227 protein-coding genes and 4 pseudogenes (1 of these 231 cut by a window edge) are annotated in these 230,686 nt (G+C 41.5%); 98 read left to right on the top strand and 133 right to left on the bottom strand.

The annotated features are described in order from the left end of the window. The 13 genes from accC to ABJV04_RS12670 all read left to right on the top strand — a co-directional run. Positions 1-1,245, top strand: the 3' portion of a protein-coding gene (accC, locus tag ABJV04_RS12730) for an acetyl-CoA carboxylase biotin carboxylase subunit (RefSeq protein WP_348491898.1). It extends 96 nt beyond the left edge of the window; the window shows 1,245 of its 1,341 coding nt (coding positions 97-1,341); its start codon lies beyond the left edge, outside the window; it ends in the stop codon at positions 1,243-1,245. 208 nt (positions 1,246-1,453) lie between these two features. Next, positions 1,454-2,320: a MipA/OmpV family protein gene (locus ABJV04_RS12725; RefSeq protein ID WP_348491897.1), complete on the top strand. Its 867-nt coding sequence runs from the start codon at positions 1,454-1,456 to the stop codon at positions 2,318-2,320. Between the two features lie 166 nt (positions 2,321-2,486). Then, complete coding sequence (locus ABJV04_RS12720; RefSeq protein ID WP_348491896.1) at positions 2,487-3,137, top strand: OmpW family outer membrane protein; 651 nt, start codon at positions 2,487-2,489, stop codon at positions 3,135-3,137. 204 nt (positions 3,138-3,341) lie between these two features. Continuing rightward, positions 3,342-4,013 (top strand): response regulator, encoded by a 672-nt coding sequence (locus ABJV04_RS12715; protein ID WP_348491895.1) that lies wholly within the window; start codon positions 3,342-3,344, stop codon positions 4,011-4,013. After that, entirely contained in the window at positions 4,014-5,312 is a 1,299-nt protein-coding gene (locus ABJV04_RS12710; protein ID WP_348491894.1) for an ATP-binding protein, read from the top strand. It abuts the gene before it with no gap. A gap of 32 nt (positions 5,313-5,344) precedes the next feature. Further along, positions 5,345-5,689, top strand: coding sequence for a cupredoxin domain-containing protein (locus ABJV04_RS12705; RefSeq protein WP_348491995.1), 345 nt, complete (start codon positions 5,345-5,347; stop codon positions 5,687-5,689). Then, positions 5,679-6,437: a hypothetical protein gene (locus tag ABJV04_RS12700; protein WP_348491893.1), complete on the top strand. Its 759-nt coding sequence runs from the start codon at positions 5,679-5,681 to the stop codon at positions 6,435-6,437. Before ABJV04_RS12705 ends, ABJV04_RS12700 begins: the two co-directional genes overlap by 11 nt. Next, positions 6,434-7,147 (top strand): hypothetical protein, encoded by a 714-nt coding sequence (locus ABJV04_RS12695; protein ID WP_348491892.1) that lies wholly within the window; start codon positions 6,434-6,436, stop codon positions 7,145-7,147. Before ABJV04_RS12700 ends, ABJV04_RS12695 begins: the two co-directional genes overlap by 4 nt. A gap of 118 nt (positions 7,148-7,265) precedes the next feature. Continuing rightward, entirely contained in the window at positions 7,266-7,721 is a 456-nt protein-coding gene (locus tag ABJV04_RS12690) for a TlpA disulfide reductase family protein (RefSeq protein ID WP_348491891.1), read from the top strand. A 13-nt stretch (positions 7,722-7,734) separates the two neighbouring features. Beyond that, entirely contained in the window at positions 7,735-7,959 is a 225-nt protein-coding gene (locus ABJV04_RS12685; protein WP_348491890.1) for a DUF4266 domain-containing protein, read from the top strand. After that, positions 7,950-9,242 (top strand): DUF3570 domain-containing protein, encoded by a 1,293-nt coding sequence (locus ABJV04_RS12680; protein ID WP_348491889.1) that lies wholly within the window; start codon positions 7,950-7,952, stop codon positions 9,240-9,242. The genes ABJV04_RS12685 and ABJV04_RS12680 overlap by 10 nt, the downstream gene beginning before the upstream one ends. 93 nt (positions 9,243-9,335) lie before the next feature. Then, positions 9,336-10,169 carry an FAD:protein FMN transferase gene (locus ABJV04_RS12675; protein ID WP_348491994.1) on the top strand — a complete coding sequence of 278 codons (834 nt, stop codon included), beginning with the start codon at positions 9,336-9,338 and terminating at the stop codon, positions 10,167-10,169. Between the two features lie 185 nt (positions 10,170-10,354). Further along, positions 10,355-11,263: a DUF6492 family protein gene (locus ABJV04_RS12670; RefSeq protein WP_348491888.1), complete on the top strand. Its 909-nt coding sequence runs from the start codon at positions 10,355-10,357 to the stop codon at positions 11,261-11,263. A 103-nt stretch (positions 11,264-11,366) separates the two neighbouring features. Here the strand turns inward: ABJV04_RS12670 and ABJV04_RS12665 are convergent, their stop codons facing one another. After that, entirely contained in the window at positions 11,367-11,576 is a 210-nt protein-coding gene (locus ABJV04_RS12665; protein WP_008846166.1) for a cold-shock protein, read from the bottom strand. A 450-nt stretch (positions 11,577-12,026) separates the two neighbouring features. On the opposite strand from ABJV04_RS12665, the gene ABJV04_RS12660 reads away from it, so the two are divergent. Beyond that, positions 12,027-13,532: a peptidase S10 gene (locus tag ABJV04_RS12660; RefSeq protein WP_348491887.1), complete on the top strand. Its 1,506-nt coding sequence runs from the start codon at positions 12,027-12,029 to the stop codon at positions 13,530-13,532. Here ABJV04_RS12660 and ABJV04_RS12655 read toward each other — a convergent pair. Further along, positions 13,522-14,313 carry a transporter substrate-binding domain-containing protein gene (locus ABJV04_RS12655; RefSeq protein ID WP_348491886.1) on the bottom strand — a complete coding sequence of 264 codons (792 nt, stop codon included), beginning with the start codon at positions 14,311-14,313 and terminating at the stop codon, positions 13,522-13,524. The two genes, ABJV04_RS12660 and ABJV04_RS12655, sit on opposite strands and share 11 nt — an antisense overlap. 92 nt (positions 14,314-14,405) lie before the next feature. Between ABJV04_RS12655 and prmA the strand changes: the two genes are divergently transcribed. The 7 genes from prmA (at position 14,406) to ABJV04_RS12620 (ending at position 21,400) form a co-directional block, all read left to right on the top strand. Beyond that, positions 14,406-15,290 carry a 50S ribosomal protein L11 methyltransferase gene (gene prmA / locus ABJV04_RS12650; RefSeq protein WP_348491885.1) on the top strand — a complete coding sequence of 295 codons (885 nt, stop codon included), beginning with the start codon at positions 14,406-14,408 and terminating at the stop codon, positions 15,288-15,290. Between the two features lie 414 nt (positions 15,291-15,704). Then, complete coding sequence (gene dusB / locus ABJV04_RS12645) at positions 15,705-16,697, top strand: tRNA dihydrouridine synthase DusB (protein WP_348491884.1); 993 nt, start codon at positions 15,705-15,707, stop codon at positions 16,695-16,697. 31 nt (positions 16,698-16,728) lie between these two features. After that, positions 16,729-17,022, top strand: a complete 294-nt coding sequence (gene fis, locus ABJV04_RS12640; protein ID WP_040523552.1) for a DNA-binding transcriptional regulator Fis — start codon at positions 16,729-16,731, stop codon at positions 17,020-17,022. A 129-nt stretch (positions 17,023-17,151) separates the two neighbouring features. Further along, positions 17,152-18,735 carry a bifunctional phosphoribosylaminoimidazolecarboxamide formyltransferase/IMP cyclohydrolase gene (gene purH, locus ABJV04_RS12635; protein WP_348491883.1) on the top strand — a complete coding sequence of 528 codons (1,584 nt, stop codon included), beginning with the start codon at positions 17,152-17,154 and terminating at the stop codon, positions 18,733-18,735. A 776-nt stretch (positions 18,736-19,511) separates the two neighbouring features. Next, positions 19,512-19,733 carry a hypothetical protein gene (locus ABJV04_RS12630; protein WP_348491882.1) on the top strand — a complete coding sequence of 74 codons (222 nt, stop codon included), beginning with the start codon at positions 19,512-19,514 and terminating at the stop codon, positions 19,731-19,733. Between the two features lie 139 nt (positions 19,734-19,872). Next, a complete protein-coding gene (gene purD, locus ABJV04_RS12625; protein ID WP_348491881.1) occupies positions 19,873-21,159 on the top strand; it encodes a phosphoribosylamine--glycine ligase in 1,287 nt (428 codons plus the stop codon). A 1-nt stretch (position 21,160) separates the two neighbouring features. After that, a complete protein-coding gene (locus tag ABJV04_RS12620; RefSeq protein WP_348491880.1) occupies positions 21,161-21,400 on the top strand; it encodes a VF530 family protein in 240 nt (79 codons plus the stop codon). On the opposite strand, the gene ABJV04_RS12615 is transcribed toward ABJV04_RS12620, so the two are convergent. After that, a complete protein-coding gene (locus tag ABJV04_RS12615) occupies positions 21,377-21,985 on the bottom strand; it encodes a 3'-5' exonuclease (protein ID WP_348491879.1) in 609 nt (202 codons plus the stop codon). The genes ABJV04_RS12620 and ABJV04_RS12615 overlap by 24 nt on opposite strands. A 74-nt stretch (positions 21,986-22,059) precedes the next feature. Here ABJV04_RS12615 and ABJV04_RS12610 point away from each other — a divergent pair, with 74 nt between their 5' ends. The 6 genes from ABJV04_RS12610 (at position 22,060) to envZ (ending at position 27,099) form a co-directional block, all read left to right on the top strand. Next, positions 22,060-22,494 carry an ion channel gene (locus tag ABJV04_RS12610; protein WP_348491878.1) on the top strand — a complete coding sequence of 145 codons (435 nt, stop codon included), beginning with the start codon at positions 22,060-22,062 and terminating at the stop codon, positions 22,492-22,494. A 23-nt stretch (positions 22,495-22,517) separates the two neighbouring features. After that, positions 22,518-22,910, top strand: a complete 393-nt coding sequence (locus ABJV04_RS12605) for a hypothetical protein (RefSeq protein ID WP_348491877.1) — start codon at positions 22,518-22,520, stop codon at positions 22,908-22,910. 101 nt (positions 22,911-23,011) lie between these two features. Next, positions 23,012-23,914 carry a phosphoribulokinase gene (locus ABJV04_RS12600; protein WP_348491876.1) on the top strand — a complete coding sequence of 301 codons (903 nt, stop codon included), beginning with the start codon at positions 23,012-23,014 and terminating at the stop codon, positions 23,912-23,914. Further along, positions 23,914-24,897, top strand: a complete 984-nt coding sequence (locus ABJV04_RS12595) for a Gfo/Idh/MocA family oxidoreductase (protein ID WP_348491875.1) — start codon at positions 23,914-23,916, stop codon at positions 24,895-24,897. Before ABJV04_RS12600 ends, ABJV04_RS12595 begins: the two co-directional genes overlap by 1 nt. A gap of 147 nt (positions 24,898-25,044) precedes the next feature. Beyond that, positions 25,045-25,767 carry a two-component system response regulator OmpR gene (gene ompR / locus ABJV04_RS12590; RefSeq protein ID WP_348491874.1) on the top strand — a complete coding sequence of 241 codons (723 nt, stop codon included), beginning with the start codon at positions 25,045-25,047 and terminating at the stop codon, positions 25,765-25,767. A gap of 39 nt (positions 25,768-25,806) precedes the next feature. Then, positions 25,807-27,099 (top strand): two-component system sensor histidine kinase EnvZ, encoded by a 1,293-nt coding sequence (gene envZ, locus ABJV04_RS12585; RefSeq protein ID WP_348491873.1) that lies wholly within the window; start codon positions 25,807-25,809, stop codon positions 27,097-27,099. Between the two features lie 40 nt (positions 27,100-27,139). On the opposite strand, the gene dgcA is transcribed toward envZ, so the two are convergent. The 3 genes from dgcA to ABJV04_RS12570 form a co-directional block, all read right to left on the bottom strand. Then, the gene (dgcA, locus tag ABJV04_RS12580; RefSeq protein WP_348491871.1) at positions 27,140-28,123 is read right to left on the bottom strand and encodes an N-acetyl-D-Glu racemase DgcA; all 984 of its coding nucleotides are present in this window, start codon (positions 28,121-28,123) and stop codon (positions 27,140-27,142) included. After that, entirely contained in the window at positions 28,120-29,118 is a 999-nt protein-coding gene (gene dgcN / locus ABJV04_RS12575; RefSeq protein ID WP_348491870.1) for an N-acetyltransferase DgcN, read from the bottom strand. The genes dgcA and dgcN overlap by 4 nt, the downstream gene beginning before the upstream one ends. Positions 29,119-29,207: 89 nt before the next feature. Beyond that, a complete protein-coding gene (locus tag ABJV04_RS12570; RefSeq protein WP_348491869.1) occupies positions 29,208-30,104 on the bottom strand; it encodes a LysR family transcriptional regulator in 897 nt (298 codons plus the stop codon). 318 nt (positions 30,105-30,422) lie between these two features. On the opposite strand from ABJV04_RS12570, the gene ABJV04_RS12565 reads away from it, so the two are divergent. From ABJV04_RS12565 to ABJV04_RS12555, 3 genes are all read left to right on the top strand, one after another. Further along, on the top strand, positions 30,423-33,467 hold the full coding sequence (locus ABJV04_RS12565; protein ID WP_348491868.1) for a TonB-dependent receptor: 3,045 nt from the start codon (positions 30,423-30,425) through the stop codon (positions 33,465-33,467). A gap of 65 nt (positions 33,468-33,532) precedes the next feature. Continuing rightward, complete coding sequence (locus tag ABJV04_RS12560) at positions 33,533-35,113, top strand: amidohydrolase family protein (RefSeq protein WP_348491867.1); 1,581 nt, start codon at positions 33,533-33,535, stop codon at positions 35,111-35,113. Between the two features lie 7 nt (positions 35,114-35,120). Continuing rightward, a complete protein-coding gene (locus tag ABJV04_RS12555; protein ID WP_348491866.1) occupies positions 35,121-37,706 on the top strand; it encodes a M14 family zinc carboxypeptidase in 2,586 nt (861 codons plus the stop codon). A gap of 146 nt (positions 37,707-37,852) precedes the next feature. Here the strand turns inward: ABJV04_RS12555 and hslO are convergent, their stop codons facing one another. Together hslO and hslR are read right to left on the bottom strand one after the other, a co-directional pair. Next, the gene (gene hslO / locus ABJV04_RS12550) at positions 37,853-38,749 is read right to left on the bottom strand and encodes an Hsp33 family molecular chaperone HslO (RefSeq protein ID WP_348491865.1); all 897 of its coding nucleotides are present in this window, start codon (positions 38,747-38,749) and stop codon (positions 37,853-37,855) included. 9 nt (positions 38,750-38,758) lie between these two features. Further along, positions 38,759-39,163, bottom strand: coding sequence for a ribosome-associated heat shock protein Hsp15 (gene hslR, locus ABJV04_RS12545; RefSeq protein WP_348491864.1), 405 nt, complete (start codon positions 39,161-39,163; stop codon positions 38,759-38,761). A 144-nt stretch (positions 39,164-39,307) separates the two neighbouring features. On the opposite strand from hslR, the gene gspC reads away from it, so the two are divergent. Genes gspC through ABJV04_RS12485 form a run of 12 tightly spaced genes read left to right on the top strand, consistent with a single transcriptional unit; the run spans position 39,308 to position 50,722 of the window. Beyond that, entirely contained in the window at positions 39,308-40,255 is a 948-nt protein-coding gene (gene gspC / locus ABJV04_RS12540; protein ID WP_348491862.1) for a type II secretion system protein GspC, read from the top strand. 11 nt (positions 40,256-40,266) lie between these two features. Further along, a complete protein-coding gene (gspD, locus tag ABJV04_RS12535) occupies positions 40,267-42,318 on the top strand; it encodes a type II secretion system secretin GspD (protein ID WP_348491860.1) in 2,052 nt (683 codons plus the stop codon). Beyond that, positions 42,318-43,892, top strand: coding sequence for a type II secretion system ATPase GspE (gspE, locus tag ABJV04_RS12530; protein WP_348491859.1), 1,575 nt, complete (start codon positions 42,318-42,320; stop codon positions 43,890-43,892). Before gspD ends, gspE begins: the two co-directional genes overlap by 1 nt. Positions 43,893-43,894: 2 nt before the next feature. Continuing rightward, positions 43,895-45,118 (top strand): type II secretion system inner membrane protein GspF, encoded by a 1,224-nt coding sequence (gspF, locus tag ABJV04_RS12525; RefSeq protein ID WP_348491858.1) that lies wholly within the window; start codon positions 43,895-43,897, stop codon positions 45,116-45,118. Next, entirely contained in the window at positions 45,118-45,558 is a 441-nt protein-coding gene (gene gspG / locus ABJV04_RS12520) for a type II secretion system major pseudopilin GspG (protein ID WP_348491857.1), read from the top strand. Before gspF ends, gspG begins: the two co-directional genes overlap by 1 nt. Before the next feature lie 17 nt (positions 45,559-45,575). After that, positions 45,576-46,202 (top strand): type II secretion system minor pseudopilin GspH, encoded by a 627-nt coding sequence (gene gspH, locus ABJV04_RS12515; protein WP_348491856.1) that lies wholly within the window; start codon positions 45,576-45,578, stop codon positions 46,200-46,202. Then, complete coding sequence (gspI, locus tag ABJV04_RS12510; RefSeq protein ID WP_348491855.1) at positions 46,199-46,588, top strand: type II secretion system minor pseudopilin GspI; 390 nt, start codon at positions 46,199-46,201, stop codon at positions 46,586-46,588. Before gspH ends, gspI begins: the two co-directional genes overlap by 4 nt. Continuing rightward, positions 46,585-47,214, top strand: coding sequence for a type II secretion system minor pseudopilin GspJ (gene gspJ / locus ABJV04_RS12505; RefSeq protein WP_348491854.1), 630 nt, complete (start codon positions 46,585-46,587; stop codon positions 47,212-47,214). Before gspI ends, gspJ begins: the two co-directional genes overlap by 4 nt. Beyond that, entirely contained in the window at positions 47,211-48,290 is a 1,080-nt protein-coding gene (gspK, locus tag ABJV04_RS12500; RefSeq protein WP_348491853.1) for a type II secretion system minor pseudopilin GspK, read from the top strand. The genes gspJ and gspK overlap by 4 nt, the downstream gene beginning before the upstream one ends. Next, the gene (gspL, locus tag ABJV04_RS12495; protein ID WP_348491852.1) at positions 48,290-49,483 is read left to right on the top strand and encodes a type II secretion system protein GspL; all 1,194 of its coding nucleotides are present in this window, start codon (positions 48,290-48,292) and stop codon (positions 49,481-49,483) included. The genes gspK and gspL overlap by 1 nt, the downstream gene beginning before the upstream one ends. Position 49,484: 1 nt before the next feature. Beyond that, positions 49,485-49,964: a type II secretion system protein M gene (locus ABJV04_RS12490; protein WP_348491851.1), complete on the top strand. Its 480-nt coding sequence runs from the start codon at positions 49,485-49,487 to the stop codon at positions 49,962-49,964. Continuing rightward, positions 49,961-50,722 (top strand): type II secretion system protein N, encoded by a 762-nt coding sequence (locus ABJV04_RS12485; RefSeq protein WP_348491850.1) that lies wholly within the window; start codon positions 49,961-49,963, stop codon positions 50,720-50,722. Before ABJV04_RS12490 ends, ABJV04_RS12485 begins: the two co-directional genes overlap by 4 nt. 52 nt (positions 50,723-50,774) lie before the next feature. Here the strand turns inward: ABJV04_RS12485 and yrfG are convergent, their stop codons facing one another. Further along, positions 50,775-51,455, bottom strand: coding sequence for a GMP/IMP nucleotidase (yrfG, locus tag ABJV04_RS12480; protein WP_348491849.1), 681 nt, complete (start codon positions 51,453-51,455; stop codon positions 50,775-50,777). 94 nt (positions 51,456-51,549) lie between these two features. Here yrfG and nudE point away from each other — a divergent pair, with 94 nt between their 5' ends. Genes nudE through ABJV04_RS12465 form a run of 3 tightly spaced genes read left to right on the top strand, consistent with a single transcriptional unit; the run spans position 51,550 to position 53,541 of the window. Next, entirely contained in the window at positions 51,550-52,128 is a 579-nt protein-coding gene (gene nudE, locus ABJV04_RS12475) for an ADP compounds hydrolase NudE (protein WP_348491848.1), read from the top strand. Then, the gene (gene cysQ / locus ABJV04_RS12470) at positions 52,128-52,952 is read left to right on the top strand and encodes a 3'(2'),5'-bisphosphate nucleotidase CysQ (protein WP_348491847.1); all 825 of its coding nucleotides are present in this window, start codon (positions 52,128-52,130) and stop codon (positions 52,950-52,952) included. Before nudE ends, cysQ begins: the two co-directional genes overlap by 1 nt. Positions 52,953-52,962: 10 nt before the next feature. Next, a complete protein-coding gene (locus tag ABJV04_RS12465; RefSeq protein WP_348491846.1) occupies positions 52,963-53,541 on the top strand; it encodes a YceI family protein in 579 nt (192 codons plus the stop codon). A gap of 589 nt (positions 53,542-54,130) precedes the next feature. On the opposite strand, the gene ABJV04_RS12460 is transcribed toward ABJV04_RS12465, so the two are convergent. Genes ABJV04_RS12460 through ABJV04_RS12445 form a run of 4 tightly spaced genes read right to left on the bottom strand, consistent with a single transcriptional unit; the run spans position 54,131 to position 57,783 of the window. After that, positions 54,131-54,349: a YheU family protein gene (locus tag ABJV04_RS12460; protein WP_348491845.1), complete on the bottom strand. Its 219-nt coding sequence runs from the start codon at positions 54,347-54,349 to the stop codon at positions 54,131-54,133. 2 nt (positions 54,350-54,351) lie between these two features. Then, a complete protein-coding gene (locus ABJV04_RS12455) occupies positions 54,352-55,389 on the bottom strand; it encodes a hydrolase (RefSeq protein WP_348491844.1) in 1,038 nt (345 codons plus the stop codon). Further along, positions 55,386-55,871, bottom strand: a complete 486-nt coding sequence (locus tag ABJV04_RS12450; RefSeq protein ID WP_348491843.1) for a TIGR02444 family protein — start codon at positions 55,869-55,871, stop codon at positions 55,386-55,388. Before ABJV04_RS12450 ends, ABJV04_RS12455 begins: the two co-directional genes overlap by 4 nt. Further along, positions 55,849-57,783, bottom strand: a complete 1,935-nt coding sequence (locus ABJV04_RS12445; RefSeq protein WP_348491842.1) for an ATP-binding cassette domain-containing protein — start codon at positions 57,781-57,783, stop codon at positions 55,849-55,851. Before ABJV04_RS12445 ends, ABJV04_RS12450 begins: the two co-directional genes overlap by 23 nt. A 117-nt stretch (positions 57,784-57,900) precedes the next feature. Here ABJV04_RS12445 and ABJV04_RS12440 point away from each other — a divergent pair, with 117 nt between their 5' ends. Beyond that, the gene (locus ABJV04_RS12440) at positions 57,901-58,104 is read left to right on the top strand and encodes a YheV family putative zinc ribbon protein (RefSeq protein ID WP_348491841.1); all 204 of its coding nucleotides are present in this window, start codon (positions 57,901-57,903) and stop codon (positions 58,102-58,104) included. A gap of 103 nt (positions 58,105-58,207) precedes the next feature. On the opposite strand, the gene ABJV04_RS12435 is transcribed toward ABJV04_RS12440, so the two are convergent. Both ABJV04_RS12435 and ABJV04_RS12430 read right to left on the bottom strand, forming a co-directional pair. Further along, complete coding sequence (locus tag ABJV04_RS12435; protein ID WP_348491840.1) at positions 58,208-58,423, bottom strand: SlyX family protein; 216 nt, start codon at positions 58,421-58,423, stop codon at positions 58,208-58,210. Positions 58,424-58,429: 6 nt separating this feature from the next. Beyond that, positions 58,430-59,380 carry a hypothetical protein gene (locus tag ABJV04_RS12430; RefSeq protein ID WP_348491993.1) on the bottom strand — a complete coding sequence of 317 codons (951 nt, stop codon included), beginning with the start codon at positions 59,378-59,380 and terminating at the stop codon, positions 58,430-58,432. Between the two features lie 356 nt (positions 59,381-59,736). Here ABJV04_RS12430 and ABJV04_RS12425 point away from each other — a divergent pair, with 356 nt between their 5' ends. The 3 genes from ABJV04_RS12425 to ABJV04_RS12415 all read left to right on the top strand — a co-directional run bounded on the left by ABJV04_RS12425 (position 59,737) and on the right by ABJV04_RS12415 (position 63,953). Beyond that, positions 59,737-60,468 (top strand): FKBP-type peptidyl-prolyl cis-trans isomerase, encoded by a 732-nt coding sequence (locus ABJV04_RS12425; protein ID WP_348491839.1) that lies wholly within the window; start codon positions 59,737-59,739, stop codon positions 60,466-60,468. A 544-nt stretch (positions 60,469-61,012) separates the two neighbouring features. Further along, complete coding sequence (gene greB / locus ABJV04_RS12420) at positions 61,013-61,486, top strand: transcription elongation factor GreB (RefSeq protein WP_348491838.1); 474 nt, start codon at positions 61,013-61,015, stop codon at positions 61,484-61,486. Between the two features lie 118 nt (positions 61,487-61,604). Next, positions 61,605-63,953 carry a Tex family protein gene (locus ABJV04_RS12415; protein ID WP_348491837.1) on the top strand — a complete coding sequence of 783 codons (2,349 nt, stop codon included), beginning with the start codon at positions 61,605-61,607 and terminating at the stop codon, positions 63,951-63,953. A gap of 142 nt (positions 63,954-64,095) precedes the next feature. Here ABJV04_RS12415 and ABJV04_RS12410 read toward each other — a convergent pair whose 3' ends face one another. From ABJV04_RS12410 to bioH, 3 genes are read right to left on the bottom strand one after another with little or no spacing between them, the layout of a single operon-like run. Further along, a complete protein-coding gene (locus tag ABJV04_RS12410) occupies positions 64,096-65,070 on the bottom strand; it encodes a putative metalloprotease CJM1_0395 family protein (RefSeq protein ID WP_348491836.1) in 975 nt (324 codons plus the stop codon). A gap of 17 nt (positions 65,071-65,087) precedes the next feature. Then, positions 65,088-65,408: a hypothetical protein gene (locus ABJV04_RS12405; protein WP_348491835.1), complete on the bottom strand. Its 321-nt coding sequence runs from the start codon at positions 65,406-65,408 to the stop codon at positions 65,088-65,090. Between the two features lie 54 nt (positions 65,409-65,462). Next, positions 65,463-66,242 carry a pimeloyl-ACP methyl ester esterase BioH gene (gene bioH, locus ABJV04_RS12400; protein WP_348491834.1) on the bottom strand — a complete coding sequence of 260 codons (780 nt, stop codon included), beginning with the start codon at positions 66,240-66,242 and terminating at the stop codon, positions 65,463-65,465. A 25-nt stretch (positions 66,243-66,267) separates the two neighbouring features. On the opposite strand from bioH, the gene ABJV04_RS12395 reads away from it, so the two are divergent. Further along, on the top strand, positions 66,268-67,020 hold the full coding sequence (locus ABJV04_RS12395; RefSeq protein WP_348491833.1) for a ComF family protein: 753 nt from the start codon (positions 66,268-66,270) through the stop codon (positions 67,018-67,020). 7 nt (positions 67,021-67,027) lie between these two features. Here the strand turns inward: ABJV04_RS12395 and ABJV04_RS12390 are convergent, their stop codons facing one another. After that, positions 67,028-69,583, bottom strand: a complete 2,556-nt coding sequence (locus tag ABJV04_RS12390; protein WP_348491832.1) for a M14 family metallopeptidase — start codon at positions 69,581-69,583, stop codon at positions 67,028-67,030. A gap of 222 nt (positions 69,584-69,805) precedes the next feature. On the opposite strand from ABJV04_RS12390, the gene nfuA reads away from it, so the two are divergent. After that, complete coding sequence (gene nfuA, locus ABJV04_RS12385; protein ID WP_348491831.1) at positions 69,806-70,384, top strand: Fe-S biogenesis protein NfuA; 579 nt, start codon at positions 69,806-69,808, stop codon at positions 70,382-70,384. A 31-nt stretch (positions 70,385-70,415) separates the two neighbouring features. Further along, a complete protein-coding gene (locus ABJV04_RS12380; protein WP_348491830.1) occupies positions 70,416-70,694 on the top strand; it encodes a hypothetical protein in 279 nt (92 codons plus the stop codon). Here ABJV04_RS12380 and ABJV04_RS12375 read toward each other — a convergent pair. Continuing rightward, positions 70,639-71,985, bottom strand: coding sequence for an MATE family efflux transporter (locus ABJV04_RS12375; RefSeq protein ID WP_348491829.1), 1,347 nt, complete (start codon positions 71,983-71,985; stop codon positions 70,639-70,641). The genes ABJV04_RS12380 and ABJV04_RS12375 overlap by 56 nt on opposite strands. On the opposite strand from ABJV04_RS12375, the gene ABJV04_RS12370 reads away from it, so the two are divergent. Further along, entirely contained in the window at positions 71,985-73,070 is a 1,086-nt protein-coding gene (locus tag ABJV04_RS12370; RefSeq protein WP_348491828.1) for a polysaccharide deacetylase family protein, read from the top strand. The genes ABJV04_RS12375 and ABJV04_RS12370 overlap by 1 nt on opposite strands. A 40-nt stretch (positions 73,071-73,110) precedes the next feature. After that, positions 73,111-73,578 carry a GNAT family N-acetyltransferase gene (locus tag ABJV04_RS12365; protein WP_348491827.1) on the top strand — a complete coding sequence of 156 codons (468 nt, stop codon included), beginning with the start codon at positions 73,111-73,113 and terminating at the stop codon, positions 73,576-73,578. Here the strand turns inward: ABJV04_RS12365 and ABJV04_RS12360 are convergent. Genes ABJV04_RS12360 through ABJV04_RS12330 form a run of 7 tightly spaced genes read right to left on the bottom strand, consistent with a single transcriptional unit; the run spans position 73,575 to position 78,964 of the window. After that, positions 73,575-74,492, bottom strand: coding sequence for a dienelactone hydrolase family protein (locus ABJV04_RS12360; protein WP_348491826.1), 918 nt, complete (start codon positions 74,490-74,492; stop codon positions 73,575-73,577). The genes ABJV04_RS12365 and ABJV04_RS12360 overlap by 4 nt on opposite strands. Before the next feature lie 52 nt (positions 74,493-74,544). Beyond that, the gene (locus tag ABJV04_RS12355) at positions 74,545-75,186 is read right to left on the bottom strand and encodes a GNAT family N-acetyltransferase (RefSeq protein ID WP_348491825.1); all 642 of its coding nucleotides are present in this window, start codon (positions 75,184-75,186) and stop codon (positions 74,545-74,547) included. A 10-nt stretch (positions 75,187-75,196) separates the two neighbouring features. Beyond that, positions 75,197-75,835, bottom strand: coding sequence for an SCO family protein (locus tag ABJV04_RS12350; protein WP_348491824.1), 639 nt, complete (start codon positions 75,833-75,835; stop codon positions 75,197-75,199). Then, positions 75,832-76,746, bottom strand: a complete 915-nt coding sequence (cyoE, locus tag ABJV04_RS12345; RefSeq protein ID WP_348491823.1) for a heme o synthase — start codon at positions 76,744-76,746, stop codon at positions 75,832-75,834. Before cyoE ends, ABJV04_RS12350 begins: the two co-directional genes overlap by 4 nt. 9 nt (positions 76,747-76,755) lie before the next feature. Then, positions 76,756-77,733, bottom strand: a complete 978-nt coding sequence (locus ABJV04_RS12340) for a COX15/CtaA family protein (RefSeq protein WP_348491822.1) — start codon at positions 77,731-77,733, stop codon at positions 76,756-76,758. 12 nt (positions 77,734-77,745) lie between these two features. After that, positions 77,746-78,312 (bottom strand): hypothetical protein, encoded by a 567-nt coding sequence (locus ABJV04_RS12335; protein WP_348491821.1) that lies wholly within the window; start codon positions 78,310-78,312, stop codon positions 77,746-77,748. Then, positions 78,305-78,964 carry an SURF1 family protein gene (locus ABJV04_RS12330; protein ID WP_348491820.1) on the bottom strand — a complete coding sequence of 220 codons (660 nt, stop codon included), beginning with the start codon at positions 78,962-78,964 and terminating at the stop codon, positions 78,305-78,307. The genes ABJV04_RS12335 and ABJV04_RS12330 overlap by 8 nt, the downstream gene beginning before the upstream one ends. A gap of 82 nt (positions 78,965-79,046) precedes the next feature. Between ABJV04_RS12330 and ABJV04_RS12325 the strand changes: the two genes are divergently transcribed. Further along, complete coding sequence (locus ABJV04_RS12325; RefSeq protein ID WP_303474714.1) at positions 79,047-79,256, top strand: DUF2909 domain-containing protein; 210 nt, start codon at positions 79,047-79,049, stop codon at positions 79,254-79,256. A gap of 25 nt (positions 79,257-79,281) precedes the next feature. Here ABJV04_RS12325 and ABJV04_RS12320 read toward each other — a convergent pair whose 3' ends face one another. The 5 genes from ABJV04_RS12320 to lexA form a co-directional block, all read right to left on the bottom strand. Then, the gene (locus ABJV04_RS12320) at positions 79,282-80,166 is read right to left on the bottom strand and encodes a cytochrome c oxidase subunit 3 (protein WP_348491819.1); all 885 of its coding nucleotides are present in this window, start codon (positions 80,164-80,166) and stop codon (positions 79,282-79,284) included. 11 nt (positions 80,167-80,177) lie between these two features. Next, positions 80,178-80,747 carry a cytochrome c oxidase assembly protein gene (locus ABJV04_RS12315; protein ID WP_348491818.1) on the bottom strand — a complete coding sequence of 190 codons (570 nt, stop codon included), beginning with the start codon at positions 80,745-80,747 and terminating at the stop codon, positions 80,178-80,180. Positions 80,748-80,759: 12 nt separating this feature from the next. Continuing rightward, positions 80,760-82,349: a cytochrome c oxidase subunit I gene (ctaD, locus tag ABJV04_RS12310; RefSeq protein ID WP_348491817.1), complete on the bottom strand. Its 1,590-nt coding sequence runs from the start codon at positions 82,347-82,349 to the stop codon at positions 80,760-80,762. An 11-nt stretch (positions 82,350-82,360) separates the two neighbouring features. Beyond that, positions 82,361-83,506: a cytochrome c oxidase subunit II gene (gene coxB / locus ABJV04_RS12305; RefSeq protein WP_348491992.1), complete on the bottom strand. Its 1,146-nt coding sequence runs from the start codon at positions 83,504-83,506 to the stop codon at positions 82,361-82,363. 491 nt (positions 83,507-83,997) lie between these two features. Then, positions 83,998-84,621: a transcriptional repressor LexA gene (lexA, locus tag ABJV04_RS12300; RefSeq protein WP_348491816.1), complete on the bottom strand. Its 624-nt coding sequence runs from the start codon at positions 84,619-84,621 to the stop codon at positions 83,998-84,000. A 255-nt stretch (positions 84,622-84,876) separates the two neighbouring features. On the opposite strand from lexA, the gene plsB reads away from it, so the two are divergent. Further along, entirely contained in the window at positions 84,877-87,327 is a 2,451-nt protein-coding gene (plsB, locus tag ABJV04_RS12295) for a glycerol-3-phosphate 1-O-acyltransferase PlsB (protein WP_348491815.1), read from the top strand. A gap of 53 nt (positions 87,328-87,380) precedes the next feature. On the opposite strand, the gene ilvA is transcribed toward plsB, so the two are convergent. Both ilvA and ilvD read right to left on the bottom strand, forming a co-directional pair. Next, on the bottom strand, positions 87,381-88,922 hold the full coding sequence (ilvA, locus tag ABJV04_RS12290; RefSeq protein ID WP_348491814.1) for a threonine ammonia-lyase, biosynthetic: 1,542 nt from the start codon (positions 88,920-88,922) through the stop codon (positions 87,381-87,383). Next, the gene (ilvD, locus tag ABJV04_RS12285; RefSeq protein ID WP_348491813.1) at positions 88,923-90,770 is read right to left on the bottom strand and encodes a dihydroxy-acid dehydratase; all 1,848 of its coding nucleotides are present in this window, start codon (positions 90,768-90,770) and stop codon (positions 88,923-88,925) included. A 436-nt stretch (positions 90,771-91,206) separates the two neighbouring features. Here ilvD and ABJV04_RS12280 point away from each other — a divergent pair, with 436 nt between their 5' ends. Beyond that, positions 91,207-92,718, top strand: a complete 1,512-nt coding sequence (locus tag ABJV04_RS12280; RefSeq protein ID WP_348491812.1) for a YifB family Mg chelatase-like AAA ATPase — start codon at positions 91,207-91,209, stop codon at positions 92,716-92,718. On the opposite strand, the gene ilvY is transcribed toward ABJV04_RS12280, so the two are convergent. Continuing rightward, on the bottom strand, positions 92,712-93,578 hold the full coding sequence (ilvY, locus tag ABJV04_RS12275) for an HTH-type transcriptional activator IlvY (protein ID WP_348491811.1): 867 nt from the start codon (positions 93,576-93,578) through the stop codon (positions 92,712-92,714). The two genes, ABJV04_RS12280 and ilvY, sit on opposite strands and share 7 nt — an antisense overlap. A gap of 183 nt (positions 93,579-93,761) precedes the next feature. On the opposite strand from ilvY, the gene ilvC reads away from it, so the two are divergent. Further along, positions 93,762-95,246 carry a ketol-acid reductoisomerase gene (ilvC, locus tag ABJV04_RS12270; protein WP_348491810.1) on the top strand — a complete coding sequence of 495 codons (1,485 nt, stop codon included), beginning with the start codon at positions 93,762-93,764 and terminating at the stop codon, positions 95,244-95,246. Between the two features lie 662 nt (positions 95,247-95,908). After that, on the top strand, positions 95,909-96,241 hold the full coding sequence (locus ABJV04_RS12265) for a hypothetical protein (RefSeq protein ID WP_303474703.1): 333 nt from the start codon (positions 95,909-95,911) through the stop codon (positions 96,239-96,241). A 58-nt stretch (positions 96,242-96,299) separates the two neighbouring features. Here ABJV04_RS12265 and ABJV04_RS12260 read toward each other — a convergent pair whose 3' ends face one another. The 4 genes from ABJV04_RS12260 to ABJV04_RS12245 all read right to left on the bottom strand — a co-directional run bounded on the left by ABJV04_RS12260 (position 96,300) and on the right by ABJV04_RS12245 (position 99,680). Beyond that, entirely contained in the window at positions 96,300-97,559 is a 1,260-nt protein-coding gene (locus ABJV04_RS12260) for a multidrug effflux MFS transporter (protein WP_348491808.1), read from the bottom strand. A 210-nt stretch (positions 97,560-97,769) separates the two neighbouring features. Beyond that, positions 97,770-98,363, bottom strand: coding sequence for a carbonate dehydratase (gene can / locus ABJV04_RS12255; RefSeq protein ID WP_348491806.1), 594 nt, complete (start codon positions 98,361-98,363; stop codon positions 97,770-97,772). Between the two features lie 209 nt (positions 98,364-98,572). Next, entirely contained in the window at positions 98,573-99,154 is a 582-nt protein-coding gene (locus ABJV04_RS12250) for a hypothetical protein (RefSeq protein WP_348491805.1), read from the bottom strand. Beyond that, entirely contained in the window at positions 99,147-99,680 is a 534-nt protein-coding gene (locus ABJV04_RS12245) for a sigma-70 family RNA polymerase sigma factor (RefSeq protein ID WP_348491804.1), read from the bottom strand. The genes ABJV04_RS12250 and ABJV04_RS12245 overlap by 8 nt, the downstream gene beginning before the upstream one ends. A gap of 207 nt (positions 99,681-99,887) precedes the next feature. On the opposite strand from ABJV04_RS12245, the gene ABJV04_RS12240 reads away from it, so the two are divergent. Continuing rightward, the gene (locus ABJV04_RS12240) at positions 99,888-100,160 is read left to right on the top strand and encodes a hypothetical protein (protein ID WP_348491803.1); all 273 of its coding nucleotides are present in this window, start codon (positions 99,888-99,890) and stop codon (positions 100,158-100,160) included. Positions 100,161-100,228: 68 nt separating this feature from the next. Here the strand turns inward: ABJV04_RS12240 and ABJV04_RS12235 are convergent, their stop codons facing one another. Further along, the gene (locus ABJV04_RS12235) at positions 100,229-101,140 is read right to left on the bottom strand and encodes an EamA family transporter (RefSeq protein WP_348491802.1); all 912 of its coding nucleotides are present in this window, start codon (positions 101,138-101,140) and stop codon (positions 100,229-100,231) included. Positions 101,141-101,264: 124 nt separating this feature from the next. On the opposite strand from ABJV04_RS12235, the gene ABJV04_RS12230 reads away from it, so the two are divergent. Continuing rightward, on the top strand, positions 101,265-102,752 hold the full coding sequence (locus ABJV04_RS12230; RefSeq protein ID WP_348491801.1) for a M20 family peptidase: 1,488 nt from the start codon (positions 101,265-101,267) through the stop codon (positions 102,750-102,752). 275 nt (positions 102,753-103,027) lie between these two features. On the opposite strand, the gene ABJV04_RS12225 is transcribed toward ABJV04_RS12230, so the two are convergent. From ABJV04_RS12225 to ABJV04_RS12180, 10 genes are all read right to left on the bottom strand, one after another. Beyond that, positions 103,028-104,278: a glutamate-5-semialdehyde dehydrogenase gene (locus ABJV04_RS12225; RefSeq protein ID WP_348491800.1), complete on the bottom strand. Its 1,251-nt coding sequence runs from the start codon at positions 104,276-104,278 to the stop codon at positions 103,028-103,030. 41 nt (positions 104,279-104,319) lie between these two features. After that, positions 104,320-105,417, bottom strand: coding sequence for a glutamate 5-kinase (proB, locus tag ABJV04_RS12220; protein WP_348491799.1), 1,098 nt, complete (start codon positions 105,415-105,417; stop codon positions 104,320-104,322). Positions 105,418-105,510: 93 nt separating this feature from the next. Further along, positions 105,511-105,927 carry a hypothetical protein gene (locus tag ABJV04_RS12215; protein ID WP_348491798.1) on the bottom strand — a complete coding sequence of 139 codons (417 nt, stop codon included), beginning with the start codon at positions 105,925-105,927 and terminating at the stop codon, positions 105,511-105,513. A gap of 118 nt (positions 105,928-106,045) precedes the next feature. Continuing rightward, positions 106,046-106,420, bottom strand: coding sequence for a TerB family tellurite resistance protein (locus ABJV04_RS12210; RefSeq protein WP_348491797.1), 375 nt, complete (start codon positions 106,418-106,420; stop codon positions 106,046-106,048). Between the two features lie 158 nt (positions 106,421-106,578). Beyond that, on the bottom strand, positions 106,579-108,258 hold the full coding sequence (locus tag ABJV04_RS12205; RefSeq protein ID WP_348491796.1) for a Mur ligase family protein: 1,680 nt from the start codon (positions 108,256-108,258) through the stop codon (positions 106,579-106,581). Next, complete coding sequence (cphA, locus tag ABJV04_RS12200) at positions 108,258-111,074, bottom strand: cyanophycin synthetase (protein WP_348491795.1); 2,817 nt, start codon at positions 111,072-111,074, stop codon at positions 108,258-108,260. The genes ABJV04_RS12205 and cphA overlap by 1 nt, the downstream gene beginning before the upstream one ends. Positions 111,075-111,268: 194 nt before the next feature. After that, positions 111,269-112,084 carry a cyanophycinase gene (locus ABJV04_RS12195; protein WP_348491794.1) on the bottom strand — a complete coding sequence of 272 codons (816 nt, stop codon included), beginning with the start codon at positions 112,082-112,084 and terminating at the stop codon, positions 111,269-111,271. 2 nt (positions 112,085-112,086) lie between these two features. Further along, complete coding sequence (gene iadA / locus ABJV04_RS12190) at positions 112,087-113,256, bottom strand: beta-aspartyl-peptidase (RefSeq protein ID WP_348491793.1); 1,170 nt, start codon at positions 113,254-113,256, stop codon at positions 112,087-112,089. Between the two features lie 604 nt (positions 113,257-113,860). Then, positions 113,861-114,301, bottom strand: a complete 441-nt coding sequence (locus ABJV04_RS12185) for a VOC family protein (RefSeq protein ID WP_348491792.1) — start codon at positions 114,299-114,301, stop codon at positions 113,861-113,863. A 118-nt stretch (positions 114,302-114,419) separates the two neighbouring features. Next, complete coding sequence (locus ABJV04_RS12180) at positions 114,420-114,722, bottom strand: DUF6482 family protein (protein WP_348491791.1); 303 nt, start codon at positions 114,720-114,722, stop codon at positions 114,420-114,422. 399 nt (positions 114,723-115,121) lie between these two features. Between ABJV04_RS12180 and ABJV04_RS12175 the strand changes: the two genes are divergently transcribed. The 4 genes from ABJV04_RS12175 to ABJV04_RS12160 all read left to right on the top strand — a co-directional run bounded on the left by ABJV04_RS12175 (position 115,122) and on the right by ABJV04_RS12160 (position 118,835). Continuing rightward, positions 115,122-115,967, top strand: a complete 846-nt coding sequence (locus ABJV04_RS12175; RefSeq protein WP_348491790.1) for a DUF3014 domain-containing protein — start codon at positions 115,122-115,124, stop codon at positions 115,965-115,967. 36 nt (positions 115,968-116,003) lie between these two features. Further along, a complete protein-coding gene (locus ABJV04_RS12170; RefSeq protein WP_348491788.1) occupies positions 116,004-116,540 on the top strand; it encodes a DUF1285 domain-containing protein in 537 nt (178 codons plus the stop codon). Positions 116,541-116,686: 146 nt separating this feature from the next. Beyond that, on the top strand, positions 116,687-117,943 hold the full coding sequence (locus ABJV04_RS12165; RefSeq protein WP_348491991.1) for an amidohydrolase family protein: 1,257 nt from the start codon (positions 116,687-116,689) through the stop codon (positions 117,941-117,943). A 124-nt stretch (positions 117,944-118,067) separates the two neighbouring features. Further along, positions 118,068-118,835: a methyltransferase gene (locus ABJV04_RS12160; RefSeq protein ID WP_348491787.1), complete on the top strand. Its 768-nt coding sequence runs from the start codon at positions 118,068-118,070 to the stop codon at positions 118,833-118,835. A gap of 625 nt (positions 118,836-119,460) precedes the next feature. Here the strand turns inward: ABJV04_RS12160 and tusA are convergent. The 3 genes from tusA to rph are packed head-to-tail and all read right to left on the bottom strand — an operon-like array spanning position 119,461 to position 121,083. Then, positions 119,461-119,721, bottom strand: a complete 261-nt coding sequence (gene tusA, locus ABJV04_RS12155; protein WP_348491786.1) for a sulfurtransferase TusA — start codon at positions 119,719-119,721, stop codon at positions 119,461-119,463. Beyond that, a complete protein-coding gene (gene pyrE / locus ABJV04_RS12150; RefSeq protein WP_348491784.1) occupies positions 119,711-120,352 on the bottom strand; it encodes an orotate phosphoribosyltransferase in 642 nt (213 codons plus the stop codon). Before pyrE ends, tusA begins: the two co-directional genes overlap by 11 nt. A 17-nt stretch (positions 120,353-120,369) precedes the next feature. Next, positions 120,370-121,083 carry a ribonuclease PH gene (gene rph, locus ABJV04_RS12145; RefSeq protein WP_348491782.1) on the bottom strand — a complete coding sequence of 238 codons (714 nt, stop codon included), beginning with the start codon at positions 121,081-121,083 and terminating at the stop codon, positions 120,370-120,372. Positions 121,084-121,424: 341 nt separating this feature from the next. Between rph and ABJV04_RS12140 the strand changes: the two genes are divergently transcribed. Beyond that, the gene (locus ABJV04_RS12140) at positions 121,425-122,288 is read left to right on the top strand and encodes a YicC/YloC family endoribonuclease (RefSeq protein ID WP_348491780.1); all 864 of its coding nucleotides are present in this window, start codon (positions 121,425-121,427) and stop codon (positions 122,286-122,288) included. Positions 122,289-122,515: 227 nt separating this feature from the next. Further along, positions 122,516-124,372, top strand: a complete 1,857-nt coding sequence (locus ABJV04_RS12135) for an ADP-ribosylglycohydrolase family protein (protein ID WP_348491778.1) — start codon at positions 122,516-122,518, stop codon at positions 124,370-124,372. Between the two features lie 313 nt (positions 124,373-124,685). Here the strand turns inward: ABJV04_RS12135 and ABJV04_RS12130 are convergent, their stop codons facing one another. Beyond that, a complete protein-coding gene (locus ABJV04_RS12130) occupies positions 124,686-127,601 on the bottom strand; it encodes a metallophosphoesterase (RefSeq protein WP_348491776.1) in 2,916 nt (971 codons plus the stop codon). 349 nt (positions 127,602-127,950) lie between these two features. Here ABJV04_RS12130 and ABJV04_RS12125 point away from each other — a divergent pair, with 349 nt between their 5' ends. The 3 genes from ABJV04_RS12125 to ABJV04_RS12115 all read left to right on the top strand — a co-directional run bounded on the left by ABJV04_RS12125 (position 127,951) and on the right by ABJV04_RS12115 (position 132,547). Further along, a complete protein-coding gene (locus ABJV04_RS12125) occupies positions 127,951-128,451 on the top strand; it encodes an RNA polymerase sigma factor (RefSeq protein WP_348491774.1) in 501 nt (166 codons plus the stop codon). A gap of 84 nt (positions 128,452-128,535) precedes the next feature. Next, the gene (locus ABJV04_RS12120; RefSeq protein WP_348491772.1) at positions 128,536-129,528 is read left to right on the top strand and encodes a FecR domain-containing protein; all 993 of its coding nucleotides are present in this window, start codon (positions 128,536-128,538) and stop codon (positions 129,526-129,528) included. A gap of 166 nt (positions 129,529-129,694) precedes the next feature. Continuing rightward, a complete protein-coding gene (locus ABJV04_RS12115; protein ID WP_348491770.1) occupies positions 129,695-132,547 on the top strand; it encodes a TonB-dependent receptor in 2,853 nt (950 codons plus the stop codon). 27 nt (positions 132,548-132,574) lie between these two features. Here the strand turns inward: ABJV04_RS12115 and ABJV04_RS12110 are convergent, their stop codons facing one another. Together ABJV04_RS12110 and ABJV04_RS12105 are read right to left on the bottom strand one after the other, a co-directional pair. Then, positions 132,575-133,042, bottom strand: a complete 468-nt coding sequence (locus ABJV04_RS12110; protein ID WP_348491769.1) for a hypothetical protein — start codon at positions 133,040-133,042, stop codon at positions 132,575-132,577. Positions 133,043-133,159: 117 nt separating this feature from the next. Beyond that, positions 133,160-135,772 (bottom strand): ATP-binding protein, encoded by a 2,613-nt coding sequence (locus tag ABJV04_RS12105; RefSeq protein ID WP_348491768.1) that lies wholly within the window; start codon positions 135,770-135,772, stop codon positions 133,160-133,162. A gap of 301 nt (positions 135,773-136,073) precedes the next feature. Here ABJV04_RS12105 and ABJV04_RS12100 point away from each other — a divergent pair, with 301 nt between their 5' ends. Beyond that, positions 136,074-136,262 carry a hypothetical protein gene (locus tag ABJV04_RS12100; protein WP_348491767.1) on the top strand — a complete coding sequence of 63 codons (189 nt, stop codon included), beginning with the start codon at positions 136,074-136,076 and terminating at the stop codon, positions 136,260-136,262. Positions 136,263-136,386: 124 nt separating this feature from the next. Here the strand turns inward: ABJV04_RS12100 and ABJV04_RS12095 are convergent, their stop codons facing one another. The 3 genes from ABJV04_RS12095 to ABJV04_RS12085 form a co-directional block, all read right to left on the bottom strand. Next, positions 136,387-137,577, bottom strand: coding sequence for an HD-GYP domain-containing protein (locus ABJV04_RS12095; protein ID WP_348491766.1), 1,191 nt, complete (start codon positions 137,575-137,577; stop codon positions 136,387-136,389). 178 nt (positions 137,578-137,755) lie between these two features. Continuing rightward, positions 137,756-138,097, bottom strand: a complete 342-nt coding sequence (locus tag ABJV04_RS12090; RefSeq protein WP_348491765.1) for a methylated-DNA--[protein]-cysteine S-methyltransferase — start codon at positions 138,095-138,097, stop codon at positions 137,756-137,758. A 20-nt stretch (positions 138,098-138,117) separates the two neighbouring features. Continuing rightward, positions 138,118-140,112, bottom strand: coding sequence for a tyrosine-type recombinase/integrase (locus ABJV04_RS12085; protein WP_348491764.1), 1,995 nt, complete (start codon positions 140,110-140,112; stop codon positions 138,118-138,120). A 195-nt stretch (positions 140,113-140,307) separates the two neighbouring features. Here ABJV04_RS12085 and ABJV04_RS12080 point away from each other — a divergent pair, with 195 nt between their 5' ends. After that, positions 140,308-140,919 (top strand): tRNA-uridine aminocarboxypropyltransferase, encoded by a 612-nt coding sequence (locus ABJV04_RS12080; RefSeq protein ID WP_348491763.1) that lies wholly within the window; start codon positions 140,308-140,310, stop codon positions 140,917-140,919. Between the two features lie 14 nt (positions 140,920-140,933). Here the strand turns inward: ABJV04_RS12080 and ABJV04_RS12075 are convergent, their stop codons facing one another. The 12 genes from ABJV04_RS12075 to ABJV04_RS12020 all read right to left on the bottom strand — a co-directional run bounded on the left by ABJV04_RS12075 (position 140,934) and on the right by ABJV04_RS12020 (position 147,895). Beyond that, the gene (locus ABJV04_RS12075; RefSeq protein WP_348491762.1) at positions 140,934-141,191 is read right to left on the bottom strand and encodes a hypothetical protein; all 258 of its coding nucleotides are present in this window, start codon (positions 141,189-141,191) and stop codon (positions 140,934-140,936) included. Between the two features lie 21 nt (positions 141,192-141,212). Further along, positions 141,213-142,163, bottom strand: coding sequence for an alpha/beta hydrolase (locus tag ABJV04_RS12070; RefSeq protein ID WP_348491761.1), 951 nt, complete (start codon positions 142,161-142,163; stop codon positions 141,213-141,215). A gap of 43 nt (positions 142,164-142,206) precedes the next feature. After that, positions 142,207-142,602, bottom strand: coding sequence for a DoxX-like family protein (locus ABJV04_RS12065; protein ID WP_348491760.1), 396 nt, complete (start codon positions 142,600-142,602; stop codon positions 142,207-142,209). Further along, a complete protein-coding gene (locus ABJV04_RS12060) occupies positions 142,593-143,000 on the bottom strand; it encodes a hypothetical protein (protein WP_348491759.1) in 408 nt (135 codons plus the stop codon). Before ABJV04_RS12060 ends, ABJV04_RS12065 begins: the two co-directional genes overlap by 10 nt. 63 nt (positions 143,001-143,063) lie before the next feature. After that, positions 143,064-143,483, bottom strand: coding sequence for a DUF1801 domain-containing protein (locus ABJV04_RS12055; RefSeq protein WP_348491758.1), 420 nt, complete (start codon positions 143,481-143,483; stop codon positions 143,064-143,066). 66 nt (positions 143,484-143,549) lie between these two features. Further along, positions 143,550-143,930 carry an STAS/SEC14 domain-containing protein gene (locus ABJV04_RS12050; RefSeq protein ID WP_348491757.1) on the bottom strand — a complete coding sequence of 127 codons (381 nt, stop codon included), beginning with the start codon at positions 143,928-143,930 and terminating at the stop codon, positions 143,550-143,552. Between the two features lie 156 nt (positions 143,931-144,086). Beyond that, a complete protein-coding gene (locus ABJV04_RS12045) occupies positions 144,087-144,656 on the bottom strand; it encodes a hypothetical protein (RefSeq protein ID WP_348491756.1) in 570 nt (189 codons plus the stop codon). 51 nt (positions 144,657-144,707) lie between these two features. Next, positions 144,708-145,430 (bottom strand): divalent cation transporter, encoded by a 723-nt coding sequence (locus ABJV04_RS12040; protein WP_348491755.1) that lies wholly within the window; start codon positions 145,428-145,430, stop codon positions 144,708-144,710. Between the two features lie 47 nt (positions 145,431-145,477). After that, positions 145,478-145,681 carry a DUF3565 domain-containing protein gene (locus tag ABJV04_RS12035; protein WP_348491754.1) on the bottom strand — a complete coding sequence of 68 codons (204 nt, stop codon included), beginning with the start codon at positions 145,679-145,681 and terminating at the stop codon, positions 145,478-145,480. 360 nt (positions 145,682-146,041) lie between these two features. After that, on the bottom strand, positions 146,042-146,443 hold the full coding sequence (locus ABJV04_RS12030) for a VOC family protein (protein WP_348491753.1): 402 nt from the start codon (positions 146,441-146,443) through the stop codon (positions 146,042-146,044). Between the two features lie 64 nt (positions 146,444-146,507). Beyond that, positions 146,508-146,771, bottom strand: a complete 264-nt coding sequence (locus ABJV04_RS12025; protein WP_348491752.1) for an RNA-binding protein — start codon at positions 146,769-146,771, stop codon at positions 146,508-146,510. A gap of 212 nt (positions 146,772-146,983) precedes the next feature. Beyond that, positions 146,984-147,895 carry a sensor domain-containing diguanylate cyclase gene (locus tag ABJV04_RS12020; protein ID WP_348491751.1) on the bottom strand — a complete coding sequence of 304 codons (912 nt, stop codon included), beginning with the start codon at positions 147,893-147,895 and terminating at the stop codon, positions 146,984-146,986. Positions 147,896-148,279: 384 nt separating this feature from the next. Between ABJV04_RS12020 and ABJV04_RS12015 the strand changes: the two genes are divergently transcribed. After that, a complete protein-coding gene (locus ABJV04_RS12015) occupies positions 148,280-150,634 on the top strand; it encodes a TonB-dependent receptor (RefSeq protein ID WP_348491750.1) in 2,355 nt (784 codons plus the stop codon). Positions 150,635-150,724: 90 nt separating this feature from the next. On the opposite strand, the gene ABJV04_RS12010 is transcribed toward ABJV04_RS12015, so the two are convergent. From ABJV04_RS12010 to dauA, 5 genes are all read right to left on the bottom strand, one after another. Continuing rightward, positions 150,725-151,207 carry a DUF2165 family protein gene (locus tag ABJV04_RS12010; protein ID WP_348491749.1) on the bottom strand — a complete coding sequence of 161 codons (483 nt, stop codon included), beginning with the start codon at positions 151,205-151,207 and terminating at the stop codon, positions 150,725-150,727. Positions 151,208-151,413: 206 nt separating this feature from the next. After that, positions 151,414-153,066 (bottom strand): diguanylate cyclase, encoded by a 1,653-nt coding sequence (locus ABJV04_RS12005; protein ID WP_348491748.1) that lies wholly within the window; start codon positions 153,064-153,066, stop codon positions 151,414-151,416. A gap of 9 nt (positions 153,067-153,075) precedes the next feature. Next, positions 153,076-153,471 carry a hypothetical protein gene (locus ABJV04_RS12000; RefSeq protein WP_348491747.1) on the bottom strand — a complete coding sequence of 132 codons (396 nt, stop codon included), beginning with the start codon at positions 153,469-153,471 and terminating at the stop codon, positions 153,076-153,078. A gap of 41 nt (positions 153,472-153,512) precedes the next feature. Beyond that, positions 153,513-154,805, bottom strand: coding sequence for a hypothetical protein (locus ABJV04_RS11995; RefSeq protein ID WP_348491746.1), 1,293 nt, complete (start codon positions 154,803-154,805; stop codon positions 153,513-153,515). Between the two features lie 350 nt (positions 154,806-155,155). Continuing rightward, positions 155,156-156,847 (bottom strand): C4-dicarboxylic acid transporter DauA, encoded by a 1,692-nt coding sequence (gene dauA / locus ABJV04_RS11990; protein ID WP_348491745.1) that lies wholly within the window; start codon positions 156,845-156,847, stop codon positions 155,156-155,158. A gap of 1,039 nt (positions 156,848-157,886) precedes the next feature. Here dauA and ABJV04_RS11985 point away from each other — a divergent pair. Continuing rightward, positions 157,887-159,404, top strand: a complete 1,518-nt coding sequence (locus ABJV04_RS11985; protein WP_348491744.1) for a DUF3360 family protein — start codon at positions 157,887-157,889, stop codon at positions 159,402-159,404. Between the two features lie 89 nt (positions 159,405-159,493). Here ABJV04_RS11985 and ABJV04_RS11980 read toward each other — a convergent pair whose 3' ends face one another. Next, entirely contained in the window at positions 159,494-161,809 is a 2,316-nt protein-coding gene (locus tag ABJV04_RS11980; RefSeq protein WP_348491743.1) for an FdhF/YdeP family oxidoreductase, read from the bottom strand. An 82-nt stretch (positions 161,810-161,891) separates the two neighbouring features. On the opposite strand from ABJV04_RS11980, the gene ABJV04_RS11975 reads away from it, so the two are divergent. Next, positions 161,892-162,818 (top strand): bestrophin family ion channel, encoded by a 927-nt coding sequence (locus ABJV04_RS11975; RefSeq protein ID WP_348491742.1) that lies wholly within the window; start codon positions 161,892-161,894, stop codon positions 162,816-162,818. Positions 162,819-162,821: 3 nt separating this feature from the next. On the opposite strand, the gene trxC is transcribed toward ABJV04_RS11975, so the two are convergent. The 4 genes from trxC to ABJV04_RS11955 form a co-directional block, all read right to left on the bottom strand. Then, complete coding sequence (gene trxC / locus ABJV04_RS11970; RefSeq protein ID WP_348491741.1) at positions 162,822-163,268, bottom strand: thioredoxin TrxC; 447 nt, start codon at positions 163,266-163,268, stop codon at positions 162,822-162,824. A gap of 91 nt (positions 163,269-163,359) precedes the next feature. After that, a complete protein-coding gene (locus ABJV04_RS11965) occupies positions 163,360-163,740 on the bottom strand; it encodes an MliC family protein (protein WP_348491740.1) in 381 nt (126 codons plus the stop codon). Between the two features lie 133 nt (positions 163,741-163,873). Continuing rightward, complete coding sequence (locus tag ABJV04_RS11960; protein WP_348491739.1) at positions 163,874-164,236, bottom strand: DUF4870 domain-containing protein; 363 nt, start codon at positions 164,234-164,236, stop codon at positions 163,874-163,876. A 179-nt stretch (positions 164,237-164,415) separates the two neighbouring features. Further along, positions 164,416-164,799, bottom strand: a complete 384-nt coding sequence (locus ABJV04_RS11955) for a hypothetical protein (protein WP_348491738.1) — start codon at positions 164,797-164,799, stop codon at positions 164,416-164,418. Between the two features lie 187 nt (positions 164,800-164,986). On the opposite strand from ABJV04_RS11955, the gene ABJV04_RS11950 reads away from it, so the two are divergent. After that, on the top strand, positions 164,987-165,166 hold the full coding sequence (locus ABJV04_RS11950) for a DUF6435 family protein (protein WP_348491737.1): 180 nt from the start codon (positions 164,987-164,989) through the stop codon (positions 165,164-165,166). Between the two features lie 7 nt (positions 165,167-165,173). Here the strand turns inward: ABJV04_RS11950 and ABJV04_RS11945 are convergent, their stop codons facing one another. The 14 genes and pseudogenes from ABJV04_RS11945 to ABJV04_RS11880 form a co-directional block, all read right to left on the bottom strand. After that, complete coding sequence (locus tag ABJV04_RS11945) at positions 165,174-165,464, bottom strand: hypothetical protein (protein ID WP_348491736.1); 291 nt, start codon at positions 165,462-165,464, stop codon at positions 165,174-165,176. Between the two features lie 18 nt (positions 165,465-165,482). Continuing rightward, positions 165,483-166,664 carry an aminotransferase class I/II-fold pyridoxal phosphate-dependent enzyme gene (locus tag ABJV04_RS11940; protein WP_348491735.1) on the bottom strand — a complete coding sequence of 394 codons (1,182 nt, stop codon included), beginning with the start codon at positions 166,662-166,664 and terminating at the stop codon, positions 165,483-165,485. 120 nt (positions 166,665-166,784) lie between these two features. Next, on the bottom strand, positions 166,785-167,726 hold the full coding sequence (locus tag ABJV04_RS11935) for a carbon-nitrogen hydrolase family protein (protein WP_348491734.1): 942 nt from the start codon (positions 167,724-167,726) through the stop codon (positions 166,785-166,787). A gap of 245 nt (positions 167,727-167,971) precedes the next feature. After that, on the bottom strand, positions 167,972-168,811 hold the full coding sequence (locus ABJV04_RS11930) for an alpha/beta hydrolase-fold protein (RefSeq protein WP_348491733.1): 840 nt from the start codon (positions 168,809-168,811) through the stop codon (positions 167,972-167,974). A 72-nt stretch (positions 168,812-168,883) separates the two neighbouring features. Beyond that, on the bottom strand, positions 168,884-169,483 hold the full coding sequence (locus ABJV04_RS11925) for a pentapeptide repeat-containing protein (protein ID WP_348491732.1): 600 nt from the start codon (positions 169,481-169,483) through the stop codon (positions 168,884-168,886). A 107-nt stretch (positions 169,484-169,590) separates the two neighbouring features. Then, on the bottom strand, positions 169,591-170,061 hold the full coding sequence (locus tag ABJV04_RS11920; RefSeq protein ID WP_348491731.1) for a VOC family protein: 471 nt from the start codon (positions 170,059-170,061) through the stop codon (positions 169,591-169,593). Positions 170,062-170,145: 84 nt separating this feature from the next. Next, on the bottom strand, positions 170,146-170,787 hold the full coding sequence (locus ABJV04_RS11915) for an NAD(P)H-binding protein (RefSeq protein ID WP_348491730.1): 642 nt from the start codon (positions 170,785-170,787) through the stop codon (positions 170,146-170,148). A 195-nt stretch (positions 170,788-170,982) separates the two neighbouring features. Further along, positions 170,983-171,255, bottom strand: coding sequence for a hypothetical protein (locus ABJV04_RS11910; RefSeq protein WP_348491729.1), 273 nt, complete (start codon positions 171,253-171,255; stop codon positions 170,983-170,985). 347 nt (positions 171,256-171,602) lie between these two features. Next, positions 171,603-171,983, bottom strand: a complete 381-nt coding sequence (locus tag ABJV04_RS11905) for a VOC family protein (RefSeq protein WP_348491728.1) — start codon at positions 171,981-171,983, stop codon at positions 171,603-171,605. Between the two features lie 310 nt (positions 171,984-172,293). Beyond that, positions 172,294-172,581 carry a hypothetical protein gene (locus ABJV04_RS11900; protein WP_348491727.1) on the bottom strand — a complete coding sequence of 96 codons (288 nt, stop codon included), beginning with the start codon at positions 172,579-172,581 and terminating at the stop codon, positions 172,294-172,296. Between the two features lie 410 nt (positions 172,582-172,991). After that, a pseudogene (locus tag ABJV04_RS11895) lies at positions 172,992-173,970 on the bottom strand (transposase). Between the two features lie 125 nt (positions 173,971-174,095). Continuing rightward, complete coding sequence (locus tag ABJV04_RS11890; RefSeq protein WP_348491990.1) at positions 174,096-174,821, bottom strand: ZIP family metal transporter; 726 nt, start codon at positions 174,819-174,821, stop codon at positions 174,096-174,098. A gap of 116 nt (positions 174,822-174,937) precedes the next feature. After that, a complete protein-coding gene (locus tag ABJV04_RS11885) occupies positions 174,938-175,816 on the bottom strand; it encodes an alpha/beta hydrolase (protein WP_348491726.1) in 879 nt (292 codons plus the stop codon). Between the two features lie 481 nt (positions 175,817-176,297). Continuing rightward, entirely contained in the window at positions 176,298-176,762 is a 465-nt protein-coding gene (locus ABJV04_RS11880; RefSeq protein ID WP_348491725.1) for a hypothetical protein, read from the bottom strand. Between the two features lie 802 nt (positions 176,763-177,564). Between ABJV04_RS11880 and ABJV04_RS11875 the strand changes: the two genes are divergently transcribed. Beyond that, positions 177,565-178,209: an amidohydrolase family protein gene (locus ABJV04_RS11875; protein ID WP_348491724.1), complete on the top strand. Its 645-nt coding sequence runs from the start codon at positions 177,565-177,567 to the stop codon at positions 178,207-178,209. A gap of 101 nt (positions 178,210-178,310) precedes the next feature. Here ABJV04_RS11875 and ABJV04_RS11870 read toward each other — a convergent pair whose 3' ends face one another. The 3 genes from ABJV04_RS11870 to ABJV04_RS11860 form a co-directional block, all read right to left on the bottom strand. Then, complete coding sequence (locus tag ABJV04_RS11870) at positions 178,311-178,703, bottom strand: RidA family protein (protein ID WP_348491723.1); 393 nt, start codon at positions 178,701-178,703, stop codon at positions 178,311-178,313. 501 nt (positions 178,704-179,204) lie between these two features. Continuing rightward, a complete protein-coding gene (locus ABJV04_RS11865) occupies positions 179,205-179,525 on the bottom strand; it encodes a hypothetical protein (protein ID WP_348491722.1) in 321 nt (106 codons plus the stop codon). A gap of 248 nt (positions 179,526-179,773) precedes the next feature. Beyond that, entirely contained in the window at positions 179,774-180,214 is a 441-nt protein-coding gene (locus tag ABJV04_RS11860; RefSeq protein ID WP_348491721.1) for an FtsX-like permease family protein, read from the bottom strand. A gap of 262 nt (positions 180,215-180,476) precedes the next feature. Here ABJV04_RS11860 and folX point away from each other — a divergent pair, with 262 nt between their 5' ends. The 4 genes from folX (at position 180,477) to ABJV04_RS11840 (ending at position 183,150) form a co-directional block, all read left to right on the top strand. Further along, positions 180,477-180,848, top strand: coding sequence for a dihydroneopterin triphosphate 2'-epimerase (gene folX / locus ABJV04_RS11855; protein WP_348491989.1), 372 nt, complete (start codon positions 180,477-180,479; stop codon positions 180,846-180,848). 2 nt (positions 180,849-180,850) lie between these two features. Continuing rightward, entirely contained in the window at positions 180,851-181,543 is a 693-nt protein-coding gene (gene folE, locus ABJV04_RS11850; protein ID WP_348491720.1) for a GTP cyclohydrolase I FolE, read from the top strand. Continuing rightward, the gene (gene folM, locus ABJV04_RS11845) at positions 181,544-182,263 is read left to right on the top strand and encodes a dihydromonapterin reductase (protein ID WP_348491719.1); all 720 of its coding nucleotides are present in this window, start codon (positions 181,544-181,546) and stop codon (positions 182,261-182,263) included. Between the two features lie 371 nt (positions 182,264-182,634). Then, positions 182,635-183,150 (top strand): limonene-1,2-epoxide hydrolase family protein, encoded by a 516-nt coding sequence (locus ABJV04_RS11840; RefSeq protein ID WP_348491718.1) that lies wholly within the window; start codon positions 182,635-182,637, stop codon positions 183,148-183,150. A gap of 295 nt (positions 183,151-183,445) precedes the next feature. On the opposite strand, the gene ABJV04_RS11835 is transcribed toward ABJV04_RS11840, so the two are convergent. Beyond that, on the bottom strand, positions 183,446-183,658 hold the full coding sequence (locus ABJV04_RS11835) for a hypothetical protein (RefSeq protein WP_348491717.1): 213 nt from the start codon (positions 183,656-183,658) through the stop codon (positions 183,446-183,448). A gap of 273 nt (positions 183,659-183,931) precedes the next feature. After that, entirely contained in the window at positions 183,932-184,552 is a 621-nt protein-coding gene (locus tag ABJV04_RS11830; protein WP_348491716.1) for a PEP-CTERM sorting domain-containing protein, read from the bottom strand. 302 nt (positions 184,553-184,854) lie between these two features. On the opposite strand from ABJV04_RS11830, the pseudogene ABJV04_RS11825 reads away from it, so the two are divergent. Then, positions 184,855-185,483, top strand: a pseudogene (locus ABJV04_RS11825) (transposase); the annotation flags it as partial. Positions 185,484-185,565: 82 nt separating this feature from the next. Further along, a pseudogene (locus tag ABJV04_RS11820) lies at positions 185,566-186,442 on the top strand (transposase). A gap of 48 nt (positions 186,443-186,490) precedes the next feature. Here the strand turns inward: ABJV04_RS11820 and ABJV04_RS11815 are convergent. The 5 genes from ABJV04_RS11815 to ABJV04_RS11795 form a co-directional block, all read right to left on the bottom strand. Beyond that, positions 186,491-187,024 (bottom strand): hypothetical protein, encoded by a 534-nt coding sequence (locus ABJV04_RS11815; RefSeq protein ID WP_348491715.1) that lies wholly within the window; start codon positions 187,022-187,024, stop codon positions 186,491-186,493. A gap of 177 nt (positions 187,025-187,201) precedes the next feature. Further along, positions 187,202-187,690: a GNAT family protein gene (locus tag ABJV04_RS11810; protein ID WP_348491714.1), complete on the bottom strand. Its 489-nt coding sequence runs from the start codon at positions 187,688-187,690 to the stop codon at positions 187,202-187,204. A gap of 75 nt (positions 187,691-187,765) precedes the next feature. After that, a complete protein-coding gene (locus tag ABJV04_RS11805) occupies positions 187,766-188,215 on the bottom strand; it encodes an acyltransferase (protein WP_348491713.1) in 450 nt (149 codons plus the stop codon). Positions 188,216-188,332: 117 nt separating this feature from the next. Beyond that, complete coding sequence (locus ABJV04_RS11800) at positions 188,333-188,680, bottom strand: hypothetical protein (protein WP_348491712.1); 348 nt, start codon at positions 188,678-188,680, stop codon at positions 188,333-188,335. Positions 188,681-188,733: 53 nt separating this feature from the next. Next, complete coding sequence (locus ABJV04_RS11795; protein ID WP_348491711.1) at positions 188,734-189,006, bottom strand: GNAT family N-acetyltransferase; 273 nt, start codon at positions 189,004-189,006, stop codon at positions 188,734-188,736. 177 nt (positions 189,007-189,183) lie between these two features. Between ABJV04_RS11795 and ABJV04_RS11790 the strand changes: the two are divergent. Further along, positions 189,184-189,309 (top strand): annotated as a pseudogene (locus tag ABJV04_RS11790) (IS110 family transposase); the annotation flags it as partial. A 419-nt stretch (positions 189,310-189,728) separates the two neighbouring features. On the opposite strand, the gene ABJV04_RS11785 reads toward ABJV04_RS11790, so the two are convergent. From ABJV04_RS11785 to ABJV04_RS11765, 5 genes are all read right to left on the bottom strand, one after another. Continuing rightward, complete coding sequence (locus ABJV04_RS11785) at positions 189,729-190,166, bottom strand: GNAT family N-acetyltransferase (protein ID WP_348491710.1); 438 nt, start codon at positions 190,164-190,166, stop codon at positions 189,729-189,731. 78 nt (positions 190,167-190,244) lie between these two features. Further along, positions 190,245-190,541 (bottom strand): type II toxin-antitoxin system RelE/ParE family toxin, encoded by a 297-nt coding sequence (locus ABJV04_RS11780; protein WP_348491709.1) that lies wholly within the window; start codon positions 190,539-190,541, stop codon positions 190,245-190,247. Beyond that, positions 190,542-190,763: an addiction module protein gene (locus tag ABJV04_RS11775; protein ID WP_348491708.1), complete on the bottom strand. Its 222-nt coding sequence runs from the start codon at positions 190,761-190,763 to the stop codon at positions 190,542-190,544. Between the two features lie 467 nt (positions 190,764-191,230). Next, entirely contained in the window at positions 191,231-191,398 is a 168-nt protein-coding gene (locus ABJV04_RS11770) for a hypothetical protein (RefSeq protein ID WP_348491707.1), read from the bottom strand. 498 nt (positions 191,399-191,896) lie between these two features. Continuing rightward, a complete protein-coding gene (locus ABJV04_RS11765) occupies positions 191,897-192,316 on the bottom strand; it encodes a hypothetical protein (protein ID WP_348491706.1) in 420 nt (139 codons plus the stop codon). A 226-nt stretch (positions 192,317-192,542) separates the two neighbouring features. Between ABJV04_RS11765 and ABJV04_RS11760 the strand changes: the two genes are divergently transcribed. After that, complete coding sequence (locus ABJV04_RS11760) at positions 192,543-193,508, top strand: integron integrase (protein WP_348491705.1); 966 nt, start codon at positions 192,543-192,545, stop codon at positions 193,506-193,508. On the opposite strand, the gene ABJV04_RS11755 is transcribed toward ABJV04_RS11760, so the two are convergent. From ABJV04_RS11755 to mnmG, 14 genes are all read right to left on the bottom strand, one after another. Then, the gene (locus ABJV04_RS11755) at positions 193,500-193,928 is read right to left on the bottom strand and encodes a CBS domain-containing protein (protein ID WP_348491704.1); all 429 of its coding nucleotides are present in this window, start codon (positions 193,926-193,928) and stop codon (positions 193,500-193,502) included. The genes ABJV04_RS11760 and ABJV04_RS11755 overlap by 9 nt on opposite strands. A 169-nt stretch (positions 193,929-194,097) precedes the next feature. Further along, positions 194,098-194,511, bottom strand: a complete 414-nt coding sequence (locus tag ABJV04_RS11750; RefSeq protein ID WP_348491703.1) for a F0F1 ATP synthase subunit epsilon — start codon at positions 194,509-194,511, stop codon at positions 194,098-194,100. 58 nt (positions 194,512-194,569) lie between these two features. Continuing rightward, a complete protein-coding gene (gene atpD, locus ABJV04_RS11745) occupies positions 194,570-195,955 on the bottom strand; it encodes a F0F1 ATP synthase subunit beta (RefSeq protein WP_303477636.1) in 1,386 nt (461 codons plus the stop codon). Positions 195,956-195,986: 31 nt separating this feature from the next. Further along, a complete protein-coding gene (gene atpG, locus ABJV04_RS11740; protein WP_303477633.1) occupies positions 195,987-196,847 on the bottom strand; it encodes a F0F1 ATP synthase subunit gamma in 861 nt (286 codons plus the stop codon). A 52-nt stretch (positions 196,848-196,899) separates the two neighbouring features. Continuing rightward, positions 196,900-198,441 carry a F0F1 ATP synthase subunit alpha gene (gene atpA, locus ABJV04_RS11735; RefSeq protein WP_348491702.1) on the bottom strand — a complete coding sequence of 514 codons (1,542 nt, stop codon included), beginning with the start codon at positions 198,439-198,441 and terminating at the stop codon, positions 196,900-196,902. 14 nt (positions 198,442-198,455) lie between these two features. Beyond that, positions 198,456-198,989 (bottom strand): F0F1 ATP synthase subunit delta, encoded by a 534-nt coding sequence (gene atpH, locus ABJV04_RS11730; protein WP_348491701.1) that lies wholly within the window; start codon positions 198,987-198,989, stop codon positions 198,456-198,458. Between the two features lie 14 nt (positions 198,990-199,003). Further along, entirely contained in the window at positions 199,004-199,474 is a 471-nt protein-coding gene (atpF, locus tag ABJV04_RS11725) for a F0F1 ATP synthase subunit B (RefSeq protein WP_348491700.1), read from the bottom strand. A 39-nt stretch (positions 199,475-199,513) separates the two neighbouring features. Next, positions 199,514-199,762 (bottom strand): F0F1 ATP synthase subunit C, encoded by a 249-nt coding sequence (atpE, locus tag ABJV04_RS11720; RefSeq protein ID WP_008842484.1) that lies wholly within the window; start codon positions 199,760-199,762, stop codon positions 199,514-199,516. A 56-nt stretch (positions 199,763-199,818) separates the two neighbouring features. Beyond that, entirely contained in the window at positions 199,819-200,631 is an 813-nt protein-coding gene (gene atpB, locus ABJV04_RS11715) for a F0F1 ATP synthase subunit A (protein WP_348491699.1), read from the bottom strand. 57 nt (positions 200,632-200,688) lie between these two features. Next, positions 200,689-201,084, bottom strand: a complete 396-nt coding sequence (locus ABJV04_RS11710) for an ATP synthase subunit I (protein ID WP_348491698.1) — start codon at positions 201,082-201,084, stop codon at positions 200,689-200,691. A 661-nt stretch (positions 201,085-201,745) separates the two neighbouring features. Continuing rightward, positions 201,746-202,609, bottom strand: a complete 864-nt coding sequence (locus tag ABJV04_RS11705) for a ParB/RepB/Spo0J family partition protein (protein ID WP_348491697.1) — start codon at positions 202,607-202,609, stop codon at positions 201,746-201,748. 20 nt (positions 202,610-202,629) lie between these two features. After that, entirely contained in the window at positions 202,630-203,415 is a 786-nt protein-coding gene (locus ABJV04_RS11700; protein WP_348491696.1) for a ParA family protein, read from the bottom strand. A 51-nt stretch (positions 203,416-203,466) separates the two neighbouring features. After that, a complete protein-coding gene (rsmG, locus tag ABJV04_RS11695) occupies positions 203,467-204,108 on the bottom strand; it encodes a 16S rRNA (guanine(527)-N(7))-methyltransferase RsmG (protein WP_348491695.1) in 642 nt (213 codons plus the stop codon). Beyond that, entirely contained in the window at positions 204,108-206,018 is a 1,911-nt protein-coding gene (mnmG, locus tag ABJV04_RS11690) for a tRNA uridine-5-carboxymethylaminomethyl(34) synthesis enzyme MnmG (RefSeq protein WP_348491694.1), read from the bottom strand. The genes rsmG and mnmG overlap by 1 nt, the downstream gene beginning before the upstream one ends. An 898-nt stretch (positions 206,019-206,916) precedes the next feature. Here mnmG and ABJV04_RS11685 point away from each other — a divergent pair. From ABJV04_RS11685 to ABJV04_RS11645, 9 genes are all read left to right on the top strand, one after another. After that, a complete protein-coding gene (locus ABJV04_RS11685) occupies positions 206,917-207,702 on the top strand; it encodes a DUF4097 family beta strand repeat-containing protein (protein ID WP_348491693.1) in 786 nt (261 codons plus the stop codon). 841 nt (positions 207,703-208,543) lie between these two features. After that, entirely contained in the window at positions 208,544-209,851 is a 1,308-nt protein-coding gene (locus ABJV04_RS11680) for a hypothetical protein (protein ID WP_348491988.1), read from the top strand. Positions 209,852-209,928: 77 nt separating this feature from the next. After that, the gene (locus ABJV04_RS11675) at positions 209,929-211,236 is read left to right on the top strand and encodes a sugar ABC transporter substrate-binding protein (protein ID WP_348491692.1); all 1,308 of its coding nucleotides are present in this window, start codon (positions 209,929-209,931) and stop codon (positions 211,234-211,236) included. A 68-nt stretch (positions 211,237-211,304) separates the two neighbouring features. Beyond that, positions 211,305-212,177 (top strand): sugar ABC transporter permease, encoded by an 873-nt coding sequence (locus tag ABJV04_RS11670; RefSeq protein ID WP_348491691.1) that lies wholly within the window; start codon positions 211,305-211,307, stop codon positions 212,175-212,177. A gap of 3 nt (positions 212,178-212,180) precedes the next feature. Next, positions 212,181-213,011, top strand: a complete 831-nt coding sequence (locus ABJV04_RS11665) for a carbohydrate ABC transporter permease (protein WP_348491690.1) — start codon at positions 212,181-212,183, stop codon at positions 213,009-213,011. Between the two features lie 11 nt (positions 213,012-213,022). Then, entirely contained in the window at positions 213,023-214,060 is a 1,038-nt protein-coding gene (locus ABJV04_RS11660) for an ABC transporter ATP-binding protein (RefSeq protein WP_348491689.1), read from the top strand. 61 nt (positions 214,061-214,121) lie between these two features. Next, positions 214,122-215,588 (top strand): mannitol dehydrogenase family protein, encoded by a 1,467-nt coding sequence (locus ABJV04_RS11655; protein WP_348491688.1) that lies wholly within the window; start codon positions 214,122-214,124, stop codon positions 215,586-215,588. Positions 215,589-215,611: 23 nt separating this feature from the next. Continuing rightward, the gene (locus ABJV04_RS11650; protein WP_348491687.1) at positions 215,612-216,325 is read left to right on the top strand and encodes an HAD family hydrolase; all 714 of its coding nucleotides are present in this window, start codon (positions 215,612-215,614) and stop codon (positions 216,323-216,325) included. Positions 216,326-216,336: 11 nt separating this feature from the next. After that, complete coding sequence (locus tag ABJV04_RS11645) at positions 216,337-217,290, top strand: sugar-binding transcriptional regulator (RefSeq protein WP_348491686.1); 954 nt, start codon at positions 216,337-216,339, stop codon at positions 217,288-217,290. Between the two features lie 101 nt (positions 217,291-217,391). Here the strand turns inward: ABJV04_RS11645 and ABJV04_RS11640 are convergent, their stop codons facing one another. From ABJV04_RS11640 to rpmH, 9 genes are all read right to left on the bottom strand, one after another. Next, positions 217,392-218,210, bottom strand: coding sequence for an ATP-binding protein (locus tag ABJV04_RS11640; protein WP_348491685.1), 819 nt, complete (start codon positions 218,208-218,210; stop codon positions 217,392-217,394). A gap of 14 nt (positions 218,211-218,224) precedes the next feature. Continuing rightward, positions 218,225-218,872: a DnaT-like ssDNA-binding domain-containing protein gene (locus ABJV04_RS11635; RefSeq protein WP_348491684.1), complete on the bottom strand. Its 648-nt coding sequence runs from the start codon at positions 218,870-218,872 to the stop codon at positions 218,225-218,227. A gap of 10 nt (positions 218,873-218,882) precedes the next feature. Then, positions 218,883-219,317, bottom strand: a complete 435-nt coding sequence (gene mioC / locus ABJV04_RS11630; RefSeq protein WP_348491683.1) for an FMN-binding protein MioC — start codon at positions 219,315-219,317, stop codon at positions 218,883-218,885. Between the two features lie 11 nt (positions 219,318-219,328). Next, a complete protein-coding gene (gene mnmE, locus ABJV04_RS11625) occupies positions 219,329-220,696 on the bottom strand; it encodes a tRNA uridine-5-carboxymethylaminomethyl(34) synthesis GTPase MnmE (protein WP_348491682.1) in 1,368 nt (455 codons plus the stop codon). A 15-nt stretch (positions 220,697-220,711) separates the two neighbouring features. Further along, positions 220,712-221,194 (bottom strand): YajQ family cyclic di-GMP-binding protein, encoded by a 483-nt coding sequence (locus tag ABJV04_RS11620; RefSeq protein ID WP_348491681.1) that lies wholly within the window; start codon positions 221,192-221,194, stop codon positions 220,712-220,714. Between the two features lie 102 nt (positions 221,195-221,296). Further along, positions 221,297-222,958 (bottom strand): membrane protein insertase YidC, encoded by a 1,662-nt coding sequence (gene yidC / locus ABJV04_RS11615; RefSeq protein ID WP_348491680.1) that lies wholly within the window; start codon positions 222,956-222,958, stop codon positions 221,297-221,299. A 150-nt stretch (positions 222,959-223,108) separates the two neighbouring features. Continuing rightward, entirely contained in the window at positions 223,109-223,363 is a 255-nt protein-coding gene (gene yidD / locus ABJV04_RS11610; RefSeq protein WP_348491679.1) for a membrane protein insertion efficiency factor YidD, read from the bottom strand. Further along, on the bottom strand, positions 223,318-223,686 hold the full coding sequence (gene rnpA / locus ABJV04_RS11605) for a ribonuclease P protein component (RefSeq protein WP_348491678.1): 369 nt from the start codon (positions 223,684-223,686) through the stop codon (positions 223,318-223,320). Before rnpA ends, yidD begins: the two co-directional genes overlap by 46 nt. 9 nt (positions 223,687-223,695) lie before the next feature. Next, positions 223,696-223,830 (bottom strand): 50S ribosomal protein L34, encoded by a 135-nt coding sequence (gene rpmH, locus ABJV04_RS11600; RefSeq protein ID WP_008842504.1) that lies wholly within the window; start codon positions 223,828-223,830, stop codon positions 223,696-223,698. A gap of 546 nt (positions 223,831-224,376) precedes the next feature. Here rpmH and dnaA point away from each other — a divergent pair. From dnaA to gyrB, 4 genes are read left to right on the top strand one after another with little or no spacing between them, the layout of a single operon-like run. Continuing rightward, the gene (dnaA, locus tag ABJV04_RS11595; RefSeq protein WP_348491677.1) at positions 224,377-225,819 is read left to right on the top strand and encodes a chromosomal replication initiator protein DnaA; all 1,443 of its coding nucleotides are present in this window, start codon (positions 224,377-224,379) and stop codon (positions 225,817-225,819) included. A 20-nt stretch (positions 225,820-225,839) separates the two neighbouring features. Next, positions 225,840-226,946, top strand: a complete 1,107-nt coding sequence (gene dnaN / locus ABJV04_RS11590; RefSeq protein WP_348491676.1) for a DNA polymerase III subunit beta — start codon at positions 225,840-225,842, stop codon at positions 226,944-226,946. A 24-nt stretch (positions 226,947-226,970) separates the two neighbouring features. Beyond that, on the top strand, positions 226,971-228,071 hold the full coding sequence (recF, locus tag ABJV04_RS11585; protein ID WP_348491675.1) for a DNA replication/repair protein RecF: 1,101 nt from the start codon (positions 226,971-226,973) through the stop codon (positions 228,069-228,071). A gap of 4 nt (positions 228,072-228,075) precedes the next feature. Further along, positions 228,076-230,496 (top strand): DNA topoisomerase (ATP-hydrolyzing) subunit B, encoded by a 2,421-nt coding sequence (gene gyrB, locus ABJV04_RS11580; protein WP_348491674.1) that lies wholly within the window; start codon positions 228,076-228,078, stop codon positions 230,494-230,496. Positions 230,497-230,686 lie beyond the last annotated feature (190 nt).

The raw sequence follows: 230,686 nt of genomic DNA, 5'->3' as shown, positions 1-230,686 counted from the left end.
TCCACCGCAGATAAGGATCTGAAACACGTTTTGCTTGCAGATGAATCTATCTGTATCGGTAAAGCGTCAGCCACAGAAAGCTATTTAAATATCCCCCGAATCATTGCCGCTGCTGAAGTGTCTAATTCAGTTGCTATCCACCCTGGATACGGTTTTTTAGCTGAAAATGCAGAATTTGCAGAAGCAGTTGAAAAAAGTGGTTTTATTTTCATTGGTCCAAAAGCAGAAACCATCACTTTAATGGGCGACAAAGTGTCGGCCATTAAATCTATGAAAGAAGCGGGTGTACCTTGTGTACCTGGTTCTGATGGCCCTCTGAACGACGACCCAGAACGCAACAAAAATATTGCAAAACGAATTGGTTATCCGATTATCGTTAAAGCTGCTGGCGGTGGCGGTGGTAGAGGCATGCGCGTTGTGCGTAAAGAGTCAGAGCTAATCGAAGCTATTTCTATGACTCAGGCTGAAGCTGGTGCTGCTTTTGGTAATGCGACTGTATACATGGAAAAATTCTTGGAAAATCCTCGTCACGTTGAGATTCAAGTTTTATCCGACGGTCAAGGTAATGCAGTTCATTTAGGTGAGCGCGATTGTTCTATGCAACGCCGCCACCAAAAAGTAGTTGAGGAAGCCCCTGCACCTGGCATTAATTCAGAAACTCGTGAGCGTATCGGTGAACGCTGCCGTAAAGCCTGTATTGAAATAGGCTATCGCGGTGCGGGAACCTTTGAGTTTTTGTATGAAAACGGTGACTTTTACTTCATTGAGATGAATACCCGTATTCAGGTTGAGCATCCAGTAACAGAAATGATTACCGGTGTAGACTTGATCAAAGAGCAACTTCGTATTGCCGCTGGTCAACCTCTATCAATCGAACAAAAAGATGTGCAAGTTCGTGGTCATGCCATTGAGTGTCGAATTAATGCAGAAGATCCCGCAACCTTTATGCCTAGCCCTGGAAAAATCGATATGTTCCATTCGCCAGGTGGTTTTGGTATCCGTTGGGAATCTCACATCTATGCAGGGTACAGCGTACCGCCGCACTACGACTCTATGATTGGTAAGTTAATTGCCTATGGAGAAAACCGTGATGTGGCCATAGCTAGAATGCGTCATGCGCTGGATGAACTTGTTGTAGATGGCATTAAAACCAACATATCTTTGCAACAAAGTATCATGGCTGATGAAAACTTCTTTAATGGTGGAACAAACATTCACTATCTAGAGAAAAAACTGAAGCTCTGATAGCTGTAAATACTCATCGGAGTCTACCTAATCAAAGTTAGGTAGACTCCGACTCTTTTCTCTCACCCGATTCAAGCATTTTATCCAATCCGTTTTGTCTTCTCACACCGACTTCCTTGGTGCTTTTATATATTTACGATAATAAGCTTGAGCTAGTCACATTTACTGTAGTAAATTTCCATACTATTCCTATTCAAACGGTATTTTTGTGTCCTTCAAATCGCGTTTTTTAACCTTAGCTACGCTCTTTCTTAGCCTCCCCGCTCTTGCTCAAATAGATACATCTATGGACAACGATTACATCAAAAAACCGCGTTGGGAAGCGGGAATCGTCGGCGCAGGGTTTAGCACGCCTGAATACCCAGGAGCAGCAGACAATCATAACAATGGTTTCGTGTTACCTTTTTTCATCTACCGTGGAGACGTTATTAGAGTAGGCGAAAACAGTGTGATACGAGCAGTGGCCGTAGAAAAGAGCTGGATCGAAGTAGACCTATCCCTTGATGCAGCATTTAGCGCAGACTCTAACGAAGATTCGGTACGAGCAGGCATGCCAGACCTCGATTTTGTGTTTGAGGTAGGTCCGCAGGTTCGTCTCAAATTGTTTGAAAGTGGTAACAAAGCTATAGGAATTCAACAAATACAATTTAAATTGCAAAGCCGAGGAGTATTTTCCACCGACTTTTCTTCTATTACCCATCGTGGGTATGTATTGAATCCTGAATTAACCTATCAATACGTTGGAGCGTTTCAATCTGAAGATAGGTTCCGGTTTAGCGTTTCACCTGTTTGGGCCACAGAAAAATTACATGACTATTTTTATCAAGTGGATACCCAATTCGCCACTCAGCAAAGGCCTGAATACGATGCAAAAGCGGGCTATCTAGGCCTTACCTTATCTACAGGTTACATGTTTAACGTTACTCCAACTGTACGCATGTTCATGAGCGCGTCCTATCGCTTCCAAAATAACGCGGCCAATAGCGACAGCCCCTTGTTGGTGGAAAACAACAATTATGCGGTTGGCGCAGGAATAGTTTGGCAAATTAGAAAAAGCAGCGAATACCAAAATTAAACACCGATACTAGCTTGCGCTCACTGCTTTTTAGGGGTGTATTATAAAACTTTGATTTACATCAATCTTTTGAATCTTTTTGGTTGAGCCAGATCAATATCAGAAAAATTCAATTGGGTAAGCTTTCTCCATCAAATTTAAACACATTATATCGATGGAGAAACACATGAAAAAATTAGCAGTTTACCTAGCGGTAGCAGTCGCACTTAGCGCCACTCAAGCACAAGCATATACAACTGGCGATATGATCCTACGTGCAGGTGTCACTACCGTAGCCCCAGACGAATCAAGCAGTAATGTTTTTATTGGCGGTGCAGATGTTGGTGTTGGTGTAAATGTCGATAACAACTCTCAATTGGGATTAAACTTTGCGTATTTCTTGTCACCTAATTGGGCAATTGAAGTATTGGCAGCAACCCCTTTTGAACATGATATTGGTTTAAACACCGTTGGTGCCTTAGGTTCTACAAAACATTTACCACCAACTATTTCAGCTAATTATCACTTTTTAGAAGCCGATAGTGCGTTTCAACCCTATGTTGGTTTAGGTATTAACTACACTATTTTCTTCAGTGAAGAATTCACTGCTGCCAATCAAGAAGCAGGCTTTGATGATTTGGAGTTAGATGACTCTGTTGGTTTATCTGCTCAAATTGGTTTTGATTATATGTTGGATGACAATTGGTTTGTTAATGCTTCTGCACGTTACATTGATATCAGCACTGAAGCGACATTTACTAATGGTGGTTCAGCTGGAACTGTTGATGTAGATATTGACCCATTTGTTTATTCACTCACTGTTGGTTATAAATTCTAAACGGACTAAAACGTTATAAAAATGGGCACTTCGGTGCCCATTTTTGTTGGCGCATAGAAACAACCTTGCTAAAGAAGCCGCGTTAAGATTACTTTAAGGTAAACTTCTTATAATGATAGGGACGATCACAATACAAATTGTCATTCAATTAAACTATTGCCAATATGCTACGCCATTGCTGCAAACGAAAAAGAACCCACTATTATGCGTATTTTATTAGTCGAGGACGATCTCGCTTTATCTGAAGCCTTAAGCAAATCATTGCGCAAGCAGGGTTATGCGGTTAATTGTGTTTTTAACGGCAAAGATGCCATAGCTGCACTGGCCTCAGATGACTGTAATTTAATGATCCTTGACCTTGGGTTGCCCGATATGGACGGATTAACCTTACTCGATAAAATCCGCAAGCAGAAAAACAACATACCAACATTAATATTAACCGCACGGGACTCAACCTCCGATAAAATACAAGGTTTAGATAAAGGCGCTGATGATTATTTACCTAAACCATTTGAAATGTCAGAGTTGCTAGCCCGCTTACGGGTAATGGAAAGACGCTTAGGTACTTCGCAACAATCCCTAGTATCCTGCGGTCCCGTGAGTCTCGATATTACTCATCACTTACTGATTATAAATGATCAGCCGGTAGAAACTTCTCGTCGTGAGTTCACCCTGCTGAAGTCATTAATGGAAAACCTTGGGCGCATTCAATCTAAACAACAATTGGAATCTAAGCTTTACGAATGGGGCGATGAAGTGGCAAGCAATACAATTGAAGTTCATATTCATAATTTACGTAAAAAATTACCTAACGAGTTTATTAAAACGGTTCGTGGTGTAGGCTATAGCATTAATCAGCGAGCTTACCCTGGATAAATGGATTCAATTCGTAAATACCTGACCTTACTGCTTATCAGTGCTATTGCGCTGATTAGTTTTATTGCGGCACTACAAGGGTATCGTTCAGGAATGCAGATGTCTTCGGTGTTATTCGATGCTGAATTGAAAACTCTCGCCCAAAGCATGACTAACTTACCCACGCAAATTAGCGAGACTATTGCCGCTTCAAATGAAGATTTAGCCATTCAAAGTTGGTCTGATGAAGATTTGGTTTTACGCACCAGCAATGTGCCTTTAACTGCCATCGCTCCCTTCGAAGTAGGGTATTCTGACCAGAACTTTAACGCTCAACGGTGGCGGGTTTATGCCAGCTTCAATCAACAAACCTCTGTTTGGGTTTTTGTCGCTCAACCACTAAAAACCAGATTTGAGCTAACCGAAGAAATGATGATATCGGCAATGACACCATTTTTTCTCGCCATTCCCGTTTTAGCCTTAGCCATATTCCTGCTAGTTACCTACGGTTTAGCTCCCCTTAGGGAACTCACCAGTCAATTGTCTACGCGCCGAGAAAATGATTTTTCTGCTATTGCTTTGTCACGAACCCCCGAGGAGTTGTTGCCCACGGTGAGTACTCTGAATAGCTTGTTGAACCGGTTGGATTCGGCCTTCGAGCGGGAAAAACAATTCGCCAGCCATGCCGCCCATGAACTAAGAACTCCCCTGAGTGTCCTGAAAATAAATTTGCATAATTTACAGCAGAGCCAAGGCTGCGAATACGAGGAGATTCAACAGCTACAACAAGACACAGATAGAATGATCCACGTGGTTAATCAAATTTTGCTACTCAGTCGTACTAACCCTGAAATTATCTCAGCTAACTTTGATATTTGTGACCCCTACAAAATAGCCCAAAAAGTTATTTCCGATAGCTATGTGAATATTGATAAAAAGAATCAAAACATCGAACTCAATGGTGAGTCCTGTGAATTTAAAGGCAATGAATTTGCCCTATATACCTTGCTACAAAACCTCATTAGCAATGCCAATAAATACACACCAGAGAACAGCGATATACGCATAAACTTAACCCTTGATGACGGATGTTTACGCCTTCGCGTTGATGATTCTGGCCCAGGAATTCCAGAGCACGAACAACATAAATCCACAGTGCGCTTTTATCGAGGTCAAAGTCATCAAAAGAGTAAAATTGAAGGCAGTGGATTGGGTCTATCCATAGTCGAGCAAATTGTCGCTATGCACGATGGCAAACTCACACTAGGTAAATCAGACTTAGGTGGTTTGAGTGTGCTTGTTGAGCTTAAATCGGCATGAGTAACGTGCGCAGAAAAGTACTTGAAAACATCATGCAAAAATTCATGATGCTAATGTTACTTGCCCTGTCATTTAAAGCCTGTGCTATCGACGAAATTACTATCACCATTCGGAACCATTTGTTTTACCCACCAGAAGTTGATATTCCCCAGCACAAAAAAGTAAAAATCACCTTTATCAATCTGGATGACACCCCTGAAGAAATTGATAGTTTTGACCTCAATAGAGAAAAAGTCGTATTTGCCAAAAGCCGGTCGAGTATCTATGTAGGTCCTTTAGATGCAGGAAGGTATCGTTATTTTGGCGAGTATCATCCAAATACAGCCATTGGCTTCGTTAACGTGGTACCCGTTGAGGAGCGTCAAAATGCTAAGTAGTACAGTGGTACTGTTCCTAAAAGATGCTTTGCCGATATTTTGGGCCATAGCCATTTTAATAGTGTTGATACCCAATTGGCGACACTGGTTACCGCTGGGTATTGGCTGCGGAACGATTGTTTGTTTACTGGTGTTCAATAACATCGGTTATATTTCCCAATTCGCCGATGGTTTGGGGTTTGAGTTTCTTAAAATCCTGTTGCTGATCATCGGTTACCTTATTGCCGGTGCCTTTTTCGTGAATCATCAACTCAGGTACAATTTCACAGGGCGGCTTTTAGCCACTGTGTTTGTCACTTGTATCATTATTCTTAATGCCAGTAACTTACTGCTGTTTTATGTCAGTTTCTGGCGTGTGAATGAGCAGAGTCATTCGCTATTTTTAGGGTTAATTTTAGGGGTTGGTATCTGTACCAGCATTGCAACATTGCTGGTATTGCTATTAAAACCGCTACAAAAAGTGAAGGTAGCGCGCTATCTGTTTTTAGTCTTTGTTGTGGGTCAGTTTTCCCACATTGCCTACCTGCTGCAACAAACAGATTTAGTCACTTCACAACAAATTTGGAGTAGCAAACAATTCATTTCAGATGAAAATGAAATAGGTCAGTTTCTTGCCACATTAATAGGTTATGAGTCATCTCCCACAGGATTATATATTTTGATCTACTTAGTCGCGTTAATACTGCCTGTTTTGCTAAGGCGTTTCAGCAACTCAACTAAAAAAGTAAATAAGGAGCCAAACCTATGAGGTTTTTCAGTTTCTTAAGTTTACTCGTAAACATAATGCTCTGCCCGGTAGCCTTCGCCGATGAAGGCTCAGTAGATAAAGTCTACCACCCCTATGTTTTACCCAATGAACGGGAAGTGGAATGGCGATTTGCTTCTCGCCAAAATGATGATGGTAATCTGCTGACCCAACGTTTTGCTTTTGGAAAAGCAGTTTCAGAGCATTTGATGTTAGAGTTTTATTTAGTGGGCGCCAGAGATGAAAACGATGATTTTGGTTTAGCTTCCTATGAAGTCGAGGCTCGCTGGATGCTCACAGAACAAGGGCAATATTGGGCTGATTGGGGCGCGTTGTTTGAAGTTGAAAAAGCCCATAGCAAAGATCTTTGGGAAGCCACATCTGGCATCTTGATTGAAAAAGAATTTGGGCAAACCAGTTTAACCACTAACTTTTTACTGACTTATACCTGGGGAAGCGATAGAGACATTGACACTGAAAGCGAGGTTATTCCCCAATTCAGACTCAAATACAGATATCGTTGGCACCCATGGTTACAACCTTCAGTGGAAATCTACACGGGAGAAAAGTTCGTCGGAATTGGTCCAGCATTTATGGGGATTCAACGTTACCAAGGCCAAAAACAATTAAAATGGGAATTAGGTTTTATCTCTGGCTTGAATGGCGACAATAAAGATCATACTTTGCGCTTTGTTCTTGAGTACGAATTTTAATATTCATACCGTAAAACCAGCCACTCAGTAAAAAATATAATTCTCATTCATTTAGCTTAAGATTCCCTTAAGGTTGATAACTTACTCTATAAGCATTGTTGTTTAGAGTAAGTATTTTATGCGTCTTTTACTGTTAACCCTACTGTTACTAGTGCACTTACCATCTAGTGCTTTACCTGCGCCTGACTTTCGATTGCAAGACATTCAGTTAAGTGATTACAAAGGCAAAGTAGTATATTTAGATTTCTGGGCCTCCTGGTGTAAACCCTGCCGAAAGTCCTTTCCTTGGATGAATGAAATTACCAATAAATACGCCTCTGAGGGATTGGTGGTGTTGGCTGTAAATTTGGATACCGATGCCAAATTAGCCCAAAAATTCTTACGCAAATACCCTGCGCAATTCAATATTGCCTACGATCCCCAAGGCAGTTTAGCCAGCCAATACAAAATTCCAGGTATGCCGACCAGTTACTTGATCAACAAACAAGGTGAACTTGTGGTCGCTCACAAAGGATTTCATTTAGATAAATCCGCATCTTATGAACAAGAAATCGTCGCGCTACTAAAACAATAGGAGAGCCGAGAAAATGAAACGAAAAACCATAGTTATTATTACCATTATGGCCGTGATGCAACTTGCAGGCTGTGCAAATTTAGGTGTGCAACCCTGGGAGCGTGATTTACTCGCTAAGGATGAAATGGCCCTTGATTCTGAAGGGGTAGACATTGGCTTGGATGATCACATTTATTTTAGTAAAGAAGCCACAAGTGGTGGTCGTTCATTTGCAGGCGGAGGTTGTGGATGCAACTAAAACAAACTAAAAACGTCAGTGCTACTCTTGCCGCAGCTTCATGCGCATTGTTAGGCACATCTGTCCAAGCTGAAGACAACAGCGAAGAATGGAAGTTTGATACTGCTATTTTGTATTACGGTGAAACAGATCGGGTACAACTAGTTGAAGGGGTATTTAATGCCAACAAAGACTTCGGCGATGAACATTATTTTAATGGCAAACTGGTGATCGATACACTCACCGGAGCTTCTGCCTCAGGCGCGGTTGCCCAATCTGGTGTGCAAACATTTACTCGTCCTTCAGGTAATGAAACCTATACCGTTGAAGCAGGTGAAACACCGCTAGATGACACATTTCACGATACCCGTGTACAAGCCAGTGGACAATGGACACAGCCTATCGGTGAAAATTACCGAATTAGTGGTGGTTTACAAGCTTCCAAAGAATACGACTATTTATCCATTGTGGGTAATGGCTCACTGGATATGGATCTTAATCAGAGAAATACCACCCTGTCGGCGGGCATTTCCTATGCGTTTGATAGTATAGATCCCGTGGGAGGTCGCCCCGTAGATCTTTCTAGCATGGTAGTTGATAACGGGCAGTTCGACAGTTCAGAAGCTTATCAACAAGCCTTTGATGCCACTCGTCTACAAGGCAGTGAACAAAAAGATACGGTAGATTTATTGTTGGGTGTCACCCAAGTGATTAATCGTCGCATGTTAATGCAGTTTAACTATAGTTTGTCCATGTCGGATGGTTATCACAATGACCCCTACAAAGTGCTTAGTGTTGTGGATCAGCAAGGTTTAACCCAAGATGTGGTCTATGAATCTCGCCCCACAGAACGAACCAAACACAGCATGTATTGGCAAACCAAGTATGCCCTTGATCAAGGTGTAGTAGATTTTTCCTATCGTTTTGCTACGGATGATTGGGATATAGACTCTCATACGATTGACTCTCGTTTTCGATATAACCTATCGGAAACCAGCTACATACAACCGCATATTCGTTATTACCAACAAAATGAAGCAGAGTTTTACAATCCATTTTTGTCTCAAGGAACCGCACTTCCTGAGCATGCCAGTGCTGACTACCGGTTAGGAAAAATGACAGCAATTACCCTAGGGCTAAAATACGGTATGCAATTGGAAAACGGTAACGAGTTAGCATTTCGCTTGGAATATTATCAACAAACCCCAGACAATGCCGGATTCGAACAACCAGGGACATTAGCAGACGAAGATTTATATCCTTCTTTAAAAGCGGTGATAGCACAGGTAAGCTACAGTTTTTAGCCCCTTGTTAGGGTATAACAATATATGCAAAGCTCTGAATTGCCTTTGTCCATAGAAAAGCGTAGCGACCATATTTGTGGTCGCTTTTCTGCGATGGCGAGCCCCTGTGAGATTTTAGTGGATAGTGGGGATAGCGAACTCGCAAAAGAGCTTACACAAGTCGCCTACCTAGAATGCAAACGCATCGAGAACAAATACAGCCGTTATCAGCACAACAATTTGATGTTCGAAATAAATCAGAGCAACAATCAAGCTGTCACTATTGATGCGGAAACTGCAAAACTGCTGACGTTCGCTGATACTTGTTATCAAATTAGTGATGGATTATTTGATATCACCTCTGGGGTATTAAGAAAAGTTTGGAAATTTGATGGTTCTGACAGGATCCCAACACACCCACAAATAACCGCATTGCTGCCTTTTATTGGTTGGCAACAGGTATCATTTACCGCCAACTCAATCACCTTACCCACAGGTTTTGAATTGGACTTTGGCGGTATTGGTAAGGAATATGCGGTTGATTGTGTTGCTAAAGCTTGTCAGCAATTAGCACCAAATGTATCGGTTTTAGTTAACTTCGGTGGTGATATACAAGTAACACAAGCCCGCAAAAACCATCCTTATTGGCAAGTGGGTATTGAAGACCCAAGTAATCTTTCTAAGGGCTTAGCCATGGTAAATATTGCCACCGGTGGACTTGCCACAAGCGGTGATGCAAACCGCTATCTATTAAAAGATGGCTTGCGATATGGCCATGTTTTAAACCCTAAAACTGGCTACCCCATACAACAGGCACCACGCTCGGTGACAGTGGCAGCCCCGCAATGCATTCAAAGTGGCTTGCTGGCAACCTTGGCATTATTGCAAGGTAAAGACGCCGAGTTATTCCTTCAGCAACAAGACTGTAAACACTGGTGTTTTTGGTAGCCGCCTTTATAAAATATGGACAGCCATCATGGCTATTTGATAAATCTTAGGCAAGTGAATGAATTGCCTTTTGATTTCAGCCCCTAGTAAAGTAAAGTGATGCAATATAACTACATAGCCTTTACGATTAGATTAGCCGATTGAGTTATGTCCCGAAGTACAAATGTTTTAAATAGGATTCAAGAATGACAATAGGTGCAATTTTACCTTTGAGTGTTAGGGGTAGTTATGATGTAGACGACTTAGGTAGAACTGAAATTCTATTCAAAACCTTAGATGCATTCTGTGAACCCGGTTTATTCTCAAAATTTTTGATTGTGACGCCACCAGACGAAGTACAGATAGTCACTGAAAAAGTGCAGCGCTGGTCACAGTTTAATCCAGTGGTTATGTCGGAAGAAGACTTGGTTCCAGAATTAAGCCAACATGAACACATGCGCGGCTGGCGGAAACAACAAATTGTAAAAATAGCCGCACACAGCCAATTTACAGATGAGTTTTATATTACCTTTGATGCCGATGTGATTTGTTTAAAACCCTTGTCCATAGAAAAGCTAATTGACCAAGGTAAAGCACTGTTGCAATACGAACCCCGCAGTTTTCACCCTAAATGGTGGAAGTCATCTGCTCGACTGTTAAAAATGTCGGCAAATGTGGGAGACACATCAAAAGGAATGCATGTCACTCCAGCAATATTATCCACTAAGTTGGCTAAACAGTTAACGGAGGAGTTAAGCACTCTTTGGAAAAAGGATTGGGCAAAAGCCGTCTGTTCGTTACATAACCCTAAAGATCCAAGAAATTGGCGGATTTCACGATTCTTGATGCTTAAATGGACGGAGTATTCTCTTTATTATTTATGCGCCATGAAAAAACGAAACCTCGATGACTTTCACATCACGGCAGGCACTCAAACTCACCCTCAACTATTGTTGATACACGACTCCCACCCCTATGAAACTTGGGATACGCAAAAGAGTTTTTCTAAAGACTGCCCAGGGTTATTTTGTGTCGTGGGCAGTAAGTCACGCTTAGAACCAGAGGAAGTGTGGCAGCGAATTAGCCCATTTGTACCGGTTAAAGAAAACCGTTAATAAGTGCAAATAACCTAAAAAAAGACAATAAAAAAGGCAATCATAAGATTGCCTTTTTTGAGTTTTCTATCAATTCGTCAGACAAGTCTAACGATAAATTGAATTAGATAACTTGAATGTTCTCAGCTTGAGGACCTTTTTGGCCTTGGCCGATAGTGAATTCAACTTTTTGACCTTCTTTAAGAGTCTTGAAGCCGTCACCAACGATTGAACGGAAATGAGCGAAAACATCAGGGCCGCCTTGCTGCTCGATGAAACCAAAACCTTTATCTTCGTTGAACCACTTAACAGTTCCTACTACTTTATCAGACATATTATATCTTCCTGTAAAAATTAAATTGGGTGCCAAAATTGGCGGTTTAGCATAAAAAGAGACCGAACTTAAAAACGACAGGACGAAGAACAACGATATAACAACGAACATGTAGATCTTTAACGAGGTTTTCTTAGCTGCTTGAAGCATACCTTACTTTAAGGTTGTGTCAAATTAAATCTGTAAATTAATTCAATAAAATCTGGTATTTAATTTGCTGCTGTACAGTATTAATACAGAAATTTTGGCAATATAAAATTTGCTTCCATGCATATTATTGTTGAATTTATATTCGATTTTTAATCTTATAATCAGACTGTTAACTTTACTTTACCTTTGGCTTAGGGATTTTTAAGGTAAGGGGGCATTAACCATATCCAAATTAAATTTGCTTGGGTAAAATGTTTATCAAACACTATTTTCAATTAGAACAATAACAAGTAGAACACTATGAAAAAAATTATAATGACATTAAGCACTGTTCTGTTGCTAACATTTCACGTTGAAGCAAATGAACCGAATAGCGAAAGTCCGCAATCTGTTCCCGAAGCACAAATGAGTGTTACCGAACACAAAGGAAAATTTAACGGCACCTCTATTAAGTACAAAGTCAGTGCCGGAGACAGCCACTTACTAGATGCTAAAGGCAAACCTAAAGCCAGCATATTCCATATTGCTTATACCCGAACAGATAAAAAGAATACTGAATCTAGACCCTTATTATTTGTATTCAATGGTGGCCCAGGTTCATCGTCAGTTTGGATGCACATGGGATTGTTCGGCCCTAAACGAGTGGTATTACCAAGTGATGCTGAACCTATGGGGGCTGCGCCTTTCAATCTGAAAGATAATCCGTTAAGTCTTTTGGATGTTGCAGATTTAGTCTTTATTGACCCTGTTGGTACCGGATTTTCAAAGCCCCTTGGCGAATATGAAGGCAAAGCATTTTGGGGAGTCAAAGAAGACGCGGAGATACTTGCTGAATTTGTGCGAGTGTACATCACTGAAAATAACCGCTGGAACTCTCCTAAATATTTAGCCGGTGAAAGTTATGGAACCACCCGCGCTGGTGCAATGGTCAAAGAACTGCAGGAAGGTTGGGGATCCATCGATTTAAACGGAATTTTATTGATTTCATCTATTATTGATTTTCAAACCGGAGACTTCACAGAAGGTAATGACTTACCCTATGTCACATTCTTGCCAACTTATGCCGCAACAGCTTGGTATCACAATAAAGTGCCGAATAAATCTCAGTGGAATAGCTTGCAGGACTTCATAGCTGATACGCGAGATTTTGCTCTTAATGAATATGCCACAGTATTATTAAAAGGCGCGCTCGCTACCCCTGAAGAAGTGAGCAACGTCATTAATAAATTGCATGCATATACGGGCTTAAAAAAACAATACATCGAACAATCCAAACTACGTGTTAGCGAATTCTTGTTTATGAAAGAGCTTATGCGAGACGAAGGCAAAGTGATTGGTCGCTTAGACAGCCGATACCTTGGTGAAGACGCTAACATTGTCGTAGACCACTTTGAAGCTGACCCAGCATCTTATGCAATTGATGGTGCTTATACTGCGGCAATACAACATTACTTTGCCAATGACATTAATGTGAAGCGCTCTGAGCCATATCATGTATTAAGTGGCGAAGTATTTGTGAATTGGAATTGGTTATATGGGAAATCTGCACGTAGCCAAGGATTCATGAACGTTACGCCGTTCATTTCAAAAGGCATGCGTCAAAATAAAGACTTCAGAGTATTTGTAGCAAATGGTTATTACGATTTAGCCACTCCGTTTTTTGCGACTGAACATTCCATGAATCATCATGGCATAGATCTTAACCGTGTCACGATGAAGTATTATGAGGCTGGACATATGATGTACATTCACGAACCATCCCTCAAATCACTAGTTGAAGATATTAGAGCCTTTATTATTCCGTAAAAGGTAATGTTGAGCTGTTTTCTGTAGCAATAAGGGCATTATAAAAATGGTACTTTTTGCTCAAGGTGGCGTACTTTTCAGATGTTAAGTACGCGCTTAGGGCTTGATCAAACTTAACCTGAATTTCTGGGTCACGAAACCCTACTCTATAAAGGCTAGGTGCAAAAAGCTGATGAATAATAACGGGTTGTTCATCAGCTGTATTTATTATTGTGCGACTTAAGTGATTGAAGATATTGACATCCAATACGATAGCTTGGGTCTTTTTACTAAATAGTAATTTAACTTGACGTCCTTGGTCAGGTATTTCTCTATAGGCGGCGTTGTCTGTCGCCATTTTAGTAAACTCACTCCCTAAGAGCTTAAAAGCCGACTGGAAACCAACGGTTGATACATTCGACATATCTTCAACGCTATCTAGCACTATGTTGGAAGAGGCTAAGGTTACAACTACATTTTGGTATTGAATATAAGCATCGGAAAGGTGTACCTGCTTAGCCTGACGTTTGCTACTCAAAGTGGCAACGGCATCAATATTATTCATATTAAAAATATCATACGAGCGACCATAAGGTATTTGGATAAATTGCACCTCGTAGCCGATGTTTTGCATAATGTCTCGTAACATCTCAACTTCAAAACCAGCTCGAGCGTTGCTCATCACATAAGGCGGCTTATCCCAACCTATGGCTACAAATAAGCTTTGTTGAGCCCATGCGAAGCTTGACACTATCAAATTTGTCAGACAAAACAGCGCAATAAAAAATTTATTGTTTATCATGAAAAATGTTTGATTCCGAAATAGTTAAAAATTAATAAGCCGATCTTTTGTTAACTTGATACTATTGTAAATTGACTTTATAGGAAACCCCGATGCCTTGGATTCAACTAATAATCGACACACATGCAGAAAACGCAGAACAAATAGGTGATATGTTATCGGCCAATGGCGCGCAAGCTGTAACATTCACTGATGCTAAAGATACACCCATGTATGAACCTAAGCCGGGAGAGGTCATGCTTTGGCCTGATACCCAAGTGGTTGGTTTATATGATGCCGAATTCGATATGCAGCGCGTTGTATCCAAACTTGAAAAGTCCAAAATTTTAGGCAAAGGATTTACGCACAAATTAGATCAGCTAGAAGATAAAGATTGGGAGCGGGAATGGATGGATAACTTCCACCCGATTCAATTTGGCAAGCGACTCTGGATTTGTCCAAGTTGGCGAGATATCCCAGACCCCACAGCGGTTAACGTGATGTTGGATCCTGGACTCGCCTTTGGCACTGGTACTCACCCTACTACCTCGTTATGTTTACGCTGGTTAGACGCACTGACATTAGAAAATAAAAGCGTAGTCGATTTTGGTTGTGGTTCAGGTATTTTGGGCATAGCAGCATTAAAATTAGGTGCCGAATCAGTGGTGGGAATTGATATTGACCCACAAGCCCTATTGGCCAGCATGGACAACGCTGGACGGAATGAAGTAGCAGATAAAATTAGTGTCTTTTTACCCAAAGATCAGCCAGATCTGCAGGCTGATATCGTGCTAGCCAATATTTTAGCTGGTCCATTAAGAGAGTTGCGCCAAGTTATAACCGATTATTGTAAGCCCGGAGGATTACTTGTTTTATCCGGTATATTGGCCAACCAGGCTGAAGAAATAAACCAACTTTATTCCGCAGACTTTGAAATGGAGCCGATTGCCATAGATGGCGATTGGGCGAGAGTCTCAGGTAAGAAAATAAAGGGTTAAAACGCCCAAACCAACTTTTAATTTACATAATTAGTCTTCATTTTTAGTTTAATTCGAAGCTTTATACTGGCAATTAACCAACTTGCAACGTCATAAAGCTTCAATTTTAAATTTTTTTAAAAAATAAAAACAGACCAATTAGTCCACTCTAAAAATTTGTAACAAAACATCACCAAATGCAATGAAATAACATAAGGTTTTGTTTAACAAATAATATTTTGTCAAAACAACAGATTAAAAAACAACTTAAAGGCTGGTCGGGCCATGGAAAGCCACGTCTGTCAAGATCTGGAACGCAAATAAATTACACTTTTGTTTAAAAATTAGCCTTTTCAAAACGGTCAAAAAACCGTAACATAGCGCCCGTTTTGACTAGCCGAACATTTATTGTTCAACATAAGGGCCTATTAACTCATGCAGATTGGTCAGTACGAATTAGACAATAATCTCATGTTAGCACCTATGGCAGGTGTTACAGATAGACCCTTCAGACAAATGTGTAAACGTTTGGGTGCTGGGCTTGTGGTGTCAGAAATGCTGTCTTCTAATCCGAAGGTTTGGAACACAGACAAATCAAAGCAGCGGATGGATCATACGGGTGAATCTGGTATTCGTTCCGTACAGATAGCTGGTGCAGATCCACAACTTATGGCTCAAGCAGCACAATTAAATGTTAGTAACGGTGCTCAGATTATTGATATCAATATGGGGTGCCCTGCTAAAAAAGTTAATAAAAAGATGGCTGGGTCTGCATTGTTGCAGTACCCCAAACTGGTTGAAGAAATTGTTCAATCTGTGGTGAATGCCGTCGATGTACCCGTTACATTAAAAATTAGAACGGGTTGGAACCAAGATAATCGAAACGGTGTAGAAATCGCGAAGATTGCCGAAAACAATGGTATCCAATCTCTGGCTGTGCATGGACGAACTAAAGCCTGTATGTACAAAGGCAATGCGGAATACGAAACGATTGCGAAAATAAAGCAATCTGTATCCATTCCTGTTGTTGCAAATGGTGATATCAGCAGTGCGTTGAAAGCCAAAGAAGTGCTGGAAATGACGAATGCTGATGCATTGATGATAGGTCGCGGAGCCCAAGGCAACCCTTGGATATTTCGTGAAATATTACATTACCTGAACACCGGCGCAGAGCTTCCCGCGCCAACTATTGACGAAGTTCGTAGTGTTTTGCTTGAACACGTCAGTAATGTTCACCAATTTTATGGTGATTTTATGGGAGCCAGAATAGCCCGCAAGCATGTGGGGTGGTATTTAGCAGATCACGACAAGGAACGCGTATTTCGAGCTAAATTCAATTTAATCGAAGATGCTCAAGAGCAACTCGACCAATTGAATACGTATTTTGAAAAACTGGCAGAGTGTCATTCAATGTCACCTGCTGCTTAATTTTTTTTATCAACTAAAGAGCACGATGTTTATGTTCGATCAAAATGTGACTTCACCTTTCACTACTACAGTGACAACTCCATCTCAAACTCAAGCTCAAAAGCCTTTGAGAGATTCTGTTAAACAAGCTGTTAATAAGTATTTAAGACAGTTAGATAACACTGACGTTGAAAATGTTTATGAATTAGTTTTAGCTGAGGTGGAAGCGCCTTTATTGGAAGAGATAATGACTTTCACTCGCGGTAACCAAACTCGCGCAGCTATCATGATGGGTATCAACCGTGGTACGCTTCGTAAAAAGTTAAAGCAATACGGAATGAACTAATGATCGGGTTTTCCCACATTATGTTTTTAGTAACAATTTAATTTAAAGAGCACCTCATGGTGCTCTTTTTGTTTTCGCTATACCTGACTATTTGGTCAACTTAATCTTCACATAATCAAGAGTATAAGAATGACATCTGCTAAACCCATCCGCCGCGCCCTATTAAGTGTTTCAGATAAATCTGGCATCGTTGAATTTGCCACTTCCTTAGTTGAACAAGGAGTTGAACTGCTCTCCACAGGTGGCACTGCCAAATTACTTGCTGACGCAGGCCTTAATGTAACTGAAGTATCTGATTATACGGGTCACCCCGAAATTATGGCCGGCAGAGTAAAAACATTGCATCCAAAAGTTCATGGTGGCATTTTAGCTCGCCGCGGCACCGATGAAGCAGTAATGCAAGAAAATGACATTCAAGCAATTGATTTAGTTGTGGTTAATTTATACCCCTTCGCTGCAACTGTAGCCAATGAAGATTGCTCTTTAGAAGATGCCATCGAAAACATTGATATTGGCGGTCCCACTATGGTGCGTGCTGCGGCAAAAAACCATAAAGATGTGACCATAGTTGTGAATGCCAAAGACTATCAACGTGTATTATCTGAAATGGCCGAGAACAACGGCTCATTAACTTACAAAACCCGTTTTGATTTAGCTATCGCAGCCTTCGAGCACACGGCAGAATACGACGGCATGATCGCCAACTATTTTGGTGCTCGTATTGATTCCGATTCTAGTGATGCAGATAGCGAGTACCCGCGCACGTTCAATATGCAGTTAAGCAAAAAACAAGATCTTCGCTATGGCGAAAACAGCCATCAGTCAGCTGCATTTTATGTTGAGAATCAAATTCAAGAAGCCTCAGTTGCCACCGCTAAGCAACTTCAGGGAAAAGAGTTATCATTTAATAACATCGCTGATACGGATTCCGCTTTAGAGTGTGTAAAAGAATTTGAAGAACCCGCCTGTGTTATTGTTAAACACGCAAACCCTTGTGGCGTAGCCTTAGGCGACGATATATTTACGGCATACGACCGCGCATACAAAACTGACCCTACTTCAGCATTCGGTGGCATTATTGCGTTTAACCGAGAGTTAGATGCTAAAACCGCTCAAGCGATAGTGGATCGTCAATTCGTTGAAGTTATTATTGCTCCTAAAGTGAGTCAAGAAGCCATTGAAATAGTAGCCACTAAGAAAAACGTTCGCTTATTAGAATGTGGTGACTGGTTAGGTCAACTAACTGATGGATACGACTTTAAGCGTGTCAACGGTGGTTTGTTAGTGCAAGAGCGTGATTTCGGGATGGTTGAAGAGCAAGACCTAACGGTTGTCAGCAAACGTCAACCTACAGCAGAACAGTTAAAAGACCTTATGTTCACTTGGAAAGTGGCTAAATACGTTAAATCCAACGCCATTGTGTACTGCAAAGATAGTATGACAATCGGTGTGGGCGCAGGGCAAATGAGCCGTGTCTATTCTGCCAAAATCGCAGGCATAAAAGCCGCAGATGAAAACCTTGAAGTAAAAGGTTCAGTAATGGCATCTGATGCATTCTTCCCATTCAGAGACGGTATCGATGCTGCAGCAGCAGCGGGAATAGTTGCAGTGATTCAGCCAGGTGGTTCAATGCGTGATAACGAAGTCATTGCCGCAGCGGATGAACATGACATTGCTATGGTGTTCACTGGCATGCGTCATTTCAAACACTAAGCTTCTGTAAAAACATAATCTTAAAATCCGGCTATCGCCGGATTTTTTTTGCCTCAAAAATATGTCTTTACCTTAGGCCCCCGTAGGCGGGTGCTTTAGCCCCGTGCAGGTTGGCTGTGTTTTACCCCACAGGCTGAAGCCCGTGCTACAGAGAAATAGATTAACTTGTTCATCGTCTGTAGGCGGGTGCTTTAGCCCCGTGCAGGTTGGCTGTGTTTTTTTCATGGCCTGAAGGCCATGCTACAGAAAATAGATTAACCTGTGCATTGTCTGTAGGCGGGTGCTTTAGCCCCGTGCAGGTTGGGTGTGGTTTTTCCCACGGGCTAAAGCCCGTGCTACAGAAAAAAGATTAACCTGTGCATCACCTGTAGGCGGGTGCTTTAGCCCCGTGCAGGTTAGCTGTGTTTTACCCCACAGGCTGAAGCCCGTGCTACAGAGAAATAGATTAACCTGTGCATCGCCTGTAGGCGGGTGCTTTAGCCCCGTGCAGGTTTGGTGTGGTTTTCCCCCACGGGCTGAAGCCCGCGCTACAAAGAAATAGATTGGCGGTTGAATCCCGTTTGCAGGTGTTCAACCTTCTGTAAACGGAGGACGGATCGAAGAACTTTGCAAATGACACAGCTAAGTAGTATTTTTGACTAATTAATCGTGCTAAAAACCAGAACAACAAAACGATCAATATACAAGCATTTGATTTTATTGTATTTTTCAATTGGTATTCAATTTGCTTTTATAAGTATCAAAGCACACAACGACAGTCTCAAAGAGGAAGATATATGGACATTTTACTAGTATTTGTTTTACCCATTGTTATTTTGGGGATGGTTTTTGCGCATAAACAAAAAATGATGGATGCAAAGGTAAAATTAGAAGCAGGGTCGGGCAATGTGGCGGCCTTAGAAGCTGAATTGAAAGCAATTAAAGAACGCCTTAACACCCTTGAGGCTATTGTTACCGACGACAAATATCAGCTTAAGCAGGAATTTTCCAAATTATAATCTGCTAATTAATAACCTAGAAGCAAATTCACTATAAAAAGCGTGCAGTTAAACACGCTTTTTGCGCTTTTATTCTGTACAATTCCCACCATTATGAAGCTCCATTCCTTACTCAATCAGTTAATAAGATAATCGATTCATGAAAATACTTATCATCGGCGGCGGTGGTCGCGAACACGCTCTAGCATTCAAATCAGCTCAAAATGACTATGTAGAAACCGTTTATGTAGCGCCTGGGAACGCCGGCACCGCAATAGAAGATAAATTGGTCAATGTCGATATCCAAGCAGACGACGTCGGCGGGTTACTCGAATTCGCAGAACAAAATGCCATTGATTTAACCATAGTAGGTCCAGAAGCTCCATTGGTCATAGGCGTAGTTGATGCATTTCAAGCCAAAGGCTTAACCATTTTTGGGCCGACTAAGGCTGCGGCACAGTTGGAAGGCTCAAAAGCCTTTACTAAAGATTTTCTTGCCCGTCATAAAATCCCAACAGGTGACTATGAAAACTTTACTGAAATTGAACCTGCTCTGGCATATTTAAAACAAAAAGGTGCACCAATCGTTATTAAAGCCGACGGTTTAGCCGCGGGTAAAGGCGTTATTGTTGCCATGACTGAACAAGAAGCTGAAGATGCTATTCGTGATATGTTAGCAGGAAATGCTTTCGGTGACGCCGGTAGCCGTGTGGTTATTGAAGAATTTTTAGACGGTGAGGAAGCCAGCTTCATCGTAATGGTAGATGGTAAAAACGTCCTGTCTTTTGCCACCAGCCAAGACCACAAGCGTGTAGGCAACGGTGATACCGGTCCGAACACTGGCGGCATGGGAGCGTACTCGCCGGCACCTGTGGTAACACCTGAAATCCATCAGCGAATTATGGACGAAGTGATTTATCCCACGGTGGAAGGCATGGCAAGTGAAGGCAATCCTTATTCTGGCTTTTTATATGCTGGACTGATGATTATGGCTGACGGTACCCCCAAAGTTATTGAATACAATTGTCGATTCGGTGACCCTGAAACTCAACCTATCATGTTGCGCCTACAATCAGACATTGTTGATCTTTGTTTGCAAGCCACAGCTGGCAAACTTGACGAAGCCAATATTAAATTTGATTCTAGAGCGGCTGTAGGCGTGGTGCTAGCGGCAGGTGGTTATCCTGGCAGTTATGCAAAAGGTGAAGAAATTCTAGGGCTTGATCTTGCCTCGCAAACAGAAGGCAAGGTATTCCATGCTGGTACTAAATTAGTGGACAATAAGGTCACTACTAATGGTGGACGAGTATTGTGTGCCACCGCATTAGGAAATTCAGTCACAGAAGCACAAAAAAATGCCTATAATTTAGTCAATAAAATTAATTGGGACGGTATGTTTTATCGAGATGATATTGCTTATCGCGCCATTGCTAGAGAACAAAATTAAATTGGATACTAACGATAACAAACCAGGCAAACAGGGTGATCCGTTACACGGCATCACCCTGAAAAAAATGCTTGAAGAGCTACAAAAAGAATATGGCTTTGAGGGCTTGGGTTGGAGAATTAAAGTAAAATGCTTTATTGAAAACCCGAGTATGAGCTCTAGTTTAAAGTTTCTTAGAAGAACACCTTGGGCTCGTAAAAAAGTTGAAGAGCTATATTTATCTACGTTCTGTAAGAAGTAGATCATCGATAGTAAGCGCACGCTTACGTAGCCACATATCAAGGGTCGCAGCCAAGCTTCGCACATCATAAAGCGCGTTGTGAATGTGACCCTGCAATGCTATTCCGTGGAAACTCGCCAACCCACCACTTGATTGCTCAAATCCCGGCAAACCTAAATTACGAATAATCAACTGCAAGTTGTGAAAACCACATCGAAAATCAGGAAACTCTAAAGCATATAACTCACAGTTTTGTTGCAATACAGACAAGTCATTGCCCCATGAAAATATAGGGATATCACCTTGATTACAAAATAGATGAAATTGCTTTAATGCAGAGGCAAAGTCGACACCCATTTGCTCAATCGTAGTTTGTTCAATACCCGTTAAATCGATTATGTAATCACTAAGTTGAGGATTAATGGTAGGACGTATTAATTCATTGAAGCTAGCCAGTGTTGAAGCCGAGTCACTGCTAATCCGCAATTTTACAGCAGCAATTTGAATGAGTTCCCGATGTTCCCAGCTTTCAGACCAATTACGCTGCTTAGAGCCCAACCAAGCGGTAAACTCCGTATCAAACAGCACACACTCAATAACTTGCATCAATTTTCACAAAGCATATAGTTAGTTTAGTCATAAACTAATAATGTCGCACAAATACTTAAAGTCAAACCATTATGTTAAATCAAATAGTAGTAGGTTCGGTCATCATCATTTTAACAATTATTGTTCAAGTGATATTTTTAGGTATTTTATCCTCGAAGTTTGAGCTAATACGTCAATTAGAATCGAAAGATTATAAACATATCAAAAGCCCCATTATCATTATATTGTCGGTGTTATGGTTAGTGTTGGGCATCACTATCGATATGTGGATTTGGGCGTTTGCGTTCTTGTTTGTGGGTGAATTCAACGAGCTTGAAGAAGCCCTTTATTTTGCCATCGCCTCTTTTACTACCCTTGGGTTTGGAGATGTCATTTTAAGCCATCAGTGGCGAATTATGGGCGCACTAAGTGCGGTAAATGGATTGCTGGTATTTGGCTTGAATGCCGCATTCTTAGTAGAGCTAATGGGAATTACTTGGGGTAAATCCAGACATAAAAGAAAATAGACAGACTCTAAGGTGAAATTAAGATGCTAACAAAAACACTATTTGAAACCTTTGCTGTTATAAAACCTAACCTTTCAGTGGCCACAGAAGATGTTACTGAACAGCTTTATCAACAACTAGATCAACAGTATGCGTCGTTTAAAAATCACTCCTTAGTTGCTGCCCATACTTTTACCGAAAACTGGCAGACCTGGGAAATGCACCCAACTGGCGATGAATTAGTCGTTTTAATGTCTGGGCAATGTGAATTAATTATTCGCATAGGAAACGCCGATAAACATATAGCGCTTAAACAGCAAGGTGACTTTGCCGTAATTCCCAAAGCCCATTGGCATACCGCTCATTGTGACAAGCGAACAAATTTACTATTTATAACACCCGGCGAAGGAACCCAGAATTCAAGCGCTCCAATCTAGCCTCATTTACTTGTTGAATTAGATATTGTCAGCGTAAATGACTTGACCATTGAGCTCGCCTTGCTTATAACTAATGGTCCTTATTCCTCGAAACGTTCACTATGTCTGTAAAACACCCAATTATTGCAATAACAGGTTCCTCTGGAGCAGGTACAACTACGACAACTAATGCTATCAGGCATATTTTTCGTAATTTAACTGTTAACGCGGCCTCTGTTGCGGGCGATAGTTTTCACCGCTTCACACGACCAGAAATGGAAGTTGAAATACGTAAAGCCCAAGAGCAAGGTCGACACATTAGCTATTTTGGTCCAAGAGCTAACGACTTCATCATGCTCGAAAAGCTATTTGCTCAGTATGGTGAAACAGGTACGGGTCAACACCGCCAGTATTTACATACTTTCGACGAAGCAGTTCCATTTAATCAAATGCCAGGCACCTTTACGCCGTGGCAGGACCTTCCCGAAAACACCGACTTGTTGTTTTACGAAGGGTTACATGGCGGGGTTACAACCCCAGAAGCCGATGTCGCTAAGCATGTTGATTTACTTGTGGGCATGGTACCTATTGTAAACCTTGAGTGGATTCAAAAGATTATTCGAGATACCACAGACCGCGGTCACACGCGAGAAGCAGTGATGAGTAGTATTGTGCGTAGTTTGGAAGATTATTTTCATTATATTACTCCGCAGTTTTCCAATACCCATGTGAATTTTCAGCGGGTCCCAACGGTCGATACCAGTAACCCCTTCAGCGCTCGAGAAATTCCCACGCAAGACGAGAGTTTTGTAGTAGTAAGATTTCGCCGCGAAATGAGAACCGTGGATTTTCCGTACTTATTAAAGATGATTGATGGCGCTTTTATGTCGAGAATCAACACCTTAGTGGTTCCTGGCGGTAAAATGGGATTAGCCATGGAGTTGATCTTGTCGCCATTAATTGAAGAGCTTTTAGAACGTAAACGCAAAGCTGGTTTTCAAATGGATTGGGTTAGCAAAGATTAATGGACAACCAATCTGACTCAATTCGTTGGGGAATGATTGGTTGCGGCAGTGTCTGCGAAAAGAAAAGCGGCCCTGCCTATCAGCAAACTACAGAATTCGAACTATACGGAGTATGCGCTCGCACACCAGGAAAAGCGCTAGATTTTGCCTCACGCCATAATATCCCCCATCATTATACCTGTGCTCAAGCTATGATTGATGATCCAAATATTGATGCTGTTTATATAGCGACACCACCAGATAGTCATTGTGATTTGGCATTAAAGGTCGCCAAAGCAAACAAAATTTGCTGCATTGAAAAGCCGATGGCGTTAAATTTCGCCGAAAGCAAAAAAATAGAGAATGCCTTTGAATCTCAGGCTCTACCTCTTTTTGTCGCTTATTATCGGCGCTCCTTACCAGGTTTTATAACGCTCAAAAACATCATCGAGAGAGGGTTAATTGGTGATGTTAGGCATATATCTTGGCAATACAGCCGCTTTCCATCTGCTAAAGATTTAAGTCAAACTCCTAACTGGCGTACCGACAAAAGTGTTGCCCTTGGAGGATACTTTGACGACTTGGCTAGTCACGGTTTAAATATCATGACGTTTTTGCTGGGACCAGTAAAACAAGCCCAAGGAATTTGCGGCAATCAACAGGGTTTATACACCGCCCACGACGCCATCGTTGCCAACTTATTGTTCGAATCTGGTGTAACTGGCATAGGAAGCTGGAACTTCGGCGGTCATATATATCAAGACAAAGTACAAATACTCGGTAGTAAAGGTCATCTAAAGTTTGCTATTTTTGGTGACAACCCAGCAACTATTTATACAGACAAGGGCAGCGAAACCATAGCTATGCCTACACCTGATCCAATTCAGGGCCCGTTTGTGCAAGCCATAGCTGAGCATTTAAAGGGGGGAAATAGCCATCCCAGCCAAGCTGCTATCGCCAGCCATACCAATTGGATCATGGACAAAATATTGGGTGTGTTGTAACAAGGTTTTTATTAAATGTTGTTTATACGGCTTCTCACAAACAATTTGTAACACTCCACATAACATTGTTACTTAGCTAATCTTTTGAATTCCCTAGTATTCATTTATAGTGGTGTGATTAACGGGTATTTCCTTTTGAGGGTCGACATGGGACAAGAAACACAGAAAGTATTGGTTGTTGATGATGATATGCGCCTACGTAGCTTGCTAGAACGCTACTTAGTAGAACAGGGCTATCAAGTTCGTTCAGCTGCTAACTCTGAGCAAATGGATCGTTTATTAGAACGCGAGAACTTTCATTTGTTAGTACTGGATTTAATGTTGCCAGGTGAAGATGGCCTCTCAATCTGTCGACGTCTACGCCAAAAAGAAAATGAAATTCCAATTATAATGTTGACCGCTAAAGGTGATGAAGTAGACCGCATCATTGGTTTAGAAATGGGCGCTGATGACTACCTGCCTAAACCCTTTAACCCTAGAGAACTACTGGCCCGAGCTAAAGCCGTACTACGTCGTAAAACCAACGAAGCCCCAGGTGCGCCCTCGCAAGAAATGCAGATTGTGGAATTTGGTAAGTATAAATTGAACCTTGCCACCCGCGAAATGTTTGCAGACGGGGAAGCCCTTACCTTAACCAGTGGCGAGTTTGCGGTGTTAAAATCCTTAGTAACCCACCCTAGAGAGCCGTTATCAAGAGACAAACTAATGAACTTGGCCAGAGGCCGTGATTACAGTGCATTAGAGCGTAGCATTGATGTTCAAGTATCGCGTTTACGTAGGATGCTTGAAGTCGATCCTGCCAATCCCCGTTATATTCAAACTGTTTGGGGATTAGGATATGTATTTGTACCCGATGGCGAAGCGCAATAAATGTGTTTACCCCAAGTTAGTTAGGTTGAATCAAAACTGGTGAGAATCTTTCCTAAAAGTGCATTTGGACAAACCGTCTTATTAATTGGTGTATTGCTGCTGATTAACCAAGTGGTGTCCTATCTATCAGTCACTTATTATTTTATCCGGCCTAATTATCAACAGATAAATTCATTAATCGCCAAGCAAATTAACATGGTGTTTCTGGATGAGGTCGATTACCTCAATCCGCAAACCCAAAGTCACATTTTTGATGCTACAAATATTCGCATATACAGCGAAAAACAAGCTGTGGAAAGTGGATTGCAGCAGGCTATTTATTACCAATTTTTCTCTCGTCAGATTTCCGATTTACTCGGTGGAGAAGCAGACGTTAGGATCTCAGCCTCAGAACCTTTCTTAATTTGGGTAAACCCGCCACAAGATCCAAACGTGTGGATATCCATTCCCATGGCAAGCTTTAGTGAAGGCGATATCTCTCCCCTTACCATTTATTTGATCGTCATCGGTATTTTGAGTGTCGCTGGCGGATGGATTTTTGTGCGACGCTTAAACAAACCCATTCACGCCTTACAAATGGCAGCGCTAGAAGTAGCTAAGGGAAAGGTCCCGGCACCATTAGAAGAAGAAGGGGCAAGTGAGTTAATTGCGGTCACCAGCGCGTTTAATCAAATGTCGAAGGGTATTAAGCAGTTAGAAGATGACCGCGCGCTATTAACTGCGGGCATTTCCCATGATTTGCGCACCCCTTTAACGCGCATACGATTGGCAACAGAAATGCTGCCCGACGAACAGCTATGGATAAAAGATGGAATCGTCCACGACATTGAAGACATGAACGACATTATCGATCAGTTTATTCATTATGTGCGTCAAGATACCCGAGAGCGTCGTGAGATGTTGTCTTTGAACGAGTTGATTGAAGATGTTGTGCATGCTCGTAATATTCAAGAAAATTACCACATCGATACGCAATTAACTGAACTACCTAAGGTGATGATAAGACGGATTGCAATCAAACGAGTGTTAGATAACCTCATTGAAAATGCCTTTCGTTATGGCAGTGAAAACATCCTGATTACTAGCTATCATGATAAGCGTAATAAACAGGTGTATTTTGAAGTCCGAGATTACGGCCCTGGCATCCCCACAGAAAATATTGAAGACTTGTTTCAGCCATTTACCCAAGGTGATAAAGCCAGAGGTAGTGGTGGTTCAGGACTCGGCTTAGCCATCATCAAACGAATTGTCAGCCTTCATAAAGGTAAAATCGAACTGAGTAACCATTCCCAAGGCGGCTTAGTAGCCAGAGTGTCATTACCAATTAGTTAATGCTCACCTGCTCTATTACAAGTGACTCAGCTTATGCTTCTTAACCCCATAAAGGTTGGCTATTTATCGCCATTTCGCCATCTACAAATGCAAAACCACCCGGGCGGTCGTTAGCAATTAACGCTGGCCCATCGAGGTCAATAAAGTCCGCATCGCCAGCCAATAGGTATGCTGGCGCCATAGCAAGAGATGATCCCACCATACAACCTATCATAACGTTTAGATTATGCTGTTTAGCCAACTTCATTAACTTTAAAGCTTCAGTCAATCCACCAGTTTTATCCAATTTGATGTTTACCGCTTGATATAAGGGAAGCAAACGTTCCAAGTCATCTGCAGTGTGACAGGACTCATCAGCACAAAGTGGAATACTCGATTGAAATCCAGCTAAAACCTGATCCTTACCACTAGGTAAAGGCTGTTCAATTAATGCCACGTTACAGGCGTGTAGCGGTTCCACCACCTGTGTTAGCAATTCAAGACTCCATGCTTCATTGGCATCAACAATAATCTGACTGTTAGGACAAACAGCATGAATAGCCTGAATTCGTTGCACCACATCCTGTTCATCTAACTTTACTTTTATCACTTTATTGTGTTTTAGCTGTTGCGCCGCTAACGCCATATTATCCACAGTGTCGATACTAATGGTTTGCGCACTATGACAAGACGAGCATAGTGACACCCCAACCAGCTCAGCAACGCTGCGCCCTTGTTGTTTCGCCCGCAAGTCCCAAAGGGCACAATCAAAGGCATTTCGAGCCGAACCTGGAGCTAATAACTGGCTTAGTTCACTATGCTGCTCGGTACTGACAATTTGATTTTGAACACCTTTTAGCTGTTCACAAACACTCTCAATGGTTTCGCCATAATGGGCATAAGGGACAGCTTCACCCCATCCACGATATTTACCATCAGTGATAGACACAACCACCACTTCCGCACTCGTTTTAACCCCACGGGAAATACGAAAAGCGGATTTCAGAGGAAAAGACTGAGTACTAATATTAATTGCTAAGGTCATAACAGGTTATCTACAATTGAGGTGACACCGTGGCGAATGGGATCAGAGCAGGGTAAGCCGGTTTGCTGACTAATTGATTGGCAAATTTGCAGGGCTTGCTCAGCATCCACCGAGGAAGTGTTGATGGCAATGCCCACCACTCTAGCTTGGGCGTTGGTTAACTTTGCATGGGCCAAATTGAGATTAATGGTTTGTTCAATTGTGGGTAAGGGCTGTAACGGGAGGCCGCGCATGTGCTCCCGACCTAGTGCATGACAAACCACCAGCGAGTCAGGTTGTGACCCGTGCAATAACCCTAAGCTTACGCCAGCGAACGCTGGATGTGACAAAGAACCTTGTCCTTCTATAATATCCCAATGTTCTGAGCTGTTTTCTGGACTAAGACTTTCTGCTGCGCCGGAAATGAAATCGGCAATAACACAGTCAATGGCAACTCCATCACCCGAGACCAGCACACCACTTTGGCCGGTGGCCCTAAAAGTGGCAGGCACTTGGCGGCGCTGAATTTCGTTTGTGAGGCTAAGGGTTGTATACATTTTACCCACGGAACAGTCTGTCCCCACGGTCAGCAGACGATTACCAATGCGCTTTTTACCTGTTCCGGTTTTAAACCGAGTAACCGGATGGCGAATATCAATTAACTGTAAATTAAGGGCCTTGGCTTTTTGCTGCAATTCAGGAATATCGGTGAGTTTATCGTGTAATCCACTGACAATATCCATACCGGCATCCATAGCTTCCAGTATGGTGGGAATCCATTGAGGGTCGAGGAATCCACCGCTATTGGCAAACCCTAGCACGAAACTTTTTGCGCCAGCTTGAGCCGCTTGCTGAATATTCATAGCAGGACAACCTGTAGTCACAGTGCATCCAGGTAATCGGTATTCTGCTAAGCATTTTTCTGGACTCCAATCAGCAGCACTGCGAGCCATTTTAATGCTAAGGGAATCCGTAGCGTTTCCTACAAATAGCAAATACGGATAGTTAATATTCATCAAGATTCCTTTAAAATAGATATTACTCCATGGTAAAGATATTTTGGCTTAACTAAATTAGTTTGATTTGGGTGAGTCATAACTCTAGGTTATTGTTGTGTATTGACTAGCGCCAGTTCGGCCCTCACAAAATCCAAAAAGTGCTCACAAATCCGAGATAGGGGTCTGGTTTCCAAATGTAACCCTTTAATTTTGAAATCGAGAGCCGGATTAAAAGCAGAGACACCAATATTATCGGTAATATTGCTCATGGCGGTCAGCTTATCAATGGTGCAACATCCCACCCCTTTATCCACCAAACTCGCGGCAATGAAATAGGTATCAACCTGCATATTACTGTGGGTTTCCATTCCTAACGACTCGAAGCGACCTAAAACTAAATCCCCAAGCGGTCCACTGTCCCAAATACTAATCAATTCATGCTCAGCGAGAGACTCAAGATTAACTTTTTGGCTATTCTCGGGAAATGATTTTTTAGGGTATAAAATGACAACTTCACTGGTCCCTAATTCAACTTCTTGGATCCCCGGTAGAGGAGGAGAGGAATACAGCAGCGCTAAGTCACACTTATGTTCCAATAAGGTTTGCAGGGCATCATCATTGTGCATAGTTTGTAATTTAAACTGGACATGGGGATGCACTTCTTTAAATTTAGCAATGGCGCGAGGAATAACACCAAACCCAAGTCCGGGGGTTAGCGCTATATCAATGATGCCACTATCACTTCGATGAATATTTTCAGCTAACGCATTTATCGAACGAAGCTGTTTATATAGTTTATCTATCTCCGGAAAAAGGGTTTTGGCCTCGCTTGTGGGGATCAGTTTTCCTTTATTACGTAGGAATAGATCAAACCCGAGCTGTTGTTCTGCATGAGACAACACTTTAGAAACGGAAGGCTGAGATACATAGAGTAATTTAGCCGCGTTAGTTATTGAACCTGTTGTGTAAATAGCATGAAATACTTCGATATGACGTAAACGCATTAACTTCCCCAAGTTGGAATCGTCGCAGGATAACATAAGGGTGATTTTGACAGCATTAACATTTGCAGTGTCATGGCCTCTTAATTTAAAATTAAGAAACTGCAAAAAACATTACAACTTGAAACACTAACCTAAGCTTGCTGCACACAACAATACTTGCCAAGTAGAAATACAGAGTCTTTCTACACCAACCCATAACCACAGGCTATAACTAGCAGATTATTTATCAATTGTGTTGAGAAACATAATTGTAGAGTGTAGTAGCCGCAAAAATAATAAATTTCTAAGTAAATTAGGAAGAACCTAGGAAAACACATAATGCCAAAGTCCAACACATCTCACTACCGAAGAAGTAGACTAAATATTGCGATACTCGCTGCCATCGGATCACTTTCCATTTCTGGCTTAGCCACAGCACAGCAGCAAAATGATCAAGCTAATCTATCCATTGAAAAACAAAACCAGCAAACTAGCGTAGAACAAGTTGCTCCTAAGGTTGATGGGAAGGACGAAGCTAAAGACGTAGAAAAGATTATTGTCGTAGGTTCTAGCATTAAAGGCGCAAATATAACCGGTGCGTTACCTGTTACATTAATTGACGCTGCTGATATAGAAGCGATTGGCGCAACCTCAGGAATTGAATTATTCGCGTCTATTCCGAGCAATGGTAATGTCAACTTTAATGGTAACGACGTAGTCAGCGGTGTATACCAATCCCGTGGTGATGTCGCATCAATTAACCTGCGCAGCATTGGTACAGGTAACACCTTAGTGCTGTTTAATGGCAGAAGAATGGTGCAACACCCAGGCACACAAACAGAAAACTCTGTACCAGTTACCACCGTAAATATGAACTCTATTCCTGTATTAGGAATCGACCGAGTTGAGATCCTACACGACGGTGCCGCCGCTATTTATGGCTCTGATGCCGTAGCAGGTGTAGTAAACACTGAAATGAGTAAAGATTTTGCTGGCTACAAATTCGACGTCCAGTATGGCCAAGCAGAAAATACCAGCAGAGAAAAAGTAAACTTAAATGCTTTAGCGGGCTGGGATATTAACGATGGCATGACCAATATCACCACCGCAGTAAATTACTATCATGGTTCAGAAGTCATGGCCTCTGAACTAGATTACGCCGCAGATGCGGATAGACGCAGCTATTTAGTGGGCACAGATTGGGAAGGAGACACTAACTTCCGCAATACATCTACCACAACCCCGTGGGGTCGATTTGATGCCACTCAAGCAGTGACTGGCCTTACATCTTCTGCAGGACGTTTTCACATTGAGCCCGTTGATGCTACAGACACAAATCAGCAATGTGTTCTGGACAATGGTTTATGTGTAGATAGCGGCAGTATTACCACCAATACGCAAGCCTACAATACCAATAGCGTACGTACTATGATCCCAGAAACGGAGCGATTAAATACCTTCGTTTATTTAAATCATGAACTAAACGATGAGGTTAGCCTGTACGGTGAACTTGGTTATTATTGGGCAGAGTCCAACTCTCAACGTGCTGAGACCGCCACACTAACCTCCGCTCCAGTTACCATTGCTAACACTGCTTACTGGAACCCTCTAGGTAGTGGTCCAAATAGAATACCTGGATATGATACGCCCGCTGAAGGTTTAGACATTTCAATTAATGCTTACCGCGTAGTAGATGCCGGAACCCGTAAAATCAACGTGAAAAATACCTCTTTCCGTGTTTTAGGTGGTGCTACTGGCTCATACAATGATTGGGAATGGGACTCTGCAGCCCTTTATTCTGAAGCTAAAACCGTTGATACCACCCATAACCGTATTAGTCTAAGTTTGTTCCAAGATGCAGTAAATCGTCTAGATGATACTGCTTATAACACCTTTTGCGGCGCAACTTGCAACTCCCAAGAAACAATCGATAGTTTCCTGATTGATGTAAGTCGTTCAGGGGAAACCGGCTTAGGTCTAGTGGATTTCAAATTTTCTAACGCAAACCTTTTCAGTTTGCCAGCAGGCAATGTAGGTGCAGCTTTTGGTACCGAATGGCGCTATGAAAGCTTCGAAAATATCTATGATGACAGACTAAACGGTACGACGGTTTACACTGATAGTGTCACAGGCGCAGCATACGCAACGGATGTAATGGGTTCCAGTGGACAACCAAATTCAGATGGTTCACGTAACGTGTTATCAGCCTTCGTTGAGTTTGCAGGTCCATTAGTTAATCCTGAAATGGATATTCCACTTGTACATAAATTGGACTTCCAAGTGGCTGGTCGCTATGAGCGTTATAATGACGTTGGTGATGTATTTAAACCCAAAGCAGTTTTAAGCTGGTATCCAGTTGAGTCTGTGCAAATTCGTGGCTCATACGCCGAAGGCTTCCGTGCGCCTAACCTAGAACAATTGCACACGGCTAGCACCACGCGAGTAAACTATCCAATTGATTACTATCGCTGCCAAGCACAAATTAACAAGGGTGAGTTAGACAGCATCAGCCAATGTAGCAGTGGTGATAGTGCTGAAAACATTCGTTACGGTAACACCGAACTGAAACCAGAGAAAGATTACAACTACGGTTTAGGATTGGTGTTTACTCCTGAATTTATCGATAATCTAACCTTAACTACAGATTACTGGCGTATCGAACAAGAAGACTTAATTGGTATTCGCTCTAATCAAAACATTGCTGATTTAGATTATTATCAACGTTTAAATGGTAGTTCTAATCCAAATGTTATTCGTGAAGAAGCAAATGCCGATGACATTGCGTTTTATGAAGGTTCAGGTTTAGAAGCCGTGGGCGATATGACTGAGATTATCGGTTTATTCGAAAACCTAGATTCTCGTGTCACAGAAGGTCTCGATATTGGCGCTTACTATAAGTTAAACAATACAGAAATCGGTGATTTCTCATTCAAATTTAACGCTGCTAAATTATTAAAAGCGTACCAATCAATCGATTCTGAGTCGGCAAAACTACAAGAGCTAGGTTTGACTCTAGACGACGTGGGTGACTTAATTCAGTTAGACGGACGACCTGAATGGCAAGCAAGTGGAACAATCACTTGGCGCTATAATAATTGGGGTGCAGGGGTTTATGGAAAATATGTTGGCGACTTCTACGACACCGGCGCAGTTAACGATACCTCTGGTGAATTTTGGTTAGTAGATAGCTGGACAACATTTAGTGTTTATGGTCAATACACCTTCGAACAAGGATCATTGGAAGGGACAAAAATGCGTCTAGGCGTACGTAATCTTTTCGATGAAGCACCACCTTTGGCCGATGAAACTTATGGTTACGAAGCCAGCTTACATAGCGCAGAAGGACGTTATTTCTATCTTAATGTAAGTATGAGTTTTGATTAAATAGCGTTTTTACACTTTAATCGGGCGACTTAGTCGCCCTTTTTCACAATAGAGTACCCTACAAAATGTACCAAAATTGCCAATTGCGATTCTTTTCACTGATTCTTCTCACTATCACCTTTTGTGCCGCTTGCACGCAAAAAGCTGAGCAAATTGACATCATTATCACTGGTAACAACATCTATAGTGGTAATGAACAAACTCCCTTTGCTGGTTATATTGGGATAGATCAAGGCAAGATTTCATTTGTAAGCGACTCTGTGCCTGAACATATCACAGCAATTACCAACATAGATGCTGGTGACAACATCATTGCCCCCGGCTTTATTGATACCCATACCCATGCCTGCAATGATTTTGGTAAAGGCGAACCCAATTCCAATATCAACTACACAACTCAGGGTGTGACCACTGTTTTTTGCAACGTCGATGGCGGCGGTAATGTGGATGTTGCCGGAACACTGAAACAATATGAAGAACAAGGTATTGGTACGAATGTCGCCTTATATGTTGGTCACGGTTCCATTCGTAGAGCGGTTATGGGAATTGAAGATCGCGTCCCAAGCAATGCTGAGCTTGAAGAAATGAAAAACCTAGTTGAACAAGCGATGCAAGCTGGAGCTTTGGGACTATCTACAGGTTTGTATTATGTTCCGGGGAATTACGCTATGACCAGTGAAGTCGTAGAGTTGGCAAAAGTGGCAGCCCAATATAACGGCGCATATGACAGTCATATTCGCGATGAAAGCAGCTATAGCATAGGCCTTGTGAATGCTATTAAAGAAGTGATTCAAATTGGTGAGCAAGCAGATATTCCAGTCCATGTCGCCCATATCAAATCCCTTGGTGTAGATGTGTGGGGGAAAAGCGCCGAGGTTATCCAACTTATTAACGAGGCTAGACAACAGGGAATTGATGTAACCGCAGATCAATATCCGTGGCGCGCTTCTGGCACTAGTGTGGCAGGTAGCTTAGTTCCCAGATATATCATGGCTGGCAGCAAAGAAGCTTACATGGCCAGAATGAAGGATGACTTTTTGTGGCCAGCACTACAATTAGAAATGGCAAAAAACTTGCGACGCAGAGGTGGGGCTGAATCATTATTGATTAGCGATCCTAAACGTCCTGACATACGCGGTAAAACTCTTGCCGAGGTCGCTAGTTTGTGGGAAATGGAGCCCATTGATGCGGCTCGCAAAATTATTATAGAAGGTAATGCGCGAGTAGCCAGTTTCAATATGTCAGATCAAGACATGAAAGCCTATATGACCCAGCCTTGGGTCAACACGTCTTCAGATGGAAGTACAGGTCATCCCCGCAAATATGGTACTTTCCCGAAAAAGTTTCGTGAATATGTTAAACAAAAAGGCTGGTTAAGCACCCAAGAATTTATTCAACGTAGTACTTACCTGCCAGCTCAAACCTTTGGATTAAAAGACAGGGGCGAATTGAAAGCCGGTTATATAGCCGATATTGTCATATTTAATCCCAATACCTATCAACATAAAGCTAGTTACCTGCACCCCACCGAACTGAGTGAGGGAGTAGAATGGCTTATATTGAATGGCCAAGCTGTCATTGAAAATAGCGTAGTCAATCAGACCCTTGCGGGGCAACCTATTCGTCAACCTTCAGTATCAAGGTAAAACAACCATGCAAAACATTCTTTTCACCTTCGCCACTGTAGCGCTTCTATTTTCTGTCTCAGTGCAGCATAAAGTATTCGCTGCACAGCAAACTGACAGCCTATATACGGCCAGCACTGAGTTTGATCCAAAGATCACCACTCCGAAAGATTTTTTGGGTCATGAGTTAGGCCAAAAAATGGTGCAAAATAATATGATGACAGCGTACTTTCGTCAGTTGGCAGCGCAGTCTGAGCGGGTCAATTATGAAGTGATTGGTTATAGTCATGAAAACCGACCTATTGTCACCTTAACTATCACCTCTCCTAAAAATATGGCGAACTTGCCTCAGATTCAAGCAAATCATATGGCCATGCAAACAGCCGACAAAAAAAGCACTATCAGTGCAGATATGCCGGTAATTAGTTGGATCAACTTTGGTGTTCATGGTGGTGAAGTCAGTTCAACAGACTCTGCCATGCCCGTTGCCTACCACCTTGCAGCAGCCCAAGGCCAAGAGATTGATTCGTTATTGGAAAACAGTGTCATTCTGCTCACAGCTAGCTTCAACCCAGATGGTAATACTCGTGAGTCTACTTGGAATTGGCAATATTCGTCTAATGTGGTTATTACCGATCCAAATCATGCTTTACATGGTTCCCCTTGGCCTTCAGGCAGAACCAATCATTATTGGTTTGACTTAAATCGACAGTGGATGTTGCAACAACAACCTGAACCCGTAAGTTGGGTGAAAAAATTCCATCAATGGCGGCCTAACATAGTCGCAGATTTCCATGAAATGCGTTCATATAAAACCTTCTATTTCCATCCTGGAGCGCCAGACCGTGTTCACCCACTAATTGATGATCAGGCCATGGAACTGCTCAATGAAGTAGTGCAAGGACCCCGAGACTTCATGGATAGCGAAGCTAAACTGTATTTTAACCAAGAGTCATATGATAATTTTTATTTAGGCAAAGGCGCTACATATCCCCATTTATTCGGCAGCTTAGGCATATTATTTGAGCAAGCAAGTTCAGCAGGAATTCTGGAAACCCCACGAGGTCTGCTTTCGTTTCGAGAAAATATTCGCACCTATTATCATGTCGCAATAGCACTGCTGGAAAATGCGGCAGAAAAACGTCAAGCATTGCTGTCTTTCCAACAAGATTTTGTCCGTAATTCAGAAAAAATGGCAGATCGAGACGACATCAAAGCTTATATTTACAGTGCCCCTGAAGATCCCGTCAGACTATTCCATTTCAATCAACTGTTAACCCGTAACAAAATCCAGATTAAACCACTGGCGAAAGATTTTGAGGTTAACGGAAAAACATTTCGTAAAGGTGAGGCCTTTATTGTTGAGTCTGAGCAAGAAAATTACCGGATGCTCAAAGGCGTATTTTCAAAAATTACCACCTTTGAAAATAACACCTTTTATGATGTCTCTGGCTGGACCTTACCGTTAGCCTTTGGCATAGACTTCGAACCTTTGACCCGTACAAGGTACAAAGCCGATTCAGCCATAACAGTGGAATTTCCATCCCAGCAGCCGCCGAGTAAAGCAACGGTTGCGTATGGGTTTGACTGGAGCCATTACAATGGCCCGAAAGTCTTATACGAATTACTCGAGCAAGGCTATCTACCTCGCATTGCCACTAAACCTTTTACCGCTCAAACCGACTCAGGTAGCCAATCCTTTGGCCGTGGCAGTGTAATTGTTCCGGTGAACAATAAAATTAGCGGTTACTCCAATGCGAATAGCGACAACTTGTATAAAATAATGCAACAGGCTGCCATTCAAGATGGTGTTAAAATCCATGCCCTAAACAGCTCCCATACCAGTAGCATTGGCATGGACTTAGGCAGTAATAGTTTAGATGCAGTTAGCTTACCAAAAGTCGCGTTAGTAATTGGTGCTGGTATGTCTCCCTATCAGGCTGGTGAAGTATGGCATTTACTCGACAAACGTATGCAGATACCAGTTACTTTGATTGAAAAACAGAGGCTATCCAACGTAGATTTGTCAGCTTATACCCATTTGGTTATGACCAACGGCAAATATTCAGATATCAGTGATTCATTGCAGAATAAGATCACAACATGGGTACGAAACGGCGGTGCCTTGGTGGGAATTGGCGATGGTGCGCGCTGGGCTGGATTGAATCTATTGAACCTTACTTTGGCCGATATTGGCAAAGGTAAATTGGCCTCACAACCGCGAATAGATTATGCAGATAAGTCGATGGTCAAAGCACAAGACATTATCGGTGGAGCAGTGATGGCTGGTGATTTGGATATTAGCCACCCATTAGGTTACGGATATACCCGTCGAGAAATTGCCAGTCAGCGCAGTGGATTGTTAGCCTTTGAACCGCCTCAAAACCCTTACGCCAGTGTGGTTAAGATTACTCCAGATTCCCTTTTAAGTGGTTATGCGTCGGCTGAAAATCAACAAAAGTTAGCGGGCAAAACCAGTTTAGTCGCAGAAAGAAAAGGCAAAGGTAGTGTGATTTTATTTACTGACGATCCGAACTTCCGAGGCTATTTTTACGGTACCGAAAAACTGTTTTTAAACAGCCTGTTTTTCTCAACCCTTTTTAGCGCACCTTAGCGAATCATCAAGGGCCCTAAAAAGACCATAAAATCAGACAAGACACCCATATATAGGCCGCCAAATGATACTTGTAGTTATGATTTGGCGGCCTTTTTGTTAGGTCTTTATCTCGTGCTGACGCACTAGACTTTGCAGAAGCAGCGCTACTGTGTTTGTTTTGGAGCAGCGTATGCGCCGTTATGGATAGATTCGATATCGATGGCATCAAAGCTGTATTCTCGATGGCAGTATTGACAATTTAGTCGTACCGCACCGTCTTCAGCTACAATATTTAACAACTCTTGTTTATCCACATTGGCAATTGCTGCGGCACTTCGCTCTTTACTGCAACTACAGGAAAATTTAACCTCTTGAGCAGGATATAGTTCGACTTCCTCTTGGTGATAAAGTCTGTGCAGTACTTCAGTGGCGGGCAAACCTAACAATTCCTCAGCAGTAATCGTTTGGCTAATAGTGCTTAAATGAGCAAATTCAGTATGTTCAGACTCATTGGTCATTTCGCTACTAGTTGGCAAAACTTGCAAGAACAAACCACCCGCTCTATTCACATCACCACTTAAAGAGGTTTTTAAAATAACCTTGGTTGGTAGTTGTTCAGATTGGCTAAAGTACCCTTCTAAACATTCAGATAAGGTTGGTTTATCGACAGCAACAATTCCTTGATAACGCTCGCCTTCTTCAGGGGTAATGGTAATGACCAACACACCTTTAGGTAACAGCTCGGTAAGAGATGTGGGCAATTCGGTTACATCATTATCCCACCTTGCTACACCACGCAGTTTTTGATCATGGGTGCCATTTATCACTGCATATTTAATACTGCCTTCACTTTGCAGTTGCAAAGCAATTTCTCCTTTAAACTTTAAGGTTGCAGTTAAAAGAGATGCCGCTGCCATAAGCTCACCGAGCAACTGTTGAATAACTGGAGGGTATTCCTGTGAATCGAGAATTTCTTGATAACTATTTTCGAGTTGGACAAGTTCACCGCGTACGTTGGCGTTGGTAAAAACATAACGATGTAACTGATCAAATTGGGACATAACTTTCTCTTACTGCTGTTTAAATTGAATAATTTTGCGACGCTGCTTTTTATCCGGTCGACTCTCAGGTCGTGGACTATGAAATGCGCTTAATTTTCGCGCCTCTGCATTTTTTTCACGTTGCGCGATACTTTTTTCCGTTTCCGCATAAAGTAATTGAGCTTGGGGCGCACTAACACGTTTATCACTTAACCCCTCAACAATTACTTCCTTGCTATCGAATCCGGCAGGGAGCACAATTGTCGCACCCAATTCGACACTTCGACTGGCCTTTGCTCTTTGTTCATTATATTGCACCTTGCCAGATTGCACCATGTCTCGAGCTAAAGATCGGGTTTTAAAAAACCGTGCAGCCCAAAGCCACTTGTCTAAGCGAACTATTTCAGTGTTTTTGTTGTCTGTCTTATTCTTCATATATAGAGCCTATTGCGCGTAAGCTTAAAAACCTGTGAACTGTAATTAAATGGTAATGTTAATCTTTAATAGTTGTGACCCTCTAATCTACTGGTTATCATTGTCCCCGTTTAGCGACAATAATCGACCAAGAAGTGGTAAAAGATGAGCCTTAGTAGTACAAACTTAAGTCAAATATGGCTGCAAATTAGCAAATATCAATCACAGATTAATCTGTTGGTGGTTATTTTGTTGGTTTTGTATCTATTGGCTTTTTTAGCTGAGATGACTTGGCGTCTAATTCCAGAACCAGAATCTACCGCAAAACCGAGTTTTCAAACCAATCAAACTGGCAATAATTCGAGTAATTCAAGTTCACGGGTAAGTTTGTCGCAATTAAAAAGTTTAAACTTGTTTGGCGACTTAACTGCAAAAGAAAATGCCCCGGTCAAACAGGAGATCACTGAAGCCCCTGAAACTCGTTTGAACTTAACCTTAACCGGTGTCGTCGAAACTGATGAGCCAGGCATTGGTGCAGCAATTATTGAAAACCGAGGTTCACAAAATACCTATGGCATCGATGATGAAATTGATGGTACAAACGCAAGCTTAGTTGAAGTCTTCGCAGATAGGGTAATTATTAAAAATGGTCCTAGGCGAGAAACCTTAATGTTAGACGGGTTAGAATACTCGAAAGAAAGCCAGGCTTATCAAGCACCTGTTGAACCCTTTGTGGACTACAGAGTGGCTGAAAAAGAACAACATAAAGAATTATCTGCTGATATGGTGAAAACAACCAAAGAAATACGTCGTAATCCAAGCGGCTTTACTGAATATTTTATGGTTTCACCTGTTCAAGGCCAAGATGGATTAATAGCCGGCTATAAAATTGCACCTGGTAAAAACCCAAGCTTATTTAAAGGCGCCGGATTTAAAGTAGGCGATATAATTACAGAAATAAATGGATTGGATTTGACTGACCCTGAGCAGGCTATTGAAGCCTTAGCAGCATTAAATCAAGCAGATTCGCTCCAACTATCAATTAGTCGAAGTGAGGAAGTCCTCACTTTGTATTTAAATTTCCCTGATGGGGAAGAAGAACAAGATATATGAGGATTATCCCTATGACGCAAACAAGCCGTAGTAGATTCAGAGGCTTATGTTTGGCAGTGTGTGCAGTGTTTTTAACGGTGTCAACCTTGGCATCAGCGAAAGAGTATTCACCCAATTTTAAAAATGCTGAGATCTCCGAATTTATTAATATTGTCGGTAAAAACCTGCAAAAAACCATTATTGTTAGCCCTGATGTCCGCGGCAAGATAAGCGTACGCAGCTATGATCTTTTGAATGAAGAGCAATATTACCAATTTTTCCTTAACGTTTTGCAAGTCTACGATTTTGCCGTGGTAGAAATGCCAAATGGCATACTAAAAGTAGTCAGAGCCAAAGACGCAAAAACATCTAATATCCCAGTTATTCAAGGCACACCTTTTGATGGTGACGAAATGATCACCCGTGTAGTACCTGTTTATAACGTACCTGTAAGAGAACTTGCACCTATACTTCGACAGCTTAACGACCAAGCTGGCGGTGGTAATGTCGTCAGTCATGACCCTTCCAATGTGATGATGTTGACCGGCCGAGCAGCGGTTGTGAACCGTTTGGTGGAAATCATTGAGCGAGTGGATCAGGCCGGTGATGAAGAAGTAGAAATTATTAAGCTTAAGTTCGCCTCTGCATCGGAAATGGTGAGAATTATTGAAAATATCAATAAAACATCCACCAAAGCCCAATCAACGGGTAAATCAGAACCCCGCCTTGTTGCTGATGATCGAACCAATAGTGTTATCGTATCTGGTGATAATAAAAGCCGTAAACGCCTCATTGATCTCATCACCAAAATGGACCAAGAGCTGGAAACCAGTGGTAATACCCGTGTCATTTTTGTCAATTACGCCAAAGCTGAAGATTTAGTTAAGGTGTTACAAGGTGTCAGTGCCAGCATTCAAGCAGAAGAAAAAGGCGGGCAATCTAGCGCTAACTCCAGAAGTAGCTCCTCGAGTAATAGAGAAGTGAGTATTGATGCCCATCCAGACTCAAACGCTTTAGTAATAACAGCTGAGCCTGACATGATGCGCTCATTAGAAGAAGTTATACGCCAATTAGATATTCGCCGTGCCCAAGTTACGGTTGAAGCCATCATTGTAGAAGTTTATGAAGGTGACGGAACCACTTTAGGTGTTCAATGGGCAAGTGAAGACGGTGGCGGTCAACAATTTACTAACGGTGTGGTTGGAATTGGCTCGTTAGCCGTTGCTGCTGATGAAGCTGAAGACCAAGTAACTACCACTACAGGTTTCGATGATGATGGTGACCCCTATTCCTACGACTCAGTCACCACTGGTGATTTTACCTCATTGGCGTCGTTACTTGGCGGCCTAAACGGTTTGTTGGTAGGTGTAGTGAAAGATGGTTGGGGAGCGGTATTACAAGCGGTCAGCACAGATACAAACTCTAATGTGTTGTCTACCCCACATTTAACTACCCTAGATAATGAAGAAGCTTTCTTTATTGTCGGCCAGGAAGTGCCAATTATTACAGGGTCTTCCACAGGCTCAAACAACGCAAACCCATTCCAAACTGTTGAACGTCAAGAAGTAGGTATTAAACTTAAAGTTACCCCGCAAATTAACGAAGGGGATGCGGTACAACTGTTAATTGAACAGGAAGTGTCCAGCGTCAGTGGCGCAACTTCAGTTGATATTGCGATTAACAAACGTGAAATCAAAACCACGGTAATTGTAGATGATGGTGGCACTATCGTTTTAGGCGGCTTAATTGACGATCAAGTACAAGAAAGTATCTCTAAGGTGCCTATTTTAGGAGATATTCCATTCTTAGGTAATTTGTTTAAGTCAACTACCACCAGCACAACCAAACGCAACCTAATGGTGTTTATTCGTCCGACCATCGTCCGTGATGGCGCAACTATGAATAGCATCAGCCACAAAAAGTACAACTATATTCGAGCACAACAATTAAAACGCAGTGCAGCGGGAATTCCATTAATGCCGACTCAAGAGGCCCCTGTATTACCGGAATGGGACGATGAGTTAGCCTTGCCACCCACTTTTGACGAATATTTATTAGAAAAAGAGCAGGAAAGCGAGAACTAATGAGTATTGAAACAGCTGATAATGCTGAGCTCAAGTCAGAACAGGCGCTCCTCGATGTTGACCCAGTGCAGCCAGCTGAGGCTGCGCCAGGTGAAGAAATAGAGCAGCACAAACAATTGGCGTTTAGCTTCGCTAAGCGACATAAAGTGTTGTTAGATACAGGTGAAGAGCCGGCTATTTTATATCATACGGCAATGACTGACTTTTCTATTTTTATTGAAGTTAGACGCTTCTTGCAGGCGGATTTCCAATTAAAAGAAATAGCCGACGAACAATTTGAAAATCTATTGACCAAAGCCTTTCAGCGGGACTCATCGGCTGCCAAGCAGTTAATGGAAGATATAGGTAACGAGAGCGATTTATTTGCCTTAGCAGAAGAGCTGCCCGATACCGAAGACTTATTAGAAAATGAAGATGATGCGCCTATCATCAAATTAATAAACGCCATGTTAAGTGAAGCAATCAAAGAAGGTGCTTCAGACATTCATATTGAAACCTTTGAAAACCAATTAATTGTGCGTTTTCGGGTAGATGGTGTATTACGGGAAATACTGCGACCAAACCGCAAACTTTCGTCCATGTTGGTTTCCCGTATAAAAGTCATGGCGAAGTTAGATATTGCCGAAAAGCGCGTCCCTCAAGATGGTCGAATCACCCTAAGAATCGCAGGACGTGCAGTAGATGTGCGGGTTTCGACCATGCCTTCAAGTCACGGCGAACGAGTGGTTTTACGTTTATTGGATAAAAATAATGCCCGTCTAAATCTAACGGATTTAGGCATGACATTAAAAAATCGCGAAATCTTTTCCGCTTTGATTCGTAAACCCCATGGCATTATCTTAGTAACTGGCCCTACAGGTTCAGGGAAAAGTACCACTTTGTATGCAGGGCTTAGTGAAATCAATTCTAAAGACCGTAATATCTTAACGGTAGAAGATCCCATCGAATTTGATTTACAAGGCATTGGTCAAACTCAGGTTAACCCTCGTGTAGACATGACTTTTGCTCGTGGCCTGAGGGCCATATTGCGTCAAGATCCAGATGTGGTCATGATTGGTGAGATCCGTGACCTTGAAACCGCGCAAATTGGTGTGCAAGCCAGTTTAACCGGTCACTTGGTATTGTCTACGTTACACACCAATACCGCAGCAGGGGCGATTACACGACTTGAAGATATGGGAATTGAACCCTTCTTATTATCTTCTAGTTTACTGGCCGTTTTATCTCAGCGCTTGGTAAGAACTCTTTGCGCCGACTGTAAAACTCCGCACCTACCGAGCGAAGCAGAGTGTCAAATCCTCGGTTTAGAACATGCCACCAATAGCCAAGAGATATACAGTCCTAAAGGCTGTGCAGCTTGTAATCAAACTGGCTATCGCGGTCGAACCGGTATTCACGAGCTATTGGTTGTTGACGAAGCAACCCGCGACATTATGCACAATGGTCATGGCGAACAGGCAATAGAAAAACACGTTCGTAAAAACACACCGAGTATTCGCGAAGATGGCTGTAACAAAGTACTTCTTGGATTTACGTCCTTAGAAGAAGTACTCCGTGTTACCCGAGAGGATTAATAGTGGCCGCCTATGCTTATAAAGCGATAAGTCAATCTGGTCGCAACAAAAGTGGTGTTTTAGAGGGTGATAATGCTCGGCATATCCGTCAACAATTACGGGAACTAGAGCTTATTCCTTTAGAAGTTGAGCAGGTAACTGAACAACAGCAACGTGACAACAAAAATCGATTCACCTTATTCAAGCGCGGAATATCTGCCAGCGATCTCGCCCTTTTAACACGCCAAATCGCTACCTTAGTTGAATCCGCTTTGCCCATCGAGGAAGCCCTTTTAGCCGTTGCTGAACAATGTGAGAAGCCCCGTCATAAAAATATGATGATGGCTGTTCGCAGTAAAGTAGTGGAAGGACACTCACTGGCCGATGCCATGGGCGAGTTCCCACAAGTATTCGACGAGCTCTTTCGTGCCATGGTAGCCGCTGGGGAAAAGTCGGGACATTTAGACACAGTGCTGAATCGACTGGCTGACTACACCGAGAAAAGCCAGCGTACTCGCAGTCAAATCACTCAGGCGCTGGTCTATCCTGCCATTATGTTATTTTTTGCCTTTGGTATTATTTTCCTACTGCTAACGGTTGTTGTACCGAAAATAGTTGGACAATTTGACAACATGGGGCAGGAACTTCCAGCCATTACTAGCATCTTAATATCAGTCAGTACCTGGTTGCAAAGCTATGGACTAATAGCCATGGTAGTCATTGTTGTCTTGGTTATTGTCATTAAACGAATACTCCAAAAACCACTGATGAAAAAGCGCTATCACAAGTTTATTTTAGAAGTGCCTTTAATTGGTAAAGTATCTAAAGGTTTGAACACGGCGCGTTTTGCTAGCACCTTGAGTATCTTAACCGCCAGTGCGGTGCCGTTATTAGAAGCCATGCGTATAGCTGGTGATGTACTCGAAAATTTGCACATTAGAGAAGCTGTGGCAGAGGCCGCAGTTAAAGTAAAAGAAGGTTCTAGCTTACGAGGAGCCTTAGAAAAAACTAAAATGTTTCCACCAATGATGATGCATATGATTGCATCCGGTGAAAGAAGTGGTGAACTTCAACAAATGTTAAAACGAGCAGCAGACAACCAAGATAGGGAATTTGAAGCCCTAGTGGGTGTCTCGTTGAAAGTTTTTGAACCAATTTTGATTGTGAGTATGGCAGCAATTGTATTGTTTATTGTACTGGCTATCCTACAACCGATTTTAGCGCTTAATAATATGGTGAATATGTAATGAAAAAGAACAACCCTAGACAGTCTGGTTTTACCTTAATTGAGGTAATGGTGGTGTTATTGATTATAGGAATCATGGCAGGTTTAGTGGCGCCGCAAATTCTTGGAAACCAAGAAGAGGCACAACGTAAAGCTGCAGCCATTGATATTCAATCCCTAGAAAGTGCATTAACTCGCTATAAATTGAGTAATAACCGCTTCCCAACCACAGAACAAGGTTTAGAAGCCTTAGTGAGTGAGCCTACAATAGATCCTATTCCTCGTAATTATCCCACCGGCGGCTACATTAACCGTCTACCCAATGATCCTTGGGATAATCCTTACCAGCTATTAAGTCCTGGTGAATTAGGCGTAATCGATGTGTTTTCAAATGGCCCAGATGGCGAACCAGGCACAGAAGACGATATTGGTAATTGGAATCTTGGCGATTACCTTAACTAACCATTGAGTTACCCATAATGCGAGCACGGTCACCTAAGTACCATTCAGGATTTACTCTCATCGAGATCATGGCGGTGCTAGCAATTATGGGAATTGTAATAAGTGTTATATCGTTTAATAACTTTGCGCCCACCCCATCTGAAGAGTTAGAAAAGCAAGCCAAACGTTTCCAAATTGTTGTTGATATGGCCTCTGATTTTGCAGTATTAAACCAGCAAGAAATTGGCATTCGCATCGAACCTGAAACCGCTGAATACATATTTATGTGGTTAGATGATGAGCAAAATTGGCAATTACTGGAAGGACAACAAGCGTTTGGCCGTTATCAATTGCCCGAACCCTACTCGCTGGAATTAGAATTAGACGATTTACCTTGGGTAGAAGAAAGCAATTTGTTTAGCGATGGCATATTTGACGAATCCCTATCCTTTGATGAAGACCGTGTTGATATTGGCAATGAAGAAGAAGAGAAAAAACTTCCGCCACCGCAAATCATGTTGTTATCCAGCGGAGACGTAACGCCTTTTAGCTTGACCATGATGTATGAACCTGACTTTTCTAATGATGATCCTGTTTATTTCAAGTTAAATTCCTATGATACCGTGCCCATAGAAAGGTTAGGGCCCTTGGATAGTGATTTATGAGACATAACCACCAGCAACAAGGTTTTACCTTGCTAGAAGTGATGTTAGCGCTGTTAATCTTTGCTATTACCGGCACAGCTATCATGAAATCAGCCACAGATCATTTAAACGGCGTTAGCCAAATAGAAGATATTACTTTTGCCACTTGGGTTGCCAATAATCGCCTAACCCAAATCAATATCGAAAACAGCTGGCCATTAAAAGACAATCTGAAGGGTGAAGAAAAGATGGCGGGCACAACTTGGTATTGGCAACAGAAGTTACTAGCCACACCCGATGACGCTTTAATCGGGGTTGAAATCGTCGTGGGTAAGGATGAAAACTTCGAGCGCACCATCACCAGTGTTACCACCTATCTGGCGCAACCCAAGAGCATCACCCGATGAACGGACTAAAGCATCAAGGATTCACCCTAATTGAAATTATGATTGCAGTAGCAATCTTCACACTTATTGGGATTGCTTCCACCAGCGTCATGACCGCGGTAATCGACAGTGACGAATTATCTGAAAATCGTTTTGAAAAGTTACAAACCTTGCAAAGAGCCATGCTCACTATAGAGCGGGATTTACTGCAAGCTGTTCCTCGAGCGGTTCGCATAGAGGGTCAAGAAAACAGCCAAGTAATGCAAGGGGAAAAAAACCTATTAGAAAGCGAAGCCGATGGGTTTGCATTTGTACGAACAGGTTGGCAGAACCCGCAATTAATGTTGCAGCGTAGCACACTGCAAAGTGTTGCTTACCGTATGCAAGAAGGAAAGTTAGAGCGTCTGTTTGGTAATTACGTGGATAACGTCGTTGGTTTCGAACCCAAAGTCCGGGTGTTGTTAAGCAACATAGAGGACTTTCAAGTTCAATTTTTATTAAATGCTGACGAAGATTCTGCAGATTCGGAAAGCTGGGATGACTCCTACGCTCAAGACACACTTCCCGTAGCCGTCAGAGTGACCATCACCAGCCAAGACTTCGGCGTAATTCAGCGACAATTTTTAATGAGCACTGAAGACTCGTGAATAATCGGTTTTTACATCCAGCTAAGCAACAAGGCGTTGCATTAATCATTGTGTTAATGATTGTTGCCTTGGTTGCCATTATTGCCACAGAAATGGGCTCTCGGTTACAGCTACAAGTAACCCGCGCAACCAATATTAAAGATAATAACCAAGCCTTTTGGTATGCAATGGGAGCCGAGCAATATGCTATCAAGTCTGTTCGTCTATTATTAGAGTCGGATTCAGATGTGGTTTCGTTAGAAGGAGGTTGGTCTGAAGAGTTTACTTTTCCATTAGAAGGGGGAGGTATACAAGCGCAGTTAACCGATATGCAAACGTGTTTAAATTTGAATGCCATTGACTCGGTTAACCGAGTACAACAAAGTAGCCAAAATGATAATAATAGTGATAATAGCAACGGCAATAGTGAAGTAAAGGAGGTTGTGCGTGGAAACACTAGTGGCGATATTAACACCGCACCTGAAGAAGCCTTAGCTTTCGAACGTCTGCTTTCTAGCAGCGTTCCTGAATTAGATAACTATTCGGTAGAGGTGGTCAGAGACTCCTTAATTGATTGGCTAGACCAAGATGACAATATGTCACAAAGCGGCGCTGAAGATGCTGATTACGCAGCGTTAGTGAACCCTTACTTAGCCGCTAACAACCTAATGGTAAGCAAATCGGAAATCCGTTTAGTGAACGGTGTAAATGCCCAGTGGATTACTGAATTGCTGCCAATGATCTGTGTAATCCCCAATGTCTCAGAAATGAAAATTAACGTGAACACCATCACTGAAGAGAAAGCACCGGTGTTAGCGGCTTTAACCGGAGCGCCTGTATCAGACATACAAAATCTCATTAGTAACCGTGAACCCGATGGCTATCAAAATGTGCAGGACTTTTTAGCTGAAACACTGTTTACTAACCACACTTTAACTGACCAACAACAAAGTTGGTTTGATGTAAAAACAGAATACTTTCTATTACATACCAAGACCCGTTACAATAACGCCACATTTGCTATGTCTTCCCTACTGAAAGTAGAAAATAACGACCAAGTGATTGTCATACGACGAGAATTTGGAGGAGTACTTTAATGGAACATCTGGTTATACGCCTAGGCTCAACCACTCTAGATCCTGTAAATTGGTTAGTTTGGTCTGGTCAAGAGCATGAAATTATTGCCTCTGGCGTACTAGATAACGCAGAACAGTTGAGCTCTTTATCTGAACGAGCCGGTAAGCGGCCAATTACAGCCTTAGTCCCAGGTTGTGACTTTTTACTAAAATGGGTCGCCATGCCTGCAAAGGCGTCTCGAAAAGCGCTAACAGCAATACCATACATGCTTGAAGAAGATTTAAGCATGGACATTAGTGAGCAGTTTTTCGCCTTAGGGGAAAAAGACGGCAATATGCAAGCAGTTGCCGTAGTTAGCCGAGATAAGATGCAAGACTGGTTACAGGCCATCGAACAAGCCGGTTTATACTGCAACAAAATGCTTCCAGATGTACTTGCCCTTCCCTATGTAGAAGATGCATGGAGCTTAGTCACCCTAGGCCAACAAGCCATTATTCGTCAGGATCAATGGCAAGGTTTACAAGGAGATGCAAGCTGGTTATTACAAGCCACTGAGCATTTTGCAAAACAGCAAACAACTCCGTTAAAAGTAGCCAATCACAGTGATTTAGATATTTCTAATTTGGCCAATGTTGAACAGATCGAACAACAACTCGATTTACCCATGCAATTACTAGCAACGGGTGCCCTGAAAACCTCGTTTAACCTGCTACAAGGCGAGTTTAAAGCTAAACAACAAAGTAGTAGTGAGTGGCGAAAATGGCGAGTGGCTGCGGTACTTGCGGTTGCCGCTCTATTGGTAACATTGGTGGATAAAGGCATACAAGTTAACCAACTTAAACAACAAAGCGCTGATCTAACCAAACAGATGCATGAGCAATTTGCCAAAGCCTTTCCGAATCAACCTAAGCCCATTCGAATCCGCACAGCAATGGAAAGGGAACTAAATAAACTCAGTAACGGCGGTGGTCAAGCTTCCATGTTGGCAATGATGTCACAGCTTACCGAAGCCTTTCAAAGTAGCCAAGTTAAGCCACAAACCATACGCTTCGACAGCGCCCGCTCAGAGTTGCGACTACAAGCCGTAGCCAACAACTTTGAAGCATTAGAAGAGTTCAAGCGCCTAGCGCAGGATAAAGGCTTTGAGGTTCAACAAGGTGCAATTAACAACAAAGACAACCAAGTTATTGGTTCGTTATCAATAAGGAGCTGATATGAAAGATTTATTGGATAAATTTAATCAGCTGTCAGAGCGTGAAAGAGTCTTAGTCGCAGTATCTGGGGTGTTACTAATCATCTTCCTGTTTTATTACTTAGTTTGGGCGCCCATCGATAAGTCATTACAAACGCAAAGTAAATTAGTAGCCACTAAACAAACGGATCTAATTTGGTTCAAACAGAACGCCAATCGTGCGATCCAAATGCGCAGTGGTAATGGTGGCACAGCAGTATTTACCGGCTCTCTTCCACAAGCGGTTAATCAAACTGCGGGACGAGTGAATATTGCCATATCGCGAATGCAGCCTCAGGGCGACGAGTTAAAAGTATGGGTAGATCAAGCGCCCTTTAACGATGTAGTGAGTTGGCTACAAAGCTTGGAAAACCTTGGAATACGCATTATCAATGTTGATTTGGCGGAAGCCAACGTATCTGGCATGGTAAAAGTTAGAAGTTTGCAGTTAGGAAAATCATGAAGCAAGTTGTTAAATGGAGTCTTTTAGGACTATTAGCCTTTTTGGTTTTACTCATTATTAAGTTACCCGCTAGCCAAGTTATTTATCGCGCCAATCAATCTAGTGATCTGAGCATTGAGGGTGTACAAGGAACAATTTGGAACGCATCGGCCAGCAGCATTAGCGCGAATAATTTAACCATTGAAGATGTTAATTGGCAGGTTTCGTTTTGGGACTTACTGATTGGTCAACTAACGTTAGACATTGATGGTGGCGACTTACGTGCAAATGACAAAGTCTCAATTAAGGGCTTAGTCAGCATCAATATGTTTGATCCCAACCATGTGCAATCGTCGGACTTAACAGTGTATTTGCCAGCCGATATGGCTATAGCCCAAGTGCCTTTGCCCATAGCTGTTAATGCGGGAGGGCGCTTTAAAGTGGCTTTAACTGAATTGGATTACGCAGGAAAATGTATCGATTTATCAGGCAATGGCCAATGGTTAAATGCCAAACTCGAAGGATTAATAGGCCTGAATGAGCCACTAAGCTTAGGCAATTTCGAAGCAAATTTGAGTTGTATTGAAGATGACATCCTAGTCAAAATCACGCCACCTAATATATTTAATTTAACTGCTGACGCGCGGATCCCCCAAAATTTCAAAGTTAAACTGAATGGTCAGTTTAAACCCGATAACAGCCTACCTAAACAAGTACAGGATGCCGCAAAATTCTTTGGTCGTGCTGATAACCAAGGGTTTTATAAGTTAAAACTTTAAACTGATAGAGGAAACACCTTGGTTTCCTCTGTAGTTGTGTTGTGGCAGCAGTCTATTTGATTGGATTGTTGTTAATATCATCAATTAAGAACCGATAGTCTTGAATACCCGTAAAGTCGTCACTTTGTCGAATTTCACCTTGGCTATCGGGATTTTCAACCGCGAGCAAATGGGCAATACCAAACTCTTTCGCCGCCTGTAAAATTGGCACACTATCGTCCACAAACAAAGTACTACGGCTATCAAACCCTAAACGTGCTTGCAGCTTTTGCCACAATAATTGAGACTCTTTGGTTACCCCGAACTCATGGGTAGAAATTAAGGTATCGATATGGCTGTCTAATTGAGTCTGCTCTATCTTTAATGACAAACTACCAGGATGAGCATTGGTTACCAATACAACTTGCCTGCCGCTGCTATGCAGAGCATCTAGAAATGGCAAAGTGTCTTCTCGCATACTAATTAAATGTTTGATTTGGCGTTTTGCCTCAATAATATCCATATCGAGTTTTTCTGCCCAATAATCAAGGCAGTACCAATTTATTGTTCCCATCACTTTTTGATATTCTATGTGAATATATTCTTTAGCTTTTTCGAGACTGATGGCTTTTTTGTGTGCTATCTTTTGCGGTACAACTTCCATCCAAAAATGGTTGTCGAAGTGCAAGTCGAGTAAAGTTCCATCCATATCGAGTAAGACAGTTTTAATTTGGTTCCAGGGCAACATTGGCAAGTCAGTTATCCATGAGTTAAAGTAAGACAAAGTAGTAGTTTAAAGCGCAGCATCCAAAACGTGGAAACTGCCGTTAGTTTAACGTGATAGGTAAATGAATAAAATAGACCCGAATAAAACTCTGCCCCAAATTCATCAACGAGAAATCGTCGCTAAGAGCGGTTTATTTCGTGTCGAACGTGTAGATCTCGAATTTTCCAATGGTGCAACTCGCCAATTTGAAAGAATGGCAGGCTCTGGTAACGGTGCCGTAATGATTGTTCCATTCATCGATTCTGAAACCATTTTGCTTATTCGTGAGTATGCCGCGGGTACCCACTCTTATCAATTAGGCTTTCCTAAAGGTTTGATTGACCCTGGAGAATCTCCCCTTGAGGCTGGTGACAGAGAATTAAAAGAAGAAGCAGGATATGGGGCAAATTCATTAAAACAGATCCATACTGTAAGTATGGCTCCTACTTTTTTTGATGCCAAAATGAATATCCTATTAGCCGAAGATTTGTATGAATGCAGATTGGAAGGGGATGAACCTGAACCCTTAGAAGTTATTCCATGGTCTGTACACGACTTAGACTCGTTGTTGGCACGTGACGACTTTATCGAGGCTCGTTGTATTGCCGCATTGTTTTTAGTGCAAAAGTATTTGGCGAAAAATTCATCAGGGGAAAAATAATGGCTGTAAACCCTCGACAAGACTTGTTAGACATCGCTAAGTTTGCGGCAAAAACCGCAGGCGAAGAAGTGTTAAAGATCTATGATAGTGGCGACTTCAAAGCATACGAAAAAGAAGATGAATCTCCAGTCACCTCTGCAGATTATAAAGCCAACGAAATTATCATGGATATTCTGCTGAAAGAAACTCCAGACATACCTATCATGTCGGAGGAAAGCAATAACGGTGACTTATCCAGCCGCAAACATTGGCAACGATATTGGCTAATAGATCCTATCGATGGTACCCAGGAATTTATCGCTAGAAGTGGTGATTTTGCTGTCAATATAGCTTTGATTGAAAATAACGAGCCTGCCTTAGGAGTTATTTATTGGCCCGCTGGAGAAACGCTTTATTTTGCCAGCAAAGGACATGGCGCGTTTAAATCTTGCTCTTTAGAAAATAATAAACAAATTCATGTGCGTAAATTTGAAGAGCCCGAAACTGATGTGGTTATGATCGCTATCAGCCGCAGACAACCCCGTGAAAGAATAATGAACCATATGAGCGATTCACGCTCATACCAAACGCTCCCCCTAGGAAGTTGTTCTCTTAAGGCCTGCTTTATCGCAGAGGGGAAAGCAGACGTATTTTTACGCGTTGGGGTAACTGGTGAGTGGGATACCGGTGCTTCCCAATGTATCGTTGAAGAAGCTGGAGGTACTGTACTTTCAGCTGAATTCCAACCACTTACTTATAACCGACGAGATACGACTGACAACCCAGACTTCGTAGTGTTAGGGGATCATCAAGTAAATTGGCAATCAATCGTCGAATATAAATAAGGAATCATAAATGAGAACACCTAGTCTAATAAGTTTAGCCGTTTGTTTGACAACATTCGCTGCATTCTCCCATGCAAGCTGGACCCTCGATAATGATTCATCAAGTGTGAGTTTCATTTCAACCAAGAATGAACACATTAGTGAAATTCACAAATTCACTAAATTATCCGGGAAACTAAGTGACGCAGGTGAACTTAAGGCTGCGGTACATTTGAGTTCAGTGGAAACCAACATTCCCATTCGTAACGAACGTATGCAAACTTACCTGTTTGATGTGGAAAATACTCCTGAGGCGATGATTACAGCGCAAATTCCGAAAGCTGTAATGGATATGAAGGCGGGCACCACTGCAATGGTAACCCTTGATAGCGAAATCACAATCAAAGGGAAGTCTGCGCCTTACAGCCTTGAATTAAGTGTTAATAAAGATCAAGATGGTAGCTTCCATGGCACAACCGTTAAGCCAGTTCTCATAAAGGCCGCAAGCCATGATTTGGATCCAGGCATTGCCAAACTACAAGAACTTGCCGGTCTAAAAAGCATCGGTTTAACCGTACCAATGACGTTTTCCGTCACATTTAAAAAATAACCGTATTTATCTCGTGGGGCTAAAGCCACCACCTACAGGTGGTGGAAGCCCATCTCAACCCTTCCGGGGCTGAAGCACCCGCCTACAATTGATGGGGTGCCCCTGTAGCATGGCCTTTAGGCCATGGAATCTATCTCATATCTCACGGGGCTGAATCCACCGCCTACAGGTGGTAGGGTGCCCCTGTAACATGGCCTTTAGGCCATGGAATCTATCTCATATCTCACGGGGCTGAAGCCACCGCCTACAATTGACGTGATTCCCTGTAGCATGGCCTTTAGGTCATGGGATCTATGTCATATCTCACGGGGCTGAAGCAGCCACCTACAATTGACGTGATTCCCTGTAGCATGGCCTTTAGGCCATGGGATCTATCTCACATCTCACGGGGCTGAAGCAGCCACCTACAATTGACGTGATTTCCTGTAGCATGGCCTTTAGGTCATGGGATCTATCTCATATCTCACGGGGCTGAAGCCACCGCCTACAATTGATGGGGTTTTCCTGTAGCATGGCCTTTAGGCCATGGAATCTATCTCATATCTCGCGGGGCTAAAGCATCTGCCTACAGGTTGTGGCTGCCTTGGATTTAATTCTCGATTTGGTCTTTGCAGACTATATTGACGCTTTCATGCAGCTCGGAATATTGCACAAACGCTTGGCCAGATTTGAGTTGCATCATCACATGATTCACTTTCTGCTCGAGATCATATTCCATCTCACCATAATCTGTCCCTTCTTGAAGAACAAAAGCTTCTACTAGGTTTTGCAGGGTTTCTGGGGCTATTTCATTTAAAGGAATAATCATTCTTATACACTTGTGTTGATAGCAAAGGGCGCAATAAAATCAGAAATACGTTTATGAAACCAAATGTTAGGCTTCCAGGGCGTGCCTTGTAAAAAGCCCACATGGCCGCCAGTATCACTTAATTCTAATTGTACTGCTTCAGATAGTTCATGCTCTTGAGGTAAAACGGCCTCATTCATAAATGGATCGTCGATAGAGTGAAGCACTAAGGTGGGTGTTTCGATATATTTAAGAAAGCCAATTGCACTGCACCTTTGGTAATAGTCATCGGCATCTGCAAAACCGTGTAAAGGGGCAGTAACGTTTTGATCAAATTCTTTAAAGTTAGCTAACTTGGCCGCCTTTTTATCATCGATGGTTAGCAAACCTTTGTAGTCGATAACCCGCATTTTTGAGCGCAGAGTTTTCACCATACTTTTAAGTAAATAGCTTTGGTATACCTTGGAAAAGCCTTGATTAATACTCTCAGCACACTCGGCTAACTTAAACGGAGTGGACACCGCCACCGCCGCTTTTAAAAACCTTTGTTTAGGGCTCTCTCCTAAAAATTTAAGGAGCATATTGGCACCCAATGAAAAGCCGATTGCCACTTTGGGTAAGTCTGGAAACTGTTTATTCAACCATTCCATGAAAAAGCTCGCATCTTCGGTTTCACCCGAGTGATAGGCACGGGCAGTAGAGTTGGGCTCGCCACCACAGCCACGGAAGTGCATTAACACAGTTTGCCAGCCTTGAGACTGCAGTTCCGCCATCAAATCATTGGCATAGTGGGATTTAACCGACCCTTCTAAACCATGGAATATCACCGCGATACCTTTACTGTTTTGGGTAACTTCAGGTTGTCCCCAAACAACGCTAACTTCGTCACTATCTGGTAATTGTAATTTCTCCATACGTAACGCTAGCGGACGACGACGCTGAATGAACCTTGGCCATAAGGTTTGAACATGACGATTTTTAGCCCAAAACGGCGCTTTGAATTCGCTACGTTTTATTCTATTTTTATTAGGGTTAGTTCCCACTTTAAATTTATCGTTCATATATCAGAATTAGTTTGATTGTTAGAAATGATCTCAGCCAGTTGCTGCACAATACACTTTAAATCACCTGCACCTTGGGATTCAAGTGAAGCTAAATAGTGTTCAAAGTTGGATTTGCTTTGTTTTCCTAAGCTGGTTTGATTACAAAATTGAATAATAAGCCTTTGTTGCATTTTTTCAGCTTCTAACTCTTGCTGTAAAAGTTGAGCATAGGCCGCCGAATGCTTGCTCTTTGCATCTAACCGCAAGGCCCTAATTCTCTCAACTTCCTCAACCGAAAGGGCGATAAACTTAGCTAACTCGATAAATTGAGACCCACTTAGCTGTCGCTTGTGGGCATCTAAAAATCCACAAAAGAGTAGCAGGTTAACGTTCAATGAATAGTCATTCTGCAGCAGCAGGGTTAATCGTTTGACTTCCGAGTTGGCATAATGGAATAAAGAAAACTGCCAAAAGTCATCAGCTAACCAATTGTTGTTCATCAAATACCTGTTGTTTTAATTCTAGTTCTTCTTGGGCTTCCATCCAGCCCATTTCAGCTTCTTCCAAGTCTCCCTTGATATTGGCCTGCTCAAGCAATAGTTCTTTTAGCTTAGCTTTATTTTCATCGAGGTAAAGGTCAACGTCAGTAAGCGCTGCTTCTAACTTTTCTAACTTTGTCGAACATTGATTCATTTGCTTTTCTGCCGTTTGAATGGCTTTACGTAATCCTTGTGTGGCTTGTCTAAATTCAGCTTCCAAACGTTTGAGATTTTTCCGATCGATTTTAGTATCTACCGGCTTTTCTGTTGAAGAATCATTGTTCTTGTTATTTGCTTTCTGACTTGAATCCTTTAATAACCAATCCCGATAGTCATCTAAGTCACCATCAAAAGGCTGCACTTTACCACTGTCGACCAAATAAAAATCATCGCAAACAGAGGTTAGTAAAAAACGGTCATGTGATACCAAAACCATTGCCCCTTCAAAACTCTGCAATGCAATATTGAGGGCATGGCGCATTTCAAGGTCGAGGTGGTTGGTAGGTTCATCCAATAACAATAAGTTTGGCTTTTGATACACCAACAATGCCAGAACCAAGCGGGCTTTTTCGCCACCAGACATAGGTTCAACTTTCCCAAGAGCCTGATCACCATGAAACCCAAAACCACCTAAGAAGTCACGCAAAGCCTGCTCTGGAGCCTGCTTATCAAGGCGATAAAGATGATCTAAGGCACTATCTTGAGGTCGCAAAAATTCAAGCTGGTGCTGAGCAAAATAACCAATGCTCAAGCCCGCAGAGGTCATATACTCACCATTCATGGGCGTCTTTTCGTTTGCTAACAACTTAATTAACGTCGACTTACCCGCACCATTGCGTCCCAACAAACCGATTCGACTACCCGGAACCAAATTAAGATGCAAACTATCGATTATCACAGTGTCGTCATAACCCACCTGTACATGCTCCATTTTTACCAATGGATTGGGCAATTTAGGGGGCGCAAAAAACTCAAATGAAAACTGCGATTGGGCATGAGCGGGCAGCAAATCTTCCATTTTTTCTAATTGTTTAATCCGACTTTGCGCCTGCTTTGCTTTACTTGCTTTGGCTTTAAAGCGATTAATAAAAGATTCAAGGTGAGCGACTTTCGCCTGTTGCTTTTGGTACTCCAAATCTTGTAAACGTAATCGCTCTGCACGCTGGCGTTCAAAGGAGGCATAATTACCGGTATAGGCAATTAATTTTTGGCTTTCCACACTGAGAATTTCCGTCACAGTGTTATCCAAAAAGGACTTATCATGGGATATAAGAATCAATGTTCCTGTATATCTCGTTAGCCACCTTTCCAACCAAATTACCGCGTCTAAATCCAAGTGGTTAGTAGGTTCATCTAGCAGCAACAAGTCAGAATGACATAACAATGCTTGCGCCAAATTTAGGCGCATTCTCCAGCCACCTGAAAAATCGGTTACTGGGTTTTTAATTTGTTGATGACTGAATCCTAGACCCGCCAAAATGGTTGCTGCTCTTGATTCGATATCGTAGGCACCAGCTTGTTCCAATTGACCATGCAGTACGGCTATCTTCTCTCCATCATGGTTTGTTTCAGCCTCTTCTAACTTTTGCTGTAATTGGCGATATAAAACATCCCCATCAATCACATAATCTAAGGCGCTGCGATTTGAAGCAGGGGTTTCTTGGGCCACCGATACAATTTGCCAATTTTTAGGAATTTGGCACTCACCAGCGTCAGGTTGTAACTCCTGTCGCAGCAAAGCAAATAGGCTAGATTTGCCACAACCATTTGAACCTATAAGTCCCACTTTATGGCCAGGATAAATAGTCGCGGAAGCGTGTTCGAGGAGGACTTTACTGCCTCGCAATAAAATCAGTTCTGAAATTTGGATCATTTACGAAGAATACTAATCAAATTAGTTGAATTGGCGTATTATATACCGATACCGCTTTAAATTGCGCGTTTGTGCAACAATGAAAAGCTAATTACCCTAATCAAGTAGTAGAAATTAATGACTAACAAAACGAAAAAACGCTTTGTCGCCGGCGCCATATGCCCAAAATGTAAAGCACAAGACACCATAATGTTGTTTTTCGAAAACAATGTGGAAAAGTTAGCTTGTGTCGCATGCGACTACACGGAATCACAAACTGAAAAGCAAGTTGACTCCGCTAAACGACAAAATGAAAGTGTTATTGGCGTATTTAAGCCTTAAAAACCATTGCTGGCAAATAAAAATACTCAACTCACCTTTGATAGACAGCACTATTAACAATCGAGAAGTATAACGCTAGGGAGTATAAGTCGGCAGCGCTAGGCTAATAGTGAGGTGGTGGAGCTTCTTCGGTTGAATCAGCAATATTAGAAGGCTCAATCTGTTTCATTCTTTCAGTCATATGTTTTAGCTGAAACGCCATTCTGTCGATTTGAATCTGCTGATCCGCTAAAGCTTTGTTAAGCTGTTCTATGGTGTCTTCCTGAAACGCCAACTGCGTCTGCAAGTGTGCTATTTCATTGTGTAAATCGTTACTCATATTTAACTAATTTTCCTGTTCAAATGCCCAATATTCAGCAAGGCCACTACTGCTTTCAGATAATAACTGATTTTTTTGTTCGAAGCTCACCGCATAGACCACCGCACTTTGAGGTTGTGTCCCGTCTTTAGGGGTAACACGCCACTCTTGCACCTCACTTCCTGTAGATACCGACCAAAGGTTTAGGGCCCTGCCGGGTGAACCTGTAGCTAAATATTTTCCATCTTCTGAAAACGTAGCTGCACTGAAGATCTTTTGACGTTGTATGAAAGATAACTGGCTTATCTCTTCACCCGTTTGCACATCCCAAATTTTGGCCCCTCTTTTACTGTCTGCGGTGAAGGCGTATCGACCAGCATCATCTAAAGCAACTTTAGTGACACGACTGGAATGAGTAAAACGGTGAATAACCTGCCCACTGCGAGTATCCCATAAGTAAGCAACATAGTCGTTACCACCCGTTAGCGCGTAAAACCCGTTAGGCGATATATCCACACTGTTGATTTTTTCTTGATGACCAAGGAACTCTAACCGGCGTCCGCTGGTAGGTTCAAAAAACATAGCTTTGCCATTACCTCTGCCGACCAATATTCCCCGACCATTGTTACTCACAGCGATATCACGAACGCTAGCTTCATCAATTCGCCAAAAACCTTCAGGCTCACCAGTGGACAAATTCCATAGCGCAAAAGCTTCCCGATCGGCAGTTACCACATAACTGCTGTCGGCCGCTATATGCACGATGCCAACAGTATTAACAACATGACCTTCTTCTTCATGGCTCCATTTAAATTTTTCAGTTTGTGCAACCAAATCCCACACTAAAATTCCCTGTTGGGCTGTGGAGACAACCGCGATTTTATTATCGCTAGAAATGTCTGCTGCATAAGCTCCTTCGATAGCATGGCGTACAGATTTATCAGGCTCACTAATAGCACCACTGCACCCGGTAAGCATCAGTACAAAGACTATCCAAGTTTTTCTAAGTTGAGATTGTGAAATCATTCGGTCCGCTGTTTTGTACATACTGTCTATTCAAGTTTGTGTATTAGTTCAGTTCGTTTAGTATATACCCAAGTCACCTTAAAATGCGCGTTTCACAACGATTGGCAAATTGAATACGAAACAGCATGGGAGTAATAACAGCTACTCCTTTACAGTTTGTTGCTAGCATGTTTAAGCAGATCGATTTAAACTGCCTCGCAAATTATTTGAGGACGTTGGGACATTTACCCAACAATGAAAAGACGTATTTGAATTTTTGCTTGTGCAAATAAGCAAATTGATTTTTTAAGAAATTTTGGAGAAATTGAATGAAAAAGGCAGCTATTGCATTAGTCGTCGCATCTGTTTTCGGCATAACTGCTTGTCAACAAAAAGCCGACCCATTACAGGTTGAAGAAATTAAATTTACGTCTGCTGAAGAAGAGCAAGCATATGCGTTTGGCGCAAGTGTTGGTGGTTTTGTTGAGCAACGTTTAGCTACCCAAGAGAGCATGGGTGTTGAACTAGACAGAGCATTAATTTTGAAAGGTTTTGCAGCAGCAATGCAAGCACAATCTCAATTGGAGCAAGGCGAAATTCAAAAATTGAATGCTGATATTGATAAAGCAATGCAAGCTGGTCAATTGTTATTAGCAGAAAAAAATATCGAAAAAGGTAAACAGTGGTTAGCTGAGAATGCTAAAAAAGAAAACGTCACTGAGACTGAGTCAGGTTTACAATATGAAGTATTGATTTCTTCAGAAGGCGATAGCCCTGCAGCAGAAGATACCGTGCAAGTACATTACCGCGGTACTCTATTAGATGGCACTGAATTTGATTCATCTTATAGCCGAGGCGAGCCTGCTACTTTCCCACTAAACCGTGTAATTTCTGGTTGGACTGAAGGTGTTCAATTAATGACTGTGGGTTCTAAGTATAAATTTTATATTCCATCAGAACTTGCTTATGGCGAGCGCGCTACGGGTAAAATCACACCAAATTCAACACTTATTTTTGAAGTTGAGTTACTAGATATCTTAACCAAAGAAGCTACTGAGTAAAGTTTCACTCAAAATAGCTAAATCAATAAAAAGCCGGAAGTCAAAAATGACTTCCGGCTTTATTTTTTCTATCAGCATCATCCCTGCTGAACCTAATTCCACGCTTTTTATTGGTCTTTCTATTCGACCTTAAGGCCCAAAATTAATTCGGGTTTGTGTATCAAATTGTACTACCTAATTGTATTGAAGGTGCAACATATATCATGTTCAACACCAACAGTTTTTACCGATAGGCCTCCTTTTAAAAGTCACCCTCGATTTATTTACGTTATGTAAAAAAACCCTGTAACATACTCGGTAGGAAAGTCAGTTACAGCGCACGTTAAGACGACATTTTTACAATTTACTTTAAGCTTCAGGACGTCGTTTAACTATCTTTAATATTAGCCTAACATGGCATTTTTTCCTGCTAAATTTCATCGTTTTTTGGAATGTTTTTGACTAAAAAAATAACGGTTATAATTTATTGTTAGGTTGCCAGATAGCGGCCATTTACTAAGTCTTTGAATACAAAACAGTGTTTAATAAATAAGAGGTTTTTCATTTGAGAACCCCATTAATCACCCGCAAGGGTTATCAAAAATTACAAAACGAGCGCGACCATCTTTGGCGAGTTGATCGGCCCGAAACAACAAGAAAGGTGACTTGGGCAGCGAGCCTAGGTGATCGCAGTGAAAACGCAGACTATCAATACAATAAAAAACGCTTACGAGAAATAGATAGGCGCATACGATACCTAACTAAAAGTCTCGAAAATTTAAAAGTCGTCGACTATTCACCACAACAAGAAGGCAAAGTGTTCTTCGGTGCTTGGGTGGAAATAGAAAACGACGACGAAAAAACCTTAAAGTTACAAATCGTCGGATACGATGAAATTTTTGATCGTAAAGATTGTATCTCCATTGATTCTCCCATGGCTCGCGCTCTGCTCAAAAAAGAAGTTGATGAAGAAGCTACCGTGCGAACGGAGGCTGGTGAGTTCAATTGGTTAATAAAAAGCATTGAATATGAAAAATAACCGCTGTTAGGTGTTTTTTATCATCAGTTGCACTGGTAAAGTTGCGGCTGTTTATTTTTGGGCGCTAGAAGCCCATTTTCAGTTTTTCTAGGCATTAATGCCTTATCAAGGGTCTTGTATGATCATCGAAAAAATTGCTAACGAACTTAACGTTGAGCAGAAACAAGTTAATGCGGCTGTTGAACTATTAGACGGCGGCGCCACAGTACCATTTATCGCGCGTTACAGAAAAGAAGCCACATTCGGCCTTGATGATGCGCAATTGAGAACCCTAGAGCAGCGTTTAGGCTACTTGCGTGAAATTCAGGAACGCAAAGTAGTCATTCTCAAATCTATTGATGAGCAGGGCAAGTTGACCCCAGAGTTAAGTCATAAGATTCAAGGGGCTGAAAATAAAACCGAGTTAGAAGATTTATATTTGCCGTTCAAACCTAAACGACGAACTAAAGGGCAAATTGCCATAGAAGCGGGCCTTGAGCCACTAGCAGATAAGTTATTTGCAGATCAGCAACTAGATCCTCAAGCGGAAGCTGAAAGTTTCGTCAATCCAGATGCCGGAGTGGCAGATGTAAAAGCGGCTCTAGACGGAGCAAAATATATTTTAATGGAGCGCTTCTCAGAAGATGCGACCCTACTGCAAAAAGTCCGTCGCTATTTACAGCAAAATGCACATATCAAAAGCACTGTGGTTAGTGGTAAAGAAAAAGAAGCGGCTAAATACTCAGATTATTTCTCCCATAGTGAAAAAATCAGTAAAGTTCCCTCTCACCGCGCACTGGCAATGTTTCGTGGACGCAATGAGGGCTTACTTCAAGTTAACCTTGATGCTGATCCACAACGAGAAGAAAACGACCGCAGTGCCTACTGTGAAACTATCATTCGCGACCATTTAGATTTGCAATTTAGCGGTCAACCCGCAGACGCATGGTTAACTACGGTAGTGCAGTGGACTTGGAAAGTAAAAATCCAATTGCACATGGAATCAGAATTATTCGGCGCTATTAGAGAACAAGCCGAAGAAGAGGCTATTGGCGTATTTGCCCGCAACCTAAACGACTTACTGATGGCAGCACCGGCAGGTGCCAAAGTCACCATGGGCTTAGATCCAGGGTTAAGAACGGGCGTAAAAGTAGCAGTGGTAGATACCACAGGTAAAGTTGTTGCTACCAATACTATCTTCCCCCATGTACCACAAAATCAATGGGATAAATCACTGCGCACCTTAGCCAACTTGTGTAAACAACATAAAGTCCAGCTAGTAAGTATTGGAAATGGCACAGGCTCTAGAGAAACAGACAAGCTAGTGGCGGAGTTGATTAAGTCAGCGCCTGAATTAAATCTGCGTAAGATTGTTGTCAGCGAAGCGGGTGCATCGGTTTACTCAGCATCAGAGTTAGCTTCTCAAGAACTTCCAGGCATGGACGTATCTTTGCGCGGCGCAGTGTCTATTGCGCGCAGATTACAAGATCCCCTTGCTGAGCTTGTGAAAATCGAACCCAAGGCCATCGGAGTCGGTCAGTACCAACACGACGTTAGCCAAAGTAACCTAGGTAAATCCCTCGAGCATGTCATCGAAGACTGTGTGAACGCGGTGGGCGTGGATGTGAATACCGCCTCTCCAGCACTGTTATCCCATGTCTCTGGGTTGAACCGTACGCTGGCACAAAATATCGTGATGTTTCGCGACCAGCACGGTGCATTTAGCCAACGTAAAGATTTACTGAAAGTAGAAAGATTAGGTCCAAAGGCCTATGAACAAGCGGCTGGATTTTTACGAATCGTCAATGGTAGCAATCCGTTAGATGCCTCGGCAGTCCATCCCGAAGCCTATCCGGTAGTCAATGAAATCGTCGATAAAACCGCATGTGCGGTTAACGATCTCATTGGTAATAAAGAGATTTTGAAAGCCTTATCGCCTGAAACCTATACCAATGATAACTTCGGTTTACCCACAGTCACCGATATTATCGCTGAACTTGAAAAACCTGGACGAGATCCTCGCCCCGAGTTTAAAACCGCAGCATTCAAAGAAGGTGTCGAAAAAATATCTGATCTGAAAGAAGGGATGATTCTAGAGGGCGTAGTCAGTAATGTGGCCAACTTTGGCGCCTTTGTGGACGTTGGTGTACACCAAGACGGTCTAGTCCATATCTCGGCGATGACGAATAAGTTTATTTCTGACCCAAGAGAAGTAGTGAAGGCCGGTGACATTGTTAAAGTTAAAGTGGTTGAAGTTGATGAACAACGCAAACGAATTGCGTTTACAATGAAACTAGATGACAACACCGCTAAACCTCAACGGACAAGAGAAAATCCGTCGAGGACTGACAATAGAAGCAACAATAAGAATCCTCGACCGGCAAAAAACCAAGGTCGAGATAATTCGCGAAAACAATCTTCTGCACCAGGCAATGCGGCTATGGGCAATGCTTTTGCCGATGCTTTTGCCAAAGCAAAACAAAAATAAAGACGTCGTAATCTGCTCCTCACAGACAAGTGATTACTTGTTTGTGAGGACATTGACAGCAGAGCTAACCAACTCCTAATATAAAAAATTTAGATAATTAGAAGGAGCTTCGAGGTAAGTGAATACTTACTGCAGAGGTTGACTAAGCGCTGAATTGTAGTTGTGAAGTACGAGGTTCAGATACTTTTTGATAGAAGCTTTCGATTACAGACACACGTTGTAAAATCCCACTATCTCTATTTTCCAAGCGCTCGCGGTCTTTCTCAAGGCTGGCAACATCCGTACCCTGCTCTAACGAACGGGTAGGAAAATCTGCGGCAAATCCGTCTACGATTTCATCTAAATCTGGTACGTTAGCAGTGATTGGAGATTCAGTTGCTTCGGCAAGGGGCGAATCATAAGACTCACCTAACTGTTGTTCAATATTATCACTAACAGCATCTTTCGCACTTTCAGCCTTTTCCTTAGCAATATCAGAACGTGCCTCTGTCGCTATTTTTGTAGCTTCACTTGCTACTCGTAAATCTTGTGAAGATGGATCTGCTGGCGCAAGGGCTGCCGCTCGAACCTGTTGCATTTTGCGAACTGTTTCTTCAGGTGTCTCTTCCTCAGAAATGTCGATGGACACTTCTCCACTGACCGCATATTGATTGCCATCAGGGCCACTTTCATACTCGTAAGTAGGAGAAGCCGCATACTGACCTCCAACAGAAGCATGTGCTTGTTCGTGGGCACGCACTTCAGCATCACGACTTTTCAGTTCTTCAATTTCTTGCTGATCTGCTAGTTGTTGCTGCTGTTGTTTACTCTCAGCATCTTCTTTGCCGGCACTCGGATCTTCGCCATTATCTTTGTCTGCAAAGTTTTCTTGTGTTGCATCGCTTTGGGCTTGATTATTTTGCTGAGCTTGAGGTCGCTCGTAGGTCACCTGAACTTGTTGACCGGGGGTTTTAACACGATCAGATTCTGAGCCTAAACCACTCTCTGCTGCTGAGTTTTCTGCATTACTTGTCTGCGGAATAGTTTCTCGTTGTTGATTGTCTCTACGAACAGCATCGGTGCTAACATTATTCGTCGGGAATAATATGGCTGTTGGTGTTGGCGTGACAATATTCATAACAAAGGCTCGTTAACTCAAGCTAGCTCATCAATGATACGACCTACTGTATCATTGGCCACTTCCAATACTTTGCCAGACGCTATCGCATTGCGACTATTAATTTGCAAAGAAAGTAAGTTATCAGTTAAAGAGTCACCGCCACTAGGCAACAATTGGTTAACTTGCCCCAACTGTTGGGTTGCAGCATTAGTTAATACATCTTGAGTGGTCTGAGCTTGACCATTGCTCTGCGCAATCGACAGCGATGCTTCAGTAATACCCTGCTGCGCACGGTTCAACCCAAGGCTGCCAGATATGATTGCCGAATTTACATTATTAGTTACATCAAATGCCATAGATAACCCCCATTACCTGTGCAAATTATAGCCTATTTAGACTAAATTGGAAACTTAGCTGCTAATGTTTAAACATTTGTACAAGATCTGCACAAACTCTTCAGGATGAGAAATAAAAGGTGCATGGGACGCATGGGCAAAAACATGCGTTAGATTAGAGGCTTGCAAGTTTTCAATTAGTGGAATGGCTTTCGCGGGTACCAAACTATCTAAGCGACCATACAAGCGGAACGTGGGGCAGGTAATATCGCCTAATTGAGAGCGTAAGTCCGCGTTTGCCAAAATACTTAACCCAGCCCGTAACGCCCTATCATCGGGAATGGGGTATTGTTGGATGTGTGACTTGATTAACTTAATATCTTGTTTAGCAGATTCACTTCCAATAGCCTGAATTGCCATAAAACGGTCAAGGGTTTTACTAAAGTCCTTTTCCAGTTGTTGAGTAAATATCTGTAAAACGTTCGCTTTTATGCCTGGCCAGTTTTCTGCTTCGGAAAACTTAGGCGAGCTTGCCACTAAGACCAAATTTTCGCACTTATCAGGATGGTTAATCGCCAATTGTTGGGCGACTAACCCACCAAGGGACCAACCAACAAAACTAGACTTGTCGGGAATACACTCGGCAACCATACTACAAACAGAGTCTAAGTCGTATTGTGCTGGCAAGACATCGGCGTTGCGTCCAAATCCAGGTAAATCGAGTAAGGTAATTCGAAAGGATTGTTCCAAAATATGACTAATAGGCTCCCAAACACCGCTATTGAGCCCCCAACCATGTAGTAAAACTAAATTGGGACCTTGTCCACGTGTTTCAAAAAATAAGGGGTTGCTCATTAGGTTCTCATTAATAAGGAATGTTATGGGACTGAGTCAGTTAGTCATTGCTGCATTAAATAGTAGCAAATGGCGTCATTTTAGTAAAAAACTAGCAACTTATTTGGAACTAAACCAACATTGTCTTTTGTGTCACCAGTCTAGCGGATATTTGATTTGCCATTATTGTGAAGCAGATATTATTTCTTTTGAGCACAAAAAATATAACTATAATTTACTTAATCATGTTGAAGTATATTTAGGTTTAAGGGCTGTAAATTTCGATAGTTTAACCGCCTTTTCAAGCTATCAATGGCCACTATCACATTTAATTACTCAACTGAAGTTTCACAATAAAAGTATCCATGCTAGAGGATTAGCCCAATTGTTTTGTCAACGTGCTCTTCCTCCCAAAGCCCAGTTACCTCAAGCAATTATTCCGATTCCATTGCATAGGGCTAGGTTAGCCCAGCGAAAGTACAATCAAGCTGCGGTAATTGCCTTAGAAGTCGCTAAATCTGCTGGAATTATTTGTTTAAGCAATGTGCTTTCACGACCTAAAAAAACCTTGGCACAAACCGATTTAAGCGCTCATCAACGACAACAAAACATCAAAGACGCGTTTTCAATAAATATGCCCTTACAACAACCCTTAACACATGTTGCTTTGTTTGATGATGTAGTGACCACGGGAGCTACCATAAACTCTGCCGCAGAGGTGTTACGTGCAGAGTATCCAGATATGCAAATTGACGCTTGGTCAATTTGCATTACCCCGAAAAACAGCGAATCTGAGTAAATCTAAATTAATCGATAAATTTAGACATGAAAATAGCATTCCCCATCAGTCGACTTGTTCCATACCACACACCACGGAAATTAGGATTATTTACGAAACCAATTACCCGTCCCTTACCAAATCGGTGGGCAACTACAGCTGCAGAATCAGAAATAAGGTCTTGCATTTCATCAGAGGCGAAGCCCGCCATTAAGGGTTTTTCTACGTACTTAGCAGCAGTAATAAAAGGTTGCTCCGGCATCAACAGCACTTCAGTCGTGTTGCGAAAAACCGGTAATAATGATCGAGTGTAACCAAATCCTAGAGGGTGACTAATATCCAGTTTAGTTTCGAATACAGCACCGGCGATACGCTGCTTGGCAGCAAAGGCTTCCCGGTCACCAAATTGAAGGTTTTTGGCACTAAATGCGTCTTGTATTTCAGACCGTTTCATAAAGGCAGCTTTCAACCAACCATTATCACTTAAAAATTTAGTACCGCTTTGCTGACCAATCAACACGCCGCCTTCATCAACCCATTCAGCAACTTTCTCAATTACTGATTCTGGCAAGTTTTTGTAATTTCCACTGACCCAAATCATATGGGTGTAGCTAGACATATCTAGCGCAGATAAACGGTCCATATCGATAATAGACACCGGCATTCCCACTCTAGTATCTAAATAGTGCCAAGTTTCACCGGCTTCATATTGATTAACACCTAAGCCCCCAACAATCATCACCTTAGGTAGGGTTATAGGAGACATCTTAGCGCTTCCTAAGTCGATACCTTGCCCGGTCAATCCACTTTCAATGGACCAAACAGGAATATTCAGTTGATTGGACAGAGACTGAATCGTTGCAAGCATGTCATCAGGTTGATTTAGCCCAGTAGGAATAACAATAGAACCGGATGAGAAACTAATGGTGCCACTGCTGGTTTTAGCGGAAAAAGCACTTTCTGCAGCTCTTACTTGAATGCCACTTTGTAATAATCTTTGCAGGAATTTAGGGGCTTTATAATCTTCCCAACTAAAGCCGTAAGCATAAGCATTCCCTTGTAACATAGGAAGCTTGTCTACTTTTAATTCAGCTTGTTTATCAGAGTAAGAAACTTTGCGGAAGTCCCCTTTATCTACTTCGGTATATTGCAGATTAAACGCTAAAGCTAAGTTCCAATTGGAAACATCATAAAAGGTATTGTCGTCAAAACGTTTACGAGTAGAAAATATCGACTTAACCAAACGGTATCTAGGCTGATCAGTGGGCACAAAAATACTATCTACAGAGTTGTAGGTAACATCATCAATTTTTGCGTTTTTATTGAGGGAGTAATGTTCAATTTTATGTTGTTGTAGAATTTTCTTCAGTTGGTTAAATCGAGCTTTGTCGCGGCTTTCACTTATCAAATAACCTTTTACTCGATCATCTTTAATTAGCTCATCGGTTAGCTTGTTGAAATTAGATTGGTATTCAACAAGAGCCTGTTTATTGGCAAGGGCCCCTTTGAACGTCGACAATGACGTGGTTACTTGATTTTGAATGGTATCAGAAAATGCCAAGGGCCCATTTACGGTGTCTTGCAAATGACCACGGCTACTGGCTTGCTCGAACAAAATACCAATTGTTCCTAAGCCGTCCGGATAGGTAGAACCTTTACCATAATAGAAGTCATCATATGATTCTTGGGTAAAGTAGAGTTGTTTAGTGTCATCCAAAGCGGCTGCATGAAAGTTACCGAGGGCTTCCGTTAGCTTCACATTTTGATCAGGGGTCCATGGGTTCTTACGGGAGGAAATACCCGGTTGAAAGAAGAACGTACGATTGGGTCCCATTTCATGAAAATCAGTAAGAACGTGGGGGCGCCATTGCTGAAACTGCTTGATACGCGCTCGAGAGCTAGGATGAGTTAACAATAACCAATCGCGATTTAAATCAAACCAATAGTGATTTACCCTACCTCTAGGCCAACGTTGACTTAACTCGCGGTTGTTGGGGTCAGAAACAAGATTTTGACTTCTATGCATATTCGCCCAATGAGCAAATCGCGCTAAACCATCAGGGTTGAGTGCAGGATCCAACAACACAATGTTGTTTGCTAAGAGTTTATCTACTTCTGGCCCTTGAGCAGCAGCTAAATAGTAAGCCACAAGTAACGATGCATTTGCCCCTGAAGATTCGTCACCATGAACACTGTAGCCCATCCACAGTATCAATGGATCTTTATCATTTGATTTTGCCCCTTGTTCAATAACCTCTAAATGCCGCTTTTGAATGCTTTTGATATTCTTTTGATTATCAGCAGCGGTGATGGTCATCAACAAAAGTCGGCGATTTTCATAGGTTTTACCCGTTTCTGTTAAGCTAACTCGATCTGACGATTCAGCTAGAATTTCCATGTACCGGACTATTTGATCATGCCGAGCATGCCAAGTACCAACAGGAGAACCAAGCACATCTTCAGGCTTTGGAATACTTGGGTCGTAGCTCACCGTTTTAGGGAGATAGTCTAAGTCAGATAGGGCGGAAGCAGAGAAAGAAAGAGATAAAAAAAGTACGGTGGCGCAAAAACGCTTTAAATTCATATAAAACTCTTTACAGTAGATTTAATTATTATTTTGACTAACGCATAAGGACTCAAGCCATCTGGCCTTTAACGACTGGAGCAGTTCCCTTGTATTTTGTGTATATTATGCATCAATTCTTTGTTAGTTAAAAATTTCATAATAGAATCACATTACCTGAGTGTTTTACTCAGGTATTTCTGGTAAACTATTGGTCTAATTTTAAAAGATCAGGAATGATTGATGATTAATATTTCTGAAAGTGCACAAGCGCACTTTACTAAACTGCTTGAAAAACAAGAGCCAGGTTCAAACATTCGTGTATTTGTAGTGAACCCAGGGACACCAAGTGCTGAATGCGGTGTGTCTTACTGTCCGCCAGATGCCGTTGAAAAAACCGATGTGTTGCTCACATTTAACGGTTTCGACGCTGTAGTTGACCAAGAAAGTGCTCCGTTTTTAGAAGAAGCGGAAATTGACTTCGTTACTGACCAGATGGGCTCGCAACTTACACTTAAAGCGCCTAACGCTAAAGCGCGTAAAGTAGACAGTGATGCTCCTCTTGCCGAACGTATCAGTTATATGATTGAAGCGGAAATAAACCCTCAATTAGCCAGCCACGGCGGCAAAGTCATGTTAATGGAAATCACTGATAACGGTGAAGCCATTCTACAATTTGGTGGCGGCTGTAATGGTTGTTCAATGGTTGATGTGACCTTAAAAGATGGTATTGAAAAACAAATGTTAGAAGCCTTTTCAGGTGAAATAACAGCCGTTAAAGATGCCACTGAGCATACTGCCGGTGAACACTCGTATTATTAAACATAACACGTCAGATTTTTAGCATTAGAGAATGTTGAAAAACTGGCTGTATAAAATGGGGAGTGATCCCCACAAAAGTTGGGCCGATTTTAAAATCGGCCTGACTATTTTTATTGCTGGTGTTATGGCTATTTTTGCAGGCTTAAAATTTTGGATTTGGTTGCAAATACCTGGTGTTCTGATGTTAGCCTTAGGGTTAATATTCGCTGCCAAAGGGTATTTAGGCATATTTGCTAATCGTTTTTCACAAACCCTTAATCGGTTTGAGCAGGCCAACGATAAAGCCAAAGGAAATAACCCGAAAGACTAATCCCCCTGGCTCCCAAAAATGCAAGTAAGGCAATCCACAAAGCGAAGTTCCCTAAGTCTTGGCAGAACCACCACACCGGAAAATACACTAACAACGCACTTATTAACATGCTATCGCGCATCGCACTTGCCCGTGTTAGTCCCACAAAAACACCATCCATTAAAAAACACCAATGTGCCACTATGGGAAGTAACCAAATAACCGGTAAAAACTCAGCCGCCGCCTTTTGCAGAGTCGGTAAATCGGTCAAAAGCCCAATAATATTGTTTCCCCATATTACAAACACTAAGGTATACACGAGTGCAAAAGCACTCGACCAAATAAGCCCTAAGGTGACATTGGCTTTTAATGAGCGCTCATTGGATGCTCCTTTTGCTTCTCCCACTCTGGCCTCAACGGCAAATGCTACGGCATCTAATCCTAAGGCAATGAGCACAAAAAACTGCATTAACAAGGCATTTATCGCGGCTGCCTGCACACCCAAACGAATGCCCTGAAAAGTCATAAATACCAAACAGGCTTGCAAAGCTAAATTGCGGATCAACATAGCGCTATTGAGACGAGTTAAAATGGCTAAACTTTGCATCCCAAGCCATTCTTTTTGCGGTAAAATGCGCTGTCCTTTAAAGACAAAAAATAATCCGGTTAGGGTTATACAATACTCAGCAATCACAGTTGCAGCAGCCACACCCGCGACTTGCCAGTCGAATACAAACACAAATAGTAGATTCAAACCGATATTTAATAGGTTGGCAAAAACCTGGCTATACATCACCAACTTATTTCGTTGTTGGCCGAGTAACCAGCCAATTAACGCCAAATTAGCCAGCGCTGCTGGAGCTCCCCAAACCCGAACATTAAAGTATTCAACAATCACCTGAGAAACCAATTCATCGGCTTCGGAAAAATGAAGCCCTAGGGCCAAAATAGGCTGTTGAAAGATCAATAGTAATGCAGCAATGATGCCGGCACTGAACATACTTTGATAAAATACTTTGAAACTAGCTAGGCTAGACTTTTGTCCTTTCGCTTGGGCACTAAGGCCTGTGGCGGACATACGTATAAATCCGCAAATCCAATAAATTTGTGTCAATATCAATGTAGCAACTGATGCACCAGCCAAAATATGACTGCCATCCATATGGCCAAGTACGGCTATATCCACAAACCCCATCAAAGGCGCAGTAATATTTGCCAATAACATTGGAAAAATTAACGCAATCATTTCTAGATGAGCCGTTTTTTGCCAGAATAGAGGTCTTGAAGAGGTTGAAGTAGGAAGCTCAGGCAATGATGAAATCCAAAACGAGTGAAAAAAGTAATGTTAAGTATTATTCCATTTTTTTAATGCTTGGCGGCTTTTTATTTCTAGCATTTGGCAAAATGGCTATCGCTACCCCTAATCACGGTGTGGTTTTGTTATATCACCATGTGAGTGAAGACACGCCTGCAAGTACCTCTATTAGCCCAGCGAAGTTCGCTGAACATATGGCGTACTTGAAAGAGCACCATAATGTAATTCCATTGCAAACATTAATTGAAAACATTCAAAATGGTCAACCTGTGCCTGAGAATAGCGTGGCCATTACGTTTGATGATGGCTATCGAAATATCGCTGAAAATGCACACCCGATAATGTTGAAGTATGATTTCCCCTATACCATTTTTATTAGTCCAGATTTAATTGGCAAACAAAAACACCAACTAAACTGGTCTGAGATAAACAAACTAAGCAAACAAGGCGTTAGTTTCGCTAACCATACCCGTTTTCACAAACATTTACTCTTAGGTAACGAACAGGATAATTGGTTAGCTAACACCATCGAAGATATTGAACACGCTGAACAGAGTATTAAACGCAACACAGACTTCGATTTAAAGTATCTTGCTTATCCCTATGGTGAATACAATCAAGCTCTAAGCCAAGGTTTGCAGGATAGAGGCTTCATTGGCTTTGGGCAGCAATCAGGGGCGATTTCTAAAAATAGTGATTTTGGCGCTTTACCACGCTTCCCTGCAGCTGGCATTTACGCCAACTTAGAAACACTAAAAGTAAAAATGAACACCTTAGACATGCCGGTAATCAGTAAAAGTGTAGCCGAGCCACAATTGAGCCTTGCCAAGCGAACACCCACTCAAACCATTAAGGTCAATTTGGATGATATGCATACAAGCCAACTGAACTGTTTTTACTCTGGAAAACCAATAAAGTTGAATTGGGAAGATAATTCTTTTACCTATAGTATTGAAGATCCACTGCCCAAGGGCCGTTCAAGAATAAACTGCACGGCACCTAGTATTGCCTATGCAGGTAAGTATTATTGGTTTTCTCAACCCTGGTTTGTACCTGATGAGAACGGCAATTGGCTTGATTAATTAAGCTATATTCAACAAGTGAGTTTTAGGAAGTAACATAATGAATATTGTGCTGGAAAAGCCTATTTCTGAGCAAGTGATCGCACTGTTAAAAGCCCATCATCAAGAAATGTTTGAGCATTCGCCGCCAGAGAGTGTACACGCCTTAGATGAATCTAAATTCAGCGCCGACGACATTACGTTTTGGGGATTATGGCAGCAAGATAAACTAGCTGGGTGTGGTGCTTTAAAGACGTTATCGGATAACCATGGTGAGATAAAATCCATGCGTACCTCAAATCAGTTTTTGCGCCAAGGTGTGGCTAAAAGGATCCTGACACACCTTATCTGCGAAGCAAAACAACGTGGTTATCACCGTTTAAGTTTAGAAACTGGTAGCATGGATTTTTTCGCCCCTGCGAGAGCCTTGTACGCAAGCCACGGATTTATCAAGTGTCCTCCCTTTGCAGACTATGAAGATGATCCCCACAGTGTTTGCATGACACTTGATATTCGCGGTGAGAATTAAAATCCTGGTTTAGTGGTTTTTCCATTCTCAACAAGATAGGTTGCAAAAAAGCTCAACGTGCGTTGCCAAGCCAGTTCTGCTGCTTGTTGGTCGTATCGACTGGTAGAGTCGTTATGAAAGCCGTGATTTACGTCTTTATAGGTATGGGCTACATAGTCCGCATTATTTGCCTCTAAAACCTTTTTATAGTCCGGCCAAGTGGCATTTACGCGCTTATCTAGGCCAGCAAAATGTATTAGCAGCGGTCCTTTGACTTTATTTACAACATCATCTTTTCCAGGCGTGCCATAAAACGGTACTGCAGCATCAACTACATTGGGTAAGTTAGCAGCCAGCATGTTGCTGATATAGCCACCAAAACAGAATCCAACCACGCCTAACTTGCCATTTCCCTTTTCATGGGATTTTAAAAACAACGCTGCAGCTTTAAAGTCTTCTTCTATTTTGTCTCTATCCATTGAGCGTTGCATTTTACGTCCCTCATCATCGTTACCCGGATAGCCGCCTAATGGGAATAATGCATCAGGTGCAAAGGCGATATAACCAGCTTTAGCAACACGACGAGCCACATCTTTAATGTAAGGATTAAGGCCACGATTTTCATGCACAACAAGCACAGTACCAAGCTTTTCTGATTGGCCTTTAGGCACTACAAAGTAGCCACTCCCTTTGCCATGTCCATTGGGGGAATCAAATTCAACGTAAGATGCGGTTATATCGGGGTCATTAAATGAAACTTGCTCTGCTTTAGCATAATTAGGCGTCAATGAAGCAGCAATGGTAGAGATTGCCAAACCACTGACCGCTAAACTTGAGATCCGCGTTATAAAAGTACGCCTGTCTATATCACCATGGGCATATTCGTCATACCAGTCAAAGGCTTGCTGGGGAATTTTAACCGTATTATCACTCATCAGATCTACCTCTAAAATGGTTTTTGAAAGATTGAAACAACGTTTCCTAACCCTACACTAAACTTTTTTGCATATGAATGTGGGGTAAAAAGCCTATTTTTTTTCCTTTTTCACTGGGTTGGGATTTAGATTTTTGTACAAACCCAAAATTCAGATAAGTTTGAATCGCGGATTGATTATCTTCCATTACATCTAAAACCAGTGTTGATTTGCCTAATTTTATGGCGGCTTCTGAACAATAGTCTAACAGACAAGTCGCCACTCCTTGCCTTCGGTTTATGGGTTCTACCGCCAAATGTCCGATACTCAACTCATTTGCAGATGGGGCTCTTACCAATGTCGACAGAGCTTCACTGTTATTTAGAATGGCGGCGGTTTCTGTAATACCAAAATGAGTGACCAAACTAGCTAAGGTCTGTTGTTTAAACAAATCTGAGATTGGAGCCTGCCAGTAACTAACGCATCCACAGACAGCACCATTTTTAATTGCAACCTGTTGGTTCAAATAACCAAACTGTCCTTCAGCAAGTTGCAAAGCCGTTTCTAAAAACTCTATGCAGATTTTTTGTTTTTGTGGAAGTGTTAAAGGGCTTTGGTGGCCGGTGAGTAAACTGATTAAGTTATCCGGCCCAGAGGAAAAAAGTAACTTGGCGAGAGATTGGCAGTGGCTCGCTTTAGCCTGAGTAATTAGCATCGAATTGAAATTACATGGTAACGACGATGGGCATATCTTCTAATATTTGTGCCCCCTCACTTACGGGAATAGAACCTGGCTCGAGTTTTGGTTTAAAACGCCCAACAACTTCACCTTTGGGATTAATCACCGTAATTGAAGCACTATGATCCACCAAATAATTAGGATCATCGGTATTATCACTCATGGCGTACATCATGCCCATTGACCTAACTAAAGGAAATAGTTGTTTATGTTCACCAGATGTAGCCCAAAAATCCGGATTAAAGAAATTCACATATTCTTTTAAACGGGCAGCAGAGTCTCGTTTTGGATCAACAGATAAGAACCAAATTTTAATCGGATTATCAGTATCAATGGCTTCTAATTGGGGATAAATACCTTTGAGTTCAGCCAAAGTAGTAGGGCAAATATCTGGGCAAAACGTATAACCCACAAATGCTAAGGTCCAATGACCATTGAGTTGTTGATTGGTAAATTTATCTCCATTTTGATCATAGAGTTCAAATTCGGGTAATCCCCGCGCTGCTGGGTATTTTTGCAGATATTTCACCTCTTCCACTTCAGGAGGCGCTATCACTATAGAAAAATACAGACCAGCGGCTAAAGCCACAACGGCAACGATACCAATTAGTAAGTTTTGTTTCATAAGGTGAATTTTAAATAATGGTCAACGAGTAATACAACAAAGAGTACCATCAAGTGAACGATTGAAAAACCGAAGGTTTTCATCGCCGTATTTTCAGTAGCCGCATATTTTAATTTCCATGCGTAATACATGAAACCGACATTTAACAAACCAGACCCCAATAAATATATAACCCCAGACATACCGGTTAAATAAGGTAATAAGCAGACTATAGTAAGTAACAAGGTATACATTAAAACTGAGGTTTTGGTGAATTCCACTCCGTGGGTTACCGGTAACATAGGAATTTCAGCTTTTGCATAGTCTTTCACTCTATGGATGGCTAAAGCCCAAAAATGGGGTGGTGTCCAAGTGAAGACAATAAGCACTAAAAGCAGAGCATGGGAATGAATCTCGCCAGTGACGGCAGTCCATCCTAACAAAGGGGGAGCAGCGCCAGCTAAACCCCCAATAACAATATTTTGTGGAGTAGCACGTTTGAGAAACATGGTATAAACCACGGCATATCCTACCAAACTGGCCAAGGTCAACAGCGCTGTTAATCGGTTAACCCACAACTCAAGACAAATAAAACCAGCAACGCCCAGCACGAACGCAAAGATGGTCGCTCGCAACGGGCTAATTTTGCCTTTGGTCACTGGACGGTTAAAGGTCCTTGCCATTTTGCCATCGATGTTTCGGTCTACCACATGGTTGATCACTGCAGCAGAAGACGACAATAATCCAATTCCCCCTAGGCCAGCAATTAGCACCTGCCAACTCACCCAAGTTTCGGTAGCTAAACACATCCCAACTAACGCGGTCAGAAGTAATAACATCACCACTTTGGGCTTAGTTAACTCGTAGTAATCACGCCAACTAGCGACTTGTGAAGGTGATTTTGCGTAATTTGCCTGAAGCGTTTTATTCACATTAGTCTCCTAAGTCTTTCTGTAAAGGGTGTAACAGAGTTTCACCATAACCAACAGCAAGCATGCTGCTACAGCATTGTGCAAAACAGCTACCGACAAAGGTAAGCTGAATACGACATTGCTCACCCCAAGCATAACTTGTAGCCCTAAAATCAATACTAAACTGATAGATAAGCTCTTAATTAATTGAGAGGCCGCTGCGCTGTACAAGCGAATTGCTAACCAGCATAAATATATAAATGTCACTATGGCACCGAATCGGTGAGTGACATGCATTGTCATTCTTTCAGCCCAATCATGGACCCCAAATTCATAATTTTCTGCATGGGGAATACTGTAGGCCCCGGCATAATCTAAACGACTTACCCAATCACTTTCACAGAAAGGAAATTCGGTGCAAGCTAAGGCAGCGTAGTTTGCTGAAGTCCAGCCACCAAGGGCTATTTGGCCGACTAAAATCAGAATCCCGAAAGCGCAGTATTTAGCAAAACCTTTCATCTCAGAGTCACCACCGGGTATTCGGTAAGGTGTCAGTCGTAAATATAATAAATACAGACATGAAAGCACTGCAAAACCCCCAAGTAAATGCCCCATAACAATCAATGGCATTAAATTAAGGGTTACTGTCCACATCCCCAAAGCGGCCTGAAAACAAACTAAACAGAGTAAGAAAAACGGTAACTTAACGGGGCTATGATACGAACGTTTAACCAAACTTATTGCAAAAATAAGTAGAATGAACAAGCCCAAAGTACCTGCGGCGTAACGATGAATCATTTCATTCCAAGCTTTGTGCGCTTCAAACGTACGTTCAGGAAATGCATCTTGAGCCGCATTAATATGAGATTCACTAGCCGGTACACTCAAATGACCGTAACAGCCCGGCCAATCAGGGCAACCTAACCCAGCATCAGTTAAACGGGTGTAAGCCCCCAATACGATGACGACTATTGCTAGCACTACTGAAGCCAGCACTAATTTTCTCATTGCTACCGTTCCTTAACCAATGCGAGACAGTTTTAACAGTTTTCGTAAATCGGCCAAAATGTCGCGGCTCTGTTGAATCGCGTCGTCTTGCTGTTGTTTAACCGGATACTTTAATATGACATTTCCTAATGTATCAGCAATGAAAATACCATCTGCGGACTCATCTTTAAACAAATTATTTACATTTCTCTCATCAACTTTTAACACTTTAATATTAGGGTAGCGCTGAGTATCAGTTGAATCCATAATATGGCTTTTTTGATGAGCTAAAACTAAAGGTTCAACTCGGTCAGATTCCTTACCCAAAGCAACCCATATCTGATTGATACTATAAAGGGCATTTTCACATTCATCGGCGCACTCTTGGGGCATCACAAATAGCAATCGCCATAGTGGTTCTCTCTGTGCAACTAATGAACTCATATCTAGAGGCGTAGCAAGCAATTCGCCTTTGTTTGTTGACCCTTTGTTAAACCAATCAAAGGTCAGCGCTAAGTATGCCAGGACTACCGGCAGAACAAACACAATGAACATGATAATGGGGGTTTTCGACTTTTTGTTGCTAACAACTTCAGACATCTTTAAGCACTTTCCTTTTTCGTAAAGCGATGACATAAATAACAAAACATGCAATTGCTAATGCAAACCACTGAATTGCGTAACCATAATGTTTTTCGGGAGCCATGACGACGGGCACCCAATTGCGAGAAAAACCAATGGGAAAGGACGGATCTAATTGCAAAACAATGGGTAAAACATCCGCTCCCATAAACTTCGATATCAAGGTTAAGTCGATACTCTGTAACAGTACTGGCCAATCATCGGTAAATTGTGCTGTTTCTGTCACCATTGGGTTAACGGTTGGAACCCAACTCGTGCCGAACAAAGTTTGCTCATAACTCGGCAAATCAAACTTGGGCAATTCATTCCGATACTGCCCGGCTTTGACCCAGCCTAAATTAGTGATAACGATGCCAAATTCGGTACGAACAGGGACGAGAACATGAAACCCTACTTGTCCATTTTCTATGCGATTATCGAGAAGAAAAACCTTATTCACTAACATTCGACCTTTAAATTCTAAGGGCAAATCTCGCTTATCTTGACGTGCTAAAATATCCTCAATATTTAGCGGGTTAGTTGCCTGTCTCAATTCAATTTGTTGAATGCGTTGTGCTTTAACCTGCCCACGCTGCAATTGCCATACACCCAAAGAACATAAGATTATCACTGCCAACAGCACTAAAAGTGTGGCAAAGTAAGGGTGTTTAGAATTATTCGTTGTAGTGACCATATATTGAGGAGTGATCGATTTGTTAGTTAAACTATTAGTCGGCGGCTTATTGCTTTTTATGCTCTACAATCTTTTTCGCGCCATGATAATAATGTTAAAAAACGACCCTAACCAGCCTCCTATGAGTAAATTTATTGGCCGCCGGGTGATGACCTCTGCAATAATTGTTATTTTGTTATTATTGGCTGTAGCAACGGGATTAATTACACCGAATCCACGTCCCTATTAAGGGACGCAAAAACGATAACGACTACCTACAAAATGTAAACAAAGAAAAATAACATTACCCACACTACATCAACAAAGTGCCAATACCAACTTCCCGCTTGAAAAGCGAAATGATTGTCAGGTGTAAAATGACCTTTGAGTACCCTAAAAAACAATACGATCAAAATAATTGTTCCCAAGGTAACATGCATTCCATGGAAGCCTGTTAGTAGGAAGAATGTATTGCCGTAGACACCTGATTGTAAGGTTAAATTCATTTCACGATAGGCATGCACATACTCTTCTACTTGAAGAGTTAAAAAGAAACATCCTAATAGAATAGTTACACCTAAAAAGGCAATCAATTTACCACGCTGCTGTTTCTCCAATGCTACATGTGCAAAGTGACACGTCACTGAAGAAATCAATAAAATAATAGTATTGTATAAGGGTAAACCCATCCAGCCCATAGCCGTTGTTTCAACGCCACCAGGGGTTTTAGTTAATGGCCATATCGCCTCAAAATTGGGCCAAAGCACTTCTGCGGTCATGGCATTATTACCCGCCCCATCTAGCCAAGGCATAGCAATTACTCGCGCATAAAATAATGCGCCAAAGAATGCAGCAAAGAACATAACTTCCGAGAATATAAACCACGCCATTCCTTGTCGGTATGAGCGTCCTAATTGAGCACTATATTTGCCAGCCATAGATTCGTGGATCTGATTTCTGAACCAACCAACTAACATAACCAATAAGGTGACTATGCCTGCAAGTAAGGTCCAGCCACCGTATCCACTTTCACCTTTGGTTTGTTCAACCACAAAGTTGCCTGCACCAAATGCAATTAGAAATAAAGCTACCGCACCAACAATTGGCCAGGGGCTTTGGTCTGGAACATAATATTTTTCGTAAGCTTGTTGTTGTGCCATTTTGATTCCTTTTATCCTTGATTCATTGCAACGCCTTCGGCACTTGCCGTCACGTCATACAAGGTATACTGAAGGGTGAAAAACTTAATATCTTTTGGTAACTGCGGGTCAACATAGAACTTCATTGGCATTATTGCTTCTTCACCCGCACCTAAAGGTTGATTGTTAAAGCAAAAGCATTCAGTTTTATTCATATACAATGCGGCCGTGCCCGGTGAAACAGAGGGAACAGCTTGGGCAACATAGTCTTTGTGGGTGGTGTTTTTAACGTAAAAGTCCACTTGGTTCATCTCACCTGGGTACACCTCGACTTTTCGAGTTTGTGCCTTGAATTCCCAAGGCATTCCCGTATTTGTGCGAGTAATAAACTCTATGGTGATAGTACGAGAGTGATCCACCTCTATCGACTCATATACTGCTGCCGTATCACTGGTCTTGCCGTTAATTCCGGTAACTTGGCAAAACACTTCGTATAGGGGAACCAACGCAAATGCGAAGCCAAACATGCCAATCACAACACCCACCAGTTTTAAAACCAGTTTGCTGTTGTTAGATTGGCTATTGCTTGAACGTTCAGTCATGACAAATCACACTTACTTAATCACTGGAGGCGTATCGAAGGTATGATAAGGAGCTGGTGATGGGATTTCCCACTCCAAGCCTTCAGCACCTTCCCAAACTTGCGCAGATACTGGTTCACCCTGTTTACGACACGCTTTGATAAGCAACGCTAGGAATATCAATTGTGATAATCCAAAAGCAAACCCACCTAAGCTGATCCATTTATTAAAATCGGCAAATTGTAAGGCGTAATCAGGAATACGTCGTGGCATGCCAGCTAAACCTACAAAGTGCATTGGGAAAAACAGCACATTAACGGAAATCAGTGAACACCAAAAATGCCACTTAGCTAAGGTTACGTCGAACATTTTGCCTGTCCATTTAGGCAACCAATAATAGACTGCCGCCATAATGGAAAATATTGCCCCAGTAACCAATACATAGTGGAAGTGAGCAACCACAAAATAAGTATCGTGATATTGGAAGTCCACTGGTGTAATCGCCAGCATCAAGCCAGAAAGTCCACCTATGGTAAACAGTACAATAAACGCCAAAGCGAATAGCATAGGCACTTCAAAGGATAAAGAACCCCGCCACATAGTTGCTACCCAGTTAAATACTTTTACCCCTGTGGGCACCGATATCAGCATAGTGGCAAACATAAAGAATAGCTCGGCCCCCACCGGCATCCCAGTAGTGAACATGTGGTGTGCCCAAACAATGAATGACAACAACGCAATAGACGTCGTGGCATAAACCATAGAGGCGTAACCAAACAGTTTTTTCCGTGAGAATGTCGGCACGATCGCAGAAATAATACCAAATGCAGGAAGAATCATAATATACACTTCAGGGTGCCCGAAGAACCAAAATATATGTTGGAACATAACCGGATCACCGCCACCTGCGGCATTAAAGAAACTAGTCCCGAAAAACTTATCAGTTAATACCATGGTCACTGCACCGGCAAGCACCGGCATAACCGCGATTAACAAGAATGCCGTGATTAGCCAAGTCCACACGAACAACGGCATCTTCATCCAAGTCATGCCAGGGGCACGCATATTGAAGATAGTCACAATCACGTTAATCGCTCCCATAATGGAAGAGATCCCCATAATATGCACAGAAAAAACAAACAATGCTGTGGTGTCATTACTATAAGTTGTAGAAAGAGGTGCGTAGAACGTCCAACCAAATGCGGGACCACCACCTTCCATGAACAACGAAGCAAGCAAAATGGTAAATGCCATTGGCAGTATCCAGAAGCTCCAGTTATTCATTCTCGGTAAAGCCATATCAGGCGCACCAATCATCATCGGCACCAACCAGTTAGCTAAGCCAGTAAATGCCGGCATAACTGCACCGAACACCATGATCAGCCCGTGCACAGTGGTCATCTGGTTAAAGAAATTTGGTTCTACAATTTGCAATCCTGGTTGAAATAATTCAGCACGAATTACCATGGCCATAGCGCCGCCAGTTAAAAACATGATGAACGCGAACCACAGATAGAGGGTACCTATATCTTTATGATTTGTAGTAAATAACCAACGTTTTATGCCACTAGGAGCATGATGATGGTGGTCGTCATGATCGAGTTCGGTTGTCGCTGTGCTCATAACTGCTCCCCTTATTGACCTGTCATTACGGCGTTAACATCTTTAGCTTGGACCATGTCGCCGGTATCGTTACCCCAAGCATTTCGTTCGTAAGTAATAACTGCTGCCAGCTCTCTCATGGTTAATTGTTTTGCAAAAGCTTGCATGGCTGTGCCGGTTTTTCCGTTTAATACGATATCTATGTGTGCAGCCATGTCATTAAGCACCATTTCACTATCCACTAAAGCTGGAAATACGCCTGGTAACCCTTGACCATTTGGTTGGTGACAAGCTGCACAAGCACGCATATAAACCTGCTCACCATTGCTCATCAACTCTTCCATGCTCATATTCATAGCCAACAATCTCTGTTCTTCTTCCTTGGCTTTACGCTGTACTTCTTCTTGGGCGTTTATCCAAGCTTCGTATTCAGCAGGTTCCTTGGCAACCACAACGATAGGCATAAAGCCGTGATCCTTGCCGCAAAGTTCTGCACATTGACCACGATATACACCGGGCTCAATGACGTTTGCCCAAGCCTCGTTAATAAACCCTGGGTTAGCATCTTTTTTAACAGCAAAATCAGGCACCCACCAAGAGTGGATAACATCATCAGAGGTAACTAAAAATCGCACTTTTTTGCCAGTCGGGATGACAAGAGGACGATCAACTTCCAGTAGGTAGTTATGTCCTTTTTCGAATTTGTTGTTGATTTGTTCTTGCTGGGTGGCCATCACAGAATAATATTCAACATCATTTTCCATGTATTTGTAATGCCACTTCCATTGAGAACCGGTAACCAGCACAGTGACCTCTGAGTTTTCAGGATCTTCCATGGCGATTAGTGTTTTAGCGGCAGGGAATGCCATCACAACTAAAATAATGAAGGGAATGATTGTCCAAGCAATTTCTACTTTCACACTTTCATGGAAATTAGCAGGCTGTGCGCCTCTAGATTTACGATGGAAAATCATACTCCAAAACATCACACCAAATACTAGAACTGCAATAACCACGCATATGAAAAACATAAGCATATGCAGATCATAAACTTGGCCACTAATTTCAGTCGCACCTTTGCGCAAATTCAATTGATACTGATCAGCAGTCGAAGTCGATTCTGCAGACACTGTAAATGCAATTAGACTGGTCAGTATTACCAATACGCCGGACCATATCTTTTTCACTCAACACCTCCTGATGATGTAAGCCTTTTCCAAAGGAGCAAAGCAGAGTTAATAACCGCAAATGGCTCAGTTCTGGTAAACAACTTTGGATCTTAATGTTACATAACTGTAAAAACTAGTATAAGAATTACTCAACTAAAGTCTAACGTCTAGTGTTTTTTGTTAAAAATTTAAACAACCGCTTGATTTTCAATCAAAATAGAGGAAAAAGTTATGATTTATAACGAATGGAAATAACTTGAATTTTGCAACCAACTAAAGTTGATAATGCTTAACAATGACCTCCAAGAGTGAGGGCTAGCAAGGAAGGGTGAGCATTTTATATCTAGATAAAAAAGAGGGATTGGATAACAATATTTTCAAATAAAACGGATTAACAAAAACTTAGCTTGAACTTAGGTTTTTAAAATCCTGAATGCAAAATAATAAAAAAGTGACCCGTAGGTCACTTTTCAGTGTAACTTTGTCACAGAAACTGAAGTTTACATCCAATCAGCGTTACGAATAACACCGACTGCGATACCTTCAATATTAAAAGGCTGCGAAGCCAAATCCACTTTAATAGGATTAAACTCGTCGTTTTCAGCATGTAGGATCACTTCTCTACCACGCTTTTCTAGACGTTTTACCGTCACATCTTCGTCAACTCTTGCTACCACAACCTGACCATTGTGAACATCAGTTGTGCGATGAACTGCGAGCAAATCACCATCTAAGATACCAATGTCTTTCATACTCATGCCACTAACTCTTAGCAAAAAGTCAGCACTGGGTTTAAATAAATCAGGATCGACTTTGTAGTGACACTCAACATGCTCTTCGGCCAATATTGGCTCGCCAGCAGCCACTCGCCCAACTAAAGGTAATCCCGCCTCTTCCAATTCATCTTCAAGGGGTACATTCAATTTGATTCCCCTAGAAGTACCAGGGAGAATTTCGATGACACCTTTGCGTGCCAGTGCTTTAAGATGCTCTTCTGCCGCATTAGCCGATTTAAACCCCAATTGACGTGCAATTTCAGCACGCGTGGGCGGCATACCCGTGGCTAGCATGGTGGCTTTTATTAATTCAAGAATTTCGCTTTGTCGTGGTGTTAGTGGACGCATAAACAGCCTGTTTTTCTATACAGTTTAACTGTTAGTATATACAGTTACCCAGAGAAAACAAAGGTTGTTTTATATTTTCTCATGAATTATCAAAAGCCTATTGATTTAATTAGGGTGACTTTACATGCGCTAACAATATAAAATACTAGTACAACCTAATAGACGTTGGTCTGCGCATTTTAATATGCAAACATGAATAGAGTTCGACTCTTCATGCTATGCTTTTAACGAACTCGAAACCTCAAGGTGTTATATATGGATTGGCTGCATAATTTGCTGCTTTCGATTTTTGCTTTTCCCGTAAAATGGCTAGTCAAAGTCAATAGTATTCCCACTGACATTGAAACTGAGTTAGGAATAGATAAAAGCAAACCCATTGTATATTTGCTTAGAACTCACTCGATTACTGATCAACTCGCCCTTAAAATGTCGACTAAAAAAGTCGACTTACCCAATCCGACTAAAAAAATTATCATCGGTGGTGAGGAGCACAGCGCCAGTGTCTTTATAGAGCAGCCACAATCTGTCATTGGCAGAACCATTAAAGGCACTAAAATTGCCGCTGACTTAACCCATTTATTTCAGCTTCACAAAGATAACGCCGATCTTGATTTGCAAATTGTTCCGGTGACGGTTTTTTGGGGGCGTGCACCTGGCCGAAAATCCAATGGATTAGCTGATCTATTAGCAGATAAAGCCTCGCCCAGTTGGTTACGAAAGTTCTTTATCGTATTGTTTTTAGGCCGAGATAATTTTGTCTCTTATAGTAAAGCTGTATCGTCTCGAGATATGACTAAGTTGCCTGGTACCGAAGCCGAAATCGCGCACAAATTGATTCGTTTAGCCGGCACCCATTTCCATCGAAAAAGACAAGCTTTTAACGGCCCTATGCTGTTAGAAAAGCAAGAGTTGTATAATTCAATTTTGGGTTCTGTGACGGTTATTAATGCCATTAACGAAGAATCTAGACAAAAGAAAATCCCTCTATCTAAAGCTAAGGCAAATGCTAAATCTTATATAAATGAAATTGCAGCGGATTATCGTGAGGGTTTAATTCGATTCGGCGACCGTGTTTTAACTCGGATCTGGAATAAAATCTATGATGGAATCGAAGTTGGTCATGCCGATAAAGTCAGGAAACTAGCCCAAAATGGTCATGAGATCATCTATGTTCCTTGTCATCGCAGCCATATGGACTACCTGCTATTAACTTACGCCATTTACCATCAAGGTCTAGTTACCCCTCACATTGCGGCGGGGATCAATTTAAACTTTTGGCCCGTTGGCGGTATTTTTCGACGCGGCGGTGCATTTTTCCTACGTCGTAGTTTTGCCGGTAATAAACTCTACACAAGTGTGTTCCGCGAATATTTAGAATTATTGTTTAACAAAGGCTATTCGGTTAAATATTATGCTGAGGGCGGACGTAGCCGAACCGGAAGACTGTTACCACCAAAAACCGGGATGCTAGCAATGACCTTACAGGCGATGATCAAAGGAGTTAATCGTCCAGTCAGCATAGTACCGGTTTACATTGGTTATGAGCATGTGATGGAAGTGGGTAGCTACCTTAGCGAATTAAAAGGCAATACTAAGAAAAAAGAATCCGTATTCGGGTTATTTTCTGTGGTTAGAAAGTTGAAAAACTACGGCCACGGCTTTCTCAATTTTGGTGAACCTATTCAGCTTAATAATTTCCTTGATGAGCAGGTACCGAGTTGGCGCGAGGCACAAAACAGTGAGGTTGATAAAAAACCAAGCTGGCTAACCCCAACCGTAAATATCCTTGCTAATCAGGTTATGGTGCGAATTAATCAGACAGCGGCCATAAGCGGTATGTCACTTTGTGCATTGTGTTTACTTTCAGCTAAGAAAAACGCAATGGGCCAATTGGAACTAGAGCAGGCAGTGGATGACTATATTCACTTGCTAAAATTATCACCTTACAGTGAGTTGGTGAGCTTGCCTGACAAAAGCGGGCATGAAATTGTAGAACAAACCCTGAAACTGGGGAAAATGAACGTCTCTGAAGATAGCTTCGGCAAGATTATCTCGTTAGAGCAACGTAACGCTGTCACATTAACTTACTATCGCAATAATATTTTGCACTTGTTCGCCATTCCGGGATTAATCGCCGCCATCGTGTTTGCTCACAATGGGTTGGAGAAATCTAAATTACTTGATCTTATTATGCGCCTCTACCCGATGTTGCAGCGAGAGTGGTTCCTTTACATGTCTAGCGAACAAGCAAAAGAATATGTGGAAGGCTTAATTGAAAGCATGTTAGAGATGGGCATGATAGTGACCGCAGAAGATAAACTAGCCCCTGCTCACTCCACAGCAGAATCATTCTATTCATTGTGGTTATTAAACCGCTGTGTTCAGGAAACACTACAACGTTATGCATTAGTGTTATCTTTGTTAGCAAAAGAAAAGAAAATGACTCGCTCAGCATTAGAGCGAACAAGTGCAAAATTTGCTGAACGATTGTCTGCATTGCACGGCATTAGTTCACCAGAATTTTTCGATAAAAATGTATTGGCAACTTTTGTGAATGCCCTAAGGGAAAATCAGCTTCTAGCAGATAGTGAAGATGGCCAATTACAACATTCTGAAACCAGTGAAACTTTGCGCCAAGATATCATCGCATTAATAGCACCTGAAATAGCCCAGCGTTTAGAAAAGCTTTACGCACTGCAAAGCTAACTTTCAGACATAAAAAAGGCTCCTTAATCGGAGCCTTTTGCATTTTTTGACAATTACTTTGCTAAATCAGATAAAAAGAACTGATAAGCAGGGTTCGTTGTTTGTTCATCATATTGGTAGCCAAGCTTATCCAAATGCTGATCAAAATCGACTCTAGCTTGGTCCGGTAAATCAAATCCCGCAAGCACTAAACCTTCAGCGGCACCATGATTACGATAATGGAATAAGGTAATATTCCAAGACTCTCCAAGGGTATTCAAGAACTTCATCAAAGCGCCTGGATACTCAGGGAACTCGAACGAAAAAATCTGTTCATTGAGTAACGTCGGCGGACGACCACCAACCATGTATCGTACGTGCAGCTTAGCCATTTCATTTTCAGACAAATCAAAACACTGATAACCGCTATCGGTGAGCAACTTTTCCAATTGATGATACTCTTCACGTCCAAAACGTAATTTAATACCAACAAAGATATGGGCCTCACCATCACTAGAATAACGGTAGTTAAACTCGGTTATAGTTCTGCCACCTAACAATTCACAGAAGCGTTTAAATTCACCTTTTTGTTCAGGAATTTTAACCGCAAAAACCGCTTCTTTTTGCTCACCCAGTTCACATCGCTCAGACACATAGCGCAAAGTATGAAAATTGATATTTGCACCACATAAGATGCCACCAATTTTTTTACCGGACACATTATGTTCTGAAAGATACTTTCGAATACCCGCCACCGACAATGCACCAGCAGGTTCAGCTATGACTCGAGTATCATCAAAAATATCTTTGATTGCCGCACAAATTTCATCTGTGTTAACGGTGATGACATCATCTACGTATTGCTGACATAAGCGGAATGGCTCAGTACCAATGGTCTTAACCGCCACGCCGTCAGCAAATATTCCCACCGACGAAAGGGGCACGGGTTCACCGGCTTGTAATGCTGCCTGTAAACATGCAGATTCATCGGATTCAACGGCAATGATTTTCAAATCAGGACGTAATTGCTTAAGGTAAACACTAATACCCGCAGCCAATCCGCCACCGCCGACCGCGATAAACAGGATGTCTAAATCCGGCAGTTGCTCAAGTAATTCACGGCCAATGGTGCCTTGCCCGACAATGACATCTTCATCATCAAACGGCGCAACCATTGTGTAGCCGTTAACTTCAGACAAACGTAAAGCTTCCGCTTTTGCTTCGTCGAAGCTGGTGCCATGCAACACTACGTGGGCATACTCACCGCCAAAGCGTCGCACCGCATCCACTTTAATATCAGGGGTGGTTTCTGGCATGACGATGGTAGCTTGTATTTTTTTAATCTTAGCCGAATACGCCACACCTTGAGCATGGTTTCCTGCTGATGCAGCTACCACACCGGCCTGCAATTGTTGTTCAGTTAAACAGGCCAACTTATTGTAAGCACCGCGCAGCTTAAACGACTTCACCGGTTGTTGATCTTCACGCTTCAAATAAATCTCATTACCTAAAGCGTTAGATAAACTGGTTAACCGATTGAGCTCGCTATTTACTGCCACATCATAAACCGGTGACAGTAGAATACGTTTTAAATACTCATTAGCAGATAAACTCATTTAATCTTCCAATTTCGAAGCATCACGTACTCCGCCTTTATCAGCACTTGTGGCTAATAATGCGTAGGCTTTTAAGGCTAAAGAAACTTTACGTTGACGGGTAGCAGGTTTCCAAGGTCTAGCACTATTATTCATATTGTCACGACGAGCTTGTAAGTCAGCGTCACTGATATCAATACCAATCTTACGACCCGGAATGTCGATCAAGATAGTGTCACCTTCTTCCACTAAACCAATACCGCCGCCGCTCGCCGCTTCTGGCGCACAGTGACCAATAGACAGACCAGAAGTACCACCTGAAAATCTGCCGTCAGTGATCAAGGCACATTCTTTACCTAAACCTTTGGCTTTTAGATAAGTGGTTGGGTACAACATTTCTTGCATACCTGGACCACCTTTTGGACCTTCGTAGCGAATAATGACCACATCACCTGCAACAATCTCGTCACCTAAAATAGCAGCAACGGCTTCATCTTGGCTTTCGAAAATACGGGCGCGACCGGTAAATTTATGAATTGACTCATCTACCCCAGCGGTTTTTACAATACAGCCATCTTCAGCAATATTACCAAAGAGTACCGCTAAACCACCTTCTTCACTGAATGCGTGGTCGAAACTGCGAATACAACCGTCTGCGCGGTCAGTATCCGCTGTAGGCCAGCGACAATCTTGGCTAAAGGCTTTGGTAGTGCGGATCCCAGCAGGACCGGCTTTGTAAAACTCGATGGCTTTTTGATTAGCAGGGTTAGTAATGTCCCAATCAGCGATAACTTCACCAATGGATTTACCCAACACGTGGGGACAATCGGCATGTAATAAACCAGCACGATTAATTTCAGCTAAAATCCCTAATACCCCACCAGCACGGTGTACGTCTTCCATGTGGTATTTGGGTGTAGATGGCGCGACCTTACATAAATGGGGAACTTTACGAGATAGACGGTCGATGTCATCAAGGGTAAATGGAATTTCACCTTCTACCGCTGCAGCCAATAAGTGCAAAATGGTATTGGTTGAACCGCCCATGGCGATATCCAAACTCATGGCATTCTCGAACGCTTTAAAATTAGCAATATTGCGCGGTAAAACAGAAGCATCATCTTCTTTGTAATAACGACGACAAAGCTCAACGATTTGTTTGCCCGCTTGTTTGAATAATCCCTCACGATCAGCGTGAGTAGCCAACATAGAACCATTACCTGGCAACGACAACCCTAGAGCTTCGGTTAAACAATTCATTGAATTGGCGGTGAACATACCGGAACAAGAGCCACAGGTTGGGCAAGCTGAACGCTCCACTTCTTCACTGTCAGAATCGCTGACGTTGTCATCAACACCGGCAACCATAGCGTCAACCAAATCTAATTTGATAAGTTGATCTGAAAGTTTGGTTTTACCCGCTTCCATTGGGCCACCGGAAACAAAAATAACAGGAATATTCAAACGCATAGACGCCATCAGCATCCCAGGAGTGATTTTGTCACAGTTTGAAATACAGACGATGGCATCGGCACAATGGGCATTAACCATATATTCCACAGAATCAGCAATGATTTCTCGTGAAGGCAAGCTGTATAACATCCCGCTATGCCCCATGGCGATACCATCATCAACCGCAATTGTATTAAATTCTTTGGCTACACCGCCCGCTTCTTCGATGCTGCGGGCAACTAATTGGCCCATATCTTTTAAATGCACGTGCCCTGGTACAAATTGGGTAAAAGAGTTAGACACGGCAATAATGGGTTTATGGAAATCGCCATCTTTCATGCCAGTGGCACGCCACAAAGCTCTGGCTCCAGCCATGTTGCGGCCTTGCGTGGTTGTGGATGAACGTAACTTTGGCATGGTAAAACCCTCTAAATTGAAATCATTTTTACGAAATAAATATGTTTTTGTTTCTGCCTTTAAAAACAAAAACCCCCGCGTTTTACTGCGAGGGTTTTGGCAAATCTATACATACACCTACCCTCGCTGGGGTATCCCCCGCGCGTCAATAATCACAATCAACACTTGCTCGATAGTTGTATAAAAGTTGGTATTCATATTAATAAGATCGTCACTGTTGTATAGAAATATCATGTAACCCCCCGCAGAATCAAGTTTTCAAAGGGTATATATTATTCTTTAACAGCCAATTCTTTTATTTAGATAGGTTTAAATCAGAGGAACTAGGACAGTATTTAGGATTTACGGGTAAAACTAGACCATAGTTTCTGGCGGTTCTGCAAAATTGTTTCTATTTTTACAACATAAGTTAAACGCACTGCATAGGGAAATGTTGATGTCGTTAGCCGTTGTATATTCTCGGGCATCTGTGGGTATAGATGCCCCATTAATTAGTATCGAAGTACATTTAGCTAACGGCTTACCGGCGTTTAACTTAGTGGGCTTAGCTGATGCCGCGGTACGTGAGTCCAAAGAACGGGTAAGAAGCGCTTTACTTAATTCAGGGTTTGAATTTCCCGCTAAACGCATCACCATTAATTTAGCCCCTGCCGATTTACCTAAAGATGGTGGGCGATTTGATGTCCCCATTGCTATCGGTATTATCGCGGCCAGTGGTTTGATAGCGGTTGAAAAGCTAGAAAATTTTGAGTTTGCCGGAGAGTTAGCGCTGACCGGAGATATTCGCCCTATCTCTGGCGCATTGCCTTTCAACTATGCCTGTCATAACGCCAAACGCACTGCCATATTGCCAACTGAAAATGCATCAGAAGCTTGCTTAATCGAAGGCAGCAATGTTTTTGCTTTCAATACGTTAGCGCAACTTTATTTGCACCTTTGCGGCCAACAAAAACAACCTTTACAACAACCAAATACTGTAAAACGGGTTCAACAATATGAATTTGATATGGCGGATATCAAAGGCCAACAGTTAGCCAAACGCGGATTAGAAATTGCTGCAGCAGGCAATCACAATATTTTATTTGTAGGGCCACCTGGCACCGGTAAAACTATGTTAGCCCAACGTTTATTAACGATTTTACCGGAAATGTCGCAACCGCAGGCTTTAGAAACCGCAACTGTTTATTCAATTAGCGGCCATGAAGTTGACCCAACGACATGGCTACTGCGAAAATTTCGTCAACCGCATCACACGTCATCAGCTATTGCCTTGGTTGGTGGAGGTAGTAATCCTAAACCTGGTGAGATAAGCCTGGCTCATAACGGCATACTATTTTTAGATGAACTACCGGAATACGAGCGGCGCGTATTAGATGTACTCAGACAGCCTATTGAGTCGGGCTTCGTCTCCATTTCTAGGGCAGCTAAACAGGTAAAGTACCCAGCCTCATTCCAGCTTGTCGCGGCCATGAATCCAAGCCCAACGGGCAGTTTACGAGATGGAAGAAGTACATCAGAGCAAGTACTCAAATATATTAATAGAATATCAGGACCGTTTTTAGATCGTATCGATTTGCAAGTAGACGTACCTAAATTAGCTAACGACGAAATGTACAGTAAGGCTCAACAAAACACTGAAAACAGCGCTGAAGTGAAGTCTCGTGTAGTTCAGGCAAGACAACAGCAAATGCAGCGGGCCGGAAAGAGTAATGCCCAGTTAAGCGCCAATGAAATGGAGTTTCACTGTCCACTTGCGCCAGCAGACCGACAATTTTTGCAGTCAGCCGTAGAGCAGCTTGGTTTGTCCATGCGCGCTTTTCACCGCGTGATAAAAGTAGCCCGCACCATCGCGGACTTGTCTTTAGAGCCACAAATTACTCGAGTACATTTGGCCGAAGCCCTCGGTTATCGAGCCTTGGACAATATCATTAACGAACTGCGTTATTGAAATTCTGGTTGATTGAAAAACTCTTCAATTAGGGTTTCTGATTGCCTTGATTTCAAACAGCAAAGTCCAAGTTGATAGGGTTCAATATTGTTAATTCTTATGCGGTTAACCCGCCGACTTGCCATGGAATTATCGAGTACCACTTGAGGGACGATTCCTAAACCACACCCCAATCCCACCATACTCACAATGGCTTCATTTCCGCCAACGGTTCCATAAACTTTGGGTCGTATGCCCATTTCGGAAAACCAATGGTGAACAATACGCTTCGACGGACCACCTTCGGGCAATACCACTTTATGATCTCGCCAATCCACCTGTTCAAGGGTAGTGATTTGCGAATCTTTCGGGGAGATCAATAGTAAAGGAATCGTATCTATAGGTTGAAACTTAATATCTTTAGGCATGTCAGGGGCGAAAATCGCAATGGCCACATCCACTTCTTTGTTTGCCACTTTGGAAACCGATAGCCAAGGGTCACCGGTTGTCAGTTGCACTTCAACTTGCGGGTGTTTGTCTCTAAATACATTTAAGATAGTAGGCAAGTGACTCTGGCTGGCCGTTACTGAACAATATAGCTTAATCTCCCCAGTTAGCGTGGGGTTGAGCATATCCAGATCGGCCTTCAAGCTATTCCAGTTTGATAGCACTTCTTGACTAAATGCCAGCATTTTCTCCCCTGCAAGGGTCAGTTTCACCTTACGATTATCGCGTATAAACAATTCAGCTCCACACTCCTCCTCCAAGCGCTGAATAGCCCTGCTCAAGGTGGATGGGCTGACAAATAGGGCGTTGGCGGTCTTACCAAAATGTAGGCTTTGTGCAAGGTGTTGGAACAACTGTAGTGAGCGAAAATCCATAACGTTTCATTTTTTGCAATACTGTATTGCGAATATATCATTTTATTCAACAGAGCGTAAGCAGTAGACTCTATCCATCACAAGTCGTCACTGACTCGATAGAAAAAATTAAACAGGTATTTCCGTTCATGTATAAATAACGGGAATTCAAATTTTCCAAGTTAAAAAGACAGTAGGTACACAATGGCAAATTACTTCAATACATTATCTCTGCGTCAGCAGTTAGACCAATTAGGTCGTTGTAGATTCATGCAAAAAAGTGAGTTTGCTTCAGGTTGCGATGCCCTTAAAGGACAAAAAATTGTTATCGTTGGTTGTGGTGCACAAGGTTTAAACCAAGGTTTGAACATGCGTGATTCTGGATTGAATATTTCCTACGCACTACGTCAGGCTGCAATTGACGAAAAGCGTGACTCTTACCAAAGAGCTACAAGCAATGGTTTTGAAGTTGGTACTTATCAGCAATTAATCCCAGAAGCCGATGTGGTTTATAACCTAACGCCTGATAAACAACACTCTAGTGTAGTTGAAGCAGTAATGCCGTTAATGAAAGATGGCGCTACTTTGGGTTACTCTCACGGGTTCAACATTGTTGAAGAAGGTCAGCAAATCCGCTCTGATATCACAGTGGTAATGTGTGCACCTAAATGCCCAGGTACTGAAGTACGTGAAGAATACAAACGAGGTTTCGGTGTACCAACACTAATTGCTGTACACCCTGAAAACGACCCTCAAAATAAAGGTTGGGATATCGCTAAAGCACTAGCCTCTGCAACAGGTGGTGATCGCGCCGGTGTTCTTGAGTCATCTTTTGTTGCTGAAGTTAAATCAGATCTAATGGGTGAGCAAACAATTCTATGTGGAATGCAGCAAACTGCCGCTATTCTAGCTTACGAAAAAATGACTGCCGATGGTATGGACCCAGCCTACGCTGGTGCACTTATCCAATTTGGATTAGAGACCATTACTGAAGCCCTTAAGATTGGCGGTGTGACTAACATGATGGATCGCTTAAGCAATCCAGCTAAGTTAAAAGCCTTTGAGTTATCGAATCAATTAACTGCAATGCTACGTCCACTTTTCGAGAAGCACCAAGATGACATCATCAGCGGTGAATTCTCTAAAACAATGATGGAAGATTGGGCTAACGGCGATGCAAACCTGCTTAAATGGCGTGAAGAAACAGGCCAAACTGCTTTTGAGAACGCTCCAGAGTACACAGGCAAAATTGATGAGCAAACCTTCTTCGACAAAGGCATATTAATTGTCGCTATGATCAAGTCTGGTGTTGAACTCGCCTTTGATGTCATGGTCGAAGCAGGGATACTACCTGAATCAGCTTATTATGAGTCGTTACACGAAACTCCGCTTATTTCAAATACCATTGCGCGTAAGCGTTTATATGAAATGAACGTAGTTATTTCCGATACAGCTGAATACGGTAACTATTTGTTCGCTAACGCAGCAGTACCCTTGTTACGTGAAAAACTTATGTCAACTATCTCTTCTGAGTTAGTAGGAAAAGGTTTGAGCAGTGCATCAAACAGTGTGGATAACATGGCATTGGTTGAAGCAAACAAAGCAATTCGTTCAAGTGGAGTGGAAACCATTGGTGAAACTTTACGTGGATATATGACTGACATGAAAGCAATTGTAGATGTTGCTTAAGTTTAGTCATAGACAGTACCAATTTCTGTCGTTAGGTGCTTAAAACTAAGCCCTTTTTGCCCGGTCATTTGACCGGGCTTTTTCTATTTAATAGAAGCGTAATTTTAATTTTTACAATTCTAGGTGTCTAAAAATTACGACTGGAATAAAAAATTCATAATTTTTTTTCCCTTTTTTGCCTAGATGATGATAATTTAAACAATTATAAAAACCTGAGAATATTATTATCCGTAAAGTTTTGAATATATTTATAGATAGTATGTAAGAGTTAAAAAAAACGTATTTTCTGCGCAAAATTGCGAAATTAGGCTGGAAAAGTAACGAAAAGTCGTATTAACTCTACTCCTTGATCAAAAAGATCGAATTTCTTTGAAATTTTAAAGAAATTAATAATAAAAAGTCGCAAAAGCGATACAGTAATAAAATTATAATAAAAATTATTTAATTTATTGATTTACATAAACTAAGCCGTAATTTGTAACCTTAAGTTGAATCATAATGTGATTCGAAGACACTTTTTAGTCTCTGATCAGAAACAAAATATTAAATAAACTTTTCCCGAAGTAACTTGTTTCGGGCTTTTAAGCATTGGCCTTTTTTTTGCATTTGTTGTAAGAAAATAGCGGTATCATAATAAAAATATGTTCTAAGTGGAGAGCACTATGAGTTCATCAATATCAAGATTCACTCAAATGGGCGATTGGATCTTCGAAGTGAAAATGGTTAGAGCACTTCGCGTAAAAAAGTATGGGGAGCCCTATACTGCACTAGCTACATTGACAGCGAATGGTGAGTCAATGTACATAGACAGTCAACTTACGCGAGAGAATGACGATTTTTCTCGAAAAGACTTTCTAACATTTTACAAATTTTGCCAAGCGCTAGAAATGAAAAATGTGATTTATGATAAAGTGAAGAACGGCGTAAGACATCCTCGTGTTGTAGATATAGTAGAGAACGTCAACCCATCACCTATTGTACGTCTAGTTAAGTAATCCGCGTTCAATTCCTGAATAACAAAATAGAAAACACTTAAACGAGTTTTAGTCTTATCTATTTTGTTATTTTGCGGGTGTTACTGCACACTTTCGGTTCTTTATCTCCAGTTCCAGCAATTCGAAAGCAAACCATCGTAATCAAACCGAAGACTAAAAAGCCAATTGATATAGGCAAAATATCGGTTTTCACGAAACTGCCAATAATCATAGCCACAGGAACTGCGAAGGCACTGCTTAGAGATCCTGTTATCGCCGCTCCTAAACCAGCTATGTGTCCTAATGGCATCATCGCCAGAGAATTCAGGTTGCCAAACAAAACACCAATAAAGAAGAAATTAATAAACAATATTGCGACTGTAAGCAGTAGCGGTGGTAATCCTTGATAGTGTAATGTCACAAGCACGAAAATAGTCGACATCACAATAGTACCACTGATGGCTAAGGAGCAAAGTTTATGCATTCCCATAGTCATTACTAAAGTACCGTTGATAAACGACGCTATACCGATGGAGAACGCCAGCACGGCAAATATTAGGGGAAACATATCACCTTGTGAGTAAAAGTCTTCAAAGATGGTTTGAGAAGCACTCAAATAGGCTAAAAACGAACCAAAGATACAGCCCATTGATAATGTATACATCATCACCGCTTTTTGAGTCAGAATAAATTTACTCGATACCCATAGACTCGCAAAAGTAAAAGGTTTGCGTTTTGATTTAGGTAAGGTTTCAGGTTGACGAGTGAAAAACCACACTGCCAATGCAAAACCTATTACCAAAAATGAAATAAATATTTCCCGCCAAGAGGCAAAAAATAAAATCGTTTTACCAAACGCAGGCGCAATCATTGGCACCAAAATAAATACCATCATGATAAATGACATCACTCTGGCCATGGCTTCACCTTCAAATTGATCGCGAATCAGGGCGATGCTCGCAATTCGAGGACCAGAAACACCAAATGCTTGAATCACTCTGCCAAGTAACAACATTTCCATAGATTGCGAAAATAGACAGATGATCGTACCTAAGGCAAATACAATCAGACCTGACAGAATTGCCGCTCTTCGACCTTTAGTATCAGAATAGGGGCCATAATAGAGTTGCCCAAAGGCCATCCCTAAAAAGAAAATAGAGATAATCATATGAGTATACTGAGGGCTTTCACTACCCAGATCACTACCAATTTGATTGAGTGCCGGTAACATAGCATCAATACTCAAGGCTACGATCGATGTCATAAATGCAGTTAAGGCAACAAACTCAAACATTCCAAGTTTAGGTTTTGAATGTTCGACAATCTCTTCAGTGGTCATTAGTACGATTAAATCCTTTTTAGCAACGAAACTACAAGTTAGTTTGTAGATCGAGTGTTACAAGTAAAATTACGAGTGAAATTATATAGGAATAGAAGATTCAATTTTAAGGTATACGCTATAACCCAGATGAAAATCGTATTATAACGCTTAAGTATTCAATCAGTAATTATTAAAAATCATAGATAGATTAGCAATTTTATGTTTGTTTTATGAATCTACGCTCAAATCAGTGACTAAACCATTTTTCAAGCTATAAACCCAACTGTGAATTTTTAATGTTTGACCACGGGCAAGTGCATCTCTAATAATTGTATTACGCTTAACATTTTCAGTTTGTTCAAGCACGTTAATTTCACACAAGCGCGCCGATTTAGCCTCACCACTGAGTTTATTAAGTTCTTTGGCGTGTTTATCGGCAATATCACGAATATGGCCTAACCAATTGTCCACTAAACCTAGATTAAGAGGCTCTTCTTGAATTGCAGCATCAATGCCACCGCAACCATAGTGACCGCAAACTATAACATGCTCTACTTTTAAAACATCAATGGCAAACTGCAAAACAGAAAGACAATTAAAATCGGTGTGCACTACCAGGTTGGCCACATTTCTATGCACAAAAACTTCACCGGGAGGCAAATCGACTATTTGATTTGCAGGAACACGACTATCAGAACAACCAATCCACAAAAATTTAGGGGTTTGCTGTTGCGCCAATGACTCAAAAAAGTGTGGCGTGACTTTGGTCGTCCTCTGAGACCATCTGCGATTATTTTCTAACAGTTGCTCGATTTCATTCATCAAAATTCACCTAAAACCCAAAGTTGCACCATCATATAAAAGGCGGGCCAACTCCCATAGAAAAATAATCCACGAATTCTAGTCTAAAACTAAGGGTTTATCTCATTTTATCTGAGTTAAAAACGTTAAGTGAATGATTTTCATCGGCCATTAGTGATTGTTCTGTAGCGGTATCACAGAGATCGAATGACAGAGTTTGAAGATTAGTTTTAATGTTGGGAAAATTGAGACTCAAACTCCATTAACAGGCGTTTAAACTTCAACTCACGTTTATGCATCCACAACCACATCAATGGTATGAATATTATATTGAGGACTAACATTAACTTCGCTTTTCGCAGCAATTCCTGTTGATCAGAAAAGTTTCCCCAATAAGCAACTGCGGCATAACCAACAAAGAACATGGGAGTAACGTAACACAGCACTTTGTTGACATAAGCAATTTTAATATTCTGTTTATATTGCAATTTTACCCGTTCTATAAAATCCGAGGTCGAAGCGGTTTCAGAATTGAACCCTAAGGAAAAACGCCTTAGCCATAAAAGATAGAAGAACCATACACACACAAACAGAAATACAATAGAAATCCAAATCCCTTCGAAAATAGATAGTTTTCTAGGCAAAAGCCACATTGCTATTGGCACTGCAATAACGGCTAAAGCATCGAACAACATATACAAATATTGTTTCATTCTCATTAACCACCATTGACGCTTTAAAGACTGAATATCTACTTCAGCCACATCTTGTTGTTGCCAGATTTGGCCTAAATTGAAGTCGTCGTTACTCATGATTAATAATCTCCATTAAGGATTTTTTTGCGCGATTGAGAATAACACCAACATTCGTCGAACTTATTCCGCACACCTCGGCAATTTCCTGATACCCCAAACCTTCCATTGACATAGTGACTATTTGCCTTGATTGCACGGGTAATTGGCGAACAGCGCTAACTAACAAACTCACCTTAGATTGTTTGGCTAATTCAGATTCAGGTGACTGACGACCGCTGTTAGAAATATTGCCAATGGCAGAAAGCGTACTGCTTGATTGTGAGTTTTCTACCTCACAATAGGTTTCACTGGAGGGTTGTTTGGCGTGATAAGCGACGTGACTCACCGCTTTATTATGCGCCACACGTAATATGTAAGTTTTAAGGCTGCTATTGCCTTTAAAAGCCTTCAAGGATTGCCACACTGCTAAGCTTATCTCTTGCAATAACTCTTGTTGCAAATGTGGATTAGCCTCGTAACTTGACGCGATTCGGCTAAGTAATGGTCCATATTCAGAAACAATGGCATTAAAGTCCTTGCTCAACAGTGATCCCTGCAACCTAAAAATTTAAAAACTAGAGTATTAGTCTCTGGTCCAATAAAAACATTACAAAATATCTGTAATGTTTTTTTAAACCACCAGACTAAAGCATTAAGCGACGAATAAAACCACGTTGAAATATTCGCCAAATAAATATGTTGCACGACTATCGCGCAAGACTTTACAAATCACAACAACAGAGGAAACATCATGAACGGATTAACCATCACATTGATCATTATGGCTAGCTTATCCTTATATTTAGCTGCGGCTTGGTTAGATACTAAACACAACTGGAAACTTATCGATTGGTTCAATGGCAGTACCCAAAACCCTTTCAAACAAAGCAAAGAGCAGCAGTTTCAAACAACTCTCAACCATAAAGATCAGGAAATTAAAGACTTAAAAGAACGCATTCAAGTGCTTGAAAAAATAGTCACTGAGCCCGCTTACGAACTCAACAAAAAAATAAACTCACTTTGAATATTCGAATAACAGCGTAGCTTATTTTGGGTAAAGACTACGCTGTTTTCCTAACTCTTTAGGAAAGTTTAATCGTTAGCTTGACGAGTTTTAAATGCGGCCAAAGATAAGGGCACTTTCCCCATAGCAATAGCGTTCCCCAACAGTACCACCAGCACACCAATCAATGCGGGTAACTGCCACTGATAACCTTCAAACAGGGTGGATATAAATAACGCTACCAAGGGATACATCAACACCACATAAGCGGCTTTATCCGAACCAATTTGTTGCACAAGTTTCATATAGGCACCAAAGGCTAGTACTGAACCGAAGACCGCAAGGAAAAGCAGCGAGAGGTAATAGTCAGTAGAGCTAGGGAAAACCAATTCAGCGCCGTTGAGGAAGGCATAGCCGTATAAAAAAAATAAAGCATAGGTCATTGCCCAAAAATTCATTTGAATCACAGGTGTACCATGATCCAGTATTCGTTCTGAGATGACATTCCCTAAAGCTGCACAGACAAATGAGATACATGCCAAAGTAATTCCCAATGACAAAAACATTTGGCTTTGTGCATGTTCAAATTGCGGTACAAAGATCATCGCCATGCCTACCAAACCAAAAGTTGCGCCAAGTACCACCTCTAAACGAATAGGCTTTTTTAACAGCAAACGACGCATAATCACATTAATATAAATAATGCATGAACTCATCAGTGCCACCACAGCACTAACTAAATACTTTTGGCTTTCATATAAAAAACTGTAGTCGAGGGTGTAAAGGCATAGTCCCACTGCGGCCATTTTAAGATGAATATGCATGGGTAGTTTTAGTGGTAATTTTTTATACCAACACACACAGCCAAGTATTATTGAAGCAATAGTAAATCGATATGCCACCGACAACACCGGATCCACATCACCTAGTTGAAAGGTAATGGCTATCCAGGTCGAGCCCCAAATTAAAGTGCAGCTAATAAAAAGTTGTATATTCGACACGCCAAAACTCGTTAGCCAATAGGTTAAGTCGACATAGTAGCAAATCGTTTTCATAGGAACGAATTAAGAGTATGCTGTTGAAGTATTATTGTTGAATTTTATTTATGACAAAAGGACTTGGAATATGAAAAAGTTAATTGGCATATTGCTGTTATTAATAATTATCCTTGCAGCTATATTAGGGATCCGTTCCGAAACGGTATTCGAAGACACGCAACTACAAGTTCAGCAGTTAGAACACAACTTACCCTTAGATACAGATGCGGCAGTTAATCGATTTGCCAAAGGCATTCAATTCCAAACCATATCTCACGACGATCCTGAGAAATTCAATGCTCAGCCCTTTATCGATTTTAGACAGCACATCAAACTAAGTTACCCCCTTGTACACCAAATTGCCCAGCAAAAAACCTTTGGTGAACATAGCCTGTTGTACTATTTTCCTGGCACAGATAAATCGTTAAAACCGGCTTTGTTAATGGGACATATGGATGTGGTGCCAGTAGACGAGGCTACTCTAGATAAATGGCAACAACCGCCTTTCAGTGGCGTTGTCGAGAACGGTACTATATGGGGCAGAGGCACCATAGATGACAAAGTAACGGTATTTGCCTTACTGGAATCTATGGAACTGTTATTACAACAAAACAAACCCTTCAAGCGAGGCATATATTTAGCGTTTGGCCATGATGAGGAAACCGGCGGCAGTCAAGGCGCGGTAAAAATTGCCGAATACTTGCAACAACAAGGTGTAGAGTTTGAATTTGTGTTGGATGAAGGGGGTGCAATTACCGAAGGTATAATGCCTGGCATTGCACAACCCGTAGCACTGGTTGGCGTTGCAGAAAAAGGGTTTGTTAACCTCAGGCTAACGGTAAATTCTGCTGGAGGACATTCTTCACAGCCACCTGAACACACAGCGTTAGGCATTTTGAGTGAGGCAATAGTCAAAGTGGAAAATGCCCAATTTACTCCCGATTTGACCTTTAGCAAAATGACTTTTAATGCTGTCGCCACCTACGCTCCATTAAGTAGCCGTTTACCCATGGCCAATTTGTGGTTATTAGAACCAGTTGTTAGCAATGCCATGGTAAAATCACCATCAAGTGCTGCAAGTATTCGTACAACGATTGCGGCAACAATGGCAAAAGGTAGCTCCAAATCCAACATTTTGCCTTCCCAGGCATCAGCAGTAATTAACTTTCGAATACTGCCAGGGGATACAATTGAAAGCGTAAAACAACATGTGATCAGCGCCATTGATGATGAACGTGTGATGATCAGCGACTTTATGAGTATTAACCCGTCAGAAGTCTCACCCACAGATAGCTTCGGGTTTAAGTTAATTGAAAAACATATACGTCAACTGGATAACGATGTATTGGTGGCACCCTATTTGGTAATTGGCGGCACCGATTCACGCTACTACACTGGGCTCTCCAAGAATATCTATCGTTTTATGATGGTGCGTTTAAACCCTAAAAGCTTAACTCGCTTCCACGGCATTAACGAACAGTTGCCCGTGGAAGATTACCTGAATGCAATTCGATTTTTCCACGCAATGCTGCAAGAAACTGCGGGCGTAGAACTATCTGAAAACAGCAATGGATAGTCAGTGAAACTAAAAGTAAACATAGAGCAGATAGAAGATTGGAGCACAAATTAGCCAACCCACAAAGGTACATTTAAAAAAGCTATCACGTGGCGCATCAAAGGTAAATGAAGTGGGTTGCTGAGGTACTTTAGGAAAAGGTTTCAGTAGCCTATAAAGCTTGAAGAATCCCAATCCAACTAGGATTGGGACTACCACAACGGCAATAATGACTAACAAAAACACCCAGGTTTCTGGTAAACTCCTACCCATACTAGATAGTTAACGATTCAATATTAACCACGGGTTTCACCGTCACCGTAAACCACAAACTTTTCAGTGGTTAGAGACTCAGCCCCCATAGGGCCATATGCATGTAATTTGCTGGTAGAAATACCAATTTCTGCACCTAAGCCTAACTCACCGCCATCAGAGAAACGTGAAGAGGCATTGGCCATAACGACCGCAGAATCCACAACACGAATAAATTCATTCGCTGCAGAGTAGTCTTGAGTGACTATCACTTCAGTGTGGCCTGAACCATATAAGCCTATATGTTCTATGGCGTGATCAAAATCATCCACTACCCGCACGGCAATCTCTAGGGCTAAATACTCCGCATGCCAATCGTCCTCGCTGGCAGCCTCAGCGCCGTCAAAATAGCTAATGCTTTTTTCACAGGCGTGCACTTTTACCTTATGTTCAGACAACATTTTAGCAGCCATGGTTAAAAACCCGTCAGCCACCGACTGATGCACCAATAAGGTTTCTAAGGAGTTACATACGCTAGTGCGCTGGGTTTTGCCATTTTCTAGAAGGGATAAACCTTTGTTTAGATCAGCTTGCTTATCAATATATAAATGACAAACGCCTTTGAAGTGTTGAATCACCGGTATACGACTATTTTCCGTAACAAAACGAATTAGCCCTTCACCACCACGAGGGATAATTAGATCTATAGATTCATTTAGGGTCATTAGTTCGTTCATCACACTGCGATCAGTATTAGGCACCACCACAACAACATTGGGGTCTAATTGATGTTTTTCCAACGCCACCTGAATACAGTTCGCCAAGGCTAGATTAGAATGAATTGCTTCTTTCCCGCCTCGTAAGATCACGCCATTGCCGGCCTTAAGACACAGTGCTGCAGCATCAATAGTCACATTCGGGCGTGATTCATAAATCATTGCAATCACCCCTAATGGAATGCGCATTTTACCCACTCGAATACCACTTGGACGCTGTTGAACGTGGCTTATTTCCCCCACAGGATCGGGCTGCTGGACGATCTCAAGAACCGCACTACGAATTGCTTGCAGACGTTCTTCAGTTAAGCGCAGACGATCTTGCATAGATGCATCTATTTGATTTTGCTCAGCGGCATCTAAATCTTTTTGATTCGCTATTAATATTTGCTCTTTTTGGACAATCAGTTGATCGGCAATTTCAGTCAGAAGCGCATTTTTAGCCTGACTGCCTAAAGACGAATAAGCTCTCGCCGCTTTTTTTGCTGCCACTGCTGCTGCAGCGATTGAAAATGTCATTTGAATATACTCACTATTGATAACAGAACTAATTAAAAACCTTAAAGCAAAACCATATCGTCTCTATGCACTACAGCTTCCCCTGATGTGTAGCCTAAAACGCTTTCGATTTTACTGCTTCGAATTCCTTTTATGCTGCTCAAATCAGATGAATTATACAGTGCCAAACCTTTAGCCAAAGCATGGTTTTGATATTCGATGGTGACCGCATCACCAGCACTAAATGTTCCCATGACATCGACAATACCGCTAGGCAATAAAGACGCGCCTTTATTGAGAATGGCCGTTTTAGCGCCAGAGTCAATGACGATTTTACCACCACTTTTGAGCGTGTGTTTTAGCCACTGACGGCGGGCATTTTCACGACTTGCCACAGGAACAAAACGGGTTCCTTGGATCTTCCCATCTAGAAGTTGGTCGAAGACTTCGCCTTTTTGACCGTTGACTATGAGGGTTTGAATACCACTTTGAGTACACTTTTGAGCAGCTTGTAGTTTAGTCAACATGCCACCCGTACCCATTTTCGTACCTGCACCACCAGCTAAAGCAAAAGTGCTTTCATCAATACAAGATACTTCTGATATAAGTGTCGCATCTGGATTTAGTCGCGGATCTTGATCATATAAACCATCCACATCTGAACAGATAATCAGAGTATCAGCTTGTGCTACAAGCGCAGTGTAAGCTCCTAAATTATCATTATCGCCCACTTTAAGCTCATTCACCGCAACAGTATCATTTTCATTCACTATAGGTAACGCTTGATGATTTAGCAGCTCACGCAAAGTATTTTTTATATTGACGTAGCGGGTTCGACTATGTAAATCGTCGTAGGTTAACAATAGCTGTGCACAAGGAAAGTCAAAAAAGCGAGACCAATTAGACATCATATGCATTTGCCCAATGGATGCCATGGCTTGTTTTTCAGCTATCGACGGGGTGTGATGTATAGGGATATTACCTCGACCAGCTGCAACGCTGCCCGAAGATACTAAGATCACTTCTTTGCCTTGTTCTCGACTTGCGGTAATAAAGCGCGCAATTGCTAATAAATAATGTCCGCTGCAATGCTGACCATCGGGCGCAATCAATGCGCTACCGACTTTTATAACAGCACGCTGCCACTCAAACTCATGCATCAGTTTTCTCTACTTATAGAATTATCAGTAGATTACGACAATTCACAAACTAAACAAGGCATTAGGGTTATAAGTTATGGAAAAATAGGGAGGCTAATCTTTTACAACCGCAGCTAACTGCTGTTTTAACCATATTTCAGCTGAATCTTCATTGTCGAAAAATTCAAACTTTTCATCGGCATTTTTATAAATTGCGCCAATATGTTGTTGAGCAAAATTAGGGGAATCACAATCGTTCACTAAAATCGCGGTTGCCACGCGATTTTGTGTCTTCTCTTTACGAACAATTTCGGTTAAACGTTGCCCCGCTTCGTGCACATAGATACATTCGCCGTGTAAGATCACTAAAACGGCCCAAGGCTGCTTTATAAGCTCTTCAATCATTGGATCAGCTAGCTCACCAGACTCGTCTAATGACTCTAGATTCCAAGGACCTGTCCCTTCTAGACGCAAAATTTGATCTTTAACGAACAAATCTAACGTACCGTGGGCTGCAAACATTCTAGGCACAAACTCACCTCTACGGTTAATTTTTTACTCTGAAAATAAGTATATTTATATTTTCAGCGCAATACCAATAATTTAAAACATCATTAAAGTCTATTTACTAATATAGCCATTTAGTTTGTTATTCGATATCGATTTTATCTAGATATTTGGCTAACACTCGAAACTTTAAATAATCGAGAATTTCTTGTTCTTGTTCTGCAATATCGCCATCTATGAGACAAATTCCTTGAGCAATGGCCAAGGCCTTTTTAGCATTAAAGCTTAAATGATCTTTTAGTGACATAACAAATTGTTTTGCTTCACCGTTTTCAACAGCATCTCGCACTTGATGTATAGATTGCCGTTGAAACTCCTCCAGATCATCTTCGCCTTGCCAGTTAATATGACGATAAATGGAATCGTAATAATCTTGTTCAGATAGGGTAATTTTGCCATCAATACGATAAAGCAGCATACATAGTTTTAATAATGCTTCGTTGAAAGACTGTTCCATTTCAATTTTTACTCCAATTAAAGACAAGGATTTGCTTTGCACTTAAAAAGACGTATTTGTAGTAAGTGCGTGTAAAACAAAACACAATTTACAAGTAAAAAGAGAAATGGGGACGAAATGAATTTTTCCAATTATATTGGAATCCGCTAGGCGTGAGGCTATTGTAGAAGTTGATCTATCTCTTCACGCTGATCCAGACAAAATAACACTACCACATCACCGGGTTTGGCTATCTCTATTGCCCGCTTAGCTCCGGTTAATGGCGAATCTACGCAGTCAATAACGGACTCATCTACCCCTTTGTCGACTAATTGGTTTCTCACAAGGTTTAATAATTCACCTAGCTCTCTACCACGTAGATAACGTTCGAGCTCTGCGACTATATATCGGTCTGCCTGTAATTTTTGAATTTCATCGGTAAGTTGTTTGATATCTTCATCTGCACGATCACCAGCGTTACTGAACATAACAATGTAGCGCTTCGCCGGTAATTGTTTAGCTGTATTAATCATGGCTTTAACGCTGTGAGCATTATGGGCAAAATCCACCATTACAGTTGCACCTTGATGGTGGTATAAGTTTCCACGACCTGGGTTGTCTTTTGCCGAACTACCAAAATTAAGCAAGCCTTGTTTAATTGCTTGCTCAGGTAGGTTTAACGCCTTACAAAGGCCAATTACCCCTAGGGCATTTTGAATATTGTGTTTTGCCGCCCCCTGCATGGTCATAGGCACAGACTTAACATCTTCAATGATTTGCTTAGTTCCCTGAGCTGACACATAAATAAAGTGTTGATTTTCAACAAATACACAGGGTAAGCCAGCCTGCTGATTGTGTAGAATCAAGGGATTATTTGCATCTTCACTGAACCAACAAATCTGACAATTCACCTTTTTGCCTTGACGCACCACTAAGTCATTGTCGGCATTGAGCACTAGTGTTGAGGTTTTGGCTAAGCCTTTGGCAACAACAAACTTAACCTCAGCCAACTCTTCAACGGTATTAATCCCGTATTGACCTAGATGATCACTGGCAACATTGGTGATAAGCGCCGCATTCACTGACTCAATGGGAATGCCGCGACGTAAAATACCGCCTCTGGCAACCTCTAAAAATGCCATTTCCGTGCGTTTATCACGCAACAACATTCTTGCTCCACCGGGACCAGAGTAATCACCTTTGTCGATGATCTCATCACCCACTTTGATAAAGTCAGTGGACGTCACGCCGGCACAAATGCCAGCTGCTTTCGCTATTTCACTAGCTAATCGCACACTGGTAGATTTTCCATTGGTACCTGTGATGAAGGCACGAGGAATATCCTGATATTTATTCCATTGCAGCTCAGTATTTGTAGGTAAAGCATCTATAGGCCACACATCAACGGAGGGGCCAGTGCCTAGACTAAATTCGTCGTCATCACTGATGGCTGTCACATTGTGGGTTTTGGCTTCCGCTAACAGGCTTAACAACCCTGAGTTTTGCTCTTCTTCACAATCAAGTTGCAACTGCTCTGCGCGGCTAAGCCAATCCACTTGAGGTTGCCCGCAAAGCTCCGAAACCGTTAACTCCCACGCTAATTCAGCGAGGTCACAAGCGGTGTAAAGGGCATCCATGGGCGCGCTAATAGCCAAACTAGCGCCACCGGTATAAAGCCGATAGGTATAACGTTGTTGCCAATTCATTTTCAGCAACAGCTTATCGACCCACCCCTGCCAAGTGGTGATAACGGTTTGGCTATCTATACCATCAATAAAAACGTCTAAGATGGCCCCTGGTTTATCCCACAGTAGGTTGGGGCCTGTCAGTCGTCTAACTTCGTCCAGTTCTAAACGCATTAATCTGAATCTTCATCGCGTTCAACCACTAAACGTACACCTCTTTCATCTTGAACGAGGGTTTGACCGGCATCGAGCTCGAACTTATGTTCCACTGGAGCATAGAGTTTTTCAGGATAATCTTGAGAAGGTTGTGCCTCTTTTGCGACTTCATCACCATCTGCTTGGAAATGCACAATCTGCTTCCAACAACGGGTAATATTGTCGCCAAGAATAATCAATAGATCGCCTTTCTGACAATCCTCAAGGGCTTTATCAACAGCGTCTTTTTCAGACGGTATGACTTGAATATCTTCATCAGCCATACCTTGTTCAAGGTAAGTTTTACGCAGTAATTGTGGTACTTCGTCAAACCCACGACCTCGACGATCATCATCGGCCTTACAAATAACAGTATCAAAACCTTTGGCCGTAATAGTGGCAGCTTCTATTACATCTTCATCTCGTCTATCACCAGGCATGGCAATAACTAAACGACGTTTACCGGTAACATCTAAACGCATGGCTAAATCGGTAATAGTTTGAATCGCCGCAGGGTTATGGGCGTAATCTAGAATCACTTTAAAGGGGTGTTCATCATAAATATTCAAGCGACCCGGAGCTTGATAGAAAGAGGTATTGAAGATGCGCAAGCCTTGTCTAATATCTTCCAATGACGTATTGAAACAATAAGCCATGGCTGTGGCAAACATGGCATTTTGCACGTTGTGCATTGCCTTGCCTTCAATAGTCGCAGGAATAAGGTGCGTCCATAATAATGGGATATGAGAGCCCTTATCATAAATCGTGATCATGTCTCCATTAATGCCTTTTTCCAGCACCACAGCTAAACCACCACTGCGAATATGCTCGCGCACTAAACCATGACCAGAATCGGTTGTTACATAACAAATGCGTTTGGCGGAGCAGTAATCTGCCATTTCCAAACAATGTCTATCGTCAGCGTTTAACACTACGCAGTCTTTCGCGACTTCAACCACCACACGTTTAATTTGTGCAAGCTGTTCAAGTGTATTTATGCCTCTTTGACCTAAATGATCGGCACTGATATTCAAACATGCCCCTACATCACATTCTGTATAACCTAAGCCACGCTTGAGTATGCCGCCTCGTGCTGTTTCCATAATCGCAAAATCCACACTAGGATCACGCAGTACGATTTGTGCTGAGGTGGGGCCTGTCATATCGCCTTTTACGGTTAAATGACCATCAATATAAACCCCATCGGTGGACGTCATGCCAGTGGTGTAACCCACACTTTTCATTATGCTGGCAAGCATCCGTGAGGTGGTGGTTTTACCATTTGTGCCCGTAATAGCAGCAATGGGAATACTCGAATTCGCCCCCGGTGGGAACAACATGTCCATCACTTTACCAGACACATCACGAGGGGTACCTTCACTAGGTGCCACGTGCATTCTAAAACCTGGTGCGGCGTTACATTCGCAAATGCCGCCACCAATTTCTTTGTAAGATTTGCTAATGTCATCGGTTAGAAAGTCAACACCACCAATGTCTAAACCAATGGCTTTTATTGCCCGCACGGCCATGTCTCGATTGTCTGGATGCACAGAATCTGTCACATCAATGGCGGTTCCACCGGTAGAGAGGTTTGCCGTTGAACGTAAGTAAAACTCCTGCCCCTCTTCCAACACCGTGGTTTTATCATAACCGGCTTCAGCCAATAAACGTTCAGCCTGATTATCAAGCTCTAAACGGGTCAGGACTTTTTCATGACCAATACCACGGCGGGGATCTTGATTGACAATATCCACCAGCTCTTCAATAGTGCTGGAACCATTACCCACCACATGGCCTGGAACACGTTTAGCCACAGCGACCAACTCATCGTTCACTACCAGCATCCGATGATCAAAGCCAGTTAAGTAACTTTCCACTAATACGGCGCGGCTAGTCCCGAATTTCTGTGCTTCGTTGAATGCAGTTACAACTTCTTCATCATTTGTGAGGTTAATGCTAACGCCTCTACCATGGTTAGCATTGAGTGGCTTGATTACCACAGGGAAACCAATACGGTTGGCTGCCCGCACCGCTTGACGTTCACTATAAATCATCAACTGTTTAGGCACAGGAAGACCTAAATCGTTTAACAAATTATGGGTGTCTTCTTTATCACAGGAAATTTCAACAGCGATATGCTTTGTTTCACTGGTAATAGTGGCTTGAATGCGTTTTTGGTATTTGCCGTGACCAAACTGCACTAGGCTGTAATTGTTCAAACGTAACCATGGAATATCACGCTCTTCAGCTGCTTTAACCAAACTACCAGTACTAGGACCAAATTCTTTTTTCTGAGCCATGCGAACAAAATCTTGCAGCTCTTGGCTAAAATCAAAATCATCATCAATATCAGCATTAATTGCAGACTGAACTTCTTCTGGCAAAAGGTGAGTAAGCAGTCGCATACCCAAGGCGCCAGCCTCTAAGCCAACGTCTTGTTGTTTGTATTGATAGACCACATTGTAGCAACCGGGTTTGTCTAAACTGCGAGTGCGACCAAAGCCTACAGGCGAACCAGCTAAGTTTTGCAGTTCAAGGGCAACGTGCTCCCAAATATGACCCATCCACGTACCTTCGTCATCCCGCAAGCGACGGATAAAACCACCTTCTTCTTGATAAGAACAACCATGACTGTGCAAACTTGGAATCGCATTGACTAAACCATTGATAAAATCCTCACCTAGTTTTACTGAAGGCCAGTTTTCCAACTCTCCTAAGTCGATTTGATATCGAATAACCGGAAAGTTAGCGTAAATATTTGGACCGACATAAACGTTTCTACTGAGGATCTTCATATAATTGGGTTTCCTTGTGTTAATTGCTTTAACAACACGCTTAACGTGAATCATATTGATGAAAGGAGAAAGAAAACAATACTACAAGTAATGGACTTAAGATATGGCAGTTTTAGCTTATAGGATTGTTGTAACTAGGCTATATAAAAACAGTGGTATTCGCCACTGTTTTTATATTCAGCATAAACACAGAATTAAGCGAATGCTTGGCGTGTACTGATGTTGTATCGGCTGCCCGAGGCAAGAATATGTACCTTTAAATTAAGCAAGGTTAAAGCGTCACCTCTGCGAGCTTCAGCCATTGACGAATATTCTATATCGGCTGGGTCAACAACGGTTATGGCTCCGCTACCGACGACTGTAAATTCATTATTGTCATCAATGAAGGCCGCAGTGTCTTCGTCTAAGCCTATTCCTACTAAAAATGGATTGTAGGAAACCGCACTTAATAAACGCGATAAACGGTTACGCTCATTAAAGTGTTGATCGACCACAACAGTATTGATCAGACCCATACCTGGAGCTAAATTCACACCATCTTCGGTGGGTACTATTCCAGTGCTTCCACCAGTAATCATATGCTGAGAAACAATTGCGGCTCCCGCTGATGTACCAGCAACATGCACACCTTTGGCATTAATTTGGCGAATCGTTTTAGCGATTGGCGTTCCACCAAGGATAGTCGACAGACGTAGTTGATTCCCGCCAGTAATAAACACTGCCGTACAAGTTAGAAGTTGTTCAACATAATCTGGGTTTTGCGCATCAGCACGCTCACGAATAGGCAATGAAATGGTTTTACCAGCACCTAATTCATGGAATAAGTTTTCGTATCGCTCACCAGTATCATCTAACTGTGAAGCCGTTGGAATGACACAAATCACAGCATCAGAACCACCAGCGAGTTCAACAAATTTTGTTAGTATTTCAGGGTTATCTATTTTCTCTTCGGCTCCGCCGATGGGGATTACATAACCACGTTGCTGTCCTTCAATATTAGGAGACGGCATATTCAATCCTCAAACGTACCTTTTTTTACAAAAGATTTATCAAAAATGTGCCACACACCAAGGGCCATCACATGGCTGATGCGGGACGAATCATCAAGTATAACAAGATCTGCGTCAAAGCCAGCCTGTATCTTGCCTTTTTTATGAAAATTCATCAAAGAAGCAACATTTGATGTGAAAAATGGCAAACAATCTGACAACGCCACGCCACTTTCCAGTAATTCATATAAAACTTGAGTCATGGATTCTGAATTAGCGAAGTCCATTTTGGTTAAATGCCCTTGTTTATTAAAGCAAGGTAAACAACCTCCACCATCGGAGCTAATTGTTAGCTTGTCTTGGGGAAAGTCACTGGCGATATAACGACTCAAGGCATCTGCCGGTTCATAACCTTCACCGTCAGTTTCAAATGCAGTCACATCAATCCAACACCCTTGTTTAGCCAACTCACAAGCTTCTTCAAATAAAAAACGCTGTCGATTTACATGGGTAGGATTGAAGGTTCTAGGTGGTATTTCTGATGTCGACAAGGCTTCACGCACCAAACTCAAACCACGCTCACCGTCACCTAAGTGCAAATGCACAGTACCAGCCTTGCCGGTCATCAACCTTGCCACATGGGCTTCAGAAGCGACTTTAAGCAACTCATTAAGGGTGGGTTGGCTGGAACGGTGGTCACTGATGGCCAACTCTCCTACTGCCACTATGGGATCAACAAAAACAATATCGGTTTTAACCGAACCGGTTAAAGTCGTAGGCGGTAAATGATAACCGCCGGTGTAGCAATATGCAGATAACCCTTCTTCACGCAGGCCATAAACCTGCGCCACTAACGATTCAGTGTTGCGGGTAGTGTCATCGGTACCTAACAAACCAACAGCGGTTGTCACACCTGCACGGGTAAATTGACTTAACGGAACCGGAGGCACACGAGTGGCAAACCCAGCTTCGCCACCACCACCAGTGATGTGAGTGTGGGCATCAATTAAACCTGGTATTAAAGTGGCCCCTTGCAAATCAAGGTGCTGAACATCGAGGGTAGAATCAATGTTAGGCAGGCTATCAAAAATCTGTAAAATTCGACCGCCTCCCACTAAAAGGTGACGAATACCAAGAGCCTGCGGGGCGAAAATATTGGCATTTTTCAGTAGAATTAATGACTGCTTGTTCAACCCGATCTCCAAATAAAGTGTTGATGCCTAAAACTCATGTTTTAAGGCTAAATCGTAAAAATCGGATTATACACTAGCTGTAAGCGATAGTTTATCTCAGCCATAGAATTACTAGACATTTTAACGGATTGTAAGCACCCAAAGCCTTGTAGCATGGCCTTTAGGCCGTGGAAAGGGATTGTGCACACGGGGCTAAAGCACCCGTCTACAGAGGTTCCCGTGTAGCCTGGCCTTTAAGCCATGAAAAGGCTGATTGTGCAAGCGGGGCTGAAGCACCCGCCTACAGAAGCCCGGTGTAGCCTGGCCTTTAGGCCACGAAAAGGTTGATTATGCACACGGGGCTGAAGCACCCGCCTAAAAAAGCCCGTGTAGCATGGCCTTTAGGCCAAGGAAAGGTCAATTGTGCAAGCGGGGGCTAAAGAACCCGCCTACAAAGGCCTCATGTAGCCTGGCCTTCAGGCCATGGAAAGGTTGATTATGCACACGGGGCTAAAGCACCCGCCTAAAAAAGCCCGGTGTAGCCTGGCCTTTAGGCCATGGAAAGGTTGATCGTGCAAACGGGGCTAAAGCACCCGCCTACAGGGGACGCTTTGTTAACGAATAATTACCACTCGCCAGTATTTTCCATGGATGCCCAAGGTTCTTGAGGAGCAAGGGCGTCACCTCGTTGTAATAGTTCAATAGAAATATTATCCGGTGAACGCACAAACGCCATATAACCATCCCGTGGAGGACGATTAATCACAACACCTGCATCACTAAGTTTTTGGCACAATCCGTAGATGTCATCAACTTGGAAAGCCAAATGTCCGAAGTTTCGACCACCTGAATAGGTTTCTGGATCCCAGTTATAAGTCAGCTCAACCAAAGGAGCTTCATCTTTTTCCGCACGCTCGGCATCTTCAGGAGCGGCTAAATAAACCAAGGTAAATCGACCTTTTTCGTTTTCAATTCGCTTGCTTTCTTGCAAACCCAAATGTTCACAATAGAATTTTAAAGATGCATCTAAGTCTGCGACTCGCACCATAGTATGTAGAAATTGCATGAAAAACTTGCCTCTTGAGTAACGTTAAGCTTATGAATTTGATAAGACCAATCTAGACAAAATAGTCATTATTGACTAGCCCCCATAGTATGGTGGGTGATTTTGATTATTCAATGTTTTAGTAAGGTTGTTGCATGGAAAAAGGCATTTTTAAGTTCGCTGCTGTTTTAGGAGGGTTGCCAATCATCTCATCGTAAGGAGAGTCATGTATCATAACCGAACTCATCACCTTAATATCGGCAAAGGCATCGCGAACCTGCTGGCTGTTATTGAAACGCATTAATTTACCGTTGTCATATAACATTCCTTGCTCGCTACCAATTTTCAACTTTATTAAATAAATGTTCATTTCAAATGATTGCAGCTCAAGTTCATCTATAACTTGATTTTGATTAATTAGAAGTTGGTATTCAAATTTCATCTTAGGCTTGTCTCAGCTTGGGCTAATCCAGTAAATAATCTTACGTTTGTTGCCTAGAATTAGTTCATCTAGATGGATACAGTGCTACTAGTTAGGTCATTGATATTTGGGTAACTCCTTGTATTTCACTGTTATATCCCAATAAAATTAGTAGAAACAAATAGTGACATAAGAATTGGAAGTAGTAGTATCTAATGAGTGCTTATCTATAAAATCAGCTTTATTCGGTGCGCCCTTTTTTATTCGGTAGCATCCTTGCCTATAAAGGGAGTTACCTAGGTCACTGTGTAATTTGGCAGGAAAAGATAAACAATTTACAGACTAGCGTTAAAAAAATTCAACGATTTGCTTCCTAGCTTGTCATAATATTATCTGGTTGCGTGTAATTTAGGAAAGAAAATGACTGACGAATCAAACCCCAAATCCATCAAACCGCACATTATTTTAGCAGTGATTGTGATCTGTGTCGTAGTAATAGGTTATTTTGCTTTCAGCGGCAGTAATGAAACTGAAGAACTTCCTGAACCCATTATTGAAGCCCCGATTCCCGATCCCATTGTTGAGGTAGAAGAACAACAAGAGTACGACGAATACGCTGTTGAAGACGAAGCGGAAATGATTGAAGAAGAGCCGGTAATTGTCGACTTACCGCCCCCTGAACCCATTCCAGAACCAATTGATACCAGTGACGCAGCAGTGAAAACTTCGATTATTAGTTTAGCTAATTATGAAGCGGCGGCGAGTTTACTGGTGAATGATGACTTACTTAGACGCTTTGTGGTGCTAACGGAAAATGCCGCGAATCATGATATTGCCACCAATCATCAAGTTATTGTGCCACCGGATCAGAAGTTTCGAGTGTATGAACAGTCTGATAAGAGTTTTATCGATGCGGCGAGTTTCAAACGATACACCCCATATGTGGAAACCTTAGATTCCATTGATACAAATTCGTTAATTTCACTTTACGAAACCTATAAACCGACAATTGCCGATATTTATGCTGAAATTGGCGATCCTGATGATGACTTTACCTTTGTGTTAATGGACGCGATTAATCACTTATTGGATACCCCTGAAGTGCCTGTTCCTATCGAAGTTTACACCGATAGCGTGATGTACAAGTTTGCTGATGATCGGTTAGAGAATTTAACTGCTGTGCAAAAACAATTGCTTCGAACGGGCCCAGAAAACATGCGCCGTATTAAAGCAAAATTGCGTGAAGTTAGAGATGCATTGCAGTAACAGACAATCCACGATGGTAGATAAGGCTTCTAGCTAATGGACTTATCTGAACTACAAAGCCAACTTGCCCAGCAACAAGGTAAAATTCCACCAGTAGAAAAGTGGGATCCTGATTTTTGTGGTGATATTGATATTCATATCAAACATGATGGAAGCTGGTTTTATATGGGCACGCCCATTGGACGTAAACCGCTAGTGAAGTTATTTGCTAGCGTTTTGCGTAAAGACCAAGACGAGTATTTTTTAGTAACTCCCGTAGAAAAAGTACGTATCAAGGTTGATGATGTTCCTTTTATTATCACCCAGTGGGATAAACAAGACGATTTACTCACCTTCAGCACACAAACTGACGACAACTTTGTGGTCAGTAAAGACAACCCCGTTGAAATACGTCAAGACGCCACAACCCAAGCCATGCTTCCCTATGTGAAAGTAAGACGCAATTTGTGGGCTCGACTACATCAAAATGTCTATTATCAACTTATCGAATTAGCTGAAGAAGTCAGCATAGATGGCACTCGACAACTGCAACTCAATAGTGGTGAATACACCTTTACCTTAGGTACGTTTTAAACAAAAGTTTACAGATGTTTGAAACGCTATTTTTGACCTGCCTGACAAATTAACCTAATGTTGTTACCTCTCATAATATTGGCAAGGACTCCTTGATGTTTAGCCGTAAACCTTTATTTTTCAAAAGCACTTTTCTACTCCTAAGCATGGCAGCATTAAATGTTAGCCAAGCAGCAACCATCATTCATGCGGGTAAATTAATTAGTGCCGACACTGACGATGTAAAAAGTAAAATGTCGGTTATCGTTGAAGATCATAAAATTACTCGAATCGACAAAGGTTATACGGCAGCTGGCGAGGGAGATGAGATTATCGATCTTAGCCAATACACCCTAATGCCTGGCTTAATGGATATGCATACTCATTTGAGCAGCCAGTTTGAAGGTCCCAGTACTTACATGGAAGGCTTTGTGTTAAATGAAGCTGACTTTGCGATAAATGCCGTAGTAAATGCGAAAAAAACCTTAGATGCCGGTTTTACCACAGTGCGTAATTTGGGAGATGGCTATAACGAAACAGTGGCGCTACGTAATGCCATTAATGGCGGAAAAGTCCCTGGCCCACGCATATTCACCTCGGCCACAGCAATTGCCACAACTGGCGGTCATGCAGATTCCACCAATGGTCAAGCCAAACTTATTCGCCGCGACTTAGGTCCAGAAGATGGGGTGATTAACGGTGTTGCTGAGGCGAGAAAAGCCGTTAGGCAACGTTATAAAGACGGTGCAGACTTAATTAAAATCACGGCTACCGGCGGTGTATTGTCGGTTGCCAAGAGTGGTCAAAACCCACAATTTATGGATGACGAATTAAAAGCCATTGTTGATACGGCTAAAGACTACGGCATGACCGTTGCCGTTCATGCTCATGGCAAAGAAGGCATGCGCCGCGCTATTTTGGCTGGTGTCTCGTCCATTGAGCATGGCACATACATGGACAAAGAGATCTTTAAATTAATGAAGAAAAACGACACCTACTATGTGCCCACCATAATGGCCGGAAATTGGGTTGCCGAAAAAGCCAAGATTGATGGTTTCTTTCCCGACTTAGTTCGTCCCAAGGCTGCTACGATTGGACCTTTAATTAAACAAACCTTTGAAAATGCTCTTAAAGCAGGGGTTAAAATCGCCTACGGTACAGACACCGGTGTGTCAGCCCATGGCGATAACGGCCTTGAGTTTGTGCTCATGGTCGAAGCTGGTATGAAACCAATAGAGGCGATTCGCAGCGCCACTTATCATGGCGCTAAATTGCTCAACGAATTAGATAATTTAGGCACCATAGAAGCGGGTAAATTTGCCGACATGGTTGCTGTACATGGTGATCCACTAAGCGACATAACAGAGATGCAAGACATCGATTTTGTGATGAAAAACGGCGAAGTGTTTGTCCACAAACAATAATTAATCAATCCGAGCACGTTTTTTAAACTTTTAGAACGAATAGTCGTTGTGCTCGGGTCTCTAATAAAGATTAGCAACAAAACCGTAAACCATTAAGTAATCTAACAAATACATGGAGATAAGAATGAAATTACGTTCAACAGCTATTGCTTTGCTTGCCACCCTAGGGCTAACAGCAAGTCTACCGTCAATGGCAGCCCATCACGAAGTTGGCGATTTAATCAAGACAGCCATGAAATCAGATATACGAACTGAAGCCGAGATAAAAAGGGATCGCAACAGAAAGCCTGTTGAAACTTTGGAATTTTTCGGCCTTGAACCTGATATGCGAATTCTAGAATTGATGCCTGGTGGAGGTTGGTACACCAAAATTCTAGCGCCAGTGGTCAGCGATAAAGGCGAATACTATGCTGCTATTGGCACTGGCACGGTTAAAAAATCTCTAAGTGATAAGCCTGGTTTCGAAAAAATGAATATTATTGCTGAAGATGCAAAAATTTATCGTAAAGACGGCGCTCGTTTTTACTCTTTAGATTTAGACTCATTTGGTGTTGACGATCTAGATATGGTGCTTACCTTTAGAAATTATCACAACTTTTCTATAGAAGGCCGTAAAGCCATGAATGATGCGGCATTTGCAGCACTTAAGCCTGGTGGCATATACGCTGTGGTAGATCATACCGCTCGCCACATGGAACCACTTAACAGTTCAAATGGTCGTCGTGTTGACCCTGTTAAGGCGATTAAAGAAATCATCGACGCCGGTTTTGAATTTGTAGATTACAGCGACATTCATTACCGCGAAGATGATGAACTTGAGTACGAAGTAGGCGCGAAATCAGTAACCGGTAACACCGACCGCTGGACTATCAAATTCCGTAAACCAGAATAATTCCAGCAAGATAGTTTTACCCATAATCGGGGCTCTGGCCCCGAAGATTTAAATAAAAGCACCTAGCTGTACGCGGGTGCTTTAGCCCCCTGCTCGAAATCAATCTTCCATGGCCTGAAGGCCATGCTACAAAACCAAACCGTCAACCTCTCCATGGCCTAAAGGCCATGCTACAAAGCCAAAACTTCGCCTGTAAGCGGGTGCTTTAGCCCCGTGCACGAAATCAATCTTCCATGGCCTAAAGGCCATGCTACAAAGCCAAAACGCCACCTGTAGGCGGGTGCTTTAGCCCCGTGCTCGGAATCAATCTTCCATGGCCTGAAGGCCATGCTACAAAACCAGAACATCACCTGTAGGCGGGTGCTTTAGCCCCGCGCACGAAATCAATTTTCCATGGCCTAAAGGCCAAGCTACAAAGCCAAAACACCACCTGTAGGCGGGTGCTTTAGCCCCGCGCACGGAATCAATCTTCCATGGCCTGAAGGCCAAGCTACAAAGCCAAAGCACCACCTGTAGGCGGGTGCTTTAGCCCCGCGCTCGGAATCAACCTCTCCATGGCCTGAAGGCCATGCTACAAAACCAAAACGCCACCTGTAGGCGGGTGCTTTAGCCCCGTGGGATTGGTTTATAGGCCTTTGCGGATTAAATATATATAGGGGGAGGATTCGGTATTGGAACGCACTAACGTATGCCCCATAAACCGACAAAAACTGGGGACATCACGGGTGGTCGAATGGTCATCGGCGATCACGCTCAATGACTCACCCTCTTGCATATTGCGGACTTTCATTCTGACCATCATAACTGGCTCTGGACACCTAAGCCCTAGAGCGTCCAGATGATAATCAGCGGCGAACTCCTCCGGAACTGAAAAATCAGATCCCATAGTCCTGCCGATATTGTTCAATATTCTTCAAGTGTTCTGCCATCTCTGGCTGATCCTTCAAGTACTCCACTAAGTCGGCTAAGCAGATAATGGAAGCCACTTGCGTTCCGAAGTCACGCTCAACTTCCTGAATCGCAGACAACTCGCCCTTACCTTTTTCTTGCCGATCCAACGCAATTAACACACCAGCAAGGCTCGCGCCATGGGCATCAATAAGCTGCATGGATTCACGAATAGCGGTTCCTGCGGTGATCACATCATCCACCAGCATTATTTTGCCACTAAGGGGACTACCCACTAAAGTGCCACCTTCGCCATGATCTTTGGCTTCTTTGCGGTTAAAGCAATAAGGAGTATCTATGTTATGTTTGTCGGCCAAAGCAACCGCTGTCGTTGTGGCGATAGGAATACCTTTGTAGGCAGGGCCAAACAGCACGTCATATTCAATTCCAGAATCAATCAAGGCTTGGGCATAGTATTGCCCAAGTTTAGCCAAGTCATTTCCGGTGTTGAATAAACCAGCGTTGAAAAAATAAGGACTTTTTCGCCCTGATTTTAAGGTAAATTCGCCAAACTTTAAGACCTTGCGCGCTAGAGCAAACTCAATAAATGCTTTTTGATAATCTTGCATAGTTTACAAACCCGTTATTAGTTTAATGCGCTTTTTTGAACATCGAACAACTCGCGAAGACCGTGTTTCGCCAATTCAAGCATTTCACTCATTTCGTCAAAACTGAAAGGTTCGCCTTCAGCGGTGCCTTGCACTTCAATCAGTTTGCCTGTTTCGGTCATAACTACGTTCATGTCTGTTTCAGCATCAGAATCTTCTAAGTATTCTAAGTCAGCAATGGCATTACCTTTGTAAACCCCTACGGATAAAGCAGCAATCATGAACTTAAGAGGGTTAGCTTTTAAAATACCTTTACTACGCATGTAAGTTAGGGCGTCAACTAAGGCAACACATGCGCCGGTAATGGAAGCGGTACGGGTACCACCATCTGCCTGAATAACATCGCAATCTAAAGTGATGGTGTTCTCACCCAATAGTTTCAAATCTACGGCTGCGCGTAAGGAACGAGCAATCAAACGTTGAATCTCTAAAGTACGTCCACCTTGCTTACCGCGAGCCGCTTCACGACCTGAGCGAGTATGGGTAGAACGAGGAAGCATGCTGTACTCAGCAGTTATCCAACCTTTACCTTGGCCTTTCATAAAACGCGGCACACCTTCTTCAACTGTGGCGTTACAGATTACTTTAGTATTACCAAATTCAACCAACACCGAACCTTCAGCATGACAGGTAAACTGGCGAGTAATAGTAACAGGACGGATTTGACTGGCAGTTCTTCCACTTGGACGCATTTTTAAACTCCTAATTGATATGGCGCAGGATTATAGCCTAACTCCAGCAAATGTTGCAGTGAGCAATGAAATAAATCCCAAATCCACCCTGTAGACGGATGCTTTAGCACCGCGATGTGTGAGATAATTTTCATGGCCTAAAGACCAAGCTACAGGAACAACCAATTCCAACTCATCCCTGTAGGCGGGTGCTTTAGCCCCGCGCCCACTGTCGCAATACCAACGTAATCAATCATTCGCGAGTTGATCCTAGAGGGTCAAATAACAAAAATCACTGCGGATTGTGTTAATAACGCGTAAACTATGCCAGCATTAAAATTTTAAATAACCGAGGAATTCCCATGATATATAGCATGACCGCATTTGCCCGCAACGAAATAAAAGCTGAATGGGGCACCGCAATTTGGGAAATTCGTTCGGTTAATCAGCGCTACCTAGAAACATTTTTCCGCCTTCCAGAGCAGTTTCGTTCATTAGAACCCATGCTCAGAGAGCGCTTTAGAAAACGTCTGCAGCGCGGTAAAGTAGAATGCGCTTTACGCTACATTCCAAATGATGCCGCGGTAGGTGAGTTAAGTCTCAATGAAGACCTTGCTAAACAACTACTCAACGCCGCCGACTGGGTGCAATCACACGGTCAATCAAGCGGTGTAAACCCCGTCGACATCCTACGCTGGCCAGGAGTTATTGCCACCGTAGAAACCGATATGGACAGTATTCAAACGGATATAATGAAAGGCTTTGATGACACCCTTAACGACTTCATCCAAGCCCGTGCGGCAGAAGGTGTAAACCTTAAAGAAATGATCGAACAACGCCTCGACGGTATTCAGCAACAAGTGAAAATTGTTAGTGCCAGAATGCCTGAAATCATCACTTGGCAAAAAGAGCGACTACTCAGTCGTTTCGAAGAAGCAAAAATTGAACTTGAAGCTGGCCGAGTCGAACAAGAAATGATTATGCTAGCGCAAAAAGTCGACGTCGCCGAAGAGCTAGATCGCCTCAACTCCCACATTGGCGAAACCCACAATATCCTCAATAAAGGCGGCGCATGCGGCCGCAGACTCGATTTCATGATGCAAGAATTTAATCGCGAATCAAACACCCTAGGCTCAAAATCCATCCACGCCGACATCACCCAATCAGCAGTGGAATTGAAAGTGTTGATTGAGCAAATGCGCGAGCAGATCCAGAATATTGAATAATACTTTTAAGGCTATTCATTTCTTAGCAGATGATTTAAAACACACCGTTAGAATTCAATCTGCTGGTTTAAAATAACCGTCGCATATTAGTAAAGGGGTTTTAAATCTCAGGCTCTGAAGGGTTGACGTCGGCTATGCTTAACGAGATTATTTAGGTGAATGATTAAGTGCTCCAAGGCAGCTTATAAATTTCGTTGCTGCTCTGGTTAATCAATAAGGGACATATTATGACTAGTTTTGTCGCATTGAAAATAAACACCGACACTTTGCAAAAATGGAACCTCCCCGAGCAAGTGTATTTTCTACCAACTGAAGCCTTAATAGCTGCCGCAAGTAATCAAGGTAAATTGCCGCCTGAATTACTACTTCACGGATTACAGACAAAACTTAATGACAAAGAGATTGATAGAGCCAAATTACTCCCTGGTCTAGAAGCATTGTGTAACGTCCTGTGTGAGCCAGAACTTGAACAGGAAACAGAATGTACAGGGGTTGATTGGAGCCTAAAATATGGTTCGATTGACCTAGCCAAAGACGAAATAGTAACAATTCAGTGTAAAAACCGCTTAGTTGCCGCATTTACGTTAAAAGATAGTCAATTAATCATGTGTGCTTATGAATTTCTAGATGATAATGCGTTATCGATGGTTAAAAGGATTTGCAGTGGTTTAGATCCCGCTGGCAGAGCTTGTTCCCCAGAAAAGAAATTTAAATACAACATTCATCGCTCGGGAAAAATTTCCCAAGCGTATGCATCAGATGCAGGCACTAATTACATTAGTTATTGGCAGTATGGTCTTGGAAAATCATTCAATGGTGAGCTAGTAGAAAATTGGCGAAAGCTAATTGACCTTACCGCCATTCCATCGATGCATACCGGCACACAATTGCAAGTACACGAGTTTTTCCACCAGCCAGATTTCTGTTTCGAAAAATACATGGAAGCACTTAACGTCCAACCACATCTAGGAAATACAGCAGAGCAAAACGCAAATGAAGTTCAAGATAAATTCCTTGGTTGTATGCTTGGCGGGGCAATCGGTGATGCGTATGGTGCGCCAGTAGAATTTATCTCACGGGAACGGATTTTAGCTTTGCATGGCGATAAAGGTGTTACTTCGTTATTGCCAGCCTACGGCAAAGTGGGTGCTATTACCGACGATACTCAGATGACGCTTTTTACCGCTGAAGGTTTGCTACGAGCTTTTGTGAAAGGAAAACACGAAGGAAGGACGTCGTGGTTAGGGTGTATTGGTCATGCTTATCAGCGCTGGTTGCAAACTCAATCCCATTCATCCCCGAGTGATTTAAGGGTTATTAGAGACGGCGTACTTTGGCAATCCCCAGAGCTCCACGACCAGCGCGCCCCAGGGAATACCTGTTTGAATGCCCTTAGCACAGCAGGAGAATTTGATGAGTTGGCCCTAAATGACAGCAAAGGTTGTGGTGGTGTGATGCGTGTTGCCCCTATTGGATTATTTTGTTGGCGCGACAAAACGAATTTCACCCTTGAGGATTGTTTTAAGCTTGGCTGTGATGCGGCGCAACTCACCCATGGTCACCCCACTGGCTATTTGGCCTCAGGGGCATTTTCCGCCATCATTTATCAAATATTAGACGGTTACACCCTAGTAGATGCGACACTTTCGGTTATCCCAATACTCAAAGAGCAACGAAACGCTGACGAAACCATTGATGCAATTGAACAGGCTCTAAGGTTATCGAAAACACAAAGCGATTATGCAAAAGCCATTCAACGAATGGGCGAAGGCTGGATTGCAGAAGAGGCACTAGCCATTTCATTGTATTGTGCAATAGTCGCCAATGATTTCAATCATCTGATGAGCATATCCGTTAGCCATGACGGTGACTCCGACTCAACCGGTGCTATCTCTGGAAACCTATGGGGAGCGCTTTATGGTTTAAATAGTATTGATGAGCAGCTCGTTCAACAGGTTGAATTAACCGAAGCTATCCAAGACATCGCTAAAGACTTATTTGAATTTCCAACTTGGGATATAGGCCGTTACACATCTGATCCTGCGTTTGACAGCTTTATTCGGGACAAGTATCCAGGAAGTTAATAAGATCTAAGGATCCTAAATAGACTTGCACGACACAAACTTCTTTGATGAGCTTCCTAAGTATATCGGTAACCACCAGTCGCAGTTTTAAAAGAGCCTTCCGAGTAATAAATGCATTATGGTCATAGTTGAATCGTCATTCAACGCCTTGTTTTGACTTGTATGACGATTAACTCAATTGGTACTTTTGCGAATAGAGAATCCACCCTGTTTGTTATCAAAGCAAAAAGCCTATCGTCATGATAGGCTTTTTAAGGTTTCGCAATGGGAAGTTAACTACATCTTCAATGCGAGGTTTGCTTTTTATCTCAGTTTATTTTTCGATAACTGCAAATTTCCCATCGGTATGCACAAAACCCCAAATTGTATTGCTATCTTTTACATAACCCCAGTAACGTTGTTGACAGTTAGACACCTGATAACCCCCCTCTGGATGTTGGTCGGTGAGTCTGTAGTAGACAGAATAATGATCAGAGTAACCCGTTTCCACATAACACTCTTCTGCAAAAGCCTGAGCCCATGATTGGGTGGCTTCATCGTAGCGACCAATGGTTAAGTCGGTAAGTGTGTAACCTTCTGGTGCGGCAAATACTAACGTTAACGCATCAGCAAAGTCGAGACCATCAGGCAAGTAGCGACCATCCCAATTAGCATCGTTCCCACTGGGATTACCATTAGCAAGAGATGGATTTAAAGATGCTTCTATGTCTGTACCTTTAATGAAAACTCCATCCCGTGTTGTATGAGTTGGATTGTTTACTTCTTCACCGTTTTGGTTTACGTAAGTCAGTGAAGCAGATTCACCTTCTGCCAATACTCCGTTATCTACATCTATATCAGGCGCAACAAGATCACCATATTGGTTAAAATACGAACCTTCTTGAGTTTGGTTACCGCTGAGTAACAATACATCAGAAAGGGTAGAAGCATCATCATCGACAAACCAACTCATTGAAAATAGTTCGCGCAGACGTTCAACCTCACCCACTGTAGCCGCATATGAACTGTTATAAGTAAGATTATATCCATCAACAATAGTTGCTTGTGAGCCAATATAACCATTTTCTGCTTTGGCTTCTGAATAGGCGTAATAGTTTTGGTCTGGGGCTACCACTCTAACAGTGGCATCAGTAGTGCGGGTATTCTCATCTAACACTTGCCATGCAACTTGATCACATGTTTGCGTAGTGGTGACAGACCCAGCAACCATAAAATCACCACTGTATGTGCACCACGAGTTACTGTCATAATCATAGTGAGCACCCAAGTTCATATCAACTTCAGTTAAGGTGTGATCAGCGTAATAGGCTTTGGTGGTAATTTGACGGCCGTTGATTTCAACCAAAACAAACGAAATACCATTGCCTAAATCAGAACTAATGCTAGCGTAATTATCTCCTTCACTATTGGTCAAATTCCCCCCAGTGATTGAGTCGTAGAAGTTATTTATAAATAGCCCAGTTTCATGTTCATCATGCATACCGTACAAATCTTCATAGGCTTTCCATGACGCGTTACCGCCAATGATTTGGGTAAAGCCATTCGCTGTATCTTTGTCGTCTGCGGTTGGATGAATTAAGCTACGCGCGTATTGGTGGTCGTGTCCGGCAATATAAGTCACCTTATAATTGTTAAACAAATTTAAGATAGCAGACTCTAAGCCAGGTTCAGCCTCACTTTGCAGTTTTAAATAGCCCAACTGACCAATATCGTAACCAGCTAAGCTGGGTTCTTCCAACTCTTCATAAGCACTGATAGCGGCCTCTAATTGATTTGTATAAACTGCGATTTCTTCGGCTGATGCATTGTTCGCTATAGCGGTATCTAGGGTTTCTTGGGCAGCGTCTTTAGCTTCTTCCAGCGCAATTCTATTCGCGACGTAAGCATCGTAAATTTCTACTTGATAGGTTTGAGGACGTTTTTTAGTCGATAAGGGTTCGTGACCAAAAGCGACAATATGATCCACCTCACTAGCATTAGCGGTAATCACCTCTTCTAGCCAATCGCGTAAAATTGTCCACGTCCCTTTGTAGGCACTGCTATACAGTTCGGCAAAGTAGAAATCGAGTGCAATAAACATAGTTTTGTCTTCTATGAAGTAATACACTAAATCTTCAGCGCCGGGAAAACCTATTGCTTTACCATTATCTATATGCTCTTGAACAAGTGAACCAGTATACGCTTTATAGAGTCGATAACCTTGGTCAAAATCTACCTGGCTATAACCGTCGTAGGGGTTGATCTCATTGTATACATTATTTACGGACTGGCGTTCCCATTCTTGCTCGTTAGTAAACCATGCAGGCCAATTCCTACCATTAACCACTTCATGATTGCCTCGAGCGGGAAAAATACTAATACCCGCTTCCCTTAAAGGGACGGCAATTTTTTCCATCCATTGCACATAGTCTGACTCAGCACGATACTCGGTGATATCCCCAGTAGCCAGTACCAAATCGACGTCTAGTTCAATCATCTTATCAGTTACTGCTTCAACCAAAGGGAGAGGAATAACTTTCCAGTCAGGGCCAAAATCTTTACGGTCTTCAGGTGCAACAACAATAGGTTCGCCAGCATCATCTAGCTCAATAAATGGGTGAAATGGATCAGTAACGTTAACCAAATAGCTAATACCATCTTCATCCCAATCGCCGTCTTTTACGGCATCATTCTGACTTTCAGTACCTGCATCGTAATAACCGTCGCGATTGTAATCGACGCCAACATACTCTTTAACCGCTAAAGTATTGCCGTCTTTATCAACGTCTACATACATAGACATATTGTCGTCATCTCGGCCTTGAGTATCAGGGAAAATAGCAAAACGCAAAATATTATCTGAGGCTTCTGGTAAAACGTTTGCCCCAGACGTAGCATTAATGCCCAAAATAGGAGCTGTTGCTGTTAAGGCATCCAAGGATGATTGTAACGACGCAATTTCTGCTTCCAACGCGGCAATTTCTTCATTGGTTGTATCGCTATTAGACCCGTCTTGTAGACTGGCGAGCTCTGCTGTCATCTCATCAATCTGCGTCTGCATGGCCACTACAGTCGCATTCAAGGTGGCAACCTCTGCAGCATTAGCCGTATCTATATTATCTAGCTCAGTTTGCAATTGCGCGACTTGCTCTTGTAGTGCGCTAACTTCGGCGTCATTGTCGTCGCCAATGTTACAAGCGCTAAGCACACTCACTGCGGCTAAAGTAATAGTGAAATGTTTCAATTTCATGTTGCTTCCTTTTTATTCAAAGTAATTTGCATGATCAAAATCACGTTTTATTTTTTGGTGATCTCAATCAAGGTTCTTTGCGCAGTAAGACGGCGCTAAATCTAATAAGGGGACAGGCTTTTTTATATATTTTTTGAAGGTTTATTTGTCACTAAATTGTCACAATAAAACCGTATTATCACGCTCCCGCGTAGTTGTAATGCTGAACTCTGAATAGCCCAACTAGTCAATTTTCACTAAGTGACCTTAATTTACTTTTGTTGGAAAATTCAATGACTTACTGGCTCTACAGAATATAGCCTTAGGATTGCCTCGTATTTCGACATTAAAAGTTCGAGCGAATATTCTTATGAAAAAAAATGATCCGTTCATTAAGCTAATGCCGAAAATCAGAATGTTTGTTCAAGCACGAACACAAAACACTGATGTTACTAATGATGTACTACAAGAAACCATGTTGCGAACAATTCGAAATAACCTAAATCAGGATTCAAAGCAAAGGTTGAATAACCCGCTTGCATACTTAATTACTGTAGCTAAATCGGCTTTATTTGATCATTGGCGTAATGAAAAAAAGCATCTAACGCAGTCTGAAATACTCGACGAGCATTCACAGAGCCAACGATTAGAAGATGACTTTCTTAAACTCGAACAAGTGAGACTACTGTCGGAGGTATTAAATGATATGCCTCCACTACGGCAACAAGTATTTAGAATGCGTCGCTTGGAAGGAATAAGTAGAGAAGAAATTGCGAATGAACTAGGGTTATCCATAGAATCTGTCAAAAAGCATATTAATCGAGCCATGGTGGATATTACTTTAAGCATGGAAAAAAATGACTGGAATTAACTATAAAAATTGTCACCTTTCCTAATGATTCGACGTTTAATAAGTTAACCGAAGCAGTATCACTTGGCAGATTGAGAACAATAGATGAATGAACACAGATTAGCACGAGCCGCGGATTGGTTCGATCAACAAGACTCGCTTAGTTCTAAACAAAAAAAAGAATTTGAGCGTTGGTTAGACTTGCCAGAAAATGCAGTGGCATATCACAAAATCAGTCAAGCAATGCATTCATCAGAATTGGCCGCGGCAATGGGCACTGAGGTGAAAAATGCAAAAAGTCCTTTAAAGAAAAGATCTCAGAATAAACCCTCACCCTACATAATTAGCCTAAATCAATTCACTCCAAGCAGCGTAGCTGCAAGCCTAGCTTGTATTGCTATTTTTATGTCATTTTTTGTTTTTCTGCTTCGAACACCAGAAGAACCTCCCACCTTCATTGCTACGCCACAGGCAATATATCAACAGCAAATCCAAGCGCCAGTAGGTTCTCGTACCTCTCAAGTGTTGCAAGACGGTACTCAAGTTCACTTGAATGCTGATAGTCAATTGCAAGTGCAACAAAGCAGTACGTCTCGATATGCTCGAATGGAAAAAGGTCAAATATATTTTGATGTTGCCAAAGATAAAAAACGCCCGTTTGTCATTGACGTTGGGGATACACAAATACGAGTGTTAGGCACAGCATTTGATGTGGATCATAGCAATGCAAGTACGTTAATTACTGTTTACCAAGGTCGTGTACAAATTAAAGCTGCTGAAGTACTGGTGTTAACAAAAGGGGAGCAAGTTTTAGTCGAAAATGGACAACCTAGAAAATTAGAAGCAAAGCAACTACCAATGTTACCTCCTTGGCGTAGTGGCTGGCTGGAAGTTGATCAGCGTCCGCTTCAAGAAGTAGTCGAACATATGCAGCGGTATATCGAAAAGCCGGTCGAAATAGCGTCTCAAGAATTGCTTAACCTTAAAATTAGCGGTCGTTTTCCACTGGATCAGTCGCTACAGTCGTTAACCCTAATTGCCAATGCACAACAATTCAGCCTAACCCATGACGACCACAAAATTACTCTTAGCTATTAATCATCAGTTAATTTTTAAGTTCGCATTTGGTTTTTTAACTATTTTTTGCTCCGCATGCTAAGGCATTATTTTGCTATTTTATAACCCTGGTAATAGTCGGCTATACATGGACTTAATCCTCATACACTGGTTATTTCATAGTATCTTTTTTTATGTACCCAACACTATGGCAAGTAGCATCATTCATGTGCAGCCAAATACCAATAGCAAACAATTCATTCAGATACAAAATAGCTCAATTGAAAATGCAATAAGGCAAATATCGGAAGTTTATCAAGTTCCTGTAGTGATCAATGGAAACAATGAAAAATCAGAAAAGAAAATCAATATAGAAGGATTATATAAGCTCAACGCAATCCTCAACAAAATTACCAAAAATAGTCTTTGGAAATACACTATAACAGCCTATGGCATTGAATTTACTCGAGTAGTTAAAGACGTTACCAACTCCGCGGCTGACAATATTGATGAAATTATAGTAACAGGTTTGCGCGCGTCTTTAGATAAAGCTAAGCAATTAAAAAGTCGCACTGTGGTAGTTTCAGATGCCTTGGTATCTGAGGATATGGCAAATTATCCTGATATTAATATGGCAGAATCCCTGCAAAGAATTCCTGGGGTGGTGATTACCCGTGAAGCAGGTGAAGGTCGTCAAGTCTCGCTGCGAGGGACCTCTCCTGATTTTACCTTAGTTACCATCAACGGCATGCCTGTACTTGCAAATAACGATTCGCCCATGGACAGTCGCGTGCAAAAACAACATGATCGCTCTTTGGATTTCAATGTGTTTTCGTCTGAACTATTTAGTCAAGCGCAAGTACTTAAATCATATAGTGCAGAGCAAACGACCGGAGGACTAGCGGGCACATTAGCATTACAAACTAACCGGCCGTTTGACCAAAAGGGGTTTCATTTTGTGGTTGCTCCCCAACTCGGCAACAATGAATATACTGATAAGGCCGCACCGCGTGTAACGGGTTTAATTTCAAATACGAGGGGGAATTGGGGCGCTTTGCTTTCGGCATCAGAGGGACGTCGATTTGTAGAAGAGCGCGGAGCAAATACGATTCGATGGCGAGCAATTGAACCTAGCGGAATATCACTAACCTCTTTGTCTCCTGAAATTCAAAAGGCCTTTGCGAACAATGAAGTCATAATGCCACGGGGTAATCGTTATTCTTTATGGCAAAGTGAACAAAAAAGGCAAGGGTTAAACTTGTCAGTTGAATACCAAGGTAACAAAGCTTTAGCTCGTGTAGACGTTCTGTACGCCGTTTTAAGCGCAAACAGAAATGAGTTCCATCTTTATCCACGGGGCGATCAATCAACACCGATAATACCTGGTACAACCGAATTCGTTGATGCTCAATTAAATGCCAATAACGAACTGGTATACAGTGTATTCAGTAATGCAAGAGTGGCAACTGAAAGTCGCGCGCAAAGTACCAAAACAACCTATAACCAAACTGTATTTAATAGTTCAATAAACCTATCGGAAAAATGGTCATTAGATTTACTATTAGGATTAGAAAAATCTAACTTTGAGATTCCCACAAGTAATAAAATTTATACGCAAGGCACGTCAGATATTAGTATCGATTACCGCACTGACCGCTTTTTTGCCGATATTAAATATGGCAGCGACCTTAAACAGCAAAGCCTTTGGGAAATGCGAGAAATCGATTTAGAGGAGTATTTTGCAACAACCCAATATCAACATGGCAAAGTGGCCCTAAATTACCAAGCTTCACCAAACCTTCTATGGCAATGGGGACTTGAAAGCACTACCTTTGACACCCGAACATTATCAATATATCAAAATGATTTATTGTTAGACCTATGGTCAACTACCGCACAGTATTTACCCAACAAACATACTTTATTAGTAGATTCTCACCCCAACGTGGGTTGGCTAGGCTTACAAACCCACGATGCTATTCAATACTTTGGCATTGATCCTTATTCATTAACTAACAATGTCGGATTGATTGAACGATTTGAAGATAACTTAAAAGAAAAAAAATCATCTGCTTTTGTTACATTAAAGTGGCAACACAAAGAGTTTTTAGTGGTGGTGGGCAGTCGTTACCAACAAGAAATAACAAATAGTGGGAAAAACTTTTCTAGTAAAAATACTGGTAGCAAACATGTTAACTGGTTACCAACTATGAATGTAGTTTGGCGACCAGCGTTACCTTATACATTTAGATTCAGTTTGTCTCGCAATTTAGCGAACCCTTCACTTGATGATTTGAAAGACTATGCCGAATATGACCCTATAGACAACGTTATCTATGCCTCAAATCAAGACCTGCACCCCTATGCCTCAACTAATATTGACGCATCTATAGAATGGGAAGCAAACGATCATATGGCATTGTCAGTAACGCCTTTCTTTAAATCAATTAATGACTTTATTACACCACAAGCAAGATCTTTAACCTTCGCTGAAACGGGGCTAGAAAACACATGGCAAGCTAGCGGACTTTCTGACAACTCCTCCATTACACTAGTTACCAATCAAAATGCAGAATCTGTTTCTTTGTTTGGCTTTGAAACTATGTTGCGTTATGAATGGTCGTATTTAACCTCTATTTGGCAACACGTGGGTATAATCGGCCACTTCAACTATACCCATGGAACTAAGGGGTACAACAATAACGATGGGCAGTTTTTGTTTAAGAAGGCATTGCCTTATTTATCAAAAAAAACTGCCGCTGCGACTTTGTATTACGATGATAAAACCCTAAGTGGACGAATATCAGTGTCCTATCGAGATAATTATATCCATCAAGTCAACCCTATGACCTTGCAAGACGAAGATGAAACAGGTTTTCATTCCACTATGTATATTGATGCTAGTTTTAGCTGGCAGTTGAATCCACAATGGCAGTTCACCGTGGAAGCACAAAATCTCAGCAATGAACGAGAAGAACAATATAGTGACTCTGCAAATAGAGCATATAACTCAACCACTAGTGGTCGTACATTTTACCTAGGATTAGTGTATCAATATTAGACTCATTTAGTGCCAATGAGTCGACTATTACAAACACCTTTGGTGCTTGTATTTATTCTCACTTGCTTCTCTAATTAAGCGTTTTACATTGGCTATTTTAGGCATAAAACCTTCAATTTTTTGGTATTCATCGCGGTGACTGATTCTGCCTAGTACGCCTTTTTTCGCAAATAATCGCAACTCGTCTTTTAACTGCTCATTAATGGATTGGATCTCAGTTAGGCTTTGATTTTGTACCTCAATGTTTTGTTTTTTAAATTTACTAACAAAGCATTGGCATAAATCGACACTTTCAGTTTTACTGGTTTTACCATCGAATAAACCCACAAGTTCTTCACCGCTAATATCATTAACTACCTGAAATTGAGCCATATAATTTACAATGGAATGTTCGCTTTTGTCTCGGCAGTTGCTGTATAGACTATCAATTGTTATATGTTTGCTGCATGCAGTCAGCAGGGTAGTGATTAACAATATAAAGACCAGTACTTTCACCTTATTTCCTTGTTTTAAGCCTTAGGATTGCTTGTCGAGATTAGGTCTAGATTGAGCTTAGACTAAACTTAAATTGGGTCTAAACTGCAGTATAACTAAATGAATCGGGTACACGAGTTAATGGTTATCCGCGCAGGTCTCTCTCATTAGTTGTTTTAATTGATTGAGGCTGTCTATTGCATTGCTAAAGTGCTCTTGGGTAACGTTATCTTCGACTTGTTTCGCCAGTTCACTAATACGGTCAAAACCATAACTGCCAGCAGAGCCTTTTAATTTATGCATGAGCTGCTGCACTTGATGCCAGTCTTGCTGGTCAGCTGCGGCTTGCATGTCGGCAATTTTTGACTCAAAACTATTTTTATAGTCTTCTATTAACCGTTCAAACTCGTTACTAGGCTGGGTATCTTGCTGTGCAATTTGATTGTAGGTTTTTAAATCCATTAACTCGGTTAACTTTGCATAGAAGGCTTCGGTCTTAATGGGTTTACCAAAGTGTGCCGTTGCGCCAGCTTGCATCACTTGTTGAATACTTTCGCTGTCGACATTAGCGGTCAGCATTAAAATAGGGCATTGCACTCCAAACTCTAACAATCGCTGAGTGGTTTCTAAGCCGTCCATATCAGGCATTTGCATGTCCATTAATATCAACTCAAATCGATGCTGTTTAGCCAGTTCTAGGGCTTCAAAACCGCTACTTGCTAAACTCATTTTCACACCGGTTTTTCTTAGTAAATAAGCCACTAATTGTAAATTATCTTGGTTATCGTCCACACACAGAATATGGCCTGACAATCGTGGGATTTCCACGTTGTTGTGGCGATACTCCATGGCAATGTCGTCCGCCTCTTTTTGCGAGGTTAACATAGCTCTGTTGTGAGCTTCAGCCCAAGGGAGATACACAGCAAATTGGCTGCCTTCTCCTTCTTGCGAGGTCACTTTGATGTGCCCGCCCATAATTTCAATCAGCTGTTTACTGATATATAACCCCAGTCCTGTACCGCCGTATTTACGATTAATCGCTGAGCTACCTTGAGAAAACGCAGTAAACAAACGTAATTGTTGCTCTTCACTCATGCCCACGCCACTGTCAGAGACCACAAAAATCAGACGTCGTTTATAACTATCAAAATAAACCTGTAATTCCACTTTCCCTTCGTCGGTAAACTTAATGGCGTTGTTGCATAAATTAAGCAATATTTGTTTTAGGCGAGTAGGATCGGTGTTGATAAAGCGCGGCAAAGGGAAGTGCAGTTGCAAATTAAACTCTAAGCTTTTTTCTGCGGCAAAACGGCGCATGTAGGATTGAACTTCATTTAACAAACTCACGGTACAGGTATCGATATTTTGCAGGTGAATTTTTCCCGCCTCGATCTTCGATAGGTCGAGTACATCGTTGATAATATTAAGCAGGTATTGGCCACTACTGTTAATTGCTTGAGTCGCTTGTTGCTTCTCCTGATGACTTGCTTGTGCATCATCTAGCACTTGGGTATATCCAATGATGGAATTTAATGGTGTGCGTATTTCGTGACTGACATTGGCTAAAAAGCGGTTTTTTGCCTCATTGGCAGACTTCGCCAACTCTTGTTCTTTTTGCACAATTTCAATTTGATATTTGGCTTTATTGGTTTGCCTAATTTCTTCAGCCTGATCCTTTATCTTTTGTTCACGCTCCATAACAGCGTGTTGCATATTGCCAAACTCTAGGGCTAATTCACCTAACTCACTTTTCTCAGAGACCTGAATGGTTTCACTGTACTTACCACTGGCGACCAATTTAGCAGCATCAAGCAAACGCCCCACAGGTCGGGTAATACTGCGGGCAATGTAATACGAGCCCATCACCGCCAACAATAAGCCCACGGCAAAAAACGGCAGCAACTCAAGCATAAACTGCCGCAAAGTTTTCAGCCATGACTGAATCGAATCTTGTAATACCACCACAAACTGTCGTCGATTATCTTCAAACAGCATAAATGGCAGTAATACAGTGTCATGGGTGTCTACAGTTTGAAACTCAATTGAGCGACTTTGGTCTGGCAGCATTACACTGCTTTTGGTAATGGCTTGATTGAGGAATTCATCGTTATTTATTGTCGATAAGGGCAGTAATGCCTGATTGTCACTAACAACCGCCAGGTTAATATCTAAAGAAATTAGGCTTTTAATACGGTCAAACAAACTTAAATTGAGTTTTTTCCCCATAATCAGCCAACCAATGACGCCGGGCGCTCGAATCGGTTCAGCGGAAACTAAAAAGGGTTGCTCCCCCATCATAGTGATCCAGGCTTGGTGTTTTTGCTCGTCACTTAATTCTCGACCCAAGGCCTGTACAACTTCATCGTCTTCACCTCCGTATTGGGAGATAAGGGTAAACTTCTTGTCTAACACCAAAGCAACGTCGGCATCAATACGACTACCAAAATTAAATAAAATTGTGCGGATTGATTCTGAATCTTCCCCTTGACCAATTGCGCTGCGCAGAGCCCAGTCTTTAGAAACCGTTTCGACGTTAAGATCAAGTTGGGACTTCGCGTTTGCCAGTTCATTCAAAAATACATTACGGCCGACACTCAAACGAGATAGAAACTGACGTTCGGCTTGATTATAAGCCGCGTTATAAATACTCAGAAGGGTTAACGCAAATACCATACTAAAAAGGCTCACCACTAATACAAAAATTTTGATTTGTAGTGGGGTCCAGATTAAATGTTTGCGTTTACTTAGCATTGGTTTCAATTTAAACCTAATCAGTTAATAAATAATCAAGATGTTGAAAATCAACAGGCCTTTCAACTCATCGGTAACAGACTCTAACAAAATGACCCGAACCATTATGAATTACTTTCAGGTAATTCAGTGTAGATTTGACCGATTCTGTCAGACTTTTTGACAGCCCCCCTAAAACCTACCTCCCCTTAGAAAGCTCAACTCTATGTTTTTAAACAAGATTAAAAACATGGTTCGATTTATGCTGTATAAGAAAAGTACAGTTTTTTTGATTGGTAACCCCAGAAGTATCAGGTGATGTATGTCTTGTTTAACTCGTAAGTTGCAACAAAATTTAACACGTTATGTCAAAAAGCACAGCGCTTATATAGCAGATAAGCCAGTGGCAAGTGTAAAAGAAGAGTTAGTAGATAAAGGCCTGTGTCCTTCGCACATTACTGATGATCAGATGCGCGAGATATTGCGATGTGCTTATGGCAACGATAGATAATTAGATAGTTAGATAAATAGATAAATAGATAACAAGTACCTAGCCATCAAGTTTAGAAAATGGTTATGATGTTGTCGGTTAATTCAACCACAGTCCTGTGAGTGTTATCTATCTGCACGTCAAGTTATATGGCAATGTGCTGGTCAAAGTAGCGATTAAAATCAATATCAAACTGACTAGGCTTCACGCCTTTTTCTACTTTCATTTGACTCTGCGCTAAATCAATATCTTTTATAGGTAAGTAGTTTTGGGTGCGAGCAGAATAAAACACTTTAACGACAGGCTTTAAAGGGGCAGATTCATTACTTGCCACCACCATACCAACCTGTTCATTATTTAATTTCACTAAGCTACCTACAGGATAAACACCCACGCACTTAATAAACATCTGCACAAGAGGCAGATCGTATTTAACGGGTGAGTCGCCCAAAAGTATTTTTAGCGCTTTTTGGGAAGACATTCCTGATTTATAACACCGGTCGGCAGTTATGGCGTCATAGGTATCTACGATTGCTATCATGCGACCATACTTACTAATTTCTTCACCACGTAAACCTTCAGGATAACCATACCCATCTAGACGCTCATGGTGCTCTGACATTATTTTAATAATATGTTCTGGCAGCCCTATTTCTTCTAAGGTTTGTATGCCATGAAAAACATGATCACGCATAATATTCATTTCGGGATCGGTCAGGCGGCCAGGTTTATGCAAAATACTATCTGGAATTTTAATTTTACCAATATCGTGTAAAAAGCCAGCCAGAGCCAGCTCTTGCACTTCTATTTCTGGCAACTCGATAAATTGCGCAAAGTTGGCTAACAAAATGGCCACGTTAAGCGAGTGTTCTAGCAAATAACTATCTTTTTCACGTATTTTAGTTAAGCACATCAATGCATTGGGGTTTCGGTCGATAGAACCAACCAACTGCTCAGTAAATTCTTTAGGTAGCTTTAAATCAACTGGTAAGCCTTTGGCTACCAATTTGAGCATCCTATTTTGAATCACTTTACCTTTTTCATGTAATTGCTTAGCTACTGCAATTTCTGCATCAAAGGTAATATGCCCTTTAGAGGAGCGGGGATCTTGTGCTTGAGAAGATAAGGTGGTGTCGACGTCAGACTCGGGCTCGGGTGTGAACTCCTTGCTAGGATCGATAAGAAGTCGAACAATGCCTTTTTTTCTAAGTTGGCTAACAATAGCGCGCTTGGTAACCTTTCCTTGGCTTTTAATTTTCATATTGCCACGCTGTTCAACTATCGCTTGAACGAACATACCTGGCTTTAATTCATCAATTGAAATTTCTTTTAACACGCTTCAAAAGCTCGATGATTAAAATACATACACTTAAACATAAACTACACCGCCGTTTGGCACAAGAAAACTCTATGTAATCTTTAAAATTATCAAATGTTTATAGCAATCAGATATGCGTCATATTGAATGCTTTTCGAACACGCTTTTAATAGCAACGCAGCAAGCTACATTGGCATTAGTAATTCAATTTAAATAGCAGCTCAGCCAGATCAGGTTGCCATTGAAACGTTTTCAATTTCACTCTGTTATTAAAAACAGCAACATTCTCTTGTTGCAATAAGCCTATTTGCAAATTGGACTTTTCACTTTGCGCCGGAAACGCAATTTTACCATCTGAGCGAAGTACTCGGTGCCAAGGCACCTGCAGTGAATCGGGCGCATAACCTAAGGCTTTACCTACTAAACGGGCTCGTCCAGGCAATCCCGCCAAATCAGCAATTTGACCATAACTGGCCACTCTACCGACTGGAATTTGCAATACTGTATTCCAAATCTGCTGATGATACTGATGATTCACGTTACGATTCTATTGACCAGTCACGCTAACGGATATTGCAAATTCAATTGTTCGACATCCACAGGCTCACCACGTCGGTTAACTTGGCGATACAAACTAAGTTCATTAGGGCTTACGAAACCAGCCACCTGCTCTAAATCATTTAGTCTTGCTCCTTGGGCGACTAAAAAGGTTAGGTAAGTATGACGCAACGCTCCAATTGAAAACTGCTCAGCAAAAGCCAAACCGGCATCATGGGCAATATTTATCATCATTTGATCAAGCTGCTGAGCATCAAGTCTTCCCCCCAATAGTAAACTGTCTTCAGCTTGATTGGCCTGCAAGTTTTGAATAATCTGTATACACTCTGGGCTAGCGGGAACGCTTCTAGCGTATTCACCGGAAATTTGTAAAGATTGCGTTTCTATATCGATATCTTGAACTTTAAGGTTAAGCAATTCACTGGGACTGACACCATTTAAAATCAACGAAATAGCCAACTTCCCATCACGATTCGCGACTTTATATAAACTGCCACATTCCGCTTCAGATAATAAACGAGCCGCACTTGGCGTGTTGGCTTGAGCCAATTGCAAAGGTGCTTGTTGGTGACCTAACTGCGCCTGCTTTTGTTGCTCTAAGGCTTGCTGTGCTGCCACTTGCTGCTCTAAGGTTAATCCTGAAGAAGGAGGAACCACATTATAACTTGTCATGGTAGGTGCAGGTGTTTTTTGGCGATGAATGAAGCTGAATATCAGCAACGCAAATAAACTTACCAATACTGCTGCAGCAAGTGCGATGGCTGAATCACGCCAGTAATTCGGTGATATGGGGTAAGTGGGAACAAAAGGTTGCTCAAGAACATTAATTTTGGCTTGAAACGGCTTTTGAACTTCCGTTTCTACTAGTTGATCTTTCAATTGCTGAGCTTGTTCTTGCAACTGACTCAAAGAACGATTTAATCGACCATATTCTTTTAATTTTTGGTTAAAAACAAGAGCCTCTTTGCCCAGTTCATCTAACTGAATTTCCAATTGTTTTTGCTTCTGCTCAGAGGCAACAACTGTACGTTGCAGGTCTTCTACAAATCTCTTTTGGCTTTCTGCCGCCTCAACTTCGTATCGAGTTTTCAACTCTTGTAGTCGACGTTTTTTATTCACAATACTAGGATCTAATTCCATGTATTCAGCAGTATATCGTTGTGATAACTCGTAAAGCTCTGCTTCACTATCTTTGATGGTACTGCGTATGCCGTCTAATCTTCTTTTATCTCCAGGATGAATAACTGAGTCACCTTGGGCGATACTCAGTTTTACGCTTTCTAATGTTGCAGTGGCTTCTGTTTGTTGGGTTTCTGCAGTATCTAACGCTGCGCCCATACTCTTAATTTTAGATAGCGCGCGATTTTCATCACGCTCCATAGAAATAATGTTATTTTCTTCGCTGTACTGCTCAACTAAATCTCGTTGTTCAAGAATCTTCTGTTCCAACGCCAGAAGCTTTTCCTGCCCTAATGATAGATCTTCTACTGTGTTTTCTTCCGTTTCCTCTTCTAATCTAGCCAGATATAAAGCCAGCCATTGTTCGAGTACCGGTTGTAAATGGTTTCTATTTTCACCCGTTGTGAATAAGTTAATAATCCGACTGTCTAGGTGCTCTTCGGTAGACACCATTTGAGCCAGCTCTTCAGTAGTAAAATTGAGCGAATACTCGTCTGCAAGTTGCACACGTAAACCATCGAGGATTCGGTTACTAGTAAGACGTTTATTGTTGAGGGTGATTTGCTCCTCAGGTACCGCAGTTTGTTGATTATTAAGCTGTTGGGCATAGCTAAAGTGAATTATCGCTTGGCTTTGATAAATAGGTGAACGGCTCCATATCCAAATCATAGCCACCACAAAAACCAGTAAAAAGCTGATACTCAATACCCACCATTTTTGTTTTTGCAGTTTTTTACTTTCTTCCTCAGAGCGCCTATCCGAACTTTCCGTTCCGAACTGTGGTGGGATCACTTCCACGTTTTCACTAAATGACATGTTTTATATCCATATTCCTTAAACGTACGCCTGACAATAAAACAAACACACGAAGATTTTTATACCTAATAGATTATCAGCTATAGTAAGGCTCTGCGACTGATATTAAGTTCCCCAAAAAATAACTTGGGAGGCCAATACTAGATACTAAAACCTTAACCCATTTGATGACAAGCTGTTACGGAAAAACCTGCAATGAAAAAACGCTGTATTTGTCCCCATTGTAATTACCCCCAAACGGTATGCATTTGTGCATTTATCAATGAAGTCGAAGTTCCATTACAAATAACCATATTACAACATCCCCTAGAGTCTAAACACGGCAAAAATACAGCAAGATTGCTTCCATTGTGTATAGAAAATTCGGAAATTCTAATAGGCGAGAATGAACAAGATTTTGCCGACGTGAAAGAACCAGTTATCAGTACTTTTCAGAATACCTGGGTTTTGTACCCCAACACAGATAGTCAGCCACTAGAAGAGCACAAAACACACTATCCCAACACGCTTCCCGATAGGTTAATCGTGATTGATGCCACTTGGCGGAAAGCGACAAAAATGTGGCAGTTAAATCCATGGTTACATGAATTACCAAGCTGGCATTTTAATACCTTACCGCAGAATCAATACCGTATTCGTAAATCTAAACTTGAACATAGTCTGTCTTCACTAGAAGCTACGGCTCACGCACTAAAGCTTATTTACAATACAGACACCCAACCTCTGTTAACCTTATTCGACGCTATGCAAAAACAGCAGGAAAAGCACACGCCATCACACCACTTAAACAACAGATTCAAGGTTTAAAGCAATTAGAGTAATTACTTTTGACGTTTAAAATGAAACCATTTTGGCAGCCTACCGACTATAACAACATAGTAGGCAAAGATTCCTAAAGCAGAAAAAATTACACCACTGACTCCCGGCTCCTGCCAATTACCAATCCAAAGACAGTAAATAGAAAACGCAATCACCAAAAGGGTAGGGGATGCAACTAGGGCTATCATTACACGCACGTTAGCGGGTATTTTCCCAACCGCTGGCTTGTGATCATTTGAGGTGGATGAGTTTTCTGTCATATTTTACCTTCTTAAATCATTTTAGGGCTGCAGAAAATCAATCACACTCTTCACCGTAGAGTCAGGATCTTCTTCGTGGGGAACATGACCAAGGGTAGCAAAAATAACCAACTCACTGTTTTCAATTTCTTCTTGAAAACGTCTTCCCAAATCAACGGGAATAAGGCGATCTTCTTGTCCCCAAATAATTAAGGTAGGCTGTTTAATCTCAGGAATTCGGTTAATTAAATCGTTAGGCTGAGTTTGTGCAAAGCGCGCTTCTAATGCCTGCCTGTTACCCTCGCGAGTGGTTAATTGATAATAACGATCAACCAATTCAGGAGTTACTTTACGTGGGTCACCATAAACGTTTTTGACACTTTTCACCACTAAACTGCGGGGCAACATGTCGCCTATTAAAAATTTAAGCAGTGGTTTTTGAGAAATGGTGAAGGCTAAAGGTACCGAAGTAGATTGATACGGATATCCACTGGCATCTACTAAAATGAGCTTTTCTACCCGTTGCGGATAAAACACCGCTGTTGCCCAAGAAATATAACCTCCTAAAGAATTTCCAGCCAAAACAAAACGCTCAACACCTAGATTGTCCATTACATCAATAACGGTCTGGCTATATTGCTCAATAGAATAATCATTTTGCGGATTAGGACCGGTTAAACCAAACCCAGGCAAATCAAAACGTATAACTCTGCGCTGAGATTTTAATGTTTGTGCCCACCCTTCCCAGGTGTGCAAAGAAGCACTGGTGCCATGGAGTAAAACGATTGGCAGAGGATCATTTTTAGGGCCTTCATCCCGCAAATGAATTTGCATGCCGTCAACATCAATAAGTTGCGAAGGAGGTGGAGCCCATTTAGGTGCAAGTTCAGCAACAGTTCTATCAGGTTGTTGGAAGAGAATAAATAGCACTGCATATATAGCCACCAGCAGCAGAAGTAGCGACCCTAACAATGTTGCTAATCGTTTAATCATTTACTATTCCATACTGCTTTCGTGATCATATAACGTGTCTTCTTTAGGTTATGTTTGTCTGTTTACGCTGAGCATTTTTCAGCAATACAACACTCAATACGATTAAGGGAATATTGGTTGTTACCGGGTTAAATGCCGCCACAGCCACTTGTGGAACAAAAATAATGGTGAAAACCAACAAAGCTACCAAATTTAGAGCGCTAAAATAAATGAGTAGGAGATTTTTGTAAAACAAAATTAAGGCGACACCCAAAATGACTTCAGCAAAGCCAGCAATCTGGGTAATAATCAAACTGTTTTGGGCGTTAAAGCCTAGCGCTGCGGTGATCACTTTTTCCACAGGATCTACATGCAATAGTTTAGGAACTAAGCCGTGATATATCCAAGCTAAACCTAGGGTGATTCTAGCTAGCTGTACAAGGGATAAATTTAACAACATTCAAGCTGTTCAAAACGCAGTTTTTTGCGATACAGATAGATAGAAATGAGCAATGGTAAAGGGCAGATAAGAGCAAAAACTGGGTCCCAATCCATGAAAAATAGAGTACAGAGTACGCAGCCTACGGCCCCGCAGATTAAATGAAAACGGTAGAACGAGATACTGTCTTCATAGGCGTCAGGAAACACTAATTTCAGCTGCAACTGAAACACGCCCCACACCCCAACTGAACTCAAAATAACGCCAAACACAATCAAATAGCCAATATCAAAACCACGGCTGATCATCTGCATTCCAGTGATAAACCCAGAATTAATAACGCTGATCCAAATAGCTACCACCGCGCAAAATCCCCCAAGGGATTCTATCAAAAATACCTTTTTGTTAGTTTTTTTCACCTTGAATCGGGCTCACTTATCTATCTACTCTGACAGAAATACTAGCACGCAAAAACCAAGGTTTTAACACCCTAATAGTGGTAAATGTTTAATTTTGTGGTACTTGAGAGTTAGTTCAATGCAGTGGGATAACACGGTTTCAGGCAACGCCATGTTTAATGGCAGCGCAATAGCGCGACGACCAACGAAATTTAATTGGTCGGCGTAGAGCTCTTTGCAGGTTTCTATTAATTTAGTTTGGCAGTTTACATAAATAAAAATAAAGTCTGGTTCCCTCGGCTTCCAATCCATTCGTAATGTACTGCCACTCTTGCAAAGGTAACTAGGCTCTCCCCACTTTAAGGTCTCTTCAAGATTTTTGACCTCAGGGCAGCGAGTTGCCACCTGCAAAATAAGCTCACGCAAAGCGAACAAGGCTTCTCGCGGTTTTGCTGGGTAACAAGCAATGAGATCCAACACCGGTTGCCCTGGAGTAAACATCATAATTTTCCTAAATTGACGTTAAATACTCATAATATACAAGGCATTGAAACCATTGCACTAAACAAATTAGGAGCCTAACCATTCCATTGCGGCTTGCGCATCATCAAAGAACTTAATCTCGCCTGAGATAAACCAACTGCCTAGTTTTGCAGCATGTTGCTGCCATTTTTGGTTACCGTAGATGGCAATTTTTTGAAATTCATTATTGTGTTTTAAGCCTAGTTTGAAATCGTCCCAGGCCGCTCTTAATTCCCAACCCTCTAATTCAGTTGCATCAATGAATGCATTAACTTTAGGCTCTTTTACTTGTGCCAAAGCGCCATCGATCATAGGGGTTATGATTTCATAATCTTCATGGGTTAACTTTCCCACTGCTTGCATAGATAAGAAAAAAGTTTTATCAACGCGCTCAATACCAATAGATAAACCGTGTTTTTTAAAAGACATAATTATGACTCCAAGAATTAGGTTTGAAATATAAGTAGAGTGATTCTACTAACCTGATTACAACACGTTAGTACTTGGGTCTTTTTGATTGAAATCAAACATTGAGGGGTATTTAGCAGTCATGTTTGATTTCACTGATGTTTAAAACCACAAAGACTACTGGCAATTTACCACTACAGATAACGCTTCTTTCCAAGCTAACTCAGAGTCAAAATTATCAATAAGTCCTGCACTATGGGGTTGCTCAGTAAAGGCTCCCATACCATGTTGAATCATGTAGGTTGGGAAGTAACGTGGTTGACCTAGTTGTTTCAACGTCTCACACATACCAGCATTATCAGAGGTTTTCTGGGTAACACTCGCTAAAAATGAATCTAGAGCGGGTTTCTCAATATCGCCAAAAGCATTCATTCTCAATACCATTATAGCCTGATGTGCGGAACGATCTGCGACCCTTCGGGTGTCAAAATAACCATAGCTCATGGCGACTAGATATAAATCGGATGCCTTATCAACTTCCCCTTGGTCCATACAGGCGGTTAACCCCAAAAACAAATCCGCAGTGGAGTGGGACGAACTCACTTCATTCATGCCAACACAACCCAAGGTGGTGCTAGGTTGCAAATTGCCTTGAGCTTCATAATTTGTGGTGTTAGGAGTGTCGGTTGTCTGGCAGGCTGACAAACACAATAACAGTACACTTATCACTATTCTTTTAATTTCCATGGGCAACTTCTTTGTAGTTAAATAATTCATATAAACGGGAGTTAAGGGTGATTAACTCGCACTCACCACCATGTCACTAAACAGCGCAAGGCAAAAACCAAATACAGCCCCCAAAGGTGGAGCCCAGTGTTTATCCAAACGTGATTGCGGAGCAATATCTTGGAATATGATGTACAAAATGCCACCTGAAGCAAACAGCATAATTGCCCCTAACACCCCTTGGTAATCTGACAGGAAAATATAACCAACGAGTCCAGCAATAGGACCTAAGGGAATTAACCCTGCCATAGTCAAAAGGGTTTTGCTCGATTTATTGCCATTTTTATTATTGATTTCACGATAGCTATTAAAGCCCTCAGGAAGGTTTTGTAGACCAATAAAAATCGCTAACAAAGGCGCGACTGGAGAGCCAAGGGCCACAAGGCCGCCCAACGCAACAGCTTCGGGAATGTAGTCCAGCATCATTCCCATAAGTTGTGGTGAATCCTGCTTTTTTAAGCCTAGGCGTCGTTCAATGAAAAAGAAAACAAAGCCGCCCAACAGCACAATAGGAATTGAAAACAGCGAACCTTGCATGTTGGCTATACCTTCAGGTACTAATACTACTGCAACAGCGCCTAGTAAAATACCACCACCAAAAGCAATCACTGAATGGCGAACTTCTCGCTCAATCCAAAGCGGCCGTATATGGTCAAAAGTGGCCAAAAATCCACCTATAAGTATGCAGCTTCCAGATAAACCGGTAAGCAAGACAATGGTTAAAATTTCAGACATTTGATTCCTACAAACCTATAAAAACAGATCAAAGACTTAGGTAAATGTTAATTATCTTTTGGTTCATTCCTATCACATTTTTTGCAGTCCAACATGAAGCCTAACTTGGCGTTTCTTCCCGATACTGTTTGAACCCATGGTCGGTTCGTCCAAGGCGGAGAATGTCTAACGTGTTGGTTATGACCACAGTCTAGCTCAGCTACCCAATGATCTTCATCATCTTGGTGATACCCCGAAATTGCGCGCTTCATTTTGTCTATCAACTTGTTAAAAATTGCTCATCAAAGTTTAAAATAGCATTAGAATCAGTCCGCCTACGAACATAATTCCATAATATTTAGTGCCAGATGGAAAATGCGACAATAGCCAGAAGTAAAGCATGGATAATATAGCTAACACTAAACTATAAAATAGCGTATGCAAAATAGATGAAGTAGAAATAAGACCAATAAAAATTAACGGCAAAGTAAACAAAAGTGTGGGAGGGGTGGGTTTATCTACAACGTCATGCAACTTCAATGCGGCGAGTAGTAAAAACAATTTAATAATTAAAAACATTGTTACTCATCCTTGTGTACTGGGTATTAAACCAAAAACTAATTATGATTGTTTTACTTTACTTCAATCAAATCCAACTTGTTACCATACAAATCTTGAAACACTACCACAGTGCCATAGAGCTCTTCCCGAGGTTGCTCATCAAAGACCACACCTTTGGCTAGCATCTGCTGATAGTCTCGCCAAAAATCATCTGTTTGAATAATCAAAAAAACGCTGCCTCCAGCTTGATTTCCCACAGCAGCGAGTTGTTGTTCTGACCCAGCTTTGAGCAATAACAAATTACAGCCTTGGGAGTTCGCGGGAGAGACCTGCACAAACCTTTGCCCCTCCCCCATATCGATGTTTTGAACGATTTGAAAATTTAACTTATCCGTATAAAAGTCGATTGCTTCGGCATAACTTTTCACCAGCAACGCTACACTCGTTAATTGTTGTTTAACCGACTGACTCATTCCATAATTCCATTTTGTTGATTACATATCACTAAGCAGACACCTAACGATTAAACTTGTTTTATTATTCGGGTGTTTGATCTAGGTTTTTATCTTCCGCTCGTTTTACTCGTATTTTATTACCACCGACCATTTTATAATTTAAGTTTGTGATCGCAGCTTTAGCTTCTCCGGCTTTAGGCATTTCCACAAACCCGAAGCCTTTAGATATACCACTGTCTTGATCAATCACTAAACTACAAGATTGCACCTTACCAAACTCCTCGAACAAACGTTTTAATTCATCTTCGCTGGTTGTTCGATCTAAATTACGTACTAAAATTTTCATGTAGGTTTCCTAAAAGCGCGGTTAATTGAGGATTCACTTCAGCATATTCAAGTTGAAGCTTAGTACTTTGCAGAATAGCAAAACGCTGTACCCAGCTAGGCTAATTAGGCAAATAGTTGAGAAATTATAACACCGATAAAAAACAACATCGGCTTTAAAAAATCGCCTCACATAAAATAGTCACCTTTACGGGTACTAAATTTATTATGAACCTAGGAATAGATTTGGTTTCTGCCATTTTTTTTCGCCATATAAAGCAAATCATCGGTACGACGAATAAGCTCGCTGACGTTATTTTCTTTACTCGGAAAGGTGGAATAAATTCCCACACTGGCGGTTAAGGTAGGGCTAGTCGGTGAGTTTTCATTGAGTATATTAAGGGAGCGAATTTGTTTGAGTAATTCATTGAGCAACCCCTTGGCTTGCTGCAAATTTGTATCTCCATAAACGATTGCAAACTCCTCACCACCATAACGAGCACAAATATCACTGGGCCTAAGTGCGTAGTTTTGTAATATTTTGCCTATGGATTTTAAACACTTATCGCCAACTTGATGTCCATAACTATCATTCAATAATTTGAAGTAGTCCAAATCAATCATGGCAAGACAAATGGGCATGTTGTGACGATGACACCGTTCCCACTCACTTTCGATAAACTCATTAAAATGACGACGATTTGCAATTCCCGTCAACTCATCAATACGGGATAGTTTTAATACCTTTTCTTCGGCTAATTTTCGCTCTGTAATATTTTGATGGGTGATTACAAAGTAGCTCGCGTCCGATATGCGAAAAGGAGACACCCGCATCATAAACCAGCGCGGTTCATCAGGGCTGTGACAGGGATATTCTAGATAAAAAAGCGATGAACGCTGCTCGATAACACTTCGAATTCCATCCCCGGCATTTGCCCCAAAATCATCACCCGCTCCGGCGGCTTTATCACAAACCTCTAAATAATTAACGCCACGCCAATCATGTCCTACCGTACACTCATTATTGTTACCAAAGGCTGACCAACTTCGATTGACGTATTTAATGTCTCCAGCTTCATCAATTACGACAATATGTTCAGTAATCGAGTCGAGAACTAAGCTCAAGAATTCAAATGAATCTTCCACTCTCCACTCCCCAAAAGTATTAATAATTCACCTCTATTCTAGAGGCCAGAAATGCCGTTTTTTTTAATATAAGCGGTTGTTACGTCAGATAGACTAAAATTGTTCAATGAATTGAAAAAGTCACTCAACATTATCTGTGGAGCACGGAGACTAGCAAACAATGCATACAAGAGCAAAATAGCCAGGTTTTGCGCCAAAGGAAAGATAAAACAGGTTATATCAAACCAAAAAAATCCAACTTTAAGGTAATATAAGTTTATGAATTTTATATTAAATTCATGGATAAAAGATATACCACCATATCCGTTAATGTAGAAATTGATATAATGAGCCGCCGTCCAATTGGATGAGCAGCTTATGATTAACGTTAATCTTGGAACACTTATGACTACCCACACAGCACGTACAAATCACTTTCGTAAAAAAACAATTTTCCTAGCCATAAAAGGTATTTTTATGGCAGCTTCAGGACTAACACTCCTTCCTTCACAAGCACTTGCTCAAGTAACAAATACAGAGGAAGAAACTCTCGAAGTTGTTACCGTAACCGCCCGTAAAAAGGTCGAATCAATTCAAGATATCCCTGGCGTTGTAAATGTTCTCAACAACAAACAACTTCGAGCAAATGGTACTGCAGATGCCCAAGCCTTAGCACTAAATACCCCCGGGCTTATATATAGTGAGACCTATGCTGGTGCCTCATCTCCGAGAATCACCATTCGCGGAGTAGGCGATGATGACTTCAACCCAAATGGTTCTTCATCAGCCGCCATTCATGTAAATGGCGTCTACCAAGGCACAAATGGCTTATTAAACGGCCAGTATTTTGATATTGATAGAGTAGAGGTATTGAAGGGACCTCAAGGCACATTATACGGTCGTAATGCCACCGCCGGTGCAGTAAACATCTTAACCAATCGACCTGATATAGATTTTGGTGGATACCTAGACTTAGATGTTGGCAACTACGGTTTATTTCGTGGTGAAGGCGCAGTTAACCTTCCTATTTCTGATGATTTTCTAGTACGCATTGCTGGCTTGTATGAGTCTTCAGATGGTTTCTATGAACACTTGGGCACGGGCCCTGGAACAGGTTACACCTACTCAGAAGGTACAATCACTCCGCAACAAGCTGTTGCAGCCCAAGGAGACTGGGGCGGAGCTGATCGTGTTTCAGCTCGTGTGACCGCAGAATGGACAGTATCAGACAGCACCTTAGTTACAGCGAAAGTGACTATGGGGGAAGATAATTCTGAATTAGCCATACCTGACGTAACGGCTGATAACTGGGTGGAATATACGAATTCGGCAGCATTTTTTCTTGATCCCCAAGATCCAGCGTTAGTGGATTTTGCTAATGCATTAGACAACGACCCATTCACGGTATACTCCAATATGTTACCTAAACTAGACTCTGAGCAATTTGGCGCGAACCTACAAATTGAACATGAGTTTTCCTCAGGTACAACGGGAACTGTTTTAATCGGTTATGAGTCACTTGACCGTGACTATACGACCTCAGATAACCTGCCATTTGCCGTAGCTGATTATCTATTTAGAAATGAATTTTCCCAATTCACCGTTGAAGCTCGCCTTGCAGGCAGTTATTCAGAAAAAGTTAATTGGTTACTTGGTGCATTCAGTTTGCAAGATGAAGTGGATTTTGGCACCAACCTATTGTTCTTGAATTCAGGTTTATGGCAGACCGATGTACAAACAGATTATGTGCAAGAACGTGACTCATTGGGCTTGTTCGCGTCATCAGACTGGACGCCAGTAGAGTGGTTTACACTAGAAACCGGTATTCGTTACTCTTCAGATGAAGTGACGTTTGAAGGACAAACACAAAACCTTGACCCCTATGGCGTTTACGGCACAGCTCCCACGTTCTTCCCTGCAGGAGAAGTGTATATTGGCGTGCCAATTGACCCATCATCACCTTTAGTATTCAACGAATCCTTAGATGATAGTGAGGTGACTTGGAAAGTTAGTGGAATCTTTACTCCGGCAAAACAGTGGCGACTCTACGCAACTGTTAGCACAGGTTATAAAGCTGGCGGCTTTGACGGCTCAACCATATTGACTGCAGAAGAAGCGCTACCTATTGATTCAGAAACCTTAGTAGCCTATGAAGTGGGCTCTAAATATCGTTCAGACGACGGGTTACTTTCCGCTGAAGCTAACCTTTTTTATTATGATTTTTCTGACTATCAATCTACCGCAACCTTATTTGTAGCAGGTGCAAGTACTAACGTTCGCGCTAACGTCTCAGATGCGACAATTCAAGGCGCAGAGTTTGCCCTAACTTTATCTCCTATCGATGGACTCGATATTCGAGCTGGAGCTGCATTTATTGAATCGGAAATAAATAACTTCCAAGGTGAAGACACCACCATTGAAGGCAATGACTTACCCTTTTCTCCTGACCTCTCGTGGAATCTAGCCGTAGTTTATGCCACCGCCATAAATGATGACTTTATGCTGCGTACGCAAATTGATGCAAGCAATACAGGCGAGCATTATCAAACAATCAATAACAATGACCAAGTGGATTCATACACCATAGCCAATGGACGAGTCGCTTTGGAAACTGAAGATTGGGAAGTTGCATTATGGGTGAGAAATTTGACTGACGAAGATTACAATGTTGGATTTTTCCCGACAACAGGATTAACCCCTGACACCTTCCTAAAGGGTGCTCCTCGTACCTATGGTGTGAATCTACTTATGCACTTCTAAATAAGGTTTACCCCAACTAAAGGTAAATTTTATGACTCTATTAAGGCGATATGTACTTTTATATCGCCTTTTTTAGTGCCAAAACTAAAGCTAATCCTTTAATGCGACAAAAATCGAAATCAGCGAAATCATCCCAGCATAACGAAAAGCAGAACCTAATACCGGAGCTAACATGGTCTCTGATCGCCATAGCTCAAACCAGCTTTCAGCGATAATTATAAAACCACCGAACAACATAATAATTGCCACTGCACAGCCGGTTAAGGCAATTTGTTTCGCCGCATTATAGACACTACTATTGGCACCTTGTGCTTTCCACATGCGGATTGAACCTATGGTGCACATAACGCCAGTAGTCAGCTTTGCCCCCAAAATAAATAGCGCGCCTATCCAAACAACGATAAGGTTTGAGGTGGCTTGCCAACTTTCTGAGCCGTCAGGAATGGTAATCATCGATGTCGCCATTTTCACAGCAGCCAATGTACCATCCCAATCGATTAAGTTATGCAAAGCCCCTACAAAACCCCAAATTGCAACGGTAAGAATCATGATTGACTTAGCTCGTCTCAACATAAAAAATCCCTCTTATAGTCAGGTTTGGCTTTCTCTATGAAAGCTGAGATTTCGCCTAAAAACTTAAGCAACACCGTTCGCTGATTTGCCTAAGTCTTTTTCTAAAGCATAGACTATATTGAAGAATCCCATGAATAGCGCATAAAGATTGAGTTGATAAATAAATCTGCGATCTTGATGATGTAAGTGCTGTTAAACCATCGTCCTTAGTATTTTTTAGGGTACGCCATCGCGTATGTGTTTTTCCCTGTTCGTTTAACTTTATACATACTGGTATCTGCCATATCGAGTATGGTGACGCGGTCATTTGAATGTATTGGAGCACAAGCGATGCCAATACTGGCTCCCACCTGTACCTTAGTCCCATCTTTTAAAACAATTGGCGCACATACAGAAGCCATAATGGCATCCGCTACAACGGTTAAAGCCTCATCACTCGGGCCAATATCACGCAGGGCAACGACAAACTCATCGCCACCAAGTCTTCCAACCAAATCAGTTGAGCGGCGCACCGCTTTTTTCATACGCAATGCGCATTCGATTAAAACCTTATCACCCGCTTCATGACCGTATTGATCATTGATCTGTTTAAAGCCATCTAAATCGATACACAAGACACTGACTTCCGTGGTGTTAATTCGGCATTCATCCAAAAACCGCTCGATAATGGTATGACTTGACGCACGATTATTTAACCCAGTGAGAGCATCATGATCAGCTTCGTAACGAACAGCAGTTTCGAGACTCTTACGCTCGGTGATATCATACATAACTCCTTCAGTAGTTATTGGTATGACACTATCTGTTTCCGGGGGACTAGTATGGACAGAAATTAAACAATGTACCCAACGATGCTCATCCCCTTCTTGAACCAACTCAAGGTCACCCGATACAGTCTCACCAGTTTGAATAGACTTTTGGACCATGGCTCGGACTTTATCCGGTTGCCCAAATACCCGCTCAATAAAGTTATCATGCTTGAGTTTTTGCATCATCGATAAAGGCATACCAACAACTTTCGAGACTGTAGGGTTGCTATTTATTAAGCAACCATTTTGGTCTAGTACAAAAATTCCCGCGCTGCTGGAATCAAATATTTGACGATATTGTGCTTCCATTAACTCTATCTCATGTCGCAACTCTCGCTCACGATTTAACGCTATGGCATTTGCATCTAACAACTCATTGGCACTATTTATCAAAATACCTATCTCATCCCCACGGTGCAGAGAAGGTGTGTCTAAGCGCTCATGAGATCCCGCCGGCATTAGCCGTAACTGTTCCGCCAAACGTGTTATTGGACGAGAAACCAAAGACGCCACTACTGCATAGATAAGGATTGCTACTAACACGGTTTGTCCAACCATCATCCAGGCCATGGTTAGTGCTTCTTGTTTTGCAGACTTAGCGATGAGATCTTGGTGAGCATAAATATGCAACACACCAACAGTTTCAGTTTCATCAAATGGCGAATACAAGACTTGTTTCACATAGGTATTCGGATTGACATCCAAATTTTCTAAACTGGACGATTCAGCTCGAGGATTTTGCGCTAAAATATCACCATTAACAGCCTCAACCTGCACCATAGCAACCAAGGAATTACGTGCTAGACCATCGACCACTTCAGCGAGTAAAACGGAATCAGATGCAAAAGCCCCAATAGCAACGGTCTTTTCAACAGCTTGAGCTAGATCGGTCAATGTAGCTTGGCTAGTGGAAATGCCGCGCAGTTCACCTAAATGATAGGCAAACAAACCCGCTGTAACTGAAAAAATTACAGCTCCTAAAATAATGATTAACTGTAGGCGAGTTTGTAAACCTGCGAATAGGCCAAATCTGCGTTTACTTTCATTCAAGGAAGCTCCTTAATCCTTAAGGACTAAAATTGTTCGTAACGAATTATCTTCTGGCGCTTTGCTTAACCAACCAATTCCACTTGGGTTACGCTTTAGTATTTCAATCATTGCTTTTTCATTCGGCAATGGTTGTGGTGGCATGCTTTGGCCTGAAAACATTAGGCGAGACCAATAGCTATTCACCTGTGACATGCTCCATCCTGTCAGCGCTTTATAAAAATCGGCACTATTAGGATCGTCTCTAGGTAAATCAAAGACCAATGCAAAATCGCCATTTGGAAACCCCCTGCTGCGGCCCATAAATAGGTTCACCACTTCTTTTTTTGTCATACTTTCTTGAGGATTGCTGCCATGCACAACTATATAGAAATCAGCGTACGCCATTCTGCCAAACAAAATTAGCATCAAGAATATTGCATACTGTAACCTTGTTCTAAATAGTGAGTTCAAAATACAAAATCCACCAGCACACTGTATACGTCTGCATTTGTTGGTTCTAATGTACCGTTTGCCCATAACCTAGCGCCATACTCATCAACACTCACCTGATCCCATTGCACTTTCAGCGCCATGTTATGACGGAAGTCCCAACGAGCCCCCAATGAAATAGAATGTTGGTTAGCCCCTGAATTATTGACGGCTAATGCGGATGCGGAAGCTATAGCTTGGGCTTGAAATGCACCCGCTTCTCCCAAAATGGGCGTCAATGGTGTTACCCAATCAGGTGCCGAAACAGGTAACTTTGGTGTTGATATACGACTATAACCAGCCAAAAGTGTAACCGAGCCAATGCGTTTTCCAATACCTGCATACCCAGCAGTAAAGCGCGTGGTTGGATGACCAGTAACCTTAGTCACCTCAAAGGTCCATAACCAATCTAACAAGTCGTAATTCATAGCAAAAGAATGATAAATGCCATGGGAGTCAGTGTTATCTAATCGAGATTGAAAGTTTTCGACTTGGCTGACGACCTCGGGAATAGGTACCGAAGCCATAGAATCTAGGCCTTCGAGTAAGGGTGTTAAGATAGTTGGATTGCTTGCTAATCCCGCATAAGCAAGCCCTAAGCGTACCGTTAAGCCATTAGATTCACGAGAAACAGTGAGGCCATAAACGGGTTTAATTGTGGTTCGGCCATCAAAGGCCAAATCACCACTATGTGAACGACCAGCATAAGCTTTAAAACGCCAAAAGCTATCATCAAATTGCATATCTTTGTTGATATCAATGCCATCAAGATAGTGAGGTAAGGAGCCATAGAACTCAACGGGAGGCCGTACAAATGAATATGCAAATCCAACATTTCGGTAATCTGCAGCTAAAAAAGCGTCAATGTTGACTCGCCCAACTCGCATAGTTAAGTCTGGTAAAGGTCGGTATGCAGCAAATGCCCACTCTATAGCATCACTAGCTGGCGTATAACTAGACCGGCGCTTTAAAACAAATTGCCCAACTAGTTCAAATTGTGCGGTAGGCGCATAATTAAATTGCAGCCCCAATCGAGAGTCAATATCTCCCCGTAAGCCTCCATCATTGGACGGTTGAGAAATATCGCGCCTAAAACCCCAACCATCAGGTGCATCCGTACTAGTCAAACCTAAGGTGCCAAAACCACTGATCCGTAGCGCAGACCCGCTGCCATCGAGAGTCTGGGCAAACAAAGTCCCACCTTGAAAAATCAACGCGACAAGACATAGGGTATGCAGCACTAAACCTGTGCAAAACTTAATTCTAAACATTAAAATGCTCTCTCGACAAAATATCATCAAACTGAAAATTGTGTAAAAAGTAGATTTTCTAACAAAAGGCTGTCAGATAAATGTTAGGTGAAAATAGTTTTAATAAAACAAGCATGTCTAAAATCTCGTTAAAATCCCTTAACTCAACAAACCTATACACTTAGAATAGCACAACAAAAAACAAGCAAAAAAATATTGCGAAGAATCATACTAAAGTATGACTTTTCGTGACGCCTCAGATTCTACTTTCTCACTCCACCACAGCTAGAGCCGTTATGACTATATAGCTTCAAAAGGCACAATAGTTATTCTTATCTTTTGCGCCTTCCAAAGGTAGTTTGCATTAGTGATCAGCTCGGCATTTTACGGGCTAACTCGAAACTGTCATTTAGGGTTCTGGAAAATGCGATTTTGCCGATTTTTTTGCGAATACCAGCACGTCTAAGTTTTAAAATCATACGCGGCTGCAAACTATTGATGATCAAAGCAATGTTTTTCTGTTGTAAATCATTCGCTATGGACTCCATCGCCACTATGGCACTCATATCAAGAAGGGTAACCTCAGACATATCTAGGATCACTACCCGAACATCAGGCCTCACAGAGGCGATGGTTTTTAATGCTTTGTGGGCAGAACCAAAAAACAACGCGCCGTTAATATCATATACAACCGTATTATCAGGCATGTCATAGTCGGCATGATCGGCCTCTATTTCGGCCGTTTGAGTTAGGCTAATGCTGCGTCGAATAAACAGCATAGCGGCTAAACCAATACCCACACCAACAGCGATTGTCATATCGAATAATACCGTCAGAAGAAAACACAAAATCAACACCACCACATCATCACGGGGGGCGATTTTTACGGTTCGAATAAAGTATTTAGCTTCACTCATATTCCACGCAACCATCAATAACAAGGCGGCCATAGAGGCCATGGGGATATACGATAAAAGAGGAGTAAGCAGCAAGATACTCAGCAAGATGAACAAACCGTGGATCACCGAAGAAAGAGGGAGGCTACCTCCGGTTTTAACATTCGCCGCGGTTCGCGCGATGGCTGCGGTAGCAGGTAAACCACCAAATAATGGTGAAACGATATTACCAATGCCCTGACCGATAAGCTCATCATTTGAGTTATGTTTTTTACCCGACATACCGTCGGCAACTACAGCACATAACAAAGATTCAAGAGCACCCAAAATAGCAATGGTGATAGCAGATGGCAGTAACAAGCGAATCAATTCAAAGCTGATCCCAATTGGCGCACCATCGGCACCGGGTAAATTCCATGGCCATTCAAATGTTGGCAGAATTGGCGGAATACCATTTCCCACCACGCCATTGATATCAAAAGAAAAACGACTGCCAATAGTGGCAACCGAAAAATTATCTACAGATAAACTTAGTAACCAAGCCACAGAGCTGGCAATTAACAATGCCACTAAGTGCCCTGGTATTTTGGAGCGAAACTTTGGCCATACCAACAACACCGTTAAGGTCAACACACCAATTAAGGTTTCTTGCCAAGCTAGGGTCGGCAGTGCGAAAAAAATAGTCGACAATTTATCTAGATAGTGACCATCGAGGGATTCAATGCTCAATCCTAAAAAGTCACCAATTTGAAAGGTGGCGATAACGACACTGATCCCTGAGGTAAAACCAACAATCACTGGGTAAGGCACGATTTCAATTAACTTGCCAAATTTGCCTACCCCCATCAACACAAGGATGAAGCCAGCCATAAACCCACTAACCAGCAACCCTCCTAACCCATACTGTTGCACTATTGGCAATAAAATAACCACAAAAGCGGCTGTGGGACCAGAGATATTGACTTTGGAGCCGCCGCTTAAGGCAATGATAATACCCGCCACTATTGCGGTATATAAACCATGTTGTGGAGGTACGCCACTGGCAATAGCCAATGCCATAGAAAGGGGAAGGGCAATAACACCAACGGTTAAGCCAGCGAGGACATTAGCCTGAATCTCATGGTAAGGGGGTTTACTTTGTATCGATTTTCTAAGTGCAGATAGCATTTTTGGCCTGATTTAAGTTGTGCGCTAACGAGGCTTTAGAAAAAGTCGTTACATTACGCTCACGTCACTTATTCACTTAAAAATTAATATTGCAGTAGCATGCCTGTTGAGGAGAAGGACTTTGATACTAAATAGTTTGAAAAATAGAAATAATGATTAACTCAACCAAGACATATTCATCGTCAAAATAATAACCGAGGCGAATGTCCTATTCACTTAATCTAGTCTGTTTTATGCTGCCGGGAGCTACCCCAGTTTGAACGCATTCGAGCTGTTCGCGTGCAAATTAAGTAATATTAACTAGAATATTATTCACACAAATCATGCTCGACTCACCATTGCTTAGTTTTCTGTCCAATTCTTAACAGCGCAGTTACGCTGACATCAATACCGTACGTTGAACGTGAAACCAACTTTTCTGCCCATTAGAGCTGTTTTGCGTGTTTTTAGCCTATTCAGTTCAAAGCTAATTAGCTAAGACAACAAACCTATAGTCTGGACAAATTATACTCTAAATCGCCAAGGTGGCGCAAAATAATTGCGCCTCGAAGCATAACAAACGACAGAAATATTGACCTACATCAATGCTCATCAAAGGTCGGAGGAGTACTAAAAGCCTAAATCAAAGCAACATCAAATAGAAAATAACAGGGTGAAAAGCAGAATTATTATCTATTTTTTAGATCTTTTTTGAATGGTTAGCGCAGTTATTAGAATTGTGTGTTGGGAAACCTGCGGGGCTTGAATAGACTAAGATACGTTGTTTTAACCTAAAGAAACGCTAACAATCCCCATTGTTTTACTACTTTACCGACTTTTTTGCTTGTTTTAACGGCTAATCAGTTGATTTGTATGTTTAAATTAATCGCTTTTTTTAAGTTTAGTAAAACCTACATTCACAAATTTTAATGAAAATATGTAAGACCTTAGGCTTATCGTAATTTTTTTAAAGCTGATCTATCCTACGCCCTCAACATTCACTTGCTTTAAATAAAGCTACTTTTTATTTTTTAAGAGCAACTATGTTGCCGGGGAAATCATGAATACCACGCCGCAAAATGACACTTCGTCTGAAGCTGCACAGGTCACGGAGAATACAGCCGTTTCCGAAAGCTACGAAAAACTGCACAAACCAAGCTCTGAATTCGCCAGTAGAGATGAATATCTAGAGCACGAATTGCAAATTATGCAGCCAAAACGTTGGCGGCCTAATTTACCGTTTAAGGATTATCGATTCGAATTCGAAGATACTATTCCTGCCATGGCCGCTACCATTGGTAAAGTAGTTATGGTTGCCGCCATTGCCGCTACATTTGCTGGCGCGTTAGGATTAGGCGATGAATTTGTTTTAGAAAATGTGCGCTACGAGCTACTCATAGTGTCCTTTTTCATTATTTTGTTTTCAGGTTTTATACTACCAACCGCAAACTTAGCAGGTACTCACGGGCCGTTAATCCCGTTAATTCCCATCGTTGTTGCCACTGGGGGTCACCCAATGGCGTTTGGTCTGCTAATTGGTGCCTTTGGTTTAATACTGGCATTCAGTAAAGGCGGAAGTTTGCTCGCCCGACTCACCAGTAAAGGTGTGTGTGGAGGCCTGCTCCTGTATTTAGGCTTTATTGGCACCATTTCCCAAGTCAAAAAGCTGTTTGCGTGGGCTGAAGGTATCGATAAAACCCATATTGCTTTCATCGTGATTTTGGCCACTATTTTACTTTACGCCTTTTTGGAGCACTTCAAAAAGCGCTGGTTAGCTGTGCCACTAAGCTGTGTATTAGGTGGTGTGACAGCCTTTGCATTAGGCGCACCTTTTGAGTTCCATACGGCCCCTGGACTACCAAACATGAACCCTATGTATTGGTGGGGAGAAAACACTGGCTGGATGTTAGGTTTACCGACCCTCGAAAGTTTTGTTGTCGTTTTACCTTTTGCAATCCTTGCCGTAGCCATGTGGTCTCCTGACTTCCTAGGGCACCAAGTATTTCAAAAAATCAGCTACCCTCAGCGTACTGAAAAAGTACAAATGAACATCGATGACACTATGTTAAGTGCGTCGGCCAGACAGACCTTTGGGTCGATTCTAGGGGGTGCTAACTTCGCATCATCTTGGGGGACCTATATTGTACCTGCGGCCATTGCCAAACGTCCGATACCTGCAGGTGCAATTTTAACTGCCTTATTCTGTGTTATTGCCGGTATTTGGGGATACCCCATGGATCTAGCAATTTGGCAACCTGTATTGTGTGTGGCGCTAATCGTTGGGGTATTTATTCCTCTACTTGAAGCTGGCATGGAGATGACACGTGAAGGGAAAACCACGCAATCGGCGGCGATTGTGGTATTCGCTTCCACCCTAGTGAACCCCGCATTTGGATGGTCACTCACCATGTTGTTGGATAACCTCGGCTTAATCGGCTGTAAAGAAAGAAGTTCTGAGTTAACGCACATGAGCCGTTGGATCATTCCACTTGTGATGTTTATTATCTTAACCAGCGTAATGGCTATGGTTGGTATGCTACCGGGCATACCTGCATTAATGCCGAGTTTCAGACACTAAGAAACAAAAAAACGGCAAGGAGAGTATTCATCCTTGCCGTTGTTTTTTCATTTTAATATCGTCTAGATTGATTGAACCCCTAAGTTAAATTACTCCCTCCCCTGCAAGCTGATCACCACCGACTTATAAGCTGGTGTGTTACTTTTATCTGCCACACTGTCAATGGGGATCAAATCATTGGTTTCAGGATAATAGGCAGCAGCACAACCTCTGGGTATCCCATACTCCACCAACTCAAAATCGGTTACTTCCCTGATACTGGCTTTATCATTTGGCCAATGGCTGCGAATATTCACTTTTTGCCCGCTGTGCAAGCCTAGCTCTGCAATATCCTGTTTATTGATAAACAACACTTTACGAGTACCGCGAATACCACGATAACGGTCATTGTTGGTGTACACAGTTGTATTAAATTGATCATGACTTCGAATAGTCATCATCAACAAACACCCCTCCGGTACCTCAACATTGTCGATACTGTGCACTTTAAAGTTTGCCTTACCCGTAGGCGTAACAAACACACGGGCATCCCTGACGCCATTGGGAAGGACAAACTCACCTAATTCATCAATACGCTGGTTAAAGTTTTCAAAACCTGGGATCACATTGCCAATATGGTCACGAATAAGGCGATAATCATCACGTAAAGCTAACCAGTTTAGGCTATCGTTTTTAAGGGTATGCTGAGCGAGTAGGGCAATAATATCCACTTCACTTTTCAGTAAATCAGATGCAGGAGGAATTTTGCCGTGGGAGGTTTGAATAACTCCCATAGAATTTTCAACCGTGATGGTTTGCACGCCACTCACTTGGGTATCAATTTCAGTGCGCCCTAGAGCAGGTAAAATCAATGCTTGTTTGCCCGTATACAAATGCGAGCGATTCAGTTTAGTCGACACCTGCACCGTTAACTCACATTGACTGAGTCCCTGTTCACAGACTTGATGATCTGGCATGGCTCGGAAAAAGTTTCCGCCCAAGGCAAATAACAGCTTAATTTGCCCTTGCTGCATGCCATACACAGTTTCAACGGCATCCACACCATTTTCCCGTGGTGGATTAAAGCTAAACTCAGCCTCTAAAGCATCGAGCAATTCAGGATTAGGTTTTTCCCAAATCCCCATAGTACGATCACCTTGCACATTACTATGGCCTCGTACGGGACAAACACCGGCACCGGGCTTGCCTAAATTGCCTTGTAACATTAAAAAGTTAGTCATTAACTGAATATTGGCCACAGCGTTTTTATGTTGTGTCATGCCCATTGCCCAGCAGCAAATTGTCTTTTTCGACTGACAGGCAATGTCTGCGGCTTGCTCAATAAGGGCTTGGGTTAAGCCACTGCCATCTTCGATATCTTGCCAACTAGTTTGCTCAATATCGGTTTTAAAAGCGTCAAATCCATGGCAATACTGCGCGATGAATTCATGATCCAATATCGGCTGACCCGAGTTGTCACGTTCAATTAAAACTTTGCATAAACCTTTTAACAGCGCCACATCACCGTTTATTTTCACCGGTAAATATAAATCACGTAATGGGGTGCCATTACCAATAACACCGGACACTTCCTGGGGGTTTTTGAATCGTTTGAGGCCAGTTTCATCCAAAGGGTTAATGGCAACAATTTTTGCACCATTACGTTTTGCATCCTGCAGTGTGCCCAACATCCGTGGATGATTTGTCCCTGGGTTTTGACCAAATACAAATATCGCCTCGGCATGCTCTAGATCTTCGAGGCTAACTGTACCTTTTCCTACCCCAATAGTTTCACTTAGGCCCACTCCGCTGGACTCGTGACACATGTTCGAGCAGTCTGGTAGGTTATTGGTGCCAAATTTACGCACGAATAATTGATATAAAAACGCCGCTTCGTTGCCTGTACGCCCAGAGGTATAAAAAGCGGCTTGATTAGGGTTATCTAATGCATTTAGTTGTTTGGCGATAAGCTCAAAGGCACTTTCCCAATCAATAGGCTGATAGTGCTCAGCCCCTTCGGGCAACCACATGGGCTCAACCAAACGACCTTGGTCGTTTAACCAGCGGTCGGATTTCTCTGCTAGCTGACGGATACTGTGATTAGCAAAAAATTCTGCATCTGCACGTTTAGTGGTAGCCTCATCGGCCACCGCTTTTGCACCATTCTCACAAAACTCAAAGGTAGCCCGCTTGTTTAAAGGATCTGGCCAAGCACAGCCGGGACAATCAAAGCCTTCAATTTGATTCAAATCAGACAGTAGGCGCGTACCTTTAAACGGACCAGCTTTGGATGTGACATTTTTATAGGCAGAAATAACCGCAGGAATCCCAGCAGCCCACTCTTTGGGCGAACTGATTTCAATACGTTGGCTATCTTGTGGATCAAATGAAGGGGATTTTCCATTCCCTGACGACGCGGTTTTCATGTTAGCTCCTAATAGTAAGGTTCGCTGAAATTTGCTCGTTATATCATTATAATGGCATACAACTATTCAGATAGAGGCACCTATGATTATACGTGATAATCCCCACTCACTGCGCTTGTTTTTTATAATAAGAGGATCTGTTTTACCGCTTATCTATCTAAGAATTATCTTTATTACCTTATTAGGGGCCGGTGTTGCAGGTGCCGAACATTTTTACCCTGAGGCATTTCCCGACTTCACCCTCGCACCTGTGGCATTATTTGGCGTAGCCTTGTCGTTATTTCTTGGTTTTCGCAATAATGCAAGCTATGACCGCTGGTGGGAAGGACGTAAACAGTGGGGCAAACTCATAGTCGCCTCTCGTAGCCTCTCCCGCCAGATGATTTCCTATGTTGACAGCAAGCAACCAGAAGGTGCGGAAACCCAAAAGTACGTTATCAATCTGGTTATTGCCTTTAGCCACGCTCTTCGTCATCAATTACGAAAGTCCGATCCTTGGCCGGATATTGAACCTTATGTTGCACAAAAAGATATGCAATATTTGCGAGATGCACAAAGTTTAACCGATGGGATTCTGCGTTTAATTGCAATAAGGTTAGGGGAGTGCCGACGCCAAAACAGCCTATCTGATTTTTTAATGCTAAAAATGGATGAACATATGACGGCCATGGCGGATGTACAGGCATCATGTGAACGTATCCAAAATACCCCACTGCCTTTCGCCTATATGTTACTTGTCCAGCGCACTGCTTACTTATACTGCTTTATATTGCCATTTGGTATTGTTGCGTCTCAAGGGTTAATGACGCCGTTATTCAGCGCCATAATTGCTTATACGTTTTTTGGCTTGGACGCGTTAAGTGAAGAATTAGAAGAACCATTTGGTGTGTCGGCCAATGATCTGCCATTACATGCCATGTCGCGCACAATTGAAATAAACCTGTTGGATATATTAGGTGAAAAACCACTTCCCGAGCCCATCCAAGCCCATCATCATCGCTTGGAGTAGGTGTTAAACGTCAGGTAAGTTTTGTCCTAGCCATTGTTTAAATTGAGCTGCTGGTAAGGCTCCAGATAAACGCGCGATTTCTTTACCATGGTGGAATATCATTAAAGTAGGAATTGAACGTATTTGATAGCCACCAGCCGTGCTCTGATTATGTTCGGTGTCTAACTTTACAAAACAGGCCTGAGTTGACATCTCGCCCGCTACTTGCTCAAAAGTAGGCGCAAATTGCTTGCATGGACCACACCAATCAGCCCAAAAGTCTACCACCACGGGTAAGCCATTTTGGGTAATAAAACGGTTAAAGTTTTGGTCAGTTGCAGCAATAGGGCGGTTTGACAAAATCGGCTTACCGCACTTCCCACATAAAGGGTTATCTGCAAGCTTGCTTTTAGGAAGACGGTTTTTTGCATTACAACTTGAGCATACAATTTGAATGGCTGAATCTGTCATTTTAAACCTCAGTAAAAACGCTATTGACGGTAATTGTTGTGGCTATATATTAGCGATAGCTTAGACACGACCTTACTTATAGGCCGTCATATTATAATGGCTGCTTAACACACTGAATCGGCATCATTCTACCAATTTCAACGGTTAAATTATCACCTTTCCCACGAATGGTGTTGGGGCCATTACTATAAATAAATCCCGACGCACTCTTTCGCTGAGACAAGGTTATTTCATCCGAATTTCTCACTAACACAGCCACTTCTTGATCAGTATAAAATCGAACCCGCAAATTCTCGCCGTTCATACAAGTAAAGGCCACATCATAGTCCGCTGAAGCATTGGCTTCATTGGTGATTGTGCTGCATCCAGCTAACACAACAAAACTCAAAACAATTACACCTTTTAATGCCCAGCGTGCAACCCTAGTAGGGTGGAAAAAAGCTGTGCTAGAAAACAGACGAGTAATCAACATGGGGTATAACCTCCTTGAGGTATATTATGAATTTTATGGCTTGGAAGTTAAAAGGTGCAAGCCGCCAAGAGTAAGAAAGCTACCCATAACGACTTGGACTTTAACTCGTATTAATAAGTTTCGATTCAATACACTATTTAAGAAACTTAATACTAAGGGGATATACCCATAGCTCACCATTATTGGCTTTGATGGCAGCAATTATGGCGAACACCAAATTAAGTATCGCCAAGATGATAAGACCAATCGCGCCAACAAGGACAACTATTAAAATCCCGCAAATTATGGAATAAATAAAAAGACTAATTAACCAATTAACAGTGATCTTGCCATGCTGATCGATAAGCTCATGTTTATCTTTGTTAGTCGCCCACATGACGATAGGTAAAATAAATCCCAAGCCTGGAATGATAATACTCGTTAGCTGACTCAAATGAATAAGCATACAATAGGTATTTAACGGCATTCCCCAATATTCTTCTTTATTATCATTCATGTAACTCTCCTTGTGTTGATTGGTTTGGCAGTTGCGGTGTGGCTACTTTATAGTTTAACGACAACCATTACTTTGAGTGAATAGTAAAATTATCTATGGATAGCAGCAACTCTAAAATAGCAAATTTTATTCTTTATTCTAAGCGTTGGGGAAATACAATTTGCTATCTCGCTGCAAAGCTAATTGCAGCGATTGACAACCGCTAAGCCCAAATCAATATGCGCGACTAAGTAGCCGTACTCTTTGTTAGACAGCTCACCCGTTTTATACTCTTTTTTTGCTTTTTGATGAGTCCAAGTTTCACCACAAGGTGGTGCAGGAATACTTGTATCTATGTCTAAAAGGTGCGTTTCTCTTATGCTACGCCCTTTTTTAACCAAGGCCTTGGCACACAGGCTTAATGCATACTCTACCGCATACTTATCAACACTGGGCAAACCAACAAACTCGACGTCACAGGCTAAGGTTTCATTACCATTTTCATCGATGTAGGAAAGTTTTCCCGTTGTGCATGCGGTTACAAACAGCACACTAAAAAACCATAAAGATCGCGCTAAATACACATTAATACCTTATTTATTACCAATATTTGGCCCTATTTTGATTAGTCTTCCTTCTAATGGGAATTTCAGCGAATTCTCGTTGTCTATTATTTCATGGGAAACATGGGGAAATTAAAGAGTACTAGCATTAACTTTAAACCTTTTGGGTGTTTATACGTAGGAAAATCAACATAAAAGGAGTAATTGCATGTTTTCAATATTTAACCGCGACCCAACTAAAAAACTTAAGAAACAACATGCCATGAAATTAGAAAAGGCTATGCATGCCCAACGTAATGGCGACATCAAAAGTTACTCTCAGCTCACTTATGAAGCGGAAGAAATATATTCTAAAATCCGCGCTATAGAGGGTAAACGTGAAGGCTAACTGCGTGCTAAGTTGAAATCCCGAAGCAGTGACTGCCTTTGGCGTTTAATATGGCAATAGCGCCACCAAAGACCACGACAGCCACAAATGCCCAAATAGAAACCCATCGCCAAAAGTTGCTTGATAACATCAGCTTTTTGTAAGGTAAGTTGGCGTCACCCAACCCAAACTTCCACTGTGCTCCGGTGTAGCCGTCGATATTGGCAGATTTGCGCATCCGCCAAGACGCAAAGTTGGCCAACAACAAGGACACAAAGAATCCGGCAATTAACATCAGTTCTACTGTGGTGCAGTTCATAGTGCTCTCCGCTAAGGCTTATTTTGAACTCTGGATATTTTCCATAAACCGAGCCAGCCTTTGCAACCCTTCTTCTAATTCGGATTCAGCCGAAGCAAATGACAAACGCACAAAATGGTCACTGTGATAATCACCAAAGTCATTACCTGGAGTTAAGGCCACATGAGCCTCTTGCAATGCACGGTCACAAAAATCCATAGCCGAGAGTCCCGTGGGGCTCACATCAATGTAAACGTAAAACGCACCGTCGGGTTGCACTGGCACATCTAAACCACATTTTTCCAACCCGGCTAGAACCAATTGTTTGCGAGATTTGAGGGTATCACGGCGTGATTCACATACCGCAATGGAGCCAGGTGTAAAACAGGCCAATGCAGCTTTTTGAGCTAAGGTCGACGGACAAATATAGTAGTTTTGTGCCATACGCTCCATCACAGGAACCGCACGTTCAGGCACCACGCACCACCCTAAACGCCACCCAGTCATCCCAAAATACTTGGAAAAGCTATTGATAATTAAGGCTTCATCATCGAATGCCAAAGCCGTGACCGGCTGGGTATTACTGTCACCGTGGTGAAGGTTTAGATAGATTTCATCGATGATCCGCCAAGCACCACGTTGTTTTGCAAATTCACACATTGCCGCTAATTCATCGGGGGCAACAGCCGTACCAGTAGGATTAGACGGGGTCGCAAGCATCAACCCGCGTGTTCCTTGTTGCCAGTGTTTTTCAAGCAACTCCATATTCAACTGAAAACGCGACTGAGCTTGGGTAGGCACTAATTGTACATTGCCACCAAAGCTCTTAATAAACTGACGATTACAGGGGTAACAGGGATCGCCCATAATGACATTATCACCAGCATCCACAAATGCTGCAGACAACAATAACAGCGCCGCAGAAGCGCCAGCGGTAACAACCACACGGTTAGGATTAAGCTCAACGTTATGTGCGGTTTTGTAAAACCCGGCGATAGCTTCTCGAAGCTCCGGCAGCCCCAACGCTGAGGTGTAGGGAAGGGGCGCAGTAGTTGCCAACTCCTGCATTGCTAGCAATACCTCTGGCGGTGCGCCAAAATCCGGCTCGCCAATGTTTAGCTTAACAATATGATGACCTTGGGCTTCTAATTCTGCGGCTTTCGCCCCAAAGGCCATGGCAAAAAACGGAGAAATGGCCTGCGCTCGCTGTGAATATTGCAAATGATACAACTCGACTTAATGATGAAAATGGTTTGCCAAATTAAGCAAAAACGAAAGCCTAATATTGTGCCATTTTTAGCCAAGTAAAACATCACTAATTGCTAATTATAGGGTTAGTAATCAATCATCTTTTTTAGTCTCACTGTTAACAATTGTCAGTGCTGGGCGGGCCTGCTCGTTGACCGTTAGCTGAAAAATATCCGGACGAGAATAGTGTCCAGCGGGATCCAAGTCATAACGGGCTTTAATAATATCGTCTAAATCTATCTCACCACTAATTAACCCCTCTTCATTGTATAAGGGACCTGCAACAACCTCGCCCATGGAAGAAATAATCACACTTCCACCTCGAATTAGCGGTTTATCTTTTGGCCAAGTTGCATCCATACGGGTTTCCGCCGTGGGTGAAGGCTGATATTGACAAGCACTGACTAAAAAACAGCGCCCCTCATAGGCGATATGTTGCATGCTTGCCTGCCATATATCACGGTCATCTACCGTAGGTGCACACCAGATTTCGATACCTTTGGCATACATGGCTGAGCGTAATAGCGGCATGTAATTCTCCCAACATATGGCTGCGCCAATGCGCCCTGCAGATACGTCTAATACCGGCAATGTAGAACCATCACCCTGACCCCATATCAAACGTTCACTAGCGGTGGGCATCAACTTACGATGTTTATTAATTTCACCTTTTTCGCTAATGAATAAGGCTGTGCAATAAAGGGTTGAGCCCCCACGTTCAATAATGCCTATTACGATTGAGGTACCGCAACTTTTTGCCAGTTCAACCAACTCTGATACTTCAGGACCATCAATATCAATTGCCTGCTGCCAATAGTGTAAAAAGTCTTCTCGGCCTTGTTCTGTTCGATAGCCTACTCGGGTGCCAAAGTCTGCTCCTTTAGGGTAGCCCCCTAAAAGTGCCTCAGGCAGCACTAACAAGTCACATTTTGATTCGAGAATACGCTCCCTGTAACTTAAGATCCGTTGTAACGTGTGCGCCGTTCCTTGAGGAGACGAACCAATCTGTAAAGCTGCAATAATTTTCTTTTTCATAAGGCTCTCTTAAATTAATTCGTTACTGGGTATTTTAACCTGCTAATTGGCTAAGGCTTTGGTCCGCTAACTTTCGAGTTTTATCTTTGTTGATATTTATACGAGCAAATCAATGCACTATGCAAGCTCGCTGGAAAAGTTAAACCCTGACTATCATCGTTAAACTCATCTGTTTGGAACAAAGTTCTGAAAGGGCGATTAACTAAAATAGCCCCATACAGTATTCCTAGATCATGCCTTTAAGATTATTGGTTTTGTTTGTTTTTGAAGATCTTATCAAAGGCATCATAAACTGCGAGGTGCAATGTATCGCCATGGCTAAGCTGCTCAAAATAATTAAAGTAAACCTGGTAGTTTGCAGGCTTATTAACGTCAACTTTTGTATATAAAGCGTTGGCTGCTTGTTCCATTATCTCGCCTTCTTTCCCGACACCAATGTAAATGGATTTCGGCGAACTGGCTTCTAATGCTGTGAACTTTAGCAAAGAGCCATCATCCCACCACAAGCTGGGACTGATAATAATATAGTTATCAAATAAATTGGGGTTCTTAAACAAAATCTCAGTTACTAATAAACCACCAAGTGACTGACCAATAATGGTTTTAGGTGATTGAATACGATAATTTTTTTCAATTAATGGTTGGATTTCCTCTTCGATAAATCGAATAAAAGACGCAGAACCACCACTGGTGGGAAACTCCTCTTGATCTAAGCTATTGCTGCTGGGATAGGTAAAATCACGTTTTCTATCAACATTCTCAATTCCCACAACAATACTTTCTGGCAGCTGATTTATCCAAGAAAACGAACCAAACTGTACTAAACCGGATAAATGAATGAAATCTTCTGAGGCCGAGCCATCAAGCAGGTAAATAACTGGGTATTTTTTATTGCTAGCGGCGTCATAATCAGTGGGGAGGTAAATATTAAGGGTTCTATTTTCATCCAAAATAACCGATCGAAATTCAATGGACTCTCCAATGCTGAAGTTACTTTTAGCAATTATTTCAGGGTTATTTTTGGCATATAACCCACTGCTAACTAATAGGCTTAAAACTAATACACAACACTTAGCTATTTTCATAACGCTCCCAAATTGCCCTTAACTGAAAGGCTGATGTACAACAAAATCTAACTTAATTTTTACTCACTGCATTCAGTCAACAAGCTGAATATCTAGGCTTTCTAGAAGCCTAACCGCCTCAAAGCGACTAAATTTAGCATTTTTGAGTGTGTTGCGGTGAATATCAATGTGGTAATCGGTGGCGTCTGAAAAGTCGACTGCAGTCAAATTTGTATTATCAAACAAACTCCCTTGCAAGTCTGTGAAAGTGAAGTTTGCATGGCTAAAGTCAGCTTCTCGAAAATCAACGCTAATGGCCTTACACCCCTGCAGCACTAAGTCATGTAAACAGAGTCCATAAAACGAACTATGATTAAGAATCGATGTATGAAAGCTTACGGGAGAGTTGTATATTAGCTCTGACCAAGCCGCTTTTGTCCAATCAATACCAATTAGCTTTGAATCTCGAAAACTCACATCTGAAAAGGTGCTGAAATCAATTTTGATATTACTTAAATTACAATCAGTAAACTCACAATCGATAAAAACACAGCGATTAAAAGCGCTGTTGCTGAAGTTACACTTATCGAACGAGCAGCCTTCAAACTCTTTGCCAGAAACCTCTTCATCAGATAAATCCAGCTCGGTAAAGGTTTCTGACCAGTATTCATTGTTTTGGTTAAAGTTTACCAAGGGGCTTCTACTCCTGAAGGTACATCTCGTCTAATCAAGCTTAAGTATCCCATCTCATGGCTGGAGTGAGCAGCTTTATTTGGGCTCATATTTAGTCCAAAATATGGCTATATGGCTGGTACATGTTGATCTATCAATATCTGATTTCCATCTGGATCTTCTAACATAAAAAACCCAGGGCCCGTGCCTGACTCATCAGTTTCGGTAAGCAATTTAATTCCTTTAGCTTTGATGGATTTTTGCAGTTGGCGAACATCGGTGAATGCAGGTAATTGTTTGCCATCGTTATCCCAACCTGGGTTAAACGTCATAATATTCTGTACGAACATGCCTTGGAACAAACCAATGATCGTGCTTCCATTTTGGAGAACTAACCAATTTTGCTGCTGATCCCCCCCTCTCACTGCGAATCCTAACTTTTCGTAAAACTTTCGAGATTCAGCGATATCTTTCACTGCAAGACTGACAGAAAAATTACCAAGCTCCATGGCTGGCTTTTCTGCTTTTTGTGTTAGTTCGGGAGTGGGCAGGTTCGCACATCCACTTAAAAATAGTATCAATAGAAAAAACGGTTTCATAATTCTCTCCTGACTTATTGTGGCCAACTTTTAATATAGCCTAAGGTTGTGCAAGGTGTTTGAGGGTGAGTTGAATCTAAATAATCAACTAAAAAGCTCATCAAGTCGATATACCTGTTTAGCCGTTTTTGCAGAATGACTAATTGAAACCATCTTTTTGGCTACTTCATCGCCGGTGATAGGCCGGTAACGTTTGAAAAACGGCAATTTGCATAACGCTGGAAGTAGACAACTTGCCAAGGTTTCTCCTAAACGAAAGTTGTCCCGTTCCCCAATAAGGAGTGAAGGCTGCAAAATGCTTATTCGTGCAAAGGGTAACAAAGCAACGGCATCTTCCAATTCGCCTTTCATTTTTAGATAAGCACTGACACTTTTTGCATTAGCGCCACTAGATGAGACAAGAATGTAGTGATGAACGCCATTATCTGCGGCTATATTGGCGGCTTGATACTGATATTCAACATCAACTTTTCGCTGTTTTTGCACAGAGCCAGCTTGCTTGACGGTTGTACCTAGACATGAAAAAAGCACATCACCGGTAAAAATGTCAGCGTATTTGTCTAGTTCGTCAAACTTAACAACTTGGTTAGTAACCTTGTTAGATTGATATTCAATTGGCCGCCGCGTTACAGCAATAACCTTATTAACATCCTTATCTAAGACTAATCGATTAACCAGATTTTTGCCGACCAGCCCAGTGGCTCCTAAAACAATAACGGTACGCATTTATTGGCCCCCAGTTAAGATCAGTTGGACTTTCATTCTAGATTATCAACAACATTGTTACCATTATCAGCCAGGGTAACAAAGTCCCCATCTAAGTCATCACCCCCATATTGCCTAACACCCCGCCTTTTAAAATATGCAGGGATAGGGTGTTTTGGAGCAGAGCCGGTTAACATTCTATTTCTTAAGGAAATATCAAACTTTTTTAATGATTTCTGTTTGACAAGATTCGCAGTTCCAACCGATAAAAATATCTTTACCTAAAACTGCAGGTGCAAGCCAAGCAGCAACACCAAGAACAAGCGCCCATGTCATTCCGCTTACCATTAACATAATAGAAAGTCCTGTTGCAATGACGATAAGAAAGGCCCAAGGAAGCATTGGCGCACCTCGCCTAACTTCATGTAATTTATGTTCACAGTTCTTACATTCCCGATCCGACTGTTTATACTTTAAGTTTATACTCATCTTTAGGCCCTAGCTAATACTCTGAATTATATAAGAAAATACTCATTCTACTTTTAAAGTAACTTTATTTCCTTACAAAATTCGATGTATTTCTATTTGTTGATTCAAACCCAGTAAGCCCAAGAAAAATTAGCGTTTTATTGAAGTAAATTATGCAACTTAGATGAGGAGTGATAGCAGAACACGGCGAAGAATTCAAAGTAATCAACATATACGTAAACATATACGTAGACACCCATCGTAATGGCCAATCAATAACAATTACGAAGACACCCATAGTTAGACAGTCCAAGAATTTAGCTTACCTATTAAAGATGGGTGTCTTTGTAAAGAGAACCGTTGGGTTGTTAACTATTTTTGCCCACTTTCCATGGAGGATTTAGACGGTTTTCCCCCGCCCAATAGAGCTTAATTTTGTTGCCAGAGGGATCTGTAAGAATGGCTTCTTTCCATAGGTAGCGCTGCTCAGTGGGTTGTTGTTCAAACACAATGCCTTTTTCTGTAAGGTCTTGGCAAAGCTCTTCTAGCGCTTTGTGCTCAAAGTAAATAACTGAGTGATTTTCAAAATTACTTTTATCTAATGAAAGTGAAAATGTGGCATCACCTTCAGGACAACTAAAGCGTGCATAGTGTGGCGTATGGACTATCAGTGTAAACCCAAGAAGAAGGTAAAACTGAACAGATACATCCATATCTTTTACGGGCAAGGTTACTTGATTGAGCTCCATTTTATTTCCTTCAATATTTCCAAAGGTTATAGCGCTTTAAAGAAATAAATTAACAACTACATGGTAATAACCCGGCCTATAACCTATCCCACTTTGATTCCTGACCAGAGGAGTATTAAAACAAAAACAAATGCCGCAAAAACCAATAGTTATTTTTTCTCTTTAGGGCTTAATATTGTCCACCAACGCTTTGTGCCAACTTTCATTTTCACTTCCTTGTATGTCATTTCCAGCTTTCATATTAAGTCAATAATTTAGGGACAAAAGCAGTAGCTTTGTTCAGTTTATTAGGTACTTATTAAAGATACGTTTAAATCGCACTGACTAAAATTAATATGAATGCTAACAGAAGATATTTATGGCTTTCTTGGGAAAACCTAACATTTTCTTTAAACCACCGCCTAAGAGGAGCTACTAATAAAAGTGGGGATAAGAGCAAAGCTCGAAGCAGTGATAAAATAGCAACGCTCCCAGCAACAGACCCCATATCAATTGTATTGGTTTGATAAAATTGGGTGACTTGCATAACCACCACAAGTGTCATAAAACCTTTAATTAAGTTTGAACTACGTCGAACTTTACTCGCTTGTTCTTCCATTGTGCTGCAATCCATTGTTGAACGCCCTAGCATAAAACCGCTAAACCAAAGTCATTGTTGAGTCTAAACGACTTCACCTAAAGCAAATTCAAACTAAGTAACTAATATTTATGGAATATATACTAAGGTAGTTGTAACTATAACGCTATATACAAATTACTTGGTCAATTGAGGTCAATTGAGACAGCCACCGGATTAACTAGACACCCAAGCTAAGACACTCTTCGCTTTGACCTCCCCAACACGCCAAGGTGACCTAAACAGGGTGTTTTTGTAGGTTGAAATTGAAAGTTGACTGAGAGTTTTGAATTACTTTGGCTTTATTAGGCTGTAGTTGTGATTGAGTGCAAATGGCAGGCAGCGAGAATCGATACCTAGCGGGATGATTTAATCAAAGCTAGCTATAGAGGTTATCTGGCGTGTTGTAATAGCACTCTGGCTTTTGCCATCCCGCGTATTCGTCGATGGCCTGTATGCTGTTTAAATTGTTGCATCATATGTTCACTGCCGACCGCTGAATGAAAATGTTGCTCAAACTCAGTAGTAAGGCTTATCCATTGCTCAGTATTTAACCCAAGGCGCTCTAGAATCGGGCTGTTTCGATTCTTTATATGACCCGCCTTATCATCTCGAATGGATCTACCTGTGCTATCTATAAGTTCACAGTAATCAATTAAGCTAAACGCAATCCCCTTTGACTTGCCTTGTTTGTGATGACCCACAAAAGGCATCAGATTTCGAGGTTGCTCTCCTGTGATTAAACACTCTATGCGTTGTTGGATACTGGTGTGTTTGGAGGTTTCAGGTGTGTTTGGAGGTTTCAGGTGTGTTTTCCATTCTGGCCCGAATAGGGTTTAGGTCCACATAAGCCATGCAAGCTAGTACCGCGGGTTCATCTAACAATGCTTGGGATTTGAAACGCCCTTCCCAAAACCGTCCCGTGCAATCATCTTCCTTGTTCGCCTCTCGGGCGATGTATTCATTCAGGTTTCGCATAAACCAACTAATGTCGTACAAACGTTGACGATAAATTTTAATCGTTTCATTGAGCGATTCGCCACGCATAAATCGTTGGCTAACGAAGGTGCCTTTATGTAATTGATGCCAACGAAAAACCACTTCTTTTGACGACCACTTATCGGCTTGCTCTTTATCAACACACAACACAATATGGGTATGATTACTCATCACCGCATACGCACACACATCAATGGCAAAAACAGAGGCTAAATAAAGTAAACGTTGCTCAACCCAGTCTCGCCTATGTTCGTAACTTTGCCCCGTCAACTTGTCTTCCCCACACAGAAATGAGCGACGAACACATCGCGAAACACAGTGGTAATAAGGTGTATCAATAAGGCTAATCTGGGATTTACGTGACTGAGGCATAACAAACCATCCATGGTTGTTTAGGTTAATTAAAGCCTAGAGCATCTGGAAGAAATTACCACACAATCATGGATGTCATATTTAAAAACTTTTAAAAACTATACCAAGTAAATATGGCTGTCCAACTAAGAAAGTGTCACTGCATAAAGTACAAAAACACCCAAAACAAAAAATGAAAATCTAACGCCTGTCTCCCAAAGCTGCTCCGACTGTTTCACCTCTGGAAGAAGATCTGCACCTGCTATATATAAAAAGTTTCCAGCTCCTAAGGCTACGAGAAAATACACATTGATATGTTGCCCTACACCATACGCAATCACCCCACCTAGGGGAAAAGTTAATGCAGAGATAAAATTATAAAGCAGTGCTTTACTTCGTGAATAGCCAGCATGGACCATCGCTCCGAAGTCGCCGATTTCTTGAGGGATTTCATGTAAAGCAGCTGCGATCCATGCAGCTATTCCAGCCCGAATATCCACAACGAAGATAGCACCAATGGCAAGGCCTCCAAGGAAATTGTGAACCCCATCAGCAATCAACAACAAAGGACCTAAAGGCTGCACATGTTCGGAAGGCATACGGTGACAATGATGCCACTCCAAAAGTTGGTCAAGGGCAAAAAATGCGGTAAAACCGACGACCACCCAGACTAGTATCGATATTGTCGGTTGTGAAGTACTTAGTGCATGGGGGAGCATATGAAAGAAAGCGCCGCCTATCAACGAACCAGCTGCAAATGCAACGATAGGCTTTAGCCAACGCTTCAAAACTTTCTCTGGCAATAAGATAAATAACCCACCGATGATAGCGATCAAGCTCATTAAGAACCCAAAAACCAGGATAGTCAGCAATGTGGTATCCAAATTAGTACCCTCCAATCTATTACGCTATATTTTCCTTTTCGACATACAACAGATTGTCTAGTGACAAGCATTAAGTAACTCTAAGCTATAGGCCACATTTTGAGCTAAAGACTAGACAAGAACAACTCTATTTGATTGAACATCCACTCAGGTTCGTCAGCCATAATGAAGTGCTTAGCGCTTTTGGCATAAACCAAATATTTTAAATTATCGGGAATATTAGCCATTTGAGTCAGGTAATTATTTTTAGTTACATCATAACTTACGTAAGGCTCAGCTTGTGCCGGTGCGGCAATAGTTAGTACAGGGCGTTCAATTTTTACAAGCTTATCTCTTAGATCTAATTGCATCAATTCACCGAATGCCCTTCCCGACGTCATGGGATCAGAAGTCATCATTTCATTCAACATCTGAGGGTGCCAAGCTTCATTATGTGCCATCGATTTGACCATACTTTTAGGGTCGAAAGATCTAGGCGTTTCGCTACTCGATGCTTGTTGGTTGCCAATTAACGCACCTAAAGCCGGCAGCCCATCAATATTCACCACTGCCGAAATTTGTGGATGATTTTCTGTTGCTAGCCACAAACCTAAAGTACCACCAAGAGAATGACCGACAATCACCACGTCTTCTAATTTATTTAAACGAATATACTCTGAAATAGCGTTCTTCTGGAATTCTATAAAATTAGCACCTACCACTTCAGCTGGTGCCGCGTTTACACCCGCAAACCCAGATAAAGAAAGGGCGTGAAGTTGATATCTATCAGAAAAGTACTCAACGGTTTGTTTCCAAACAGAGGCAGAAGAAGAGACTCCTGGAATTAAAATTATAGGCTTTCCCTGACCAAAGACCTCGACATTAAATGCTTCATATTCTTTATTATATTGAGTTGATTGTTCAGTATTTTGAGTACTGACAAAAATCGAATGACTTAAGCTAATTAAACAGAGTGATAAGGCGAAAATTTTCGTTAGTTTCATGATTGTTCCCTCGGATTATTTGAGAGTTAACTTTATCCCTATATAAAAACTAAAAGCAGTGTACTTTGTCACCAATTCACCATGACAAATGTCATTGCTTTTGAGTTAAGGTTTATCAAGACACCCATAGTAAAGAAAAGAGAAGGTACTATTTAAAATATGAAAATAAAGTCCTAACCGAAGGGATACACAGGCAAAGTTCATTGTTAGTTTTCTTTTGAATGGTATTCAGTGACTATTAGTTTTAAAGATGGGTGTCTTAATAAAAAGTAACTGCAATTATTAGCCTTAAAGATGGGTGTCTCAATAAAAAGTAACTGTAACTATTAGCCTTAAAGATGGGTGTCTTAATAAAGAAAGGGGATGGCGGTTTAAGAAGTTAAGGTTGCTTGTGGGTTGGTTTGAATAGCGGATTTTGAGCCGCAACTTTTGCCACGGCTAGATTGACTCTGAAGCACGTGGCAAAAGGCGGCTGTTAAATTTAAGGCTGATAAGGCAATGAAGATTGGTGCAAAATTATGCGAGTCTTGCCATCTTCACATTCTTTAAATACGAAGCTTTTGTTCACAAAAATATGGCTGTCGTCGTCGCCGATAAAGTGTACGTTACACTGCACAATCGCTAGGTCGCCATGCAAAATAAAATCTTCTTTACTAAACCAAACCTTTACCCAAGGCTTAAGTTTGAACCCTTTATCGTCGGGAAAGTCACTGTTCCCGCCTACAAAATAAGAAAGAGCACCTTCTTTGGTAGGACGAAAGGTCTGCTGACCAAACGTTAACGTAGGCTTAAACAATACGTGGCCATTGTCGTAATCATAACTATCAGATAGCACCTGAAGAGAAAATGCTTGAACATCGCCTCCTTCAGTATAAACTTTTCCAACTTTAACGACATTGTCACACCAGGTTTGCAGTGCCATATGTACCATTTCTTTAGTAAACATAATGTAGACATTTCTCCTATAAGTTCGTTGTCCCGTCGGATCTTGATGTTGAGAACCAAACCTAAGGACGGTTCAAATTTTTAGCCAAAACGCTCAGTCACTCTCTATTAAGATAGCACTGCATGCATAAATCACACATTATTACTCAAAGAATTGCACCTACGCCTTGCTGTAATTATTTATGTGATAATATCACAATTTGAGTCTAAATATTTCTCTACATATATCAACTGTAATTGGAGATAGCTTTTATCTATCAAGGCTGGGGCCCTTAAATACAATACTTTCCTCGAATTTGACCACTATGTAGCTTGCCGTCAAACAAAAGCAAAACTTCCCCTTTTTCCATGCCAATTGAATGCCTGATTTACTCCAAAACTATCGCATTCCTACCTAAAAAACTGCAATCTCACCATTGCTAGCCTAATAAAACACTCGGGCTGATTACTGAATCTAAATTCGCAACATTTCATCTTTAGGAAAGAATCAAGAGAGCACTTTACTGCCCACAAGGGATTTCACGATGAACGCTGAAAAAGAGATTTATCACTTATTAATCTCGGTAGTTGTTTGTGTTTTTATTCTAGTAAGAGTTCAATTAAGTGCTTGAGGAATGTAATTTCCAATAGATATTTAGTCTGAGTATGGAGTAAATTTACTCCCAACAAAATTAAAAAGATAGTTCACATTCGATGGAAAGCGTTGCTTTCGCGTCAAATTACGAGTTGATAAAACGGCAAGAGTGTACGCCTCATCCTCTTACGCTGTTTCTCTCGCTAAAAAATATAACAGCAACCTACACGTGCTACACATTACCACCGCCAAAGAACTCGGCCTGTTTGAATCTGGACCTGTAGAAAACAAAACCATTACTGCCGAAGCCTGTGTGCATCACCTATGGTTTAGCCAAGACGATTACGCCAAACTTGGAAACCAAATTAAATGTAACCCTGCGATAAAAAAAGCCAGTGACCGCGATGCCATCATGCAAGCCCTACACTCCAACCAAATCGATATTATCGCCACTGATCATGCCCCACACACATGGCAAGAAAAGCGAGGTCATTATAACCAGGCACCCGCAGGCTTACCCCTAGTTGAGCATGCCTTATTAAGCCTATTCGACCACGTCCATCACCAGCGTTTAACCTTGGAACAAGTGGTTGAAAAAACCGCCCACAACCCAGCTAAGCGCTATGCCATAGAACAACGTGGTTATATTAAAGAGGGCTACTTTGCCGACTTCATCTTGGTCGATTTACAAAAACCAACCAAAGTGACCAATGAAAATTGCCGTTATTTATGTAAATGGACTCCCTTTAATGGCCACCAATTTACCTCTAGCATTGAAGGTACATGGGTGAATGGACAACAAGTGTTCGACGGAAAGAATATAATCGACACTCCAAAAGCATCACAACGACTGGTGTTTAACCCTCGAAGCTAAACCTCCACGAGTCTTTGTTTTTGATTTCCTTAAGAGTTCAAAGTAGTGCTAATGGCATCAAATTTTAATGCTAATTTGAGGACAAAAGCACTTTAGTAAATCTAGTTAAGGTGAGCAATGCACTTAATTTCTAATTTGAGCCTTGGATCAACCAGGGCTGCAACTTGTAATACTGTCTGAGATACCTCTGGAGTGCCACCGTACGCTTTTTCCCTTGCGGTGTAGACAACTTCGGCGTTATTCATTAGCTCTTCAACATCAGTAACAAAGTAGGTTTCATCCACTACATTCTCAATGGTTGCCCCAAACTCAGCCAAAACTAATTTCAAATTCTCATAAGCCAATTCAACTTGCGCTAATACTCCGTCAGCCACATTGCCTTCGTCGTCCATTCCAATTTGTCCTGACATATAAAGTATGTTGCCTACTTGCACTCCTTGGGCGATAAAATCAGCAAAGGGTCCAGATCTAAATGTTTTCTTTTCTAGAGCCATTTTTCGTATTCCTTTTAATTTTTTAGTTGTATTTATTTAGCCACTTTAGCCTCTTCAGATTATTTAGGAGGTGCTTTCTAAACAGAGGGAGGTACATGTCCTTTTTTAACAGCCCTTTTTTAACAAATTATGGTCCACACTTTGTGTTGTTGCACCGTAACCTGCACAAACTACAACTAACCAAAAGTACAACTAACTCAAAGTACAACCGACACAAGCCGTAAGCACAACAGCATCGATTAAAATGCCCATTCAAGACTAGTCTACAGCGCCGGAAAATGACAACTTTCGACAAACTTGTCTATACCTGAGTTTTGATAAAACAATCGCAAAATAAAGGGTTTTAGAGGAGATAAAATAGTTAAAGATGGGGAAAAGCAGTCATTGGCTCGAAGAAAGATATAAAACCGCGACCTATGAGTTAAATAGAATATAATAGGTTAAGCGTTTTGACGCCCACAGAAGACGATATGCCTGCGCCGCCCGACGGTCCAGAGTCGCTTATGTTTTGGGGCGGTAGACAGAAAAGACATCATCTTTTCTTCCCTTAATTAATAGCTGCACTTTCTCCGGCCTATCCCATTGAATACTATTGAACTTCTCAATAAGCTTATCTTTATCAATATAATCGATGCCAGCCATGAATATATCGCAGGTCATTCCTTTGTTTCCGCCTCCATGGTGATCAACTTTGGTTAAGGATTCTCCACGATAGTTGGTGCGCAAATATTCATACAAAATATCGGCATTTCCATGATCACTATTGGCCCAAGCGCCATCGTCCATGGATGTTATGAGGATAATGTTAGTTATGTCGGTCATAAATATATCTCAATACTGGAAAATATAGCCCTTTAACTTAGGTAAATCAGAGCGTTTTGAAACCAAACATAAGCAAGTATTCCCCAACACACCAAGGCACTAATGCTTATTATTTAGCTAGGTATCATTATCAATAAATACCTAAAGATAACAACATATTGAACTCTGCCCACTTCGCTTCTTTAGCCTAAGGGAACAAGTTGGCTTGGAAAAGCGCTCATCAAAACTATAAATAACCAAGCCTGAGGTTATTCATGGCGCAGTGCTTCGATGGGGTCGAGGCGTGCGGCTTTGCGTGCTGGGAAGTAACCGAAAATCACACCGACTACTACAGAGAAAATAAAAGCAACCGCCACAATGCCTCCTAGTGAAGACAAAACAACAGCTTCTACCAGAAATTGCAGTAGAACTTCCCGCTCCAGTGCGCCAATGGCAAGACGAATACCAATCTCACGGGTGCGTTCGGTTACAGACACCAGCATGATATTCATGATGCCAATACCTCCCACCAGCAGACTGACAGCAGCAACGGCACCTAATAGTTGGGTGAGCACCTGCAGCAATGCGACGACGCTCACGCAGCAATTGTTCAATATTCTGTTGGGCTTTTTCAGTAGATACACCATCTTGAACAGAGACGTAAATACTACTGACGTCGGTGTTCGTTTATGACCACTTTTTAAAACCAAGGCAAAATATACCTGTTTAGTGAAAACTACAGGCTTTTATTTGTAGTTATTGTACAAAAAATCAAAATTTTGTATTTAAAACCAATATTAAGTAAGTATGATCCCGCACAATCCAGTTGCTCTTAAAATGAACCAAAATCAAATTAAGGGCGTACATTTAGAACATTACAAAAAAACAGTGAAGAGATGTGCAATGAATGCTCCTGCTTTCGCTTTAACAGATAACTCAGTTCATCAGTTGTCTAAGGGTTCGTCCACTAAGATGAACGCCATTATCGAAATAACTAACCTGAGGCTCAGAACCTATATCGGGTTCAATGACGAAGAGAAAAATAAACAACAAGACATAGTGATTAATGCTGAAATTCACTATCCTCTTAGTAGTGGATGTTTGGAAGATCAGGTAAGCGATGCCCTCAATTACAAAACCATCACCAAAGCCATTATCAAACATGTGGAGTCTGGACGCTTTTTATTGCTCGAAAAGCTGGTTGCAGATGTACTCAATATTTGTAATGAACACCAAGACGTTGTCTATGCTAAAGTCAAAATAGATAAACCTCATGCACTGCGCTTTGCAGATTCGGTATCATTGTCACTCGATATTCACAGCAACAGTTCACAGGAGAAATAATCATGACATCACAAACAGCTACTTTGAGCATTGCTAGTGAAAACGAATCCTCTAACCAAATCAGCGAAGAAGCATTGATGGTCAGAAATGCATTGGTTAAGCGTGGCTTAGAAACCCCAATGATCGACAATAAACTGACCGACAAACAAAAGTACGCCAAAATTAAAGACAGTTTTACCAAAATCGTGACCACACTGGGCTTAGATTTAGCTGACGACAGCCTGTGCGAAACTCCCCATCGGCTCGCCAAAATGTACGTTAACGAAATTTTTTCTGGCTTAGATTACAAAACCTTTCCGAAGGTTACAGCCATTGAGAACAAGATGAATCTTGATGAAATGGTTAAAGTAGACAAAATTAGCTTAACCAGTACCTGCGAGCATCACTTTGTAACTATAGATGGCACAGCCCGTGTTGCTTACATACCCAACGACAGCATTATTGGCTTATCGAAAATCAATCGTATTGTTCGATTTTTTGCCCAGCGCCCACAAGTACAAGAACGCCTAACTCAACAAATCTTAGTGGCGCTACAAACGTTATTGCATACCGACAACGTAGCAGTATCAATCAACGCTACCCATTATTGCGTTAAATCCCGTGGCGTGATGGACACTAATTCTTATACTACAACCACAGCACTTGGCGGCAGTTTTAAAGAAAACGCCATTACCCGACAAGAGTTTTTAAAATAAATGCCAACGGTAGTTATAACTGGCGTAGGGCAACGCTTGGGCTTGTGTTTGGCCGAGCACTTTTTGGCTAAGCAATACAAGGTGATAGGTACTTATCGGACCGAAAGAGAATCTATCAACAACTTGCAGGCAAAAGGAGCCCTGTTGTATCAGGTAGATTTTTACGATCAACAGCAAACCCTGGCGTTTATCGATGCAGTTATCAGCAACAATGACGCCATAGACTGCTTAATTCACAACGCATCAGATTGGAATGATGATAACCAAGTTTTAGATTTTGCCAGTTATCATCAGATATTTTCTAAAATGATGACCATCCATGCTGAAGTCCCTTACCAGTTAAACTTAGCCTTTAAGTCACTCCTTACACCTAAAAATGGCCATCAGTTTACTGACATCATTCATATAAGTGACTATGTCGCATCTAAAGGTAGCAAAAAGCATGTAGCCTACGCTGCCAGCAAAGCGGCACTAGAAAATTTAACCTTGTCATTCGCCCAGCGCTTTAGCCCAAAGATTAAAGTTAACTCTATCGCCCCAGCCCTATTAGCGTTTAACGAAGATGATGATGCAAGTTATAAAATAAAAGCTAGGAATAAATCCTTGATGCAAACCGAAGGCTCATTTCAAGAAGCCATCAATACCATTGAATGGCTGCTTGCAAGCCGTTACGTCACTGGGCGCACTATACACCTCGATGGTGGAAGACATTTAAAATAGAAGCCTATCTAGGCGCTTATAGAACCCTCATTAGTAACAACAGCAAAACCACCAAAGCAGTTAACAGCAAAGTCTAATTTCGTTTTTTTACGATGGGTGTCTAGTTGCTGTCTTCTTATAGAACCCACCTTTGTAACAGCAGTAAAAACACCAAAGCAGTCAACGGCAAAGTCTAATTTTGTTTTTTTACGATGGGTGTCTAGTTAATGACACGATGGGTGTCTAGTTAATGACACTTGTTCCTAGCCTTGATCACACTTGATTACAACTTATCAAATAGATATAATATTATATCTATATAATTAATACTGAATCAGCTCCGAATCAGTCAAAAGTTTCAGTTATGCTGAGGCCCCAATGGGAAAGAAAACATGAATAGATTAGATATTAATCGACGTACACTTTTAACCGGTTTAGCCGGATCTGCGGCCTTAGGGTTAACTGCTTGCGCTGGAAAAACAGTCAACAAATCTACGGACAGTAAAACTAGCAATCAATCTACAATTGAAGTTAACAATGCGAACTTGGTTAAAAACTTTTGCCGAGATTGGTCACTCCGAGATGTAGAAGCGTTAATCCCTTATTTGGCAGATGACATTGTCTATCAAATTTCAGATGACCTACCTATCATTAATGGTATTGATGCTTTTAGAAAACAAATGGGCGCATTTATAGGTAAGTTTGAATCAATACGTTGGGACACATTAAGATCACATTCCATTGGACGATTAGTGATAAACGAGCGTATAGATTACTTTGAAAATTCGGAAAAAGGAAAAAGTATGAAGTTCCATATATCTGGAGAATTCGTAATCAAAAACGATAAAATCATTATATGGAAAGACTGGGTGATGCCCACAGCGTCACTTGATGACTGGAAGTATTAAAACGGGATAAAGTAAACATAGTGATGCCGGCGATTGACGCTAAGTTTAGCGCTTTTCGCCCACAATTCACCTTAAAAGGACGCGAAAGGGAAACAATAGAGTCGTTTCTAGGCATCTGAACTTTCTTAGCTGTAGAGGCGAGTAGCCCCTTCAAATCCACACTCTTCACTTATCACCCTACCAAGGGGCGCAGATGCTTGGGGCATAATGGCGAAGCCGTCCCGTGTATAGACGCTTCAGCGACCGAAGGGAGTAACGTTAGCGTTTTGTTATGCTTTTCTACGACCGCGTATGGTTACCAATCACTCGCATATTCTTTATTCGCTTTAAACGCCTCGACCTCTAAAGGTGCTTTGTCGTACCCATATTCTGCTAAATCCGAAAAGTGCTGAGTTATTATGTGGTCGAGATTGGCTCGTTCAATTTGAAGTACATGTACCAATTCATGAGCAAGTTTTGGCCTATCCAGTTCATAACCATGACGAACATAAATTGAATAACCGAACACTTGGGCGTTGTTGATGATACCTTCACCAATGAATCCGAGTGCTTCACCTAGTTTTTTCAGAGCAAAGTTTTCATACGGGAACGGGGTTTTATTATGGGTGTCTAGTTAACTTGTTTTTAGCTACATTCTCTATTTTCGGTGATAGCTTCCAGCTTTTTATTCATAGCCTCTTTCTGGTAGATGACTATCTCTTTGACTGCTAACGGCCGTATAACCGACAAATAAAAATGGGGCTGTAAAAGCCCCGTTTTCATTTATCCGAGTTGTAGCTTGTTAGGCTTTAAATTTTCTGCGAGAAAAACCCAAACCTGCCAAACCAAGACCAAGTAAAGCTAGAGATACTGGCTCTGGAACTGACGTACTAGAAGTGTATGTGAAATTGTCGATGAATACATAGTCTGAACCAGAACTAATGTCGAGCGTGGCATGAGTCATCCCGGCACTAGCTATTCCGAAATAATCGCCTGCATTACTAGCTGAAGTTGGATTTAAAGCAAACGTTTCAAGCAATGTTGCACCATTATACGCTGATAAATTCCAAACGTAATCTGCCGCCCCCCATAAAAATGCAAACGCATCAACCGTTGTATCAAAATCAAAGCGGAAACTAATTGGGTCATCTCCGTGGTTAGTAATGTGGTAGTTACCACGAGTGTTATAATTACCAGCATAGTCAGAGTCTATTTCGATATTTGCGTTGCTAGTGAACGTGACACCTCCTGTAGACAGCGATGGAACATCCACTGTACCGAAGGATTCAAAATCAATTACAGTGCCTGCAGATAGAAATGCAGAATCAGTCGGTAGGCCAACACCAGTAATAGGTACTGCTGTTGCGCTGTGAGATAAAGCGATCAAAGCGGTTGTCACAAGTATATTTAATAATTTTTTCATTTTCTCATCCAGTTAGAAGGTGTCAAATTTTTAAATGCAATAAAGATACCAAGTTCGCTTCTTATTGTTTTTACTCGACAATTAGAACTTCACACTAAATGCATCGTAAGAAATGTAAAAGATATCGACACCTTCAACAGCCGTCAGTAAAAACAACTATTGGTTGGTGACACTGATTTCACTGCTAGACATAATGACTCCCCACGAACCACCCCTAAAGGTGCTGATCTCTAATTTTTCGCGGGTTAGCTAAGCCAGAGCCATAATAGTTGTGTTGAACAAACTAATTAAAGGAGATCAGCATGAGCAAACATAACATACTTTTTGTATGGCCTTGATACTCACAAAGAGTTCGTTGAAGTGGCTTACATTGAAGATCAACGTGGGGCAAAGCCTACACACCTTGGGCGACAACCAACGAGTAAGGTTGCGGTCAAAAAACTTGCTCGTCAGTTTGAATCTAAATACCCAGGTGCAACATTCCATATTGTTTATGAAGCAGGACTTTGTGGTTATTGGATCTACAGATTGATTACCAGTTTAGGGCATTGTTGTTATGTCGTTGCCCCATCTCTCATTCCAAAAAAGCCAGGTAAACGGATTAAAACAAACATACATGATGCTCTCAAAACTGCAAGCAACGCGAGGTGTCCGGTTGTTAGTTGCTGTGGGTGTGGTGGCTGAGCTAGGCGATTTGCACCGTTTCGACCACCCAAGAAAACTCATGGCTTATCTCGGTCTGGTTCCCAGTGAACATTCTTCAGGTGGGAAACGGCATTTAGGGGCCATTACCAAATGCGGTAATGGTCGAGCAAGACGGTTACTCATTGAAGGCGCTCACAGTTATCGATACCCAGCCAATATCTCGACGGATATTCAACTACGACAGGAAGGCTTACCCAAAGATATTGTTGATATTGTTGATATTGTGTGAAAAGCACAACTTCGGTTGTGTAAACGCTATCAACGCATGAATAAAAAAGGCAACCATTACAAGCAAGAGTTAGCTTATTATGAATACTGAAACAAATCAAAACGTTAACGTCGGTGTCGATACAGTTAAATTTCAACTCGACATTTATATTCGCCCTTTGGATATTTATTTCACTGTCACCAACGACGATAAAGGTATCAGTGACGCCATCAAAGAAATCAAAAAACACAAACCAGAGCGTGTCGTCATTGAGGCAACTGGACGGTTAGAAATGCCATTTATTATAGCCTGTGCAAAAGCAAACCTTCCTTTTGTCATTGCCAATCCTGTACACATTAAACGCTTCGCTGGGGCCATTGGTGAACGAGCTAAAACCGATAAGCTAGATGCTCTACTGATTGCCCATTACGCCGAGGCTATCATGCCTAGATTATCCCAGCTAAAGCCCGATATCATGCAAGCTATGAGTGATTTAGTCGCAAGGCGAAATCAATTATTAGTGATGCAAACCATGGAAAAAAATAGAAAGCAAAATCGTCACACTCATAAGCTCCTGTCCTGAGCATCAACCTAAAGACACCATCCTACAAAGTATGAAAGGTATCGGTAAAATCGCCTCTGCTTCGCTTATCAGCAACTTACCGGAGCTTGGTTATATGACTAACAAACAAGCCTCTGCTTTAGTCGGAGTGGCCCCCATGAATCGAGAAAGTGGTCGTTATAAAGGCTTACGAAAAATTCAAGGAGGAAGGCATCAAGTTAGAACCGTTTTATACATGGCCATGATGTCAACCATTCAATCTAACCCAGTATTTAAAGAAACCTATCAACGACTCGTTGCAGCAGGAAAACCCAAAAAGTTGGCTATTATTGCATGCATTAAAAAGATGGTTGTTATCTTAAATTCGATGCTAAGAGACTCTACAATGTGGGAAGCGCCAAAGGCGATAAATTAACTATTGACACCATAGTCTCTTGTTATGCTTTTCCTCGACCGCGTATGGTTACCAATCACTCGCATATTCTTTATTCGCTTTAAACGCCTCGACTTCTAAAGGTGCTTTGTCGTACCCATATTCTGCTAAATCCGAAAAGTGCTGAGTTATTATGTGGTCGAGACTGGCTCGTTCAATTTGAAGTACATGTACCAATTCATGAGCAAGCTTTGGCCTATCCAGTTCATAACCATGACGAACATAAATTGAATAACCGAACACTTGGGCGTTGTTGATGATACCTTCACCAATGAATCCGAGTGCTTCACCTAGTTTTTTCAGAGCAAAGTTTTCATACGGGAACGGAACTTCATCCACATACACAATCCTTACTTTCTCTGGGTTTTGAATTCCAATATCGATTGCTAATGACAACTCTTGTGCATTTAAAGGTGTTCCAGACTTCAAACCTTGCTTATCAGTTTCATACGCCCAGTCAATATACTGTGGTAGCAATATTTTTGAGATAACTTTCTGGTAAGAAAGTAATGCTACGATAATGGCTACGGCCAAGAAAAGCGTTGTAAACTTGATGAACTTCATGAATTTCAAATCCTTTTTTTAAAAAATCCTAATGATCTGCGGAAAAAATATAACTTTGAGCTAAGGGCAATTACATGGCGCATAAAATAGCCGAAGGCGCGCCATGTAATTATCCCAGTGAGCCCGCTTTTGGTGTGCGGCTTAAACGTGTTGTTAAATTTTACACGCTTTCCAAAACTACCTTAACTTAGCGAATATATGATTATTATAGAAGTGTCCATTTTTAAAGATGGCATTTTCTAATACAGCTTCCTGTTTAAAGCCCAATTTTAACAACAGTTGCATTGAGGGATTATTACCTGAGAACACAGACGCAAACAACCGAATAATATCTGTGTTTGAAAACACGAAGTCCGATAATTGTTGAATAGCAGCAAACGTAATGCCTTTGCGCCAATAATCCCGAGCTAACCAATAGCCGATTTCTCCGGATTTTTGGTATTCGAATTCACCGCGATTGACACCGACACAGCCGACTAAAATCCCATTAAAACAAATGGCTTTAATTAAATCGCCTTTGCTGCCTTCGCGCACCCACCATAACGCGTCCTCTTTGGTGTATGGTGACGGAATTTTGGAAGAAAGAAATTGAGTCACAGCATCGTTGTTTAGTATGGAAACCAAACTTTGTATGTCGTTTTCTGAGAAATCACGAAGTAAAACCATTCAAGTCCTTTTGCTATTTAAAGTAAATATATTCCCAACAATCTAACACTTAAAATTCCCACCATGATGTTTTTGTTAGGCATACATGCTCTCCACGAAATACGTAACCCCTAGGGAAACGAAAATAAATGATGCATTGATTAACGCACGAACAGGCCAAGCAACATGCTTGTACGATATCCCTGCTCTTTTTGAAGCAATAACCATTAAACCCATTAACCCGAACCACGGCGTAAAAAATATAATGGCTTTCCACTTTACGATTGATACGGCCATATCGTGAAGCGCACCACTAGCTAAGAATGTGATGAGAGTTGCTATGGAAATAGGTAAAAAATTGGCAAGCGGTCGCATGACATTGCGAGATAAATAATAGCTCCAGATAGGATTCCAGTAGTGCCAAAAAACAGGGAAAGACTTTGCACCCAAAGAACGTGAAAGCATATTTCTCATAGAGTGACTAGCCCCCAGAGGGACACCATTTCGTTTCTCAACATATTGTGAAAGTGACAATGATTTGTGCATGATAAACCCGTATATCTAACGCCCCTAATAAACAGCGAAAACTTGTTGGCTAAAATGGCGAGGAGCGAGATCCAGCCAGCGAGTTGGCGTCCTATTGATTGGATTGATATATGGCACTCAGATGCCTAGCGTATTGACTTTCGAACCACAAAAAAAGCAATGAGTCCGTTTTTTAGTGACACGATGTCCACAATCACTGCACTTGGTAGCCGCAGATACTTTCCCATCAGCTTGCCCATCGCGCAAATCAATTTCTTCCACTTTTGCTTCGATTTGTTTCTTCGTTACTCCTTTTTCCATTAGCAACTCCAAAGAAGCCAATGTGAGTATATGAAGCGTATCGATTTTATTTTCCAATACTTTTAAATGGGATTCATTACCCTCAGAACGGTAACTATTCGCCGATGTATCTACATCGATTCGACCAAATCTAAAGTCTTGGAATGAATCGTAAAAATCAGCCATATTTCCTCCTTGCCAGATAACGCTGCCAACTCAGGTTAGAATTTGCGAGCATCCTAGTGCTTAGTCTTGTTAGCAGTAAATTTTAGACGCAAAACTTTCTGCCCTGTTTGCTCATGGATCTTTTCTTTCAATTTCTCACAGCCATATTTTGAATAGAAGTTACGTCCCATATTGTTTACTTTAAACACCTCAACTTCAAGATTTCCATGAATTTCTTGGGCTTTATCCATTAAGGCCTTGCCAATGCCTTGACCATGACAATAGGGTTGAAGGAAAATTGCCCCCAACTTCGTTACCCATAAGCGCAACAAAGCCTTTAACTTCACCTTCAACAGCCGTCTGTAAAAACAACTATTGGTTGGTGACGCTGATTTCACTGCTAGACATAATGACTCCCCACGAACCACCTTTAAAGGTGCTGATCTCCAATTTTTCGCGGGTTAGCTAAGCAAAAGCCATAATAGTTGTGTTGAACAAGCTAATAAAAGGAGAACAGCATGAGCAAACATAACAATTTAATCATTACTGCGATTGCCCGAGAAATGGCAGCCTACATTTGGGCTATCGCCAAAGAAGTGGTACTCACTCCTGTCGACCACAAACTAAGATTAAGTCGAGTACCCGCATGATTAAAAGTTTTGAGTTAACGCATTCGGATCAGGCCGCGGAATGTGACACAACCTACGAGGGCGTTATAATGGCAGTAACTTAACCGTTTTTGATCCACGAGCATAGACTGATGAGAAGGTGTTACCGGTGATCGGCGCGGGACAAAACGAGTAAGGTCAGCTCTGCTTATTCACTGAATAAGTAACCTACGGATACCAGCAAGACAACCGACGACATTACTGCCTCATCCGGTGCGTTAGCTCAATTTATTTAAGTACAAGAATAAACTAATTATGGACCGAAAAAATGTCAATTGACAAAAGGAGTCATACCAACGCTCCAATAAGCAGCGGAGCAATACGGCCCCATTTTTTGCGGCACTTTGCGAAAATTGGGCGGCGTTTTCGGAGTCGGCTGGGCTGACTGGTTTGCTATGCCTTTAAACCAATACCTTTATAAAATTGATCTTGCTAGTACTAACGGAACCTCGATCTTCGTACCCGGACATTTGATATCCGCTAGCTATCAGCATTTGTAACATTGCTGGAAACCGGTTCATAGACTTGACCGAAATTGATTCAAAACCATTTTCCTTTGCCCATGATTCTTGAATAGACCGAAGTTTAGAAGCAACTTTCATTTTACGGTAACATGGAATCACCCCACCCAACCAACTGTAAAATTGATTGCTGAAAACTTCATATCCAATCTTGAAGCCTATTGGTTTATCTTCGTGTTTAGCAACCAATATTAGGTTTCTTTTCCCCTGTAATCTGGCTTCAATTACATCTGAAGTAAGTAGGCTTTCAAACTCAGGAATAAGAGGTGCAATATCCAAAATATCAGGTATTTTACCAGTCTCATACTCAAACTTCATGATACTCGCAAATTAGGCATACCGCTCCAATAAGTCAACACAAAGAGCGTAGAGAGTTGAAGTCGGATGATTGGTTTGTCAGCTGCGTTCATTCCAATAGCCTGGTTTACGATGATTATGCATCACAGCAACTACATAAATTTCTGAATTACCGCGAACTTTATAGATAATTGAAAAAGGAAAACGACCAAGAACAAATCGTCGATGACTTTGTCCAAATTTAGGCCAAGTCGAAGGAAGAGATTGGATAGAATTGAAAGCCTCCTCTAATTCTTGCACGAACTCATGCCCCAAACCCTTAGATTGTAATTGATACCATGCAAACGATTCTTTAACTTCAACCTTAGTATCAGGATGGAACAATATTGGGAGCATTTAGCTGGCGATATCTTTTTTTATTTCATCCCAAGAAATAGCCTGCACCGCACCAGACTCTAGTTCAGCACTGCGTGATTCAGCCAACGATAGCCAGTCTTTATCAACATCTAGAGTATTTTCAGGATCCATAGATGATAATAGACAATGTGCAGCTAATGCTTTTTCTTTTGTGCTTAATTGTTCGATGTTTTCCAGTAATATTTTGAATGCTTCTGACATTTTAGATTACCTCGAAATCAATGTTTTAATATATTAACACTTTATTAAAACAACCCAAATCAAATTATATCGCTGTAAGCTAATGCTTACAATAACGGGAAAAACCGAGTGCTTTGGCACGAAGTGCCAGCGAGGCTTTTTCCCAGTGAGCGAAGCGAATGTGGTTTATTGTTTTGTTAGGTGTCATGTTACTTGTCGTTAGGCTTTAATGGTGCGATTAGCATAAATAATATTAAACAAAACCAGCTAATAAACAAACTTCCTATTATCCATGCTAGCTTTTCTTGGCGTCCAACATTTGGTGACCTAGAAATTATTGTGATTGGAATTACCCATGCGATTAATAAAACAAGAAGCAAGGGAAACCAAGATATTAAGATTTGAGTTGTGTTATCCATAATGAAATCCTTTTTTGACACCTAACGTCCCAATGAGCGAAGCGAATGAACATAATGTGTTTGTTAGGGCTACTTACCAGCATATTTTTTCTTAAACCAAATCGTGAGCAATATAAACAAAAATATAACGAGCACGATCACACCAACTTGATCAATATAACCTCTAAAGGGACTAGCAAAACCAATAAAGGTTTCTTGTTGATATGTACAAGCTCCCACTCCAGACCAATTTTGCATGAAAGAGCCACCACATAGAGTAAATGTACTTACTGATACAAATCCAAAAACGAACAAGAGTATTAAAACCAGCAATCTAGATTTTGAATTCTTCATTGTCACCTTTGTAGCCCTAACTTCCAAAACAACGGAAAACGCGAGCGTATTGGCGCAGCCAGCGAGTGCTTTTCCGATGCTTTTGTTTGTTATGTGTAAATAGCTTAGTCATCATTTTTTGTAGCATTCTTTGTTCTTGGGTTATTAAAACCGCCTGACACTTCATCTTCCCTTATGGCAACAAGACCATTAATTAATATTGCGACAACTGTAATACCAAATATGATCCAAAAACTCAGCGAGGTGAAGTAAGAAATAACAAAAGCGATGCTGCCAACCAACGCGAGCATTAAAAATGTAAGTCTAAGGTCTACGAATTTCTTCATTTACACATAACGCTTAACATATGGGGATTTTAGGAGCGCTTTATCAGCGAGTAAAATTCCCACCATGATGTTTTTGTTAATTGCCATTTTCCTCTGCCTCCGCTTTTTGAATAATTTTGGAAGACTGTACCTTTACCAAAATAAACGCTGGTAACAAAGGGACAAAAGCTAGCCAAGATTGCATTTCAAAAGCCCAAAAGTAAATAAACCAACCTTGAGCAATAATTAGCACTGTCATGTTTAACCATCGAGAGAAAAGCATGAGATCTCCCATGGCTGCCAAGGGTAGACCAAAGCAAAGTGCTCCTAAGCCATATAACCAGAGATTAAAATCTGCGGTTGAATTAATAGCCCCTACATCGATGGCAATTCCAAATAAAAATGGAACTAAAACCAAGATCATAACGACAGTTGAAAATCGATCATTGCTCAGATGCTTCTGATGAGCTTTATTTTTCTGTGCGAGTTTCTCTAATGTGTCCATGGCATTTAACAATATTCTTAGTAAGAAAAAATCCGTTTTATCGACGCGGAATATTTCCTTGTTTTCACGTTGTTCTTTTTTAACATAGGTTACAAGTGCCTGTACAGGTTAAAAATATGTCCTGAAGAGTGGGCTTGTGTTGGGAAAAGTACAGTTTTTTTACATTTTATTGCTGTTATGGGGAAAGCTTGTCTATTCTGGTGGTTTATACAGTGCTTTTACAAGGAGCGTAAAGGGTATGAAATCACCATTTTTGGAAATGCTTAAAGACGAAATGTATCAGCGTCATTATGCAAAACGTACCATTCAAACCTATTTAACATGGATAAGTAGCTACATTCATTTTCATAGCAAGCGTCATCCTGCTCAGTTACATAATTTGGAAGTAGAACAGTTTTTATCCCATTTGGTGTTGGAGTTAGACGTTGCAGTTTCTACTCAAAAAATTGCCTTGAATGCGCTGTCTTTTATGTACGCTGAAATTATTGAGAAGCCCTTATCTTTAAAGTTGAAGTATGTGCGTAGCACTCGACAACAAAAACTACCTGTGGTGTTAACACAACCCGAAGTACGTGATTTACTCAATTGCATCAATGCCAATTATAAACTACCTGCATCGCTTCTGTATGGCAGTGGATTGCGTTTAATGGAGTGTATTCGACTGCGTGTTAAAGATATTGATTTTGACTATAAATCCGTGCGAATTTGGAATAGTAAAGGGGGTAAACATAGAGTAGTGACTCTTGCCGACAGTTTACTATCGGATCTACATAAACAAATTATTTTGGTTGAACAGTATTTAAGTGCCGATGTTGTGAATCCCGATTTTGCTGGTGTGTGGTTACCCAATCGCTTAAGAGTGAAGTATAAATCGGCAACTAGTGATATTGGTTGGCAATATCTATTTCCATCGAAAAGACTATCTAGTGATCCAGAAACGAATCGTTTACGTCGTCATCATATCGATGAGTCGGGTCTGCAAAAAGCAATCCGAACAGCTAGCAATACTGCGAAGATAGTTAAACATGTTACACCTCACACCCTTCGTCATACCTTCGCCACCCATTTATTGCTATCGGGGGCCGACATTCGTACGGTTCAAGATCAATTAGGCCATGCCGATCTGCGAACCACACAAATCTACACGCATATATTGCAAAGGGGAGGGAATTCAGTGATTAGTCCGTTATCTAATCTATTTTGAAAGGTACTTTTCTATTTGTTTTGTTTCGACGAACTTGAATACATCCCGCCAACTTAAAATTCCCACAGGTTGAAATTCAGAATTAATAACCGGAATACAGGAAACGCCGTTGGCATTGAAGGTTTGAATGGCTTTGAAAAGTCCGCTGGTGGGGGATAGGGTGACTAAGTCGCGACTCATAATTTGGTGCACACGTTTGTTTAGACTAGCGCTATCTCGCAGGGATTCAACAGCAGTATCGATATTAGGGCTAATCGCTTTTAAATAATCTCTATCCGATAAAATACCCACTAGCTTAGTATTTTCAACTACTAACAAATGATGGAATTTATGGTTTTCAAATAGTCTTTTTACTTCAGATAAAGTGCTGTCCATTTGTACACAAACGATATCTGTCGTCATGATTGTTTTAATTTTCATATGGAAGAACTAGGTCCTTGCGCAGATTGCATTTAGGTTAACTATAAACCAGAGTTCACTTTTTAAACCACTACTAATCGGTTTAATGCTCAATTAATCATGATTACAAAACCTTAGCTATAAAAAAACCCAGCACTTGGCTGGGTTTTTACGAATAACTAAATTCTGGTTATTTACGCAATTTCTGAATTAATCGGATTTGCGCGATGGCTTCTGCAAGTTGAGCAGCGGCTTCAGCATAATCAAAGTCAGCTCCACCGTTTGCAATGTGCTCTTCAGCTGTACGTTTTGCTTCAAGAGCAGATTGTTCATCCAAATCTTCTGCACGAACAGCAGTATCAGCCAAAACAGTCACAGTACCAGGTTGAACTTCTAACAGTCCACCAGCAATGTAGATGATTTCTTCTTCACCAAACTGTTTAACCAAACGAACCATGCCAGGATTTAACGCTGTAATTAAAGGTGCGTGTCCAGGATGAATACCTAGCTCACCTTCACTACCGGTAATCTGAATAGTTTCTACCAGACCAGAAAAAATCTTGTCTTCGGCACTTACCACATCCAGATGTACTGTCATTGCCATGGGACCTCCTATTTAGGTTTACGAAAAAACTAAGGAAAAAGACGCAGTATATTGCGTCTTACTTGCCTTTGGCTTTTTCAGCGGCTTCGTCAATTGAGCCAACCATATAGAAAGCTTGCTCTGGTAAGTGATCATACTCACCTGCAAGGATCCCTTTAAAGCCACTGATAGTATCTTTCAAAGATACATATTTGCCCGGTGAACCGGTAAATACTTCAGCAACGAAGAATGGCTGTGACAAGAAACGCTGGATCTTACGAGCACGAGATACAGATAATTTGTCTTCTTCTGACAATTCGTCCATACCTAGAATCGCAATGATATCTTTAAGTTCTTTATAACGCTGAAGAACCGACTGAACGCCACGTGCTGTGTCATAGTGCTCTTGACCAATAACCTGAGGGTCAAGCTGACGAGACGTAGAATCTAGTGGATCAACCGCTGGGTAAATACCCAAAGAAGCGATATCACGAGACAATACAACTGTTGCATCCAAGTGAGCAAAGGTTGTTGCTGGGCTAGGGTCAGTCAAATCATCCGCAGGTACGTATACCGCTTGGATTGATGTGATTGAACCAGTCTTAGTAGATGCAATACGTTCTTGCAATACACCCATCTCTTCAGCCAATGTAGGCTGGTAACCTACCGCTGATGGCATACGACCTAGTAGTGCAGATACTTCTGTACCAGCTAGTGTATAACGATAGATGTTATCTACGAAGAACAGTACGTCACGACCTTCGTCACGGAATTTCTCGGCCATAGTCAAACCAGTTAACGCTACGCGTAAACGGTTTCCAGGAGGCTCGTTCATCTGTCCGTATACTAGTGATACTTTGTCTAGTACGTTAGATTCGTTCATTTCGTGATAGAAATCGTTACCTTCACGAGTACGCTCACCAACACCGGCGAATACTGAGTATCCACTGTGCTCGATAGCGATGTTACGAATCAATTCCATCATGTTTACTGTTTTACCTACACCAGCACCACCGAATAGACCAACTTTACCACCTTTTGCGAAGGGACAAACTAAGTCGATTACTTTGATACCAGTTTCAAGTAGTTCTACAGAACTTGATTGGTCTTCGTAGCTAGGCGCTGCACGGTGAATAGACATACGCTCTTCTTCACCAATTGGGCCAGCTTCGTCGATTGGATTACCTAATACGTCCATAATACGGCCCAATGTTTTGGTACCAACTGGAACTGTAATAGGTGCACCTGTATTTTCTACAGCTAACCCACGGCTCAAGCCGTCAGTGGTTCCCAATGCGATACTACGTACCACACCGCCACCAAGTTGCTGTTGCACTTCTAAGGTTAATCCCTTCAAGTTACCTTCGGTAACTATCAGTGCGTCATATATAGTTGGAACGGCATCTTGTGGAAATTCAATATCCACAACCGCACCAATGATTTGGACGACCTTACCTTGACTCATGTTTAGTCCTCATTAATTTTTAAACCTTTGCCTACACCGCTGCCGCGCCGCTCACTATCTCACTAATTTCTTGTGTGATAGCTGCTTGACGTGCTTTGTTGTATACCAATTGCAAATCATCGATTAGATCGCCGGCGTTATCAGTAGCGGCTTTCATCGCTACCATTCGCGCGGCTTGCTCTGACGCAGAATTTTCTACTACGCCTTGGTACACCTGAGATTCGATATAACGGACCATTAATTTTTCCAAAATTGGTTTTGGATCTGGCTCGTATATGTAATCCCAACGATGCTTTAATTCTTCTTCATCAGACTTAGGCAAAGGTAACAATTGATCGATTCTGGGTTCTTGCGTCATAGTATTGACAAAGTCGTTGTAGACCAAAAACAAACGGTCTATTTCACCTTCGTTGTACGCGTTTAACATTACACGTACTAAACCAATAACATCTTGAACACTTGGCGAATCACCTATGCCAGATTCAGCAGCAAGTACCTTGCCTCCGAATCGGCCGAAAAAACCACATGCTTTTGCACCCAATGCAGCGAAGCTCACTTCAACGTCTTGTTGTTGCCACTTATTGACGTCTTGGCTTACTTTTTTGAACTCATTTGAGTTCAAACCACCACACAGACCACGGTCAGTTGAAATCACGATATAACCAACACGTTTCACCTCGCGCTCATCCAAGTAAGGATGGCGATATTCAAGGTTACCGTGGGCCACGTGACCAATCACTTGACGCATGCTTTCGGCATATGGACGGCTGGATTCCATACGGTCTTGCGCCTTTTTCATTTTAGACGCGGCAACCATTTCCATAGCACTGGTGATCTTTTGAGTGTTTTTAATACTCCCGATCTTACCTTTTATCTCTTTACCGCTGGCCATGACTTATCTCCGATTTCTCAACGTTAGGGTAGCGGTTAAGCTACCCAATTGATTACCAAGTTTGAGTTGCTTTGAATTTGTCCAAAGCTTCAGTTAACTGGGCTTCAATATCACCGTTGTAATTACCAGTGTCGTTAAGTGTTTTCATAAGATCAGCATATTCAGCGTTCATGAATGAATGTAGTGAAGATTCGAAATCCAATACTTTATTCAATTCGATGCCTTTCAAATAGCCTTTTTCAACTGCAAACAAAGATACACCCATATCGCCCACTGAAAGTGGTGCATATTGGTTTTGCTTCATTAATTCAGTTACGCGCTCACCGTGCTCAAGTTGCTCACGAGTCGCTTCATCAAGGTCAGATGCGAACTGCGAGAACGCAGCCAATTCACGATACTGAGCCAAGGCTAGACGAATACCGCCACCTAGTTTCTTGATGATTTTAGTTTGCGCTGCACCACCAACACGAGATACCGAAATACCGGCGTTAACAGCTGGGCGAATACCCGCGTTAAACAAATCAGATTCTAAGAAGATCTGACCATCGGTAATTGATATTACGTTAGTAGGTACGAATGCTGATACGTCACCGGCTTGAGTTTCAATGATTGGCAATGCAGTCAATGAACCTGTTTGGCCTTTTACTTCACCATTAGTGAATTTTTCTACGTAAACGTCGTTTACACGAGCTGCACGCTCAAGAAGACGAGAGTGAAGATAGAAAACATCACCAGGATAAGCTTCACGACCTGGAGGACGACGAAGTAGCAATGAAATTTGACGATAGGCTACAGCTTGCTTAGACAAATCATCGTATACGATTAGTGCGTCTTCACCGCGGTCACGGAAAAACTCACCCATAGTACAACCAGAATAAGGTGCTAAGTACTGAAGTGCTGCTGATTCTGACGCAGAAGCAGCAACTACAATGGTGTGATCCATTGCGCCGTGCTCTTCTAGCTTACGTACTACGTTAGCAATGGTAGAAGCCTTTTGGCCAACCGCTACGTATACACAGCTAACGCCAGTGCCTTTTTGGTTGATGATAGCATCGATTGCCAAAGCAGTTTTACCTGTTTGACGGTCACCGATAACCAATTCACGTTGTCCACGACCTACTGGGATCATGGCATCAACCGATTTATAACCTGTTTGGATAGGTTGGTCTACTGATTGACGTTCAATTACGCCAGGTGCAATTTTCTCTACTGGTTCAAAACCTTCAGCATCAATTGCGCCTTTACCATCAATAGGCTCACCCAAGGTGTTAACTACGCGTCCTAAAAGGGCACGGCCAACAGGAACTTCCAAAATACGACCTGTAGATTGGACTTTCATACCTTCACGTAGATCCGCATAAGGACCCATTACTACCGCACCTACAGAATCTCGTTCAAGGTTCAATGCGATAGCATAACGATTACCAGGAAGCTCAATCATTTCACCTTGCATTACATCGGCAAGGCCATGGACACGAATGATACCGTCAGTTACACCAACAATGGTACCTTCGTTACGAGCTTCACTTTTTACATCAAACTGTTCAATTCGTTTTTTGATCAGTTCTGCAATTTCAGTGGAATTCAGTTGCATGCTCTATTTCCCCGCTATGATTGTAAAACGTCTGATAGACGGTGTAGTTTTGATCTAACCGAACCATCAATTACTGTGTCACCGGCTTTAATAATGACTCCGGCTACAATGGCAGTATCGACGTTACAATTCAGCTTAACTTTTCGTGCAAGACGTGTCTCAAGAGACGCGCTGATTTCAGACAGTTGTTTATCACTCAATTCAACAGCAGAGGTAACCTCTACATCAATTTCTTTGTCGAATTCAGCTTTGTATTGATTAAACAACAATGCAATATCAGGCAGCGCTTTCAAGCGTCCATTCTCAGCCAAAACACCAATAAGGTTTTGACCCGCTTCGTTGAGTTGTTCACCGCACACGCTGTTAAACAATTCCGCTAGTTTTTCGGCAGCCATAGCGCTCGATAAGATGTTAGTCATCTCTTCGTTGTCCGCTACTTCACCTGCAAACTCCAGCATTTCTTGCCAGTGTGGTACAGCTTGCTTCTCAACCGCATAGTCGAAAGCTGCTTTAGCATAAGGGCGAGCAACAGTTGTCAATTCAGACATAGCTCATGTGCCCCTTATAGCTCAGCGACAAGTTTTTCAACTATGTCACTTTGTGCAGCGGCGTCGATTTCTCTCGCCAAGATTTTCTCTGCGCCGGCAACAGCTAATACTGCTACTTGCTTACGAAGATCTTCTTTTACACGGTTGCGCTCTGCTTCAATTTCGGTTTGACCTTGCGCGATAATTTTTTCACGCTCGGTATGGCCTTTTTGCGTTTCTTCGTCAACTATTTGAGTTGCACGCTTTTTGGCTTGTTCGATAATTTCAGCTGCTTGTATTTTCGCTTCTTTAAGTTGCTCAGTAGCTTTTTGTTGCGCCAGTTCAAGGTCTTTTTCACCTCGTTCTGATGCAGCTAAGCCATCAGCAATTTTTTGTTGGCGGTCTTCGATAGCGCCCATAATAGGGGGCCATACATACTTCATGCAGAACCACACGAAGAATATAAATGCTATTAATTCGCCAACTAGAGTGAAATTGATATTCAAGTCCGCTCCTCCTAAGTTCGTTGATTACAATTGTTGTGCTTATACAGCAAACTTCGCGCTTTCAACAAACAACAAGAATAGTGCAATAGCTACACCAATCATCGCGATAGCATCAATAAGACCCGCTACGATGAACATTTTTACTTGAAGAGTAGGCGCTAGTTCTGGTTGACGAGCAGCAGACTCTAGAAATTTACCACCCAAGATACCGAAGCCAATAGCTGGCCCTAGTGCACATAGACCAATCAAAATACCAACTGCGATATATAGATTACCCAAGATTTCCATAGATTTTCACCTTTGTGTTTTAAGTTAAAGTTTAATAAAAATAGTAATGTTAGAAATTAGTGTTCTTCACTTGCCAGACTCAGATACACGATGGTTAACATCATGAATATGAACGCTTGCAACGGAATGACCAACAAGTGGAATGCAGCCCAAATGAAGTGTAACGGCAACTGCCATAACCCCATAGTTCCTGCAATCAGAATAAATATCAGCTCACCTGCGTAGAGGTTACCGAACAAACGCAATGATAAAGACAAGGGTTTGGCCAGTAACGATACTAATTCAAGTATAAAGTTGAACCAGTACAACCACGGCGTGTTAAACGGATGAGCATACAGCTCCTTCATAAAGCCGCCGAATCCTTTGATTTTGATGGAATAAAATATCATCAAAACAAACACGCCAATCGATAATGCGAAAGTCATGTTTACGTCTGTGGTAGGTACCACTTTCATGTATGTATGTGATTGGCCTGCAGCGATAACGTCCATAGACTCGCCGGCAATTAAAGCAGCCAGTGTAGGTAAGAAATCAACGGGGATTAAATCCATAAGGTTCATTAGCAATACCCACACAAATATTGTGAGTGCCAATGGCGCTATTAGAGGACTTTTACCGTGATAAGTACTTTTGACTGTATTAGCAACAAATTCAACAATGATCTCGACTAATGCCTGCCATTTGCCAGGTACACCAACCGTTGCTTTCTTTGCTGCCGCTCGAAAACTTAAAATAAACACCAATCCAAGAACCACAGACCATGCCAGCGTATCGACGTGAAGAGTCATAAACCCTTCGCCGACCGTAGCATTGGTCAAATGGTGCTGAATATAACCGCTAATGGTTTGTTCGCCACCCGATCCTGCCATTTTCCCATCCAAATTGTAAAAGTTAAAGATACTGGTATTCCATCTCGTTAGTTACCTTTAAGCGGTACTCTTAACGCGATGTAAAAAACTGATTATTGGCCACTGGGCCATCATCGTTATCAGATAAGTGACTAATAACGGCAAAAACTCTACTTCTGACCATTTGAATGCTAAAGAGAATAAAATGATGGTCAAAAAGAATTTAATTTTACTGCCTTTGCTAAAACTCCGTACTACCATCTCATTTTGTGTGGCACCGGCATATCTAAACGCATAAAAAGCAAAAACAAAAGCCGGAATTAAACAGGTAATACCACCATAAAAAGCTGAAATTCCGCTATTTTGGCCCTTGAAAATCGCAAAAAATATGGCACTTAAAATGGCGATAATACTTTGAATAAAAAGTACTTTTCTAGCCAACTGTCGACCTTCGGTAGTTAAGCTAGTAGCCAATTTAGTCCTCTGCGCGTTCAAACCTCAACAAAAAGCGCCAAAATTATACTGTTTTATCGCAAATATTCAACCATTAAGCGCGTTTTGTTGTGTAATTTGTATTAATTCATAGTTAGCTACAAAATTAACCACCAACGCTCCGATATTAACCTCCTTTTTGAGGTTTTAAATAACACTTTGGTAGGAGAATTTAAGGACTTTGTACTGTTTTAGTTATGTAGCCTAAATTTTGGGTGATTTTATCGCCAAATAAAAATTAAATTTTAAATAGCAAACCCATTCGCGGGGCTTAAGCACCCGCCTACAGAAAGCATCAATATAACCAAACCTGTAGCCTGGCCTTTAGGCCATGGAAATACCAAAACCTAACTCGCGGGGCTGAAGCACCCACCTACAATAAAAAATCAATATGACAAAGCCTGTAGCTTGGCCTTCAGGCCATGGAAATACCAAAACCTAACTCGCGGAGCTAAAGCACCCGCCTACAGGAAAACATTAAGATAACCAAACCCGTAGCCTGGCCTTCAGGCCATGGAAATATTCAATCCAATTCGCGGGGCTGAAGCGCCCGCCTACAATAAAACATCAAGATGACCAAACCTGTAGCTTGGCCTTTAGGCCATGGAAATATCGAACCTAACCCGCCTACGGATTGATAGATTTATTTGATGTGACTTAAAATCCCATCTAATTCATCTAAACTTGAAAAATTGATGGTGACCTTGCCTTTTCCTTTGGCATTGTGGGCAATGCTTACGGGCGCACCTAAATTATCTGATAATTGGTTTTGTAAACGCTGAACATCGGGATCGACTTTTTGCTCAACCTTTTCTTTTGGCGGCTCTAGGAATTTACGCACTAAACTTTCGGTATCGCGAACGGTTAAACCTTTGCCCGACACTGTTTGTGCCGCTTCGGTTTGCATATCGCCTTGTAAAGCTAACAATGCACGGGCGTGACCCATTTCAATATCACCGTGCTCTAATAATAATTTTACATCTTCATTCAAATTATTCAGACGTAATAAGTTAGTTACTGTGGTTCTCGACTTGCCAACCGCTTCAGCAACTTCTTGGTGGGTAAGTTCGAACTCAGTCATTAACCGATCAAGTGCCTGGGCTTCTTCCATGGCATTTAAATCTTCACGCTGAATATTTTCAATCAATGCAATGGCTACCGCCGCTTCATCTGGCACATTCTTAATAATACAAGGAACCACATCAAGCTTAGCTAATTGGGATGCTCGCCAACGGCGTTCCCCAGCAATAATTTCGTATTTATCTTCGCTGATTTTGCGAACCACTATGGGTTGGATAATACCTTGGGAATGAATTGATGAGGCCAAATCATCTAATGCTTCAGGAGACATATCTTTACGAGGTTGGTATTTTCCAGCTTGTAAAAACTCAATGGGTAGTTTTTGCAATTCACTGCTGCGCTCAGAAACTTCCGACTCTTGCTTTGCACTGCTGGTAGCCAACAATGCGTCCAATCCTCTGCCTAATCCTCTTTTTTTCGTCGACATGTCAACTATTAACCTTTTTCTTAACTAGCTTCTTTTAAGATCTTATTACGACGGCGCAGTATTTCACCGGCCAATGCCAAATAGGCTTTCGCTCCCGTAGAAGATTTATCGTAATACATGGCTGGTGCGCCAAAACTTGGTGCTTCTGCCAATCTCACATTGCGGGGAATAACGGTGCGGTAAACTTGTTCACCAAAATGTCGTTTAAGTTGTTCTGACACATCATTGGCCAAGCGATTTCGAGGATCATACATAGTTCGTAGCACACCCTCAATTTTTAAATCAGGATTTACCACCGATGCTAACTTTTTAATCGTATCCATTAACGCGGTTAACCCTTCCAATGCGTAATATTCACATTGCATGGGAACCAGCACCGAATCGGCAGCTGCCATGGCATTTACGGTTAACTGACTTAACGAAGGTGGGCAATCAATAAAAATATAATCGTAGTAATCACGCACAGGTGCTAATGCATTGCGCAGACGTAGCTCTCTGGCGAACACTTCCATCAATTTGATTTCTGCAGCCGTTACGTCACTATTTCCGGCAATCAAATCGTATTTGCCAGACGTTTCGGTGATGATCACTTCAGATGCGGGTTTATCTTCAATCAGGAGTTCATAACAAGTGGAATCAACTTCGTATTTGTCGATACCACTTCCCATAGTTGCATTGCCTTGGGGATCTAAATCGATCAATAGCACTTTTCGCTTAGTAGCCGCCATTGACGCTGCAACATTTACTGCTGTAGTCGTTTTTCCAACGCCACCTTTTTGATTTGCTATTGCAATGACCTTAGCCAACTTTCCCGTCCGTTTTTCTTTGAATTTAGGTATTGATTAAAGTAGTAGGCACTAACTAACTTTTCTGATTTTTATCAGATGACGTTCGCCTTCAAGTACTGGAATATCTAACTTAATAGATTCTAACACTTCAAATCCCTCAGGTAGAAGCGCTATTTCTTGTTCTGGATATTGACCTTTCAACGCAAGAAATTCACCTTGTGAATCTACCAGATGTTGGCACCAGTGCAACATATCTTTTATCGATGCAAATGCTCGACTCAATACCCCATCCAGTGGAGTATCACTGGAATACTGCTCTACACGGGATTGAACAGGTTCTATATTTTTTAAATCTAACTCGAACGCCGCTTGTTTCATAAAGCGAACTCGTTTACCTAAACTATCTAATAAAACAAAATGTTTATCAGGATGCATTATCGATAAAGGGATACCGGGTAAGCCTGGTCCTGTTCCCACATCAATATAATGATTTCGGTCTAAGTGCGGCGCTACAACTATGGAATCAACAATATGTTTGATTAACATTTGTTGTGGATCCCGCACTGATGTCAAATTATAAGCTTTATTCCACTTGTTCATCAGAAGCACAAAATCCACCAAACTTTGCCGTTGTTGTTCACTAACCTCTATTGATAAAGGTTGTACGGCACGGTCAAAGGCTAACAATAAACTGCTTTTAAGTTCGTTCATTAGGCGCTTTGCAGGTTGCTGTTATTGTCTTTGCGCAACAAGCCTTGTTTTTTCAAATGGACTAATAATAGTGAAATTGCCGCCGGGGTAATTCCGGATATACGGGTCGCTTTTCCAATAGTTTCAGGTCGTGTCTCCGTTAACTTAGCAACAACCTCGTTGGATAGGCCAGAAATAGTACTGTAATCGAAATCCATGGGTAACAAGGTGTTTTCATGGCGTAAACTTTTGGCGATTTCATCTTTTTGGCGTTCGATGTAACCGGCATATTTAATTTGAATTTCAACCTGTTCGGCCGCCTGTGGATTTTCCAAAGCGGGCCCTAAACCTTCAATCTTCATCAATTTTTGATAGGTCATTTCTGGTCGACGGATCAAATCTTCCAAGGAATGCTCTCGACTCACTGGATTTTTCAACAATGGGTTCAAGGTTTCAGTGGCAGCATGATTGGGGTGGATCCAAGTACTCTTGAGACGTTGTTTCTCTTGTTCAATGGCTTCCATTTTTTGATTAAAGGCCGCCCAACGAACATCATCTACTAAGCCAACTTCACGTCCTTTAGCAGTCAAACGAACATCGGCATTGTCTTCTCTTAATAATAAACGATATTCAGCACGACTGGTGAACATTCTGTAAGGTTCTTTGGTTCCCATGGTGGCAAGATCGTCAATTAACACACCGGCATAAGCTTCATCGCGGCGCAAAATAAGCGAGTCTTTTTCTTGTACTTGCAATGCAGCATTGGCGCCAGCAAGCAAACCTTGTGCGCCAGCTTCTTCATAACCGGTAGTACCGTTAATTTGTCCAGCAAAGAATAGACCTTGGATAAATTTGGTTTCTAAAGATTGTTTTAAATCGCGGGGATCAAAAAAGTCGTACTCGATAGCATAACCAGGACGAATAATATGCGCGTTTTCAAACCCTTTAATTGATCTCACCAGATCAAACTGCACATCAAATGGCAGGCTGGTGGAGATCCCGTTAGGGTAGATCTCAATGCTATTTAGCCCTTCTGGCTCAACAAATATTTGATGGGAATTTTTATCTGCAAAGCGATTAATTTTATCTTCAATAGAAGGGCAATATCTTGGCCCAATACCTTCGATCACACCGGTATACATGGGAGAACGATCTAAACCGCCACGAATAATATCGTGGGTTTTTTCATTTGTATGGGTGATGTAACAAGAAATTTGGCGTGGATGATCTTCTACTTTTCCCATAAAAGAAACCACGGGTAGTGGCGTATCACCAGGCTGTTCTTGCATTGCATCATAGTTTAGGGTGCGAGAATCTAAACGAGCAGGAGTACCGGTTTTAAGGCGATCGACTCTAAAAGGTAAAGCTCGTAACCGATCCGCTAAAGCGATCGAAGGGGGATCGCCAGCTCTTCCACCTTTGTAATTTTCCATTCCAATATGGATGGTTCCACCCAAAAATGTGCCCACGGTTAACACCACTGTTTTGGCTTTAAATTTTAAGCCCATTTGGGTGACAACGCCGGTTACACGATCATTTTCAACGATCAGATCATCACAAGATTGTTGAAAAATAGTGAGGTTTTCTTGATGTTCTAGGGTAGATCGTATTGCTAAACGATATAGGGATCGATCGGCTTGGGCACGAGTTGCTCTAACCGCAGGTCCTTTGCTTGAATTTAGAGTACGAAATTGAATTCCAGCCTTGTCTGTAGCTAAGGCCATTGCACCACCAAGTGCATCGATCTCTTTCACCAAATGACCTTTTCCGATCCCGCCTATGGCTGGATTACAGGACATTTGACCCAGCGTTTCGATATTGTGGGTAAGCAATAACGTTCTGACTCCCATACGCGCAGCAGCAAGGGCAGCTTCAGTACCTGCGTGGCCTCCGCCGACTACAATCACATCAAATTCTTGTTGGTAAAACATAAATGCCTCGAATTTCGCTTACTCGCGTATGAACTTTAAACGTTGATGATCAATGGATCGATCGTCGATTAAAAAAGGGCGCGTATTTTATACTTATTTGATCCAAATGGAAATGCCTAAAATTCCTGCAAGGTTAGAAATATTGCGGTTTGTGAATTAAATAATTTGTTAGATCTAAACCGATCTCTTAGTCACTAATCTTTATGATCTATTTATCTATTTAGATTATTTTTATTATTATTAAGCAAGCCTTGATCTGTTAGTAAGGGGTTTTTTATTAATTAAATCAGTTATTTATTTACGATCGTATGCTGTGATCAAGAGTTGATCAATTGCGTATAATATGTGGATAAATAGCGATCTTATCCACAAGCGCGATCTTCTATTTTTCTGTCCAGTTGATAACCTCAGGATATACAAGGTTTATACATAAAGTTATACACAGCCTAAAAGGGGGGATTTACCCTCAAAAAAAGATCGTTTTTAATTTAGATCAGATCGAAAAATTGGAAATATTAGTAGTTTGATCGCAATTTTTAATTAAAACCTAGGGTTTAATCCCATGGAATTAAGGGGGATCTACCATCATTATTAATGATTTTTTGTAACATGGGCTTCAGCCTATGGAAATATAAATACTATTTGCGGGGCTAAAGCACCCACCTACAGGGCCTTAATATAACAAAACCATGTAGCATGGCCTTCAGGCCATGAACCTATCAAACCTAACTCGCGGGGCTAAAGCACCCGCCTACAGGGCACTAATATAACAAAACCATGTAGCCTGGCCTTTGGTCCATGGAAATATAAAGGTTATAACTATATTTATTCTATTATTTAAACCTTTTAATCATAGATTGCGACTCACTAACTAAGCAAACCAATATAAGAGAGCACTATGTTTACCAATAATTCTAAAATACTGACGCTTTTATCGACGTTATTACTGCTAATGAGTTTCAATCTGTCTGCTAGAACCATCAATGAAAGTATTGATGTGGAAAGTGGTGGCAAACTATTCCTTCGTACTGATGTGGGGCGTTTAGTTATTGATAGCCATAATAAAGACACTGTGCTTTTGGAGGTAGATATTAAAGGTGATGATGGCGATGATTTGGAAGTGACCTTTAAAGAACAAGATAATAATGTTCACGTTTTGGGAAAAATGGAAAACCATAAAAAGTGGGGCTGGAACAGGGATATTCGTGCTGAATATCGGATTACACTGCCTAAAAACTTTGATTTGGAGTTGCACACCTCTGGTGGCTCTATCGAAATAGATGATCTCATTGGAGATATCGATGCCCACACATCAGGTGGCCATATTAATGTAGGTAATATTAGCGGTGATGTTGTATTAAAAACCTCGGGTGGATCTATCAAAACCAAAGAAATTAATGGTGAAATAGATGCTCATACCTCCGGCGGAAGTATTCGTGTGACTATGACTAAGCAACCCAATAAAGATGCGGAGTTATCAACCTCTGGTGGTTCTATTACTGCATACTTACTCGATACTGTAGCTATTGATATTGATGCTTCTACTAGTGGCGGACGAGTGCGTTCGGATTTCGATGTGGATGGTAGGGTTAAAAAGCAATCTATCCGCGGCGAAATAAATGGCGGTGGTCCCACCTTAGAATTACATACCAGTGGTGGCAGCGTATCCATCAAAAAATTGTAATCAGGCCATGGATATATCAAACCCAATTCGCGGGGCTAAAGCACCCGCCTACAGGGAACACTAATATAATAAAACCCACTCGCGGGGCTGAATCACCCGCCTACAGGGAACACTAATATAATAAAACCTTGTAGCCTGGCCTTCAGGCCATGAAAATATCAAACCCAATTCGCGGGGCTAAAGCACTCACCTACAAGGAACACATATATAACTAAACCTGTAGCCTGGCCTTCAGGCCATGAAAATTCCAAATCAACTCGCGGAGCTAAATCATCCATTTATAAAGGTTAATTTATTAACCTTTGTGTCAATATTTTCCCATCAACTTTTTTTAAATGTTTGAAAAAATCTCTCGTTTTTTACTTTATTAACTAAACTCTTTTAACAAATAGATAATTATTAAATTAACATCTACATAACGATGTTATTTTAATATTCTATTTTATAACAATGACTTAAATAAATCTTAAGTTGAGTTTAGCTGTCAGTTTCATTAACTAATGAAAATTAATTGTTAATTAAAGGTTGACTAAATTACTCTTATTTAAGAATATGCTCAAACAGTGAGCATATGACCAGATGTATTCATTGGCTCATTTATATTTTTTATTGCCCATCGGTTTTGGCGAAGAACGAATGTGATTTGGTAACAAAAACATTCAAAAATTTTAATGATTAAAAACCAATCAGTAACTAAATTAGAGAGTCCACAATGTTTAAAAAAATTCATAAAACATCAGTTTTGTTAGCCAACGCAAAGGAAATTAATTCGTCCGATTCAAATATCAATGGAACTGAGCGCTTTTTCGAATCCAAATTACGAACATTAACATTCGGCAAGATGAGTTTACTTGCCACTGCAATAATGACTGCTTCTATCCCTGCTCAAGTAAATGCGGCGGAATTTCTCGACGGCTTAGCAGAAGTAAATTTCTTAGCAATGCAAAACTATCAAGCCATTCAAGCTAAAGAAGGCGCGTTTCGACCAGTGGATGAAGAACAATCTTCAGGGTTTGGTCGAATTAGAGTTAACTTAATGTTCAAATTTCATCTCAATGAATATATTACTGCCGATGTAGATATTGCTGAAGAACCTAATGATTTCGGTAATAACGGCGATAGAGACTTTTCCTTTCACCAAGATTACGCAGGAATTGAGTTCGAACTTTTAGGACTTTCCGGCATGGCCAGTGACGATTCTAATCTTACCCTACGTGTAGGTAACATTGGTGGCTCTCCTTTCCAATTTAAAGGTTTCCAAGATGGTGCTGATAACCAAGGAAATGCTCTTATTGGTAACGGTATAACCGACTACGCGACTGCAGAAAATGGTGCGCAATTAAGTTATAGCAAAACATTAGATAGCGGCATGATCCGCGCTTATAACGTTACCGGTCATATTACGACATCGAGTTTTGGCGAAGCGTTTCAAGAAGACAGAGGTTTTAACTACCGCTTACAAGGTACCTTAGAATTTGCTGGTGGTTTTAAAGCTGGATTGAACTTTTTACAGGCTAATCAGGGCGATCAGTTACGTTTCAATAATGGTGTAGCTAGTCTTGATGGTTTAACCACAACTAACTATCGTTTTGGTGACGGTGAGAACTACAACTTCTCGGCTTCTCCTTCAAGCGAACGTGACACCCATGTTGGCGTAATGCCAGGCCTTGATCAGGCTATCATGCAGTTAAATTTAGCCTATCAACCTTCACCTGAAACCAGCTTGATTTTCATGATTGGTAAAGCCACTGACGACTATACATTTGCAGATGCAGCAGGTAACGCAGTAGCAGGTATTACCTATTTTGGTGTTGATGGTGTTGCTGATCCCAATGGCACAACCTTTGATTCAAATAGCGTAATTAGAGGTGAATCTTCAGTTAAGTACTACACTTTCGAAGCGCAGCATTATTTTATTCCTAACAAATTCTATGTAGCTGCACGTTATGCAGAAGCTGAAAATACATCTGATCTGATAGAACAAACAGACAATACAGTTGAGCGGATCCAAGTAGCAGCTGGATATTGGTTCAATGATAAAACGTTATTGAAAGTTGAATACGTTGATCAAGATGAAGGCGCAAATTCAGGCGGTCAAATTGGTACTGGTTTTGACGGTTTCACATCAGAGATTTCAATTAAGTTCTAAACGATTAATCCAATTTAAAAAGCCTCGTTTAGTTAATTTAAACGAGGCTATTAAAAGCAAATAAAGGGGTACACCCGATGTTAAAAAAATTATCTATATTAGCTTCTGTTTGTATGACACTCAGCACAGTGGTCAGTGCAGAAACAATCACCATCGCTACAGTCAACAATGGTGACATGATCACCATGAAAGAATTGAGTAGTGATTTCGAAAGTAAAAATCCTGGTATTAATTTGAAATGGGTCACATTGGAAGAAAATATTCTACGCCAGCGCGTGACTACGGATGTTGCTACCAGTGGTGGTCAATATGATGTTATGACCATAGGTACATATGAAGTACCGATTTGGGGAAATCAAGGTTGGCTTAAAGAGCTAGATAATCTTGGTGAAGACTACGATGTTGAAGATCTTCTACCTGCTATCCGCAGTGGTTTATCGGTAGACGATAAATTATTCGCAGCGCCTTTTTATGGTGAAAGTTCAATGGTGATGTATCGAACTGATCTGATTGAAAAAGCGGGTCTTGAAATGCCTAAAAAGCCAACCTGGGAATTTATTCGCAAAGCGGCTAAAGCAATGACGGATAAAGAAGCAGGCGTATATGGCATTTGTCTGCGTGGTAAAGCCGGTTGGGGCGAAAACATTGCATTAATCACTGCTATGTCGAACTCATTTGGTGCTCGCTGGTTTGATGAAAACTGGAAACCACAATTTAACACCCAAGCTTGGCATGACACCTTGCAATATTATGTGGATGTGATGAAAGAGTCTGGTCCTCCAGGATCCTCTGCCAATGGTTTTAATGAGAATTTAGCATTATTCCAAACAGGAAAATGTGGAATTTGGATTGATGCGACAGTAGCCGGTGCCTTTGTTACTAACGAAACGGATTCTGAAGTTGCCGATAAAGTTGGTTTCGCTCTAGCACCTGATATGGGCTTAGGCAAACGTGGTAATTGGTTATGGGCTTGGACGTTAGCTATCCCTTCTAGTAGTAAAAAATCTGATGCGGCAATGAAGTTCATTAGTTGGGCAACATCTAAACAGTATTCAGCGTTAGTTGCAGATAAAAAAGGTTGGGCGAAAGTGCCTCCTGGTACTCGTGCATCTTTATACAACAATCCTCAATACATGCAGGAAGCCCCTTTTGCACAAATTACTTTGGATTCCATTCAATCTGCAGATCCGGTTAATCCAACGGTAGACCCGGTTCCTTATGTTGGTGTGCAGTTTGTGGCTATTCCTGAATTTCAAGGAATAGGAACGGCAGTAGGTCAACAATTTACAGCAGCGCTTACTGGTCAAATGACAGTAAAACAAGCCTTAGCAAGTTCACAACGCTTAGTTGAACGTGCTATGCGCAAAGCGCGTTATCCAAAGTAAGTCTGTTTAGTTTCGCGGGTAAGTGTTAATCACTTACCCATATTTTTTGCTTGTAAGAGGTCTAGGTTATGGCAACAACACAATCTCGTACTTTGGCTAGAATAATGCTATTTCCATCAGTCATTTTGTTGTTGGCTTGGATGATAGTGCCCCTGTGCATGACATTGTATTTCTCTTTTTTAGATTACAATCTTCTTATTCCCGGAAATAATGAATTCATTGGTTTTCTCAATTACGAATTTTTCCTCACTGATCCGGCATTTATCGAATCATTTTTTAATACTCTTTGGCTCGTTGGTGGAGTGTTATTAATTACCATTTGTGGCGGCATAGGCTTAGCAATATTGCTTGATCAAGCTATTTGGGGTCGCAACTATGTCCGTATAATGGTGTTAGCACCGTTTTTTGTTATGCCTACAGTTTCCGCTTTGGTGTGGAAAAACATGTTCATGAACCCTGTGAACGGATTATTTGCTCACTTAGCAAATTGGTTAGGTTTTGCTCCTGTTGATTTCTTTGCTCAAATTCCATTGCTTTCAATTATTATTATCGTCTCTTGGCAATGGTTACCCTTCGCAGCACTAATTTTATTAACCGCTATTCAATCTTTAGATCGTGAGCAATTAGAAGCCGCTGATTTAGATGGAGCGGGACCTTTTAGTAAATTTTATTACATCGTTTTACCCCATTTATCACGGGCAATTACCGCTGTTATTTTGATTGAAACCATATTTTTATTATCAATATTTGCAGAAATACTGGTTACCACCAGTGGTGGACCTGGATATGCGTCAACCAATATTACCTATTTGATTTACACCCAATCATTACTTCAATTTGATGTTGGAGGAGGCTCTGCCGGAGGTATTGTTGCGGTAATTATCGCCAATATAGTCGCGATCTTCCTTATGCGTCTAATCGGCAAGAACTTGGAGGACTAAGTGATGGCTATTAATAACAGTAATAAATCAAAGATAATTTATACCCTTTTAGCGTGGACCATAAGTGGAATGATATTTTTTCCGATTTTGTGGACCTTAATCACTAGTTTTAAAACAGAAGCTGAGGCGATTTCAGCCAGTCCAAGCTTGTTTATGTTCGATTGGACGCTGGTTAACTATTCTGATGTTTTAAATCGTTCTCCTTATTTTGACCATTTCTGGAACTCTGTTGTTATTTCTGTTGGTTCTAGTTTGTTAGGACTGTTAATTGCAATCCCAGCAGCCTGGTCAATGGCCTTTGTGCAAAACAAACGCACTAAAAACCTATTGATGTGGATGTTATCTACCAAAATGTTACCCCCGGTGGGCGTGTTAATTCCTATTTATTTGTTATTCCGGGACTTTTCATTACTAGATACCAAATTAGGGTTAGTGATTGTGATGACCTTAATTAATTTACCCATCATGGTGTGGATGCTTTACACCTATTTCAAAGAAATTCCCAATGAAATCCTAGAAGCATCTCGAATGGACGGAGCGGGTATATTTGAAGAGATATTTCATGTGCTTTTGCCTATCGCACTACCTGGTATCGCATCAACATTACTACTTAACGTCATTTTAGCGTGGAATGAGGCCTTTTGGACGCTCATATTAACAGCCGCCAATGCTGCACCTTTAACTGCTTTTATCGCAAGCTACTCTAGTCCAGAGGGACTATTTTACGCCAAGTTATCAGCTGCATCAGCGATGGCCATAGTACCCATTCTCATATTGGGTTGGTTTAGTCAGAAACAATTAGTGCGCGGATTAAGTTTCGGCGCGGTTAAATAGGAGATTTTATAATGGGCAGCATTACCTTAAAAAAAGTAACTAAAAGCTTCGGCGATGTAAACGTAATTAAGCCGTTGGATTTAGAGATAAAAGATGGTGAATTCATTGTTTTTGTGGGTCCCTCTGGTTGTGGTAAATCCACATTATTACGAATGATCGCAGGCTTAGAGGATACGACCAGTGGCAACATTGAAATAGACGGAAATGACGCAACTAAAACGCCACCAGCCAAACGTGGATTAGCAATGGTATTTCAATCTTATGCGTTGTATCCCCATATGTCGGTTCGTAACAACATCGCTTTTCCATTAAAGCGGGCTAAAGTTCCACCAGCTGAAATTGAGGCAAAAATCACTTCAGCGGCGAAGATCCTGAACTTAGGCGATTATTTAGATCGTAAACCGGGTCAACTCTCTGGTGGTCAACGTCAACGTGTGGCAATTGGCCGCGCTATTGTTCGTCAACCTTCGGCGTTTTTGTTCGATGAACCTCTATCTAATTTGGATGCGTCATTAAGAGTGAATATGCGTCTTGAAATCTCTGAGTTACACAAGAGTTTAGCGACAACCATGATTTATGTAACCCATGATCAGGTTGAGGCGATGACCATGGCTGATCGTATTGCCGTATTCAATGCGGGTGTTATCGAACAAGTTGGTACACCTATGGAGTTATATAAAAATCCGGTTAACCGTTTTGTTGCTGGTTTTATAGGCTCACCAAAAATGAACTTCATCGATGTTGCACCTGTTGATGGTGATCCAACACGAAGCATAGGTGTACGCCCAGAGCACATAAAGGTGACTCAGGAGCAAGGCTTATGGGCTGGTACAGTCGGTGTGATAGAGCACCTAGGTTCAGAAACATTTTTGCATGTTCACGTTGATGGGGTAGGTACTTTGACAATCAAAGATGATGGCGAATGCCCATTGGAATACGGTGATCATGTGAATCTAACTGCTCCACAAAACAAAATCATGCATTTCGATAAAGATGGTGTGACCTTAGCATCATTATCTTGGGGCGAAAATGTTGTTGCTGCCCAATAATAGTTAGCGAGTTTAGGAGCTCTAGTGGCTGCTAAACTCGCATTTTAACGGATAAATTCTTATGGCAATTCAATTGAGCTATCAATCACTTGAAGCATTACCAAATAATATTGGTAAACCTAATTATGATAGGGATTCGTTGTCTGCAGGGATTGTGCATATTGGTGTTGGTAATTTTCACCGTGCTCATCAAGCTATGTATTTACATCAATTGTTTAATACGGGTGAAGCACTAGATTGGGCTATTCGGGGGGCTGGTACGAAATCTTTTGATGCGGTTATGCGCGATAAACTTAAGCCTCAAGATTGGTTAACAAGTGTTGTTGAATTAGATAGTGAAGGACTAACCGCGCAAATTTGTGGGTCGATGATCGACTTTATTGAAAATGATGAAGTAAGTTTAATTGAAGCCTTATGTGGCAGTGAAATACGTATAGTGTCGTTAACCATTACTGAGGGTGGTTATTTCATGGACGACAAAACCGGTGGATTTAACATTAGTCACCCGGAAATTCAGCAAGATATAACTAACTTTAGTCATCCAAAAACGGTTTTTGGCATCATCATTAAGGCGCTACAGTATCGTCGTGATAATCAAATAGCTCCCTTTACAGTAATGTCTTGTGACAACATTCCCCACAATGGATTGGTAAGTAAAAGAGTGGTTGCACAAATGGCTCGGCAGATTGACCCACAATTGGCCGATTGGATTGCAGACAAAGTCAGCTTTCCTAATTCAATGGTAGATTGTATTACGCCTGCTACATCTGATCTTGAGCGCGAAAAACTAACGAGTTTGTTCGGTATCAATGATAATGCGCCAGTATTTTGCGAACCGTTTCGACAGTGGGTGATGGAAGATGATTTTGTAAACGGTCGTCCACCGCTGGAAAAAGTAGGTGTCGAGTTCGTTGAAGATGTAGAACCCTTTGAGTTAATGAAATTACGTATTCTCAATGGTGGTCACGCAGCAATAGCTTACCCTGCAGCCCTTTTGAATATAGCTTTCGTTCATGAAGTCATGGCAAATCCTTTGATTAGCCATTATCTTAAAAAATTGGTTAGCGAAGAAATTATTCCCACTTTAAATGCCGTACCTGGGGTGGACTTTGACCAATATTTTTCGCTAATTGAATCGCGTTTCTCAAATCCTGAAGTACGAGATACCGTTCCAAGATTATGCCAAGATGCATCTAATCGCTTACCTAAATTTATATTACCCATAGTACAAGCCAACTTAGACCAAGGGAATGATTGTAAAGGGTTAGCTTTAGTTATCGCTCTGTGGTGCCGTCTATGTGCAAAAGCAGCGGATCCTGAAGGTGCGATAACAATTCAGGACGAACAAGCTAATAGATTGATAAATCAGGCAATATTAGCAAAAGATAATCCATCTATATTTTTGCAAATGCACGATATATTTGGGACACTTGGTGATCAAGATATCTTTGTTCAACACTTTTCTAATTGGTTGAACAGTTTATGGGATGTCGGTACTTGTAGTACGTTAAAACACTATTTGTCGTAATCTTCTTAAATGGTAATACTGTCATGTCTCAAATCAACACCTCGCTTTCACAGTCTTCAATTGAATTGGTTATTTTCGATTGCGATGGGGTTTTAATTGATAGTGAAATTCTTAGTAAGCGAGTGTTGCTAGCAATGCTTGAAGAGCTTGGCGTGAGTATCTCTGATAATTATTTCGATACATATTTTCTCGGACAAAGCTTTAAATCTGTTACTGAACGGGTATTGATTGATTATTCTGTGCAGCTAACTGAGCAGTTTCGTGCTAGTTATTTAGAGGCTTTGTTACAGGTTTTTGCTGAAGAATTAGTGCCTACTGATGGCCTTAAAGAGATGTTATCTAAGTTGCATATTAACAGTTGTGTTGCTACTAGCAGCAGTCCTCAACGGGTTAAATTTGCATTAGAAACCATAGGTTTGACGGACTTCTTTGGCGATAGAGTAATTACTTCTTCAGAGGTGAAAAATGGTAAACCTGCTCCTGATATCTTCTTACATGCTGCATCGAAATTAGGTGTTGAACCGAAAAACTGTTTAGTTATAGAGGACTCCCAAGCAGGAATTCAAGGTGCGATTGCGGCGAACATGCAGGTTATTAAGTACGCCGGTGCAAGTCATTTAAAACATAAAGGTTTATTAGAAGCGGATATTGCTAATAATGTGGCGACCATATTTGAATGGCAGCAATTATTTGAATTGCTGCCTTCACTCAGTTCAAGCAAACCAATGGCGAGTTAAAAGAGGTAAAAGTGGTTAAGTTAACAAATGCTGAAATGCGCAAGCTAGATGAAGCTGCACGAGCCGGTTGGTTGTATTATGTTGCCGGCCAAACGCAAGACGAAATAGCTAAAAAACTTAATGTTTCCCGTCAATCTGCCCAACGCATGGTGGCTTTATCAGTAAGTAAGGGATTAATTAAAGTACGCTTAGATCATCCCATAGCAAAATGCATGGACTTGGCCGTTAAACTTAAAGATCGCTTCGGATTGATTAGTTGTGAAGTCGTGCCTAGTGACGATTCGGATTCTACCTTAGGATTAGCTCAAGCCGGTGCCGATGAAATAGAAAAGTTCTTAAAATCCAGTCAACCTAAAGTGCTTGCCATGGGAACGGGTCGGGTATTGCGGGCTTGTGTTGATGAGCTATCATCTTTGGACTGTGAGCAACATAAGATTGTCGCGTTGCTGGGAAATATGGCACTAGATGGTTCTGCTTCACCTTACGATGTTGTCGTGCGTATGGCAGAGCATATTAAGGCCAAACATTATCCAATGCCCTTACCTGTGCTGCCTCGCAGTAAAGAAGAAAAAGAACAATTACATTCACAACGTAATATTGCCAGTAATTTGGCCTTAGCGGCTAATGCAGATGTGACTTTCGTGGGAATTGGTAATCTTGGTATTAATTCGCCGTTGATGTTGGATGGTTTTATCACCAAAGATGAGCTTAAAGAATTACAGAATAAAGGTGCGGTCGGCGAGATCATTAGTTGGGTATTTGACCGCAATGGTAAGTTATTGGATTGTGCCGTAAATGATAGAGTGGCCAGCACTCCTTTAGCGGTAAGCTCTGATAAACCAGTGATTGGTATTGCTGCCGGTCAGGATAAAGTCGATGCTATCCTTGGAGCCCTGAGATCTAAGATGATTAACGGACTCATCACCAATGAATACACCGCAGAAAAAGTACTAAGTCTGGATTAAACTCAACGCCTAATGCACAGGAGAAAATGTAGCTGTTCCTGTGGCTAGCGCTCCATTCGTTCCATTGCTGGGGTAAATAGTGAAGAGCTGACCACAGTTTGCTATTTCACCTGGTTGGGTTGATAACCACTGCTAACATTCATCGGCTCTGGAGCTTGAGGGATAATTTCTCTGCGGCGGCTAGGACCAGAAAATTTCACTTTGTATGTGTCATATTCTTTGATTGATTCAAAACAATACTTACCCAATGCATTTTCCAATTCAGCTAAATTGTGGTTGGTGATCAATATACAATTTTTATGATTAACCAAGCGTTGACGTAACAGGTTTCCCAACCAACTTTGTGTGTTCTTTTTCAGCATAGTTTCGTTAACACAGACTTCGTCGAGAATTAATAAATCTACGTCTAAAAGTTCTTTCTGTATTTCTCTAAACTGCTCTGCCACGTTATCTGTTGCATTGTAATCATAAGAAAAGAAGCGCATTTCTAACAAGCTTGAAAGCTGTCTATACAATACTGATATTTCATATTGGTCGATGAGCTGGTGGGCTATTGCGCCTGCTATATGCGATTTTCCGCGGCCATAATCACCATAGAAAATCATCATATGGGAGCCACTTGAGCGCCAAATGGGATCATCATGTGCGGCAATAAATGATTGCGCAATACTGACCGCTTCAATCACATCATCACTGTCTTCTATCAGGGTTTGGAAATTCCATTTGGGGTTGAGATCAGAGCGTCCGTGGATTTCTTGAATACGTCTTAGTTTGGCTTCTTGTTGCATTTTTTTGACGTCTTCGTTGGCTAAGCGCTCGTATTGGGCGCGCACCTCTTTGTAGTCAGTATAGGTATCAGGAACATTGGTTTTACCTAAAGCTCTCGCCAATTGATCTAATTTTTGTTTGATACTGTCCACGTATTTCCGCTCTTCTATGGTTGCTTTTTACTATATTTGGCCACTAATTGCTTGGCGTTATCGTCAGCTTCAACACCGGCTTTAGGTGTGACCCACTGGTTGCCTACCTTTTGCACATTTTTAACGCCACTGGCAACTCGCCTTTGTTTTATCTGAAAAACAAATTTCTGAGTCCATTGATATTGACTAAATTGTAGTTCAGGTCGACCCATCCAGTAGGCAATAAATTCGCCTAATTCATGCTGGCTGTAGTCTTTATCAATAATCCCAATTAGAGACGCTAAATCTTCAAATGCAGCCTGATGGGGTTTCCAATTTGCTGTCATGCCACTCCATTGTAAATGAAGGCTAGGGTAGTCGTCTTGTTTAATATTTAGCAGCGGTAACCGAATACATTGTTGATTGAAGCTTTTATCTAATGAAGCGTCTGGTTCAATTTCAACTAGCTGGTGTTTTACTAGTTCTTTAATCAGCCCATTAATTTGCCTTCCCAAGGTAAACTCGTTGTTTTTACCATTTAAAAGTGCAATTAATTGTTTGTAGTTCAGCGGTGCTGTGAGTCCTGTTTTTTCATCTGCAATTGGACGCAAGCCGAGCAAATACAAGACTCTAGCGTCGTTGCTAAGTGCTTGGGTGAGTGCCGCTTGTTCCGATGAATTCATAATACCTAAACTAAATTTGTTGCAAGTAGGAGGTTAGCCATTCTACGGCAGGTTCTTCAGGGATGGGGTGGTTGAGTACATCAATATGAATTGCTGGAGCCAGTAATTTTGCTCCACTGTTTAGTAATAGTTCTTGCATTGTTTTGGCACCATAACAGTAAGTGTCATAACTACTATCACCTAAACCAACCACTAAAAATTCCACATCATGCAATGCTTTTTGTTTAATTTGTTTGGCAAATTGTTGGATATTATCGGGTAATTCTCCGGCCCCATGGGTGCTGGTGCATATTAACCAATTGCCGCTATTGGGGATATCAGCAATATCAGGATCTAAATGGGTTGTTGCACTATGTCCGTTAGCTTCCAAGGTTTCTAGTAAGGCATCGGCAACATATTCGCTTGCTCCTAACATAGTACCTACAATGATTTCAAAATTTGCCATGTTATTGCCTTTTATTTACCGATACAAAAAGAAGAAAAAATACGTCCGAGCAAATCATCTGAACTAAACTCACCGGTAATCTCATTTAACGCTTGCTGGGTTAACCGCAGCTCTTCGGCCAGAATTTCGCCAGCGATATGGTCATGGAGTTGCTGTTGCCCAATCTCTAAATGCTCTGCTGCTCGTTCTATAGCATCTAAATGTCTTCTTCTGGCAATGAATTGTCCTTCAGAACTTTGATCAAACCCCATACATTGTTTGAGATGCTCAGCTAAGGCGTCAATGCCCTGATTTAAACTGGCTGATACTCGGTAGACTGGGGTATCGCCATGTTGTTCAAAGCCGACTGACTCCCCCGACAAATCCACTTTGTTTCTGACCAAAGTAAGGCCCATATTTTTAGGCAGTTTTTGCATAAACTCAGGCCAAATTTTATGGGGATCGTTTTCGTCACTTTCGCAGCTATCTAACATAAATAACACGCGGTCGGCTTTCTGTATTTCTTGCCAGGCTCGCTGGATGCCGATTTGTTCTACTTTGTCTTCGCTTTCTCTGAGTCCTGCGGTATCAATAATATGCAGTGGCATGCCGTCTAAGTGGATATGTTCTTTAAGCACGTCGCGAGTGGTGCCTGCAATATCCGTTACTATGGCTGCATCACGTCCGGCCAAGGCATTGAGTAGGCTCGATTTACCCGCATTGGGTTTACCTGCAATTACCACCTGCATGCCTTCTCGTAACAAACTACCTTGTTTAGCTTGTTGTTTAACATTCTTCATTTGGGTAATGATGTCGCTGAGATCATTTGCCACTTTGCCATCACTCAAAAAATCGATTTCTTCTTCAGGAAAATCGATGGCGGCTTCCACATACATTCTTAAGTGAATGACTTTTTCCACCAGCTGGTGGATCTGGGCTGAAAATTCGCCTTGTAACGACCGCATGGCGCTTTTAGCAGCTTGCACTGAACTAGCATCAATTAAGTCGGCTATGGCCTCTGCTTGGGCTAGGTCGAGCTTATCGTTTAAAAAAGCTCGCTCACTGAACTCTCCCGGCCTTGCCATACGTAATTTGGGTATTGTTAGTATTCGCTTTATCAGCAAATCTAGAATAATTTGACCACCATGACCTTGCAGTTCGAGTATGTCTTCACCGGTAAACGAATGGGGATTTGCAAAGAATAACGCAATCCCTTGGTCCAAGGTCTGTTTGTGTTCATCTAAGAAAGGCAAATACTCTGCTTTTCTGGGCGTTAACTCTTTGCCTAGCAATTCTATGGCAACGGTTGTTGCTAGGGGACCTGAAACCCTAACAATGCCCACACCGCCACGGCCAGGAGCTGTGGCTTGAGCAACAATAGTATCAGTTGGTAATTCCAAAATAGTATTGCCTGACTAGTCGCGGAAGTTGTTAAATTGCAATGGTTGACCTAAATCTTCACTTCTAAGTAATGCCATTACTGCTTGTAAATCGTCACGCTTTTTACCATTCACGCGAAGTTGATCGCCTTGAATGCTAGCTTGTACTTTCATTTTTTTGTCTTTAATCAACTTCACAATTTTTTTCGCGATAGGTTGCTCAATACCTTGCTTGAACTTAACGGTGCGACGGTGTGTCTTGCCGCTTCGTACTGTATCTTGCGGATCCATGGCATTAGTATCTAATTTACGCTTAGAACAGGCATTACGTAGCATGTCTGTTAGTTGTTGAAGTTGAAAGTCACCTTCAGCTGTTAGCACTACTGATTCATCTTTGTATTCTATTGAGGCTTCCACCCCTCTAAAATCAAAACGGGTACTGAGTTCACGATTGGCGTTCTCGACTGAATTGCGAACTTCGTTCATGTCGATTTCTGAAACAATATCAAAAGAGGGCATTTATTTCTCCTGTACGAATTTTGGGTATATTGTAAACCTGTAAACATAGACAAAAAAGCCCGCAATGGCGGGCTTTCAATTTTATTTAATGCCATACACGCTTTATTTGGCTTTTAATCCACGCTTTTCCATGGACGAGTAAATAATTTTAGCTTGTACCAAGGTAATCACGTTACTGATCAACCAGTATAAAACCAAACCAGCAGGGAAAATGAAGAAGAATAAACTCATTGCTACTGGCATCCACTGCATTATTTTCTGTTGCATTGGGTCTTGGATGGTCATTGGTTGCAGTTTTTGCAACAAATACATACTCAAGCCGGTTAGTACGGGTAATACAAAGTAGGGGTCTTTAACGGATAAATCTGTGATCCAGAATATAAAGTCAGCATGTCTGAGTTCCACACTTTCCAATAGTACCCAATAAAGAGCTAAGAAGATTGGCATTTGTAGAAGTAGAGGGAAGCAGCCACCCATAGGGTTTACTTTCTCTTTTTTATACATTTCCATCATGGCTTGAGACATTTTCTGTCTATCATCACCAAAACGTTCTTTTAGCTGTGCCATTTTAGGCGCTAAATTACGCATCTTAGCCATAGACTCGTATTGCTTTTTAGTTAGCGGGTACATCGCCCCTTTAACAATAATAGTGATGATGATAATGGCTAGACCCCAGTTAATGACGATACTTTGTATAAACTGAAGTAACGCGAACAGAGGTTGAGAAATCCACCAAAGAACACCGTAGTCAACCGTAAGGTCTAAACCGCGGGCTATTTTAGCCAAAGCGTCTTGGTCTTTAGGACCCATGTAAAGAGTACTTGAAATGGTAGTTGAATCACCAGGTGCTACTTCTACAGGTGCGCCTTTGAAACCAATAGCAGCGTATCGAGCTTGAACCACTGTACTGTACAACTGGTTAGTGTCTTCTTGAGGTGGTACCCAGGCAGAAACGAAGTAATGTTCCAACATGCCAGCCCAACCACCAACGGTTGTTTCATTTAGTTTTTCATCTTCCATGTCATCGAAAGAGAATTTTGAATAACGGTCATCTTGTGTAGAAAACGCACCACCACGATAGGTAGGCATAAACATGCTGCTTTCAGTACCTTCAATAGCTTGTTTTAACTGACCGTATTGTTGGTATTGTTTAACCTGTGAGCTGCCGTTAACCACTTCGTATTCGACTTTAACGTCGTGGTGACCTGGAGTGAAAATGAATCGTTTCGTTACGACCACACCATCAGCAGATGTCCATTTTAAAGGAACTACCAACTCTGCATTTTCCATAACGAATTCTTGTTGACTCACTACGTAAGCTGGACGCCCTTTTTTCGAATCAATTGCGTCTCTGCCAACTAAACCACTTTGAGCAATATACAAACTAACTGCGTCTGGGCGTAATAAGCTATATGAATCGTCAGATCCTTGTGTAACAGGGAACTTACGAAGATTGGCTGAAACTACGTCACCGCCGCGGGTATCAATTAATACGTCTAAGGTGTCTGATAAAACATGAACCACAGAGTTAGTTTGCGTGGCCGTTGGGTTGACACTTTCAACTATTGTCGATTCTGGTACATCACCGCTGTCGTCTATAATAGTCGAAGGGGGTAAATCAGAACTAGGAGTGGACAAAGGGGCGGGTTCAACTATTTGAGCAGGTTGAACTGGTTGAGGACCATAGTCCTTTTGCCATTCTTGCCATAATAGAAAACTGACCAATGCTAGGCCAATTATCAAAAAACTGCGTTGGGATTCCATATAATACTCTTTAACTACGTGTTCAATTTTGCGATTTTTTACTATCGCATTTAGCTTTTCACAAATAGATTAGTCTATTTATGAACGTATTTATTACATCTCATTTTTTACAGGGCGAAATAGTATAGGCAAATGAGGCAAATGATAAGTTCATTCGTGTTTTTTCGCCTTATTTTCCGGTACATGGTCAATACCACCTGGATGTAAGGGGTGACATTTACTCATTCTTTTAATTGTTAGCCAGCTTCCTACCCAAAACCCATGTTTGGAAATTGCTTCTATACCGTACTGAGAACAACTTGGATGGAATCGGCAATTTTGCCCTAGCATAGGAGAAATCCATCGCTGATATTGACGAATCAACCAGACTGGGATTGCGCGCAACGCTTTGAGAGCTTTTTCCATAATTTTCCTAACAACAATGTGATTTGTTGATTCGTCATTGTGTCTAAGCCACTTTTTCCGACAACAACTATATCAGTGTTTGGCAATTGGTGTTGATGCATGCGAAAACTTTCTCTGATAAGACGTTTAATGCGATTTCTATCGTGGGCTTTTTTGACGCGTTTTTTGGATATAGTAATACCCAGCCTAGGATGATCTAGCTGATTAAAACGGCCTAACACAGTGAGTTGAGGTGAAACTGAGGGTATGGCTTTTTGAAAGACTTTTTCAAAGTGAGTGGGAGTTAAAAGTCTTAGCTCCCGAGAAAACGAATTTTCACTCACTTTGAGAAATTAGGCTGATAAACGAGCACGGCCTTTAGCACGACGATTAGCAAGGACTTTACGTCCATTCTTTGTCGCCATACGGGCACGAAAACCGTGTGAACGCTTACGCTTTAAGTTACTTGGTTGAAATGTTCTTTTCATGACCTAGTCCCGATACATAAAGGTTAATACAAAATGAACTTCAATAGACGTTTAACCATTGCGCTCAAAAAGGATGCGGAATACTAGAGATATTTATAGCGCTTGTCAATCATTGATCGCGAAGATCGTTAAATTAATTGAGTTTATTTTTATAAAAAAATTATTAACTGTTGATAACTGGTTTATTTTAGTTGATGTTATCCACAAACTACCAATCTATTTTTCTTAAATAGTGATTTTAATAGATTATTTTTATCCACCTTTAAATCGAAATAAAATAAAGTTGAGTGTATTTTAATTTTTATAATATTTTAAAATATATAATAAAAACAATGATATGGGTGGTATTTGTCACCTGTTTAGTAAATTAAGTTCAATTCAGTATTGCACTTGGTAGGGGGAATGCGAGATAATTCACAACCCTTTACATAAAAGGGCTAAAACAAGAACAATAATTGGACAATTCACACTTAGTCGGGTGCTTTCAATTATCGAGTTATTTTAACTTTTAACGGGCTGTAATGGCCTCGTGACGGACTTCTTTTAATGTCTTTATGGAATAGATGCCTTGATCGTCTTCAACACGATCTTTCTACGCAAGAATTTAGTATGTGGATAAGACCGCTAAAAGTTTCAGAAGATAATCTCTACGTAACTTTGTCTGCTCCTAATCGATTTGTACTAGATTGGGTACGCGATAAATACCACAGCCGAATCACCCAACTGCTTGAAGAGTTTTGTGGTACTGATGCGCCCAGTTTGTTATTGGAAGTTACAGCTAGACAAGGTGCAAACTTTTCGTCAAATAATAACAACACCTCAAATAACCAATCTGCTGCTAATAATGGTGTAGCTAATACATCCAGAGATAATGGTGCTCAACCTCCAGTTAATGAAAGAAGTGCCGAACCGCAAAAACCTGATAACAAGGACTTTAATCAGAAGGCGACTGTATCTAGTCAGGCCCACAAGAGTAATATTAATGTTACCTACAAGTTTGATAACTTTGTCGAGGGTAAATCAAACCAATTAGCACGAGCCGCGGCAACTCAGGTGGCTGATAATCCAGGTGGTGCATACAACCCATTATTTATTTATGGCGGAACGGGTTTAGGTAAAACTCACTTATTGCACGCCGTGGGTAATGGCATTATTGCTAAAAAGAAAAATGCTACCGTGGTGTACATGCATTCGGAACGTTTTGTTCAAGATATGGTTAAAGCATTACAAAATAATGCCATTGAATCTTTTAAACGTTATTACCGCTCGGTGGATGCGTTATTAATAGATGATATTCAATTTTTCGCTAATAAAGAGCGTTCGCAGGAAGAGTTTTTTCATACCTTTAATGCGTTGTTAGAAGGTAATCAACAAATCATTCTCACCTCTGATCGATACCCAAAAGAAATCGATGGGGTAGAAGATCGTCTAAAATCTCGCTTCGGTTGGGGATTAACCATTGCCATCGAACCGCCTGAGCTAGAAACTCGGGTAGCAATTCTAAATCGCAAAGCGTTAGAGAATAAAATCAACTTGCCTGATGAAGTCGCATTTTTCATTGCTAAACGTTTACGTTCAAACGTAAGGGAATTAGAAGGTGCACTAAATCGTGTTATTGCAAATGCGAATTTTACAGGTCGAGCGATAACAATAGATTTTGTGCGTGAAGCACTTCGAGATTTGTTAGCACTTCAGGAAAAGTTAGTTACTATTGATAATATTCAAAAAACGGTAGCTGAATACTACAAAATTAAAATCGCAGATATTTTGTCAAAAAGGCGCAGTCGCAGTGTTGCTAGACCAAGGCAAATGGCAATGGCGTTAGCGAAAGAATTAACCAACCATAGCCTTCCAGAAATTGGAGATGCTTTTGGTGGAAGGGACCATACTACTGTTTTGCATGCATGCAGAAAAATAGTACAGCTAAGAGATGAAAGTCATGATATAAAAGAAGACTATCAGAACCTTATTCGCACATTATCTTCTTAAAATAAAAAACGAGCTTATAAATGAAATTCACCATCAGTCGGGAAAACTTTCTTCAACCTCTTCAATTAGTCTCTGGTGCTGTAGAGAGACGTCATACTTTACCGATATTATCCAACGTACTCATTAAAGTCAGTGATAGTTCACTTTGGCTAACAGGTACGGATCTCGAGGTAGAGCTAATCTCTAACGTGACCTTAACAGGGGAATTTGAGGAAGGCGAAATTACAGTTCCTGCCAAAAAACTTTTTGATATTTGCCGTGGTTTAGGTGATGAAAGCGAAATTAAATTTGAAGTTGATGGTAATAAAGCTCTAATTCGTTCCGGTCGTAGTCGTTATTCATTATCTACATTGTCAGCTAGCGACTATCCAAACTTAGAAGATTGGGAAGGGGAAACTGAGTTTGAAATTTCCCAAGCTAACCTTAAACATTTAATTGAAAGCACACAGTTTTCAATGGCACAGCAAGACGTCCGTTATTATTTGAATGGAATGAGTCTTGAAACTGAAGAAGATATTATTCGTACTGTTGCCACTGATGGTCATAGATTGGCTTTGTGTCGTTTGAAATACACTGCATCTCCATTACCTAGTCGCCAGGTTATTATTCCTCGCAAGGGAGTTTTGGAAATAAGTCGCCTTATCGAAGCTGATGACAATTTGGTTAAGGTGCAATTAGGTTCAAATCATATTCGAATTTTTTCCACTGATTTCATCTTTACTAGTAAATTAGTTGATGGTCGTTTCCCAGATTATCGCAGAGTGCTTCCTAAAGATGGCGATAAAATCATTGAGGCCAGCAAAGACGTTCTTAAAAATGCTTTCTCACGGGCATCTATTTTGTCTAATGAAAAATTTAGAGGCGTACGTTTAAACCTTTCTAAAAATGAATTGAAGATTACCGCCAATAACCCAGAGCAAGAAGAAGCAGAAGAAATTGTTGATGTTTCTTATGAAGGGGATGGGGAGTTGGAAATCGGTTTTAACGTTGCATACCTAATTGATGTGTTTAACTCTTTGGGTTCTGAAAACGTTAAGATTTCCTTAGCGGATTCTAATAGTAGTGCTTTGATAGAAGATGCTGCTGATGACTCGGCTCTGTACGTCATAATGCCCATGAGACTGTAGTCGTTATTTAGGAAACATCTTTATATGAAGCTGGACAAAGTCCAGATACAACATTTTCGAAATCTGCAAAATGTTGACATTTCACCTTCGCCTTCGTTGAATTTTATATTTGGTCAAAACGGTAGTGGTAAGTCTTCTTTCTTAGAGGCTCTCCACTACTTAGGTTTTGGCCGTTCATTTCGAACTCTTAAACATAAAAATGTCATTCAATACGATACCCCTGAATTTAGCATTTTTAGCGTTGTATCAGATTCTAAGAATTCATTAAAACTTGGAATGTCTCGTAAAAATGACGATTCTTTATTGGTTAGTGTGAATGGCAATAAATCCAATAAAATGTCGGAACTGGTAAGCCACGTTCCCATTCAAATATTTACTCCCCAAAGTTCAGATTTAATTATTGGCAGTCCATCTTTACGCAGACGATTTTTAGATTGGGGATTGTTCCACGTGGAACCATCCTTTATACAAACGTCCCAAGAGTACCAAAAATTAGTAAAACAGAAGAATGCGCTTCTTCGAAAAAACACCTTGACGAACAGTTACGAATATAGCACTCAGATGCAATTCTGGGACAAACAAATCATAAAGGTAGGAAACCACCTTACAGAATTAAGAAAAGCTTACCTAGATAGCATTTTGGCGCATATAAATGCCAATTTATTGCAATTTCTACCTGAGTTTTTGGTGGAAATCTCGTATCATAGGGGTTGGGAAAAAGACGCTTCGCTTGAAGAGTCGATTAGCAGAAAATATGAAAGAGATTGTCGAAATGGTTATCTAAGCGTTGGTCCGCACAAGGCTGATCTCAAACTGAAATGCAATGGCGTTGAAGTTTCAGAAACCTTATCTCGCGGTCAACTGCGAATGTTAGTCGCGGCATTACAACTTGCTCAAATACAGCACCTAAGTAGTCAGACAAAAAAGTCTTGTGTGTTTCTATTGGATGATATTGGTGCTGAGTTGGATGAGACTAAGCGAGAATCTTTTATAGATAAATTACTAGAAAATGAAACACAGCTTTTTATAACAGCAATTGAAAAATCTCAATTACTGTTTATAGAGAAATACAAAAACAAGAAAATGTTTCACGTGGAACATGGCCATATGAGAGAGGAGAACTAATCAAATGGCAGAAGAGAATAACTACGATTCTTCGAGTATTAAAGTACTTAAAGGATTAGATGCAGTAAGAAAAAGACCTGGTATGTATATTGGTGATACAGACGATGGTACAGGTTTGCACCACATGGTTTTTGAGGTGGTTGATAATTCCATCGATGAAGCCCTTGCTGGTCACTGTTCGGAAATTAATGTCAAAATTCATACTGATGGTTCTATTTCTGTATCGGATGATGGTCGTGGTATTCCTACAGAAATACATGAAGAAGAGGGTGTCTCCGCAGCTGAAGTTATTATGACAGTACTTCACGCCGGTGGTAAATTCGATGACAATTCCTATAAAGTTTCCGGTGGATTGCACGGTGTTGGTATTTCTGTTGTAAATGCATTATCAAAAAGACTGACTATGAAAATCCGTCGCTTAGGTAAAGTCTTTGAACAAGAGTATGTTCATGGTGTGCCTCAAGAACCTTTAAAAGCCGTTGGTGAATCTGAAACTACGGGTACTACAATTCGTTTTTGGCCGAGTGAAGATACCTTTACCAATGTGGAATATCACTACGATATCCTAGCCAAACGATTAAGAGAATTAAGCTTCTTGAACTCAGGTGTTTCCATTGTTTTGTCTGATGACAGAGATGGTAAAAAAGACCACTTTAAATATGACGGTGGTATTTTAGCTTTTGTTGAGTACTTAAATAGAGCTAAAACATCTGTTCATTCCAAGATTTTCAATTTTACTTCAGAAAGGGAAGATGGCATTTCTGTTGAAGTGGCCATGCAATGGAATGATAGTTTTAACGAAAACGTGTTCTGTTTTACAAATAATATCCCTCAACGGGATGGTGGTAGTCACCTCGCTGGCTTCCGTGCAGCATTAACTCGAACGTTAAATAACTACATGGAAAAAGAAGGCTTAAACAAAAAAGCCAAAACCAATGCAAGTGGTGACGATGCAAGAGAAGGTTTAACGGCTGTTATTTCCGTTAAAGTCCCTGATCCTAAATTCTCTTCACAAACCAAAGACAAGCTGGTTTCTTCTGAAGTTAAACCTGCTGTTGAAACTGCTATGGGTGAAGCCCTAACAGATTTCCTTTTAGAAAATCCATCTGAAAGTAAGATCATCATTGGTAAGATTATTGATGCTGCTCGTGCTCGAGAAGCTGCTAGAAAAGCGAGAGAAATGACTCGCCGTAAAGGTGCTTTAGACTTAGCTGGATTGCCTGGTAAATTGGCAGATTGTCAGGAAAAAGATCCTGCTAACTCTGAACTTTACATAGTGGAAGGGGACTCAGCGGGCGGCTCTGCAAAGCAGGGACGTAACCGTAAGAACCAAGCGATATTGCCACTGAAAGGTAAGATACTTAACGTTGAGAAAGCGCGTTTTGATAAGATGCTTTCGTCTCAGGAAGTTGCTACCTTAATTACTGCATTAGGTTGTGGTATTGGTCGTGACGAGTATGATCCTGAAAAACTGCGTTATCATAAAATCATTATCATGACAGATGCTGATGTCGACGGTAGCCATATTCGTACATTGCTATTAACGTTCTTCTACCGTCAAATGCCAGAAATCCTAGAGCGTGGTTATATTTACATTGCACAGCCACCGCTTTATAAAGCGAAAAAAGGTAAACAAGAACAATACCTTAAAGACGACGATGCGTTGACCAATTATCTAACGTCAATTGCATTATCTGACGCTTCTATACATGTTAATTCTGACGCACCTGGTATCTCTGGAGTTGCATTGGAAAACTTGGTTAATCAATACCATTTAGCTGTTAAAATGATCAATAGAATCAGTAGGTTATACCCTAAGGTTTTAGTTAATCAACTGATCTATAGTGATATTTTAGAAGTGTCTGACCTTAATGACCCTGCAAAGCTTGAAGCTTTCGGTAAAACTTACATTGCTTCTTTATCTGACGACGAATCTGATGGAGCTACATATAGCTTCGAAATTAAAGATGACGTAGAGCGCAGTAGTCATTACATATCCATTATTTTGCGTCAGCATGGTATTGATACTGAATATAAGTTTGATCACGACTTTGTAGATTCAACTGAATACACAAAAATCAAAGAGCTTAATGCAGCAATCAACGGCATTATGGAAGAGGGTGCTTACGTTAAGCGCGGTGAGAAAACCAAACCTGTTTCTGATTTTGTTAGTGCGTTGGAATGGTTAATGTCTGAATCAAAACGTGGACAATATATTCAGCGATACAAAGGATTGGGTGAGATGAACCCTGGCCAATTGTGGGAAACGACAATGGACCCAGATAATCGTAGAATGCTACAGGTAACCATTGAAGATGCCATAGGTGCAGATTTATTGTTTACCACACTAATGGGCGACCAAGTGGAACCTAGACGTAACTTCATCGAAGAAAATGCGTTAAGAGTAGCTAACCTAGACGTATAGGATTTGAGTCTGAGAGCAGACTTAAATCTCTAATACTAACGATATCAAAAGCGCTGAAGATTTTATCTTCGGCGCTTTTTTTTGCTTAAATTTAATGATCGTTTCATTAAGGTTTGCGCTTAAATTCGAATGCCTAAGAAAAACAGCTTGGTATTTGTTAGTTACGGTGACTTGTATAGGAACTAGGAAG

Origin of the sequence: Aliiglaciecola sp. (assembly GCF_039982535.1) — a bacterium.
In the GTDB taxonomy this organism is placed as follows: domain Bacteria; phylum Pseudomonadota; class Gammaproteobacteria; order Enterobacterales; family Alteromonadaceae; genus Aliiglaciecola.
Note: the sequence above shows the minus strand (reverse complement) of the source record. Positions and strands in the feature narration are given on the sequence as shown.

Coding starts and splice junctions, on each gene's coding strand:
- ABJV04_RS12720 (WP_348491896.1), top strand. CDS start 2,487: ATGAAAAAATTAGCAGTTTACCTAGCGGTAGCAGTCGCACTTAGCGCC.
- ABJV04_RS12715 (WP_348491895.1), top strand. CDS start 3,342: ATGCGTATTTTATTAGTCGAGGACGATCTCGCTTTATCTGAAGCCTTA.
- ABJV04_RS12710 (WP_348491894.1), top strand. CDS start 4,014: ATGGATTCAATTCGTAAATACCTGACCTTACTGCTTATCAGTGCTATT.
- ABJV04_RS12705 (WP_348491995.1), top strand. CDS start 5,345: ATGCAAAAATTCATGATGCTAATGTTACTTGCCCTGTCATTTAAAGCC.
- ABJV04_RS12700 (WP_348491893.1), top strand. CDS start 5,679: ATGCTAAGTAGTACAGTGGTACTGTTCCTAAAAGATGCTTTGCCGATA.
- ABJV04_RS12695 (WP_348491892.1), top strand. CDS start 6,434: ATGAGGTTTTTCAGTTTCTTAAGTTTACTCGTAAACATAATGCTCTGC.
- ABJV04_RS12690 (WP_348491891.1), top strand. CDS start 7,266: ATGCGTCTTTTACTGTTAACCCTACTGTTACTAGTGCACTTACCATCT.
- ABJV04_RS12685 (WP_348491890.1), top strand. CDS start 7,735: ATGAAACGAAAAACCATAGTTATTATTACCATTATGGCCGTGATGCAA.
- ABJV04_RS12680 (WP_348491889.1), top strand. CDS start 7,950: ATGCAACTAAAACAAACTAAAAACGTCAGTGCTACTCTTGCCGCAGCT.
- ABJV04_RS12675 (WP_348491994.1), top strand. CDS start 9,336: ATGGCGAGCCCCTGTGAGATTTTAGTGGATAGTGGGGATAGCGAACTC.
- ABJV04_RS12670 (WP_348491888.1), top strand. CDS start 10,355: ATGACAATAGGTGCAATTTTACCTTTGAGTGTTAGGGGTAGTTATGAT.
- ABJV04_RS12665 (WP_008846166.1), bottom strand. CDS start 11,576: ATGTCTGATAAAGTAGTAGGAACTGTTAAGTGGTTCAACGAAGATAAA.
- ABJV04_RS12660 (WP_348491887.1), top strand. CDS start 12,027: ATGAAAAAAATTATAATGACATTAAGCACTGTTCTGTTGCTAACATTT.
- ABJV04_RS12655 (WP_348491886.1), bottom strand. CDS start 14,313: ATGATAAACAATAAATTTTTTATTGCGCTGTTTTGTCTGACAAATTTG.
- prmA (WP_348491885.1), top strand. CDS start 14,406: ATGCCTTGGATTCAACTAATAATCGACACACATGCAGAAAACGCAGAA.
- dusB (WP_348491884.1), top strand. CDS start 15,705: ATGCAGATTGGTCAGTACGAATTAGACAATAATCTCATGTTAGCACCT.
- fis (WP_040523552.1), top strand. CDS start 16,729: ATGTTCGATCAAAATGTGACTTCACCTTTCACTACTACAGTGACAACT.
- purH (WP_348491883.1), top strand. CDS start 17,152: ATGACATCTGCTAAACCCATCCGCCGCGCCCTATTAAGTGTTTCAGAT.
- ABJV04_RS12630 (WP_348491882.1), top strand. CDS start 19,512: ATGGACATTTTACTAGTATTTGTTTTACCCATTGTTATTTTGGGGATG.
- purD (WP_348491881.1), top strand. CDS start 19,873: ATGAAAATACTTATCATCGGCGGCGGTGGTCGCGAACACGCTCTAGCA.
- ABJV04_RS12615 (WP_348491879.1), bottom strand. CDS start 21,985: ATGCAAGTTATTGAGTGTGTGCTGTTTGATACGGAGTTTACCGCTTGG.
- ABJV04_RS12610 (WP_348491878.1), top strand. CDS start 22,060: ATGTTAAATCAAATAGTAGTAGGTTCGGTCATCATCATTTTAACAATT.
- ABJV04_RS12605 (WP_348491877.1), top strand. CDS start 22,518: ATGCTAACAAAAACACTATTTGAAACCTTTGCTGTTATAAAACCTAAC.
- ABJV04_RS12600 (WP_348491876.1), top strand. CDS start 23,012: ATGTCTGTAAAACACCCAATTATTGCAATAACAGGTTCCTCTGGAGCA.
- ABJV04_RS12595 (WP_348491875.1), top strand. CDS start 23,914: ATGGACAACCAATCTGACTCAATTCGTTGGGGAATGATTGGTTGCGGC.
- ompR (WP_348491874.1), top strand. CDS start 25,045: ATGGGACAAGAAACACAGAAAGTATTGGTTGTTGATGATGATATGCGC.
- dgcA (WP_348491871.1), bottom strand. CDS start 28,123: ATGACCTTAGCAATTAATATTAGTACTCAGTCTTTTCCTCTGAAATCC.
- dgcN (WP_348491870.1), bottom strand. CDS start 29,118: ATGAATATTAACTATCCGTATTTGCTATTTGTAGGAAACGCTACGGAT.
- ABJV04_RS12570 (WP_348491869.1), bottom strand. CDS start 30,104: ATGCGTTTACGTCATATCGAAGTATTTCATGCTATTTACACAACAGGT.
- ABJV04_RS12565 (WP_348491868.1), top strand. CDS start 30,423: ATGCCAAAGTCCAACACATCTCACTACCGAAGAAGTAGACTAAATATT.
- ABJV04_RS12560 (WP_348491867.1), top strand. CDS start 33,533: ATGTACCAAAATTGCCAATTGCGATTCTTTTCACTGATTCTTCTCACT.
- ABJV04_RS12555 (WP_348491866.1), top strand. CDS start 35,121: ATGCAAAACATTCTTTTCACCTTCGCCACTGTAGCGCTTCTATTTTCT.
- hslO (WP_348491865.1), bottom strand. CDS start 38,749: ATGTCCCAATTTGATCAGTTACATCGTTATGTTTTTACCAACGCCAAC.
- hslR (WP_348491864.1), bottom strand. CDS start 39,163: ATGAAGAATAAGACAGACAACAAAAACACTGAAATAGTTCGCTTAGAC.
- gspC (WP_348491862.1), top strand. CDS start 39,308: ATGAGCCTTAGTAGTACAAACTTAAGTCAAATATGGCTGCAAATTAGC.
- gspD (WP_348491860.1), top strand. CDS start 40,267: ATGACGCAAACAAGCCGTAGTAGATTCAGAGGCTTATGTTTGGCAGTG.
- gspE (WP_348491859.1), top strand. CDS start 42,318: ATGAGTATTGAAACAGCTGATAATGCTGAGCTCAAGTCAGAACAGGCG.
- gspG (WP_348491857.1), top strand. CDS start 45,118: ATGAAAAAGAACAACCCTAGACAGTCTGGTTTTACCTTAATTGAGGTA.
- gspH (WP_348491856.1), top strand. CDS start 45,576: ATGCGAGCACGGTCACCTAAGTACCATTCAGGATTTACTCTCATCGAG.
- gspI (WP_348491855.1), top strand. CDS start 46,199: ATGAGACATAACCACCAGCAACAAGGTTTTACCTTGCTAGAAGTGATG.
- gspJ (WP_348491854.1), top strand. CDS start 46,585: ATGAACGGACTAAAGCATCAAGGATTCACCCTAATTGAAATTATGATT.
- gspL (WP_348491852.1), top strand. CDS start 48,290: ATGGAACATCTGGTTATACGCCTAGGCTCAACCACTCTAGATCCTGTA.
- ABJV04_RS12490 (WP_348491851.1), top strand. CDS start 49,485: ATGAAAGATTTATTGGATAAATTTAATCAGCTGTCAGAGCGTGAAAGA.
- ABJV04_RS12485 (WP_348491850.1), top strand. CDS start 49,961: ATGAAGCAAGTTGTTAAATGGAGTCTTTTAGGACTATTAGCCTTTTTG.
- nudE (WP_348491848.1), top strand. CDS start 51,550: ATGAATAAAATAGACCCGAATAAAACTCTGCCCCAAATTCATCAACGA.
- cysQ (WP_348491847.1), top strand. CDS start 52,128: ATGGCTGTAAACCCTCGACAAGACTTGTTAGACATCGCTAAGTTTGCG.
- ABJV04_RS12465 (WP_348491846.1), top strand. CDS start 52,963: ATGAGAACACCTAGTCTAATAAGTTTAGCCGTTTGTTTGACAACATTC.
- ABJV04_RS12460 (WP_348491845.1), bottom strand. CDS start 54,349: ATGATTATTCCTTTAAATGAAATAGCCCCAGAAACCCTGCAAAACCTA.
- ABJV04_RS12455 (WP_348491844.1), bottom strand. CDS start 55,389: ATGAACGATAAATTTAAAGTGGGAACTAACCCTAATAAAAATAGAATA.
- ABJV04_RS12450 (WP_348491843.1), bottom strand. CDS start 55,871: ATGAACAACAATTGGTTAGCTGATGACTTTTGGCAGTTTTCTTTATTC.
- ABJV04_RS12445 (WP_348491842.1), bottom strand. CDS start 57,783: ATGATCCAAATTTCAGAACTGATTTTATTGCGAGGCAGTAAAGTCCTC.
- ABJV04_RS12440 (WP_348491841.1), top strand. CDS start 57,901: ATGACTAACAAAACGAAAAAACGCTTTGTCGCCGGCGCCATATGCCCA.
- ABJV04_RS12435 (WP_348491840.1), bottom strand. CDS start 58,423: ATGAGTAACGATTTACACAATGAAATAGCACACTTGCAGACGCAGTTG.
- ABJV04_RS12430 (WP_348491993.1), bottom strand. CDS start 59,380: ATGCTTACCGGGTGCAGTGGTGCTATTAGTGAGCCTGATAAATCTGTA.
- ABJV04_RS12425 (WP_348491839.1), top strand. CDS start 59,737: ATGAAAAAGGCAGCTATTGCATTAGTCGTCGCATCTGTTTTCGGCATA.
- ABJV04_RS12415 (WP_348491837.1), top strand. CDS start 61,605: ATGATCATCGAAAAAATTGCTAACGAACTTAACGTTGAGCAGAAACAA.
- ABJV04_RS12410 (WP_348491836.1), bottom strand. CDS start 65,070: ATGAATATTGTCACGCCAACACCAACAGCCATATTATTCCCGACGAAT.
- ABJV04_RS12405 (WP_348491835.1), bottom strand. CDS start 65,408: ATGGCATTTGATGTAACTAATAATGTAAATTCGGCAATCATATCTGGC.
- bioH (WP_348491834.1), bottom strand. CDS start 66,242: ATGAGCAACCCCTTATTTTTTGAAACACGTGGACAAGGTCCCAATTTA.
- ABJV04_RS12395 (WP_348491833.1), top strand. CDS start 66,268: ATGGGACTGAGTCAGTTAGTCATTGCTGCATTAAATAGTAGCAAATGG.
- ABJV04_RS12390 (WP_348491832.1), bottom strand. CDS start 69,583: ATGAATTTAAAGCGTTTTTGCGCCACCGTACTTTTTTTATCTCTTTCT.
- nfuA (WP_348491831.1), top strand. CDS start 69,806: ATGATTAATATTTCTGAAAGTGCACAAGCGCACTTTACTAAACTGCTT.
- ABJV04_RS12380 (WP_348491830.1), top strand. CDS start 70,416: ATGTTGAAAAACTGGCTGTATAAAATGGGGAGTGATCCCCACAAAAGT.
- ABJV04_RS12370 (WP_348491828.1), top strand. CDS start 71,985: ATGATGAAATCCAAAACGAGTGAAAAAAGTAATGTTAAGTATTATTCC.
- ABJV04_RS12365 (WP_348491827.1), top strand. CDS start 73,111: ATGAATATTGTGCTGGAAAAGCCTATTTCTGAGCAAGTGATCGCACTG.
- ABJV04_RS12360 (WP_348491826.1), bottom strand. CDS start 74,492: ATGAGTGATAATACGGTTAAAATTCCCCAGCAAGCCTTTGACTGGTAT.
- ABJV04_RS12355 (WP_348491825.1), bottom strand. CDS start 75,186: ATGCTAATTACTCAGGCTAAAGCGAGCCACTGCCAATCTCTCGCCAAG.
- ABJV04_RS12350 (WP_348491824.1), bottom strand. CDS start 75,835: ATGAAACAAAACTTACTAATTGGTATCGTTGCCGTTGTGGCTTTAGCC.
- ABJV04_RS12340 (WP_348491822.1), bottom strand. CDS start 77,733: ATGAGAAAATTAGTGCTGGCTTCAGTAGTGCTAGCAATAGTCGTCATC.
- ABJV04_RS12335 (WP_348491821.1), bottom strand. CDS start 78,312: ATGTCTGAAGTTGTTAGCAACAAAAAGTCGAAAACCCCCATTATCATG.
- ABJV04_RS12320 (WP_348491819.1), bottom strand. CDS start 80,166: ATGGCACAACAACAAGCTTACGAAAAATATTATGTTCCAGACCAAAGC.
- ABJV04_RS12315 (WP_348491818.1), bottom strand. CDS start 80,747: ATGACTGAACGTTCAAGCAATAGCCAATCTAACAACAGCAAACTGGTT.
- ctaD (WP_348491817.1), bottom strand. CDS start 82,349: ATGAGCACAGCGACAACCGAACTCGATCATGACGACCACCATCATCAT.
- lexA (WP_348491816.1), bottom strand. CDS start 84,621: ATGCGTCCACTAACACCACGACAAAGCGAAATTCTTGAATTAATAAAA.
- plsB (WP_348491815.1), top strand. CDS start 84,877: ATGGATTGGCTGCATAATTTGCTGCTTTCGATTTTTGCTTTTCCCGTA.
- ilvA (WP_348491814.1), bottom strand. CDS start 88,922: ATGAGTTTATCTGCTAATGAGTATTTAAAACGTATTCTACTGTCACCG.
- ilvD (WP_348491813.1), bottom strand. CDS start 90,770: ATGCCAAAGTTACGTTCATCCACAACCACGCAAGGCCGCAACATGGCT.
- ABJV04_RS12280 (WP_348491812.1), top strand. CDS start 91,207: ATGTCGTTAGCCGTTGTATATTCTCGGGCATCTGTGGGTATAGATGCC.
- ilvY (WP_348491811.1), bottom strand. CDS start 93,578: ATGGATTTTCGCTCACTACAGTTGTTCCAACACCTTGCACAAAGCCTA.
- ilvC (WP_348491810.1), top strand. CDS start 93,762: ATGGCAAATTACTTCAATACATTATCTCTGCGTCAGCAGTTAGACCAA.
- ABJV04_RS12265 (WP_303474703.1), top strand. CDS start 95,909: ATGAGTTCATCAATATCAAGATTCACTCAAATGGGCGATTGGATCTTC.
- ABJV04_RS12260 (WP_348491808.1), bottom strand. CDS start 97,559: ATGACCACTGAAGAGATTGTCGAACATTCAAAACCTAAACTTGGAATG.
- can (WP_348491806.1), bottom strand. CDS start 98,363: ATGAATGAAATCGAGCAACTGTTAGAAAATAATCGCAGATGGTCTCAG.
- ABJV04_RS12250 (WP_348491805.1), bottom strand. CDS start 99,154: ATGAGTAACGACGACTTCAATTTAGGCCAAATCTGGCAACAACAAGAT.
- ABJV04_RS12240 (WP_348491803.1), top strand. CDS start 99,888: ATGAACGGATTAACCATCACATTGATCATTATGGCTAGCTTATCCTTA.
- ABJV04_RS12230 (WP_348491801.1), top strand. CDS start 101,265: ATGAAAAAGTTAATTGGCATATTGCTGTTATTAATAATTATCCTTGCA.
- ABJV04_RS12225 (WP_348491800.1), bottom strand. CDS start 104,278: ATGACATTTTCAATCGCTGCAGCAGCAGTGGCAGCAAAAAAAGCGGCG.
- proB (WP_348491799.1), bottom strand. CDS start 105,417: ATGCATGAGTTTGAGTGGCAGCGTGCTGTTATAAAAGTCGGTAGCGCA.
- ABJV04_RS12210 (WP_348491797.1), bottom strand. CDS start 106,420: ATGGAACAGTCTTTCAACGAAGCATTATTAAAACTATGTATGCTGCTT.
- ABJV04_RS12205 (WP_348491796.1), bottom strand. CDS start 108,258: ATGCGTTTAGAACTGGACGAAGTTAGACGACTGACAGGCCCCAACCTA.
- cphA (WP_348491795.1), bottom strand. CDS start 111,074: ATGAAGATCCTCAGTAGAAACGTTTATGTCGGTCCAAATATTTACGCT.
- ABJV04_RS12195 (WP_348491794.1), bottom strand. CDS start 112,084: ATGCCGTCTCCTAATATTGAAGGACAGCAACGTGGTTATGTAATCCCC.
- ABJV04_RS12185 (WP_348491792.1), bottom strand. CDS start 114,301: ATGCAATTTCTACATACTATGGTGCGAGTCGCAGACTTAGATGCATCT.
- ABJV04_RS12180 (WP_348491791.1), bottom strand. CDS start 114,722: ATGAAATTTGAATACCAACTTCTAATTAATCAAAATCAAGTTATAGAT.
- ABJV04_RS12175 (WP_348491790.1), top strand. CDS start 115,122: ATGACTGACGAATCAAACCCCAAATCCATCAAACCGCACATTATTTTA.
- ABJV04_RS12170 (WP_348491788.1), top strand. CDS start 116,004: ATGGACTTATCTGAACTACAAAGCCAACTTGCCCAGCAACAAGGTAAA.
- ABJV04_RS12165 (WP_348491991.1), top strand. CDS start 116,687: ATGGCAGCATTAAATGTTAGCCAAGCAGCAACCATCATTCATGCGGGT.
- ABJV04_RS12160 (WP_348491787.1), top strand. CDS start 118,068: ATGAAATTACGTTCAACAGCTATTGCTTTGCTTGCCACCCTAGGGCTA.
- tusA (WP_348491786.1), bottom strand. CDS start 119,721: ATGGGATCTGATTTTTCAGTTCCGGAGGAGTTCGCCGCTGATTATCAT.
- pyrE (WP_348491784.1), bottom strand. CDS start 120,352: ATGCAAGATTATCAAAAAGCATTTATTGAGTTTGCTCTAGCGCGCAAG.
- rph (WP_348491782.1), bottom strand. CDS start 121,083: ATGCGTCCAAGTGGAAGAACTGCCAGTCAAATCCGTCCTGTTACTATT.
- ABJV04_RS12140 (WP_348491780.1), top strand. CDS start 121,425: ATGATATATAGCATGACCGCATTTGCCCGCAACGAAATAAAAGCTGAA.
- ABJV04_RS12135 (WP_348491778.1), top strand. CDS start 122,516: ATGACTAGTTTTGTCGCATTGAAAATAAACACCGACACTTTGCAAAAA.
- ABJV04_RS12130 (WP_348491776.1), bottom strand. CDS start 127,601: ATGAAATTGAAACATTTCACTATTACTTTAGCCGCAGTGAGTGTGCTT.
- ABJV04_RS12125 (WP_348491774.1), top strand. CDS start 127,951: ATGAAAAAAAATGATCCGTTCATTAAGCTAATGCCGAAAATCAGAATG.
- ABJV04_RS12120 (WP_348491772.1), top strand. CDS start 128,536: ATGAATGAACACAGATTAGCACGAGCCGCGGATTGGTTCGATCAACAA.
- ABJV04_RS12115 (WP_348491770.1), top strand. CDS start 129,695: ATGGCAAGTAGCATCATTCATGTGCAGCCAAATACCAATAGCAAACAA.
- ABJV04_RS12105 (WP_348491768.1), bottom strand. CDS start 135,772: ATGCTAAGTAAACGCAAACATTTAATCTGGACCCCACTACAAATCAAA.
- ABJV04_RS12100 (WP_348491767.1), top strand. CDS start 136,074: ATGTCTTGTTTAACTCGTAAGTTGCAACAAAATTTAACACGTTATGTC.
- ABJV04_RS12085 (WP_348491764.1), bottom strand. CDS start 140,112: ATGTCATTTAGTGAAAACGTGGAAGTGATCCCACCACAGTTCGGAACG.
- ABJV04_RS12080 (WP_348491763.1), top strand. CDS start 140,308: ATGAAAAAACGCTGTATTTGTCCCCATTGTAATTACCCCCAAACGGTA.
- ABJV04_RS12075 (WP_348491762.1), bottom strand. CDS start 141,191: ATGACAGAAAACTCATCCACCTCAAATGATCACAAGCCAGCGGTTGGG.
- ABJV04_RS12070 (WP_348491761.1), bottom strand. CDS start 142,163: ATGATTAAACGATTAGCAACATTGTTAGGGTCGCTACTTCTGCTGCTG.
- ABJV04_RS12065 (WP_348491760.1), bottom strand. CDS start 142,602: ATGTTGTTAAATTTATCCCTTGTACAGCTAGCTAGAATCACCCTAGGT.
- ABJV04_RS12055 (WP_348491758.1), bottom strand. CDS start 143,483: ATGATGTTTACTCCAGGGCAACCGGTGTTGGATCTCATTGCTTGTTAC.
- ABJV04_RS12050 (WP_348491757.1), bottom strand. CDS start 143,930: ATGTCTTTTAAAAAACACGGTTTATCTATTGGTATTGAGCGCGTTGAT.
- ABJV04_RS12045 (WP_348491756.1), bottom strand. CDS start 144,656: ATGGAAATTAAAAGAATAGTGATAAGTGTACTGTTATTGTGTTTGTCA.
- ABJV04_RS12040 (WP_348491755.1), bottom strand. CDS start 145,430: ATGTCTGAAATTTTAACCATTGTCTTGCTTACCGGTTTATCTGGAAGC.
- ABJV04_RS12035 (WP_348491754.1), bottom strand. CDS start 145,681: ATGAAGCGCGCAATTTCGGGGTATCACCAAGATGATGAAGATCATTGG.
- ABJV04_RS12030 (WP_348491753.1), bottom strand. CDS start 146,443: ATGAGTCAGTCGGTTAAACAACAATTAACGAGTGTAGCGTTGCTGGTG.
- ABJV04_RS12025 (WP_348491752.1), bottom strand. CDS start 146,771: ATGAAAATTTTAGTACGTAATTTAGATCGAACAACCAGCGAAGATGAA.
- ABJV04_RS12015 (WP_348491750.1), top strand. CDS start 148,280: ATGACTACCCACACAGCACGTACAAATCACTTTCGTAAAAAAACAATT.
- ABJV04_RS12010 (WP_348491749.1), bottom strand. CDS start 151,207: ATGTTGAGACGAGCTAAGTCAATCATGATTCTTACCGTTGCAATTTGG.
- ABJV04_RS12000 (WP_348491747.1), bottom strand. CDS start 153,471: ATGCTAATTTTGTTTGGCAGAATGGCGTACGCTGATTTCTATATAGTT.
- ABJV04_RS11995 (WP_348491746.1), bottom strand. CDS start 154,805: ATGTTTAGAATTAAGTTTTGCACAGGTTTAGTGCTGCATACCCTATGT.
- dauA (WP_348491745.1), bottom strand. CDS start 156,847: ATGCTATCTGCACTTAGAAAATCGATACAAAGTAAACCCCCTTACCAT.
- ABJV04_RS11985 (WP_348491744.1), top strand. CDS start 157,887: ATGAATACCACGCCGCAAAATGACACTTCGTCTGAAGCTGCACAGGTC.
- ABJV04_RS11980 (WP_348491743.1), bottom strand. CDS start 161,809: ATGAAAACCGCGTCGTCAGGGAATGGAAAATCCCCTTCATTTGATCCA.
- ABJV04_RS11975 (WP_348491742.1), top strand. CDS start 161,892: ATGATTATACGTGATAATCCCCACTCACTGCGCTTGTTTTTTATAATA.
- trxC (WP_348491741.1), bottom strand. CDS start 163,268: ATGACAGATTCAGCCATTCAAATTGTATGCTCAAGTTGTAATGCAAAA.
- ABJV04_RS11965 (WP_348491740.1), bottom strand. CDS start 163,740: ATGTTGATTACTCGTCTGTTTTCTAGCACAGCTTTTTTCCACCCTACT.
- ABJV04_RS11960 (WP_348491739.1), bottom strand. CDS start 164,236: ATGAATGATAATAAAGAAGAATATTGGGGAATGCCGTTAAATACCTAT.
- ABJV04_RS11950 (WP_348491737.1), top strand. CDS start 164,987: ATGTTTTCAATATTTAACCGCGACCCAACTAAAAAACTTAAGAAACAA.
- ABJV04_RS11945 (WP_348491736.1), bottom strand. CDS start 165,464: ATGAACTGCACCACAGTAGAACTGATGTTAATTGCCGGATTCTTTGTG.
- ABJV04_RS11935 (WP_348491734.1), bottom strand. CDS start 167,726: ATGAAAAAGAAAATTATTGCAGCTTTACAGATTGGTTCGTCTCCTCAA.
- ABJV04_RS11930 (WP_348491733.1), bottom strand. CDS start 168,811: ATGAAAATAGCTAAGTGTTGTGTATTAGTTTTAAGCCTATTAGTTAGC.
- ABJV04_RS11920 (WP_348491731.1), bottom strand. CDS start 170,061: ATGAAACCGTTTTTTCTATTGATACTATTTTTAAGTGGATGTGCGAAC.
- ABJV04_RS11915 (WP_348491730.1), bottom strand. CDS start 170,787: ATGCGTACCGTTATTGTTTTAGGAGCCACTGGGCTGGTCGGCAAAAAT.
- ABJV04_RS11910 (WP_348491729.1), bottom strand. CDS start 171,255: ATGAGTATAAACTTAAAGTATAAACAGTCGGATCGGGAATGTAAGAAC.
- ABJV04_RS11905 (WP_348491728.1), bottom strand. CDS start 171,983: ATGGAGCTCAATCAAGTAACCTTGCCCGTAAAAGATATGGATGTATCT.
- ABJV04_RS11900 (WP_348491727.1), bottom strand. CDS start 172,581: ATGGAAGAACAAGCGAGTAAAGTTCGACGTAGTTCAAACTTAATTAAA.
- ABJV04_RS11885 (WP_348491726.1), bottom strand. CDS start 175,816: ATGAAACTAACGAAAATTTTCGCCTTATCACTCTGTTTAATTAGCTTA.
- ABJV04_RS11880 (WP_348491725.1), bottom strand. CDS start 176,762: ATGTTTACTAAAGAAATGGTACATATGGCACTGCAAACCTGGTGTGAC.
- ABJV04_RS11870 (WP_348491723.1), bottom strand. CDS start 178,703: ATGGCTCTAGAAAAGAAAACATTTAGATCTGGACCCTTTGCTGATTTT.
- ABJV04_RS11865 (WP_348491722.1), bottom strand. CDS start 179,525: ATGACCGACATAACTAACATTATCCTCATAACATCCATGGACGATGGC.
- folX (WP_348491989.1), top strand. CDS start 180,477: ATGAACGCCATTATCGAAATAACTAACCTGAGGCTCAGAACCTATATC.
- folE (WP_348491720.1), top strand. CDS start 180,851: ATGACATCACAAACAGCTACTTTGAGCATTGCTAGTGAAAACGAATCC.
- folM (WP_348491719.1), top strand. CDS start 181,544: ATGCCAACGGTAGTTATAACTGGCGTAGGGCAACGCTTGGGCTTGTGT.
- ABJV04_RS11840 (WP_348491718.1), top strand. CDS start 182,635: ATGAATAGATTAGATATTAATCGACGTACACTTTTAACCGGTTTAGCC.
- ABJV04_RS11830 (WP_348491716.1), bottom strand. CDS start 184,552: ATGAAAAAATTATTAAATATACTTGTGACAACCGCTTTGATCGCTTTA.
- ABJV04_RS11815 (WP_348491715.1), bottom strand. CDS start 187,024: ATGAAGTTCATCAAGTTTACAACGCTTTTCTTGGCCGTAGCCATTATC.
- ABJV04_RS11810 (WP_348491714.1), bottom strand. CDS start 187,690: ATGGTTTTACTTCGTGATTTCTCAGAAAACGACATACAAAGTTTGGTT.
- ABJV04_RS11805 (WP_348491713.1), bottom strand. CDS start 188,215: ATGCACAAATCATTGTCACTTTCACAATATGTTGAGAAACGAAATGGT.
- ABJV04_RS11800 (WP_348491712.1), bottom strand. CDS start 188,680: ATGGCTGATTTTTACGATTCATTCCAAGACTTTAGATTTGGTCGAATC.
- ABJV04_RS11785 (WP_348491710.1), bottom strand. CDS start 190,166: ATGAAGTTTGAGTATGAGACTGGTAAAATACCTGATATTTTGGATATT.
- ABJV04_RS11780 (WP_348491709.1), bottom strand. CDS start 190,541: ATGCTCCCAATATTGTTCCATCCTGATACTAAGGTTGAAGTTAAAGAA.
- ABJV04_RS11775 (WP_348491708.1), bottom strand. CDS start 190,763: ATGTCAGAAGCATTCAAAATATTACTGGAAAACATCGAACAATTAAGC.
- ABJV04_RS11770 (WP_348491707.1), bottom strand. CDS start 191,398: ATGCAAAATTGGTCTGGAGTGGGAGCTTGTACATATCAACAAGAAACC.
- ABJV04_RS11760 (WP_348491705.1), top strand. CDS start 192,543: ATGAAATCACCATTTTTGGAAATGCTTAAAGACGAAATGTATCAGCGT.
- ABJV04_RS11755 (WP_348491704.1), bottom strand. CDS start 193,928: ATGAAAATTAAAACAATCATGACGACAGATATCGTTTGTGTACAAATG.
- ABJV04_RS11750 (WP_348491703.1), bottom strand. CDS start 194,511: ATGGCAATGACAGTACATCTGGATGTGGTAAGTGCCGAAGACAAGATT.
- atpD (WP_303477636.1), bottom strand. CDS start 195,955: ATGAGTCAAGGTAAGGTCGTCCAAATCATTGGTGCGGTTGTGGATATT.
- atpG (WP_303477633.1), bottom strand. CDS start 196,847: ATGGCCAGCGGTAAAGAGATAAAAGGTAAGATCGGGAGTATTAAAAAC.
- atpA (WP_348491702.1), bottom strand. CDS start 198,441: ATGCAACTGAATTCCACTGAAATTGCAGAACTGATCAAAAAACGAATT.
- atpH (WP_348491701.1), bottom strand. CDS start 198,989: ATGTCTGAATTGACAACTGTTGCTCGCCCTTATGCTAAAGCAGCTTTC.
- atpE (WP_008842484.1), bottom strand. CDS start 199,762: ATGGAAATCTTGGGTAATCTATATATCGCAGTTGGTATTTTGATTGGT.
- atpB (WP_348491699.1), bottom strand. CDS start 200,631: ATGGCAGGATCGGGTGGCGAACAAACCATTAGCGGTTATATTCAGCAC.
- ABJV04_RS11705 (WP_348491697.1), bottom strand. CDS start 202,609: ATGTCGACGAAAAAAAGAGGATTAGGCAGAGGATTGGACGCATTGTTG.
- rsmG (WP_348491695.1), bottom strand. CDS start 204,108: ATGAACGAACTTAAAAGCAGTTTATTGTTAGCCTTTGACCGTGCCGTA.
- mnmG (WP_348491694.1), bottom strand. CDS start 206,018: ATGTTTTACCAACAAGAATTTGATGTGATTGTAGTCGGCGGAGGCCAC.
- ABJV04_RS11685 (WP_348491693.1), top strand. CDS start 206,917: ATGTTTACCAATAATTCTAAAATACTGACGCTTTTATCGACGTTATTA.
- ABJV04_RS11680 (WP_348491988.1), top strand. CDS start 208,544: ATGAGTTTACTTGCCACTGCAATAATGACTGCTTCTATCCCTGCTCAA.
- ABJV04_RS11675 (WP_348491692.1), top strand. CDS start 209,929: ATGTTAAAAAAATTATCTATATTAGCTTCTGTTTGTATGACACTCAGC.
- ABJV04_RS11670 (WP_348491691.1), top strand. CDS start 211,305: ATGGCAACAACACAATCTCGTACTTTGGCTAGAATAATGCTATTTCCA.
- ABJV04_RS11665 (WP_348491690.1), top strand. CDS start 212,181: ATGGCTATTAATAACAGTAATAAATCAAAGATAATTTATACCCTTTTA.
- ABJV04_RS11660 (WP_348491689.1), top strand. CDS start 213,023: ATGGGCAGCATTACCTTAAAAAAAGTAACTAAAAGCTTCGGCGATGTA.
- ABJV04_RS11655 (WP_348491688.1), top strand. CDS start 214,122: ATGGCAATTCAATTGAGCTATCAATCACTTGAAGCATTACCAAATAAT.
- ABJV04_RS11650 (WP_348491687.1), top strand. CDS start 215,612: ATGTCTCAAATCAACACCTCGCTTTCACAGTCTTCAATTGAATTGGTT.
- ABJV04_RS11635 (WP_348491684.1), bottom strand. CDS start 218,872: ATGAATTCATCGGAACAAGCGGCACTCACCCAAGCACTTAGCAACGAC.
- mioC (WP_348491683.1), bottom strand. CDS start 219,317: ATGGCAAATTTTGAAATCATTGTAGGTACTATGTTAGGAGCAAGCGAA.
- ABJV04_RS11620 (WP_348491681.1), bottom strand. CDS start 221,194: ATGCCCTCTTTTGATATTGTTTCAGAAATCGACATGAACGAAGTTCGC.
- yidC (WP_348491680.1), bottom strand. CDS start 222,958: ATGGAATCCCAACGCAGTTTTTTGATAATTGGCCTAGCATTGGTCAGT.
- yidD (WP_348491679.1), bottom strand. CDS start 223,363: ATGGAAAAAGCTCTCAAAGCGTTGCGCGCAATCCCAGTCTGGTTGATT.
- rpmH (WP_008842504.1), bottom strand. CDS start 223,830: ATGAAAAGAACATTTCAACCAAGTAACTTAAAGCGTAAGCGTTCACAC.
- dnaA (WP_348491677.1), top strand. CDS start 224,377: ATGTCTTTATGGAATAGATGCCTTGATCGTCTTCAACACGATCTTTCT.
- dnaN (WP_348491676.1), top strand. CDS start 225,840: ATGAAATTCACCATCAGTCGGGAAAACTTTCTTCAACCTCTTCAATTA.
- recF (WP_348491675.1), top strand. CDS start 226,971: ATGAAGCTGGACAAAGTCCAGATACAACATTTTCGAAATCTGCAAAAT.
- gyrB (WP_348491674.1), top strand. CDS start 228,076: ATGGCAGAAGAGAATAACTACGATTCTTCGAGTATTAAAGTACTTAAA.